This window comes from Lentilitoribacter sp. EG35 (assembly GCF_040784015.1).
Lineage (GTDB): Bacteria > Pseudomonadota > Alphaproteobacteria > Rhizobiales > Rhizobiaceae > Lentilitoribacter.
This window is the reverse complement of sequence record NZ_JBFNGQ010000004.1, coordinates 115,344-307,952: the sequence shown is the minus strand read 5'-3', so window position 1 is coordinate 307,952 and position 192,609 is coordinate 115,344. Positions and strand designations below refer to the sequence as shown.

The following is a 192,609-nucleotide window of genomic DNA, read 5'->3' as shown; positions in this document are numbered from 1 at the left end:
CCATAGATAAAACAAGCGGAAAATCCAAACCAAAATTCCCGCGATTTCCTCCATTGGACGTTTCCCGGCGCCAACGGAGAATGATTACCAGTGCTGAAAAATCACGCAAGGGCATCCGGAAACATACGCATTTGCAAAAGTCAATCAAAACGGATACCTCCCTTTTCTCCGCATGCACTCTCAAGTTATTCTTCTCAGATTGTAAAGTGCAAGTTGTTGTCATTCTCAATCGACAACTGTTCAGTATCACGCTATTTTCCCAAAATTATGTTGCCATCTGATTGATTTTATTAAAATTTTATCTATTCACCATGACGCGGAACAACACGCCCAATTCTTAAGAAATTCTTGACATAAGCGGTTAACAAAAGCTTAATAGGGTCGCGGAATTGTGTTTTTGGCACGAATTTTCCAGCCATTTCACCTTTCGCAAGTGTTTTGTTGTGTTGCGTAAAAGAAGGCATTGGCCTTCGGTTTGGTGTTATTGTGTACGGTGTTCCTAGTTCCATATCCCGGCTCAAATCCGGTGTGTCTGTGTATAGTTTATTTTCCAGTGCCTCTAAAGTCGCTCGAAAATTCGTTGCACTTTTACTTTCATCATCACTGATTATCCTGCCCGTTATTACACATGCAACGGAGCTTCCAACGGGAGGCACAGTAATTGTTGGTGATGCGAATATTGTTCTCGAAAATCCAAATAAGCTGCTTATCAACCAAGCCTCACAAAATGCGATCTTGGAATTTGATACATTCTCAATTGGTAAGGATGGACATGTTCATTTTGCTAATGGCTCCGGTTCGACGCTTAACCGCGTTACAGGTGGATACGTATCCCAAATTGATGGGCGCTTGTCTGCAACTGGTAGTCTACTGCTTATCAATCCAAATGGTGTGATTGTCGGTCGCGATGGTACTATTGATACAGGCGGCAGCTTTCTAGCTTCCACGCGTGATATTACAAATGCAGACTACCTGAACGGTGGTGATAATACGTTCATGGGAGATAGTGATGCCGCAATTATAAATCTGGGTAAGGTATCCTCCCTTGGTGGAGATATTACGCTGATTGCTCACAAAGTTGTCAATGAAGGCACACTTGAAGCAAAGAATGGCAATGTGGGTCTTGTTGCGGGTATTGAAATCCTACTGCGTGACAATGACCATGCTGACGGACGTATTTTAGTTAAGGCTGGAAAGTCCGGTGGATCAGTAACACATAAAGGCGCTATTGAAGCGGCCAGCGCAGAATTGCGCGCGCATTCTGGCAATGTCTATGCTTTGGCACAAAACCGTAAAGGTTCTATCCAGATTACAGGTGCTAAAAAATCCGACGGACGTGTATTCCTCACTGCCAATGGTGGCAAAGTTCAAACAAATCAAAAAATTCGTGTCAGACGCAAAGCTGCCAGCAGCACCGCTCAGAAAACCACATATCAGGGCGGGGAAGTCTTTATCAACGCAGATATCGTTGATGTTGCAGGTCTCATTGATGTATCGGGCGATATCGGCGGTAAGATTGACATTGGTGCGAAGGATAGCGTTACGATTGATAATGCAAAGCTTGATGCGTCTGGCATCAACCAAGGCGGCCGTATTCGCGTTGGTGGCGAATTCCAAGGTGGTAAAGGCCTTGCAGTTGACGAAGTGCAAAATACGAACACTCTATTAATTTCCGAAACTTCTACATTCGACGCATCTGCGACTGATGGTGACGGTGGCACGGTGATCGCATGGGCAGATGGAACTACATATTTTGATGGTCAGATTGACGTAAGCGGTGGAGAACTGCGCGGAGATGGTGGTTTTGTTGAAACATCAGGTGCTGAGCGTCTTGGTGTAGGTGAGAACGCTTACGTTAATGCGCTTGCGCCAAATGGAAAAGTCGGTGATTGGCTACTCGATCCACGTAATATTACTATTTCTAGTGGTGCAGCAGGCACGTTAGCGCAAGCGGCCGATGCGAGTGATATAACCACTGATCTCCTTATTGATGCTGCAACAATCAATGGCGCTGGTGCAAATGTATCTCTGGTTGCGAGCGAAACCATTATCTTTGATCAGACTGTAGCGATGACCAATGCGGGTGTTGGTCTAACAGCGCAGGCGACCGATAGCATCACAGTCAATCAATCTGTGGCTACGAATAATGGCGATATCACTTTAATATCAAATAATCTCGCTATTAATGCCGCGGTAGACGCCGGCACTGGCACCATTCTGTATGATCGTGCTACAGCCGGAAACTATGGCGGTGTTAGTGCCGCAGAATTACAGCTATTTAAAGCTGGTGGTCTGATAATTGGTAACTCAGTCGCGGCAGACAACAATCTGAATTATGTCGAGATTAAATACACTGGCGCTGGTCTTGACCTTTCGAGCAATATCAGTGGCTTGGTACAGATCAATGCGCTCAATAATGCGAATTCCTATATCGGCTTGGGCTCGGGTAACAATCTGACCACTCATTCCATAGAACTCAACGCCAACGATGGTGTAACCGTCTTTACCCAGCCGATTATGACCACAACAGTCGGCGACATCGTCTTGAACGTCGATGCAGACAACACTGGTGTGGTCGGCGGTTTCGACACTCTGGAGAATACACGTAGCGGCGACTCTTTCTTCAACAGCGCCGGCAACATTGTTGTGACAGCGCCTAGGATCCGGGAAATCAACGGCGGTCAGCTGAATTTCAACGCAAACGGAGGCGCTGGAACCATTACTTTCCAGCGCAGTGCTGCTGGTACAATCGGCGTTGGAACTGGTGCAATCGGCGAGTTGAGTTTTGACAATGATTTACTATCGCGCATGAACGCGAGCATAATTAACTTTGGTGACAGCGCCAATACGACTGAAGTGAATGTAAATGCACCGGATTTGAGCGGAACCACGAATGTCTCAATTATTGCCAGCGAAACGATTTCGTTTGATGGAGCTGTTGCGATGACCAATTTGGGTGGCGAGCTGTCTGCCACCGCTGGAGATGCGATAGTAGTTAATCAATCGATTACGACAAATAACGGTAATGTCAATTTGAACACAGACAATATCGAAATTGGAGCGGACATAAATGCTGGAACGGGTGACGTTACGCTAGATGTTGCCAGCCTCGGTCGTGCGATCGATCTTGGTGCGGACAATGGGAGTAAGCTATCACTTACTGATGCAGAACTAGATCGAATCTCTGCAGATGTTTTGCACATCGGCAGTGCTGATGCTGGAAGCATCGATGTAAGTTCCGCGGTGGGTCCCGCTAACACTAATACTTTATCATTGATTACTGGCGATGCGATCACCAGCGGCAACACCCCAGGCGCAGATATTACAGTTTCGAACTTAGCTTTGCAGGCGGTTAATGGTATTGGTTCCGCTGCGCCCCTCGAAACTCAAGTCAGCAATCTGGAAGCGCAGACCAACAATGGCGGCATCTTCCTAAGCAACATTGGTGATCTAACCATCGGTGAAGTGACAGGTGCCCTGAGCGGTGTGCGTGTTGTCACTGCTGGCGACATCGAATTGACCAACCAGGGCCGTGTTGACATGAACTTAGTCGGTGAACGGCTTGTAGGACCAGCGGATGTTACTGTGATCGCAAACGGCGCCACTGCCGATATTCTAACTGGTAGCAACGCTACGATACCAAATGCGACCGTTCAGTCCACTGGTGGAACTGTCACACTGAGAGCTGAGCGAGATTTGTTGTTGGGTGACGCTGCGGGCGCTGGCACTTTGGGCAACGTCTTTGGCGGCGGGAGTGTAGTACTAGATGCAGGACGCGACATCACCGTGGATACAGGAACTTTTGTCCAAGCCAGTGGCGCGGGGACCATCACGGCAAATGCTGGTCGCAACATCTCCATAGTCGATACATCAGGTCCATTTTCGGGTGCGGAAATCCGCACGCAAGGTGGTGATATTACTCTGACGACGGGGGCTAGCGGCGTGTTTACTGCCAATAACGCAGCATCTCCCGCGGTTCGGACGACCGTTTCTGGCGGTAATGGAAATATCACGATTAACGCTGATGCGATGAATATTCAGAACTCGATCTTGGCTGGCACGGGCACTGTTACCTTGCAGACGGCAACTAACGGACAGTTGATTGACTTGGGCGGAACAGATGCGGTCGGTACGCTGGGCTTGACCGATGCCGAGCTTGATCGGATTACGGCTGGCATGTTGCGAATTGGAAACTCTGTTGCTGGCTCGATAACCGTTTCCTCAGCGATCGGCCCCGCATTAACAGATACCTTATCACTCATCACCGGCGACCAAATTGTCGACAGCAATGCGATCGATCCAGATATTACCGTTTCGAACTTAGCTTTGCAGGCGGTTAATGGTATTGGTTCCGCAGGAACTTTGGAAACCGGTGTTGACACCATTGCGGCGATTAATAGCACGTCGGGCAGCATCAAGTTAAATCAGGAAACAGGTCTTGGTGATCTCACGATCGGTACCGTCGACGGTGTTGTTGGTATCAGTAATCAGGCCATCACTGGCTTGAGCCAAACACGTATAAGCGCCGAGAATTCCAACCTTGTTGTTAATGCTGCCATTTCAACAGCGCTGGACTCATTGTTAGTTGCTGCGCTGGGTAATAATCTTCTTGATAACAATTCATCCATCAGTACAACTGCCGGATTTGGTATGGATCTACAGGCTGCCAGCATGGCGCTGGAAGGTGGTACAATAACGGCGGGTTCGAACGGTCGTGTGCGCATCTCTCCAGTTTTCGTCGGGCAGGAAGTTGATTTGGGCTCAACAACAGATGCTGGCACTGCACTTGAATTATCAGATGCAGAGTTGGACACAATCACTGCAGGAATATTGCAGATTGGGCAGGCAGGTATTGGTGATATCAATGTTTCTGACACCATTTCGCCGAACACCGCCAAAGTAAATACGCTATCTTTGACAACAGGCGGCTCTATCACCTCCACCAATGCAGACCCTATCGATATTGCCGTATATAATCTAGCATTGCGATCAGGAACCGGTCTTGATCTCTCAACTCGCGTTGGCAATTTAGCGTTTGAAAACGCTAATGGGGTAGTCGACATTGATAATGGCAGCCCTCGTGGATTGGCAATATCGTCGTTGGACGGCCTAACATCATCCTCAAATGGTGGAACAACACGTATCCTGAATCTGTTAAGCGATCTCACATTTGAAGTTGATGTTCATAGCGTTGGCAAAGCTACGTATAATGCCGACGGCAGGGTGATAAATGTAAATGCCGGTACGAAAGTATCTAGCGACGACGAACTTGAAATGTTGGCGAAGACAATCAATCTAAAAGGTGACCTCGCTGCTGTTATTGGAATTATCGATGGCACCGCTTCCACCGTTAATGTATTTGACGGCGCGGAAATTCAAGATGGTATTGATGTTGCTGCGGCGGCTGGAGCGACAGTGAATGTTGGTGATGGATCATTTGACGGCGGCATAAAAGTCGACAAAGCTTTGACGCTTCTCGGTGATGGATATTCTAATACGACTATTGTAAATGTTGCAGACAGCGGCGTAGGCATGAACGTTGTTGCCAGTGATGTAACCATCGATGGTTTCAGGTTCTCTGGCGATGGCAGCCCTGTTGATGCGACAGGCGTGACTGTTGATAGTACAGCTGGCGCACTTACTAATGTTTTGGTGGGTGACTCTGCAGATGCCGATGTTCTTGGAAATCAATTTACTGGCCTGACAACTGGCTTGTCTGTGACAGATGGCGGCACTGGAAATGGCATCGGCATCGACGTGGGTGTTGGTAACGTGTTTGACAACAGCAACGCTGGCATGCTGTTCGATGGAGCCAATATCGACATCGCAGGTAACACATTTAACAACAGTATTTTCTCGAATATTGCAGGTAATTATATCACACTTGCCAATGGTGCTGAGTTCTTACCCGGCAGCCCAACAGTGCTCGACGCCACAGGAGTATCATTTGACGGCAAATTGGCTAGTGCAATGACACTTGCCGAACTCTTGGCAACCGAAGACAAAATCATTCATTTCCCAGATGATAATACACTCGGCCTGATTAACATTAGCGATTTGTTTGTTGTGCAAGGTGAAAGCATTCAAACAGCTGTTAATGCTGCAGGCCTGCTCGGTGGTGCGCAGACAGTGAACGTGACTGCTGGTACATTTGGAGGTTCTGTAGAAGTCTGGGTTGATGATCTAACATTACAAGGTCAAGGCACAACAACGATCATTGATACAGATGCCGTCGATGCATTTGCAAACGATGGCGATATTAATAATGGCTTTGGAATCTACGCGATGGATACAAGTGGTGTAAATGCTGGTGATGTCTCTGGTACAGGTGATGTAAGCAACATTGCTATTGCTGGCTTCCGGTTCACTTCGGCAGCTGCAGGTACAAATACTGGTGTTGAGTTGGGTGAGACTGGTGTAAGCACAGCATCTGGCACTATTGTCCAAAACAATAGCTTTGACGATCTCAGCAGAGGTATTATTGCTCAAGCCGTCAGCGGCAGCACAACGATATCGAATGCAACAATGACTACTATCGATCAGGAAGGCATTCAGTTCAATTCAGCTCTTGCGGCTGGCGATATCGTTTTAATTGAAAATAGCGATATTGTAGGCGGAACTGATGGGGTGCGCTTTTCATCTGCGATCACAGGGGCTGATGTTACGATTTCTGGTAGCACTATTGAAGGAGCCGGAGATGGCGTGGAGTTTGCTGGTGCAATTAGTGATGGTAGCAGCATCGCAATATCTGGTAACCAGCGCGTCGAAGGGCTTGGCACATTCGCCGACGAAGATGGGCTTGGCGATGGTATCGCCTTCCGTGGCGCAATTTCCGGAGCTTCAACCAGTATTCTGATTGATGATAATACATTAATCCGTGGTGATGACCGAGGCATTAACTTCGCTGACTTTACGACTGGTGGACCGGCAACGATTAACGACGCAAGTGTAACTATTTCGCGCAATGATGAAATCCGTGGAACAACTCTTGACGGTATTTTGTTTAACAGTAACATCACCAACGCAAGTGTGATGATCGGGGGCGTCACCGCTGCTGATGGCAATGGTATGATTATAGGGCGCGATGAGGGTCTCGACATCGAAAATGTCTTAGGAGGTGCCTTCACGATTGCAAACAATACGCTCATTGAGGGTGAAAATGGCGACGCAATTGAGTTTGAAGGGCGAATTAATAATAGCGCAGCGGTCAGTATCGTCGACAATTTAGAAATTCTTGGGGACGCTACCGCGATCATTTTTGAAGGACCTGTTGATGATAGCAGCGTCATGATTGCTGGCAATGCAGATATCTTTGGCGTTAATAACGACGGTATCGCCTTTACGCAAACCGTAACCAATTCCGATATCACAATCGGAGGATCAACATCGGCGGATGGCAATGTTATTGATGGCGAGGATGACGGTATCGATATTGAAGGGCTTTCAAACTCATCAGTTACGATCGCCAACAATATCGACATCTTTGGTGTAGATGATGGCATCGATATCGATGGTCCTATTATCGGGGCTTCAACTATCTCCATCGTAGACAATGACTTCATTCAAGGCGACGAAGACGGCATCATTATCGGTGATGTGGTCGGTTCAAGCGTTGAGGTTGCACGAAACTCTCTCATTCTTGGCGGTCTTGGTGGTTCTGGAGTTCAGTTTAAAGGAAATATTCAAGAGAACTCTGAAATTCTAATCCAGAATAATGGTGGTGTTGCTGGCGCAGGCGCTGGAATTTTCTTTGGCGATATAGGTAATGTTGGTGGTACTAACACTAACGATAGTAACATAATAATATCAGGCAATTTTGGTATTGGCGGTTTGCTTGGCGGTATTATATTCGCAAGTGAAATTGAGAACGATACTAATATCGAAATCTCAGACAATGAATTCACACTTGGTGCCTTGTTTGGCATCGATTTTATCAGCAATATAAGTGAGAGTGATATCTTGATCTCAAACAATGGTGTGATTGGTGCTCTCGGGAATGGTGTTCAGCTAGGTAGTATTTTAACCCCCGGTTCGACCGTTCTTCTCGATAGTACATTTACCGTTACTGATAATGATGCGATTGTTGGATTAAATGGTTTTGGCTTCCACTCAACCTCAGTTATTGGAAATTCCGAGGTAACTATTTCCGGCAATGGTAACATCATTGGCGGTGGAGAAGATGGTATCGCATTTACACAAAGTATAGTCGATTCAGATATCGTGATCGGTGGAGCTTCATCTGCAGAGGCAAATACGATATCAGGTGCAGATGACGGCATTGATATTGAGCGCGTCATAAATTCTACGGTTACGATATCGAATAATTTGTCTATCTCTGGTGACGACGATGGTGTTGATATTGACGGACCAATTCAGGATGGTTCTAAAATTGTCATCTCAGATAATATGCTTATTGAAGGCGATGAGGACGGAATAGTCCTTAGAGATATCGTCGGAACAAGCACACCTGGAGAAACAAGCGTGATGGTTACAGGCAATAGCTCCATTACAGGTGATCGTCATGGTATTCAATTCGCCGGAAATATTATAGGTTCAAGTACTGTAGAAGTCGATAGAAATGGTACTGCCATTCAAAATGGCGTTCTATATGATGGCAGTGAGCCAGTTAACTCTACCTTTACTGTTTTGGGAGGTATTACTGGTCTCTTTGGTGCGGACGTGGCCATCTTGGGTGATGTATTAGATAGCGCTGACGTTACAGTCAGCCGCAATATGCTAGCTGCGGGTCTTGATGGCATTGGTATCGGGAATGTTAACTCCACGGCACCTTTGAAAATACACAACAATTTCATCGGTGGTCATTCTGAAAATGGAATATACATTTTTGGCGACTTAATGAGTTCTGTAGAAGTTTTCCAAAATTACATTGTAGAAAACGGTAGTGAAGGAATTTTGATTGATGCTTTAGCTGACATCGGCGCAGGTAATCTAAAAGTCAATCAGAGCTTCATTCCAGGTGATGGTTTTGCGTTTGGCAATGGATTGTTTGCATTCAATAATGAAGGCACAGGGACCGCAGATATTCTAGGAAATTGGTGGGGGTCCAACCAGTTCTCGGATGTTCAGACCACGCTGTCTGGTGCAAGTTTGCCTTTCTTGATCATTGCTACTGGTGATGATTCCAATAGGGAGCTAACACTAGGTTTCACTGGACTTGGACCATTTGCATTCCAAGGCAGTTACCTGATTGGTCAAACTAGCAATCCAATTATACCAACGCCTGCGAAAGACTTTACAAATATTCGTTGCGAAGTTTCATTGGATGAAGATGAGCCTCTTGATGAGGAAAACCGGATAGAAGCAAGTTGCACCGACGAAGAGCAAAATATCGGTGAGCTTTCGATGCTGGTTCGTCAATAAACAATAAGGTTTTCGGCCTGCCAGTGAATGACTGGTGGGTCGGAGACAGTTTCAATCCATTTCCATCTCACTTCTGCAACCCGTATTTAGGGTTTCGCAGGAGCGGTGTGATGCCGAAAAATCCGATTATTCTTAGTCTCTGCGACGGAAATTATATTTCATTGATTTACCGAAGCGAATCATTGATTCTAGAGATAGGCATTAGTTAGCCTATATTTAGTTGCGTGCGTGTGTATTCTGGTTGGTCGGTTTTTACATTTGTACGAGTTCTCTCCTTTTTTGTCAGTATCCAAGTATTGATTAAGTATTAGTTGTCGCTAGGTAACTATATTTAGCGTTTCTTAACCGTCTGTTAACCATAAAACACGATTTTCGTTCGCAAAATCAACACTCAACTTTCTGTGTTGGGTGATAGAGGGACGGTTATCAGCAATGCGCATTTTTTCAATTTTGATTGGGCTTATATTACTTCTGGGAAGCACGTCAGTTTTTGCTCAATTTGTTGAAGAGAGCCAGCCACCTCGTTTGCAGGGCGAGCAACTTTTACGATTGCCCGGCCTTGGTGCATTTGACCCTGCGGAAGCGAGTGATGAACCTTTGGGTATTACGCTTAAAGGTGTGCGGATTATTTCAGATCCAAATGATCTTGTTAGCTCAGGTGGTTTCGCTGGCATCGATATCAATTCAGTCGAGGTCCCTGAAGGTATAGATTTAGAGGCTGCGCTAAAACCTTATCTAGGTAAGTCTGTTTCCTTTAAAAGCCTATTTGCGATGCGGGATGACATAATTCGCGCGCACATCAAGGCGGGTCGCGCATTTGTTGCTGGCACAATTCCTCCTCAGGAAATTTCAAGTGGCGTAATCCAAATCATTGTTACTGAATCTGTGTTGGAAACCAAACGTGTGGAAGGTTTGGTTTTTACAGATGAAGATTACATCCTTGATAATATTGGCGCCGAAGAAGGTGAGACCGTCGATACGGATCAACTTATTGCTGATCTGAATTGGCTTAATCTCAATCCATATCGAAATTTGATTGTGATTGCTGAGCCGGGAAAAGAATTTGGTGGTACGGCGCTGACATTCAGGGCGAGCGAGGCTAAGCCATGGAGTGTTTATGGCGGTTACAACAATTATGGAACGCCCGCGACCAACGAGAACCGTTTATTTGCAGGATTCCACCTTGCCAATATTCCAGCTCTTGATCATCAATTGAGTTATCAATTGACCATGAGCCCAGAAGCTCTTGCAAGGTTGGAACAGCCATTTACCGCATCCAAACAAGCCGCTTACCTCTCCCATGATGGCAACTATTTCATACCACTTCCTTGGCGGCATAAACTTCGCACACGAGCCGCCTATATACGTACTCGTTCGAATTTAACTGGTGGTCTTGTAAGCGCAACAGATACTGCGATTTTCACAACCGAATATGCCATACCTGCCAAGAATATCGGTTCAATAAGCCCGGAGTTTTATGGGCGTTATGAATTTAAAAATAGCCAGCGCCGGATTTATACAGGGTCAACGCTTGCCAGCAATGCTGAGATTGATGTGCATCAATTTCTCTTTGGTTTAAGGGGCAATGCTAAAGATCAATTTGGACAAACCAATTTTGATGTTAGGTTTGTTCATAGCCCCGGAGGTCTGAGTGGATTTAATAATGCTGCAAGCTATGCAGCGTTTAGTGGCAACACGGGTGCAGATGATAGTTATAATTATGCATTTGCAAATATACAAAGATCAACGCCCATTACAGATGCCATTCGGTTGCTGACTGAAGTTACAGGTCAATATTCGAACGAAACACTTCCCTCAACAGAGGTTTTAAGCATTGGTGGTGTCGATACTGTCCGAGGTTATTCCGCATCAGAAGCAACGGGTGACAAAGGTGTTATTATCCGCAATGAACTGCATTTTGATGTAACTCCTGAAGATAAGAATATATTCAGTGCAGTTGATCTTTATGCCTTCTTCGATGCCGGACATGTGAAAGATATAGCCAAGAATTCTACTGCTGATCTCGCAAGTTTAGGATTTGGCCTCAATACCGCTATTGGTGAACATGTGTCTTTCAATTCGAGCCTCGGTGTGGCGCTCAGAAATGGACCCAGAACCAAGACTGGTGATGTCCGGTTCAATTTTAACCTTAATGCTAGGTTTTAGAGCCTCTTAGGCGACAGTACTGCAGTTTTTTGCTAGTTATGGCCAACTATAAACTCCTTGAGGAGTTAAATTGAGAGTTGATGCTATGAAACTATTCAAGACTTTAATACTTTCCGTTTCACTCTTGGCTACGGGGCAATCTTTTGCACAAGAGCCGAGCATAACCACAGAGACATATGGCTCTTGGACATATCGTTGCAGTCAGGTTAGTAAACCAAATGCTGATGATACAGCGGTTAGCAAAAAAGCATGTGAGTTGGTTCAAGTTCTGCAAGATGCAAAGGGTAACGTCATTGCGCAACTCGCGTTTGGCATTGATGCCGCAAGTCCAGAAAAGATAGTTTCGGTAATGCAGGTGCCACAGGGCGCATTATTGACCGTACCTGTTGTGCTGTCTGATGAGGATAAAAAGAATACGCTTCAAGCTCCTTACTTTTCGTGTTTCAATAATATTTGCTTAGCTCGTACTGAAACGAATAAAGAGCAGTTGAAGAGTTTCGGGACCAGCTCTAAGGGGAATCTAGAGTTTGCTGACCGAAGTGGGCGAAAAATACGCGTTCTGTTATCATTCGAAGGTTTAAGTGCAGCTTCCGAGCGCTTAATCTCTACAGATCAACAATAGGCTAATGCGTTGAAAAATTCAAAATGGGATACCAAAAGCTCTTTGTTTCGCTGGGTGTTTATTGTGATATATTTTGCTTTTGTTTCAACAGGTGCTGCACAACAGCCATCGTCTCCGCTGCTAACACATTTGGTTTCACAAAATTCTGTAGATGATCAAATCGAGTATGCAAACTTTAAAGACTGGTTTGTTCAATGTACCGTATCTGCCAAATCAGATGTCAAGCGGTGTGAACTTACAACCAATCAAGTGGCACCTGAAAACAATCAGGCAATTGCTCCTATTTCGCTAAAAGTAGTTTTTGAAGGCAAAAATAAGCCAGGTATTGTTTTGTTGCAAACACCTCTTGATCTTCTGCTATCCAAGGGTGTTGATCTGGAAATCGACCGAAAGAAAATCGGTAAATTAAGTTACCGCTCTTGCCATACAGATGGTTGCCTTATTCCGTTCTCCGCTTCGGGAAGTGTCAATCGAGCAATGCTGAGAGGTTTGTCCGCCAAGTTCACAGTTTTTAATCTGGAGGGTAAAGCATTTAATTCAACCTTTTCTCTTGCCGGTATTTCCAGCGCGACCAAATTTGCAGATGGTTTTTAAAGAAATAGGTTGATCAGATACGATTGATGTCTGCATCGGGCCAAAACCGACAACAGGTAATAATACTCAGTAAGCCTGCTTTGCATTTTGAAGCAGATATCTTTATCTAGACAAGTTGTCTTTCATGCTCCCCCAAACCATACCCTGACACGCGGAGGTTGGGTGTCTTATTATGGATGTATGAAACAGACATTCACAACCAAATCAATCGAAGCTTTAAAACCTGCTACCGTAAAACGTTATGAGGTGCGTGATGCCAAGGTGCAAGGCTTGCACATAAGAGTTTCAACTTCCGGCACCAGAATTTTCTGTGTCTTCGTTCGTCGAGACCAAAAGAGACGACGGATAAAAATTGGTCCCTACCCTATGGTGTCACTTGCTGATGCAAGGCGCAAAGCAATGGAGTTGGCAAGAGATGCTGAACTCGGCACCTTGAAACCACAGGAACCTAAGGAAGAAGGTTGTCCGACACTTGGCAAGATTATTCCTGATTTCATCAGACTCTATGCACAGCCAAACACTAAGGACTGGAAAGGCACTCAAAGCATCCTGAAGAAGTTTGATCCAATTGCAAGGAAACGACTTAATGAGATTAAACGCACAGACATCGTGCGCATACTTGATGATATCGTTGCATCAGGAACACCAACACGAGCGAACCGAGCGCTGGCTGCGATCAAAAAGCTGATGAACTGGTGTGTTGACCGAGGCGTGATCGAAACATCGCCTGTGGCTCACCTGAGGCCTCCTACGAAGGAAATATCACGCGACCGTGTGTTGTCACATGATGAAATAAAAACATTATGGCATGGTGCAATCGCTGAAGGATATCCCTTTGCACAATTCGTACATGTACTCATGCTGACAGGCCAAAGGCGTGGAGAGGTTTCTGGGATGCGATGGTCAGAGATAAATCTTGATGAGGGATTATGGACCTTACCAGCTAATCGCGTCAAAAACGGTCGTCTACATGTTGTGCCACTGTCGTCACAGGCAATCGACATTTTAAAATCCATACCAAGGTTCATGAACAGTGATTTAGTCTTTACGACAACAGGCACAACACCCATCTCTGGCTTTGGTCGTTTGAAAGAACGCCTAGCCCTCTCACTACCTGAGAACACCGAGGACTGGCGCTTTCATGATTTCAGGCGCACAGTTTCAACTGAGATGGCAAGGCTTGGCGTACAACCGCATGTGATCGATGCTGTGACCAATCATAAATCAGGTATAGTCAGTGGCGTTGGCGCGACCTATAATCGCTATAGCTATTTAGACGAAAAGCGCGAGGCATTGGAACTGTGGGCGAAGGAATTAAGCCGATTGGCGATGAAAGCCAATTTGGTGACGAATGGCTGAAAAAGTGCCGTAAGGAGGCTTCAAATATAGATAAAGCGAAGTTCACTGAGCTTGGTGAAAAATTACGAGTATTCGCCGGACCGTATAGCAATCAGATTGCTTCCTTATCTTCCAAGTTTCCAAATGGCCCAGCCAATATTGATTTGCCAGACCAACTTAACTGGCTTGAAGAACAAGTCCTTACACCCATCGCAAGGCTGGAAGCTGCGCTGCTATCAGAAAAGCGTCACTATTTCAAAAGTGTCATGTTCGATCATTCCTCAGTCGAACCTGATCTGGATAAAATCCTTGATTTGCTAGGTGAATTGCACAATTACGCGGAAGCTGCATTTATTGAAATAGATCAACAAACATATCATCGTATTCAAAACACCACGCAGCTCCAGCTTGAAATTGTTATAGGCCTCGTAGCGATAATTGATGAGAAACTACCTGAACTACGCAAGAATAGAATGTCCGATAAGTTCAAAGAGTTAGTTCGAATTTCTTTCCACCAAATTACCCGATGGCACAAGCAACTTGACGATGAAATCAAAATCGCCGTGAAGCGTGTCAAGCACAATTCCGGAGGAAATGAGAGCTAAAGGGCAGCAAAACCCTCCGGAACTTCGCTCGCTTTCTGAAAGGAATTGAAACATCTTCATAAGCGTTGAAGCACGCTTCTTCATCACAACAATCAGATGGAGATTTCAATATGACAAATATAGAACAGCAACCCGTAATCCTTGGCCGTGATGATCTTCAAAAGATCGGTATCAAAGTGAGTAATTCCAGCTTACTCAGATGGGAAAATGCAGGTCGTTTCCCAAGACGCCTGCGCCTCGCTGGAACACGTGTAGCATGGCTCAAAGAAGAAGTTGATGAATGGGTCGAGACTCGTGCTGAGGAGCGCAAGCGACATGTCTACTCAGACTTCTAATCACCAGATTTAGACACCTACAACATCAAGAAAAATCATCAGATATCAGCGCGCTGGGCTCAGTGCGAACAGGCCTCTTTGCGCTGTTATCTGTCTTTTACGAAAGGCAGCAAAATGCCCATTTATGAACCGAAAAAACACGCCAAAAAAACAATCAGAATATGCAAAGATTACGAAGATGATTATGATGTTGTGCGCAGCCAATTTCATTTTCTGCAGGATATATGGGATATCAATGACGAAATTGACAGCCCAGCTTTCAGCTTCCTCGCCTTTAGAAAGGTGACCACAGGAAAGTGGATAGAGAAAGCAATCGAGATACCCCTATCTTTGCAAGATGCTATGGAGCTACTGAACAAGTTCAATCGTTGGGATTATGATCAATATTTTTGCCCCAATCTGTTTTCTAAACCACGCCGAAAACAACAATATGCATTATCTACACGACTTGCATTGTGCGACATGGATGAAAGCGATCCAGAGACATATGATCCATGGGCAAGTCTTGTTTGGGGAACATCGCCAAATCGCTATCAAGCAATATGGCTTTGGGATCAACCATACAAAGCACACAAAGCCGAACAATATTCAAAAGCTCTAGCTTATCGTCATGGTGGTGACAAGAATGGCTGGTCATGCACAAAGATGTTGCGTCTGATTGGTTCTGTCAATCACAAGCCTCAATATAGCGAACCATTTGTGGAGATAGTACGTTGCGATTGGAAAGAAATCCAATCTCGACCGTTGCTCTTGAAAGGATCAAATCAGCTTTCTGTAGCACGCATACCTGATATCGATATAAACCCCAAAAAGCACAATTGCGATCAAGTTTTAAAACGCTATCGCAAATTTCTTCACCCCAAAGTCAGAACACTGATCAGCAATCGAAAAGCCTATGAACCAGACAAGTCTGCACAAATCTTTCACATAATCGTCGGATTGCATGAAGCTGGAGCGTCACCAGATGAGATTGCCAGTGTTCTCTGGATTAATCCCTATTTCATTGAAAAGCACGGTCAGAACCTTGGCAAGCTAAACGAGGAAATCGCTCGCGTCATCAGCAAGCTTGGGGGCGTGAGATGAGGAAATCTACAAAGATAAAAAGGACTCGCAAGAAACAAAAGACGCAGATGCATTTTGAGGGTTTGCAAACATTCACGGCGAATGACCTGCAAGCAATAGATTTCCCACCTTTAGAGTTTTTGGTTGAGGGATTGATCACCGAAGGCCTAACGCTTCTCGCTGGCAAACCCAAAATGGGTAAATCTTGGATGGCACTTGATCTGGCAATGTCTGTTGCTTTGGGAAGTGAGGCTCTAGGAACCCGACAGTGCCAACAAGGCACAGCACTTTATTGTGCGCTTGAAGACAACCAAAGACGCTTGCAACGTCGTATGCACCACATCTATGGCGATGCAATAAATTGGCCTCCGAATTTCCACTTCTCGACCCATATGAGCAGGTTCGATGAAGGGGGGGCGTGAAGAACTCGAAGCATGGATCAACGAACATCAACCAAGTCTCATCATCATCGATACCTTGGTGCATATAAAACCAAAACGACGCAGTGATAATGGATATGAGGCTGATTATGCAGCATTAGGCCCATTGCAAGAGCTTGCGGGAGAATATGGGATTGCTATTCTTGTTATCCATCATCTTCGTAAAATGAACAGTGACGATCCTTTGGACATGGTATCAGGCTCTACAGGTTTAACCGGTGCAGTTGATACCGTTCTCGTCCTTGATCGAAAGAGCCACGGCACAACCCTCTATGGTCGTGGTCGAGAAATGGACGACATAGATATCACTTTGGAACTGGATGATTGCCTTTGGCATATTTTGGGCGATAGCGATGAGATCAAAATCTCAACTGAGCGCAAAGCCATCGTTGAGTTGTTACGAAATGAAACGATCGCAATGGGCCCTAAATCGATAGCTGAAGCGCTCAATCAACCACAGGATAATATTCGTCAATTGTTGTCCAGCATGGTGACGGATGGCGACTTAAGAAAGCAAGGTCGGGGAAAGTACGTTTTACCGTGAAACCTGCGAGTGCGATCACTTTGATCACGAAATCACTTTTGTCTTTGTTGTGATGATGTGATCGAAGTGATTGACATATAGCGTTTGTGCTCATCGGCTACAGAGCCAAAACTTCAGAAGTCGATATCACCACTCGTTCGCATCTATGGACATCACGAATAAAAAAACACCTTCCCCCTACCCATCTGTGGTCACCTGACCGAAGGCGCTGGACCGACACGCTGACTAATCATCAGTCTGTTATGAGCGTTTTTGTTTCGAATTATCCAATGAAATCAATCTATCAAATATATCCCACATGCTAATCGCGTCTTCTGGGGTGGCGTATGGGTACATTTCTGGGTGCAAAAGGGCTCATATTTGCGCCAATAACACCAAATTGCATTCACTAACATAATCTCTCAGGATTATTGATGAAATGCGCTGCTGGCTCAATGTAACGCGGCCACGCGCGCTTATGTCTGCGTAGAGTGCTGGTTAGTTAAAGACGGCTGATGAGTTCTTTGCGAACACGTTTCCAGACGCCTTGCTGATAAGTATCTGTATATCGCATGGTTCGGTCTTCCTCGATGAATGCAATGCGCTCTGCATCACCACCATACCTATCAAGCAACTCATCGGCCTTTCGTCCAATCTCAGACTTTGTGATAAACAACGGGCGAATATGTAGCTGGAACCATTCCCAGATAAACACCGATGCAACAAACAACCCGAACAGAACGTAGGGTGTGTATTGGCTTGCAAAGTAGTCGCTCATAACTTCATTCCATCTTGGTCAAAATCAATATAACCCAAAATGGGATAATTCCAAAACAGGATTATCCAGATGGCATCAAATAAAGGTGCCAACGAATGACGGTTTCAACTCACACGCAAGAATACACAAAATTCACTGAGATTTTGAAACAAACAAGATTAGATATGGGACTTACTCAACAAGACGTGGCTGATAGGCTTGATAAACCACAATCATATGTGGCTAAGTTGGAAAACTCAGAACGCCGGATTGACGTTGTCGAGTTCATTCATCTGGCGATTGCGATTGGGGCAGATCCTAAGGATTTGTTTGATCGCGTGTTTACAAATATCTCATAGGCCCACCTAGAGTTTTCCCTGACAGCACTCTTATATCTGTCTTAGTAGTTTTATCGTCCAACATAGGAGACGATTAATGACAACAAAAATCATCACACTCAAACAGCTATGCAAAGAACTCAAGCTCGATCCACGCGAGGCCAGAGAACGATTACGCACTGCAGCTCGAGATACCAAGAAATATCCAGAGTTAGCAAAATCTCATAAGCCAAGAACACCTTGGAGGTGGGCGAAGGGCTCAAAGGGAGAAAGCGAGGTGAAAGCAGTTCTGATCAATTGAATTTCGGTGTGTATTACCTATTGGTCAAGAAGGTCTAGTTGTATCCCGTTATTACCTTGACGTTGAGAGGCTTGCGGACCCTCTATTGCTAGTTCTATCTTCTGAATTAAATAGTTAGATGCTGTTTTATCTCGACTGGCATATTCATGATGCAACTCTAGTTTTTCTTTTTGTGCTTTGAGATATTTAAGAAGGCCTTCACACAGTTTCTTGCTTTGCATAAATCCCTGCGAGCCGCATCTATTCTCCGCTTTCATTCTCTCAAAAATTTGTGAACTAAATGCGGTATCATTTATGGGGGTCGTTGCAAGAATAGAACTCAGATACTCTATTCGTTCTGATAAAATACGCATATGGATCCAACCTGACGCAGTCGCTTTAATACAATCATCGACGCCTAATTCAATCACAGACAAAGTATCAGCTTCAACGAGTTCTTTCGTTAAAGTATACTGGCAAGCATCAAAAACGTCTTCTCGAACAAACCCTATAGCTTCCAGTTCATTCATAATATGCCTTACTGAAAAATATCCCATCTGGCCGTTATCGCCAGCCAACTTTCTTTTCCCGATTAACCAAAAAAGTATTTCCGGAACGATAAAATTCGATGGGCGTTGCCAGCTATTCTTACAGTAAAAGATATTAGCGATGAAGCCAGAACTATCATTAAAAAATCTATAATCCCCGCGCATCAAAATTCGAATGATACGATATTCCGGCACAGAATATTCAGCGTTACCCTGCGCAATATTTGTTATCATTTCTTCCGGCATGTGCCCCGAAGTAATTAAATTCATAAACATATCTAATGAACGTCTCACGTCTTTTCCAGCAAGAGCCTCAATAATTGTAGAAATATTTCTGGGCCTTTGAAATATCTCAGAATAAATCGCATTCAAAAAAACACCAGCTTTACTTTTTGGATAAGAAATGGATAAACCATTTGATAAAGTATAAGTGATTTTTTCGGGCGCTTCGTCTGAAAGATATTTTAAGCTCAACTCTAGTCGACGTCTCACAACTTCAACAAAACGCGGTGCACTAATGTGAAAAATGGCCCCCGAACGATAAGTGTCCAATGGTGGTTCATTCTTAAAGCGTTCAAAAGTCACATCTCTCATTTGTAATATTACTAAGGAGCGTGTGAGTGCCATAAACCACAACGCTAGTTGAAAGCTAACTAACTGTTCTTCAGTATCGCGACGATCCACATTGTCAAAAACAGCAACGACTGACTCCCCACGATCTCCTTGTAGATAACGTGCTACGCCTTCTGCCAAGGTTTCAGGCTCCTGTCGCCACTGCTCTAGATCCCGAGCACGCTCTAGATCGCCTTTGCCTGCATTTATTTCATTCATACGATTGTAGTAAGCTTGTCGCTCACCTAATTTAGAAGAAAAAACTCTTTCTTGATCAACATAATCTGTAGGATCAATTGGAGCGCCTTCGTCTATCAGAGACGAAACGAATGAAGCGCAGACCCATGCTTTAGCATCTTCTAACTTTGGAGGAGCATCATTAAAGTTTAAAAAAGACCAATGGGTTTTTTCAGCGATATCTTTGGGTTGAAGATATTCCTTGTAACGCCGAACAAAAAGGGATTTCCCTGCTCCAACAGAACCGGTTAACAGTTGCAGGGCTCCACTCTTGGATGGTTTAGCTACTCTAGATTTAACAACCCTCTCCAGCTGTTTCTCACGTTTTTTTCCCTGGCCTAAGTTCGGTACGCCCTGCCGAGCTTGAACGCATTAACCTGTCTTTTAAGAAGGCCTGCAAATTCCTGTCATGCGTAGTAACTTCAGTAGACAAGATATAGGCATGTGCAAATATCTCCATGTCATCTTGTTGACTATGGGAAGTGAAATATCTACGTAAAATTGGATTCAAGTCCGCAGCAAAAGTATTACTGCCGACTTTAGAATTAATTAAAGCTGATCCCTCACCCTGATTAAATGGTCGTTTAAAATCAGCCAAACGAAGTTTCGCAGTTACATCATTTGCAAATGAACTAAGGACCGAATACGAGCACAATTCTTGTAAGTCTTGAAGTGCTTTTGTGCCAACCAGCAAGTCTTCTACCCGCACATTAAGCTTAGGGTCGCTATCCCAATAGCCAACCTTTATTGATTTACCATTAGTACCTATAACAAGTTGACAGGGGTTCACGTTGTTTGGATAGGCACGATTAACTTCATGCGCATACAAACAAGCTTCTCTATATGCATCATCTTCACTATTTTGGGGCGATTTTGCCTCTATAATACAAATCGGCAACGAGTTGATAAATATAGAAAAATCAGGATAGTATCCAAACTTTTTCGCGCCGCCTTTATCGATGTCTCGAGGCGAGAGATATGTTTTGGACTTAATAAAATCCTTGGGAATGGCAAGATAAATCTCTTCCTGCAACAATGGCCCTACAACTTTAGTTTCAACATCGCCTTCTGTCTCAGAGTTTTCACAAGCCTGTAGCAATATTATTCCCTATCGTATGAGTCGATTTACTATTTGGAATTGTATCATCTTACGCATATAGACTCCACTTGTTTGTATTTGCATGCACGTCTCAAGATCACTCCATTCAATGGTAAATCATTTCTACTCGTTCTATTTAAACCCAAGTAAAATGAAACCCAAACAGCACCCAAGAGCTAAACCCGAACGGCCGCACCAAAGCCTCTTAGAGCTAACCTATTATATATATTAAGAAATTTTGGTAGCGGGAGAGGGACTTGAACCCCCGACACGCGGATTATGATTCCGCTGCTCTAACCAGCTGAGCTACCCCGCCACAATACGCGATGAATGCGTAAAATCTGTCTAACAGATCGGCGGCATATAAGGGCGACTATGTTGTTCTGTCAAGCATTATGGGCAACATATTGAAAATTAAATCATACAATAAGAGTAAATAATCGAATTCCATTCTTCTTGCTTTTAAAATAGTCGGTTGTTCGAGTTATTTTGAAACGTAAACCAGATATTATACCAGAACGACTTGCATCTAACCTGGCGCAGGTTTAATCCTCTGCTCATTATTTTAAGGACGAGCGGTTATGAGCAGAAAACCATCAATTGCAGTTGTGGGCTGCGGGTATTGGGGCAAAAATCATGCCCGAACATTAGCAGGCTTAAAAGCCCTTTCGGCAGTGTGTGATCTAAACGAGAACAATGCGAAATCCGCGGCAGCAAAATACAAAGTTCCTGCAGTAACATTCGATGAATTGTTATCTAATACAAATATCGAAGGCGCTGTCCTTGCATTGCCCCCTCACCTGCATGAAAAACATGCAGTGGCGCTCCTAAATGCTGGCAAACATGTGCTGGTTGAAAAACCCATCGGTTTAACCGCTGCTGAAGCTGAACGTGTCGTCGAAGCGGCCCAGAAAGCTGGTACAATCGCAATGACGGGACATATTTTAAGATATCATTCCGCTTTTGAAAAAATGCATTCTATGTTTCAGTCCGGCGAGTTGGGTGAGCTTAAATATATACATTCTCACCGAGTGGGACTGGGTAAATTTCACCCTCATAATGATGCGCTGTGGGATATCGCACCACACGACTTATCACTCATCTTGGCAATAACGGGCAAACCTCCAACTCATATTCATGGTGAAGGTGCAGCAACCTTAAATGAACTGAGCGATTTTGCACATTTACATTTGAAATTCCCGGATAATGTGAAAGCGCATGTCTTAGTATCACGTCTTAATCCCTATAGAGAGCGCCGCCTGACAATCATTGGCTCAAAGGCCATGATGTCGTTTGACGATGCTTTACCATGGGATCAGAAACTGGCTCTTTATAAACACAACATCTGGCAGGATGATGACGGCTGGCAAAGTGAGATGGTTGATCCCGAATATATCCCAGTAAATGAGGATATGCCACTAACCAAAGAACTTGAGGATTTTCTCCATTGTATCAGAACAGGAGACACACCGCGCACTCCGATTAAAGATGGCCTTGAAATCATAAAAATATTGGAAGCGGGAACGGTTAGGCACAACAGCTAAAGTTTACAAATATGAGAGGTAAACTTAGCCTCTCTATTTTGTGAAAAGACGTCAATTGCTCTTTTAGAATGATTGGTTCATCTTCTGCTCAATCGAACAAGAGGTAATCATTCATGAAAAAGACATCCATCGCATTAACTGTCGCCGCGCTTACAATTTTCGCCGCGCCATTAAGCTCAAATACGTCACAGTTTTTCGGCATCAATAGTGCACAAGCAGAATCAATGTCAGTTGCAACTGGTATGATCAAGGGTGCAGGTGGTAACTACCAAGGTGAAGGCAATGTAAAAATTGTCAAAAAAGACGACGGAAAATTTGCTGTTGAATTATCTGACTTCTCGTCTACCTCTGGCCCTGATCTTAAGGTATTTTTGGTTGCAGCCTCTGGCCTGAAAAAAGGTGCTGATGTCATAGCTGGCAAACACGTAAACCTTGGCGCTCTAAAATCAACAACGGGGTCACAAAGCTACGACCTACCAGAGGGTGCAAACCCTGAAGATTTTAACTCAGTTGCAATTTTCTGCGAAAAGTACACAGTACTATTTTCATCAGCTGACTTGAAGTAGCTGCTCCCGCGCCAATAAAAATATATCTTAGGAGCCTGACTAATTTGACGAGGCTCCTCTAGGCTTTGTGATGTTCATAAAGCTGAAATAGGATATCGTTTCACCTGAATCTACCCAACTGTCATACGAAAACAGAAACGCTTAATAACGCAATCCCCGCTGTCGCCAGCTTCCATGAAAGCGTCCGATAAAGCACCGTTCCCGCAGCATAAAGTGGCAAGAAGGCGACCCGTCCAGCAATATACAATAAGCTTCCCCACTTGCTAATTTCATCAAAGCCTTGGGTCTCGTGTAGCACAAAAATGAGCGCTAAAAAAATGGGAAATGTTTCTAGAAAGTTGCTCTGTGCACGTTTCAATCGACCGGCCAATCCAGAGGGTTTCAAACCTTCGTCACGCGCTCCAATTGTATAAGCATGCCCAACCTGACGTTTGAAGGCGAATGAAGCTGCCGTCAGATGTACAACACCTAGTAAACATGCGGCCAAGAGAACTTGAAATTCAATTTGCACGTGTCTCTACCTTTTTGTCGAGTGATAATTAGATAAATCACACCATACATACTTCCGATACGTATGGTGTCAATACTATATTACACTCCGCTCATACGACCGCTTAAATTCACTAATCTGCCCGTTGAATAGATGCAAACATGTGATCGAAAACAGTACATGAATTACCGCCGGCGCCCTACTTTTTTCAGATACATTGCAAAAACTAAGTGACATTTGTCACATACGATCCGAGATAATTCCATATCAGAAATTACTGACGTCAGGGTTTGCGCCAATTTTATGGATGGCCAAATCGGCACCCATTTGTTGTTCTTCGTCAGTTAAACGAATACCCAGTGTTGCCTTAAGCATCCCATAAACAATTAGACCCGCAATAAAGGCATAACCAGCACCAACAATGGAGCCAACCAACTGGCTCATAAATGTTACGCCGCCAAGGCCACCAAATGCTTCTGTACCAAATATACCACAAGCGATACCACCCCACAGGCCACAAAGACCGTGTAGTGGCCAAACACCAAGCACATCATCAATCTTCCACTTGCTTTGGCACAAGTTAAAAAACATCACAAAGACAACCCCAGCTATACCGCCAACAACCAATGAACCAATGGGGTTCATGATGTCAGATCCTGCACAAACAGCAACGAGGCCTGCAAGCGCACCATTGTGAATGAAGCCTGGATCGTTCTTACCAACAATAAGAGCCGTTAAAATACCACCGACCATTGCCATCAACGAGTTTAACGCAATCAGGCCAGAAACATTTGCCACAGATGCAGCTGTCATCACATTAAATCCGAACCAACCCACGCAAAGAAGCCATGAGCCCAACGATAGCCACGGAATGGACGATGGTGGAAAGTTTGGTGTTTTAGAGCCATTCTTATAACGCTTATAACGCGCACCAAGTAAAATGACGGCTGCAAGTGCGATCCAACCACCAACTGCATGCACAACAATTGAACCTGCAAAATCATGGAATTCTGCTCCAAACGTTTCGTTCAACCAACTTTGAAAACCATAATTTCCACCCCAGATAATACCTTCAAAAAACGGGTAGAAAAAACCAACGATCAATGCCGATGCTATAAGTTGCGGATAGAATTTTGCACGCTCAGCAATACCACCAGAGATGATTGCAGGAATAGCGGCTGCAAATGTTGTTAGAAAGAAGAGTTTAACAAGTGTTAGCCCCTGCGCTTCAAAAACCTCATTCGGGCCAGACAATGTCGCAGCATCGGTGAAAAAGTTTGACCCGTATGCAACCGTATAACCAATCACAAAATAGGCGACGGTTGAGATAGCAAAATCAGAAATGATTTTAACCATCGCATTGACTTGGCTTTTATGACGAACGGTACCTACTTCTAAAAAAGCAAAACCACCATGCATCGCGAAAACCAAAATTGCGCCCAGAAGGACGAAGAAAACATCTGTTCCAATCACAAGAAACACCCCTATTATTTTTAGTTGAAGCCCCTTATCTCAGGACTTACTCATCAAACCCGCTGCAAGGTTCGTGCCAAGTAGTCGGAGTAATTAAGAAATGGCGCTATAATTTGCATTTTCCATATATTTTCATGATGAAAGTTCGGTCAAATAGCTCAATCCATAATCACAGCCATATCAACTGATTAATATTTAGGCACTTTGGTGATAAAACAGTCTCTAATACATCAACAAACAGGCAAACTGAAATACTCTCCCTATCTAAATACAAAATAGAGGCGTAGAGAGAATATCGATTGTTGAAATGGGTATCGCTTTGTTAATCGTAAAAAGATTGCCTTAGACGTAGGTCATAAGACAGATTCGACCTTCATGTGTTTCATGTTCGCTATGTTTTTTAAACCCTGATTTTTCATAAGCTTTAATTGCGCGCTCGTTAGCAACATATGGGTCAATAACAATTTGCTCCGCGCCATGACTTATCAAGTTCTCGATATGCTGACCCAAATAACCGTGCCCGTGTCCTTTTCCAATCATCTCATCAATACCTATAAATGTATCGATTGCGCGCGTTGTTGGGGGAAATGAAGCAAAATAGTCTTGCGGCCAATCGTGAACGCAATAATCTTGAACATACGCAAATGGCATTTCGTTGAGGGATACAATCATCAAATTGATTTTAGGATCATTAATGTCATGCCTGATAAGACGATGCTCTTCTTCTGGGTCGCCCCACCATTTCAGCAATTCAGGCGAACGCAACCATTCACCCAACATTGGGAAATCATTGCGTTCAACATTTCTAAATTGATAAGTCTGCATTTTGGGACGCCAAATTATAAAGCGTGGGCGGTTTCACCTTCACGAGAATTCTGTTCATTTAACATCGCCAACATATGCTCTGTATTCGGATCTCTCAGCGATTTTGCAATAAACCCACCACCGTAAACGCGTGCCTCATCATCTGGACTAGAATAGAGAACACAAGCCTGCCCTGCCGCGACACCTTCTTCACCATCCAGCAATTCTACGCTTACGTCTCCATCAATATACCGTACAAGAGCAGATGTAGGCGGTCGCGTGGACCGAACTTTTGCAAAACAATGAAAACCTTCATCTGGCAATTCATTGATTGGGCTATCACCTAACCAATTCACATCTCTCAAAACAACAGATTTTGTCTGCAATGCTTCTTTTGGCCCCACAACAACGCGAAGTGTCTTTGCATCTATGTGCACAACATAAAGCGGTTCACCGATGGAAACGCCAATGCCTCGCCGCTGACCAATAGTATAGCGCAATATCCCTTCATGCTGACCCAGCACACGTCCATCAATATGGACAATATCGCCAGACAACACTGCTTCAGGTCGTAATTTCTCAACGATAGCAGAGTATTTTCCCTGAGGAACAAAACAAATATCCTGGCTATCTGCCTTCTGCGCAACAACAAGCCCCATATCCGCTGCCAATGCACGCGTATCTGATTTCGGTAAATCACCCAATGGAAAGCGAACATAATCCAGCTGGTCCTGCGTTGTCGCAAACAAAAAATAACTTTGATCACGATTACTATCGACAGGACGATAGAGCGCACGTCTGTTTGGGTTATCCTCAGATGGATTGGCGCGAGAACGTATATAGTGCCCGGTTGCAAGCGCATCGGCACCAAGATCCTTCGATGTGGCTAATAAATCCGCAAATTTTACTGTCTGATTGCATGAAATACATGGAACAGGCGTTTCGCCAGCAACATAGCTTTCTGCGAACGGATTGATCACAGCTTCCGCAAAGCGCTTTTCATAATCAAGTACATAATGCGGAATACCTATGGTTTCGCAAACTCTGCGAGCGTCATCAATATCTTGCCCTGCACAACATGACCCAGCGCGATGAATTGCTGCTCCGTGATCATAAAGCTGAAGGGTTATACCAATAACGTCATATCCCTGGCGTTTTAAAATGCCTGCAACAACAGAGCTATCTACGCCACCAGACATGGCAACAACAACCCGAGTATCCTCAGGTTTTTTATTTATATCTAGACTATTCATTTGACCTCAATTCAACAGCGTTAAAGGCGCTGATCAACTTCTATGCCCTATTCTATAAGCATTTAGGAGTAAAACAACAAGGTTCAAAATAATTCTAAATCTTACCAAATTGTTACTCACACTTTAGGCAAAAATTAAAATTGTGGCGATATAGTGGGCTTAGTGTTGGTCTTGAAAAGTAAGAGAGTACAATGACCGAAATGATACGGCCTAGAGTAAAGTTTGTAATTGGTCCTGATGGCAGTCCGTTAACGATTGCCGATCTTCCGCCTGAATCGACCCGTAGATGGGTTATTCGCCGAAAAGCAGAAGTAGTAGCTGCTGTACGGGGTGGATTGTTGAGCCTTGAGGAAGCATGTGAGAAATACACATTAACGGTAGAAGAGTTTCTATCGTGGCAGGCTTCTATCAATGATCATGGATTAGCTGGTTTGCGTACGACGAGAATTCAGCAGTACCGCCACTAAAACGTCTCCAATTTTACATTCAAGTGTATTCAGTTTGCTGAATGCACTTTTTGTGATTCTCAATCTTCTGCAAGTAAAATTGCGGAGGATCGTTTATGTATGAGCCAATGAGAAATTATCGTAAGTAAAGTAGAACTTGCGTAAAACCATAATCCAATCTGAGAAAATGCGGATGCAACGCCTGATAATTTGGCTGCTACGATAACCAATGCGACTAACAGAACATCCATCATGGACCACTTGGAAAGTAGCGGAATGAGTTTCATTAACACGCCATTTTTCTGTCGGTTCCAATTGATAGCTTCTAACAAAACAGCCATTTGTTTTGTAAATGGAAATATCACTGAAAAACTGGCTACCAATGCCGCCAGCAAATACTCCTCGCTTACATATAATGTCGTGATGACATCTATGATTGAGGTTGTCTCATCAAAAAAGTAGAAGGATTCGAACTTCATTATCGGCAAGACGACGCCTAGCGTTAAAGTCACTGAAGACAAAATGATGAGAAAAGATAATAGAAAAACCAAAAAACCGCCGCCAGATTACCCTATAGATAATCACTGGCACGGAAATATGTCCAAAGCAAGCTTACTTACTAAGTAAAATAAATGTCGATTAGGCTCCCCACTGCCAAAACGCACCTAAAATCGTTTAACCGACGCGACGATGACCTTGGTCGCGTTCTGCAAGAGCAGAAGCTTTTTCAAATTCGGCTTCAGCCTCTTCCAATGCCAATTCTGCAGCATCAAGCTGTACTTTAAGTTCAGCAATCGAACCGTGTAGATTTTCTGCGCGGGTGCGAGCTGCTTTAGCAAAGGTTGGATAAGCGTAATTGGATGGATCAGAAATACCAGATTTCTTTTCTTCGGAAGCTATCTGGTATTCCAGCTCAGCAACCATTTTCTCCATCTCAGCCATCATCATTTGAATCCCATTCAGCTGGCGCGTCTTTTCAGACACCTGAAACTGTTTGAGACGTGTTTGGCTTTCACGTGATTTCATACTCATAACTCCATGGACCAATGGTCCTGAACTAAACTCAAAACTCAGCGAATCACTATATCGCCGAACACGCTATTTTTCCCAAAAGAGTATCAATCTCCATGTGGAAAACATCACATGCAAAATTAATTTACCTCATAGGTTTTAAAGCTAAGTAAACGTAGCGAAGTTTTTTTGTCAGTCTCACGCAATGTTCTGAAAGTAGATTCTTGAGTCAATAGAATCATTTAGCTCGAAACATTAAGATTTAAGGATAATACAAAATTAAAATTAGTTAACAAAAACAATAATCTGATTAAATAAATTAATAAACTAATGATACTTGCAATTAAGAATTAGAATTTGTTAACCATTTCATGGCAACTTTCTTGCGAGAAACAAAACGTACTAAATCGTCGGAAAGCACTGAAAAGCCTTCTTCGACCGCGGCAAAGGGGAATTACATGCGTGTTCTATTAATCGAGGACGATAGCGCGACTGCTCAGAGTATAGAGTTAATGCTCAAATCTGAAAGCTTTAACGTTTACACTACTGATCTTGGTGAAGAAGGTGTAGATCTTGGTAAGCTTTATGATTATGATATCATTCTTTTAGACCTTAACCTTCCAGATATGTCAGGTTATGAAGTTCTTAGAACACTTCGTTTATCTAAAGTTCAAACCCCGATCTTAATCCTTTCCGGCATGGCGGGCATAGAAGATAAAGTTCGCGGCCTAGGCTTTGGCGCAGACGATTACATGACTAAGCCCTTCCACAAAGATGAACTTGTTGCTCGTATTCAAGCGATTGTTCGTCGCTCAAAAGGCCACGCTCAATCCGTTATCACCACTGGCGATCTCATTGTAAATCTTGACGCAAAAACAGTTGAAGTTGGCGGCCAGCGTGTTCACCTTACTGGCAAAGAATACCAAATGCTCGAACTTCTTTCGCTGCGCAAGGGGACTACGCTTACAAAAGAAATGTTCCTCAACCACCTTTACGGAGGTATGGACGAGCCAGAACTTAAGATTATTGATGTCTTCATCTGCAAACTTCGTAAAAAATTGGCCACCGCGGCAGGCGGTATGAATTACATCGAAACCGTTTGGGGTCGCGGTTATGTGCTACGCGAACCAGATGAAAACGAAGTTCGCGAAATCGCTTAAGTTATCCATTCCAAATAATCTAATTTCCGAACCCGTTAGAGCAACCTCTGACGGGTTTTTTGAAGCTAAATTTATAAAACCACAATCGGTTTCATGCGCTTCAACAACAAAATGGGTTTAAGCGGCAGCTAACATCGGCTCGAACACATTTGTCAGTGCAGCGCGATCAAATGGTTTTAAAAGAAAATCACTCGCACCAGAACGACGACCTGCCATCATACGCTTCAAATCAGCCTCTACTAAGCTATAGACAATGCGTATATCTTTGCCACCTTCGATCGAACGAATTTCAGCAATAAGATCTAAGGCACCTTCTAGATCGGCATCCACAACCAACACATCAGGAAGATCTGCTTCACAGAAGCTTCTCGCCTGGGCTAACGAATTTGTTTCAACAACAGCGAAGTCAAATCCAGTAAGAATCTTTTTGGCAATTTTACAGATCACCGGTGATTCATCAACAATTACTAATCGACGCATTTTAATCCCCTTATTCTTCCAATTGTGGGGTCAATATAACATCACCAAACAAATATTCAGTTATCAATCAGACTTAACAAGTTGTTACACAATCCAAGGCTATTTCTAGCTATCATCGTGTTGAAAAATTCGAAACGATGAAAACAACAGCGTTAAATTCTGGAAAAACAGGATTAACAAAAAGTAAACGAGACACGAAAACGCCTCCCCCATTTTAACTCAAGGCAAATAGGGGAAGTCTTCTCCTAACAAATTTTAAATTATGCCTTTGGTTTGGCTGTAAAGACAACATCATCCGTATTAACGACGCATGCCAATTCTAAATCAGATTCATCAGCAAGCAAAACTGTATAATATGGTTGCACTGCATGGGCATCTATTGCCTCCTCAGCCTGCCCTGAATTGATTTCAAGAAACTTCGGAGGAACACGTATCATTTTACCGCGCGCGACGAGCCTAAAATGCGGTGCCGTGTCCAGATCTTCCAAGAAAACGTCAATCTCACCACCGCGTGGAATTGCACCAAAAGCAATCAAGAATAAGTTCATCAACAATTTAACTTTGTTCTTGGGAACAATCGCACGGGTTCCATACCAGTTAACCACCGTTTTCGCATCGGTTGACACGAAGTCCTGAATAGCCCGTTCAGCCTCACCTGTATCAATAGAAGCGCCGATCGAGCCTGAGGCTCCAAAAGCCAGCCTAGCAAACTTGAGCCGCACAGAAGCATTGGCGGCACTAGCACGGATAAGGTCCATTGCATCGTCATCTGCACCTCCCTCATCCAGGAGCTCAAGACCATTATTAATAGCACCCACGGGCGATATTATATCGTGGCACACACGAGAGCATAATAATGCTGCAAGATCATGTCCGGCTAATTTCAGATTTGGATTATTTGGCATGTGGTTCTCCAGATTGCGCATCTAACGCATTTCTACCGTGTTCGAAAATCAATTGTCATAAGCCTCTGGCAACAAGGCAACCGCAAACAATCACAAGCTTTGGGTCATCAATACATTGATTCACAACTTAGCCATAATGAAACCTTAATTGGTAAACCGCTTATTAACATCATTGAGAGAAAATGCTGCAAAGTGAACAAAATTGGGTTGTAGGCCTAAAGTTTGTAACAAATAACAACCGGAGACACAAAATGAGATCTATTTTTGCGCCAATGAAAAACTTTAACCGTTTATTGTGTGCACTTGCTCTCATATTGCCCATGATGGCAACGCAAGCGTCATCGCAAGATAATCAGGCCTATTACACAGCTCAGGAAATTGTGGATGCAGGACATGGGTTCTTTGGTTCAACATCAGGCGCACTGGCTAAACTGATTGAACATACTTTCAGTAAATATGGCGTCCCGAACGGATACATCCTCGGCCAAGAGGCTTCCGGAGCAATTGTCGGCGGCCTTACATATGGAGAAGGTGTGCTTTACACAAAGAACGCGGGTCAGCACCCAACTTTTTGGCAAGGCCCATCAATCGGGTTTGACTATGGCGGAGAAGGGTCACGCACAATGATGCTCGTTTATGACCTACCAAGCATCGAAAACGTATATGGCCGATATGGTGGCTTGAGCGGTTCTGCATATGCCATTGCCGGCCTTGGACTAACTGTCCTCAGACGCGGTGATGTATTACTCGTTCCTATCAGAACAGGTGTCGGAGCACGACTTGGTATTAATGTTGGTTATCTAAAAGTGACAAAGAAACCCACATGGAATCCTTTTTGATTTACAATTAAGTCCGAATTTTAGCGCCACATTTTCAATCTTAACTTTAATTTCACTATAAACTTGCTCAGCCAAGCAGCCTATGTTTTAAGGTTTATTGGGTGCCTATTATAGGTATATGTAAACTTTTGGGCTTATTTTATTTTGATCGAGCTAATACTATTTGTTGCACTGGGGTTTCTAGCAGCTGCCCTTTTAGGCATGATTGTTGCACCAGCTATTTATCGCCGTGTAGTGAAATTAACTGAACGTAGAATGCGCTCGACAGTGCCTCTCAATGCGGCTGAAATAAAAGCAGCTAAAGATATGGAGCGTGCCGCCTTTGCAGCCGAAAATGCACGCATATCGGTAGAACTTCGAAAAGAACGAGAGCAATTAACCGAACAACGGGCAGGTAATTCGCGTTTATCAGATACTGTTGTAAAAATGCGTAGTCAAAACCTTGAGCTACAAAATGATCTTAACGACTTAAAACAAGAAAGTGGCAGCTTACGTTCAAATCTTCGCATTGAAGAAAGTAAACTTGAAAAAGCGCAAGATGCTCTAGAAGATGCGCAGAAATCCAATACTGAGAAAGAAAAGCAAATCTTATCGATGCTTGATAAGGCAAATTATCTTTCGACAGAAATGAACTCTCTAAGAATTGAAAATGCCACGAAGGATACTGAGGCTGAAAATCTGCGATCAACGATTGATTCTTTAAGAAATGAGCATCGTCGCCTCAGAAACAATCAATCTGAGCTTCAAAATCGTGCGGAAAAATTGAAGGTTGAATTGGGGATTGAACGTCAAAAAACAATCAAACTTGAAAAACGCATCGATACAGCAGAGACCCAAATTGCTAACAGAGATCAGAAAATAGAGGCTCGCAACGACGAAATCAAACGTCTTAAAGAGAAGATGGGCGCAGTAAGATCGGAAACGTCTGATCTAAGAAAATCACTTAAAATGAGCGAAACGGAACGTAGGACGCTGGAACGAAAATTGCAACGGGTTGAAAAACAACTATCCAAGCACGAAGGCAGAGTTCCGGTTGAACATAAGTCAGCTCGGATAGATACACCAAAACCAACGCCTGCATTTAAAGAAACAACAAATATTTCCAAAGAAGAATTGGTATATCGCTCACTTTCGCGGAGCGAAATCGCAGAGCGCGTTGAAAGACTTCGTAAACGTCATAATGATCTGATTGAAGATCTAAAACGAAAAAGCGACAATAGTCCTGATAGTGATCATCGTCGTGAACTCGCTGAAATTGCGGCCATGATGATCGACCTTACTGCTGCTAGGGAAGGCGAAACATCAAAAATTCATGATATTCTAAAAGATCATATCCTAACCAAACCAGGTTCAGGGAAACGGCCAAACTTAGCAGACAGAGCAAAGCGCCGGATAGAAAAAACGAACAACCCGCCGATAAACTAAGCAGCCTGATCTTAAGGAACCGGGAGCAATTACACCGCAATCCTCAGATCGTTCTCATCTACTTTCTCGGAAAATTGACTAATTTCTCAACAAAATATCAGAGATAATCTCGCCAGATTTGAGATCAACAATGAAGATATGCTGTTTCCCGTCAGTAGCCGTTCCCGTTATGGCCCCACTAACTCCATCCAGATCAAAGCTCACGACAGTAAACCCGACTGGTAATATCACTTCAAGATCATTGGATATCATAACCGGTATTTCAGACTGCATCGCAGGATTTGCAATTTCGTCGTCACCAGCAGCATTAATTTTATAGACAACAGCAGCAAGGACCGCCATAACACCGATGAACATAATGCCAAGAGAGACACCTAAGAGGCGAACCATTTTACGCCGAACTTTTTCCATTTCAGGATCTAGTGGTTTTTCATCTTCTTTATCGACATTAAGATCTTGCATTGATTTTGCCCATTACGGATTATTTAGTTGAACGGATTGTTTAATTGACCAGCGAAGTATCACTTAACGAAGATGAAGCCAATAAGAAAGCCTTCTTTGTAGAAGAAGATGCCTCAGGACGTTTAGATGTCTGGTTATCCAAGACTATGGCAGGTGAATTTTCACGCAATCGTATCAAATCATTGATCGAAGCTGGCGCTGTTACAATAAACAACCTCAAAATTCTTGAACCCAAAAAGAAGATCGTGGGTGGACAGTGTATTGAAATTACAATCCCTAAACCAGAAGACCCGGAACCAAAACCTGAAAATATACCGTTAGATGTGCTCTTTGAAGACGAACATATTATTGTTATCAATAAGCCTGCTGGTCTTGTGGTTCATCCTGGTGCTGGCAATCCCACAGGCACACTGGTAAACGCATTGTTGCATCATTGCGGTTCGTCTTTATCCGGAATCGGAGGCGTTAAACGTCCTGGAATTGTCCACCGCCTGGATAAAGATACAAGCGGTGTAATGATAGTTGCCAAACATGACGCAGCCCACAGGTATCTCTCAGAGCAATTTGCTGACCACGGACGAACAGGTGCGCTTGAACGTTCCTACATTGCTTTGATATGGGGTGCACCAAATCCACCCAAGGGCATCATTAACACCTATTTGGGTCGTTCAAATGATCGTCTGAAACGTGCTGTCTGCTCACCATCGGCACCCGGTGCAAAACATGCGTTGACGCATTTTAAAACCAAGAACAGTTTTCTTATGGCAGATAGCCATGAAGCGATTTGTTCGCTCGTTGAATGTAACTTAGAAACCGGTCGTACACATCAAATTCGCGTGCACATGGCCCATATAGGTCACCCCCTTGTTGGTGATGATACATATGGAGCTGCATTCCGGACAAAAGCGAACAAGCTTCCTGATACAATTAAATCGGATGTTGCATTGTTTTCACGACAGGCATTGCACGCCTATCTATTACAAATTGTACACCCAATCTCAAATGAGATAATGCGTTTTGAAACCAAGCCACCTAAAGATATGGCAACACTAATAGACCGTTTTTCAACGCTCAAATCTTGATTTCGTTGATTTTGGGATCACAACAAGATCACATTCAATTGATAATTTGATCTTGAAACACGGATTTGCCGTAATTATCTATACAATCATAACAGAGCAAATAGCTCAATTGCGACTTGCCATAACGGAAGTCACATTAGTAGGAGGGTGCTTTATGGCCCAGAAATCATTACCGTCAATCACATCCGGCAAGGGTGGTTTGGACAGATATCTAGCAGAAATCAGGCGTTTTCCGATGCTTGAGCCGCAAGAAGAATATATGCTCGCCAAACGTTATGAAGAACATGACGATCGCGATGCGGCCCAAAAACTTGTAACAAGCCATCTGCGACTTGTGGCTAAGATTGCCATGGGTTATCGCGGCTATGGACTGCCAATTGGTGAAGTCGTGTCCGAAGGTAATGTCGGTCTTATGCAGGCCGTTAAGAAATTCGATCCAGAGCGAGGCTTCCGTCTTGCGACTTATGCCATGTGGTGGATTAAAGCTTCGATCCAAGAATATATCTTGCGGTCTTGGTCGCTTGTTAAGATGGGCACAACAGCAAATCAAAAACGCTTATTCTTCAACTTGCGTAAACTGAAGAGCAAATTGAAAGCAATCGATGAAAACGATCTTAAACCAGATCAGGTTGCCGAAATTGCTCGTCAATTAAGTGTTCCTGAAAAGGATGTTATCTCGATGAACCAGCGCTTAAGTGGCGATGCTTCATTGAATGCTCCAATCAAATCAGCCGATGGTGAGGCAGGGCAGTGGCAGGATTGGCTTGTTGACGACAGCCAAAATCAGGAAGATATGCTGGTTGAACAAGACCAGCTTGAAACCCGAAGAGATATGCTTACTGGAGCAATGGAATCACTTAATGAGCGCGAGCAACGTATTTTCAAAGCTCGACGATTGAGCGAAACACCGATTACCCTTGAAGAGCTTTCTGGTGAATTTTCAATCTCAAGAGAGCGTGTTCGCCAAATCGAGGTTCGCGCGTTCGAAAAAGTTCAAGCAGCTGTACGCAAGGCAGCTCTGGATGCGAACAACAGTTTGGTATCTATCGAAAAAGAAACTGCTTAATTTTTTTGAAATCAACATTTGCGCGGGCTTCATTCTTGGATAAGCCCGCGTTTTTGTGTCTATTTTATAAAAATATACACAATGGGATCAAAGCCATTGAGCAGGAAGATAATATCATTGAGCAGGATTTAACTTCCAATTGGCCAGCACTTTATCAAACACTGCCTTACCACTGGCGCCTTTCTCAAGCGTAATAAGTGCTTTACGGCCATTCGTGTATGAAAGTGGAATATCTATCCAGCCTCGTTGACTCATAAGTTGAAGATTGGTTTCCACGACATCCAACTTATCATTTTGAAGTCCAACCACAAAGAATGAAGTATCAATTTTCGCGGAGATTGCCTCCAAACGATCGCCAGTCTGCTCTTCACTACTCTTAAATTTAACCTCAGTTATCTGTTCAATTTCTCCACCGTCAAAATCTTCAGGCAGAGAAAAATTCAAATCGATAAGATGACTTACAGGAAGCGTTTCATCACCATTCAATTTTATTGTCATGACAATGGATAAATCACGCTCCGGAACCTGTATCGTACCTTCAATATATGGGCGTGACCTTTCTGAATCTGATTCAACTTTCTCAGACCAAACTACACTACCTTCATAACGGGCCTGCTGTTCCAATCCCAAGCTTGTTTCGTAAAAGAACATCTTCTGCAAAGCAGTTTCCCCATTATCAGCCTGAGCAGTATCAGGTTCACTTGGGGTTGTGTCATCTGTTGCATCTGCAGCTGCAACAGATCGGCCTTCTTCATTTGGCAGACCATCTATTAAATCTGAAGCCGGACCAGCATCAATTTCTGTTCCATCTGAATTCAAACGCTGAGTAAATTTCTCCGCTTCACCATTAACAACGGCAACGTCTTCTGCCGTGCTTGAATCTACATCTGGCTGATCCGCCGGTGCAATTTGTTCTTCTGGTACAGCTGTATCCTTATTTTCCAAAACCTCTGTGGTTTCCATTGTACTTTGCGGAATTAAGTCTTGAATACCTTGCCAACCGACCCGCCAAAAGAAAAATGCGAGGGCAACAAGAACAAGCAGTAGAACCGCAATTACAATAACAACAGGAGATTTACGTTGCCTAGGCACAGGCGCTTCCGGCAATGCTTCTTCGCCAAAACCAAATGATAAGTTGGGATCCGGCAACGGAGTATTACTCGAAGCATCTTCCTGCAACGTTGACCGGATTTCACTAACGGCTTGATCAATTAGATTGCTGTCCTTGTCCGACGCAGAAACATCATCTAGCGGTGTTTCAATCGGCCCATTACCCGACTCAGGTATGACAGGTTCATCATGCTGTTCAATGAAGATATCTTGCTGTTCAGCAGTTACATGCGGCTTTATGATTTCACTTTTGGGAGCATCTGGAATTTGAAGCTCAGAATCTATCTCACGTTCGGTAGATTTTACTTCGTCTAACTTGCCCGCTCTCAAGTCATCAATATTTTCCGACGTACTCTCGATCTGAGGTTCCACCTCAGTCGACAATGATGAAGATACTTCAGGCAACTCAATAGCTGTCTCTTCTGCCGGAGGTTCAGACCTCACAGCTTCCTCATCAAACTGCCTTTCCGCTGTCTCTATAGGCTTTGACGGCACAACAGGTGGCTGTATAGTTTCTGGTGTGACAACGTCTGACTTAACAGTATCTAGCGCATCGCTTGCTGTCCCAGCCAAGGGTTCGGATGATTGTACTGAAGTTTGTTCTTCTAGCGGCTTAGGCTGATCTGGAACGCGTTCAGTAGTTTGATTTTGCTGGAATGAAGTATTTTGTGTCGAAAGTCCTGATACACCATCAGCATATTCTTGCTCGATCTCGAGGATTGAATTTTCAATTTTTTCAAGTTGAGTTTCAAAAATCGTGCGATTCATCCCCTCTGGCAATGAATCAAGTTGCCGTTGAATCGTCGCACGTGCTCGTTCATATATTCGGCCGCGTTCTTCAGGCGTGTTCGTTGAAAGCCCACTAATTGCGCGCCTAATCACCGCGGAAAAATCAGCCATTTTTAGCCTCACATTTCATGCAATTAGACTTATCCATATAATAACTACCTTAACAAGACTTTAGTCTTCAAATGGATCCGTCACAAGTATTGTATCCTCGCGTTCTGGACTTGTGGATAACATAGCAACAGGAGCGCCAATAAGTTCTTCAACTCTGCGCACATATTTAATAGCTTGTGCAGGCAAATCAGCCCAACTACGAGCACCAACTGTTGTTTCATTCCACCCATCCATTTCTTCATAAACAGGTACAACCCGTGCTTGAGCGCCTTGGCTTGCAGGGAAATGATCAATGCGCTTGCCATCCAGTTCATAACCAATACAAATTTTAAGCGTTTTGAAACCGTCGAGAACATCAAGTTTAGTTAAGGCAATACCTGTTGTTCCATTAACGGCAACAGATTGACGGACCAGCGTGGCATCAAACCAACCACACCTGCGTTTACGGCCTGTCACAGTACCAAATTCATGACCTCGTTCACCAAGGCGTTGACCATTTTCATCGTCAAGCTCTGTTGGGAATGGCCCCTCGCCTACACGAGTTGTATAGGCTTTGGTAATACCCAAGACATACTTAAGAGACCCCGGCCCCATGCCACTGCCCGCAGCAGCTTGGCCAGCAACAACATTCGAAGATGTCACAAACGGGTATGTGCCATGATCAATATCCAGCAAGGTGCCTTGTGCACCTTCAAACAAAATACGCTTGCCGGCTCTTCGCTTTTGATCCAGCAAAAGCCATACTGATTCAATAAATGGCAACATACGTTCACGAACTGCCATCAACTCATCTATAATAGTATCGACCGCAATTTCCGTCTGTCCAAGCCCGCGACGTAGTGCATTATGATGGGTAAGTAATCGGTCTACTTTGGCTGGTAAACTCTCCGTATTTACCAAATCCATAATACGAATAGAACGGCGCCCAACTTTATCTTCATATGCCGGTCCAATACCACGTCGCGTTGTGCCAATTTTTGTACCCGAGTTGGAAGCTGCATCTTCCCGCATAGCATCAAGTTCACGATGCAATGATAAAATCAGCGTTGCATTATCTGCTATTCGTAGCGTTTCAGGTGTCACGACAACATCTTGCTCAGCCAAGCGATCAATTTCGGCAACCAGCGCATGAGGGTCAATTACAACACCATTGCCAATGACCGCTAGTTTTCCTTTACGAACAACGCCTGAAGGAAGAAGAGATAATTTATAACTGATACCATCAATGACCAATGTATGGCCGGCATTATGGCCACCTTGGAAACGAACAATGACGTCCGCACGCTCAGATAGCCAATCTACGATTTTGCCTTTGCCTTCATCTCCCCACTGGGAGCCGACAACCACTACATTTGTCATATTATCCTCTTGGTATTGTAACGTTTAAAAAACAAACCCGCATCTCTATAGGGAGATGCGGGTCAAAAATCGAGCCTTTGATAGAATTTTGTTGAATAAAACAAGCATATCGCTAGCAATATACAGTATTATTCATGACATCCGACAAGATCTAAATCAAAAGTTGCTACTCAATATTAAATACCAGTGGTTTTGCTGATAGAATTTCACTATTCGCCCGCACCTTCTCAAGCACATCCTCTGACACTGCATTGTCCACATAAAGAAGAGCAATTGCGTCTCCACCTGGTTTGTTACGGCCCAGTTGGAAGTTTGCAATATTCACACCTGCATCACCAAATGTTGTACCTAAAAGACCAATAATACCCGGCGCATCAGCATTGGTTGTGTAAACCATATGATGTCCAACTTCAGCATCCAGATTAATACCTTTAATCTGAATAAATCTAGGTTTGCCATCAGCAAAACAAGTACCGGCAACTGAACGAGTGGTATTTGCTGTTTTAACAGTCAGCTTAATATAGCCATCAAAAACGCCAGATTTGTCACGCTTAACCTCTGAAAGCATGATACCACGCTCTTTGATCATTATTGGCGCAGATACCATATTCACATCTGCAACTTGGGCTCTGATAAGGCCAGCAAGCAGCGCACTTGTTAATGCACGCGTATTCATTTCAGACGTTGAACCTTCATAAAGAATTTCAACCTCTTCAATCGCGCTTTCTGTTACCTGACCGACAAAAGCACCAAGAACATCAGCAAGAGAGATGAACGGTTTCAGGCGCGGTGCCTCTTCGGCACTGATAGACGGCATATTGATCGCGTTTGTTACTGCGCCCTTAAGCAGATAATCTGACATTTGCTCGGCAACTTGAAGAGCAACATTTTCCTGAGCCTCAGTAGTAGATGCACCCAAGTGCGGCGTGCAAACAACATTTGGCAAACCAAACAGCGGACTGTCTGTAGCAGGCTCAACTTCGAAAACATCAAAACCCGCACCAGCGACATGACCAGATTTGAGCGCTTCTGCTAAATCAGCTTCGACAACCAAACCGCCACGAGCACAATTGACAATGCGTACACCTTTTTTCATTTTCGCGATATTTTCAGCATTGATAATTCCGCGTGTTTTGTCGGTCATTGGAACATGAAGCGTGATGAAATCTGCTCTGCCGAGAAGTTCATCCAGCTCAACCTTCTCAACGCCCAATTCTTTCGCGCGATCTTCTGACAAGAATGGATCAAAAGCGATGACGCGCATATTAAGGCCAATGCCGCGTGTCGCTGCAATGGAACCAATGTTACCACAGCCGATAACACCAAGCGTTTTGCCCGTAATCTCAACACCCATAAATTTGGATTTTTCCCACTTACCGGCCTGTGTTGATGTATCAGCAGCGGGAAGCTGACGTGCAACTGCAAAGATCATCGCAATCGCATGTTCGGCAGTCGTAATTGAATTACCAAATGGTGTATTCATAACAATGATACCACGACGAGATGCAGCCGGGATATCTACGTTATCAACGCCAATACCAGCGCGACCGATAACTTTAAGATTAGTTGCTGCCTCTATAATTTTCTGAGTAGCTTTGGTTGCAGAACGGATTGCAAGACCATCATATTGATCAATGACTTCAAGCAATTTTTCTTTGTCTTTACCAAGGTCAGGCATAAAGTCTACATCGATACCGCGGTCGCGGAAAATTTGAACAGCAGTTTCAGATAGTTTGTCAGATACAAGAACGCGAGGTGCCATTTCAGGCCTCCATTTCAATAAATTGGAAAATCATGGAAGCGCGATGAACGCGCAACCAATATACTAGGAATTAAGAGATGCTTTCTGGGTCTCGAAAGCCCAGTCAAGCCATGGCATCAGAGCTTCAAGGTCCGATTTTTCAACCGTAGCACCTGTCCAAATACGAAGACCCGACGGTGCATCTCGATAGGCGCCAATATCAAAGGCCACACCTTCTTTATCCAAAAGGCCAACCATGCCCTTTGCAAAAGCTGCTTGCGCATCATCATCGAGTGCAAGGATATCTGCATCCACGATTGTTAAACACACAGACGTATTCGAACGTGTTACAGGATCTTTAGCCAAATTACCGATCCAAGATGTTTTCTCAACGAAATCATGGATGACTTGCGCATTCGCATTTGCTCTGCCGATCAAACCATCAAGCCCACCAACAGATTGAGCCCAGTTCAACGCATCCAGATAATCCTCAACACAAAGCATAGACGGCGTATTAATCGTCGCGCCTTTGAAAATACCTTCAATGAGCTTACCAGCCTTCGTCATGCGAAAGATTTTTGGCAATGGCCATGCCGGTGTATATGTTTCAAGTCTCTCGACAGCGCGCGGTGACAAAATAATGACGCCATGGCCACCTTCGCCGCCAAGCACTTTTTGCCAAGAAAATGTGACAACATCAAGTTTTGAGAACTCAAGGTTTTGCGCAAATGCGGCAGACGTCGCATCGCAAATAGTAAGGCCAGCGCGATCATCTGGTATAAAATTCGCATCTGGAACACAAACGCCAGAAGTCGTTCCATTCCACGTAAAAACAACATCATTATTAAAATCAATGTCGTTAAGATCGGGCAACTCACCGTATGGCGCAGTTAGCTTACGGGCATTATCTAGTTTAAGTTGCTTGATCACATCTGTGACCCAACCAGCACCAAAGCTTTCCCATGCAGCCATGTCAACGCCACGTGCGCCGAGCATAGACCACATAGCCATTTCCATAGCACCAGTATCCGACGCTGGTACAATACCAATACGATAATCGTCTGGAACTTGCAGTACCTTACGCGTTAACTCAATTGCTTCTTGAAGTTTTGCTTTACCTATTTTTGCTCGGTGAGATCTTCCCACAGACGCATCAGATAAAGCGTCAGGCGTCCAGTTTGGACGTTTAGTACACGGACCCGAAGAAAAACGGGCATTATCCGGACGTGTGCCCGGCCGATTTATAGCAGTCATATCGCTATCCTTCCAGATAGATTGCCCTTCGTTGGGGAAGGGTGTCCCACGGAGGGAGATATGACTTGATTAGAATAATGTCAAGCGAAAGAATAACATTCTGCGATTTCACACAATATTTCAATTTATTTTCAATATCTTAGAAAATTACCAAGCGGCAATCCGCAAACCAACTCTAACTTCGTGACGGTCAAAACCTCCATCACGGGCTTGAGTACCACTAGCGCCAAGCGCAGTGGAGGCAGAATCATATCCAAACATTTTACCGCTAGAAGTTCGGCTATATCTATACCCAAAATCCAATTTCGCTTTTTCGGATAATTCATAACTGACGCCCGTCATCAAAGCCCAGGTAGTTCGCCATTGTGAACGGCCTGAATTCTTTATATTGACATCAGCTACACCACCGCAACCACCGCCAATACAAGAGCCCGTTCCATTAAACTCACCCCAATTTACTTGTGTCGCACCGATGCCAGCGCCAACATACGGTGTAAATTTAGCAACTGTTGCAAGATCAACATATGCATTTACCATAAGGCCATAGCTTGTAAATTTACCACTTGATGTGAGCGCGCAATTTGTACCTCCAAGCGCGCCTGGGCACCTATCTAAACTTGTTCCAGAAACTGTACCACTACCGCTGAATATATCCACCGTAGCGTCAGCTCTGAATACATCGTTAAAACGGTAACCGATACCCACACCACCTGATAGGCTGTTTTCCTTAAAGTTCGAATTGGTCGCTGTACCTGCGCGATAGCTATTGCCAACCGAAAATGTAGAAAATGAATGTGACCTGTTTAACGTTTTAAAACTCGTACTTATATCGCCCCTAAGGTACCAGCCCTTTGCCTCGGTAATTGGTAGAGTCACCGGTGCATCTGGTAAAGTTATAGCTTTGTCCAAATCCAACGCATGCGTTGTATTAACAGCACACAACATACCAAAAACTAGAGATATTGTTGGACGAATAACGATGGACATCGGCTTTCTCACAAAATTGCGCGCCCCTGTTTGAAGGGCCTAATGCTGCCAATATCGTCTCTAGTGGTTAATCTTACGTTAACCATGTTTATTATGCTGCTGTTAACCTGATCCCATTTGCACAAAATAAAAACGCCAGCAATTGCCGGCGTTTAAAAAGCTATTGAAAATTGCCCTATTTATAAACAGGAGGCAATGTCGGTGGCTCATAAGGGGGTATGTAGGTATCAGAACACCCACCGAAGCTATAGCGCAAGCCTGCGCGCCCTTCATGAGAATGAATTGCTTTGTTTACACCAGGACCGGTTGCAGTACCACCGGTAACCGCTCGTCCAAACATAGAGCCACCAGCCATATAGCGGTAACGATAGCCAACATCTGCCGCCAATGCACAATTAATTTTAACGGAGGCTCCAGCCATCAATGCAGCAGTTGCACGCCAGCCGCTCGCCCCCCTATGTGTTACAGTGGCATCACAAGTTGTAGGAGTAGCTGTCAAACAAGCAGTGTTTTTCAAATCCTCCCAATTGATATACGTCGCACCAAGCCCGGCACCTGCATAAGCTGTTACCCTACCATAAGTGAATAAATCAACATAGGCGTTTGCCAATAGGCTCCAAGCAGTAAATGATGCCAGATCAGTGGATGTACAATTTGCGCCAACTCCACAACTTCCTACAGTCGCTCCGACAAATTTTGATCTTGTTAAATAGTCAAGTGTCAAATCGGTTCTCACCCGATTGCTAATACGATAACCAACGCCAGCACCAACGGAAAAACTTGATTTCAGTTTAGCTTTAGTAAATGTATTCGTCCCATTGCCAGCGGGGTATGCTTCAATCCCACTCAAATGATTATAGTTAAACCCTAAATCACCGCGTAGGTACCAACCCGATGAAGAGCTTACCTCAATCGCAGGACGAAGTGGTTCATTGATAACCGGCGGATAAACCACTGGCGGAGAACCTATATCTGCGGCCAAAGCGGACGTTAAGCCTGCCAATGAGAGAATTGCTGTGCTAGCTAGCATCTTTTTCATAAATCACTCCATCAGTGAACCAGTGTGAAGCACCCAAAATAGGCGTCTCTCACATACGTATTGTCGCTGATAATGATTTATAAAGGTTAATGGCTCGCTAACTTAAAGAGCAATTCCTAATTTTTTTGATTAACAATTCATTAAATTTATTCGCTTCTTAATCTGAAATCAGATCAATTAATCCATCTACGATTTTTTCAACCTGAGCAGCATCATCACCCTCAGCCATAACGCGAATAAGCGGTTCGGTGCCAGACGCTCTTATAACAAGTCGCCCACTGTCACCCATTTCGGCCTCAGCATCTGATATTGCTTCTTTCACATCAGGACGCTCTAGTGGAGAGCCTCCTGAATATTTGGTATTTCTCAACAGTTGCGGCACGGGTTCAAAACGTTTCGTCACTTCACTGACAGGACAATCAGATTTTTGAACACAGGCCAGAATTTGCAAGGCCGCAACCAGACCGTCTCCAGTCGTCGCATAATCAGTCATCACAATGTGACCAGATTGTTCACCACCTAGATTAAATCCGTGCTTACGCATATGTTCAACAACATAACGATCACCAACCTTGGTACGTGCCAGCTCCAGGCCCTTACCCACGAGATGACGCTCCATACCCAAATTTGACATCACAGTAGCCACAACGCCGCCACCCTGCAAACGCCCCTCTTTGGCCCAAGATTCGCCAATAAGTGTCATGAGCTGATCACCATCAACAATGGCACCTTTTTCGTCGACGATAAGCACACGGTCAGCATCTCCATCCAGCGCGATACCGATATCAGCTCTTGTCTCAAGCACTTTTTCGATCAATCTATCTGGGTGAGTTGAACCGCAATTTAAATTAATATTTGTTCCGTTCGGTGTGTCGGCAAGTGAAATCACTTCCGCACCCATTTCCCAAAGAACCGATGGCGCTACTTTATATGCCGCACCATTGGCACTATCTATCACAATCCGTAAGCCTGTTAGGTCACGAGACTCACGCGGCAGAGTGCGTTTTACAAATTCAATATATCGATAAATATCGCCTTCAACGCGTTTGGCTCTGCCAATATCATCGGGTTTCGCCAAAAGTGTTTCAAAATCGGCATCAATCATGTCTTCTATACGAGACTCGATATCATCAGAAAGTTTAAAACCATCGGGTCCGAAAAGTTTAATACCATTATCTTGATAGGCATTATGAGATGCAGAAATCATCACACCAATGTCTGCGCGCATCGACCGCGTCAGCATAGCAACCCCAGGCGTAGGAATTGGGCCGAGCAAAAAAACATCCAATCCGGCAGCAGTAAAACCAGCAACCAGCGCATTTTCGATCATATAACCAGAAAGACGGGTATCTTTACCTATCACGACGCGGTGTCGGTGATCGCCGTTACGAAACAAGTTGCCAACAGCAGCACCCACCCGCATTGCTATGTCTGCGGTCATAGGTGATGTGTTAGAGCGGCCTCGAATACCATCTGTACCAAAATAACGTTTGCTCATATTATCCCCGAAAATCAAAACTACATGACGCTTATACAAAGTCTTTGTTCAAATTACGTTAAACCAACTGCCAATAAAAAAGGGCTCAAAGAGCCCCTTCCTATTCTGGAGTTGGTTCCGCTCCAGGTTCAGGCTCAGCACCCTTACCCTTAGGGGCTTCCTTCTTAACACCCGCGGATGGAACTGAACTACCACGGCTTGGTGGCGTATCATCACCCATATCACGCGCGGGTTTTTCACCTTTAATTATAGCTGCAATTTCAGAACCGCTAAGTGTCTCATACTCAAGCAAGCCTTCTGCTATCGCAATGAAGTCCTCTTTCTTGGTTTTCAAAATCTTATGAGCTGTGGCAGTCGCTTCATCAATCAAACGATGAACTTCAGCATCAATTTTATTCGCAGTTTCTTCAGACATATTCTGAGACTGTGCAACTGAATGACCCAGGAAAACTTCCTGTTGATTATCACCATAGGCAACCTGCCCAAGCTCATCAGAAAAGCCCCATTGCGTAACCATAGCACGAGCGAGCTTTGTAGCTTGTTCGATATCCGAAGATGCACCAGAAGTAATATTCTCTTTTCCGAAAATTACCTCTTCCGCCACACGTCCACCCATCATAATAGCAAGACGAGAAATCATCCATTTATAACTCATGGAATAGCGGTCAGCTTCTGGCAACTGCATCACCATGCCTAACGCGCGTCCGCGAGGAATAATTGTCGCTTTGTGTACAGGATCAGCAGCTGGCACATTTATTGCCAAAATAGCATGACCGGCTTCATGATAAGCGGTTAGTTTCTTCTCTTCTTCGGTCATAGCCGTTGAACGACGTTCCGCGCCCATCATAACCTTATCTTTAGCATCCTCAAATTCTTGCATAGTTACAAGACGCTTGTTTCGTCTAGCAGCAAGTAGAGCAGCTTCGTTAACGAGATTCATCAAATCCGCACCGGAAAACCCAGGTGTCCCGCGTGCAATAACTTTTAGATCGACATTTGGTGCAAGTGGCACATTACGGACATGTACCTGCAAGATTTTTTCACGACCAGTCAAATCAGGATTAGGCACGACAACCTGACGATCAAAACGTCCGGGTCTTAGAAGTGCAGGATCAAGCACGTCTGGACGGTTGGTCGCAGCAATCAAAATAATACTCTCGTTTGCTTCAAACCCGTCCATTTCAACCAATAGCTGGTTCAATGTTTGCTCACGCTCATCATTACCCCCGCCAACGCCTGCGCCGCGGTGACGACCAACTGCATCGATCTCATCAATAAAGATGATGCAAGGTGAATTTTTCTTTGCCTGCTCAAACATATCACGCACGCGAGATGCACCAACACCGACAAACATTTCTACAAAGTCAGAACCTGAAATTGTGTAAAACGGCACATTTGCTTCACCAGCAACCGAACGCGCAAGAAGAGTTTTACCAGTACCCGGAGGGCCCACGAGCAAAACACCGCGCGGGATACGGCCGCCAAGTCTCTGGTACTTTTGAGGATCGCGCAAGAAATCAACGATTTCTTCCAAATCTTCCTTAGCTTCTTCAACACCCGCAACATCTTCAAATGTCACACGACCAGAAGCTTCATTCAAAAGCTTGGCCTTTGACTTACCAAAACCCATAGCTCCACGAGACCCACCTTGCATTTGGCGCATGAAGAATATCCATACACCCAGAATTACAAGAATTGGCAGCCATGAAATAAAGTAACCCAAGAAGCCAGAGCCATCAGACTCAGGCTGCGCATTGATGGTTACATTGTTTGATTCAAGGCGCTGAACCAAATCGGCATCACCCGGAGAATACGTCTGAAACTTCGTACCAGTATCTCTAAAACTCCCAAAGATTTGCTGGCCTGAAATAGTTACATCGCCGATACGACCAGCATCTACATTTTCCAGAAATTGAGAATAGGCGATCTTCTGACCGCTAGCGCCATCAGTTGGGCTTTGGAACATATTAAATAGACCAATAAGTGATAATCCAATTATGGCCCAGAGTGCAAAATTACGTAAATTAGGGTTCATCGACTTTCCCGAAAAAATCACAGCATACTATTATGCTTTCTTATCCCATCATATAGGGAGCTAAGAGCCTGTTGCCAAGGGAACAATTGCGAAGTTCGCTAATCAGTTAACGAAAATGCGCGATTTTTTGTCCTGAATTAAGGGTCACCAACAAATGGGCTGGCTTTGATGCCACGAGATGCAAATAGTTTTGCAATCTCCGTAGCTAGAGGCATGTCGAAAAAAGTTAGCACTTCGTCGAACCTATTGGCATATCTTCGGACGGAGATAAACGGGTCGCTTTCATTGGTATCGATCTTGCTATCCACATCATCGATTTTCCAAAATAGTTTGGGCGGAAATCCCTCCATTTGACTATCACCAGAGACAACTAATGGTGTTTTCTGATGGTTGTTTTTGATCCAATATCGTCCATCCCACATCCCATCTGATTGCGCACCAATTTCTATGACATCCAAATTTCGATTTTCGCGCTGTAAGAAGAGCATACCTGCCTTCTTCGCTATATAAGCACGACCTAAGGTCATTGGTTTTGGGTTATCAGATCGTGTAAACCTCTCAATACGTTCCAATTGTTGGCTACTTAGTGTTCGATTTCGTCCACCAATAACACAGATCAAACTCTCAACTGCGCGCAATAATACAGGGATATCATCGAGCTTGATTTCCACTTCGGCAATCAAGCCATCCTTAACGATGCAGTATGTTGACAGGTACTCCGCTGCTGCGATAGCAATCTTTGTACGCAACTTTTGTGCACGCATAATTTCGGGCAACCCGATCACAAAATCGGCTTGCTTGCGAACGAGAACGCGCTCAAACTGATCATCCTGATTAGATGGGTCTTCGATCCAGGCTTGATTTTTGGCATCAAGGAACGTTTGAAATTCTGCCTTTGTTGTGCTTAAAAAGGGCCTAAATACCCACATCTGATTATAGAACAATGTAGCAGGTGCCATACCACTTAGCCCCCTCGCCGCATCAGAGTTATTTCTAGCAGAGCGCATGGCTACGGTTTCAAGCTGATCGTCTTGGATATGTCCGGTGACGACACCTACAGCATTTTTCGCAGCACATGCATCGGCCAGCAACTTGTAACGCGCATGCCGCGCCGCTTTTTGAATTCCAGAAACAGGTTTTTCACCCACCCATTTTAAGATTTGGTGCTTGATACCAAGAGACCGGCAAATTTCACCAACATATAAAGCCTCATCGGCAGCCTCCGTGCGGAGTTGATGATCGACAGTAAAGCAGATAATCTCCCTGTCGGAATCATTTGCTTCACTGATAGCAAAAAGCGCACCCAAACTATCGCTACCACCAGAAACAGCAATTGCTAAGGGGCCAGGTTTTAAAGATTTTAGAAAATATTCTGCTTGTCGGATCAGCAGACTAGCATTTGGCACGTGATCGTTCACTTGCGACCTTGTCTTTCACAGCTTTCGAAGATGACGGATAACGTACTAACACTTCATCGTACGTCGCGCAGGCCGTTTCACGATTATCTAAAGCCACGAGTGACATCCCAAGTTTCAACAAAGTGTCCGGTGCCTTTGGCGATTCTGGAAAGGTTTTGTGACCGTCTAGAAAAATACGCGCTGCTTCGCGAAAATCCCCTTGGGAATATAGTGATTCACCCAACCAGTAATTTGCGTTTGCGGCTTCCGCCCCATTTGGAAATTTTGCCAGATAGCTGCGAAATGTGTTAGCGGCAGTCGCATAGTCCCCGGCCAACACTTGTGCATATCCAGCTTTATATAATTCACTTTCAACATCGCTACTTGTATTTTTCTGCGATGTTACATTTCCATTTGCATCAACCTTAACCTCGCCAATTTGTATATTGGTAGCGTCCGTTTCCGTGCGGTCGGCTTTGGGCGCAACGCTAGACTGATCATTTGCTTTAGTCCGTTCGAGATCTTGAAAACGAAATTCATTATCTTCCTGCATCTGACGCATCTGCTCTTGCATTTGCAGCATTTGGAAACCCAGTTCTTCGAGGCGACCGGTTAATTGCCTGATTTGCTCTTCGAGCTGCAAAACACGCGTGCCTTGATCAGCATTCTGTATTTTTACAATCGGCAATGATCGCTCGGTTTGAATACCCGTTGATATATCTAAAGGAATTCCCGCCTTGAGTAACATTTGCGCGTTTGCCCCCAAAGTACACATTATTAGAAAACCCGCAGCAAGGCCGCTCGTGATGAAACGCAATACACTCGACATTTTTGTGCTCCTCTGTCCTGTGGGGCTAAGAAAACGCCTCCAACACAATGTCCCGTTTCCTGTCTAAACAAGCAAAACTTTATAATCAATGATATTTCGTGCGCATGAGCTGACAGGATCGGTCGATAATATCTTCCAATACATCAATATCTATATCCGCAAGTTTGTTGATATAAAGGCACGAAGCTCCCATTTTGTGCTTTCCAAGCTTTGCGAACAGCTCCTGCTGACCATCAAATCCGCCAGAATGATAGCATCCCATCATATATATCACCTGATGTGCCTTTCGAGGCGAAAATCCGGCAAGAAGCCAATCACCTTCGCGACCGCTATCGTATTTATAATGATATTGCCCGAAACCCACGATACTAGGTCCCCACATTACAGGTGGATCACAAGTAACGCGTTCAAATATTTCAAGAACTTTAAACGCATCCTCGCGGCGAGTTTTGTGGTCCACAGCATTTAGGAAGTCAAGCACCGAACCATCATGAGGTTTTGTTTTTAAGTCTGCCATCTAAACCCTCCACATACGCGATCAATATCGTGGCAGATATATATCACACAACCCGCTTGCGTGGGAGTGTAATCAATTAAGCCCGCGCCTCAGAGAACATGATTTCATCTATGCCTGTTGTTTTAAAGTCAGGCAGAATGGAACGAAACTTCTGTGGCGAAAGTGAGTGATCTATGTCATTGAGATATCGCATTTCAATCATCTCATACCCAGTTTTCCAAAACGGACTTGTTAAGTAAATAAGCGCCCAAGGAAACTTCTTGACTTTTACCTGCCTGCCCAATTTCTCCGATAAAGTGATGGCCAATTCCTTAATGGAGAAGATTGACCCTGGAAACGGAATGTCTTCAAACACATTCAGTTTGTTTCGTTTTTCTGACACTTGCACACATGCTCTAGCCCAGTCTGGCAAATAACAATATGTATGTTTTGCGTTCGGATCACCAAGCGCATTGATCGCACCCTTTTCGAGACCTGACAAAATTCCCATACCCATCAACGTATCACTACGTTTATCGTCGATAAAATCCCCTGCCCGCAATATTATAGTCTGTACGCCAAATTCACTGGCAGCCGCTTTGTATGCCTCTTCCATTTCAATGCGAATTTTGCCTTTTCTGGTATCAGCTCGATGGGGCGTATTCTCGTCCCATACTCCCGCTTGTTTCCCGAAAACATATACATTTCCCGGAACAATAATTGTCGCACCGGCTGACTTAGCTGCAGCGATGACCTGATTTGTAATTTTAGGAATCTGCGTCGCCCAGTTTTTATAACCCGCCGGATTAAGACCGTTGATTATTACATCTACGCCCTCAGCAGCCTCAATCATATTATCGTGCCTGCGATTAAATATCTTTACGTCCCATCCAGCCTTTTCAAATTCCGCCTTGGAATGTCTACCTATCTTTCCAGATGCGCCTAAAATGAGAACTGTCTTCGCCATAATCTAATCCTTTCATTGCCGTTGAAAGGAAATTATGATATTCAATTTCAATATTAAATTGCCCAAATATCTATATTAGAAATTCATAATTGAATGGCAGATTATTTTAAGAATCTCGATTGGTCACTCATCCAATCATTCATCGCAGTAGCTGAGCATGGCTCATTGACAGGTGGCGCGCACCATCTTGGTAGAAGCCAACCGACACTTGGACGCGACATCGCAAAAATTGAGACAGCACTCAAAACTCAGTTATTCACAAGGGAACGACATGGCTTGTCCTTGACAGATCAAGGTGTCCAACTTCTCAAAATAGCGAAGGAAATGCACATCTCGGCGGCAAAATTAATAACGCTAGCTTTGGATGAGAAAGACGAACTTTCTGGAACCGTTCGCATAACAGCCTCACTTGTCATGTCCAACTTCATACTACCGGAAATTATTGCAAAGCTACGTTCCAAGTTTCCAAATATTGAGCTGGAACTTCATGCAAGTGATGAAAGCGAAAATCTTTTATTCCACGAAGCTGATATTGCAATTCGCATGTATAGACCTGACCAACTTGATATCATTACACGACATGTTGGTGATACGGAGATAGGCATTTTTGCATCTAAAAATTACATCAATCGAAATGGTATCCCCAAATCGATGACAGAATTAATGGAGCATGACTGGATTGGATATGATCGATCTGAGCTAATGATAAAGGGTATGCGCGCACTTGGATGGCAAGTTGACCGCAGCTTTTTCAAAGTGCGGTGTGATGATCAAGCGGCCTATTGGCATTTACTAAAAGCAGGTGCAGGAATAGGCGTCGGACAGGTGGTAATTGCACAACAGTCGGATAACCTTGTTCGTTTATTTGATGAAATCGATATACCACCGATACCAATTTGGCTCACTGCAAACAAAGCTTTGAAACAATCAGCACGCATCCGCGCCATTTACGACGCGATTGCGAAAGAGTTATCAAAAGTAACTAAACGTTAGTCTAGCTATTTACACCAAGTAGTTTGGTTTGCGCACGGCGGTTTTGTGACCAGCATGAAATATCATCACAAACTGCAACCGGACGTTCTTTACCAAGTGATAGTGTTTTAATTCTTGCGGAAGTCAGGCCTTGTGAAATTAGATAATCTCTTGTAGCTGCGGCACGACGGGCACCGAGCGCAAGGTTATATTCACGTGTGCCGCGCTCATCAGCATGACCTTCAATCGTGATAATTTTATCAGGATATTGATTTAACCAAGCGACTTGCTTGACGAGAATGTTTGCTGCATCACCGCGAATAACCGACGAATCCGTATCGAAGTAAACAATATCGCCAACGTTCTGCGTAAAATCCTGCAACGACCCAGGCACAGCGCCGTTAGCCGTTAATCCCAAATCGCCTACATTGTTTGGCAATTGGTTTTTCTTAGATGCACAACCTGCCAATGTCAGGCCCAGAAAGAGCGCAATTAAAACACGACTGTGTGACAAAGATGCTAAACCGCTCATACCCGGTCTCCTTGATGAAATAAAGTTGACAAAATATAACCACTCAAAGTTAAATTGCTCTCAATAGACAGGGTTAATAGACTCTTACTACTGTCTAAAAAGCCCCAAATTGTGGTGGTTTCATGACTAAATTCAGGCGAAAATCAGACTATTCAAGTAAAGGTGACCAAGCGGGATCCGATGCAAAATTCGGGGTTGTCACTTGTTGCTCATTATACCCAGTTAGATCGATACTGGTCAATTGAGGGCCACCCGATCCAGCAGGCTGACGAAAGAACATCAACACACGGCCATTTGGCGCCCATGTCGGCCCCTCATTATGGAAACCTGTCGTTAGGATGCGTTCATTCGACCCATCCGTCTTCATCACACCAATTGAAAACTTACCACCCGCACGTTTTGTAAAAGCAATCAAATCGCCACGCGGCGACCATACAGGTGTCGAATAGGATCCGCTACCAAATGAGATACGACGCTGATTGCCTCCATTTGAATCCATAATATAAAGCTGTTGTCGTCCTCCACGATCAGACTCAAATGCTATCTGAGACCCGTCAGGCGAATAAGATGGCGATGTATCAATGGCGCTCGTATTGGTTAGCCGTGTAGTACTACGTGTGCGCAGGTCCATTGTATAAATGTTCGCATTACCACCTTCTTGCAGGCTCATAATCACCTTTTGACCATCGGGTGAAAACCTGGGTGAGAATGTCATACCTGGAAAATTACCGACAAGTTCACGCTGACCTGTTTCAAGTTGGAGAAGATAAATTCGTGGCTGCCCACCTTCAAAAGACATGTAGGTTATTTCTTGCTTACTTGGCGAAAACCTGGGTGTAAGCACAAGATCATCACCATTCGTAAGTGTTCTCAAATTCGCGCCATCTTGATCCATGATCGCCAATTTTTTTATACGTGCCGTCTTCGGGCCACTTTCAGATACAAACACAACCCGAGTATCAAAGTAACCCTTTTCACCAGTCAAATTCTCATAGATCGCATCAGAAATAATATGCGCCACACGCCGCCAGTTTTGAGGTTGGGCAAAAAGACGTTGACCAATAAGCTGCTCGCCAGCAACACTATCCCAAAGTCGGAATTCGATTTTTAAACGCCCATCAGCTTCTTTGGTAACGCCGCCAGTTATCAAAGCTTGAGCATTGATAACGCGCCAATCATCAAAGCGCGGAGTTGCGTTTGGATCCGTGATTTTCTGAATAAATGCCTGCTTCTGGACCGGTTGAAACAATCCTGACCGCTTCAAATCAGCTTCAATGACATCACTCATCTGTTTGCCAACGGCTTCACCTGACACAAAGTCAGACACCGCAATTGGCAAAGGTTCAATATTTGCCTGATTGATATCAATTTCGACACGCGAATGAGCCTCAGTCAAAGGCACCGCGATTAATACCAAGCTGGCAGATATTGAAATGAGTAGGTTTTTAAGCTGAAGCATAAGACCTTATCCTGTTATTAGAAAAGCTGGCTGGGGTCGAAATTAACAACAACTTCTGACCACGTGTCGTATTTATCGAGAGGTAAATTATATGGTTGCGCTCTTAACACGGCGCGTCGTGCACTTCCCGCGAGCGTTGTTCGGACTGACTGAGATCCACCCGTTGCATTAACATCGGGTTGACCGATAATATTGCCGGACTTATCCAACTGCATGGAAACCGTCACCCGAATTTCACCCCCATCTGCTAATCCGGGAATAATATTCCAGTATTTTTGAATCTGCCCGCGAAGTGCATCCATTTCACTTTGTGAGAGTTTGCTGGCGGGCTTCGTTGTTTTCACGCCCAAGCCCTCATCTCTGGCTGACCGTTTCGCACCGCCCCCTTGTGCATCTTGTTTATTCAAGAGTGATGCAATCTCGTCTGAATTAAAATCACTTTTCTTAGATGATGACGTTTCTTTTTTCGCGACCTCAGTTTTCTTACGTTCCGGGGTTTTAGCCGTTTTCGCTGGCGCTGATTTTTCTCTTAAAATCGGAACAGGACCTGTCTTGGGTAATTCAACTCGCTTTTCAGCTTCAGGTTCGCTTGAATTTATAGCTTCTTTGACCGGATCGGGCGTAACTGGTGTCGCTTCCTTCGGAAGAGCTGCGATCTCTGTTGCGGTTGTCGCATTTGTCTCTGGTTTTGGTTGGACCTGCTCAACAGGTTCTGGCTTTAGTGATGGCTCCGCGGTTGGCTTAGGCTTGTCTTCGGATTTTGGCGGTGCTTTAGACACCACTTCATTTTCACTTGGTGTTGGAACCTTAAGGCTCTTTAAGTCAACCGAGTTTTCACCAGTATTCTGAGCGTCTTCAACTTTCGTCCGAACTTCAGTCTTTTTAGGTGCAGGCTTCTTCTTCGCGGTTGCTTCCTTTACACCTTCAAGAACTTTCGTCAAATCTTCAATTGGGACAATCGAAACAGGTACGGATTCAACATCGGCAACCGCAAGTGTTTTGGGCGCATTAAACGAGAGCAAAGCCCAGCTTAATATCGCAACATGCAAAAACGATGATATAACAAGGCCTATCTGCACGTTCTACCCGTCCTGCTCCTGCAAAGTTACAAGTCCCAAATTTTTAAATCCTGCGGCTGAGATGCGCGCCATCACTTTCATAACGGTGCCATAATCAGCATTTGTATCGCCGCGCACATAAATGCGTTCGCTGTAGCCAGTTGTCGATATCGCTTCCAGTTTTGCGACCACTTCATCAATTGGAATTTCTGTTTCCTGTAAGAAAACACCGCCCTCTGAATTGACCGAAACTGTTATCGGCTGCGTTTCAGAATTCAATGATTTTGCTTGCGTTTCCGGTAGATCAATCGGCACACCAACGGTTAGAAGAGGGGCTGCAACCATGAAGATAATCAATAGTACCAGCATCACATCAACAAACGGTGTCACGTTAATTTCACTCATAGGCGCAAGTTTGCGCCCTCGTCTACGAGAGCTTGAGCGACCACCGGTATTTGGCATCATCATAGCCATAGCTATACTCCAGACATTGATGCTTGAGAATGCGATGTTTGTGACTGCGAAGCATGTTGTTGGACTTGCGAACGCTCATCCAATTGACGAGACAAAATGCCGGAAAATTCGTCGGCAAAACCCTCCATACGCGAGCTTAATTTCGCAGCATCTGCGGAAAATTTGTTATAAGCAATCACCGCTGGGATCGCTGCCAACAGACCAATCGCAGTTGCTAACAGCGCCTCGGCAATACCCGGAGCAACAACGGCTAAATTTGTGGACTTAGAACCCGCAATCGCCTGGAATGATGTCATGATACCAATCACGGTACCAAACAAGCCAATGAATGGTGCAGCGGAACCAATTGTCGCTAACCAACCAAGACGAGACTCTAGAGCCTCTGACTCGCGTACCAGTGCAACGTCCATGGCTTTATCGATCCGCATTTGAAGACCCATCGGGGTTTTCGCACCGCGCTCAAATGATTTCTTCCATTCCTGCATCGCACTTAGAAAAATTGCGCCCATACCTGAGTTCTTTTTTCGTTCTGAAAGAGATCGATATAACTCTTCCAGAGACTGCCCCGACCAGAACAAATCCTCGAAACGATCAAGCTGTATCTTAGCTTTTTTATACGCAATAACCTTGTTGACAACAATTGCCCATGTCCAGACTGAGGCAGCCAGAAGTCCCAACATCACTAATTTTACGACAAAACCTGCCTCTAAAAACAGTGACAAAAGCGTCACGTCAGAAGTAGCGGCCAATCCAACTTGTTCCATTTTCAGTCCCTTAAACGATCATAGAATAGTACCAAACACCTCAAGAAAGCAGATTTCGAAGCAAATATGGCATACTCGTTCATGCTTTAATGTCTAAAAAATGCGGTCAAACAATGGCGCGCGATCTTACAAGACAAACTTGAGGGCAATAGGCCATAATTATGGTTAATGAAGCGTTAGGATTCGTTAGAATTGGACCAAATCACGTTGATTAGATGACAGAATTACAGCTATGAAAGAGATTCAGGCAATCGACGCGGCCGCCCAACACCATTTACGCAGGCGACAGTGACTTTAGCGTCAATCAAGATTTCGTCCCCGCGCAGAACACGCTGAGATAGCTCCATACGAGCCCCACGTGCAGCCAAGGGTTCGGTGAGAATCGTCAAAACGTCATCCATACGAGCTGGTTTTACATACTTAATCTCAATTTTTGACACCATAAAAGCAACAGCATTTTCTGGGTCATCTTTATTCAGCGTTTCACTTTGAATAAGCCCTTTGCACCGGATAAATTCTGTTCGTCCTCGCTCCATAAAATGCAAATATCTGGCATGATAAACAGCGCCAGAAAAATCGGTATCTTCATAATAAACACGTTGAATAAGCTCATGACCTTGTTCGGTCAATCGACCTTCAAATTGATATGTCATTGCTATTCCCCATCCTGAAACAAGTTGATCTGTGTCTTTTCCAGATCTTTTGGCGGATTAAGCCCCATATGTTTCCACGCATTTCCGGTTAAAACCCGACCACGTGGGGTACGCTGAATAAAACCTTGTTGGATGAGGTACGGTTCAATAATGTCTTCGATTGCATCGCGTGGCTCAGAAAGTCCTGCTGCAATGGTTTCAATTCCAACTGGACCACCGCCAAAATTATCAGCAATCATTGATAAGTAACGGCGGTCAAGTTGATCAAGTCCCATTGCATCGACGGATAGTCTTGTGAGTGCATTATCAGCAATTTCTTTGGTAACAGCTTCCGCTTTTGCAACTTCCGCAAAATCACGAACACGGCGTAGCAGGCGGCCGGCGATACGCGGTGTGCCACGCGCCCGTCTGGCAATTTCCTTAGCGCCATCATCGGTTATGTTTAAACCCATGATCCGCGCACCGCGACGAACAATGCTTTCAAGCTCCTCGACGGTGTAGAACTGCAACCGAACCGGAATACCAAACCGATCACGTAATGGCGTTGTTAAAAGTCCCAAACGGGTGGTTGCTGCAACAAGCGTAAAATTTGCAAGATCAATTTTGACCGAACGAGCAGCAGGCCCCTCACCTATAATAAGATCAAGCTGAAAATCTTCCATCGCAGGATAAAGAATTTCTTCCACAGCAGGATTAAGCCGATGTATCTCGTCAATGAACAAAACATCCCGCTCTTCCAAATTAGTCAATAATGCGGCCAGATCACCCGCTTTCGCGATCACAGGGCCAGAAGTGGAGCGGAAATTCACACCAAGTTCTTTAGCCATAATTTGTGCCAAAGTGGTTTTACCCAATCCAGGAGGGCCAACAAATAAAACATGATCCAGCGCCTCACCACGATTCTTCGCAGCTTCAATAAATATCTTTAAATTTGCACGTGCATCAGCCTGACCAGTAAAATCATCAAGCGACTGAGGACGCAGCGTAGCTTCCAAATCTTCGCCAGATTTATTGGGGTCTAGTATGGGGTTTTGATCGCTCATATTTCTCTACAAGCCTCGAATTTCTTCTTCGTGCCAAGCCCAAGAATAATCTGGCTCAAATTGACCCCAATTCTTCTCATAAATACACATTAAATCAGGTTTTAGCTTTCTTATTTCATTATAACATTTACAAAATAATGATCGAAAACCTTTCGGTGAAATGACTAAAAAATCATATTCATAGGGATATCGCCAGTCAACAAAAGATGTATCAAGAACATTTATGGCCTCATCTTCATACTCAAGAAACCCGCGTTTATTTTCTGGCAGAGCTTCTGACAATTTTTTTATACTATGTCCATTCGTTCCTTTTGGTAAATCACACTCATAATGACGCAACAGAATTTTTAAAACTATCTCAACTGACAATGCATAATTAACGATCGTGGGCGCTGATACAGAATGTTCTGGATACACACCAAATTTCAGTGGAGGGACACACCTCTCCGCTGCCAGGAAAAAAGCAGCAGCTGTGTCAATCATTCTTTGGAAGTCAACATTTTCAATTTTAGTTGCCATTACTTGGCCAGTTCTTTCAAGCCAAGACGAATAAGTTTTGCACTATCGGCATCATCGCCCGCATCGCGAATGGCTGCTCCGACCGCAGAAGCAGCTTGCTCTCGCGAATATCCCAAATTGCAAAGTGCAGATACAGCATCGGCAACAGGAGCGGATGCTACGCCATCACCAATATTCTGCTTGAGCCCCATATCCGGCGCATCAAGACCACCAAGAAGTGGTGCTTTGTTTTTAAGTTCAGTCACAATTCGTTGCGCAACTTTTGGCCCAATACCGGGCGCTCTGGCGACCATTGCTTTATCCTGCAAGGCAATAGCATTAGACAAATCAGAAGCAGAGAGCGTTGATAAAATAGCAAGTGCCACCTTTGCTCCAACACCTTGGACGCTTTGTAAAAGGCGGAACCACTCCCGTTCCAACTCGGTTGCGAAACCAAAAAGTTTAAGCTGATCTTCACGCACATAGGTTTCAATAAATAAGATGACAGCCTCGCCTGCAGAACCAATATTACCTAATGTGCGCCCCGAACAAAACGCTACATAGCAAACACCGTGCACATCAATGAGGACATAATCTCCAGCGATCTCTTCAATCGTGCCTTTAAGTTTACCGATCATAATTATACCGCCGCTATTTTATAGGTTGCGCTCGTGCGGTTATGCGCATGACAAATTGCAATTGCCAGCGCATCCGCCGCATCATCGGATGTAAATTCTGCTTTCGGCATGAGAACTTTGACCATCATATGAATTTGTTTTTTATCTCCATGGCCAACACCAATGACTGATTTCTTCACCGCATTTGGTGCATATTCCGCCACACGAAGCCCTGATCGAGCAGGCACAAGCATTGCGACACCACGAGCCTGACCAAGCTTTAGCGTTGAAGTCGGGTTCACATTCACAAATGTGTTTTCAACGGCAGCTTCAAAGGGTTGATGGGAATGAATAATACCTTCCAAACCATCATAAATTTGACAAAGGCGAGAGGCAAGATCAGCTTTACCATCAGACTTGACTGTACCAGAGGCTACAAAACGTAAAGAATTACCCAAGACATCAATAATGCCCCAGCCAGTATTTCTAAGCCCCGGATCAATACCGATAATTCGAATCGCGTCGTTCATCTGCTCACCCTATGTGTTTAGGTGATAAACATCTACCAAAAACGTGAACAAAACAAAAACAAATCACACAAAACTATTTAAAATAAAAAAGCCGAGCAAATGCCCGGCTTAGAAAATTCGATTAAAGAACCTGCCTAGGACAGTTTAGCCATCACTTCGTCAGAAATATCAAAGTTTGAATAAACGTTTTGAACATCATCATCATCGTCTAAAACATCCATAAAACGCATAAGTTGCTCAGCCTTGGTCTCGTCAACTGGTGTTTCGTTTTGAGGTTTCCAGATGGGCTTAACAGTTTTTGGCTCGCCCAAAGCAGCTTCAAGTGCTGACGATACATCTCCAATATCTTCAAAAGCACAATAGATCGTATGTGTTTCTTCATCAGAAACTACATCTTCAGCACCAGCTTCGATACCAGCTTCCATGATAGTGTCCTCGTCTCCAACTTCTACTGGGTAGATAATCTCGCCAACACGGTCGAACATAAAGCCGACCGAACCAGTTTCCCCCAATGCCCCGCCAGATTTTGTAAAAGCTGTTCGAACATTTGATGCAGTGCGATTGCGGTTATCAGTCAAAGCCTCAACAATAACGGCAACACCGCCTGGGCCATATCCCTCATAACGCACTTCGTCATAATTCTCGCCATCTTTATCCGCAGCTTTGTTAATTGCGCGCTGGATATTATCCTTTGGCATAGACAATGATTTGGCATTCTGAACAGCTAATCGAAGACGCGGGTTCATTGACACATCAGGCGCACCCATTTTTGCAGCAACGGTTATTTCCCGAGCTAACTTTGAGAACATCTTGGAGCGAACAGCATCCTGACGTCCCTTGCGGTGTTGAATATTCTTAAACTTGGAATGGCCTGCCATGAAACCCTCTTTGTAATTTCTCGTAATCTAAAAATCGATTTCCCGCCTTATAAAAACAAAACGCCTTAAGGTCTAGGTTTATTGTATTATGTGTACCGTGAAGTCCTATAACCAGAAACTAGGTACAGTTTCTTCAAGTCTTGCACCTTTACGAAGTGGTGCAATCTTCTCAGCCAACCCAGTACGGTCTGAAATTTCAACGCCAACACCGCAAATTGTTGCCGGACCTGTTGCAATTTCCATCCGCCCTCTTGGTATTTTGGTTACGAACCGATTGATCAGTTCTTCTTTTTCCATACCAAGAGATGAATTATAATCGCCACACATGCCTGAATCGCTCATATAGCCCGTACCGCCATCCAAAATCTGGCAATCCGCTGTTGGCATATGGGTATGTGTGCCGACAACCAGGCTTGCTCGCCCATCAACGAAATGGCCAAAGCACTGTTTCTCGCTTGTTGCTTCCGCATGAAAATCCAGAATAACGGCATCCGCTTGCTCGCCCAATGGGCAAGAGCCAAGAACCTCTTCGGCACACGCAAATGGATCGTCCAGATCAGGATGCATGAAAACACGCCCCATGATGTTTGACACAAGCACTTGCGCACCATTTCGCGCTTGAACCAAAGTCGCACCACGACCTGGTGTACCTTTTGGATAATTAGCAGGGCGAAGAAATGTATCGTAGCGTTCACAAAATGATAGCGCTTCTTTTTGCCCCCAAACATGGTTGCCGGTGGTCACGACATCAGCGCCAGCATCAATTGTTTTTAAAAATATCTCTTCTGTTATACCAAAACCGTGAGCTGCATTTTCGCCATTGACCACAACAAAATCGAGTTTGAAATCAGATATCAACCCCGGAAGCTGGTCCCAGACCGCTTCGCGGCCGGTTGAACCGACCATATCACCTAAAAATAGAAATCTCATGCCGCCTCTATAAGGGGGCTTTAAAATTCGCGCAAGCCACGCTCAGTTAAAATGAAATCAAGCGGTACGTCATGGTCATCCGTTGGAACCTCATCAACCTCTTGGGTAGAAAATGCAACACCAATCAATGTTTGAGCTTTTCCCAGTCCTTTAAGTTTTTCAATCGCGCGATCATAAAACCCGCCGCCATAACCAATGCGATCACCGTTCTGATCAAATACGGAAAGCGGAACAAGCATGACATCTGGCAGAAGAACCGATGATGCATCATCCGGCGCCAACGTTCCAAAACCATTGCCTACGAGTTTTGTTCCCGCCATGAATTCTCTAAACTCAATCTCTGTTTTAGATAAGATATACGGTAAGCAAACTCTGTTTTTTCGCGTCCAAAGCCTTGAAATAACTGGTTTGAGATCAACTTCCGAGCGTATTGGTAAAAACGCGGACACAATTCCATCGGGCTCCACATGGCAATCCTTGAAGTGCTCGGCAATCTCTTGTGAAAACTTGGTGCGTATCTCAACGGACAAAGCATCACGTCGCGCCAGAACTTCAGAACGAATTTTTTGCTTTAAATCAGAAACGTCCGCAACCTTGGAAATATCTACCATGCTATGCTCCAAAAAGTGCGATCCACTGACAATCGATGGAATTTTAAAATCCTAGGAACCTACAATGTAGGTGGGCGCCGTGTGCTCCGACCCACGAGCCAAAGCAGGGACAGCTCCCTTAGAATTAATTAAGGCCCGAGGATATTGTGTCCTGTCGGAAAGAGCAGATCGCTTACACGATATAGTCTCAGTCGTAGTTTATTACCACCCAATTCCGAATATGGAACAGAATTTTCTGTTTAAACCCATCAGAAACTACCAAGATTTTGGCATTCAATTTTAATCATTCTTGTTGAGTTTGTCCGCAATATTCGAAATTTGCGTTGCAACAGTACTAAGGGTGCTTGCAACACTCGTATCCATTTTTTCAGCATTTTGAAGCGCATTGTCACGCGTTGTTTTGACGAGATCTAATTCAGATTGAACGCCCTTCAGCTTGCCTTGCACTTCCGATAACTCATCCATCACCATAATACCGGCCATAACAGTCAGTCGTTGGTCACCAATTTCACCAAATTGAGATCTCAAGCTCAGTACATATTTATCAAACTTCTCAGCAAGGTCATTCAGATGTTCTTCCTGCCCGGCCTCGCATGCCATGCGGTAGGATTTACCGTCGATAGTAACTGTAACCTGAGACATTTAACCCTCAATTACCCCGATCAAGTACAGCGCGAATAGTTTCCATCGCTGTGACTAACCGACGAGATACTTCCCGATTAGCTTCTTCTAGTTGATTGGCACGGTTTTGTGCACCATCAAGTTCTTCAGCCAGCTTTGATCGATCTGATATCATAGATTTCAATTCTTCTTGTGATTGTTCAGCGTCTTTCTGATTTTCCAGACGGCGCCCAACCGCGCTTTCAAGCGACGTTACCGCATTTGTCAGCTGATCTAACGCTGATTTCACTGCTAAATCTTCAGTACTCATAGCCCATATATCCCCAAGAATGCGAATCAAGCCCCCTATAACCTACAGGAAAAGACATTTTCATAGCCCAAAGCCCTAGTCAATAAAGCTTCACGGGTTCAAATTGCTCGTACACATCAAATCAATTTATTCACTCGTTTCGATCAATTCACACTCAAAAGAAGTTACTTTCATTGACTCCACCCCGCGAAGTGCTATGACAGCGACGCCGTTGTGCTGGAGACACCGCAACCCTCCCTAGATGATAAAATACAGGCATAAATATGACATCCACGGTTAAACATCAGCAATTGGCGAACGCCATCAGGTTTTTGTCAATGGACGCTGTCCAAAAAGCTAATTCAGGCCACCCCGGTCTTCCTATGGGCGCGGCAGACATCGCGACCACCCTTTTCACCAAACATTTGAAGTTTGATCCAAAAAACCCATCCTGGCCAGATCGCGATCGATTTGTCTTGTCTGCTGGTCACGGCTCAATGCTCATTTATTCATTGCTCTACCTGACTGGCTATGATGATATTTCATTGGAAGACCTCAAAAACTTCCGTCAGCTTGGCTCACCAACCGCTGGTCACCCTGAATATGGTCATATTCCAGGTATTGAAACAACAACTGGTCCGCTTGGCCAAGGCATTGCAAATGCTGTTGGTATGGCAATCGCTGAACGCAAGCTTGCTGATGAATTTGGTGCTGACATTGTCGATCATAATACCTACGCACTTGTGGGTGATGGATGCTTAATGGAAGGTATCAGTCAAGAAGCTATTACGCTTGCTGGACATTTAAAACTCAACAAGTTGATCGTTCTTTGGGATGATAACAATATCTCAATCGACGGTGCTATTTCAGTCAGTGATTCGACGGATCAAGAGGCTCGCTTTAAATCATGTAACTGGAACACTCTTCGTGTAGATGGACATGATCCAGAAGCAATTTCTGCTGCCATTGAAGAAGCAAAAGCATCTGACAAGCCGACAATGATCGCTTGTAAAACTCAAATTGGTTATGGCTCTCCGAAGAAAGCCGGCACTGCAGGTGCTCATGGTGCTCCGCTTGGAGATGATGAGATTGCAGCAACCCGCGAAGCTCTCGGTTGGGACGCTGCGCCGTTTGAAATCCCATCCGATATTCTCGATGCATGGCGTCTTGCGGGCCTTCGTTCTGCGAAAGTTCACAAAGACTGGGAAAAGCGCATCAAGGAAGGTGACTCTGACATCAGATGTACGTTTGAACGTCGCATGAACGGTGAATTGCCGGGCGCATTGGTTCCCGCACTTCTTGAATACAAAAAAGCTCTTGCAGAAGACAAGCCAAAAGAAGCAACACGCAAAGCCTCGCAGCTTGTGCTCGAAGTCATCAACGGTGCGGTTCCTGAAACAATTGGCGGCTCTGCCGATCTGACTGGATCAAATAACACAAAGACAAGCCAAACAGTTTCCATTACACCTGATGATTTCTCAGGCAGATACCTGCACTATGGCATCCGTGAGCATGGTATGGCAGCCGCAATGAATGGTATTGCGCTACATGGCGGTTTGATTCCCTATTCAGGCGGCTTCCTAATTTTCTCTGATTATTGCCGTCCGTCAATTCGTCTGGCAGCTCTTATGGGTATCCGAGTCATTCACGTATTCACACATGATTCTATCGGCCTTGGCGAAGATGGTCCAACCCACCAACCTGTTGAACAAATGGCTTCGCTTAGAACTATTCCTAATCTCAACATGTTCCGCCCAGCGGACATTACCGAGACATTGGAATGCTGGCAGCTAGCTCTCGAATCAGAAACGCGCCCTTCTGGTATTGCCCTGACACGTCAAGGCCTACCAGCTCTTCGCACAACTTACGTTGAAGAAAACCTATGCGCGCACGGTGCATATGAACTTGCATCTGAAAGCGATGCACAAGTAACTATTTTTGCTTCCGGTTCTGAAGTCGAGATTGCCATGAGTGCGAAAGCATTGCTGGACGCAAAAGGTCACACAACACGTGTTGTGTCTGTCCCATGTATGGATCTATTTGATGATCAAGACGACGCGTATAAAGCTGCAATCATCGGTGACAGCCCTGTTAAAGTTGCCATCGAAGCAGGTGTTCGCCAAGGTTGGGATCAATTCATTGGCTCAGATGGCATATTTATCGGCATGAACTCCTTTGGTGCGTCAGGTCCTTATCAAGAACTTTATGAGCATTTCGGAATCACACCTGAGGCTGCAGTTTTGGCAGTCGAGGCAAAGTTATAATAATAAATAACACCAGTACAATATTGGGGACAATCCTAACCCTATTATTATTCGGAGAATATAAATGACAGTAAAAGTTGCTATTAATGGTTTTGGCCGCATTGGACGTAATGTTCTACGTGGTATTATGGAATCTGGGCGTAATGACATCCAAGTTGTTGCGATTAATGATTTAGGTCCTGTTGAAACAAATGCACATCTTATGCGTTATGATAGTGTACACGGAAAATTCCCCGGTACAGTTACTGTCGACGGTGATACAATCGATGTAGGGCAAGGACCGATCAAAGTAACAGCTATTCGCGACCCTAAAGACCTTCCTTGGGCAGACGTTGATGTAGCTCTTGAATGTACTGGTATTTTTGCAAGTCGTGAAAAAGCGTCATTACACTTGGAAAATGGCTCATCTAAAGTCCTTATTTCTGCACCGGGTGGCAATGATGTTAAGACCATTGTTTATGGTGTAAACGATGAAGACCTTACAGCAGATGACAAAGTTGTTTCAAACGCTTCTTGTACAACCAACTGCCTTACACCTGTAGCGTACGTTCTGAACAATGCCTTCGGCATTGAAAAAGGCTATATGACGACAATTCACTCATATACGGGTGACCAACCTACGCTCGATACTATGCATAAAGATTTATATCGTGGTCGTGCCGCAGCTGTATCTATGATACCAACATCAACAGGTGCTGCAAAAGCTATTGGCCTTGTTCTTCCAGAACTTAAAGGCAAGTTGGATGGCTCTGCGATCCGCGTTCCAACGCCAAACGTATCTGTTGTTGATCTTAAGTTCATCCCGTCACGCGATGTAACAGAAGACGAAGTAAACAATGCCATCCGTGAGGCTGCAGACGGTCCGCTAAAAGGTATTTTGGGTTATACAGACGAGCCATTGGTTTCAATTGATTTGAACCATAATCCGCATTCTTCAATCTTCCACATGGACCAGACCAAAGTTATGGAAGGCAACCTTGTTCGCATCCTAACATGGTATGACAATGAGTGGGGCTTCTCAAATCGCATGGCAGATACAGCCGTTGCAATGGGTAAGTTGAACTAATCTAGTTCATAAAGTACTTAGAAAACCGGAATTAGCGTTCCGGTTTTTTTTTGGATAATAGTATGAATTCTCAAAAGCAATTTCATATTTTTAAAAATTCCGTTATCAAAGCACCAACACCAATTCTAAAATCGGGTAATGACAATGACTTTTAAAACTTTGGACGATATTTCTGATCTTAATGGCAAGCGTGCCCTCGTCCGTGTTGACCTAAATGTACCCGTAAAAGACGGAAATGTAACAGATGTAACGCGCATTGAACGCATTGCACCAACCCTGCAGGAATTATCTCGCAAAGGTGCAAAAGTCATTCTTATGGCACATTTTGGCCGCCCAAAAGGTGAAGTTGTTGAATCTATGTCACTGAAGCCAATCGCGCAGTCCGTTGAAGAAGTTTTGGACATGCACATTCATTTTGCAAGCAACTGCATTGGTGATGCAGCAAAAGAAGCCGTTGATGCTCTGCACAATGGCGATATTCTTCTCTTGGAAAACACACGTTTTCACAAAGGTGAAGAAACCAATGATGCAGGCTTTGCCAAAGCTCTTGCCGAAAATGGTGATCTTTACATTAATGACGCATTCTCTGCTGCCCATCGTGCCCATGCATCCACAGAAGGACTAACAAAGCTACTTCCGTCATATGCTGGTCGCACCATGCAGGCGGAATTGGATGCACTAAACTCTGCCTTGGGCGACCCAAAACATCCGGTGGGTGCCGTTGTTGGCGGCGCAAAAGTATCGACTAAAATTGACCTATTGGAAAATCTGGTTACGAAAATTGATGTTCTGATTATTGGCGGCGGCATGGCCAACACGTTCCAGGCAGCTTTAGGCGCCGATATGGGCGATTCGTTACAAGAGCCGGATATGTACGACAAAGCCCACGCTATCATGAAAGCCGCAAAAGAAAATGGTTGTCGAATTGTTTTGCCAACAGATGGTAAAATCTCAGCTGAATTCAAAGCGGATGCTGCTTACGAGGTGATGGCTATGACCCCAGATACAGTCATCCCAAAAGGAAAACAATCGCTTGATGCAGGTGATGCGACGATTGCAAATGTCATTGCAGAATTCGAAAAACTAAACACATTAATCTGGAATGGCCCATTCGGTGCGTTTGAAATCCCACCGTTTGATGGTGCAACTGTAGCTATTGCAAGAGCTGCTGCTGAAATTACCGAAGATGGTAGGTTGGTCTCAGTTGCGGGTGGTGGAGATACAGTATCCGCGCTTAATCTGGCCGGTGCTGCAGATAGCTTCAGCTATATCTCAACTGCCGGCGGTGCGTTTCTGGAATGGATGGAAGGCAAACCACTGCCAGGCGTTCTAGCGCTAAACAGCTAGGTTCATTAATTTCCAGATGTCACAGGCAATTCAGCAAGCGCGTTCAAGCCAATGCGCTTGCGCCATTTTACATCTTTTTGGTCCACTGCCAGTTTAAGGTTGGGAAAGTGCGTAAAAAGCGCTTTGATTGCGACCCTACCCTCAATTCGCGCGAGCAAATGCCCAAGGCAAAAGTGAATACCGGTGCCAAACGCCATATGGCGATTTGGTTTTCGCGACAAGTTCAACTTTTCAGGATCTTCAAACACGGTTTCATCATAGTTGGCAGCCGTCAGCAACGGCATGATCAGCTCGCCCTTTTTAACTAGCGTTCCATCAATTATTATATCTTCATAGGCATAACGCGGCTTGGTCATCTGCACGGGCGTTACAAATCTTAGAAGTTCTTCAACTGCAAGATCTATTCGCGACCAATCTTCAAGTAGCCAATCTTTCTGATCCTGGTGTGTCAGGAGAGCAAATAGCCCACCGGAGATCAAATGAGTTGTTGTTTCATGACCGGCGATTAAAAGGAGAAAAACCATCGCCAGTAATTCATCATCAGAAATCGCTGCTCTCTCTTTCTTCATGGCGATAAGTTGCGCAATCAATCCGTCACCATCAATACCATCCTCGGTGTCAATCTTGATTCGCAGATATTTTGCCATGGCTCGCAAATTGGGAACCAGCATCAAGAAACCCCAGATGCCATCAACACGCGTAAAGCCTTCTGCCCATTTTGCAAACTGAGCACGATCAGATTTCGGAAGACCCAAAAGTTCGCAAATGACCGTAAGTGGAAAATGCCGCGCAAACCCATTGACGATATCAACCATTGAACCATCATCAAACAAGGTCGAAATCATACCGTCTGCGATCTCTTCAATGCGTGGTTCAAGCCCCATAATGGCGTCTTTACGAAATGCTCTATCCACAATATGGCGCAGACGTTCATGTTCTGGTTGGTCCATTGTCAACATATTAGATGCTAAAAGCTGGATTACTCTGGGCATCCACCATCGCATTCCAACAACACTTCCATCCGGTTTTCGTACCCTGAAGATTTCCTGGTTTTTCAAAACTTCTATAGATGTTTGCTGATTGGTCACAAACCAGACTTTACCGAGAATAGGAATTTTCTCACGGTGGAGTGAACCGGAGTGCTTTAAAAATTCAATCGTTTTAAATGGATTCTCCGAAAGCTCTGACGATGAAACGAGACTCATGATTCTAATTTCACTCCATTTTTACAAAGACTTATGATCAACGTGTCGCATTTTAACAATATTATATGCGTGCATTTTACCATGAATGAAAGAAATCTCTGAACTAAATCGTTTAAATTATTTTTAAATCGTTTTAAATAAATTCAGCGCTATTTAAATTTTTTAAATCCTCTGTTATCAACCTCTCCAACAGCCTTCCAATGGGCATATATTGGCACACAATTTGGAGATATCAATATGACTGAACGTTTAGAAGATATTGCGCAGGCAATGGTCCAGCCTGGGCAAGGTATTCTTGCAGCCGATGAATCAACTGGCACAATCAAAAAGCGCCTAGATTCAATCGGTGTTGAATCAAGTGAAGAAACACGCCGCGATTATCGTGAGATGCTGTTCCGTACAGATGACGCAATGAACAATTATATCTCTGGCGTTATTCTTTATGATGAAACGTTACGACAAAAAGCTGCAGACGGCACACCCCTTGTAGATCTGATCAAATCTGCTGGCGCTGTTCCCGGCATTAAAGTCGACATGGGCGCAAAACCACTTGCAGGTCATGCAGGTGAGACAGTAACAGAAGGTCTTGATGGCCTACGCGAAAGATTGAACGAGTATTATGAACTAGGTGCACGGTTTGCCAAATGGCGCGGTGTTATCTCAATCTCAGATACGCTTCCTTCAAAAACGGCTGTCTCTGTTAATGCTCACGCTTTGGCACGCTATGCCTCTCTCTGCCAAGAAGCTGGTATCGTACCAATTGTTGAACCAGAAATTACAATGGATGGTGCGACCTCAACACACGATATTAATAGATGCTTCCAAGTAACGCTCGAAACACTGCAAAAAACTTTTGCCGCCCTTGATGAGCAAGAAGTTAATCTGGAAGGTATGATCCTCAAACCAAATATGATCGTTCCAGGCATCAATTGTGCGCAACAAGCCAGCGTTGAAGAAGTTGCTGAAAAAACACTCCTTTGCCTAAAAACAGCTGTACCAACTGCGGTTCCTGGCATTGCATTCCTATCTGGTGGCCAATCAGAAGAGCAAGCAACCGCTCACCTATCTGCGATGAACGCTATGGGTGACCTCCCTTGGGCGCTTACATTCTCCTACGGTCGTGCTTTGCAAGCTGCTGCGCTAAAAGCATGGGGCGGCAAGTCAGAAAATGTCGCTGCTGGTCAGCGCGCATTTACACATCGCGCTCGCATGAATGGCCTTGCGGCTGTCGGCTCTTGGAAACAAGACATCGAAGCAGCATAACTCAAGATTTCAGCTTATAGATTTAGGCCTCGAGTTCATTCGAGGCCTTTTTTATGACTAGTCGATTGTCAGAACAATTTTACCCATATGCTCACTGGTTTCCATACGTGTATGGGCGTCAGCTGCATTTTCCAAAGGGTACGTAGAATCTATTATCGGCTTGACTTTACGAGAGGCAAGCAAAGGCCAAACATGCTCAAACAACTCATGTGCAATAAAGGCTTTAAATGCCACTGGGCGAGCCCTGAGAGTTGATCCTGTGTGCATCAGGCGCTTTGCCATCAAAAGTGCAAAATCAACATTAGCCCGCCGACCACGCTGAAAAGCTATCTGAACAATCCGACCATCCAATGCAGCAACAGCATAATTGCGATTTATATAATCTCCACCAATCATATCAAGCGTTAGGTCAATACCTTTGTTTGCAGTATGAGACTTAACAACATCTACAAAATCTTGTTTACGATAATCAATAGCGACATCTGCTCCCAAATCCTCAACAAATTTGCATTTTTCCTTCGAACCTACAGTTGTGTAAACAGTGGCACCAAAGATTTTCGCTAGTTGAATTGCGGTTGAACCTATTCCTGATGAACCACCGTGAACAAGAAAAGTCTCCCCATCCTGCAACAAGCCTCTTTGAAAAACATTATGCCAAACAGTGAAGAAAGTTTCCGGCAGCGCGGCTGCTTCAACCATGCTGTAACCTGTAGGAACTGGCAGGACGTTTGCTTCATGCACTTTACAATATTCTGCATATCCACCACCGGGAATTAACGCACAAACGGGATCGCCCTCTTTAAACTTAGTCACCTTTTTGCCAATGCGCTCAACGATTCCCGCCACCTCAAGCCCCGGAATATCTGTCACACCTCTTGGGGGTGGATAATGACCAAGACGCTGCAAACAATCGGGCCGGTTCACACCACAGGCATGGACACGAATGAGTATCTCGTCTGGTGCTGGCTTTGGGAAAGCAATCTGCCCAACAGTTAAAACCTCGGGCCCACCAAATTCGCTAATCTCAATTATTCGCATGATGACCTCGAAAATACGCACTTAACTATTGCGCAGATATTACCTAAGTTAAATTATCTTTCAATCATGCTTCTAGGTAATGTCAATTAAGCTCCTGTTAAGCCTTACAAGTTATTACTAAGTCATCTGACTAGTTTCAGATTTGGCGGAAAATGTAACAGACTTTCTGCTTGACGCCTCCCTGTTAAACTCTTGAGGGCCGCTTGCGGTCCTTTTTTTTGTCTAAATTTAGACAAATTGCATGCTTTAATGGCCAAATCAGCCCGTTAACCTTTCTTTAACATTTAGCTTGCGCAACTTAATAAAAAGCGGCATCTTTATCTGGCTGACCTAGAAAGCGTAGATAATTTAGGCGGCAATGGCGTTAAGTAAGTAGAGAGTAGATTGGCTAATATGTCTGAAACAAACCGCAATACTATCCGTTTTTCCGAGCATGCTGCAAATTCAGAAGGCTTCAAGTCTTTATATGCAGATGGCATGGGCCTTGTTGAAGAAACAGCCGACTACCTTGATAATACAGGTCGCTCTGCCTCAAAGGCACTTCCTCGCATTGCATCTATCCTTTATTCAGCTGAGTCCATGCGCCTAACGACACGCCTTATGCAATTGGCATCTTGGCTGCTATTACAACGCGCTGTGAACAATGGCGAAATGACACGCGACCAAGCGAGCACGGAGAAATCTAAAGTGCGTCTTGAAAGCTTTAATTGTGATCGTAATGCGGCCGGATGGGATGAATTACCAGAAGCTTTCCGCGATTTGATCGAGCGTTCTTTGCGCCTTCAAAATCGTGTTGCACTTTTAGATCGCGAAATTTATCGCCCGGAAGAAGCACATGCAAACATGCGAGAGACTGAAAATTCGATACAAGCGCAGCACAATCTTCTGCAGACTGCTTTCTTGAAAAATTAGTTCGCCAAGCTTTAAAAGCTGGCCAACAAAAAACCCGCCCTAAAAGGCGGGTTTTTTAATTGATATAAGAGAAATCGATTAAAGGCCAAGACCAGCAAAACGATTTTTAAACTTCGTGATACGTCCACCACGGTCCATAAGTTGAGCGCCACCACCAGTCCAAGCTGGGTGAGAATTAGGATCGATCTCCAAATTCATTGTCTCGCCTTCAGAACCCCAAGTCGAGCGTGTCTCATATTCTGTTCCATCAGTCATCACCACTTTGATCGTGTGGTATTCTGGATGAATATCCGCTTTCATAGTTCTATTCCTTTACGGTTAGGCATATGCCTTAAATACAAGCCAGTTTTATCGCTAAATGCGACAAATATCCCAGCATACATTGAGCTTTTCAGACTTTAGAAGAATAAAGTCTTGTAATTCGATGGCGAGGCTATACATCAACCAGAACAATTGCACAAGAGCATCTTATAAATTCGATGATGCAAATGTAGCTTATTTATGAATAAGGAAACTGACGTGGCAACTGACAAAGAAAAAGAACAGAAGCGGGCGTCATTATCCCCATTACGTACACTTTTTCCCTATATCTTACGTTATCCGAAACTCATCATCGGTGCAGGCGTTTTTCTGCTGCTGGCGGCAGCAACAACGCTCACCCTACCCTTGGCTGTTCGGCGCGTGATTGATTTTGGATTTTCAAGCCAGGACCCGGAGTTCATCAATAGTTACTTTACGTTCCTCATGGGCATTGCCATCGTCTTAGGTATCGCAAGTGCGATGCGCTATTATTTTGTGATTCTTTTAGGTGAACGCGTGATCTCGGATCTTCGCAGCGATGTATTTACTCACATCGCGCGGCTTTCTCCGTCATTTTATGATGTTAATCGGTCTGGTGAAATCATTTCCCGCCTGACAGCAGACACAACTCAGATTAAATCCGCCGTTGGTGCAACAGCCTCAATGGCTTTGCGAAACTCAATCCTGTGTTTGGGTGCCATTGTCATGATGTTTTGGACATCATGGACACTTTCACTCTTTGTAGTGATCGGCATCCCCATTGTTGTTATCCCTCTTATTGCATTTGGACGTGCGGTTCGGAAAAGATCACGCAATGCACAAGACACTCTTGCAGACACGATGGGCTTTGCAAGCGAAGCCATCAATGCAACCCGCACATTACAAGCCTTCAATTCTGAGGACCGTGCTATTGGGCGCTTTTCATCCGCAATCGAAGATACATTCGATGCGGCAAAGGCGGCAATAACAACCCGCGCAGCCCTTACGGTGTTTTCCATCTCATTAGTTTTCTGTGGTGTGGTGGGCATCTTGTGGTCCGGTGCTCATTCTGTTCTTGAAGGAGACATGTCAGCTGGTACGCTTGGTCAGTTCCTTCTTTATTCAGTTCTTGCAGCAGGAAGCTTAGGTGGCTTATCAGAAGTATGGGGCGAGTTGTCTCAAGCATCCGGCGCAGCTGAGCGTTTATCTGAGTTACTCAATGAAAGATCTGAAATCGAAGACCCAGTCAATCCGGTAGCTTTACCAGAAAACGTTAAAGGCGAGATTGAGTTTAAGTCTGTCAGCTTTGCCTATCCTACACGTCCAAACGCTAAAATCTTGGATGACTTATCCTTTTCCGTAAAAACTGGCGAAACAGTGGCTATTGTCGGGCCATCAGGTGCAGGTAAAAGCACCTTGTTTTCGCTAGTATTGAGATTTTATGATCCAAGCTCTGGGCAGATACTTATAGATGGTGTCGATGTAAAAGAAGCCCTACTCCATGACATCAGATCGCGTGCAGCCATCGTTCCGCAGGATGTTACCATATTTGCAGCATCCGTTGCTGAAAACATTGCATTTGGTAGTAATGAAGCTTCCGATGAGGATATTAAACAAGCAGGAAAGTCTGCGCTTGTTGAAAAATTCGCCCTTGATATGGATAACGGATACGACAGCGAAATAGGCGAACGCGGCGTAACTCTATCTGGCGGGCAGCGTCAACGTGTTGCTATCGCTCGTGGCATGCTTAAAAACGCACCAATTCTTCTGCTTGATGAAGCCACATCTGCACTTGATGCCCAAAGCGAAAAACTGGTTCAACAAGCGCTTGATCGCATCATGGAGAACCGCACGACACTGATCATCGCACATCGTCTTTCGACCATTCTTAAGGCTGATCGAATACTGGTTATGGACAAAGGCAAAATTATCGAAGAAGGCACACATAAATCGCTCAGTGAAGCGAATGGCATGTATGCTAATTTAGCGAAACTGCAATTTCAGACATAACACTAAAACCTATCTTTCAGTCAACTTCAATTCGATACGGCGGTTCGTGTTACGCGCTTCGACCGTGTCACCTTCTGCAATTGGCTGGAATTCACCAAATCCTGCGGCAACCAAACGGTTTGACGGCACACCCTGTTCAATCAGGAACTTGACGACTGATGTCGCTCGAGCACTTGAGAGCTCCCAGTTATCACGATATCGGCCAGTGCCTGACAAAGGCACATTATCCGTATGGCCATCTACACGCAGAACCCAGTTGATTTCTGAGGGGATTTCCCGAGCAAGATCAAGCATGGCCTCTGCAAGCTTGGCCATTTCTATTTTCCCATCCGGGTTCAACTCATTACCGCCAGATGGAAACAACACCTCTGACTGAAAGACAAAACGATCTCCCACAATACGAATATTGTCGCGGTCCGAAAGAATAGCACGTAAACGACCAAAGAAATCCGAACGATAACGATTAAGCTCTTGCACTCGCTGAGCTAATGCCACGTTTAATCGTCGACCAAGATCCGCGATTTTAACTTGAGCTTCCTCATCCTTAGCATCAGATTGATCTAAAGCATTTTCCAAAGCAGCTAATTGTCGGCGCATTGCTGAAATCTGCTGATTTAACAAAGCCACCTGACTAAGTGCACGTTTGGAAATCTGTCGTTCTTCATCAAGCGTCTGATTTAAACCACTAATTGTTGCTTCAGCAGCTTCTGTTGATCCAGCCCCCTGATTTAGAAGTAATTCAAGGCGAGATTTTTCATCCTCCGACGCGGATAACGATGCTTGTAGGTTGGCAAGTGTATCTTCCAAATCCTGCCGCCCGGTCTGTTCAAGCGCAAGCAATTGGGTCAACTCGTTAATCTGCGAGTTTAACCTCGTAAGCACTTCATCTTTCCCGCTGATTTCTCTGCTTAGAAAAAACTGTGCAAGCACAAAGACGGAAAGCAAAAACATGATGGCGAGCAAAAGGGTCGACAAAGCATCAACAAAGCCCGGCCAATAGTCAACGGAGCGGCTTCTCAAACGATTGCGAGAAAGTGCCATATCTGTGCCCTAGCTTTTATCAATCTTGTCAGCAAGCTTATCAAGCGTCTGACGCATGGCTTTTGATTCATCCTGCTGGGCTTCAATCCAGTCACGCAACATTTGCTGCTCGCTGCGCATGTTCTTAACGAGACCTTGGATACCCTCCGCCAAATTTGCCATAGCTGCCGTTGTGCGTTGATTGGAACCTCCACCGCCGCCGCCATCCACTGACAGCCGCTTCAATTGCTCTGCAACTAGTTTCAGCTCTTCAGAGCTATCGCCACTGGTTTCAATAACAGGCACATTAGCATTACCAACATCGGAGGTCACATCTGTCACCGATGCAAGCCAGTTTTCCAGCTCACCATAAAAACGTCCTTGCGCCCATCCAGCTTGCAGGTCAATGAACCCCAATATCAGCGACCCTGAAAGACCAAACAATGATGATGAAAACGCCGTACCCATGCCTTCAAGAGGCGCACCAAGACCAGTTTTAAGTGCGGCAAGCACATCTTCTGTATTACCAGACCCAGCATCGAGCGAGCCAATAACATCTTTGATCGAGCCAATTGTACCTAACAGACCCCAAAATGTACCCAAAAGACCTAGGAAAACCAGAAGACCAATCAAATAACGCGTTGTATCTCTTGTCTCATCTAACCGAGCGGCAATAGAATCGAGAATTGACCTCAAGGATGATGTTGTAAGTGCTTTTTCCCGCTGCCCGCTAAATAATGCCCGCATGGGAGCCAAAAGAACAGGATCACGGCTGACCTTATCGGCATCACCCGCTGCGCGAAAGGAATTTACCCAACGAACCTCCGGGCTTAGCTGCACAATCTGCTTAACAGCAAGCATAATACCCAACAATAGAACAGCAACGATTAGCCCGTTCAAACCTGGGTTAGACATAAAAGCTGTTTCAATTTGACGAAATAAAATCGCGATCGCAAAACCAGCAATCACCAAAGAAATAATGACACTAAATAGAAATACCAAGGGACTTGATAACTTATTCGGCGACATACCATTTTCCGCCGCTTTATCCCAACTCGATGTTGACATATCTCCATCCGCCTCTTTGCAACAAATCACCCCGTTGGTGAGTGTAAGCAAAAAAATGGCAAAATTAAAAGGTCAACACCGCAAAATTAGAAAAAAATCTAACGGTCACACAGCTTTATTTGGAGCCGGACGCTTAATAACTTCTGTAAGAGCTTTCTGAATATGCTCATTTCCGGCGACGAGATCACCCGTTTCAAACATTTTATAACCACCGGAAACATCATAAATAAATCCGCCAGCCTCCCGGATCATCACGATCCCTGCAGCAATATCCCACGGTTTTAGGTGCTCTTCAAAATGCGCATCCAAATGACCAGACGCCACGTAGGCAAGTTCAAGAGATGCAGCGCCAAAACTGCGAACACCCGAAACTTCGCCCATCATATTAGCGAGCTGAATTAGATAACGACCATGATGACCACGACCAAGATGTGGTGCGCAGGCACCAACAACACAGTCTCGCAATTTTTTACGACCACCAACGCGCAAACGCCGGTCATTCATATATGCGCCACCGCCTTTTTCTGCTGTAAACAGTTCATCAGTGGCTGGATTATAGATAACACCGGCAACCAATTCACCCCCACGCTCAAGCGCAATAGAGATGGAAAAAAAAGGAATACCATGCAAAAAATTAGTCGTGCCATCGAGTGGATCAACGATCCAACGGTGTGTACCGTCGGTACCTTTAACCTCATCATCTTCACTTAAGTAGCCATAGGAGGGGCGTGCGTGCATAAGTTCACCACGAACAATATCTTCCGATTTTTTACCAGCTTCGCCTACAAAACCTGACTGTCCTTTGACAGAAACTTGCAAATTTTGCACTTCGCCGAAATCACGCGATAATGAACGGCCAGCTTTTGTAGCAGCTGTAACCATGACATTTAAAAGGGCTGAACGCGCCATGAGGTATCCTTATTGAACTCCAGAAGAATTCAGTTTTATTGTTTAACTTTCGGCACGACGAACATAAGTGACTTCGTTGGTGTCAACGATAATCTTTTCACCAGCAGTAATAAATGGCGGCACCATAACGCGAACACCATTTTCCATGACAGCAGGCTTGAATGACGATGATACTGTCTGACCTTTAACGACAGGGTCAGCTTCTGTAATTTCCAAAGTGACCTGATCAGGCAAGCGAATGCCAATTGGCTTTTCTTCGTAAGATTCAACAGTTACCATCATACCGTCTTGCAAGAACGCAGAGCGATCACCCACAAATTCCTGTTGAAGTTCCAACTGTTCATAGGTTTCCGTATCCATAAAAACCAGCATTTCGCCTTCTGCATACAAAAATTGATAATCTTTTTGCTCAAGACGAATACGCTCGACAGTCTCGGTTGCGCGAAAACGTTCGTTAAGTTTCGTGCCATTGATCAGGTTTTTCAGTTCGACTTGATTAAATGCGCCACCCTTACCAGGCTTCACAGCATTCGTTTTCACAGCAGCCCAAAGACCACCAGCATGTTCGATCACGTTACCCGGGCGAATTTCATTGCCATTAATTTTCATGGAGTTTTCCAGTGCGATTAGACGAAAATCAGAGATTTATAGAATTTCAGCTTCAAGACCACATATTTCGGCTTATTTCAAGCCTTTGCGGGTATGAAGGTTAAAATCGCATCAGATTTGCGGCTTCAAGAGAGCGCTTTTGCTCATCTGCGGTCAGACCCTGATAAAAATCTTCCAAACTCGGATCTTCCAAACCAGCCCTGCGCGACACGATATACCATCGTCCCGCCTCGATCGGATTACCCACCGTGCCTATAGCTTGGATATAAAGATGAGCTAAGCGGTTTTGTGCAATCACATTACCTTTAAGCGCAGCAAGACGCATCCATTCAAAACCCGCTTCAAAATCACGATCTCCACCAACACCATCTATCAACCAAATAGCCAAATCAAGACGTGCCGTGTCATAACCAGCACGAGCAGCTGAAATAAGATGCCGACGTGCGAGTGCTCTTTTTTGCTCAGAAACATCAATCTCATTTACATATATCTGCGACAAGGCATATTGCGCATCTGGAATACCCCTCGCTGCAGCACTTTCAAAAAATGGCAAAGCATCCTCTATACCTTTAGGGCCAGGTCGCTCAGAAACAAGTAATTGCGCATAGTTAAATTGGGCCTTGGGGTTGCCACCTTCCGCCGATTTTTGCATCAACTCGCGCGCACGCTTCTCGTCTTTTTCGGCATACTTTCCGTTAGTCAGAAGCAATGCCAACTTATACTGCGCGGATGCATCTCCATTTTTTGCGGCTTGATCATACCAAAAAACAGCATCATCCATACTGCGGCCAACACCAAACCCTTCAGCAAACAACTCAGCGATCAATGTTTGCGCAGCAGGGTCGCCCAGTTGCGCACGCGGCAATGCAAGTTCCATCGCAGTTATATATTGCCCACGTTGAAAAGCGCTAAATGCGAGCCAGGCGTCTTCACCGATCTGCGTCTTATCATCATCCGCACTTTTTTCGTCATCGAGAGCAGAATCTGTTTCTTCAGCAATCGAAGGCGGACCGGTAAAAGGAGCCGAACGTATTGTTTTCAGCATTTTCAGCTTTGGTGTCTCGGCGGGTGAACCTTCCCCATCTTTGCCTTCAACAGGTACAAATTGAGCCGAAGCACCAACAGAGCAGATTATCAGCATAATCGATGCAATACACGCTTCTCGCCAGTATATCATTAATTGCTCCGGTTCAGATGTATAATATAATGCTAATTAGTTTCAAATCGTGGCGCTTTTTCGTCAAGCAACGCATTTATTTCCGCTACCTTTATCGCGCTTTCGGTTGGTTTAGAGAAAATTGCCAAATTAAGCGCCAAAAAATCACACCCAACATTCGCAATTTCCAATGCCGATTCAATATCGGTTCCACCCATAACGATACAAGGAATCTCTACAAATTCAGACCACCATTGCCCAAGTTTAATGTTTTTGGGGTGTGGTTCCGATTTAATATCACCATCCAACTTGCCGAAAAACAAATAATCAGGTTGTGTATCTCCCATAGACAATGAACTATGGCGATCCTTCGCATTCCCACCACCAACAATTTTTTCAGGAGAAAAGCGCTCAACAGCATCGTAAAGATCATCCACATTTCCGATGACATGAATGCCATCAGCCTTGCAACGCCCCATAACACGGGTATCTCCAGCAACGAGTGCAGCAGCTCCAGCCTTTTGAATAATAGGCACAAGAACGGATGTCATGTCCTGAAATTCATGCTCATTAAGATCGCGCTGCGGAATTATGACGGATGCGACATCACCACCACGTAATGCGGACGAAACAGTGTCTTCAAGTGCTGAAATATCCTTTATGTCCGGAGTTATCAAAACTAATCTGCAACGGTCGAGTGGCATATTCATGCAGTTAAACTCCTAAGAAAAAACATTCGTGGTGCAAAACCAGATAAGTATTGCGCCAAATTTATTCTTGCTCTACCCCGAAACAGATCGGACAACAAGAGTTCTCAATAATATGCAGCTTTTAAGCGACCCCTGTATCTTAATCGCATCAATATGTGCAGTCACTTTAGCCGGGCTTTCAAAAGGAGGTTTTGGCGGCACTATGGGCATGCTTGGCGTTCCCATCATGGCATTGGTCATATCACCGGTTCAAGCCGCAGCGATATTACTTCCAATATACATTATCATGGATATTTTCAGCCTTTGGTCTTGGCGAAGGGAATTTGATCTACAAACCCTGAAAATCATGCTTCCAGCAGGTGTAGTTGGCATTGCTATTGGTTGGATAACTGCAGCCTATGTATCAGACAGCTCTGTCCGGCTGCTTGTTGGGATAATATCGGTTGGTTTTGTTGTTAATTACTATATCTCAAAATTGCGAAAAAGAGTTCAATCCACACAACCGCATAGACCACTTTTAGGTGGAATTTGTGGAACTGTCGCAGGTTTTACAAGTTTTATCGCTCATACAGGTGGGCCACCTTATCAAGTTTACACCTTACCACTTGGCCAAAGTCCTCGTATTTTTACAGGCACCAGTGTACGATTTTTCTTCATTATCAACGTGATCAAGCTGGTTCCGTATTTCGCATTAGGTCAATTTGATGCGACGAATCTTAAGACATCTTTTGCATTGATGCCGCTCGCCGTCATTTCAACTCTTGTTGGGGCATGGATTGTTAAACGCATGAGGCCGGATGTGTTTTATCCTCTCATGTATGTCCTCATGCTCTTGGCAGGAATGAAACTTTTATTTGATGGATTACAGTTTTAAATTTACCCTTATTGCATCGCACAAATATCTTGCAATGCAGCATAAAATCAGCTTATCTTGGCCACATGCAAAAAGTAGATCCATTCTATGCTTTGGCAGATCCGAATCGCCGTTATCTGCTTGAAGCGCTTAAAAAAGGCCCTCAAACGGTCAATATTTTAGCCCAAGGGTTGCCAGTCAGCCGCCCTGCGGTTTCTCAGCATCTAAAAGCACTTTTAGATTGTGGGTTTGTGAACGTAACCAATCAGGGTACACGTCGATATTACTCGATTAGCCAAGATGGTTTTGGTAAACTAAGTGCATGGCTCGACCAATTCAGGGTCGAACCAGCTAATTAAATTATATAAAACAATTATTTAGTGTTTAGTAGATCGAAATTGTTCAATTCGATCTTTAAGCTTCAGCTTTCGTCGCTTCAAGTCTATAACGAGCTCTTCTTGCGGACGAGGACTATTCATAAGCGTGTTCAGCTCAGCCTCTAATGCATGGTGTTTTTCCTCAAGTGACGCAAGATGTGCTTCAGATGACATATATACTCTCCTTGATTAGATTTTCTGACAGTTTACCAAGTCAAACTAGATTTGGTCTGTGAAGTGTGCCATGGGTAAACTGAATTGTCGAAGGTTAAATGTAACTGAATAGAATTCCATATTAACAAGCCGTTAAATATTTCTATTGCGGATAGTTCAATTAGATCTGGGATTAAATTTAAATGTCTGAGCAAGAACAAGCCCATATAAAGATGCAAATCGCAAAACTACGCCATGAGCATGAGGACTACGATATTGCCATTAATGCGATGATAAAAACAGGTAGTGATGCAATTTCTATTCAACGTATGAAAAAGAAAAAACTTGCTATAAAAGACAAGCTCACACAATTCGAAGATCAAATCATTCCCGATATTATCGCCTAAAAGAAACGAAGTTTGAGGAGATATCAGCTTGAGTACTGCATCATCAGCAGCCATCGCTATTATTATGGGCAGTCAATCTGACTGGCCAACCATGAAACACGCCGCAGATGTGTTAGATGACCTTGGTATCGAGTATGATGCACGCATCGTATCTGCTCACCGAACACCTGACCGTATGTATGATTTCGCTAAAAGCGCTAAGGACGATGGTTTTAAAGTCATTATCGCCGGTGCAGGTGGCGCAGCTCATCTACCGGGCATGGTCGCCTCTCTAACATCGTTGCCTGTTCTAGGTGTTCCAGTGGAAAGCAAAGCGCTTTCCGGGCAAGATAGCCTTTTATCTATTGTGCAGATGCCAGGTGGCATTCCTGTTGGCACATTGGCAATTGGTAAAGCAGGTGCAAAAAATGCTGGCCTTATGGCGGCAGCCATTCTTGCTACATCAAACAGCGATATTGACGCGCGGCTGGAGACCTGGCGCGAAAATAACTCCGCATCGATCGCACTTAAACCAGTGGATGACGCATGAATACAAATACATTGAAGCCAAATTCAACTATTGGAATTATCGGTGGTGGCCAATTAGGACGCATGCTTGCAATGGCAGCTGCTCAGCTTGGGTTTAAGACAATTATATTAGAGCCGGATCCAAATGCACCTGCAGCGCAGGTTGCCAATGATCAAATCATGGCTGCATATGATGATGAAATAGCACTTGAAAGCCTATCTCAGCAATGTGATGTCATCACCTATGAGTTTGAAAACGTGCCTGCGTCCGCGGTCGAAATGTTGGAAGATGTTTCAAAAGTTTATCCCGGCTCCAAAGCCCTAAAAATTTCGCAAGATCGATTGCTTGAAAAAGAAAATGCTGTTGCGATTGGCGCAACGCCTGCAAAATTCTTCAAGGTCAACACAATTGACGATCTGCGGTCTGGCCTGAAAGAAATCGGCTATCCCGCGATCTTGAAAACCAGACGAATGGGCTATGATGGCAAAGGCCAGATGCGTATAGATTCTGACAATGACGTCATTGAAGCATTTGGCGCCATGAATGGTCAAGATGCCATACTAGAAGCATTCATCTCATTTAGTTGCGAAGTTTCGGTCATAGCAGCGCGCTCACAAGACGGTACTTTTTCAAGTTTTGATATCGCTGAGAATGTTCATAAGAATCATATTCTTGATACATCAACAATTCCGGCAAAAATTCATGATAATGTTGCGATCAAAGCAACAGAAATTGCAAAAAAGATTGCAGATAATCTGGATTATGTTGGTGTTTTCGCAGTCGAATTCTTTGTAGAAGATGCCAAGACTGCTAATTTTTCACTATATGTGAATGAAATTGCACCGCGCGTACACAATTCTGGCCACTGGACGGAAGCTGCATGTGCCGTATCTCAGTTTGAGCAGCATATACGGGCAATTTCAGGCCTCACACTTGGTGATCCCAGCCGTCATAGTGATTGTATTATGCGAAATTTGATCGGGGATGATGTGAATGACCTGCCAGCTTTGTGTGAAAAATCAAATGCCAAAATACATCTGTACGGAAAATTAGAAGCACGTGCCGGACGCAAAATGGGACATGTAACTTATATAACACCAAAGTCGTGAACTCTTTAAACTGTGACTTAGCGGAATTTTAACGCTAAGTTGCAAGTCGGATATTGACAATAGGAACCTTAAAAGTTACATCACGCTCAACAAATGACGCGCTACGTCTAGCATGCGTTTAATAATTTAGGAGTGGCATCTCATAAGGTGCCGGGAAAAAGATGAAAATTAAAAATTCTCTTAAGTCACTTAAAGGTCGTCACCGCGCAAACCGTTTGGTTCGTCGTAAAGGCCGTGTGTACATCATCAATAAAGAAAACCCACGTTTTAAAGCCCGCCAAGGCTAACGCGCGTTAACACATATTAATAAATAATTTATAAACACCGTTAACAATTAGTTATCGGTGTTTTTTGGGATTTGCTATTTTACGTAAAGAGCGTACCTTGATTCGTATGCGTAATTTGACACACCTACTTTCTGTGCTAGCAATTGCGCCGATCATCTTAACCGGACCGGCGCACAATATCGTTGCGCACGCTCAGACTACAGCGTCAATTCCCGAAACAAGTAAATCCCTGGCAAAACCAAAAGCAACAAAAACACGCGTCGAGAAGCTTGATTCCCTATTTACCGAATTGAAAAAGGAATCGGATCAGCGCAAAGCGAAAATCCTTGCCTCGCAAATTGCCATGAACTGGACCAGCTCAGGTAGCCACACAGCCAATGCCCTTATGGCTTGGGCTCAACAGGCCATGAAAAGCGGACAACACAACAAAGCCCTTGAACTATTAGACCAAGTCATCGCACTTGTGCCAGACTATTCAGAGGGCTGGAACAGGCGCGCGACACTTCATTACATGATGCGAAATCACGCCAAATCCATGGCCGACATTGAACAAACGTTGGCGCTTGAGCCTCGCCATTTTGGTGCTCTTAGCGGAATGGCCTCTATCTTGGCCAGCCGCGGAAACGATGACAAAGCATTAAAAGTTTACGAACACGTCTTATCCATTTATCCTGCGAATAGAACTGCGCAAGCAAGTATCATTAAGCTTACGCAGAAACTTGAAAAAAGTGAAATCTAGCGGCAGGCTACCATTTTGTTTGAAATTATTACTAATGGGTTGATATTTTCGACGCTAATCTTTGGCGCTTTGTTTATCTTTACGCAGATAAAAACAAACGAAATATCAAAAACCTATCCGCCCATCGGAGATTTTAGGGATCTTGATGGAACACGTATTCACTACAAATTTGTCAAAGCTGATGACAACTCCGACCTCCCTGCCTTAATATTCATCCACGGGGCAAGCGGGAACTTACGTGACCAAACGGAACCTTTCTTTAATAAACTAAAGGGCCGTGCTAATCTTCTTTTCATTGATCGCCCCGGACACGGCTGGTCAGAACGCAGTTCCGAAGACCAAAAATTTCCAGACAAACAAGCACTTATTATCTCAAAGTTAATGAGTGCACTAGATTTACAGAATGGAATTATCGTGGGGCATTCGTTCGGTTGTGCCGTCACAGCCAGTTTTGCACTCAACCATCATGAAAAAACCAAGGCTCTGCTGTTCCTGGCGCCTGCGGCATACCCTTGGCCTGGCGGTGTCGCTTGGTATTACAGCTTAACAAGCATGCCGTTTATAGGCTGGCTTTTTGCTAATACACTCGCCCTGCCCTCCGGCTTAAAACGTGTCGAAAGCGGTTCTAGATGTGTGTTTTTGCCCAATATAATGCCATCTAACTATATTGAGAATACCGGACCTTCACTTGTTCTTCGCCCACGGTCCTTTAGATCAAATGCCAAAGATATTACCGCGTTATTCAACTACCTTGTCAAAACATGGCCAAGATATAAAACCATCAAATCTCCAACGATTATAATCAGTGGAGATAAAGATAATGTCGTCTTCCCCTATATCCATTCCAGAGGACTAGAGCAGCACATAGAAAACGCCGAACTTATTTCACTTGACAATGTAGGGCACAAGCCAGATTACGCAGCGGTAGATATTGCCATAGCCGCCATTGAAAACTTGAGCGGCAAATCTAAACATGATCTAAAAAAAATGGCCGCCGAGCTTGATAAAGAACTCAGCGACCAACAAGTTGAAGGTCATTCACTTCCGGTCAACTACTAGATAACTGGCGTGAATAATAACTTTAGCAAACATCACCCACATTAGCGATGCGTAGCATGTTTGTCGTTCCGACACGGCCCAATGGAACGCCAGCGGTAATAATTACCTGATCACCAGATTTTGCAAATCCCTCATCTTCCGAAATGCGACATGCGCGGTCCACCATATCATCCAAATCTTTAGCAGTCGCTGTCACAACTGGATGCACTGCCCAGACAATTGTCATGCGACGAGCGGTTTGAAGAACAGGTGTTAGCGCTATAATTGGCGTATTTGGTCTCTCGCGCGATGCGCGGATACCAGTAGCACCCGACGATGTATAGCAAACTATAACAGGTAAATCCAAAGTCTCAGCAGTTTGCCGCGCAGCCAGCGAGATAGCATCAGCCGCAGTCTCATCGGGCGCAGCCCGTTGCGCATGAATAATGCTCAAATATGTTGGGTCATGCTCTACACCACGTGCAATTGAGGCCATGGTCAAAACAGCTTCTACAGGATAATCACCCGCAGCAGATTCTGCAGACAACATAACAGCATCAGCACCTTCAAACACCGCAGTCGCAACATCAGAAACTTCTGCACGTGTTGGTACAGGTGCAGTAATCATAGATTCAAGCATTTGCGTTGCAACAACAACAGGTTTACCTTTGCGGCGACAGCTGCGTATCAATTGTTTTTGAATACCCGGTACAGATTCAATAGGCATCTCGACACCCAGGTCACCACGAGCAACCATGATTGCGTCAGATAATTCGATGATTTCATCAATTTGATCCAGCGCTTGTGGCTTTTCAATCTTTGACATGAGGCAAACATCTTTACCAACGATGTCACGCACTTCAATTAGGTCTTCCGGACGTTGGATAAATGATAAGGCAATCCAGTCAACTGAACCATTTTCCATAATCGCACCCAGATCAGAACGGTCTTTTGGTGTGAGTGCACCAACAGCAAGGTCAGTATCAGGAAGGCTTACACCTTTTTTATTGGAAATCTTCGTGCCGCTTACCACAACAGTTTCGATTGTCTTCCCGTCGCATTTAGTTGCTTTAAGCTGCAATCGACCATCATCGATAAGAAGCCTGTCACCATCTTTCACAGATTGTAAAATCTCTGGGTGAGGAAGATAAACGCGCGTTTTATTACCGGGTGTTTCATCGCCATCAAGTTTAAAAGATTGGCCAACTTCCAGTTCAACAGAACCATCAACAAACGTTCCGACCCGTAACTTCGGCCCCTGAATATCGGCTAGAATTCCGATAGGGCGACCACACTTTTTTTCAACTTTTCTGATCTTACTAATAAGGTCATTTAAGACTTCATGGCTTGAATGGCTCATGTTTATTCTAAACACATCTGCACCAGCTTCGTATAACCGCTTAATGGTTGCCTCATCCGAAGATGCTGGTCCGAGTGTTGCTAATATTTTGACTTTCCGCTTACGTCTCATTGAGCCGAATTTCCTTCTTGTTCCCGCCCGTCCGTTAGCTGAACCATCCAGCTACCCTGACGACCGGTGTCATATTCTTTAAATCCCATACGTTGGAAACCGCGAGCAAAACAGTCTTGAACGCCCACAATCTTAAACTCGGTATCAGAAACGCACATATTCACGTCTCCGCCCCAGCGACCACCCCCGGCGGCATCTTCCGCATAGATATAGTAAAATCGAGATTCAATTTTTCCTTCAATCAGGGTCTCACACGAAGTTGGAGCAACCTGCCACCACCCTTCTGAGACCCACCCTTCAGATGCTCGATATCCTATCGCAACCCCAACAAGAGATTGCGTTCCGTTGCAAACTCTAAAATCTGCTAGTGCTTCTTGCTTCGACACAGGATTCGCAATCACTATAAAAGTGAGCAATGAAAGCTTTGTGACAAAAAGCAGTAGGTTACGCTGTGACATAAGGACATATTGCAAAATTGTTCTAATTTTAATTGGAACACCAATTCCAATTGCCTTCTTGCTATCCATTGTGGTGATTGTCAACGTGCTTACCTTAAATCGATTGAAATTATTGCCTACCAAATACAAAAGAAGTCATTTCCTCTCAAAATTCCCAACTCAATCACTATATAGACAATATCCAGTGAGTTGGAGAGATTATCTCTTCAATTCTCAAACTATTCAAATACAACTGAACATTCATTAAAAAACCGCATGAATTAGGAAAAAGCTATGGATAACCAAACACAATTAGAGGCCGCTGCTTTTCGCCGACTGGTTGCTCATCTTCAAAACCGTACTGACGTCCAAAACATCGATCTCATGAATCTGTCAGGATTTTGCAGAAACTGCCTCTCTCGTTGGTATCATGAAGAAGCAACCGAATTAGGACTTGATGTAGATAAAGAACAATCTCGTGAAATCATCTACGGAATGCCTTATGCGGAATGGAAAGAAAAGTATCAAACAGACGCAAGCATAGAACAGCAAAAGTCTTTTGAGGAAAACAAACCAACAGACCATTAACTCAATCATATCCCCTTGACCTTTTTTAAGATCATCGGCACTTGATAATTTATAAATTTTCTGAGAAGCGTGTTTCTCATAAACAAAATCTAAGAAGCGCCTGCTTCTCATGGATAAAAAGGGTAAATTATGTCAGATAGCATAGCGAGCGGACAACTTCGTGCATTCATCGAACGTATCGAGCGACTTGAAGAAGAAAAAAAGACAATAGCTGATGATGTCAAAGAAGTTTACGGCGAAGCCAAGTCCATGGGTTATGATACAAAAGTTATCCGTAAAGTGGTTGCAATTCGTAAGCTTGATCAGAATGAACGTATGGAGCAAGAAGCAGTTTTAGATACATATCTGGCAGCACTTGGCATGTTACCATCTGAAGAAGATGCTGCGGCCGCAGAATAAACACCACTTAGAGAATAATATCTGCCTAGCCGTTATATTTTACAACAGGTAAGAAGTTTACCGCACTCCCCGCAAATGACTTTTGTATCAGCTGGGTATTGTTGGTTTTGGAAAAACCATTTGCGTAAACCGTCTTCGGCGGCTTGCGCATAAACCTGTTAACAAAACGCGCCTCCCGTGCAGGCGGTTTCATGGTTACAATACTCTCCGGCGACATTGCAACTTTCGAGATTTTAATTTGTTCCAAATCTGGAGTGGCAGCGCGTGACTTATATTTGGCAACAAGCGCATCTCTTAGATTCGGACGACCTTTTTTACTTGTGCTTACATCGTTAGGGCTCGCGGCAGCGTCTGCGATTGCTTGACTTAAAGCAACACGACTCAAACGATTATGTTCCCTCAGCTGCGGAAGCTCCAGAGAAGCTATATCAATCCGCTTCGGCTCCTTCGCGGGTAGTAAGCCTGCAACCACCGGCGCCGGGATTTCGCCATTCATTTTGCGTCGTTTATCTGTTTCAATCGCTGCCGCAATGATCGCAGAGAGGCTAGGTAACGCAACTCTTTCAGATGGCTCCTGATAAGCAAGTGCTTCAACAGCTGCATCAGCTTCATCTGAAAGCTCTAAATTGGCTCCAGATAAAGATGCAACCGATGTTTGATCGAGAACTGGTGTTGGGACATTGGATGCAATGATCGTAGTTTCTGGGATCCCATTTTCTGGTACACCCAACTCAGGTTCCTTATTCAGAACTGGATTTTCGGTTTCAACTTGATTATCTTCCAAAATCGCAGCCGGAACTGATGTGCCAGCATTTAACAAAATCGGCAAAGGAATATTTTCCTTCGGAAGTTTAGCAAGGTTTTGCGCTACAGTTGGAAGTGCGGCGACCTCAACCCTTTCATTGCCAGATGGGGCAACGGGAGTGACTTCCCGTTCATTGTTTTTATTACTACGTCCGAACAATGATGCAATTAAGCCTCTCGACTGGGTGGTCTCTTTTTTTGTATTTTTACTACTCGCCGCATTCGTATTGGCTTTCGCAACAAGAACAGGTGTTGATTTTGGTTTTGTAACGATTTTTGGAGTTACAACCTTACCTTTACGACGTTTGTATTCTGCAAGAGCAGTTCGATAACCCGGCAACGGCTTACCATCTGTTGGCAAATGCAATGTTTTGCCATTTGGAAATAATTTCACCAGCTCTTTGCGCGACATACGTGGCCAAGCTCGAACACTACCTACATCAAGATGGACAAATGGCGACGCAGACCTTGGATAGTAACCAACACCACCACCTTGCAGCTTCATACCAATCGCGCGTAGCTTACTTATTTTAACACCCGGAATATAAAAATCGATGGCCCGCCCAACCATGTGTTGGCTCTTCTTGGCTTGACCGCCACGAGTTTTCCTTAGCATTTCATTGGTTTTTGGTGAACGATAAGCTGACACGACATGAATATAATTCTTCGCACCTGATTGACGGTAAGTTTCCCACAACACATCAAATAACCGCGGATCCATGTTTGTTGGTTCGTTCTGACGCCAATCCCGCAAAAATCGATTAAGCTTTTTCAAGCCAGCTTTATCATATCGGCCATTTTTTTTGAACGTGATTTTTGCACGTTCCTTCGTATGCGTGAAATATAACTTGAGTGATTTAGTTTGTGCATGCGCCACACCGGATACAGACATATCGAGACCGAGCGTAGCAGTAAAACAAAATGCAAAAACTAGCATCATACCCAAAAGTCTTGAACAAGACTTTTGAATTGACCGTTCAGGATAATCGATATCCAAAGTTTTTTGCAAGATCGCCCTCATACATAAACGCCGTCGATGCTGGTAATACCTTATAAATGGGGTAACATCGTGGCAACTGCAACCCCTAAGAAAGTTAGCCAAATTATAGTAAATAGATTGCTAATAACTCCTTAAACTTAATTACAATTCACGGATAGTAATAATCTGGTAATGATAAGCGGAAATTCAATCACCAAAACTTACATTCCGATGCTAGAATTTACCGCAGAATACGCTTTCCAAAATCAATATGAACTGATTAAAGTCACATCATTAGCCATTGCTCCAAATCGAGGAATCTTTAAGTGAACACCAAGCTAGAAACACGAACATTTAGCAATTCAAACACCTCAACAGATAACACAGATTTGGGAGATCTTCCAACGTGGAATTTGGCAGATCTCTACTCATCAATGGATGCACCTGAACTTCAACATGACCGAAATTGGGTTATGGAAGCTTCAACTGAATTCGAGAAAACCTGGAAGGGCAAGCTTGAACAGGCAGCCGGCAAAAACAAAAGTGAAGGTTTGGGAGCCGCAATAGAACAATTTGAAAAAATTGAAGATGTGATGGGCCGGCTTATGTCATTTGCAAGCCTTGCATACTTTTCCGATACATTGGACGAGCAAAGCGCAAAGTTTTATGGTGACATGCAAGGGCATATCACGGATGCAAGCACAAAACTTTTGTTTTTTGGCCTTGAACTTAATAAACTCGATCAAGATCTAATCAATAAGGCGTTTTCCAGCGACCCACTTGCGGCGAAATACGAACCTTGGGTCACAGACCTTCAAAAAGATAAGCCCTATCAACTTGAAGATCGAATTGAACAGTTATTCCACGAAAAATCTATGACAGGCCACGGCGCATGGAACAGACTATTTGACGAAACCATGTCTGACCTCAGATTTGAAGTGAATGGCGAAACACTTTCAATTGAGCAAACTTTAAACCTTTTACAGGATAATGACCCAAAGGTTCGAGAAACTGCGGGTCAGGCACTTATAACAACTTTTTCTGAAAATTTGCGTATTTTCACGTTAATTTCCAACACTTTAGCTAAAGACATGGAAATTTCAGATCGCTGGCGCGGTTTTGAAGACATTGCAGATAGCCGCCATCTTGCTAATCGAGTGGAGCGCGAAGTTGTTGACGCATTAGCCAGCGCCGTCAGAGATGCTTACCCTCGCCTGTCCCATCGTTATTACAAGCTAAAGGCTAAATGGCTCGGTGTTGAACAACTTAACTTTTGGGATCGAAATGCACCATTACCAGAAACATCAAAGTCGCTGATCTCATGGGAAAATGCAAAAGATATCGTCCTATCTGCCTACGATGAATTTTCACCGGAAATGGCCAATATAGCGGGCGACTTCTTTGATAAGTTATGGATCGATGCACCTGTTCGTCACGGTAAAGCCCCAGGCGCATTTGCCCATCCTACCGTACCATCAGCGCATCCATATGTTTTGGTCAATTATATGGGCAAAGCTAGAGATGTTATGACACTGGCACATGAACTTGGCCACGGGGTGCACCAAGTTCTTGCCGGAGATCAAGGCGCATTAATGGCCTCAACTCCGCTCACACTTGCTGAAACTGCATCTGTTTTTGGAGAAATGCTTACATTCCGCGCTATCTTAAAAAAGACCGAAGATAAACGCGAACGCAAAGCCATATTGGCGCAAAAAGTCGAGGACATGATAAACACCGTTGTTCGCCAAATTGCGTTTTACGAGTTTGAGCGTAAACTCCACACTGCCCGTCGCGAAGGAGAGTTGACGTCTGAACAAATTGGCAAGTTATGGATGTCTGTGCAAGCTGACAGTTTAGGGCCAGCAATCAAGCTTAATGAAGGTTACGAAACATTCTGGACATACATTCCACACTTCATTCATTCGCCTTTTTATGTATATGCATATGCGTTTGGAGATTGCCTGGTTAACTCACTCTATGCCGTTTACCAAAATGCTGACGAGGGCTTTCAGAACCGTTATTTTGACATGCTTAAAGCTGGCGGCACCAAACATCATAGCGAACTGTTAAAGCCATTTGGATTAGATGCATCTCAATCTGATTTCTGGAATCAAGGACTTTCCATGATCGAAAGCTTGATCGACGAATTGGAAGCACTAGACGCAGAATTGAGCGAATAATCTGATTTTGCCTTGTTTTTGCCATGCAAACAACGCAAATAAAGAAAATACGGATTAAAGGGGACGATTATGTTGGGACTTAAAAAAACTGTAACCTTGGCCATAACCGCCATTGCACTCACTGCTTGCCAAACACAATCTGATTATCGTTCAACCGTCCCCACTTCTGGTTTTGAAGGTCAATGGCTTGATCAAAATGGAATATTATCCACCTTTTACAACGGCGAATTCCAAACAAAAACGACTGATGGAACAAACACATTGCTGGCAGTTGGCAATTATACACAAGTTAGCCCTACACTGGCTGAAATTGAAGTTAAGTCTCTTGTTCGTAAAACGGTTTCGAAGGTGAACTGCTCACTGGCAACAAGCTCTCGACTTAATTGCACATCTAGTGGCGGTGCGCAGTTTACGTTGTTCCGGCAAGCATAATAAATTTGCGACAACTTAGTTAAATTTCAAACGGTGGAAATCGTTTGCTGTGCGAAATTCTATTGACAAATCTCATATTCCCTCGTCACATTGTCGATATATACATCAGCTAGGTAATCGGAATATTTTCTAATTGCACGTGCTTAAATAGGGAGAATTTTCACAATGAAGATAAAGTCAAAGTTATTATTGGGTGCAGCGGCACTTATGTTGTCAACCGCTGCAGCTCAAGCCGACTATAAGTTAACAATTTTGCACATAAATGATGTTCACTCGCGCATTGAACCCATCAATAAGTATGATTCGACCTGCCGTGCATCTGATAATCTTGCTGGTTCTTGCTTTGGTGGCATGGCCAGAGTTAAAACAGCAATCGATCTGCGCCGCAATGCGCTGAACACCGCAGGAGCAAATGTTCTGACACTCGATGCCGGTGATCAATTTCAAGGGTCGCTCTTTTATTCTACCTACAAAGGTAGTGTTGCAGTTGATCTCATGAATAAAATTGGCTTTGACGCCATGGCTGTCGGCAACCATGAATTTGATGATGGGCCAGAGAAATTAGCTGAATTTGCAACAGCGGCACAATTTCCAATTCTGTTTGCAAATACAGACATCTCAAAAGAACCTTTACTTAAAGACAAAATCCAAAGCCATATTGTCAAAGAAATTGGCGGCGAAAAAGTAGCAATTATTGGAGTTCTCGCTGAAGATACAGCGGAAACATCTTCGCCGGGAAAAAATATTGCTTTCGTACAGTCCGAAGAAACATTGAAGCAAACCGTTGCCGAGCTTGAGGCAGCCGGCATCAATAAGATTGTCGTTCTCTCTCATGTTGGTATTGAACGAGACAAGGAAATAGCTGCTGCGGTTGATGGTATTGATGTCATTGTCGGTGGGCATAGCCACACTTTACTTGATGAATATCCAACCGTCGTCAACGCACCAAACGGTAAACCGGTTCAAATTGTTCAAGCTTACGCATATTCAAAATACCTCGGAGAACTAACAGTCGAATTCGACGATGAAGGCAATGTCACAAAAGCAAAAGGAGCACCCTGGCTACTCAACGCTATGGTGCCCGAAGATGAAGAATTCCTTGCTTATATAAAGGAAAAAGGCGCACCTATCGAAGAGTTGAAAACCAAAGTTATTGGCGCAAGTACCGCAACTATCGAAGGCAGCCGTGATATTTGCCGTCAGATGGAATGTGCAATGGGTAACCTTGTTTCAGACGCAATGCTAGATCGTGTAAAATCTCAAGGTGTCACAATAGCCTTCCAAAACAGCGGCGGTCTTCGTGCTTCTATTGACGAGGGTGAATTGACCATGGGCGAAGTCTTGACCGTTCTCCCCTTTCAAAACACCTTGGCAACCTTTGAAATAACAGGGGCTGGTCTGTTAGAAGCACTTGAAAACGGCGTGAGTCAATATGACAAAGTAGCAGGTCGTTTCCCTCAAGTTGCTGGAATGACATTTACTTTTAACAAAGATGCAGAGGTCGGGTCCAGAATTTCTGACGTGATGGTGCAAGCAGCAGATGGAACATTTGGTCCAATTGATGCTAACGCAACTTATGGCGTTGTAACCAATAATTACGTTCGTCAGGGCGGAGATGGTTATAATGTTTTTGAAACGAAAGCGACAGCTGCATATGATTATGGCCCAGGGCTCGAACAGGTCGTTGCAGATTATATTGCTGCCAAAGGCGGTTCATACACCCCCTATACAGATGGTAGAATTAAGAGCTTAAACCAATAAAAGTTCTTAAAAGCTGATGAAGGCCCGATAACTGTCGGGCCTTTTCATTTTTCGCCTGCGGCAATAAGTTTATTCAAAAACAGCACATTAAAACTGCTCCAAATTGCAAGTTCCAACGTATAGTTTATATAGATTCTAAATTAACGGAAAAAGCGATTTTACCCACATGCCATTTAAACACGTACCTACAATTTTGCCAAAAGAACACCCGCCTGTAAACATTGGGAAGGTCGGTGTGCTTCTCGTTAATCTTGGCACACCAGATGGCACTGATTACACATCTATGCGTAGATATTTAAAAGAGTTTTTAACAGATGCCCGTGTTATCGAGTGGCCGAAAGCTCTTTGGTATCCAATTCTGTTTGGCATAATTTTGAACAAAAGACCGCAAAAAGTCGGAGAAGCATACAAATCTATCTGGAATAATGATCTGGATGAGAGCTATTTACGGACATATACGCGAAATCAATCTGATAAACTCAGCGAAATTATGAAACCCCATGAACATATTATTGTTGATTGGGCTATGCGCTATGGACAACCATCCATTCCAGATAAAATCATGACGCTAAAAAATGCAGGCTGTGAACGTATCTTGCTATTCCCACTTTACCCGCAATATGCGGCAGCAACAACCGCGACAGTTAATGACAAAGCCTTCAAAACACTTCTAGACATGCGTTGGCAACCTGCTCTACGTTCGGTTCCTGCTTATCATGATGACCCCGTTTATATCGACGCGCTGGCGCAGTCGATAGAAAAACATTTAGCAAATCTCGATTTTGAACCTGAAAAAGTCATTGCGTCTTATCATGGCATCCCACAATCTTATTTCAAAAAGGGTGATCCTTATCATTGCCATTGTTACAAGACCTCACGCCTTTTGAAAGATCGACTAGGCTGGAAAGAAGGCCGCTTAATGACTACGTTCCAATCTCGGTTCGGACCAGAAGAATGGCTCCAGCCATATACCGATGTAACGATTGAAGAACTTGCGAAATCCGGAACGAAGAGCATTGCTATATTCAATCCAGGATTTGTTTCAGATTGCCTCGAAACCCTTGAAGAAATGGGTGTTGAAGGTAAGGAAATTTTTCATGAACATGGCGGCAAAAACTTCTCTCATATTCCATGTCTAAATGACAGCAATGAGGGGATGAACGTTATAGAAGCTGTTGTAAAGCGCGAACTTGGTGGTTGGCTGTAACACCCGATTTATCTTGAATCTGTCACACGAACAGCTTATCTAAAAGGCATAAGCTTTTTTAATAGGAGACGTCGCTCATGGTGATTGAAGGTTTGGATATTACAGTTATTGCAATCGTCTTTGTGGCGATTATCTTTCTCGCATCAGCGATTAAAACAGTTCCTCAAGGTTTTGCCTATACAGTGGAACGGTTTGGCAGATATACGGCGACATTATCGCCGGGTCTGAGAATTATTGTTCCGTTCGTTGATCGTATTGGTGCAAAAATGAACATGATGGAACAGGTTCTCGACATTCCCACACAGGAAGTCATTACACGCGACAATGCCTCTGTTGCAGCAGATGCCGTTGCTTTTTATCAAGTACTGAACGCCGCAGAAGCAGCTTATCAAGTTAATGACTTGCAGCACGCCTTGGTCAACCTGGCGATGACAAATATCCGTTCAGTTATGGGCTCTATGGACCTTGATGACCTTTTATCAAACCGCGATGCTATTAATGACCGTCTTTTAAAAGTTGTTGATGAGGCCGCTGCACCATGGGGCATTAAAATTACCCGCGTTGAAATCAAAGACATCGCACCTCCACGTGACCTTATCGAATCTATGGGACGCCAGATGAAAGCGGAACGTGAAAAGCGTGCCGACATTCTAGAAGCGGAAGGCACTCGAAACTCCCAAATCCTGAGAGCTGAAGGTGAAAAACAAAGCGCCGTTCTTCAAGCTGAAGGACGCAGAGACGCAGCCTTCCGTGATGCGGAAGCTCGTGAACGTTTGGCAGAGGCCGAAGCTAAAGCTACAACAATGGTTTCTCAGGCTATTTCCGAAGGAAATGTGCAGGCTATTAACTACTTCGTTGCACAAAAGTATACTGAAGCCCTCACCTCAATTGGTTCAGCCAAAAACTCTAAAGTTGTTCTCATGCCAATGGAAGCGTCTTCCCTTATTGGTTCGATTAGCGGTATTGGCGCGATTGCTAAAGAAGTCTTCGGTGATGGCACCGATGATGTCACACGACCAGCCAGAACAACACCAAGATCAGGCCCAACATCATGATTGAGAGCATCGTTACAGAGCTTGGTCCGTGGTCATGGTGGGTTGTAGGCCTACTCTTCCTTGGAATTGAAATCCTGCTACCAGGAATTTTCTTTCTCTGGATCGGCGTTGCAGCCATGATAGTTGGTGCAATTTCGTTTGCTCTTTGGGATAGCGCAATTTGGCCTTGGCAATTGCAAATAACTGTCTTCGCCATTTTATCTGTTGTTTCTGGATATGCGGGCAAGAAATATATTGGAGATCGTCAACGAGAGAGTGATGAGCCACTTTTAAATCAACGAACCGAGGCCTTAGTCGGACGTATTGCAACATTAGAAGAGCCAATCGAAAATGGGCGTGGCCGCATCAAACTCGACGACACATTGTGGGTCATAGAGGGGCCCGAGTTAAAATCTGGTGAAAAAATCCAAGTCATTTCAGCTTCTTCCAACCGTCTAAAAGTCGCACAAGCCTGAGTTTAGTTAAATCATATAGCCTTCTGTTAATCTTTTTAAACTAAACGTTAACTATAAAGTTTTACGGATTGGTAAGATTTAACTTCCGCTCTGGTGACGGGAAGGCTATGCGAATTAGCACACAAAATTATGTAGCAAAGAGGCAGGTAATATCCGGCTATGGCATATATGTGTGTTTTCTAGGAATTGGTATACTTGGAATACTGACAAACCACGCCTTAGCGCAAAGCACTGATGCCCCTCTTGATTTAGCAACACCAAGTTCAGCATCAACTCAAAACACACTCACGGAAACACCTTTGAGGCTCAATTCCCTTACCCCGGTTGCCCAAGGCCAACAAAACCTTCCCTTACAAAACTCATCGAATATAACCAATTCAATAAATGCCGATGACGGAAATGCACCCGGAATTGGGTTAGGTTCATTTACTCTACGCCCTTCAGTTCAAACTAGGGTCGTGTATGAAAATGAGAAGACGGACACAACAAACTTAAACCGTGTTTACAATCAAACAACTATTGCAGCTACCTTACAATCAGACTGGTCACGCCATTCATTAGCAATAAGCGGAACTGGAACATTACAAAAAAATATTAGCGGGACTTTGAATGAAGAACCAAACGCCGACATTGATGCAGATCTAGAACTCAATCTTAATGATCTACTGACTGCAAACATTCGAGGTGGTTACAATTTCAGGGTCGAAGACCGAACTGATCCGAACGCGATTTCCAATGCAACGAGCCAAGCAAATATCCATACGATTAATGGCGAGTTAGCTCTGTCAAAAGATGTCGGCATTATTAGGGGAAGTATTACTGGTCGCCTTTCAAAAGAAATACATGGCGATGCAACACTTGCAAATAACATTAAGGTTTCTGGCGCTGATCGTGATTTATTAAGTTCTGGTTTAGCTCTTAGAATTCAATATGCAGCAAACCCTGTCCTCATGCCATTTGTTGAGGGCGAACTTGGGCGTGTAAATTATACTCAAAAAGTCGACAACAATGGCATAAAGAGATCCTACTCAAATTATGCGCTTCGCCTCGGCCTAGACGTCAACCTAAGTGATAAGTTAAGTGGTGATTTTGCTGTTGGATACGTGACAAATAAATTTGATGATTCCAGTCTCATAAACCTCAACACATTTGCTATTGATAGCAATTTAAATTGGTCTCCAAGGCGCGGTACAGATGCAACATTTGGTTTTGCGACTGTAATTGAGCCATCTACCTCGGTCAACGTAAGTGGGGCAGCACTTTACTCATTAACGGCTGGCATCACGCAACAAATATCAAATAATTTGAACGCAAATATTGGTGCCAACTATAGTCTACGCAGATTTTCCGGCAGCGCGGCACCATCAGATCAAACGATCTACGGCGCAAACGCGGGACTAGATTGGTCAATAAATCGGTACGTTAGTATGAATGCGGATGCAAGTTATAGCAAAACACAACAAGCGGGCACCTCTACAATCAATAATGTTACGGTAGGGCTGGGCCTGACACTCACTCGATAGTTTCAGATTTTTCCTTCTTCATCGACATTGGCGAATAGACCTCATCTGATGACGAGAAAAACGCCAAAATCGCCTCCAATGCCGGTTCTCGGTATATGGAGACTTCCTGTAAAATTTCATGACGAGAACCATCAAATGGAATAAGCTGACCAGCACGAAACTTTGTGCTGATATCTTCCATGATATGATAGGGTACAACGCCATCATGTGTCGCACCAAGAATAACTGTGGGCACAGTAATGGGTTCTAAAAACGACTGGTCATTCACGCGTTTTTGAACCTTCATCATTTGCAACAACCAACGAATTGTTGGAGGTCCTGTTCCAAATTCAGGGTAAGCCTCATATATGCCTTGATTTCTCATAAATCTCTCTGAGCTGGATGTCAGTCGATCAAAACGAGATTTTTGATTATTTTCCCGGCGGGGTAGCGCATATTTGCCAAAGCCAAACATATTTGCCAGCTTTAAACCTAATCCAATAAAAAATCGTCTCGCGCCAGTAATTGTAAGCCCTAGAAATGGTGCGGCGAGCACAATACGGTCAATACGGTTGGCAATTGACGGTGCTATTGATAGCAATACCAGCCCTCCCATAGAATGCCCGACAGCAAAAAATGGCATGCGTGTGTCAGGTAACACCACTTGGTCTAGAAAATGCTTCACATCATCCTGATAATCCTGAAACTTTTGAACAAACCCACGCCGTTCTCCGGCCAACAAACGCTCTGAACCGCCCTGTCCTCGCCAGTCAAACGTTGCGACCCAGAAACCTGCATTGGTGAAATAACGGATCGTCTCATAGTATTTTTCAATACACTCATTTCGTCCCTGAAGTAGAACAATTGTGCCTTTAGCATTCTGCCCACTCGAACGAAAAAATGCATAACGAAGCTTAACTCCGCCAACACCATCAAAATAACCCGCCTTAAAGTCTTCAGGCAGTTCATTATTTGGCGTTGAAAATAAAATAGAACCCATGAAGAATATCCACCCCTGACAAAGGCAATAATGCGAACAGCCTTTAAGGTCAAAAGAAAAAGCCAGAGCCCCGTGAAATTACTTCACTATGGCTCTAGCTTTTTTTGCCAATGTCGATGGGACGTTACACACTGGCGTTGTTGATAAATCCTTTATGCAACAACCAATATGAACGCTGGATGAACAAAAATAGTGTCTTCATAAATTTTAAATAATACTCTTGAAACATCATTTATGCTCCCCATCTATATAACGTAGACGCCGATAATCGGGTCACATAAACCGCAATCAGGTCGCCAATAATGGGACCATGAATTGTTTAACGCTAAACATAGTTGCTCAATGGAGAACACAAATGCGTCATGTAGATTTTTCACCTTTTTACCGTTCAACAGTTGGATTTGATCGTCTGTTTACGATGCTAGATAGCCTCGGACAGCCTGAACAACAAACAACATCCTACCCACCTTATAATATCGAGCGCACAAGCGAAGATGCCTATACAATTACAATGGCGGTCGCTGGCTTTTCCGAGGAAGACCTCGACATTGAAGCACGCGAAAATACGCTGACAATTAAGGGTGAGAAGAAGGATGAAAGCGAACAAAACGAAGAAGCTAAGAATGTAACCTACCTTCACCGTGGTATCGCAACTCGCGCCTTTGAGCGACGTTTCCAACTCGCTGAACATGTACAAATTCAAGGTGCAAACCTCAAAAATGGTTTACTTCATGTCGAACTTGTTCGTGAGGTTCCGGAAGATAAAAAACTTCGTAAAATTGAGATTGCAGGCACCAATGCAAAGCAAACAAAAGCAAAGCAGATTGAAAGCAAAAAAGCCTAAATCACCTGTTCACTATCGCGCTTCTGTGGTCTCGTCCCTCCCCTAGAACACAGAAGTGCAAAACGAAAATGGCGTCTCAAGGACGCCATTTTTATTGTACAGATTTTTTTTAAGTTCTATTTTGCAGAACGGAAGAACAGATGATCTAGTGATATCTTTCCTCCACCTTTTATCACTATGACTGTAAGAACAAATATCCAAAGAAGTCTTTGATCAAGAATGAGGCTATCCGGTAATCGGTCAAACAACTTTCCAGTGCTTTCCGCGCCTATTTGATGGGCATATACATCGGTTAATGACTGGACAATAACAAAGCCAATCATACCAGCTGCTGCCACACGTGAGAATAGCCCAACAACAATCAACAATGGCAAAATAAACTCGGCATATGTTCCGACAAACACTAACAACCCCCAAGGGAAAAAAGCTACGGCGGCAGGATCATATCCGGCGGCCTCGACCGCTGTCCCTGCTATTTGGAAGTAGGCACCGTCTGATATTTGAAAGAAACCCAGAAAGCCTTCACCCACTTTCGTAAGTGCGGAATTCAAATAATAAAAATAAAGGACCGCAGCAAACACAAAACGAGCAGCAAGACCCAAAAACCAGCCATCTGTTACTCTCTCGATAAATCCGAACACGGCATCATTTAGCCCTCGTATCATCGTTATTAACCCTGTCATTTTGTCATCCCCTAATTGTAATTAATACTGGCTTACTCAGCCAAAACGCATTCAATGAACATTCCGGATTCAACCATGGTAGATATAGCCATTGCTATGTCAAATGCCTCATCTAAGCTAGCTGCTTCATTTGCAGTATCTCCAAGTGTACGACCAGCAACCAAACTATCGTAGAATACTTTGGCACTTTGCGGTATTTGGCGTACGTCCACGTCCGTGTCAGGTCGTGTAATCAAGCAAGATTCGCCAACCGAGGGATCAATACCTTCCATAAATTGTTCTTGCCTATTTGCCGAAAAAATTGAAACAGCTGCAAACTGGCTCGAAAGCAATCTTGTTGCAGGGTGCGGCCTAAACGTTAAATCACCCAATTGTTCGGGTGGAAAACTGGATAATACATCTAGCGCGAGCGGCGTTTTATCAGCCGCATGATACGCATCGAGCCATAGCCGTTCGATACGTGCAACATCCGCTAGATACGGATATTGTTGTAACGGTTCAAAACACTCAACGAAACTTGCGAAACTATGACCATATTCAAACATCAATGGTGATGTTGGCGGTTCATTGGCCACATAAATTCGCGCCAGGTTTTTAAACGCCTCTTCGCCCAATAACCTTTGAATAGCGGGGAAAATATCGGCAAGTGCACCCGTGAGCCCGACCACAACATTATTGCGATAGACAGAAAAACGTTTCTGATCTGATTTCCCACTCGGACTTACCAAACCCGAAGGGCAAGGTATTTCAGGATCTAACAGAAGTGTGGAAAATAAACTTTGCGAAACCGAATACAGACCATCAAGCTCATTCAGCCGCGACATGACGATCTCCAAGCAACGGATGTTCTGGCACATTGTTTAAAATAGCTTCCGCTAGTTTAGCTTCTCGGCGCAAAATTGGCCAGTCAGGCACATCATTGTCCCACTCGACGAGAGTAGGAATTGGTCCCATTTGGGTCACAACATCTTTATAAAGCCCCCAAACCTCGTCAGATACAGGGCGATCATGTGCATCAATCAGTAATGTTTCACCATCATCATCTATATCCTCGGCGTGACCGGCCAGATGTATTTCACCAACATGACTAAGCGGGAAATTACGAAGATATTCTTTAGGGCTAAATTTATGATTGGTCGCCGATACAAATACATTATTAATATCAAGCAACAATCCACAACCAGCACGTCGCGCAATCTCGGTGATGAAGTCGGTCTCACTCATCGTACTTTGCGAAAATGCGACATAAGTTGATGGATTTTCGAGCAAAATCGGACGTTTCAAACGGTCTTGTACTTGGCTGATATGATTGACAACGCGATCTAATGTTTCTTTATCATAAGGAACCGGAAGCAAATCATTATAGTAGTGTGTATCATGAGTTGACCAGGCTAAATGCTCAGACACAATACCGGGTTGATAACGATCAACGACTTTCGCAAGCCGTTCGATATGCATGTCATCCAGACCTTTTTCTGACCCGATGGAAAGTCCGACACCGTGAACTGTGATCGGAAAATTTTCTCGAATTTTGGTCAGTGATCGGTGCGGCATGCCGCCATCACCCATATAATTTTCAGCATGAACCTCAAAAAAGCCCATTTTAAACTTATCGGCCAGAATATCATCAATATGCTGGCCTTTAAGCCCAGCCCCCGCTCGCGCGGGAACTGTACTATCTACAGGATAGGATCGATCAGCTGGGATAGGCCGGGGGGTGGCATTCAACATCTCAAAACTCCTATACTGCAAAATACTACTTAATTAACAGAATTAAGCAGGAAGATCACGTGTTAGTGGCTCAAGTGAACCTTTACGGTCACCTTCAACTGACATTGAAACACATGTACCAGCTTCAACAGCTTTCCAAGCATTGCCTTGATAATCTACTGTAGATGTACCAGCGCATGAAGTACCAGGACCGGCTGCACAGTCGTTTTTGCCAGCAAGTGACACGCCATAACATTTTTCTTTAGCCGCTTGTGCACCAGTTGTAGAAGCAACTAGAGTTGCACCAGAAAGAGCCATTGCAACAGCGCCAGCAAGTGCAGATGCACCAATAATTTTCTTAGACATATAAATTCTCCTTAGGATGATATATCATCAAGATTGAAGGTCTCCAGCGGACCCGACAGATATAGTTCTACCCAAACCACTGATCAAATGGAAATCAACCACGCGTTAGATTTGATCAACTCGATGTGATCACTTCGCGAGTGAAAGATCCCTAACTTGGGTTAAAACAGCTCAAACAGGTTCAAGGCTTACCTGTTTTGGGGTTGCTATAGTGATCATAAAAATCGACTAATATATTTGTTAGAAAGTCAAATTCGAACTTCTACATTATATATAGTACATTAGACAAATATACACAGGCGCGATAAAAGTCGTACAGTGATCTTGATATTCAATTAAGATTCTGGCATACGAGGTCTTAAATAGGACAGTATTACTGTCCTAATATTGTCACAATAAATTATAATTCGTTTGTGATGATACCAGTCTAACCTCGTTACCGCACCATCTTGACCGATAGCGGAGCCGAGCAAATGACACATACAAGATGATTTGGCAGATATAGTCGTTTCCAAAACGATCTTGCTCTATTTGATCTTGTGGCACTTTATAAAATGCCGACATTATTTCATCTGGCCCACCTGAGAGCCGGAAACGAAGGATGACCGCCCAATTGGGGGCCAAAAGGAGACCAAGATGACGAAACAATCGCCATCCGAAAATGTACAGTCAAACCGCGTGATCAATACGGATCAGATGCGAAAACCTGTTTACACGCCTGGTCTTCCCAAAAAACAAGGCATGTACGACCCGCGCAACGAGCATGATGCCTGCGGTGTTGGCTTTGTCGCCAATATGAAGGGTGTGAAGTCACACCAGATCGTTAAAGACGGCCTGTTCATGCTCGAGAACCTCACCCATCGTGGCGCTGTCGGCGCTGATCCGCTGATGGGTGATGGTGCGGGTATGCTCATGCAGATTCCACACAATCTCTTCAAAGAAGAACTCGCAAAAGATGGCATAGAGCTTCCAGATGCTGGACAATATGGCGTTGGCTATTACTTCTTGGGTCAAGACAAAGCTCTTCGTGAGCAGATTTTAGATATTATCAAAGACACTATATCTTCTGAAGGCTTTAATCTCATCGCAATCCGCGATGTGCCCGTAGATAATTCCTCTTTATCAAAAGATCCGAGTATTGCAGCAACTGAGCCAATCCATATTCAAATATTTGTTGATCGTGATGCTTCCATTACTGATGACGACGAATATGAGCGTCAGATTTATACTTTGCGTAAACACGCTTCCAATAGCATTTTAAGCAAGATTGAAAACAGTATTACTGAATTCTATCCTGTTTCATTCTCATCTCGCACAATTGTTTATAAAGGCATGTTCCTCGCCTATCAGGTAGGAGCATATTATAAAGACTTGGCTGATCCCCGTTTCGAAACTGCGGTTGCACTTGTTCATCAGCGCTTTTCAACAAACACATTCCCATCTTGGCGCCTTTCACATCCATATCGCATGGTGGCGCACAATGGTGAGATCAACACATTGCGCGGCAATGTTAACTGGATGGCGGCGCGTCAAGCGTCAATTTCATCACCACTCTTTGGCGATGATATCGAAAAAATGTGGCCAATCTCATATGAAGGCCAATCTGATACAGCTTGTTTTGATAATGCCTTGGAATTCTTGATCCAAGGTGGCTATTCCATGGCACATGCGGTCATGATGCTGATCCCAGAAGCTTGGTCCGGTAACGCTCTTATGTCTGAAGAACGCAGAGCGTTTTATGAATATCATGCAGCTCTCATGGAACCATGGGATGGCCCCGCCGCTGTTGCCTTTACCGATGGTCGCCAGATTGGCGCAACGCTCGACCGCAATGGTCTGCGCCCTGCCCGCTATATTGTAACCAATGATGACCGTATTATCATGGCATCAGAAGCTGGCGTACTGCCCGTTGAAGAAAAGAATATTGTTAAAAAATGGCGTTTACAGCCTGGTAAAATGCTTCTCATTGATATGGCGGAGGGCCGTATTATTTCTGATGAGGAGATTAAATCTCAACTATCAAAATCGCACCCCTATCAGGAATGGCTGAATAATACACAATTGATTCTTGAAGATCTTGATCCGGTTGAACCACGCGCGCCACGTGAAGATGTGACATTACTGGATCGTCAACAAGCATTTGGTTATACGCAAGAAGACACAAAAATCTTGATGTCCCCAATGGCAACAACGGGTCAGGAAGCTATTGGTTCGATGGGAACTGATACGCCAATTTCCGCGATGTCAGATAAATCCAAACTGCTTTATACATATTTCAAGCAGAATTTTGCGCAAGTTACCAATCCGCCGATTGATCCAATCCGCGAAGAGCTGGTAATGAGCCTCGTTTCTTTTATTGGTCCACGTCCAAATATTTTGGATCATGACGGTGCATCAAAAAATAAGCGCCTTGAAGTGCGCCAACCAATTCTCACCAATGCTGACTTGGAGAAAATCCGCTCGATTGGCCATATGGATGATCGGTTCGATACCAAGACACTTGGCATGTGTTACCCTAGCGCAGAGGGTCCCGATGGCATGGATGCTGCACTAATCCGGCTTTGCGAGCGTGCGGAAGAAGCTGTAAAGAGCAATTACAATATCATTGTTCTATCCGATCGGCGTATCGGGCCAGATAAAATTGCGATCCCTGCTCTTCTGGCAACGGCCGCTGTGCATCACCACCTTATCCGCAAGGGCCTTCGCACATCCGTTGGTCTCGTGGTTGAGACTGGGGAACCACGTGAAATTCACCATTTCTGCTGTTTGGCTGGTTTTGGCGCAGAAGCCATCAACCCATATCTTGCATTCGACACGCTGAAAGACATGCATAAAAAGGGAGCATTCCCTCCAGAAGTTGATAGGCATGAAGTTGTCACGCGCTATATTAAAGCAATCGGCAAGGGTATTTTGAAAGTCATGTCCAAAATGGGCATCTCGACATACCAATCATATTGTGGCGCACAAATTTTTGACGCGGTTGGCTTATCATCCGACTTTGTTGATCGTTATTTTGCTGGTACAGCAACCATGATTGAGGGTGTAAACCTGAAAGAAATCGCTGCAGAAACAGTAACGCGCCACAACTCAGCATTCAGCAACGATCCCGTTCTTACCAACTTCCTCGATGTTGGCGGTGAATATGGCTATCGTACGCGCGGTGAAAAACACGCTTGGTCACCCGACGCTGTTATTGCACTTCAACATGCTGTTCGCGGTAATGCACAAGATCGCTACAATGAATTTGCGCAAATCATAAATGAATCATCATTGCGCATGAATGCAATTCGCGGCCTGTTTAAAATAAAAACTGCCGAAGAAAGTGGCCGTAAGCCAGTTTCTATCGATGATGTGGAACCAGCAACAGATATCGTAAAACGCTTCTCAACAGGTGCAATGTCTTTCGGTTCAATCAGCCGTGAAGCTCACTCAACACTTGCCGTTGCTATGAATAAATTGGGCGGCAAATCCAATACAGGCGAAGGCGGCGAAGAGCCTGATCGCTACAAACCCCTGGCGGATGGTTCTCCAAATCCCGAGCGCTCAGCAATCAAGCAGGTTGCATCCGGTCGCTTTGGTGTCACAACTGAATATCTGGCAAACTCAGATATGATCCAGATTAAAGTAGCACAAGGTGCAAAACCTGGTGAAGGCGGACAATTGCCAGGCCATAAAGTGGACGCGACAATTGCAAAAACGCGTCATTCCACACCAGGCGTTGGACTGATTTCTCCTCCTCCACACCATGATATCTATTCCATCGAGGATTTAGCGCAGCTTATCTACGATCTGAAAAATGTGAAACCAACATCAGATATTTCGGTTAAACTCGTGTCAGAAGTCGGTGTGGGAACGGTTGCTGCTGGTGTCGCTAAAGCACGTGCAGATCACATCACTGTTTCTGGTTTTGATGGCGGCACAGGCGCATCGCCTCTCACATCGTTGAAACATGCAGGTTCCTCTTGGGAACTTGGCCTTGCTGAAACACACCAGACATTGGTGCTCAATGGTCTACGTTCGCGCATCGCACTACAAGTTGATGGCGGTCTAAAAACTGGACGTGATGTCATTATTGGCGCACTTTTGGGTGCTGATGAATTTGGCCTCTCTACTGCACCACTGGTTGCAGCTGGCTGTATTATGATGCGCAAATGTCACCTCAACACCTGCCCTGTTGGTGTTGCGACACAAGATCCGGTTTTGCGTAAGCGTTTCAAAGGTGCGCCAGAACACGTCATTAATTATTTCTTCTTCATTGCAGAAGAAATTCGTGGACTGATGGCTGAAATGGGCTTCACTAAATTTGATGATCTTGTTGGTCAATCTCAACTGCTTGAAAAAGACAAACTGGTTGAGCGCTGGAAAGCAGAAGGTCTTGATTTCACAAATGTGTTTTTCAAACCAGAAGCGGATCCCAAAGATATTTACTGGACCGAACGTCAAGAACACCCAATCGTTGACATTCTTGATCGTAAATTAATTGAACAAGCCAAACCTGCTTTAGAGAACAAAGAAGCGGTGGTAATCAACGAAGAGATCAAAAACGTTGATCGTTCAACAGGTGCAATGTTATCTGGTGAAGTCGCTATGCGTTATGGTCACAAGGGTCTTAAACCAAACACAATCTCAGTCAATTTTAGTGGCACAGCTGGCCAATCATTTGGAGCGTTCCTTGCGCGCGGCGTGACCTTTACTCTGACTGGTGATGGCAACGATTATGTCGGCAAAGGCCTATCAGGTGGTCGCATCATTGTTAAACCATCTGATGATTCAAACATTGTCGCTGAACAATCAATCATTGTGGGCAACACGGTTCTTTATGGTGCTGTCGAAGGTGAATGCTATTTCCGAGGTGTTGCAGGAGAGCGATTTGCTGTTCGTAACTCAGGGGCCATAGCGGTTGTTGAAGGCGTGGGAGATCACGGTTGTGAATATATGACCGGCGGTCTTGTTGTTGTGATTGGTCAAACCGGTCGTAACTTTGCAGCTGGTATGTCTGGCGGTGTTGCCTATGTTCTGGATGAAGAAGGTGACTTTGCAAACCGCTGCAACATGGCAATGGTTGAACTTGAACCCGTTCCAGAAGAAGATGACATGCTTGAGAAACTGCATCATCATGGTGGTGATTTGGACCATAAAGGCCGCGTTGATGTCTCTGGTGATATGACCAAACACGATGAAGAGCGTCTGTATCAACTGATTACAAATCACGCTCACTATACCGGCTCAACCCGCGCACAAACGATCCTCGACAATTGGTCAGATTATCGTCCAAAATTCCGTAAAGTCATGCCGGTTGAATACCGTCGTGCCTTGCAGGAAATGGAAAACTCAAAAGTGGCGGCTGAATAGGATGATCATCACAACAACAAATACGGTCGAGGGTCATAATATTGCTGCCTATAAGGGCGTGGTAACCGGAGAAGCCATTTTGGGCACGAACATCTTCCGCGATATTTTCGCTGGAATTCGAGATATTGTAGGTGGTCGCTCAGGAGCTTACGAAAAATCACTCCGTGAAGCTCGCGAGATCGCATTTTCGGAACTGGAAGAGCAAGCTCGAGCAGTGGGCGCAAACGCAATTGTCGGCATCGATATTGATTATGAAAACATCTCCGCTGGCAGCAATTCATCACTCTTAATGGTTTCGGCAACAGGTACCGCCGTCATTTTGGATTAAGGAATAATATAATGGGTAAAGTTACAGGTTTTTTGGAGATTGATCGTCGTACTGCGAAGTATCAACCTGCCTCAGATCGCATTCGCCATTTTAAAGAATTTTCTATTCCAATGAGCGATGAAGCACTGCGTGATCAAGCTGCGCGCTGCATGGATTGTGGTGTGCCTTATTGTCATGATTCAACAGGCTGTCCTATCAATAACCAAATCCCAGACTGGAATGATCTTGTTTATAACAATGATTGGGATTCGGCGATCAAGAACTTGCATTCGACCAATAACTTCCCTGATTTTACAGGACGTATTTGCCCCGCACCCTGCGAGGAAGCATGTACGCTCAATCTTGAAGATATTCCTGTTACGATCAAAACCATCGAACATGCGATCGCCGATAAAGCATACGAATCTGGCTATATCGCGCCACAACCTGCTGAGAAAAAGACGGGTAAAAAAGTTGCGATCATTGGCTCAGGTCCTGCAGGCATGGCAGCGGCACAGCAATTAGGTCGTGTTGGCCATGACGTTCATCTTTATGAGCGTGAGTCGAAGGCTGGCGGCCTGCTTCGCTTTGGCATCCCTGATTTTAAAATGGAAAAACATTATATTGATCGCCGTGTTAAACAGATGGAAGGCGAAGGCGTTACCTTCATCTACAACACAAATATCGGTGTTGATAAAACGGTAGAAGAACTAAAAGCCGAGTATGATGCAGTGCTTTATTCTGGCGGTTCGGAAACACCCCGCGAGTCAGGTATTCCAGGTGGTGAACTAAACGGCGTGCACGATGCAATGCCTTACCTTGTGCAACAAAACAAACGTGTTGGCGAAGAAGATATCCAAAGTAACGGTTGGCAAAGCGAAGAGATATTAGCCGGAGCCAAACATGTCGTTGTCGTTGGCGGCGGGGATACGGCATCCGACTGCGTTGGGACGGCATTTCGTCAGGGCGCTGTAAAAGTTACTCAGCTTGATATCCGCCCGCAACCGCCTGAAATGGAAGACAAGCTCGCTGTATGGCCTTATTGGGCCACAAAAATGCGCACATCTTCTTCACAGGCCGAAGGTGCCGAGCGGGAATTCCAAGTAGGGACTTTGGAATTTGTTGGAGAAGATGGCGTTCTAACCGGCGTTAAATGTTGTAAAGTTGATGAGAACCGCAAACCGATTGCCGGTACAGAATTCATTATTCAAGCTGATCTCGCCTTTATCGCCATTGGCTTCCGTGGTCCATACGAAGATAGTGTTCTTTCAGAACTTGGCGACACGCTGGAAATTGGTGCCGACCGCCGCGGTTCAAAATCGGTTACGGCTGATGAGATGAACTATAAAACTTCTGTCGATAAATTATGGGCGGCTGGCGATGTTCGCCGCGGGCAATCACTCGTTGTTTGGGCAATTCGTGAAGGTCGTCAGGCAGCACGTGCAATTGATCTGGAACTCATGGGTGAGACTGTTTTGCCTCGTTAAAACATTGTGACATGTATTAAAGGCGTCATCTTGTGGCGCCTTTTTAGTTATTTGCCGTATCTTTAGGTGCTGAATGAGCATCTAATCTAAGTGGTTCATCGCGAGATAATTTCCATGCAAAATCATCAGCACGTCCAGTCGGAGCAGAAACGACAACACCCGTTTCAATAAGCTTGTCAAGAGGGGATTTCTCTTTAAAATCAGGCAGCTTTTGATCAACTCCCAGCATAATATCACCACCATCCAACTCCGGGTCCGTGAAAGCATAGACCTTAGTCTTCGTTGCCAGTCTTGGATCTCGCACCGGCTCCAAAGTGGCAGACGGCGACGCGATTAGACCATCATACGGGTTAAAAAATGGGTCTGCGCTAGTACTCAAAAATCGCTTCGCAGGCTTCTCTACATAAAAAGCAATTTTCCGCTTACCGGCTGTTGTGAGATTAATTCCGTCGGAACTTCTCAAGCGTACTTGCTGCCCATTAATATCCGATCCCGTGTAAATAAAATTCCCTTCGACATCCACAAACCCATCCCATATATCGACAAAAACGCCACCAACCTTTTCGACTTCTTCTCGGTATATGCCATTAAATGCTAAAATGTCAGCTGTCATTTTCTTATATTTAAAGGACGGCACGCCAACCCAAAGCAAATTTACATTTTGCGCGCGGATGGTCGAAGCCATTTCAGAAACACGACGTCGGTATTCCGTCCACCAATCCTCTTTACCAAATTCAACAGTCAACCCATTAACCGTCATATCCTGTCTATCGTTTGAACCTATATTGAAGACCACTGTATTTGGCTTAAATTCTGTGATCCATTCCACTGATTTCACTGGCCAGTTATAGTAATCAGGTCTCACGATTGTAGATGAACCACTGGTCTTCTTGGAAACAATAACTCCAGGTACTTTTTGATAGGCTGTTTTTAAACCATCGGCGATCCCGCTTGCCATAAAGTCGCCCATGACGAGTAAGACCTGAGCGTCTTCTGATTTCTGAAGCACCGCTGTCGAAGTGCTTGCGCTACCGCCACTTTTCTTTCGTCGCTTTTTTGTGCGTGTTTTTTTCTTCACGACTTTTTTCTCTTTTTTTCCAAAGAGAAATTGTAAAATGGATTTGCTCTTCTTTTTGGTTTTGGTTTGCGCATGCACTTCAATTTGAAGGATATCCAGTGACACACTTATCACTGAAAGTCCCAACATAAACACCAGAACATATACAATCTGTTTTGGTAGCTGTCCCACTTTGATCTGCACCTTGAATTACAATCTTACTTTATTCTAGCTCTCTTCTTAACAGCTTTTAGAAGGTTTTGCGATGGTTTTTCATCAACAGGGAGTCTGAACTTCTTTTGAAACTTTGCAATTGCAGCCCTCGAACCAGATCCGATATTGCCATCAAATTCACCTTTATAGAGACCCAACTTGAATAAGCCTTTTTGCAACAAAACCTTTTCATCGACATTAAGTGCGCCGACTGGCCGCGGCCAACGCTGCACCATTTTTTTTGCACCTGATAATCTATCAGCTAGAAGGCCGACAGAAAGCGCATAACTATTTGCATTATTGTATTTTTTGATAACAAAGAAGTTTCGAACCATCAAAAAAGCGGGTCCATCAGAGCCGGCCAGATATTTAAGTTCTGCCCGCTCGTCTCCACGCGGAAATGCACGCCCGCCAACACGTTTAAATCCGATTTTGCTCCATTGGGATAAAGTTTTAGTTTGGCCGTTATATTTATTACCGGACCTTGGAGCTTTAACTTCATACCCCCATGTACGACCAGAGCGCCATCCATTTTTTTTCAAGAGATTAGCAGCAGATGCCAATGCATCCGGTACAGATCGCCAAATGTCCTTTTTTCCATCCCCATCAGCATCGTAAGCAAAGATATCATAACTTGTTGGAATAAACTGAGTTTGACCGAGAGCACCAGCCCAAGACCCATACATATCATTGGGGCCAATATTACCATTTTGAATAATTTTTAGGGCAGATATTAATTGTCGTCGCGCATATTTTGAACGCTTCTTATCGGCATAAGCTAATGTAGCTAAAGCATGGGGAGCATTAAACAGCTTGTCTTTTTTCTCCAAAAGAGCACCGTAATTCGTTTCCATAGACCAAATGGCGAGCATTACGTGTTTATCGACACCGAAATGATCCTCCAGCGCTTGTAGTACTGACGCATGCTGTTTCTTTTTTTTAAGCCCCTCGCCTATACTGTAAGGATTGACGTGGCTATCAACATAATCCCAAACTTTAGTCCGAAATTCAGGTTGAAATCGTGCGCGCTTTAATACTCTAGGGTCAGGTGACTTAAGTCCGGCAAAGGCACTCTTACACGTAGATTTCTGCACGCCCTGCTTAGCCGCACCGGCGCAAAAACTATTAAGCCACCCTCTAAATTTTGTATCTGCAGATGCTTCCATACTCCATAATATGGATGAAGCAGTAATTCCGATGATGATGGTTCTTTGAAGAAACGGCATAATGTTCATCTTCTCTGTAAGTTTAACGCTCAATGAAAATCCAAATCCATGTAACAAGTCCATATGACAAGCGAATCAAATTATACTAATTTTTACCATGAATATCGTTGAAACCAAGGTGTTGCCTTTTCGTTAGGTTTTTCACGTTAAGAACCGATTGAGTTGGTCGTTTTCAATCACTTGCAGTTAGGAATAGTCAAATGAGTATCAAGCCAGTAAAGAAAGCCGTTCTTCCAGTTGCTGGGTTGGGAACAAGGTTTCTCCCAGGGACAAAGGCTGTTCCTAAGGAGATGCTCAACATCGTAGATAAACCCGTACTTCAATATATTGTTGATGAAGCTATCTCAGCAGGGATCGAACATATCATCTTTGTAACAGGTCGAAGTAAGGGAGTTATCGAAGACTATTTCGACATTCAATATGAGCTCAATGACACGCTCAGAAACAGGGGGAAAACCGCAGAGCTTGAAATGTTGAACTCTATTCAACCCAAAGCCGGGTCAACAAGTTTTACGCGCCAACAAGAACCTTTGGGCCTAGGCCATGCTGTTTGGTGCGCGCGCGATATTGTTGGGAACGATCCGTTCGCATTGCTGCTGCCTGACATGGTTATGCAAGATGAACGCGGCTGTCTGTCAGGAATGATGGATGTATACAACCAATCGGGTGGAAACATCATTTCTGTTGAGGAAGTTGCCATGGAAGACGCACATAAATATGGCGTCGTCGGCATAGGTAAAGACGTTGAAGGCGGGTTTGAAATCACCGACATGGTCGAAAAACCTGCACGTGGCTCAGAACCATCAAACCTTTTTATTAATGGCCGATACATCCTTCAACCTGAAATATTTGATATTTTGGCAACACAAGAACGCGGTGCAGGTAATGAAATCCAATTAACGGATGGAATGCTGAAGCTGGCTGCAAAGCAAGATTTTTTTGGCTATCGTTTCCAAGGTAATACGTATGATTGCGGTACAAAAAAAGGCTTCATTCTAGCCAACATCGCTTATGCTATGGAACGCGATGACATTAGGCCAGATGTGATCAACGAGATTCGCAACTTAACTAAATAAAACAAACGATAGTTACCTGTTCAAAATTTCTAGAGCTTTAGCGTGAAGTTCAGAGTTTGCAGATGCAATAATATCTCCGCCCATTTCCGGGCGGTCCCCTCCCCAAGTTGAGACGACACCACCGGCTTGCTCAACAAGTGAAATTAGGCCGCCTATATCATAGGGCTTTAGATCCGATTCTATCGCGATGTCTGCCGTACCCAGAGCCACCATTGCAAAAGCATAACAGTCGCAGCCATATCTTGCTAAGTTTACTTCGTTTTCCAAAGCATCGTAACGCACCTCATTTACCCCTTCATGCAAGTAGGGTGAGGTGGTAAAAATATTGGCTCTACCAAGGTCGCTGTTGCGACTTGTTTTAAGATCCATTTGAACGCCATCGCGCATTTTTAAAACCGCACCACCCTCGTCGGCTAGGTAACGTTCGCCAGTAAATGGCTGATCCATCATTCCCGCAACAGCTCGACCATTTTGATACAAACCAATTAATGTTCCCCAAACAGGTAAACCGGTGATAAACGCTCTGGTTCCGTCTATGGGATCAATTACCCATACATATTCACTATCTAAATTAGTAGGCTCTTCCTCCTCCCCTAAAATCCCATGCTCTGGAAATTCAGCTTCGATGATAGCTCGAATGGCTCGCTCACATGACTTATCAGCCTCAGTCACAGGATCAAAGCCTGACGTGAGTTTGTTCTCGATACTTATGTTACGTCTGAAACGGGGAAGTGTTTGCTCAGCAGCTGCATTTGCTAAGCTTTCAAAAAAATTACGATTTGGTAACATCTCACTATCCGAATTTTGCTTTAGTTGGGGGTAATTTTAAAGGCTAACTTACTCAGCCGCAGCCTGAATATTAGAAAATTCATGCTCAACATAGTGCATAAATTGGGTTGAGAACCGCTGCAAGTCGCTCTGCAATCCAGCAAAAGAGGGTTTAAGCTCCAATGTTTGCTCATCAATATAGAGCCCCCGATTTATTTCTATCTGCAAAGCATGCAAATTTTTTCGCGGGCGTCCATAATGTTCGGTAATAAAACCGCCAGCATAGGGTTTATTACTTACAGCATGATATCCCATATTATTCAGCAAAAGCAGCGCAATTTGCATCAAACACTTATCAGCGCTTGCTCCATATCGATCTCCAATAATAAAATCAGGTCGTGGAGCTGAGTTCCCTTGACCAACATTCGACGGCATAGAATGACAATCTACTAAAAAGGAATATCCAAACTTTGCATGGGTGCGCGCAATCAATTTGCGTAATGTTTCGTGATAAGGACGATATAAATGCTCAATACGATCCAGGCTTTCACATAGAGGTAACTTGTGATGATAGATGTCTTTTTTCTCGGCAACAATTTTGGGAATCGTTCCCAGCCCCCCGGCGACCCGAATAGAATTCCTGTTTATATAAGATGGGAGTTCAGCATCAAACATTTTTGGATCTAATTCATAAGGCTCTCTATTAACATCAAGCCAGGCTCTAGGAAAATTAGCCTTTAGAAACGGAACCCCAAATTGGGCAACTTTGTCAAAGAATTGATCAACATAATAGTCTTCAGAAGCACGAATCGAAAGTGAATCCAGTCTCGAACTTGCCAAAAAACCTTCGGGATAAATACGACCTGAATGGGGAGAATTAAATACAAAAGGACGTGTTTGCTCAGAAGGTGCAATGACCTCATATGGTTCAACACCAAAATAATCAGCAAAGTCTTTTTGCTTTACCAAACCGCACCCTCGAAAACATTAACTATTAGGCAACCATGTTGCCAGTTTGTTGTGGGTCTGTCTAGATAATTGAATGATTCCATAGTGTAAATTTAATTGCATTCACTGCTTATTTACTGGCGATCTGTATAAATATATCCTAATTTAGGGCTAAATATCTTACTGAGTTTAGAGTTGGGACAAATATGAATTCGAAAATCCTTTTAGCAGAAGATGATAATGACATGCGCCGCTTTCTGGTCAAAGCGCTGGAAAAAGCCGGGTATGAAGTACGTTCATACGATAATGGAGCCAGTGCCTATGACCGTCTTCGAGAAGAACCATTTTCACTTCTTTTAACAGATATCGTGATGCCAGAGATGGATGGTATTGAACTTGCACGCAAAGCGACAGAACTCGACCCTGATTTGAAAGTTATGTTTATCACAGGCTTTGCAGCGGTTGCGCTTAATCCTGATTCGCAAGCACCTAAAGATGCAAAGGTTCTATCAAAACCATTCCATCTAAAAGACCTTGTGAATGAAGTTGAGAAGATGCTTCAGGCGGCTTAAGCTACCGCCAGGCTGCAATAACCACTTCATTTTAAAAATCAGTGCGATTGGTATTGACGCACGCGGTCTTTATGTGTTGTAAGCGGCCATCGGATGGGCGTATAGCTCAGCGGGAGAGCGCCTCGTTGACATCGAGGAGGTCACAAGTTCAATCCTTGTTATGCCCACCATCCTCTTCTCCAATTATATTTTTCGAAGAAAAAACTTTCATAGAATGAAAATATGAGGGTGATATTCTGTCCGCACAGAAATAGAACTTGGGAGTTTATATGCTTTTTGAAAAAGAAAACTTCACCATAGTAAAAACGTCTCCATTTACGGATCAAAAACCAGGCACATCTGGTCTACGCAAAAAAGTCTCGGTTTTCCAGCAGAAGAACTACACTGAGAATTTTATTCAGGCGATCTTTGATGGGTTGGAAAATTTTGAAGGAGAATCTCTTGTTATTGGGGGCGATGGGCGGTTCTACAATAAGGAAGTCATTCAAATTGCTATCAAAATGGCTGCAGCAAATGGATTTGGAAAGGTCATTATTGGTCAAAATGGTATCTTATCAACACCAGCGGCGTCTCACATCATTCGCAAATATGGCGCGTTTGGTGGTCTAATATTATCTGCCAGCCACAACCCTGGCGGACCAAATGAAGATTTTGGAATAAAATATAATGTTAGCAATGGTGGCCCGGCCCCAGAACAAATCACCAATAAAGTTTTTGAACTGTCCCAGAACATTCAAGAATACAAGATACTAAAAAGCGAAGACATCGATCTCAGCTTGATCGGGAAAAAATCGATCGGACTTATGCAGATTGAGATCATTGATTCGGTTAACGATTACGCTGAACTTATGGAAACTCTATTCGATTTTCCAAAGATCACGGCAATGTTCCGATCAGGTTTCCGGTTTGCATTTGACGCTATGAGCGCCGTTACGGGACCATATGCATTAGAAATATTTGAAAACCGATTAGGAGCGACTAAAGGCACCGTTATGAACGGCACACCACTGCCAGATTTTGGCGGACATCACCCTGACCCAAACCTGGTTCATGCCAAGAAGCTCTATGACTTGATGATGGGTGATGATGCTCCTGACTTTGGCGCCGCATCTGACGGTGATGGCGATCGAAACCTCATCATCGGTAAAGGCATATATATAACACCATCCGACTCGCTAGCCATGTTGGCAGCAAATGCACACCATGCACCTGCATATAAAGAGGGCATTGCTGGCATCGCCCGTTCAATGCCGACGAGTATGGCCTCTGACCGCGTTGCGGAAAAACTGGGCATTGAATTACACGAAACACCGACAGGTTGGAAATTTTTTGGTAATTTGCTTGACGATGGAAGAGTAACTATTTGTGGCGAAGAAAGCGCTGGAACGGGCTCTGATCACATCCGCGAGAAGGATGGCCTATGGGCTGTTCTACTTTGGTTAAACATTTTGGCCAGTCGCCAACAAAGCATTGAAGACATTGTCCATGACCATTGGAATACTTTTGGACGCACCTACTATTCCCGCCACGATTACGAAGGCATTGATGCAAGTATTGCAGATAAGTTAATGTCGGACCTACGTGCAAAGCTAAGTACGATAACCGGCAAAATAATCGGTGCGCTCACCATAGAAAATGCAGATGATTTTTCATATTGCGATCCAATTGATCACTGCAAAAGCGCAAACCAAGGCATAAGGGTATTCTTTGAAGGTGGGGCTCGATTGGTTTTACGTCTTTCTGGCACAGGCACAAGTGGCGCAACATTGCGTGTTTACATGGAAACATTTGAACCTGATCCGCAGAATCAAAATTTCGACCCACAGGAGGCCTTATCTCACCTGATCTTTGCAGCTCAGTCGCTTGCTGAAATTACAAAACGAACAGGTCGAGACACTCCCACTGTCATCACTTAAGCATATTAACATATTCTTGATGCAACCTATCTATATGCACAAAATTCAGGGCAATTTCCGACCTCAGAACACGTTTGAGACTAGACTTATCTTTTTAAACCTGTTATCGCTGCGTTAATCGTGATGCCGTAGGTTGAGCGAACAGAATTTTATTTGCTGTTTTAAAGCGGCTATATAACCTAAACATTTAAGGAAATAACGTGCAAGTACTTGTCCGTGACAACAATGTCGATCAAGCGCTAAGAGCGCTAAAAAAGAAAATGCAACGCGAAGGTATTTTTCGCGAAATGAAAATGCGTGATTTTTATGAGAAGCCTTCTCAAAAACGTGCCCGTGAAAAAGCCGAAGCTGTTCGTCGCGTTCGTAAACTTGCTCGCAAACGTGCGCAGCGCGAAGGCTTGATCGGCGGACGTTCAGGTCGCTAATAGCTGCCGTTTTTTGGTCGTTTTCAAGATGTATGTAATTGAGCGGGGGCGATGCAAATCGTCACCGCTTTTATTTTGGCTTAATGTAGAGCACAAGCACAAATCAGGGTTGCTAAAACATGGTTGAATTTAAACAATGCGAACTTAGCTCAACTAATAACTTCAAGTTTCGCAAAGTACTTTTTGGCAGCGCACTTTTATCCGCACTTGCGTTGGCTGGGTGTGAAACGACATCTACAGTTACAAGTACTGATGTAATCCGCATTGACCGTAATCAGGCGTCCGAAGAAAACATTTCATCGCTTTCAAGTGTTATTGCCTCAAATCCCAGAAATCCAGAAGGATTTAATGTACGAGGTTCTGCCTTTGGTAAAGCTGGAAGATTTAAGGATGCTCTTGCTGATTTTAATCAAGCAATTTCCCTCAACCCGAATTTTTATCAGGCCTACGCAAACAGAGCGCTGATTTATCGTAATTTGAATCAACCGCAACAAGCTGTTGCAGATTACAATCGAGCGATTCAGATCAATTCGCAATATGATACGGCCTATATTGGCAGGGGAAATCTTTACAGGCAGGCAGGGCGCAATGAAGAGGCTTTAACTGATTTCAATCGCGCAATTTCTCTCAATACAGTAGATCCTCGTGCCTACCATAACCGAGGTCTTATCCATCAACTTAGAGGCCAACATTTAGAAGCTATCTCAGATTTTGCTCAGGCCATTTCCATCTCGCCAAAATCTCCAGAACCATTTAATGGTCGTGGACTTTCTCAACTTGCACGCGGCAATACGGATGAGGCACTGGAAGATTTCAATACAGCAATTAATTTGGATAAAACCGTTGCCGAATCATGGTCCAATCAGGCGTTTGTTTACGAGCAGCGCGGTGAGAAACAAAAAGCGAAGAGATCATACCAGAAGGCCATTTCGCTCGACCCGAAATATCAACCTGCAAAAAGTGGTTTAGCCCGCGTTTTCAAACGCTAAGCTTACTCAGCTTATAATTATCCAACATCTAGATAAAAGCCGGTAATAAAAAACCCGCCATGTAGGCGGGCTTTTAGTATTCAGAGATACAAAATCATCAAATGATTTTATTCATAATAATCCGGCCTACAAACATGCTTACAATAAAAGTTGCTAGACCAGCTAAGAAACCACCGGATGTATAAAACCCAACTGCCATTCCAATCAGAAGCGCAACGCAAGCAAGCGTGCCATATTTCGTGCCAGTGATAAAAACACCATAAGTTTTATCGTGTTCGGAGTAATCCATCTCGCCGCCCAATTCGACCGGACCTGACTTTTGCTTTGCCATAATCATTCTCCATTTCGCAGATATTTACACCTCGCATACACAATCACTTCAAAACACGCAATGCGACATGTTGAGTTTTCGTGGAAATTCAATCGAATTTGCCGCAAAACATTGTAATTAAATTGAACGCTGAAGGTTGATTGTCTCAATAACAGGCGTGAGCGCTGGCTTACCATCAAACCAATTAATTAAGTTATCAACGACAAGGTCGGCCATTAAATCTCGTGTGTGTATCGACGCCGACGCCACATGAGGCAGCAAAGACACATTTGGAAAATCAAACAATCGCGTCGGAGTTGATGGCTCGACCTCAAATACATCAAGCCCGGCACCAGCGATAACACCGTTTTCTAATGCATGGATAAGCACATTTTCATCTATAACCGTTCCACGCCCGACATTGATGAAAACACCTTGCGAACCTAGAGCAGATAAAACTTCAGACGTAACCGAATGATCCGTAGCAGCATTACTTGGAACAATTGCAATAAGCGTATCATTCTGTTGAGCAAGTTCTAGAAGGCTTGAACGGTATCCATAGGAAACATCCACTTTCTTAGAACGAGTATGATACTCAATACAAACTCCAAAGGCCTCAAGTCGCTTTGCAATTTCCAAACCAATGCGACCTAGGCCGTAAATACCAATTTTTCGTCCTCGCAAGGTCAGCTTCGTAAGCGGGTAATTACCTTCTTTAGCCCACCTACCTTGTCTTAGATAATTTTCAGCCTGCGGTAATTCCCTCAACGTATTCAAGAGTAAGCCAACTGTAGTATCGGCGACCTCTTCGCTTAAAACATCAGGTGTATTCGACACGATTACCCCCTGCCTCGCAGCATAATTGGCGTCGATAACATCATACCCTACGCCAAAGTGTGCTATAATTTCAAGATTTGGCAGACGTGCAATAAGAGAATTTGGAATGACACCCATCGATGCAATTCCTGATATTTCATTGACCAGCTGATCATTCAAAAGCGCAATATCTGCAGTTGAAATTCGAATAACCGTAAAAATATCGGTTAGCCGAGCAAGAATACGTTGATGAATATTACCCGGAATAAGTATGGTCCGCTTTGACACAAAACCCCTCCACTAGGTTACTATAAATTACGGCCTACTTCCGCTCAACCATTGGCGCAGTGGATTGTCTAATCCGCATTTCCGGTTTAATAAGCTGAAGGCCGCTTACATTTTCCTCAGAACCATTTAAACGATCGAGCAAGGCACGTGCAGCACGCCGCCCAACCATAGATTGGCCATTCCAGACAGTCGTCAAAGCCGGCATAGAAATGGCGGCTTCGACCAGATCATCATAACCAGTTACAGAAATGTCCTTGCCCGGTGTAAGACCAGCGCGATAAATACCATTCATCAATCCAATTGCGACAAGATCATTCCAGCAAACGGCAGCTGTTGGTTTCTGAGACATTGACAAGAATGTAACAGCAGCTTCAAACCCCTCCTGTTTTGTTCTTGGCCCGGGGATGCGCAAAGACGGATCAACTTTAAGGCCTGCTTTTTCAAGTGCATCCACATAGCCCTGATATCTATCACGACCTGTTGATGTATTATCTGCACCACCAACCATCGCAATTGATCGGTGCCCCAATCCAATCAAATGATTTGTGGCAAGTGCAATGCCATACGCATCATCACCACGGAAAGTAGGCAATTCAACTTCTGGAATTGATCGAGCGATCAAAATAGCGGGCATACCGTTGTCTGCGGCCAATTGAATATCTCGTGGTGGCGTATCAATCGCAGGCGACATAATTACGCCATCAGCACCAAGTTGGAGAAGTGTCTCCAGAAAGTCTCGCTGCTTTTCAACAGAATCGTAATGATTGGAAAGGATAAACGTCTGACGGCTTCTATCTAGCTCACTCTCAATCGCTTTTAAAATCTCCGCATAAAACGGATTCATTATGTCGTGAACAACAACGCCAACAATGCCTGATTTAGACGTTCTTAAACTCGCCGCTCGGCGGTTATAAATGTAACCCATCTCTCGAGCGGCATCTTTAATTCTAATTCGGGTTTCCTCTGCTACAAGCTCACTATCCCGCAATGCAAGCGAGACCGTAGCGGTCGAGACATTAAGCTTATCTGCAATAGTTGATAATTTTATCTTTTGCGCCAAGTGCCCACTCCCAGTTACGCCACCCAATTTTAATTATTTTAAACAGTTCCTAAATTATTTAACTGAAATTTGCAAACCTATTGTATTCAATCATTTTTTTCAGTTTTCGAAAGAATGGTTTGAAGGTTCTCAAGCATGACTTGTTTTTCTGGTTTTGAAAGGCTTTTTAAAAGTTCCTTACGCCACTTTTTCTGCTCATTTCGAATATTGGAAACGAGTGAAACACCCAACTCCGTTAAATAAACATTAGCTCTTCGCCGATCAATAACATCTTGTTTGCGGACAACAAAACCACGAGCAGATAATCTATTTATAGATTTTGCGATCGTTGGTGCAGATACACCTAAACTCTCGGCAATATCACTAGGTGTTTTTCCATCAGCTTTAGCTAACAGAAGAATAATCCGTTCTTGCCCACTATATAAATCGAGAGCTTTTAATCTTGCAGAAAACGACGATCTCATTTGACGAGATAAAACAAATACCGCCTCAACTAATGCATGATTTAAAGCGGTCTTTTTAGACTTTTTCCCTTGTTTCTTTACCTTTGAGGCCAACTTTTGCTCCCTTAGCAAATATCCAGGTGACACGATACTTGATTAATCTAATAAAAACGTGGCACGACATCCAGATGAAAACCACTGATCACGAAACTATTGTCATCATACCATTTGGCGCATATGAACAACACGGAGCGCACCTACCCAGTGATACCGATGCGATCATAGCAACAGAACTTGCCAGAAGGCTAGGTGATGTCGTTGATAAGCTTAAAATTAAGTTATTACCAACTGAACAGATAGGCTATTCTATTGAGCACCTTGATTTTGGAAAGACTAAATCTTTCTCCTATCAGAAGGCCATCGAACGCTGGCTTGGAATTATTAAACAACAATATGATCTTGGCCACCGCAAAATACTTCTGCTAAACGCGCATGGTGGGAACTCCCCCCTCTTAACCATTGTTGCAACAGAAGCTCGTGTGAAATGGAATATGTTGGTGGTTGTTACCCATTGGACCCGATTTGGATTGCCAGATGAACTCGCAGACAAAATGGATAAATCCATCGATATACATGCGGGTGATATTGAAACATCTATAATGCTATCAATCAATTCTGATCTGGTGAATATGAAATATACTGAAAATTTCCCATCCAAACAATCTGTTTATATTGATAATTATAAATTCTTGCGAGCATATGGGCCGCATGCGTTTGGTTGGAAAATGAGTGACTTAAATGATCAGGGTGTCGTAGGAAATGCAAGTTCTGCAACGGCTGAAAAGGGCAATCTGATATTGGAACATACAATATCAGGCCTTAAAGACCTAGTTACAGACATATCGCAATTCGACTTGGCACAATTTCGGTGAAATACTTCTCGTTAAACATAGTATCCTCAGACAAAAACACCTATATGCGGCTAAGCAAGAAATAATGGATAGACAGGCATGACTTCTGAAGCAGAAAACTCCGCAATTCCAGTTACAGTTCTCACCGGGTATTTGGGTGCAGGAAAAACTACTCTTCTCAATCGTATTCTGACGGAAGAACATGGCAAGCGCTATGCAGTGATTGTAAATGAGTTCGGCGAAATCGGTATCGACAACGATCTGATCGTCGAATCCGATGAAGAAATCTATGAAATGAATAATGGCTGCGTTTGCTGTACGGTGCGAGGAGATCTCATCCGTGTGGTACAAGGCCTTACACGCAGATCTGGCCGCTTCGACGCAATTATTATCGAAACCACAGGCCTTGCTGACCCTGCCCCCGTCGCGCAAACATTCTTCATGGATGATGACGTTCGTGCAAAGACAAAACTTGATGCCGTTGTAGCACTCGTAGACGCCAAACACTTACCGCTACGATTAAAAGATTCCCCAGAAGCTGAGGATCAAATCGCTTTTGCCGATGTCGTGCTCGTCAACAAATCCGACCTTGTATCGCCTGATGAACTAGCCAGTATCGAAGCAACTGTTAGAAAAATAAACCCCTCTGCTCACATTCATAAAACAGAACGCTCGAATATCGATTTGAGCAAAGTTCTAAATCGCGGTGCCTTTGACCTATCGCGAGCACTCGATAACGATCCACATTTTTTAGATCACACAGACGATCATAATCACCCCGATCACGAATGTGGGCCGGCCTGCGACCACCATGACCATGATTGCGGACCAGATTGTGATCATGACCACCATAAACTATCCGATGATACGCACGACACGTCTGTAAAATCGATTTCCATGAGAGCCGGAAACCTTAATCCAGATAAATTTTTCCCTTGGATCCAAAAGACGACACAGATGGATGGTCCAAATATATTACGCCTTAAGGGCATAATCTCATTTGAGGGTGACGATGACCGCTACGTTGTCCAAGGCATTCATATGATTATCGAAGGCGATCATAATCGGGCTTGGAAAGACGGCGAAAAACGTGAAAGCCGTATTGTTTTCATTGGTCGCGATCTGGATGCAGAACGGCTTGAGCGCACATTCAAGGCATGCGAGGCATAAATGCCAACAGTTGCACCTCTGGATTTAGATGAACATTGTGTCTTCGCCGGTTTTTGCGAAGATGTTCCGCTTTTTGCAGTTGCATCGGGAGAAGTTCATCGCCTCGACCACGGCCATCATCATCATGAACAACATGATGGCTTGCTTGCCGCGACATTGTCACAAGATGGAAAGAAGCTTCTAACATCCGGTGAAGATGGCAGGGTTTGTAGCCTAACTAAATCAGGCGAAAGCACCGAACTCGCGTCTATTGGTTCCAAATGGATTTCAACGCTAGCTAGTGGCCCTCAGGATGCAATTGGTTTTGCCACAGGTCGTACGGCCTATGTGCTCTTAAAAGATGGAACTTTGCGTGAGTTTAATGAAGAACGTAGCGTCGAAGGCATGGCCTTTGCTCCCAAAGGAATGCGTATTGCTTTCGCAAGATATAACGGTGTTTCACTCAATTGGGTCAACAATAAAACCGAATCAACTAATCTTCACTGGGATGGTGCTCATCTGGATGTGATGTTTTCACCGGCGGGCAAATTTCTTGTCACAACCATGCAGGAAAATGCGCTACACGGCTGGAAGTTGGATGGCAAAAACAGCGATGAAGATCGCCATATGAAAATGACCGGTTACCCCGCGAAAATCAAATCATGGTCTTGGTCGGTTAAAGGTAAGTGGCTTGTAACATCAGGAGCGCATTCTGCCATTGCATGGCCATTCTCAGGCAAAGATGGCCCAATGGGAAAAGCCCCTATGGAACTCGCAACAAGAGGCGATACTATGGTCACATGTGTTGCCTGTCATCCGCAAGAGGACGTCGTGGCAATAGGCTTCGCCGACGGTATGATTTTAGCGTCACGGTTTGAAGATAGCAAAGAAGCCGTCTTGCGGCGCGGCGGCAACTCTGCAATTTCATCAATGGGCTGGCAATCAGATGGCCGCTTACTTGCCTTTGGTTCAGAAAAAGGTGAGTGTGGCGTTGTAGATATTGCCGGATAAACAGTTTCCCGCCAGAATTCTGTCTTAATTTGAAGTTATATATAAGTTTCACGAGGTTGGATTTCATGTCATATCTAAAACGCTCAATGTTAGGCCTTTGTTTTTTTGCAGGCATTTTGTCTCCAATCCATACAGCAATTGCGCACCCACACGTCTTTGCTGAATCTCGACTTGAAATAGAAACATCTGAAAATGGCATGGTTGTAGAGTTACGGCATGTCTGGCGTTTTGACGAATTTTTCTCCGCAAGCGTTGTGCTTGATTTTGACGAAGATCAAAATCTTGAACTTGATGAAAATGAACTCCGTAAAATCGGAGAAATTGTTCGACAATCTCTCGCCGAATTTGATTATTACACAAACGTCACCGTCGATGGCTATGACTTTGCAATGTCCGCCCCCAACGTTCTCAATGCTGACTATGTTGACGGTCAACTATTATTGTTTTTTGCCATGCAACCTAAGCGTCCACTAGAGCTTAAAGGCAAAATAAGCGCGGGTGTTTATGATCCAACGCTTTATGCTGCAATGGAGTTTATAAACGATGAGGATTTGATCGTAACAGGCGCATCTGCTGACAAATGTAAACGGGCAGTCATACGACCCGACGCAGATGAAGTGATAGCGCAAAACCAAACAACGCTTACCGAAGCATTCTACGAGGATGCTGAAAATAATGATCTATCAAAACTCTTTGCGACCCGTATTCAATTAACATGCTAAAATCCCTCCGACTTGTATTTATTCTCATTGCTCTATCATTGGGCACAGCACTAGCTGTTCAGGCACAAACATCACTTGGCTTGGGAGCAGCCGATCCTGTCGGAACGGCAAGTAGTCAGTCATCTGGAATTTTGGCGCAGATAAATCTATACCAGCAAGAGTTTTATCGCGCACTTACAAGTGCCCTCAAAGGTATGCGAGAAGATCCAGCAAAGCTTTGGTTGCTCATCGGATTATCTTTTGCCTATGGCATTTTTCATGCAGCTGGTCCAGGGCATGGCAAAGCGGTCATTTCATCTTACATGATTGCAAATGAAGTTGAGTTACGTCGCGGGGTCCTTCTCTCGTTTTTAGCCGCATTCATGCAAGGGTTCATGGCTCTTATTGTTGTCGGCAGCGTTTACTTTGCACTTAAAGGCACCAATATCTCGATGAACAACGCAACGCACGCGCTTGAGCTTGCCAGTTACGTCCTCATCATTGCATTTGGCGCATGGTTATTATGGCGAAAACTAAAGAGCCATTTTAAACCAAAAACGCATGACCATCATGATAGTCACAAACATCACCATGAAAAGCACGATCATCATCATGAGGGGCACCACCATCATCATGAGGAAGGCGTTTGTTCTGATTGCGGGCATTCCCACATGCCTGAACCTAAATCTATCGATGGTGATTTTTCTTTAAAACAAGCATGGTCTGCGGTTATAGCGGTTGGTATCCGACCGTGTTCAGGGTCAATTTTTGTTCTGTCTTTTGCCCTGCTAAACGGGCTTTATCTGGGCGGAATCCTATCGGTTTTCGCCGTATCTATTGGTACAGCAATCACTGTTTCAATTTTGGCCACACTGGCTGTTAGTGCAAAAAACATAGCATTAAAATTCTCAAACAGTACACACTCGAACCATCAAATTAGCTCGGTGATTGAAATATTTGGCGCATTGTTAGTTTTATCAATGGGAATAATCTTGCTAACAGCTGCTTTAAGTTAATTGCAAACTAAGCATCTTGCTTTTCGGCGTCGCGCTTCTTTTGATAGCGGCTCCGCAACCAAAAAACCCCAAAGAATGCCAACACAAATAGACAAGCAACCGTATATGAAAGCCAGACAGAAATATCAGACAACCAATTGAGCAATGGCGGCATGAAAAAATAACTCGATGCTACACCCGCCATGATCAGGCCAGATGCTATAAACGCAGCTCTTGTTTCAGACTTTTTACTCATAAATATCAAACCTTCTTGATAGCTCTAAAGTGCATCTCTAATTTCTTCTAACGTCTTGACTTGCAGTCCTGCCGCATCAAAGTTCTGGTCTGATAACCAAGCTTCAAATGCAGCTTTACAAAGGGGCCATTCGCCATCAATCATTGAATACCAGGCTGTATCTCTATTGCGGCCTTTGGCTACAATATGTTGACGAAACAAACCTTCATACGCAAATCCAAATCTTAAAGCAGCACGGTGGGACGGTTTATTCTCATTATTTAGTTTCCATTCGTACCGCCTATAGCCCAAATCCTCAAACACATATTTTGCCATGAGGTAATGTGCCTCAGTCGACATTCTACTTCGCGACATTTGAGGTCCGTGCGCCACCGCCCCTACTTCTATTGAACCATTCTTTGCATCTATTGCCATATAGCTGGCCATACCAGCGAGTTTACCAGCCTCATGACTTCGAAAGACCATCGTTTGAAATGCGCCTGACGAATTACTTTTCTCCAGCCAGGCGCCAAAATCTTCTTCTCCATCAAATGTAGCTTGTGGGAAATAATGCATGAGCTTATTCGCATCTTCAATATCAAGAGCAGCCCATAACTCACTTTGATGTTTAGCCCGATCCCAAGTTTCAACAGTAACATGATCGCCCTTAAGGGTCACATTTTCAGGATTGGGACATGATTGCCAATTTGATAAATCATTCATTCTATAAAAACCTATTTGTCATCGTAACTAAATTCAGCCTAAAAGAACCAAATGATGTGATGCTAGATATTCGTTGGGAAAGCAAGATGTTAAAAACGGTTTCGAATTTTGATAGAATTGGTGAGGAAAATGCATTTGCAGTTTTGGCAAAGGCAACTGCCCTTGCGCAGAGCGGAATGGATGTCATCAATTTGGGGATCGGCCAACCAGATTTTCAAACGCCACAACATATCGTTGAGGCTGCGATAAAGGCGCTTCAGGACGGCCATCATGGCTACACGCCAGCCAATGGAATTCTGGCAACACGCGAAGCCGTCTGCCGTAGAACGCTATCTCTTACTGGTCAGGAAATCTCTCCCGATAACGTTATGATCATGCCAGGCGGCAAACCTACCATGTTCGCGGCAATTGTCATGTTTGGTGAACCCGGCGCCGAAATCATGTACCCTGATCCTGGGTTTCCAATCTATCGTTCAATGATTGAATATACGGGTGCAACACCGATCCCTATTCCTATTCGTGAAGAAAATGAATTTGCTTTTTCTGCCGATGAGACACTCTCATTGATCACCCCACAAACCCGATTGATCATCATCAATTCTCCCGCCAACCCAACGGGCGGTGTAACACCACGTCAGGAGATCGAAAAGCTCGTAAAGGGTTTAGAGGCGCACCCGCATGTCGCTATCATGTCTGACGAGATTTATGATGTCATGACATATGATGGCGAAAAACATACATCTCTTCTCGAATTCGAAGACATTCGGGATCGTTTGATCATCTTAAATGGCTGGTCCAAAACATGGGCAATGACAGGCTGGCGGATGGGTTGGTCAATCTGGCCTGATAAGCTTATTGAAAACGTGCGAAAACTGGCTGTTAATTGCTGGTCTTGTGTCAATGCACCCAGCCAGTTTGCCGGCATTGCCGCTATTGATGGACCGCAAGATGAAGTTGAAAAAATGCTCGCAGCTTTTGATAAGCGGCGCGGGCGCGTGGTTGAGCTTGCAAATGCATTGCCTAATGTCAGCTGCAAAACCCCAAAAGGCGCCTTCTACGCATTCCCAAATGTGAAAGCTACAGGCCGTAAGTCCAAGGAACTTGCAAATGAACTTCTAGAAAAAGAAGGGGTCGCACTCATAGGTGGGCCAGATTTTGGCGTTCTCGGAGAAGGTTACATCCGAATTTCATACGCAAACTCTTTAGAAAATATAGAACGTGCAATGGAGCGGGTTGATAAATTTCTAAGTTGAGCGGCGGGAAGACAAAAGAAGGGCGACTTATGAAAGTCGCCCGAAGAGCATGTTAAATCTGGGAGGAGAAAATCAACATGATGATTAAGTATCGCCGTTACAGGTTAACGAAGGCTTAACTATTTCCCCTAGTATAAACGGGTTAGTTTTGACTTACCTTTAGTGCCTTAAGCCAGCGCGACAGACTTAATCATAGCAAAAACAGACTGCCCTTCTTGCAGGTTTAGCTCCTCACAGGATTTTCTCGTTATTTGGGCTAGTACGACTTGTCCGAAACAATCACACTGCAATCTAACTTGACCACCACCAACATCCTGTATTTCCATAATACGAACAGCAATCGAGTTCTGCAAGCTGGATTGTATTGGCTTTTGAAGAGCAATGGCGATATCTCGCGAACGCAAATGCAATCTAACCGGCTTACCAATTTTTGTAGAATCCAAGCTAATCTTAACTGGAAACAGCATCTCCAGATCGCCGTCAATAATAGCTTCTGAAAGCATATACTCTTGGTCATGACCTGTGATCTTTGCATTCAAAACCACACCCAAATCCCTATCACCGAGCATGTTTTGCATTCTATCACCTGCAAAAACACCTGAAACGCTACCCGCTTCAATTACATTGCCACCTTCAACAAGGATCAGATGATCTGCAAGTTGCTTAACGTCATCAGGCTCGTGCGATACAAAAAGCATGGGGATGTTAAATTCATCACGTACAGCTTTCAAAAAAGGCAGTAACCTCTGTCGGCGTTTTATATCCAACGATGCCAACGGCTCATCAAGAAGAAGTATTTTTGGGTCTGAGAGCAATGCACGACCAATCGCAACACGTTGTTTTTCACCACCAGAAAGATATGATGGCATTCGCGTAAGCAATGTTTCAAGGCCTAGAAGTGAAATTAAATGGTCGAAATTAATACGACTACGCCGCCCACCTGCCCATTCGGCATATGTCAGATTTTTATGAACGTTCATATTGGGAAAGAGGCGTGCATCCTGAAAAACCATTCCGATGTCCCGCCGTTCAGCAGGATGGTTTATCCCACCACAGCTATCAAATAAAACGCGGTCATCAAGTTCAACATACCCACTATCTGGCGTCGTCAAACCGGCGATCATCGATAAAATGGATGACTTTCCGGCACCAGAAGGACCAAAAATTGCTGTCGTGCCATAAGCGCTTTCGAAAGAGGCTGAAAGTTCAAATTTCCCAAGCGTTTTTTTGATATCAACGGTGAGCATCATCACGTTCCTTCAACGAAATACGCATCGCCAAATACTCAGAGAACAAAACTGACATCACCGCAATAGAGATGGATATAATGATTAAGATAAATGCTGCTTGATCGCCGGTTGGACTTTGCAAAAACGAATATATTGCAAGTGACAATGTCTGCGTTTCACCAGGTATGTTTGAAACAAATGTAATCGTTGCACCAAATTCTCCGAGTGCTTTCGCAAAACCCAGTACTGCGCCTGCAATAACACCCGGAAAGGATAAAGGCAGAATAATTGTTCGAAATCGCGTCCGCCAATTTGCACCCAATGTTTTGGCTGCATCTTCCATACCTGAATCAATTGCCTCAATCGACAATCGCATCGGTCGTACCAATAGTGGAAATGCCATCACCCCAGCGGCAAGAGCGGCACCCGTCCATTGAAAAGCGAGCTCGACACCCACAGTGGACAACAATTGACCTATAGCACCCTTCTTTCCGAATAAAGACAATAACAAATACCCCGTTACAACTGGCGGCATAACCAACGGCAGCATAATGAAAGCCTGTAAGAGCGCTTTCCCTCGAAAATGATGTCGCGCCAAGATATAGGCGACGATAAAAGCTAACGGCACTGCAAAAATCATAGCAAGTAATGCAACCTGCAAAGACAGGAGAACAATGTCTAGTAAAGCATTATCAACCATTGGTTTTTCCATCGACATGAGAGATAATAGGCTTAAATCCCGCGGCACTAAATATTGCTATTGCCTCTACACTTGATAAAAATTTTACAAATGAAGTTACTGCTTTATCTTGTCGTAACGCAACCATTGGATAGAAAATCTCACCATGCTGCATTGCTCGAAACCGATGCACGATGACAAGCCCTTCTTCCAACAATGCGTCTGAATTATAGATGATAGCCGCGCCAACATCACCCTTGGAAACAAGCCGCAATGAAACACGCACATTCTCACCAAATACGGCGTTTTTCCTGACCTCATTCCAAATACCGGAATGTTCTAAGGCTTGCTTTGCGTAAATTCCAGCGGGCACATGTGCAGGATCACCCATAGTAAACCGATCAGACATAATTACGTCCGTCCATGGTTTTGGTGCGTTATCCTTATGCATGACAACGACCAATTCATTAGATAATAGCGGAGTAATATTGCTATCATCAATAGTTTGCCGATCCACCAGATAGGTCATCCAGTCTTGATTTGCTGATATAAAAATATCAGCAGGCGCACCCTGCTCAATCTGGCGAGCCAAAACGCCCGAGGATGCATAAGAAATTTTTACATCTACATTGGGCGAAGTCGCACTATATTTTTGCGCAATATCTCGCAATACGTCCGTTAAACTAGACGCAGCAAAGATGACAATTTTATCGGATGATTTTGCTGGAAATGCCAATACAAAAAGGCAAATGCTTACCCGCAAAACCAATTTCATTTTATGATAAAAAAACGCCATCAAAAAACCCAGCTATTGTTGCAAAAACAATAGGCTGGGTGAATTGAATATTCAATCAAAACCTTAGTTACTTACTGAGAGCAAAAGCCTCGCTCGCCAGTTTGGTAATTCCATCCCAGTCACCTTTCGCGACAAGATCTTTAGGAGCAACCCAAGAACCACCAACACATACAACATTAGGCAAAGACAAATAGTCATTGGCATTTTTCAAATTAACCCCGCCTGTTGGGCAGAATATGACATCTTGGATTGGTGATGAAAGCGACTTCAAATATGGCGCTCCGCCTGCTTGTTCCGCAGGGAAGAATTTTAGAACCTTAAAACCCTCTTCACGAAGCGACATCACCTCACTCGCCGTAGCAGCGCCCGGCAACAATGGAACATCCGATTTTTTAGCATAGTCAAGAAGTTCGAGCGTGGCACCCGGCGAGACGATAAATTGCGATCCTGCATCGACAGCTTGTTTATATTGCGCAGGGTCAAGCACCGTTCCAGCACCTGGTACGGCACCTTCCACTTGGTCCGCAACTGCTCTGATTGCATCCAGACCAGCCGGCGTTCTCAAGGTCACTTCAATAGCTTTTAAGCCACCTGCAACCAGCGCACGCGCAAGAGAAACAGCAGAATCAACATCATCAACTACTAAGACAGGAACCACAGGTTGCAGTTTCAGGATATTTAGTAGATTTTCTGTTTTATCGTTCATTGGTCTTCCTTTAAATCGATTAGATACCCTCAATTATAGACGAGATGACAAAAAGTCCAGCTCAATGGTCGCAGGTGCTAAACAATAATTGCACTTCGCTTCATAACAAGGTATTTCCACAACCATCATGACACAAGAAAAATCTGAACACACAAATCTACCCATTGTGGTAGCTGCGCTTTATCATTTCGCTCGGTTTCCTGATTTCAAGAATTTTCAGGAGCCCTTGCTCGACGTTTGTAATGACAATGGCATTAAAGGCACCTTGTTGCTAGCCCATGAAGGCATCAATGGCACTGTTTCTGGCTCCAGAGCCGGCATCGACGCGTTGTTAAAATTCATCCGAAGCAACCATCTTTTTGCCGATTTGGTACATAAAGAAAGCTTTACAGATGAACAGCCATTTTATCGCATGAAAGTGCGGTTGAAGAAAGAAATCGTTACCATGGGTGTCGAAGACATTGACCCCAATAAGATTGTTGGCACTTATGTGGCACCTGAAAAATGGAACGAACTTATCTCTGATCCTGACACGATCGTTATTGATACCCGCAATGACTACGAAGTAGCCATTGGAACATTTGAAGGCGCGGTTGATCCAAAAACCAAAACATTCCGTGAATTTCCAGATTGGGTAAGACAACAAAAAGAGCTCAATAAAGATACCAAAATTGCGATGTTCTGCACCGGTGGTATCCGATGCGAAAAATCAACTGCCTTTATGAAGCAAGAGGGCTTCGATGATGTCTATCATCTTGAAGGTGGTATATTGAAATATCTCGAAGAGGTTCCCAAAGAAGCAAGCAAATGGCAAGGCGATTGTTTTGTTTTTGATGAGCGTGTCTCCGTTGGTCATGGCCTCGTCCAAGGTGATTATGATCAATGCCATGCATGCCGTATGCCGCTTTCCGACGAAGATATGAAACTACCGTCCTATGAAAAAGGGATATCTTGCCTTCATTGCATTGATAAAAAATCAGATGAAGACCGCACCCGTTTTCGCGATAGACAATTACAAGTCGAACTTGCAAAAAAACGCGGTGAAAAGCACATCGGCAGCTGATATTCAGGGCGAGTGAGATAGCCCAAAAATATCGATTAGACTTGACGAAACGGCGGCTTTATGGCCTAACCGCGCAAAGATAATTGTTCGACGTTTCGTTTCGAAAAAAGTGACCATCAAAAATGACAGATAAAAATATTCGGGTACGTTTAGCGCCCTCTCCCACTGGTGAACCTCATATTGGTACTGCTTATGTTGCACTCTACAACTATCTCTTCGCAAAGAAAAAGGGCGGAACATTAGTTCTTCGCATCGAAGATACCGATGCGACGCGCTCGAAACCTGAATATGAACAAACAGTTTTTGATAGTCTACGTTGGATGGGTCTTGATTGGTCAGAAGGCCCAGATGTTGGCGGCGATTACGGCCCATATCGCCAAAGTGAACGCAAACACATATATGGTCAATATGTTGACCAAATTCTTGAGGCAGGTCATGGCTTTAAATGCTTCTGCTCGCCTGATGAACTTAATGAGATGCGTGAATTTCAACGTTCCCAAGGTAAACCACCTCGTTATAGCGGTCGTTGCCTGCGTTTAAGCGCCGAGGAAATCAAAGCAAGAGAAGATGCTGGCGATATTCCCGTTATTCGCATGAAAATTCCAACAGAAGGCTCATGCAAATTCCAAGACGGTGTTTATGGTGATGTGGAAATCCCGTGGGATGCTGTTGATATGCAAGTCATTCAAAAAGCAGATGGCATGCCAACTTATCACATGGCAAATATTGTGGATGATCACCTCATGAAAATCAGCCATGTTGCCCGTGGTGAGGAGTGGGTCTCATCGACACCAAAACACATTCTACTTTATCAATATCTTGGTTGGGAAGCTCCTGAGTTTATTCACCTGCCACTCATGCGTGGTGCTGATAAATCCAAACTATCTAAGCGAAAAAACCCGACTTCAATGTCCTACTATGCTGGCCTTGGGCATCTGCCAGAAGCCTTGGCCAACTTCCTCGGACTGTTTTTCATTCAGATCTCTGAAGGCGATGAGCTGATGGAAATGGATGAACTTATTGAACGCTTTGAAGTTGAGAAAATGTCAAAGGCCGGTGCTATTTTTGACGTACAAAAACTTGACTGGCTAAACGCCCGTTGGTTGCGCGAAAAACTATCGCCCGAAGAGTTTTTGTCTCGTGCATTAACTTGGGCACAAGAAAACGATAAGCTTAAACAGGGTTTGTTGCTCGCTCAGTCTCGCATTCAAACTTTTGCCGAATTGCCGGATCTTGCTGGTTTTCTCTTCAAGGGTGACGTTGGCATAACGGCTGAATCTTTTGCTAACATCAAAAAGAACCCGCCTGAAAAATGCCTCGAAATTATCGATGCAGTTCGCCCTGCATTGGATGAAATTGATGAATGGAATCGTGAGAGCATCGAAGACGCATTGCGTCAGGCAGCTGAAAAGCTTGAAACCAAACTTGGCAAACTAACGCCACCGCTATTCGTAGCAGTCAGCGGCTCATCACGCTCACTACCGCTATTTGATGCGATGGTCCTATTAGGCCGTGCTATGGTTCGTCAAAGACTCGTTGTTGCAAGCAAAGTTCTGCACGCATCCCTTGACGCCCAAGCAGACACGGCAGCCGAATAAACTCGTTAAAGAAGATTACGATGACTGATAATAAAACCGAAGAAGCCCTATCAACTGATGCCAGCGAAGTACGTTTGCAAAAACGCGAACGCCTGCAAGAGTTGGTTGGTAACTTATTTCCCACTAATTTCCATCGCACAATCACCAACAGCGAGTTAATGGAAAAATATGCCGACATAGAAGACGGTCATATGACGGGTGATATTGTAACTGTTGCCGGACGTATCTATTCATCACGCAATAATGGCATGTTCATGGATATGCGCGATGCTGGTGGTAAAGTTCAGATTTTCACCCACAAAAATAATGCCAGTGAAGATGTACGTGAGCGCCTTCAATATATCGATATCGGCGATATTATTGGTGTTGTAGGCGAGGTACGTCGCACACCTCGGGGCGAATTAACTGTCAATGCGACAGAAATTACAATGCTTTGTAAGACAATGCGCCCAATGCCAGAAAAATTCCACGGTCTAACGGATGTTGAAACACGATATCGTAAGCGTTACCTCGATCTAATGTCAAATGAGGAATCCAAAGAACGATTGCAAATGCGTGCGAAAATCGTCTCAGGCATTCGCCGCTTTATGGAGGATGAGGGCTTCCTCGAGATTGAGACGCCCATGCTCCATCCTGTTTACGGTGGCGCAACAGCCGATCCATTTATGACCCATCACAACACGCTTGATATGGATATGTATTTGCGTATTGCGCCCGAATTATATCTCAAACGTGCATTGGTTGGCGGCGTTAGCGACAAGGTTTTTGAAATTAACCGTAATTTCCGAAACGAGGGCGTCTCTACGCGTCATAATCCAGAATTCACGATGATGGAGGCCTATTGGTCCTATCATGACTATACAGACGCTATGGACCTGACCGAACGTATGTTTGCAAAGATGGCAAATCAACTTTATGGCACGACTGATGTCGAATTTGGTGACAAAACGATATCTTTTGAAGCTCCATTTAAACGCGTGCCAATGCCTGAAGCTGTTAAAGACGCGACAGGAATTGACTTCCTTGCAATTGACAATGATGCGGATGCGCGCGAGGCTGCCAAGAAGGCGCTTCCAGGTATCGATATCGATGAGGATGGCACTTGGGGCGAAATGCTTGCACTTGTGTTTGAAGAAAAAGCCGAGCACCTTCTCATCCAACCTTCTCACGTCACGCATATGCCAAAAGATATATCACCTTTTGCCAAAGAAGTTCCGGGTGAACCGCGCCTTGTGGAGCGCTTTGAAACATTTATCAATGGTTGGGAAATTGCAAACGCATTTTCCGAACTTAACGACCCTGTCGAGCAGCGCGCGCGCATGGTTGAGCAGGTCGAACAGGCTCAAGCCCGTGGCGAAAAAGAACGTGTTTTGGATGAAGACTTCTTAGAAGCAATGGATCATGGCATGCCACCAGCGGCTGGTATCGGCATAGGTATTGATCGCGCGATCATGCTTTTGACAAATGCCCAATCCATCCGTGATGTAATCTTATTTCCAGCGCAGAAAACAAAAACCTAGTTCACCAGTTCTGTCTCCAGGTCTTGCAAAGCATTTTCCCAATCATCCGGGAGATGCTTTGTATATCCTTGATCGATCAGCGTTTGGAACGCCTTATCTGCATTCTCATCAAAGTCTTGTTCAGATTGAAATCCACGTTGAGGATATGTGCGAATACGCCAGTAGTTGCCAACAATTTCATGAATAACCTTCTGAATATCAACCTTATCCGTAGGTTGAGAGATCATGTGTATGTTCGGTGCAGTAACAACTGAGCTTAAATCAGGCCATATCTGATCTAGTGTCGCGCGGCACCGTCGCAGCATAAGTGGTTTTGCTACAAAGATAGCCGATGTACATTCTGGAAACATTTCTTTTACATTCAGGATATTTTCACCTGTGTTCATTGCTTGCTCTTCGAGAAGAACGTCCTCATTTGGAACACCATTTTTGATCGCAGTTTTAGCAAACGCTGCGGCCTCGGTTACATCGAATATATCCTTGGTAAAGTTGCCGCGAGCGCCTGTAAAAACTATCTTCGGTCCTAAACCTGCATGATAAAGGTCGGCACACTTTTCAGCAACGCGTGTATCATAACTGCCTAATCCAACAATCAGGTCAAATCCACTCGGATCAAGTGGAATGATTTCTTCCAAACAATGATATTGCCAAACAGAAAATGCAGCATCGAGAACTTTGGGTTCAGGTACGTTTAACATGATATTCTCCTAAACATTTAGGAGATCATCACTGCAAATTATGGCGATTTTTCTACAGTTTACTCACTTTTCATAACGTACTGTAATTACGCGGAGTTAATTGTATTTAACACGCGTTCCCAAAACACCTGGGATTTTGTCCTGATTCAGGTCGTCATCACCGTTGCCGAGACCAACAATTGACAAGACATTATCAAAAAAACCTGCCTGCTCCTGCATGACATCCGCATTCGGGCCTTTATCACCGGGGTAAATCTGTTGAAGTTCTTCCCCATGCACCATCTCAATTTCACCTTCAGCATGTTCATCACTGCCAAAACCAACCATGCCTAACATATTATCCATGAAACCTGGTTCTGAGGTTTCCATTTGCTCGTGCTCTTCCGTCAAGTCACCGTTAGGCTCCATAACAGCAGCTTCTTCTTCCGCAGCTGCCGTTTCGGCAGCAAGCTCTTCTGCTTCCAACTCTTCATCCGTTTTTTCGGTGTAACAATCTAAAGCGAGAAGCTGATCATTATTAAAATCATTAATCTCTTCTTGTGAAAGTGTGAAACGATCTCCCATGAACCTGCCACCATAGGTCTCCTCGACATTTACATAGCGCACTTCCCATTGAGAGTTTGTCGCCATACTTAAAAGCGGGTCAGGCGCGTAAACAACCTGCGCACCGATATTATCCCCCCTAAAATCCGCACGATTGGACGGACCTTGAGTATCTATCATCGAAACTGTGATCAGGTTGGCACCTACATACTCACTCTCCAGAAATTTTGTGTAACTCATCAGCATCTCAATTCGCTGTCGTGGCGGAAGAAAATCCGATCGGATAAACGCTGTAACACGCTTTTCTTTCATCAACACAAAGTCTGCCTTATGAGCTACTTTGCAGGCTAAACCTTTTAGTGGATCATCACCAAGTAGCGGCCCTGCAAAAACGATGGCAGCTGCACCTGTTGCGCCAGATACGCCACACAGAGCTATAATAATAATGATTATCTTCTTCGTGAAGAAGCCCGATTTTTTTTCAGAAACATCCTCAACGATTTCAGGATCAAGCTCCATCTGAAGAACATCCCCGCCAACCGGAGGAACTGAGATATCTGTAGAGTTTTCGTCGCTTAAGGCTACAAGTTCACTGTGTTCTGCATCATTATTGTTTTTCTTGTTGCGCTTTAAAAGACCTCGAAACCATTTCTTCTTAAGTTTATCAACTGTTTCATCAGCTACTTCTGACGCAGCAATCTTTGGTTCTTCAATCACCTTCTTCGGACGCCCGAGTTTTTTTACAGGAGTTTTTGTAGCGGTTTTCTTGGATGTTTTTCCCGTTGTTTTTTTTGTGGTTTTGGCCTGACTATCTACAGGCTTCTTTGTGCCTTTTGGGGAGGGTTTCTTCTCATCACCGTCCTTGGCAGTAACATCAACACCTTCAGAATTTGATTTCTTGTTGCGCTTCAGAAAACCAAAAAGACTTCGTTTTTTCTGAGGGGATACATTATTTTCAGTCGCTTCGGCGCTAACAATTTCAGCGTCAAGCTCTTGTTTCTTTGGCTGGCCACGTTTTTTAGGCGCTTGTTTTTTAGCACTTTTGGTACTTTTGTTCTTTGCGGTTGACGCTTTTTTGGATGACTGTTTTTTGCTCGTGGAGCCTTTATCTACAGATGCATTATTGTGGTCAGCGACATCTGATTTAGATTTGGAATTACGGCGTAAAAAATTGAACAAACCTTTTTTCTTAGGCTTGTTTTCACCATCTTCAGGCAATTTACTATCTTGTTTTTTTGCCATTTTTAGCAATCAACTCAACTCAAACGCAACACTTACTCGATTTGATAATAATATATGGACCTTTCTCTTTCATTAACCGTATTCGATACGATCAGCGCTGCAATTTACAAATGATTAACTATTTGACTAGCCCTGTCATTAGACTTTCTCCAAGCTGTCACAGCAATGTCATTGGTGTGGGTATAAAAGAAGGCATCTATTTCTTAGGGTGCAACTCATGACAGATAGCTTTCAATATCGGGCACTTTTTCTCTCAGATATTCATTTGGGAACCCGTGGCTGTCAGGCAGAAATGCTTCTCGATTTTTTACGTGAATATGACGCTGAATATATCTATCTCGTCGGCGACATATTCGATGGATGGCGCCTACGTAAAGGCTGGTATTGGCCGCAATCACATAATGATGTGGTTCAAAAAATCCTGCGCAAAGGTCGCAAGGGAAGTAAAATAATTTATGTTCCGGGTAATCATGATGAAGTTATGAGAAACTATCTGGGAACACATTTTGGCGGTATCGATGTCAAAGAAAAAGACATTTATACTGCGTTAAGCGGAGAAAAATTTCTCATCATTCATGGCGATCAATTTGATATGGTTGTCATAAATGCAAAATGGTTAGCCTATCTGGGTGATTGGGCCTACGAGACAATCTTAAAGATTAATACTTTGGTAAATCGAATTAAACGTCTCTGGGGTGGCCAATATTGGTCTCTGTCACGTTGGGCAAAACATAAAGTCAAAAGCGCCGTAAACTTCATCGGTGATTACGAAGCCGTGCTTAGCTCCGAGGCTGAGAAGGCCGATGTTAACGGCATCATCTGCGGACATATTCACCATCCTGCAATGCATGACGTCAATGGTATTAAATACATAAACACAGGCGACTGGGTAGAAAGTTGCACTGCGGTTATCGAGCACTTGGACGGTACATTTGAGTTGATTGAATGGTCAAAAGTAACGCGCTTGCGCACAGAAGCACGATCAAGCAAGAAAATGCAATTAGTAGCGGGCGGGCGGCAGACTAAAACCGTGTGATCTGGGCAGGCTAGAGCAATATAAGTGGGATTGGACACATTATGAGCAAAACAATCGGCGTTAAACGTCAGTTACAAAACGCAGTGTCGCAAAACCGCGCGCTTTCAAAAACCGGGCTTCAGGAACGCCTATTTGCAAATGCCTTCACGAAGCTAGTTTACCCCCAGATATGGGAAGACCCGGAAGTTGATATGCAAGCGCTGGACATCAAACCTCATCATAATTTGGTGTGCATTGCCTCTGGTGGATGTAATATCATGTCGTATTTAACAATGTCACCGGCATCAATCACAGCTGTCGATTTATCGCCCGCACACATTGCTCTTAATAAACTTAAACTGGTTGCAGCCAAGCACTCTCCAGATTACCGCACGTTTCATGATTTCTTCGTACGTGGCAATTTAAGCTCGAATGTTACAAATTATGAATTCTTCTTCAGGCCACATCTAGATGCACAGTCTAATGCATATTGGAGTAGTCGACTAGGCTTAACAGGTCGCAAAATCGATATGTTCAAGAATGGGTTTTATCAATACGGACTTCTTGGAAAATTCATACGCGCAGCTCACCTAGTTGCCAGGTTACACGGAGTAGACCTGACAGACTTTATACAATGTAGAACACTTGATGAGCAGAAGCGTTTCTTCAAATCCAATGTAGAACCGATCTTTAACAGCCGTCTTATAAAGTTCATTGCGAAAAATCGCGTAAGTCTGTTCGGCTTGGGCATCCCCCCACAGCAATATGAGGAACTAGCAAATGCCGCAGGTGGCGACATTTTGGGAGCATTGAAAGAACGTACACGATCCCTCATGTGTAATTTTCCGCTCAAAGAAAATTACTTTGCGTGGCAGGCCTTTTCCAGAAGTTATAATCAAGATGGGGTAGGCCCGCTACCGCCTTACCTTCAAATAAATAACCTTTCGAAATTGCGTGAACTAACAGATCGAGTGGATGTAAGAAATGAAACATTTACACGTTTTCTATCAAACACCGCCGCGAATACAAAACACGGGTATGTTCTACTAGACGCACAAGACTGGATGACAAATGAACAACTCAACGAGCTCTGGGGACAGATCACACGAACTGCCGCACCGGGTGCACGTGTAATATTCAGGACTGCAGGCATTCCAACTATTTTGCCGGGACGCGTAGATGATAGCATTTTATCTCACTGGGAATATCTGGGCGAAACTTCTACAAAACTAAACAAACAAGACCGCTCGGCGATTTATGGTGGTTTCCACATCTATAAACTCAAGGACAACTAGAATGCTTGCAAGTAGCTCGCAACATCAATCATTGATGAATCATATTTATAGCAAACAAAGACACATATATGACGCTACGCGAAAGTTTTATCTATTAGGTCGTGATCAGATGATTATGGGGTTACGGCCGCCCAATGGCGGCTCAGTTCTGGAGATTGGATGTGGTACTGGGCGTAATCTTGTAGTTGCAGCTGGAACCCGCCGCCGTGCCCGTTATTTTGGTTTAGATATCTCAAATGAAATGCTAAAATCTGCCAATAAACTGATCAAGCAAAACGAGCTTCAAGACCAGATCAAGATTGCCAATGCGGATGCAACAGATTTCAATCCTCAAGAATTATTTGGGATCACAAAATTTGATCGCATCTTTATATCGTATAGTTTATCGATGATGCCATATTGGAAAGAAGCCGTTGACCAAGCATTGATTCACCTTTCTGAAAAGGGTTCTTTGCACATCGTTGATTTTGGCCAACAATCTGAATTACCAAAGACATTTCGGAGCATTCTACGCGGATGGTTAAAACTTTTTCATGTTTCACCCCGCACTGACCTACTTGAGTATCTTTCCCACATCAGCCAAAAAAGTAATCGCGGCATGGTGTTCAAAAAACCATACCGCGATTATACAACCTATTGTGTGATTGGGCCTCAACGTAACTAAAGCAAGGCGCAACTAAGGTGCGACATAATCAGTAATATAGTGAGACAGCGTGCTTTGCCTCAGCAAAAAACAACCATCTTTCAGCAAACAATCCGGCGATCATCGATATAAAGCCAATGAACATAAATAGGCCATGACCTCCAAATTGATAAGAAAGCGCTGCCATTAGAAATGGAATTAGCAAACCCAGAATTACGGATATTCTGCGCAACTTTTTAGAATGCTTACGACCTACTTGGTGCATCATTTCTTTAGTCAGATAATTTTCACCTGAATGCGGCTTTTCAAACAATTTCACTTTACCTAGATGACCAAGGCCTGTTGCCGTTCCAGTGTCAGACCCAGTTTGTGAAAAGCCAACCCCATCTGCATGGCTCCACCAAAGAGCTTTCGCGCCCCATGCAATCATCAAAGAAAGTCCCGCAAATAATGCGGCCATATTCCCCATCATACCATGCTTAGCACCAAAAGTTGCAGCAAGCACAAGACCAGAAGCAATACCAAAAGCAACGTAACACACTGGCGTGAGATTACTGTGCCAGCTAGGAACAGTTTTAAGCTGCGCATAGATCATTGATGTGGCATAGATTGTGACCAGCGATAAAATAGTAATGACAAAACCCAAAGCACCAATGCGCTCGCCTGTTGTCATCCATACAAGTGCATAGATGCCAAACAACATGAGCGTCACAACAGCTAAGACACCCTCACGCGATAGCCAAGAAGAACGCCACTGCGAGAATGCTCGCCACGCCCGTTCAGGATGCCCCAAATGAAATGTAGAAGACAAAAGGCCAATGACAGCCAAGCCACCAGCAAGAAAACAAATGAGAAATGCTGAAAGTGGTCCTTGCGGCATTGGCCAACCAAGACCAATCATCGCCATGAAGCCAAAACCGGCACCAGACATTACAGTGAAAAATATAACGGAGATTGCTGGATGCATGACTTATCCCAACTTATCTAAAGATGTTAATGCACGGTCGAGCCATCCCAAAACACCTTTATCTGCAACAACAGCTGCAGGCATTTCAGTCGTCTTTGGTGCGTCAGGGCGTGTTTTCGGGCGTGGAGGCAGATACTTATTAACAGGTGATGTCTCCATCTCCGGCATCAGATTGATACCGCCACGATCTGCGACCATTTTCGACACATCAGAAGTTGGATCAGCAAAATCACCGAAATGACGAGCGCTTGCAGGGCAGGTTTTCACACATGCCGGCACTCGATCAACCTCTGGCAGGTTTTCATTGTAGATACGATCCACACAAAGCGTACATTTTTTCATGACGTTTTCTGTCGGATCCATTTCCCGAGCGCCATAAGGACATGACCACGCGCACAGACCACAACCGATACACATATCTTCATCTACAAGCACGATACCATCTTCACTACGCTTATAGCTGGCACCCGTGGGGCAAACTGTAACGCAAGGTGCATCATCACAATGCAGACAAGATTTTGGGAAGTGAACAATTGATGCAGGCGCATCCTCTGGCGTCACTTCAAAGGTGTGAATACGGTTTAACCAAGCACCTGTTGGACTGTCACCATAGGGGTCTGTATCCGATAATGGAGCCCCATAGCCACCTGTGTTCCACTCTTTACAGTTCACAGCGCAAGCATGGCACCCGACACATATATCGAGATCAATAACCAGGCCTAATTTTTTTTCTGTTGTTGCAGGAAGTAAGGTCATTTTGTCCACTCCTTACCGTAGCTAAGATCCGCTGGCGCTTCATGTCCCGGATTCAGTTGTTGGTCAAATTGCGGTTGGCTGAGTGCTTGTTCAGCATCTGCTTTTTCAACACGAACACGAAGATCAAACCAAGCTGCCTGACCCGTAATTGGATCTGAATTTGACCAGCGATAACCATCATTTTTTGCAGGAAGAAGTTCATTGATCAGATGATTTAGCAAGAAGCCTTTTGTAGCCTCAGGAGAATTAGGAGAGAGTGACCAAGCACCTTTGCGCTTGCCAATGGCATTCCATGTCCAAAGAGTTTTCTGATTGACCGCACTCATGCGACGCACAGGTACTTTGATCTTCCCATGATAGGAAGTAATCCAAGCCCAATCACCATCTTCAAGCCCTGCTTCATCGCAGATTTCACCGGGTATATACATTGGGTTATCGCCATGAATTTGACGCAACCAAGCATTTTGGGAGCCCCAAGAATGATACATCGCAGCAGGACGCTGAGTAAGAGCATGATACGGATATTCATCTGTATCTATGCCTGTACCCTCAAATGGTGCATACCAGTCTGGAAGCGGATCAAAACAATCCTCAATGCGTTTCCGATGGCTTTCAGGAGCCTTCGGCTCCATCTTGCCCGCTGCGCAAAGCTGGAATTTTGCCATTGGCTCAAGATACAATTGGAAAACATTTTCAACAGGCGCATCTTGCATACCCATTTCCACGGCCCAATTTTGCCATGCCATATTCGCATGCTTGTAATATAGCGCCTCCTTCGGCACGTGAGATTCAGAAAAACCACCATTCTCAATATAGCGTTTGATCTGATCAGGGTTTGGCTCACCGCGTCCCGTTTTATCACCATCTTTACCGCGCCAACCTGATAAAGGACCAACACCTGGCTTACGTTGGTGATTTGTAATGTAATCTGCATAGTCTTTAAACTTAGCTGATCCGTCCTCATTTGTCATACCAGGCAAACCAAGACGAGCGCCAAGGTCGAGCAGTACAGATTGAAATCCGCGAACTTCGCGATCTGGTTCAAATACTGGCCAACGAATAGCATCGCACATAGCTTCTGGTTCACTAATGGGGCGGTCCAATAGCGAGATTGCGTCGTGACGTTCAAGGTATGTTGTATCGGGCAAAACCAGGTCGGCATAAGCAACCATCTCCGAAGAATACGCATCAGAATAGATTAGCTTCGGAATAATATATTCACCGTTTTCATCTTTATCGGTGAGCATTTTCATCACACCGTTAGAATTCATAGATGAATTCCAAGCCATATTAGCCATGTACATAAAGAGTACATCAATTCCATAAGGATCGCGTGCATGAGCATTAGGAATAACCATGTGCATCAAACCGTGAGATGACATAGGCGCATCCCAAGAATATGCCTTATCAATCCGTTGCGGTGTGATGCCATCATCTTCAAGCAACATACCCTCTGGTCCGCGCATAAACCCAAGTTGCGGTCCTGCAAGCGGCTTGCCAGCTTCACCGCCGCCATGTGGCGCAGGCTGAGCATGAACCGGACGCGGATAGGGAGGCTTAAAACGAAAGCCACCGGGGCAATCGATAGAACCAAGCAAGATTTGTAGTATGTGAATTGCGCGACATGTTTGAAAACCATTTGAGTGAGCAGCAATACCCCGCATCGCATGAAAAGACACCGGACGGCCAATCATTTTATCGTGCTTTTCGCCCTTCATATCAGTCCAAGGCTGGTCAATTACAATCTCTTTGTCGAACGCAGCTTCTGCTATTTCAGAAGCAATTCGCTCGATCTGATTTGCGCTCACACCAGTCGCTTCGCTGACATTTTCAGGGGCATATTTCTCGTCAGAATATTTGTTCGCCAAAAGCTCGAATACTGGACGAGCTTTGATGCCGCGCTTAACGGACACACTACCTTGAAGATCCGGCTTTACACCCTTTTTATTGTAGGCAACAGCTTTGCCTGTTTTACGATCAAGAACCAGAGCATTGCCTTCTTTATCACGGGCAAATGTGCCGTGATCATTACCATCTGGATTATCAATCACAAGCCATGGCGCATTTGTATAACGGATTAAGTAGTCAACATCGATCTTACCAGCTTTAATAAGCTGATGCACAAGCGATAGGACGAAAAGACCGTCCGTACCCGGTGTAATGCCAACCCATTCATCTGCAATCGCATTGTAACCAGTTCGAATTGGGTTCACAGCTATTGCTTTGACACCACGCTCTTTCAGCTTAGACAAACCGATTTTAATCGGGTTGGAATCGTGATCCTCAGCTACGCCGAATATAACAAAGAGCTCAGTTTTATCCCAATCGGGCGAACCAAATTCCCAAAAGGCGCCACCGAAAGTATAAATACCACCAGCGGCCATATTAACCGAACAGAACCCACCGTGCGCCGCAAAGTTTGGCGTACCATACTGTTGCGCCCACCAGCCGGTAAAACTCTGACTTTGGTCACGCCCCGTAAAGAAAGCCAATTTCTTTGGGTCTTTCTTGCGAACATCAGACAACCAACCAGTCGCCATCTCAAGCGCCTCATCCCATTCGATTGGCTCAAACTTGCCCTCACCACGTTCACCAACACGCTTCAAAGGTTTTGATAATCTGGCTGGCGAGTAATGCTGCATAATGCCTGCAGAGCCTTTCGCACACAAAACACCCTTGTTAATTGGATGATCACGGTTACCCTCGATATATCTAATCTTGGGAACGCCATTCTCATCATCGCGAATGTGAACATTAATTCCGCAACGGCAAGCGCACATATAACACGTGGTTTGACGAATCTCATCGGACACATGCGGTGAGTTTTCTATCACATGAGAAGTCTCAGCCAATTTAAACGTCCTCCAAAAATTTACTGAATTTGCGAGCTTTATTGCAGCAATGACCTTAAATTACAACTAATACAGAGCCATAAAATGCACTGTTAGCAATATTTATGAGAAAAAGAGTCTCATTTTTTATACAATAGAAGTATTTTGTATACTAAGTTAATGAGTTCAAATTTATAGGGCCAGTTGAACAGAATTTAACAGTCAATAGAACAAAAAGGCCGCACCTGACGTATCAAATGCGACCTCTTTCTTTAACAAAGAATGTATTCGACTTATCCCTTGCCTTTCCAAGGAACCAGACGATCTTCCGCCATGCGCATAAGCACATCGATACCATAGCCAATTACGCCAATCAGGATGATACCCACGATAACAATATCTGTTAACTGAAATTTCGATGCAGCAATAATCATCTTACCTGCACCTTTTTCAGCGGCAACCAATTCAGCAGCAACAACTGTGCCCCAACAAACGCCCATAGCAACACGCGCGCCAGTAAAGATCTCCGGTAAGGAGTTTGGCAAGATAACCTTTGTAAGCAGCTGCGTCTTAGTGGCTCCCAGTGAATAGGCAGCATGAACCTTAGAGATATTCACACCGGAAACACCGGCACGGGCTGCAATTGTCATAATCCACAGCGCTGCCAAGAATAACAGACTAATCTTGCCTTGCTCACCAATACCGAACCAAATGATGATCAAGGGAATTAACGCAAGCGGCGGAACAGGACGCATAAACTCAACGATCGGATCAAACCAACCACGGAACCATGAACTAAGGCCCATTGCAAACCCAAGTGGAATACCAAACAGACAACCTAGAGAGAAGCCGAGAACAACACGGATCAATGACCAGAAAAGATTCTCCCAAAGACCAACGCCTTGATACCCTTCTTTAGCGAGCTCAACAAAACGGCTCCAAACTTTCTCAGGTGGAGGTAAGTAGAGTGCCTCCATAGTTAAGCCTGTTTCAGGACGAACTTGCAAAGAACCCTTGGCGGTCATTAAGATTTCACCATCAGCAAACGGAACAACCTGGTTTGGTGAAACAGATACGCCATCAATCGCGGTAACGCGATATCCTTCTTCTTTGCCACCATCATCATTATTCTGAGCTTTCAGAATTTTTGATCGTCGCTCTGAAATAAGTAAAACATCATCCTTAGCAAAACCCGTTGCGCTATTTGTAATGTCCTGAGTTTTTGTTTCCGTATCCCCTTGCGCAACGACAGTTATATAAACCGTCCCATCCGCGGTTTCACCAACCGCATTTGTTGCAGTATATGTGAACGACGATTCGCCCACAAATGGTGGAGGCAATATTGTGAACGGAATTAACTTACTGCCAGTAGCAATGCCCCATAGAACAAAAATAGTAACAACCGCAGCAACTGAGGCGACGCGGTTGGCAGTTACAGCGCTCTCGTCCCCAAAAGTAACCGTTTTAAGGCTTGTATAACCGGTCGCTTTTTCCTTACCTCGACCATATAATCGATGGACATAACTACAACCAGCAGAAACAGCTAAATAGATCCCGAAGATCACAGCTATGCCGACGATCATCCAAAGTGTTGTAGCGATTAGATCAAAAATTTCTCCCAACATTATGCACTCTCCGTCCGGCCCATGATTTCTTCTTCCATATCCCAAATCATGTTCAGGATTTCATCGCGTGTTTTACCAAAATCGGGATGTCGCTTCACTTCACGCAGATCTGCACCAACGCCCATTTCAGCAAATGGTAATTGATATTCTTTATGCACACGGCCCGGGCGTGGCGCCATAACTAACAAACGTTCACCAAGAAGCAGTGCTTCCTCTACCGAGTGCGTAATAAGAATGATTGTCTTGCCTGTTTTTTTCCAAAGATCAAGCACAAGGCTTTGCATCTTCTCACGCGTAAGCGCATCAAGTGCACCTAGCGGTTCATCCATCAATACAACATCAGGATCATTGGCCAAACATCTGGCAAGCGCAACTCGCTGTTGCATACCGCCGGACAATTCATAGATCATTTTTTGACTAAAGTCTTGAAGACCGACAATCTCCAATAATTCTTCAATCTTAACTTTGGTCTCAGCCGCTGGTCGACCAGCCATGCGCGGGCCAAACCCAATATTGTCAGAGACATTCATCCATTCAAACAATGCCCCCTTCTGAAAGACCATTCCGCGCTCAGAGCTGGGTCCAACAACACGATCTTTACCTAGTGAGATTTCACCAGCAGTCGGCGCAAGAAAGCCTGCAAGAATGTTTAAAAGTGTTGTCTTACCACAACCAGACGGGCCGAGCACAGACATGAGCTCGCCTTCTTTAATATTTAGATTGATGTTCTTAAGCGCTTCTACCGAGCCGCCATCAGGCAGCGAGAACGTCATTGAAACATCGTTGATGATCAAACCAGACACTGGTGCCACCTCCGAACTTGAGAAAAGGGGTGCGCGGCGTTAATTTCAACGCCACGCAAATGCATAATCCCAAATTGGATTACATTTTTGAAGCAGCTTCGAGGTAGCTTGCATTTACCACAGCTGAATAATCAGGAAGCGCAGTAATCTTACCACCTTCTTCAAGCTTAGCTGCTGCATTCGTTAGGTATTCAGCAACACCGCCACCAAGCCATTCATCAGAAAGCTGCGTCTCAACAGATGGGAATACAAATGTACCAATCACGGCAGCTGTACCTTCAGCATCCATACCGGCAGCTTTACCAATAGCTTCCATCATAGGAGCCGAATCTGCAGCATAATCCGCATTCATCTTAGCAGTTACAGCCAAGAATTTTGTCAAAACATCGGCATTTTCTTCAGCAAATGCCGTTGGAACAGATGTCACGTCGAAAACTTTACCAACAACAGCTTCTTTCTCCGCACCTTCAATGATTGCATTACCGTGTTGCTTCATTGCACGAAGAGAACCACCCCAGCCGCAAGCCATTGCTAGGTCTGTGTTTGGCTGCGCAAATGCAGCAGCGGAGTCTGACGGAGACATGTCCACGATTTCTAGATCAGATTCAGCAAGACCAAAATGTGCAATTTGAGCCAAGAAACCAGAATGTGCCGCAGTTCCTAGTGGAACGGCAACTTTTTTGCCTTTTAGTTCAGCAACATTATCCTTAGTGATTTCAAGCTCTGAACGAACAACACAATTATCATTATCAGAATATGAAACGGCGATATCGACAACTTGTAAATCTTGACCTGCAGCAGTAGCCACCAAGAACGGTGTCACACCTTGTGAGAACGAAATATGCACATCACCTGATGCCATCGCAGCTGACATTGCAGTACCAGCATCGAAAGACACCCATTTAACTGGAATACCTAGTTCTTTAGCATAAAGTTCATTTGCTTGTGCAAACTGGTTTGGTGTTGGCCATTCCAAAAAGTATGCAACAACAAGTTCATCGAGTGCCTGCGAAGGTGCAACACTAGCCATAAGGGCCATTACACCACCTGCAACTACTCCTGTTACTTTGTTAAATTTCATTTGGTATTCTCCCGTTTGTTTACAATTTTTAGGTCCAAGTTCTTATTATTATTTAATGTTTAAACATTTTGTTTTGAACTTTGAGTCTAATTTAATAACAATTATCTATTAGAAGCAATCAATAAATTGCGAGTAGGTCCAGACGTAAGGGTTGCATGAGCCAGTTGCAAATTGAATAAACGATGTGAACTATTTCGCCAGTCAAGCAAAGTATAGATCGCCTAGTCAAGAATTTCGCTTGCACATTGAGCAAGCAACTCAATTCCCGGTTCAATATTAGCTTCCGAGATAGAAGAGAAACCAAGCCGAAAATAGTTTCTATTCTCCTCTGGCTTGGAAAAAAAGACATCACCCGGCTCAATCAAAACACCCTTCTCCTGTGCTCTTACTGCCAATTCTCCAACATCTAGTTCATCTGGCCCCCTCACCCAAAATGAACTGCCGCCAAAATCTGGCACATCATACCAACCATGAAATCGGTTAGCCAAAGCAAGGCTGAGTGTTTCAGACCTGCGTTGATATGTCTGGCTAAGTTTATTAATCAAAGTGTTGTGAATACCCAATGACAAAAACAGAGCGACCACGCGCTGATTATTGCCAGGCGGATGGCGCAACATAAGGCGACGCATAGCCCGCAACTCTTGAACAAGTTCAGCAGGCGCAACAATAAACCCAACCCGCAAACCCGGCATCAAAGATTTAGATAAAGATCCGATGTAAAGAACCCTGCCACTACGATCTAATGACTTAAGCGCCGGCACCGGATCAGACCTAAAATTGGTTTCATACTCATAATCGTCTTCGATTATGAGTGAATCATTCTTGTTCGCCCAGTCCAAAATTTGTTGCCGCCTCGCAGGGCTCATCGTAGCATTGGTTGGATATTGATGACTGGGCGTTACAAAAACAAGTTCACTTTCGCTCAACTGATCGACACATATACCCTCTTCGTCGACAGGTACATGCTGCACATTATCTGTCCGTAACTGAAACATGTTTCTGATATCTGGATAACCTGGATCCTCAACTGAAACATTCGTATTTTGACGTACTAAAAGATGAGCCATTAGAAACAATGCATTCTGCGCACCCATTGTTACAAGGATTTCATCGCGATTTGCCATGATACCACGCCGGGTTAAAACACGTTGTTGAATTTGCTCGACAAGCATCGGGTCATCTGCGTTAAAGCGATCATCAGTCCACGCGTCTAACCATTTCAAACTGAGAGATTGGCGTATACAGTCACGCCACGCACTAATAGGAAACAACTTTGGATCAACTTGGCCGTAAATGAATGGATAGGGGTACTTACTCCAGTCAGTTGGTTTAACAATGTTGATCTGTTCGGAAGGCTTTAAGCGCAATTTCTTTTGCCAATCCACTGCATTTTCTGAATACCTTATTTCCTCGGCATCCTTAGCCTGACTCTCGAAGAGGTCTCTCCGAACATCTGGGGAGACATAAAACCCAGACCTTTCACGCGATACTAAATACCCATCTGCAGTCAGAGCCTGATAGGCGAGCATCACTGTATTGCGTGAAACCTTTAACCGTTTAGCCATCACACGTGTTGATGGAACTGGCGCATCCGCGGGCAACTGTCCAGCCAACATTGCCGATACAAGCATCTCACGAATTTGTGTTTGCAACGATTTTGGCTTCTCTCGTTCGACCTGAAATAAACTATAGCGCATAAGCACTCCTCACCTCTTCTGGGTTAAACATAAAGGTATTCTGGCACTATATGCAAGTTTCATTGGATCTAAAAAATCAAGTTCTGTGAAAAAACTTCACTAAGAGCTAGTATTTTAAATAATTTTCTTGCAAAAAATACAGAAAAATGAAATTATTATAATAAATTTCATTTAGAGGTTTTCCATTGGAACATTCATATCTGGTTTTAGATAGCAAAGAGAACACCGTTGGCGCCGATATCAGAGCACTAAGAAAGTCGCGCGATATACGCCTTATACAGCTTGCAGCAGAGCTTGGGCGTTCGACTGGCTGGCTTAGTCAAATTGAACGCGGGCAAACGGAACCTGCAATTTCTGATCTCCGCAATATCGCTACATATTTTGATATGCCACTTAGCTTCTTCTTCAGGAATGAGCAGGCAGCAGAAGGTGAGCAAGGTTTTATCGTTCGTAAGTCAACACGCGGCACGCTTGGCTCACGTATGAGCGGACTTGTGGAGGAACTTTTGTCCCCTCACCTTTCCGCAGACTTTGAAATGTTGCGATCAGAATTTGAAGGCGGAGCAAAGAGTGATTGGATCAATGCGCGCCCCACCCAAGAAGGCGGCTATATTATTAAAGGGCGACTTAATCTTTGGGTGAATGATAATAAATTTGAACTATTTGAGGGCGATAGCTTCCAATTTCAAAACGAAAAATACAGGTGGGAAAACCCAACAGAAACGACAACCATCGCATTCTGGGTTGTCTCCCCATCTATATATTAAAGCAATAGAGGACAGAATGTCAGATTTTCCAACAACAGCAAGAGTGGTCATTATCGGTGGCGGCGCGATCGGTGTCTCAACCCTATATCATCTTGGTAAAGCCGGATGGACCGATTGTGTTCTTCTGGAAAAGAACGAGCTAACTGCCGGCTCCACATGGCATGCTGCAGGTAACTGCCCGAATTTTGCCGGTTCATGGGCTGTTATGCACATGCAGCGTTATGGTTTGGAGATGTATCGTGGACTAGCGGATGAAGTCGATTATCCAATGAACTACAATGTGACTGGCGCATTACGCTTAGCACATACAAAAAATCGTATGATGGAATTTGAGCGCGTCGCCAGCATGGGACGCTATCAGGGTTTGCAGATGGATATTTGCACACCGCAAGACATGCTCGAATTTTGCCCATTCATGGAAACGCACGACCTTGCGGGTGGTCTTTGGGATCCGCTTGATGGTGATATTGACCCGGCACAGTTAACACAAGCCCTTGCAAAAGGTGCCCGCGAAACGGGGCAAAACATCATCCGTTTCACTCCAGTTACCAATGTATCACGGGATGGAGACGAGTGGATTGTTCACACTGATAAAGGTGATATTCGTTGTGAATTCGTCGTCAATGCTGCCGGTTATTATGCGCAACGCGTTGGAGAATGGTTCAAACCATATGGTGGGCGTCATGTGCCGCTAACGGTTATGAGCCATCAATATTTCCTCACAAGTGAAATTCCGGAGCTGGAAGCTTGGACGAAAGAAAATGGCAAAAAAATGCCAATGATCCGCGATGTGGATACATCATATTATCTTCGGCAGGATAAGCATGGTTTAAACCTTGGACCTTACGAGCGCAATTGTAAGGCACACTGGATCACACCGGACGATCCAATGCCTGATGATTTCTCATTCCAGCTTTATCCTGATGATCTTGATCGTCTAGAATATTACATAGAAGACGCAATGGAGCGCGTACCCATCCTTGGCACACAAGGCGTAGAACGGGTTATCAACGGCCCAATCCCCTATTCACCAGATGGTCTTCCGCTCCTTGGCCCAATGCCCGGCGTAAAGAATGCCTTTGAAGCGCATTCATTTACATTCGGCATTGCCCAGGCTGGTGGCGCAGGCAAAGTTATGGCGGAATGGATCACCGAAGGCGAAACTGAGTGGGACATGTGGGCGGTCGATCCGCGTCGTTTCACTGAACATGCCGATCAAGACTATTGCAACAAAAAGGCCATGGAAACTTACGGCCACGAATATGCAATGCATTTTCCGCACCATGAATGGCCCGCTGCTCGTGATAAAAAGCTTTCACCAAACCATCAACGTCTTCTTGCTGATGGCGGCCAAATGGGTGCCTATAACGGTTGGGAACGTGCCAACTGGTTTGCCAAAGATGGCGATGACACATCCGAAGAAGGAACTGAAACTTGGGCACGAAAGGGTTCTTGGACACACCGAGTTAAAGAAGAAGTTGAAAATGTGCGCGATAATGTCGGCATACTCGATATGCCGGGTTTCTCTCGCTATACACTCAAAGGTGACGGTGCGGCTGAATGGCTCCGCAACCAGGTTGCAGGTGCCTTACCAAAAACTGGCCGCATGAACCTTGGTTACTTCTCTGACACCCAAGGCCGCATTGTCACAGAAGTCACAATCATCCGCTGGGGCGAAGATGATTTCTGGCTCATGACGGCTGCCATTGCGCAATGGCATGATTTCGAATTCTTATCAAAATCATTACCTGCAGATGGTTCAATCGAGCTAACCGATATAACGGATAAGTGGTCCGTTAATCTGGTAACAGGTCCAAAGTCACGCGATGTCATCGCTAAACTAGCGCCTGATGCCGACCTCACAACAGGCTGGCTAACTATTCAAGATAGCGAAATAGCTGGGAAATCTGTGAAACTTCTTCGCATCTCATTTGCTGGCGAACTAGGTTGGGAAGTCCACTCGCTGTTTGAAGATAATGCAACAGTTTACACCGCTATCCGCGATGCAGGTGCTGAACCGTTTGGCATGTTTGCACTCGATTCTATGCGTATTGAGAAAGGCTACCGGACTTGGAAAGGTGACCTCTCAACAGACTATACGTTGCTCGAGGGTGGCATTGAACGTTTCGTACGGCTGGACAAAGCACAAGATTTCCCGGGTAAAGCTGCCCTTCAAGCTGAAAAACAACAGGGTTCCCAAAAAGGTTTTGTGACTTTGATTGTTGAAGCTGGCGATTGCGATGCACCTTACATGTCAACAGTTTGGCATGGCGACGAAATTGTTGGCGAAACAACATCGGGCAACTGGGGATATCGCGTGAACAAGTCTATCGCGCTAGGCGTTGTCCGAATTGATTTTACTGCACCCGGAACTGAGCTGGAAGTTGAGATTTTTGGGGAGCGTTGCAAAGCGATTGTTCAAGAAGATTTGCCACTTTGGGATGCCAATAACGAAAGAATTCGGGCCTAAGCCTGAACGGGGAGAATTGTTATGAGCCTACCTAAAAAAGCCCGCGTTGTTATTGTCGGCGGCGGTGTTATCGGTTGTTCCGTTGCCTATCACCTGGCCAAACTTGGTTGGAAAGATATTGTGTTGCTTGAGCGTAAGCAACTCACATCCGGTACAACATGGCATGCTGCTGGTCTGATTGCGCAACTACGCGCATCAATCAACACGACAAAACTGGCCAAATACAGTCAGGAACTTTATGGATCGCTGGAAGAAGAAACAGACGTTGCAACAGGTTTTCGGCGCTGTGGCTCTATCACAGTTGCTCTAACAGAGGATCGCAAAGAGGAGATATTTCGCCAAGCAGCAATGGCGCGCGCCTTTGGTGTTGAAGTTGAAGAAATTACACCCAATGAGGTAAAAGAACGTTATGAACACCTCAATGTTGATGATGTTCTAGCTGGTGTTTATCTGCCAAAAGATGGACAAGGCGATCCTGCAAACATCGCACTTGCACTTGCAAAAGGAGCTCGACTTAAAGGTGCTTTGATCAAAGAAAACGTTAAAGTCACAGCTTTTGCAAAAGACGGAAAACGTGTCACTGGCGTTGCCTGGGAAATGGAAAATGAAACAGGCCTCATTGAAGCCGAGCACGTCGTTAATTGCGCAGGCATGTGGGGTCATGAAGTTGGCAAAATGGCCGGAGTGAATGTTCCGCTTCATGCCTGCGAACATTTTTATATTGTTACAGAAAACATTACTGACCTAAAACAACTACCCGTCCTCCGCGTTCCAGACGAATGTGCATACTACAAGGAAGATGCAGGCAAATTGCTGTTAGGTGCCTTTGAACCAAATGCAAAACCCTGGGGTATGGATGGCATTCCCCACGACTTCGAATTTGATCAACTCCCAGAGGATTTCGATCACTTCGAGCCTATTTTGGAACAGGCTGTTAATCGCTTACCACTATTGGCAGAAGCCGGTATTCATACATTTTTCAACGGCCCAGAAAGCTTTACGCCAGATGATTCCTATCATTTAGGTTTAGCTCCTGAATGTGATAACTTTTGGGTGGCAGCAGGTTTCAACTCAATCGGGATTCAATCCGCTGGTGGAGCAGGCATGGCACTCGCCGCATGGATGGATACAGGCGAAAAACCATTTGATCTCGGCGATGTAGACATCTCCCGTATGCAGCCGTTCCAAGGTAATAAAACCTATCTTTATGAACGCTCTAAGGAAACACTTGGTCTGCTATACGCAGATCACTATCCATTCCGCCAAAAAGCAACCGCACGCGGCATTAGAAAAAGCCCCTTGCACTATCATTTGCATAAACAAGGCGCCGTTTTTGGCGAATTTGCCGGATGGGAACGCGCCAACTGGTTTGCAGATAAAGGCCAAAAGGCCGAATATGAATATAGCTGGAAACGCCCGAACTGGTTTGAAAATTCTGCCCGCGAACATGAAGCCGTCCGCACAAATGTCGGCATGTATGACATGACATCGTTTGGAAAAATTCGCGTAGAAGGGCCGGATGCTGAAAACTTTTTAAACTACATCTGCGGAAACAACATGTCGGTACCTGTCGGCAAGTTAGTCTATACCCAATTTCTCAACAATAAAGGCGGTATTGAAGCAGATGTTACCGCCACAAGACTAGCAGAGAACTCTTTTGTGGTCGTCACTCCCGCAGCAACACGCCTTGCTGACCAAACGTGGATGGAGCGCCATAAAGGCAATTTCAACGTCGTTATCATCGATATGACATCTGCAGAATCTGTTCTTGCTGTTATGGGACCAAATTCTCGTAAACTTCTTCAAATGGTTTCACCAAATGATTTTTCAAATGATGTGAATCCATTTGGCACGTCTCAAAATATCGAAATTGGTATGGGCCATGCGCGTGTAAACCGCGTGACTTATGTTGGTGAACTTGGCTGGGAAATATATGTTTCCAATGATCAGGCAACCCACGTTTTTGAGACACTGCACAACGCTGGACAAGATCTAGATTTAAAACTTTGTGGACTTCATATGATGGATTCATGCCGAATTGAAAAAGGCTATCGCCACTTTGGTCATGATATCACGTCAGAAGACCATATCTTGGAAGCAGGCCTTGGCTTTGCAGTTAAAACTGACAAACCAAATTTCATAGGTCGAGAGGCAGTTCTCTCAAAAAGAGAAGTTGGATTAGACAACAGAATGCTGTCTTTCAAATTACTCGATCCAGAACCACTTCTTTATCACAATGAGCCGATCCTACGCGATGGTGAGGTTGTGGGCTACCTGACTTCCGGCGCATATGGGCACACACTCGGTGCTGCCGTTGGTATGGGATATGTACCTTGTAAAGGTGAAAAAGTGGCTGAAATGCTCGCATCAAATTATGAAATTGACGTTGCTGGCACGAAAGTAAAGGCAGAAGCATCTATCAAGCCACTTTATGATCCGAAATCAGAGCGTGTGAAGGATGACTTGAGTAACAGCCAAACAAAAAGCAACATATGAGAGTATTTATTTGATGCTGAGCCTTATAAATCTAAAAAATGCAATATTTATTACCTGGGTTGAATATGTTTGTTAATAAATTGATGGGTTAATAGACTATGGGGTCCGTATTTCACAGATATGGAAGAGTGCAAAGTTGAGTCTATCATAAATGAATACTGAAACTAAAAAGTCTGGCCAGCAACAGCGACGTGCAACACCAACTGCAAGTGCAATGGCGAAAATCGCGGGCTTCATGCAGCGCATGAATATTGAGTGTACACCAGCTAATTTCGAACTAATTTTTGCGGTTCTTAGCGGCGAAAATGATGAATTACGGCAAGAGTTCAGTCAGTTAAGTAAAAACATTACGCAACAAGATCTCGATCCGCTTATCAGAAAACATATTTCGCATCACATGGAAGATGACATTGCCTCGGAATCCATCGAGACAGTTGGCGATGAGTTAAACGAATTTATCGAATTGGTGCAATCCGAAAGTAATTCACTCGAAAAATTTGATCAAGTTATCAAACAACAAACTCAAACACTCGCGGACCCTAAAAATGTTTCCCCTGAGAAGCTAAAAAGTACACTTTCCACTATTACAGCTGCAACACAGCAAAAGATGGAGGAAGGCAAAAAAGTCCGTGAAGCTGTCTCCGCTCAAGCAAGACGCCTAGATGGTGTTGCCCAAGGTTTGAGTGATTTCAAACAACAAAAATTCATGGATGCGCTTACTGGGCTGCCAAACAGACGTGCATTCAACAAAGAATTGCTCACAATTTACAAGGGTGAACGCGCCCGTAATTGCTCATTGCTCGTTATAGATATCGATGCTCATACCAATATTAAAGAAAATCTTGGTTCACTAATTGCAGACAAATTTGTCGTCCATATCGGTGCGATCATTGAGCAAGTTTGTCAGGATAGTGATTTTCTGGCTCGCTCTGGCGACACGCAATTCTCTGTTCTGTTCTGGAATATTAATGATCAAACAGCTAAAAGCATCGCAGATAAAGCCAAAGCGATAACGGCTAAAACACCTCTTCTTAATGCCAGCAATGGCCAACCTATTGGAAGCGTTACGATTTCAGGTGGCATTTGCGGTTCGAATATCGCGACATCAACTGGTGAATTGATGTCCAGGGCAGAAGCTGCGCTGAGCATGTCAAAGTCGAAAAACGGCAACCAAGTAACCGTCTTTGAAGAACGTCGCACTGGTGATACAGATCTCGAACGCGCCTCCTATTCATTTTACGAAGCATCTTAAGCGACAGTTCGTTTAAATAGACGGTTTCCGATAATATACTCCTCAGTGATTCACAGCTCCGGAGTAACCTATGAAATTCATCGAAACCATCGAACATCTGGAAAAAGTTTACAGCGCACCATCTGGGGCATCGATTATAAAAGTTTGTAGTAAGTTAACTCCTGGACATCGCTCATGGGTCGAACATTCAAAACTTTGTATTCTATCAACTGTAGGCCCAGAAGGAACCGACGCAAGTCCGCGCGGTGATGAAGAACCAGTTGCACGGATTCTAGATGATGAGACGTTGGCTATACCTGATTGGCGAGGCAATAATCGCATTGATAGCCTTCGTAATATTGTCCGCGACAAACGAGTTTCGTTGATGTTTTTTGTAGGCGGCTCTAACAATGTCATTAGGGTTAATGGGCACGCATATGTTACTATAGAACGTGAGGTGATCCAAAAACTCTCACGTAAGGATGCCTCTCCTCGCAGTGTAATAATAGTCAAGATAGGTGAAGTATATTCCCAATGCGCAAGGGCACTTATTCGCGCCAATCATTGGAACGAAAGGCCCGACCTTACAACGCTACCCACAATCGGCGAGTTACTCAAAGAAGCAGCCAATGGTGATTTCGATGCGCAGACATATGACAAAGAATGGACTGCGCGCGCGGCAAAAACTATGTGGTCAGCAGAATAGAACACAGATCAAATGAACGATGTAAAACATCATAAGTAAGCACGGTTCAAGCCATGCTTAGTGTCAGTCCTGTGCTTGAAGCGCTGTGATTGCGATACAATCACACACATCTTGCGCACTACACCCACGAGATAAATCATTAGCTGGTTTCGCCAGCCCTTGAAGAATTGGTCCAATGGCCGTTGCACCACCGATGCGCTGTGCAATTTTATACCCAATATTTCCTGCTTCCAAGTTGGGAAACACAAATACATTCGCATCACCTTTTAAAGGTGAACTCGGAATTTTGGATGATGCAACAGATGGCACAAAAGCAGCATCAAACTGCACCTCGCCATCAACTATTAGATCAGGGCGTTTTTCTTTCACAAGATTTGCAGCGCTCTCAACTTTTTTCACAACGGCATGTGACGCACTTCCAAGAGAGGAAAAACTCAACATTGCGACTCTAGGTTCAGCATTTGTAAACTTAGCGAATGAATTCGCCGAGGCAATTGCGATGTCTGATAATTCCTCATCTGATGGGTCAATACTAATAGCACAATCTGCGAATACGACAGTCTCTTTTCGCACATGGTGTTCTTGGTTCATAACCATAAGAAAGAAACTGGAGACAGATTTTGCGTCTTTTGCCTTCCCAATAAGCCGAAATGCTGCCCGCACGGTTTCTGCTGTCGTTGCAACAGCACCCGCCACCGAACCATCAGCATCACCAAGACGCACCATCATAGCTGCAAACGACAATGGATCTTTCATAGCCTTAAAGCTTTCCTCTTCTGAGAAAAATCTAGGCTTAGGATGATTTTTATAATAGTCGGCATACGCCTTTGCGTAACTATCCAATAAAGAGCTGGTAGTTATATCAATGATCTCAATTCCATTAATATCAAGACCCTTTTCCTGTGCCAAAGCATTAATTGTATCTTGCCGACCAATTAAAATCGGAGTTGCAAGACGCAGTTCGCTCGCACGAACTGCGCCTTCCAATATGCGCGGGTCTTCACCCTCTGCCAAAACAATACGGCAATTGGTATCCCGGGCTTTTTCGTAGATCAGATCTAACGGGTTGATCATGATACGTTCTGTGGTCGCATATCGTCTTTATTGATGCCAGCAACAACAACAGGTTGCTTCATCGCATCCCGACGGAATGGCTCACCAAGTTCTTGGTTCAACACAACTTCGATAAATGTTGTCTCGTTGCGCTGCATTTGGCCTTCAACAGCAGTATTAAGTGCCTCTGTCAATGCATCCATTGAACGAACTTGAACGCCCTTAAGACCGCAACCTTCTGCGATTTTCGCATATTCCACACCAAGATTTAGCTCAGTACCCACAAAGTTGTCTTTAAACCACAATGTTGTGTTACGTTTTTCAGCACCCCACTGGTAGTTACGGAAGATAACCATTGTGATCGGTGGCCAGTCATTACGGCCAATCGCAGTCATTTCGTTCATAGAAATACCAAACGCACCATCACCGGCAAAACCAACAACTGGAGTTTCAGGGCACGCAATCTTCGCACCAACAATTGCAGGAAGACCATAGCCACAAGGACCAAATAAACCAGGAGCAAGATACTTACGCGGCTCATCAAATGATGGATATGCATTACCAATCGCACAGTTATTGCCAATGTCAGATGAAATAATAGCATCTTTAGGAAGCGCTGATTGAATTGCACGCCAAGCCATACGCGGCGACATACGTTCTGGTTCGCGGTCACGTGCACGCTCGTTCCAGTTTGTGCCCGGATCATCATCCTCATGGTCCATTGATGTTAGAGTTTGCGCCCATGATGATTTGGTTTGGTGAACAAGAGCTTCACGGTCAGAACGGCCAGCATCGCCAGCAGTTGCAGGTAGCTTATCGAGAATTTGCTCAGCAACAAGCTTCGCATCGCCTTGGATTGCCACTGATACTTTCTTCGTCAAACCAATACGATCCGAATTCATGTCGACTTGGATGATTTTGGCATCTTTTGGCCAGTAATCTATGCCGTAACCTGGAAGCGTTGAAAACGGGTTCAAACGCGTACCCAAAGCCAGCACAACGTCAGCTTTTGCAATCAGTTCCATCGCAGCTTTTGAACCATTGTAACCAAGTGGGCCAGCATGCATTGGGTGTGAACCTGGGAACGCATCATTATGCTGATAACCACAGCAAACCGGAGCAGACAATTTTTCTGCCAAGGATGCAGATGCTGGAATTGCGCCGGCAAGAATAACGCCAGCACCGTTTAGGATAACCGGGAATTTTGCAGATGCTAAAAGATCAGCAGCTTCTTGAATTGCATCCGCACCACCGCGAGGACGCTCAAGACGAACAATCTGAGGAAGCTCAATATCAATCACCTGCGTCCAGAAATCACGCGGAACATTGATTTGAGCAGGAGCAGAACCGCGCCATGCTTTTTCGATCACACGATTAAGAACTTCCGCCATACGTGAAGGATCACGAACTTCTTCTTGATAACAAACCATGTCTTCAAACAATTTCATTTGCTCGATTTCCTGGAAACCACCTTGACCAATTGTTTTATTCGCTGCTTGAGGCGTAACCAAAAGAAGCGGAGTATGGTTCCAATAAGCAGTTTTTACAGGCGTTACGAAGTTTGTAATACCAGGACCGTTTTGCGCAATCATCATAGACATTTTGCCTGATGCGCGAGTAAAGCCGTCCGCAATCATGCCGCCTGATGTTTCGTGTGCACAATCCCAAAATTTGATTCCAGCAGCTGGAAAAATATCAGAAATCGCCATCATAGCTGACCCGATAATACCGAATGCATGTTCGATACCGTGCATTTGTAGCGTTTTTACAAACGCCTCTTCTGTTGTCATTTTCATAACTGGTAATCCTTCTCACCGATGTTTGTAGTTTTTATTAGTTATTCTAATTCAGAGCTTTTAGTACCCATTAAACGTCAGCCCCCATTCGAATGGATAATTTGATGGCAATGTCCGTCAAATTGGCAACAATTTGCTTACCCTTTTCAGGTGTTGCGTCTTCCTTAAGCATACTCACAGCAATGCCCGCGATAGGTTTATTCTTTGAATCCAAAACAGGAGCGCCATAGCAAACCAATCCCTCGCTCACATCTTCATTATCAAACGAGTAGCCGCATGCCTTATCAGATTGTAATTGTTTAATCAGAGCATCAATGCTTTCAGCGTCAGCAACATTTGCGTATAGTTGCCGAACATCAAATTCATTCATATGGCTCATCATGGCTTTACCAGTTGCGGTAATACTAGCTGGCAATCGCATACCGGAACGGAAGTCAAAGCGCCCCTCTGTAGCCTCTGAGTTTCGTGCTGCAATATATATAATGTCGGTATTCTCTAAAACGGAGAGCGTAATTGTCGCTCCCGGCAAATCTGTACCATCATCCCAGATGGTGGCAAATTCGCTGGCGATATCACTGCGCGCAGTAAATGCATTTGCCCACCGCATCACATGTGGACCCATTTGATAGGATTGATCCGCACGACGAACAAGCAAGTTTAGCGAGACCAGTGTGCTGCAAAGTCCATGGATCGTGCTCTTGGCGAGACCTAACTCATCCGCAATATCTTTAGCGCTCATACCAGAAGGATGGCGACCAATTACATCGAGAATTTGCACGCCACGAGCAAGAGCAGGAACAAGTTTAACTTGGTGATCTTGATCAGACATAAAACCCCTCCTCCCTTGTGTGTTATTAATAATAATGAAGGCATACTTGCCCCGTTGACGACATTCTATAAATGAACTAACAATCAAAATCAAGAACCAAGTTCGATATACTGAACTATTTTTCGTAATTGGAGCTAACATGTTGAAATTAAACGATCCAACTCTTCTTGAAACACGAAGCTTTATTGGAGGAGTGTGGGAAAACAGCAAAAATACTTTTGACGTCGTCAATCCCGCAGACGGAAATCTCGTCGCAAAGGTTGCTGATTTCGGCAAAACTGGTGTTCGCAAAGCCATTGACGCGGCCTATGCAGCACAAAAAGACTGGGCAGCTTATACCGCAAAGGAACGCGCTGATATTCTTTTAAAGTGGCATGATCTCATTTTGGAAAACCAGGAAGACATGGCGCAAATCCTAACGGCAGAAATGGGAAAACCCATCACTGAGGCACGTGGTGAAATCGGCTATGGTGCAAGTTTCATCCGCTGGTTTGCTGAGGAAGCACGCCGGATAGATGGCGATATTATTCCTGGCCATCAGCGCGATAAACGAATTTTGGTACTTAAACAGCCCATTGGTGTTGTCGGCTCCATCACACCATGGAACTTTCCCAACGCGATGATCGCTCGCAAAGTAGCCCCTGCCCTAGCATCAGGCTGCACATTTGTTGGCCGACCTGCGGAACTTACTCCCCTATCTGCGACGGTCATGGCTGTCTTGGCGGAACGCGCTGGCATTCCAAAGGGTGTTTTGAATATCGTAACTGGCTCGGATGCCGCAGAGATGGGCAAAGAGCTATGCGAGAATACAAAAGTTCAAAAAATTACATTCACAGGCTCAACTCGTGTTGGCTCAATACTTATGCAACAATGTGCCGGAGACATTAAGAAACTATCACTTGAACTTGGTGGCAATGCACCATTCATTGTCTTTGATGATGCCGATATCGATAAAGCAATTGAGGGCTGCCTCATTTCCAAGTTCCGTAACGCTGGACAAACATGCGTCTGCGCAAACCGTATTTATGTACAGTCCGCTGTGTATGATAAATTTGCGAAGAAACTCGCCGATGCAATGTCTGATCTTAAAATTGGCCATGGTTCAGAAGACACAACAAAAATTGGCCCGCTCATCAGCAAGACTGGCCTGGCGAAAGTTGAAGATCATTTATCAGATGCAACATCAAAGGGCGCTAAGGTTCTAACCGGCGGCAAACGCAGCGATAAAGGCGAACTCTTTTTCGAACCCACCGTATTAGCTGATGTTACAAATGATATGAAAATTACGCGTGAGGAAACCTTTGGACCGATAGCACCTCTTTATAAATTTGAAACAGAGGATGAAGTCATTGAACGGGCTAACGATACCGAATTCGGACTGGCTTGCTATTTCTACTCCAACGATCTTAGTCGTGTTTGGAAAGTAACAGAGGCTCTCGAATACGGTATTGTGGGTGTGAACACGGGTTTGATCTCTTCAACGGAAGGGCCATTTGGCGGGGTCAAACAATCTGGTCTCGGTCGAGAAGGTTCTAAATATGGTATCGACGATTTTCTTGAACTAAAATATGTCTGTATGAGCGTCTAGAACAGGCATCAGGCTATTTTCAGATTATAGGCCGCATCAAAACCGTTGCGGCCCTTTCCGGTCTCTAAGCTCACCTTCTGCCCCTGCTCCAAGCCTGAAAGTCCACATCGTTCAACCTCTGAAATATGAACAAACACCTCTGCACCATTATCTTCGCGCGTGATAAAGCCAAAACCTTTTGCTTGGTCAAACCATTTTACAACACCAGAAATCATCTCATGCCTTTACGTTAATAAGGTCGGGTTTGCTTTCACATAGTCTTCGACAAAACTGGTGAATGCTTCCACTTTTGCGGGCAGCTTTTCATAAGGCGGATAATAGGCGGTCATCCAAATTTCCGGCGACTGCCAATCATGTAGAATTTCGACAAGACTTCCTTCTTCCAAATGGTTCAAAATCATAAATTTAGGGATAGCAATAATCCCATGCCCAGCAGCAGCAAGATCTGCGATTAGATCACCATTATTGCAGATAAAGTTATGTTCGCTTGTAACAGTTTCGACACTTCCATCAATCAAAGATGTAACTTGAAACTGATGACCGGAGGCAAAATGTGAATAACCCAGTCGCATACGTCGCCCGAGTTCGGAAGGACCTTGAGGTTCACCATAATTACGCAAGTAAGCCGGGCTTCCCACAAATATTCTCGGGACAACGGCAATTTTACGCCAGATTGTCGAAACATCGGACGGTGGCCCTGAAATGCGCAATGACATATCAAATCCATCTTTAACAATATCAACAAACTCATCCGACAATTCTATATCAAGTTCCAGATCAGGATATGTCATCATCAAGCGGCTTAATATCTGAGGTAATATCCGTTGCCCAAGCGAGAACGGCACACTCACACGCAGCTTGCCCTGTAATGTTTCATGCTGTTGGCGTACAAGTTCATCGGCTCGATCAAGTTCGCCGAGCAAAGGCTGTGTACGTTCCAGATAAATCTGACCTGCAACAGTCAGCGAAACCTTCCGAGTTGTTCGGACAAGTAACTGCACGCCGAGCAATGCTTCAAGTTCTCCAACATAGCGCGTCGCAATCGAGCGCGTAATGCCCAATTGCCGCGCAGCTTCGGCAAAACTTTTATGTTCTGCAACTTTTGCAAAAACACGTATTCGCTCAATCTGACCAGCCATGAAGATTCATCTCCGTAAGTTTATACGCCAAAATTTGTTGCACAATCCGCAACATTACACAATTAAATGACGCTATATTTTCGCTCAATATGATCCAAGCTCAAAACAATGACGTATTGGTTAACGAGAGGTAAATATCATGACACGACAAATTAAAACCCTTGTTGCATGCGTAGTTCTTTTCCTGAGTGGTTTTGTGATTGGAGCGACGGCCCAAAACATTGCAAAATCTGACACGTTAGAAGTTCAAAGAGTAATTTCCGATCAACTTTCCGCTTTTATCAAAAATGATGGGGCTCGCGCTTATTCGCACGCAGCTCCATCCATTAAAAAGATGTACCCAAACCCTACCCATTTTATGGCAATGGTTGAACGTGGATACGGAGCAATCTATCGATCAACAACCTATGATTTTGGCCGTAGCAAAGTTGAAAACGGCAACATATATCAAGAATTGATCTTAACGGGAGAGCGTGGAAATACTTGGGAGTCAATTTACGCATTATCAAAGCAAGATGATGGCAGTTGGAAAATAATGGGCGTACAAATGAGGCGTAGCGAAAACTCAACACTTTAATTTTGCACCACCCGTCCAACTTGCCCATGCTTCAGGCGTATCAAGGTCAATGAGAATTGCATCATCCATCTCAAGCTCAATTACATTTTCTTGTTCAGACTTAATGAGCGCACGCGCACCCTCATCGCCTGACATGTTTTTCAGTTCACTATAATAACATTGATCGAACAAGACAGGATGCCCATAACGACCATCATCAGTTTTTGGGCGAACAATCTTACCAGTCTGATGAGTTGAAAGTATTTCATTAATATGGTTCGGCGTTAAATCTGGCATATCTGCAAGACAAATCAAATATCCTCCTGCATCTTCGCCAGCGGCATTGACCCCCGCTTTCATTGATGCCGACATACCTTTATAAGCTTCCGTGGCGCAGATAATTTCAACATCAAAACCAACAAGCAAAGCACGGTATTTCTCAATACCACTCCTTACAACGACAATGCATTTTGATATATCCGATGCACAGACATTTTTCACCGTTCGATGTAACAACGGCTTATTGTCTATCATCATCATCAATTTGTCATCTTCACCCATACGCGACGATGACCCTGCTGCAAGTATGATCGCTGTTATCTCGGTTCTGTTACTCATTTAACTTCGCCAAATATCGTTGATATAATTCCAAAGTCATTTCCCAAAATGGATACGATCGTAGCCAATGCGTTACTTTCACCGCTCTTTAGATAGCTTAACACAACTTGTGGGATGAGCTTGCATGTTATGTAGTTATGAATATCTCCCACCCCTCTGCGTTCAACTGACGGACGCAAATATAAGCCACATGAAAACCTACCTTGAATACGTACGCGACATCAATTACGCCTACTACAGATGTTTCAAAATGGCGAGATATATGCAAAGCTGATCCAAATATATAAAGCGAACGGAAGAGATATGTCACACTACCCTGTAAGGATGGATGTTAAGCCAGAAGTCACCGCTTTTTTTGACGAAGCTACAAATACAATCAGCTATATCGTCAAAGACCCAAGCTCAACTGCTTGCGCTATTATCGATTCCGTAATGGATATCGACTATGCGGCTGGTCGCATAACTCATGACCATGCAGATAAAATGATAAACTTCATTAAAGACAATGAGCTGAAACTTGAATGGATCATAGAAACACACGTCCACGCCGATCATTTGTCTGCAGCTCCCTACATCCAAGACAAACTTGGAGGGAAGATAGGTATCGGCCAAAAAATTATGGTCATCCAGGACACCTTCGGTAAGATTTTCAATGAAGGAACCGATTTCCAACGGGACGGTTCGCAATTTGATGCGTTGTTTGAAGATGGCGACACATATCAAATTGGCAACATGACTGCATTTGCAATCTATACGCCTGGCCACACGCCAGCTTGCATGGTGCATGTGATGGGAGATGCTGCTTTTGCTGGTGATACACTGTTCATGCCAGACGGCGGTTCTGCTCGCGCAGATTTTCCAGGAGGTGATGCGGGGCAACTTTACGATAGTATTCAGAAAGTCCTTGCGCTACCTGAACAAACGCGTCTCTTCATGTGTCATGATTACGGACCAAATGGCCGAGATATCAAGTGGGAAACCACCGTCGGGGATGAAAAGAAATTCAACATACATGTAGGTTCGGGCAAGACAAAAGAAGAATTCGTAAAATTTAGAACCGAACGTGATGCCCAACTTTCGGTACCCAAATTAATTATTCCATCTCTTCAGGTCAACATGCGTGCAGGTCATGTGCCTCAAGACGAAGACGGCAATCCGGTCCTCAAAATTCCTGTCAATGGGCTTTAGATGACTTGAACGACATGAAGAAACCAACGCAACTACTTCTATTTAAGAACTACATTTGGCTCTGGAAGACCTCTAAAATCAACTGATCTGTAAAACGTCTTTCCCTGGGGCGAAGATGCATCTCTATGCTCCTCGCTTAATCCTTCCATAGCACTTGTCACAAACAGAGTTTTAAAATCTTGGCCACCGAATGCAGGGCAAGTCGTCTGGGTTGCCGGAAAATTTAAACGCCCAACCGAGTTACCGCTTGGATCAAATCCTTCAACGCAGCCTCTGCCCCAAAAAGCCACCCAGATGTTTCCATTTTCATCTGTTACAGCGCCATCAGGTCCGCCGTTTTGGTTTGTAAAGTCAAGGTAAACATCTGGATCAGAGATTGGCCAACCAGTTGCTTGATCCAACGCTTGCCGCATGATTTTCTTTGTCGGTGTATCTGTGAAATACGCGTACTCACCATTTGGAGAAAAGCATATCGAATTTGGTATTGTGACATTATCATGGAGTTTTCTAACTTCACCTCGGCAAAATCTATATATAGCGCCTGCTTCGTTTTCGGCATTCTTACCCATGGTACTAACCCAAAAACCATGCTGGCGGTCAGCCCTCCCATCATTAGAACGGGTAATAGAATTTTCCGCCTCAATTTGGATAATAGGAACAATATCGCCAGTCGGGATAGAAAACTCACAAAGGCCAGTCTCACATGAAATCAATAAACTATTTTTATCAATCCATGCCGCAGCCGATACACATTCTGCAAAATTCCATTGCTTGGTTTCCCCATCGATATTTGTATTGAGGGTTTTAGATAAAATATCAAACCAAAATAGACAATTCAGCTCAGGGTGCCAAAGTGCGCCCTCTCCTAATTCGCATTTTCTTTCATCGTAGACTAGATATTTACTTTCTACAGTCATCTACATGCGCCTTATGTTCGTCTAACCAGTCCCCTGAAAACGACCTAATATTTATATTAACGAATTAGCCCGAATTATGTCATATTCTGTAGTTATGATTCATTATCATCACAAGGAATTTTTGACATGAAGAAAATTATCGCAGTTATTGCAGTCTCAGCAGCGCTGGGGGGATGCACCACAACCGAGAAAAGTGCCGCTATCGGCGCAGGAACTGGTGCCGTAGCCGGCGCACTTATATCAGGCAATGCAAGAGGCGCAGCAGTAGGTGCGTTGGTCGGCGGAGCGGCAGGTGCACTTCTAGGAAGCGTCAGAGGTCAACCCGGTAAATGCAGATACTCTGATGGCCGAGGCGGATCATATATCGCCGCTTGTTAAGCATTAATTATTAGAACAACCGTAATGGCTGCCAAAACAATTGGCGGCCATTATTTTTTTATAAAGATGTAATCCGTTTCCTGAACGCGCGTTTCGCCAACCTCTAAGATGGCATTTGGATAGGTTGAATTATTCGGAGCATCCGGCCAAATCTGCGTTTCAAGACAAAATCCGGCACCTGGCTTATATGTCTGACCACTTAGCCCTTCAACCGATGGCTTGATACCACCGCCAGCGTAGAATTGGATTCCAGGCTCAGTAGAAAATACATTAAGTTCGATATTAGATGTCTTGCTAAAAACCTTTGCAACATGACGCTTATCACGCTGCTCATTGGACAGGCAGAAATTGTGATCATAAGCCACAAATCCATCTAACGTGCGAACAGGTCTGAGTTTTTGAAAATCAAAAACACTCCCTTTGACAGCACTCGGTATTCCTTTTGGAATGAGGTCATCATCAACCTCAAGATAACGATCTGCGTTAATTTGCAATTCATGATCATAGATATCCTCAGAGCCGTCTAAGTTAAAGTAGCTATGATGCGCTATATTTGCAATCGTTGGCTGATCAGTTTCAGATTGATAAATAATCCGAAATGTACCTCCATCCAGAAGAGAGATTGAACAGGTAATCTTACAATTTCCAGGGTAACCACATTGTTCATCAGGGTCGAGAATTGAAAGTTTTACATGATTGGCACCAGCATCTTCTATTTCCCATATACGGTCAGATATGCCGGATGTTCCGCCATGCAGATGATTGCCAGTGGTTTCATTTCGGTCCAGTTGGTAGCTATTACCATTAACTTGAAAATGACCATCTTTTATCCGATTTGCAAAGCGACCGACACTTGCGCCAAAATATGGTGAATGATTTAAATAATCTTCGAAACGGTCATAACCAAGAACAAGCGACGCATCATGCCCCTCAAGTCTTAGGTCTTGCAAACAAGCACCATAGTTCAATACCCGCGCCGTCAGTCCACCGCCCTTTAGCGTCATACGCTTGACATCGTTACCTTCGAGTTGACCAAAAACTTCGATCATTTAATCCTCCTATGACTCCAATTCCTCACGCAACATCTCAAGTTCGAGCCACTCTTCTTCCCAAGCCGTCATGTCAGCTTTAATTTTTTCTAACTCTTTTGCAGCTTTTGCAAAACCGTCAGGATCTCTTGTGAAGAAATCAGCACCAGACATTTTTATCTCAATTTCCGATGCTTTAACTTCAGCTTCGGCTATTTTATTTGGCAACGTCTCAAGTGCAAATTTTTGATTGTAAGATAATTTATTTTTGCTCTTTGGTGCCGCGCTATCTTTAGATTTTCCGCCGCTTTGGTTCGTACGTTTCAGCTTCTTCTCGGCGGCCAAAACTTCTTTACGCTGCGCCAACATATCTGTATATCCACCAGCATATTCAAGCCATTTCCCATCCCGATTTTCAGGGTTTGAGGGCGCAATAGTAGATGTAACTGTTCGATCCAAGAAGTCTCGATCATGGCTAATAAGGATCACTGTACCGGGGTAATTCGCAACCACTTCTTGCAGCAAGTCGAGCGTTTCCATATCTAGGTCATTGGTTGGTTCATCCAACACCAGAAGATTGGAGCTTCGTGCCAAAATGCGAGCTAGAATTAAACGCGCACGTTCCCCACCTGACAATTTTCGAATTGGCGTTCTGGCCTGTTCTGGAGCAAACAAAAATTCTTTCATATATCCGGTTACGTGTTTTTGCTCACCACGCACCAACAGGTTTTCTCCGCGACCATCTGTAAGATAATGTGCAAGAGTTTCGTCAAGCGGCAAATTAGAACGTTGCTGATCAATCTGCGCAAGTTCCAAGTTAGTACCAAGTTTAACGTGGCCAATATCCGGCTTCAAAAGTCCGATTAGCATATTTAAAAGCGTTGTTTTACCCGCACCATTTGGCCCGATCAGACCTATGCAATCACCGCGATGGACCCGGATTGAAAAATCATCAACAATAGTTCTCTCATCATATGTTTTTGATATACCTTTAGCCTCAATAACCAGCTTTCCAGATTCTTTACTTTCCACCTTGGGTGCATCTATTTTCCCCGTAGGGCCGGTATGATTGCGATGTTGCGCACGTAAACTATGCAAATCCTTTAAACGACGCTGATTACGCTTCCGGCGGCCACTAACGCCATATCTGAGCCAATGTTCCTCACGTACAATCGTGCGGCCAAGTTTATGTTGCTCTAGCTCTTCTGCCTCTAAGATCTCATCACGCCATGCTTCAAAATCGGAAAAACTCCGCTCAAGCCGACGAGCCTGTCCACGATCGAGCCAGATAACGGCGTTGGAGACATTTTCGAGAAAACGCCTATCATGCGAAATGAGCAGAAGTGAACTTCGCAATTTGGCAAGCTCACCCTCAAGCCACTCAATTGTTGGCAGATCTAAGTGATTGGTGGGCTCATCCAGCATCAAGATATCCGGATTAGGTGCAAGAACACGCGCAAGCGCCGCCCGACGTGCCTCGCCTCCAGATAAATGATTTGGATTTTCATCACCTGTAAGACCTAAATGAGATAATAGATATGTGGCTCTATGTGGATCATCACCCGGTCCTAAACCTGCTTCCACATATTCCATAACATTTGCAAAATTTTCAAAATTTGGAGATTGTTCGAGATAGCGAATAGTGGTTGAGGGCTGCAAAAAAATCTCACCACCATGAGCGTCTATGAGACCGGCAGCTATTTTCAACAAGGTTGACTTGCCAGAGCCGTTCCGGCCAATAACGCATATGCGTTCGCCCGGCGTTAACTGAAAGCTCACATCGTCAATCAACGGATCTCCACCAAAACTATGATGTATATTATCCAGTTTTAAAATTGGAGGCGCCATATTAAATTCCTGAAAAATCTTTAGGTCTTGCAATAATAATAGCTCGTCCGGAAGCAATATGAATACTCAAATTACCTTTGACGGCGTTCGATAATGTATAGGTAGAACCGAATTCAACATCTATATTTTTGAGAGGGTATTTCGCGCCTGTAATTGTCAATCCAGTGAGCGATGTAAGAGCAAGAATTGAAAACAAAGACCCCTCCGGCAGAGCCAAATCCAAGTGACCATCAATAATAGGCCAATAGTCTTCGTCTCCTGTGGAGGCAAAAATTTCTACACCCTGCTCGTGATGAAGCAACATTTCAAAGAGAACACCCAGCGAATGATCAAACCGATCACCTCCAGTTGCACCGAGGAGAACAATCTCCTTTGCACCGCGTTTAAGTGCTGCATTGATGGCAAGACTACCATCAGTTTCATCTTTTTCTCGCCCAAAGGTCAACTTTTCGACATGATTATACTGTTCAACTAGTTCTTGGGGGCTAGAATCAAAATCCCCAACCCATAGTTCTGGAGTAACTCTAAGTGCGTTTGCATGAGAAATACCAGAATCAGCTGCAATGACGCGAGCAGAATGGCAAAGAGCATTGATGCGATCATCCACACTCAAATCACCAGCTAATAAAATTACAAATCGTTCACGAGACATCATAACAACAGCAGATATCAGGTTTTCACGCACTTACCAGCATATTGTCGTTAAAATAAACCAATTGCTACAATCAATTGAGGAAACTAGTATCTCTCCCGCACCGCATGATCTATCAATTACGACAAATGCTCGCTAATATGTCAATCTGGTCAAGAGTTATTGCAAAACACGCATGAAGAATATTCACAAAAGTTGCTCCATAATTTCAAATCCCCTCGGTAAAATAAACCTGGCGAGATTTGCTGCTGTGGCTTTTTTTGTGGGCGGATTAGCAGGGTGTATTACACCAAGCGATCTTGAAAGCGAATTTGCACCTTCATCAAACCCACAAACTGTTGATCAACTGCAGCTTGATGATAAACGCGCGGAAATTGGTGCAAGACAACACCCCAAAATTGTAGCCAGTTATGGCGGTGAATATCGAGATGCAAATGCTTTAAAAATGATAGCCCGCATTGTTGGTGTTCTTACAACGGTTTCTGAAAACCCTATCCAATCGTACCGGATTACAATTTTAGATGCCCCCTCTGTCAATGCCTTTGCTTTACCAGGTGGTTATCTTTACATCACACGAGGCCTGCTTGCTTTGGCAAACGACGAGGCTGAAATAGCCGCGGTTATATCGCATGAGATGGCACATGTAATTGCAAACCATGGTATTCAGCGGCAACAACAACAAGATGCAGCGCTGATTGCCGGTCAGGTTGTGTCCGAAATTCTATCCGGCAATTTATCAACCAATAGTGTTCTGGCGCGCAACAAACTGCGCCTTGCCGCATTTTCTCGTCAACAAGAATTACAAGCTGATGAAATTGGCATACGAATGCTCGCACAAGCAGGATATGACCCCGATGCATCGGTGCGCTTCTTAAAATCTTTGGAAAATTTTAGTGCATTTAATGCTGAAGATCAGACATTCTCAGGTCTAAACTTTTTATCCAGCCATCCATCTACCCCTAAGCGACGAGCCGCGGCACAGAAATATGCGGATCAATTCACATCTCCATCATCACAAACAACAAACCGCGCTAATTTTATGCGGGACATTAATGGACTAACATTTGGCGACAATGCTCAACACGGATATGTTCGCGGTAATACATTCCTACATGCAAATTTAGGCATTCGCTTTGATGTACCCGATGGGTTTGAAATCGACAATACAAGCGATGCGGTTTTGGCAAATGGGCCAAACGAAATCGCCACGCAATTCGATGCTGTTGAGATTAAAGCAGGTAGCTCACTCGATAGTTATATAAACGATGGCTGGATCAAGGGGCTTGAGCCTTCAAGCATAGCACGCACAACAATCAATGGTCTGCCTGCATTAACTGCACGCGCACAGGCTGATCGGTGGATATTTGATGTTACGCTCATTCAATATAACGAATTTTATTATCGCTTTCTGACAGCTGTTCCAAAAACCAAAGCGCGCTACCTATTGGTTGCTAAAGAAATTGCCGGTAGTTTCCGCGCGTTAAGCCAAAATGAGGTTGCCAACCTGCGGCCCTTGCGCATTCGAACCGTTCAGGTCGCACCTGGTGATACCGTTTCTTCTATTGCGGCAAAAATGCTTGGAACCAACCGAAAAATAGAGTTGTTCAGAGTTTTAAATGCGTTGCAGTCGGGGGCGACCTTAACGCAAGGTTCAATTGTAAAAATCGTCTCAGAATAGAAAAAGCCCGTTAAACAGATTTAACGGGCTTTCTTTATAAGATGTCCTAAAAAATTATGCAGCGGCAGAACCATCATTTTCTGATGTTGCAGCTTCTTCTTCGGTTTTCTTTACACGTCTCGCCGGAGGCGTTTTATTCAAGTTAACTTCGATAAGCTGAACTGCTTCCGTATCTGAAATCTTCTGGACTGCGGATAGTTCACGAGCCATACGATCAAGCGCTGCTTCATAAAGCTGACGTTCTGAATAAGATTGCTCAGGTTGGTTTTCTGCACGATAAAGATCGCGAACAACTTCTGCAATTTGAATAAGATCACCTGAATTAATCTTCGCATCATATTCCTGCGCACGACGCGACCACATGGTACGTTTAATACGAGCACGACCTTGAACAACTTTCAAAGCGCGTTCTACGAAATCTGTTTCTGATAGTTTGCGCATGCCGATTGAAACAGCTTTTGCGACCGGAACCTTCAAGCGCATTTTGTCTTTATCAAAATCAATAACAAAAAGCTCAAGTTTATGACCAGCTACTTCCTGCTCATCAATTTCTGTAATTTGACCAACACCATGCGCCGGGTAAACAATAGATTCACCAATTTTAAAACCTTGGCGTGTTGAAGTTTTTTTTGTCTGGGTTGCCATCTGTGTGTATCACACTCCCTGTTGGACATTCCATCAACACAGCGGAACGTCTTGTTTTTGTTTCCGTTTTCAACGGAACTATTCCAACTCAATTAAGCTCAAACATTTTCATGCACTCGCTGTAAAACAAGCGCAGGATAGGATCGGTATATTTATGTTGAAGGACCACTCTGCCCAAATGGTCAAATTGACGATGCCTCGTATGCCGTAATTTTTTTGTCAGTTTTGCGACAATAACACAAAAACCTAACAATTTCAACGTGCGCGTAAAAACCGGTCACAAACTCTTAAGATATAGTTAATTACGGAAATGTATGCACAGTCATTTAGTCCAAATAACTATTGATCGCCCAACCCCGGAGCCTCAGAGAAGAACTTCTTATATTTGTCTTCAACACCATCCATCTCTTCGGCATCAGCAGGTTTTTCTCTGGCAACGGTAATATTTGGCCACTTTTCCGCAAAATCTGTATTGATTTTAAGCCATTTCTCCAAACCAGGATCAGTATCTGGCGAAATGGCTTCTGCGGGGCACTCAGGCTCACAAACGCCACAATCGATACATTCATCTGGGTGAATCACCAGCATATTGTCGCCCTCGTAGAAACAATCAACAGGGCAAACTTCAACACAATCCATGTATTTGCAGCGTATGCAATTTTCGGTCACGATATAAGTCACGTGCTACTCCAAATATTCTAATATTTACGTTCTGGTAAATGCTTTAATCCTGCATTGCAAGGAATTATGTTCCATAAATTAAGGGCCTATCGAGCAACATTTTCCAAAGCACGATATAACCTGCATATTTCAAGATGGATATCGAAACCGATCAAGCTCTCGCTTTTCTTTTTTTGTAGGCCGTCCAGCACCCGGATCTCGAGATGGCGCACTCATTTGCCGTATGTGTTTTTCATCCTTTGTAACAGGTGGTGGCGACAAATCTTCGTAAAGTTCTTTGGCTTCCTGATAGGGGCCCCGCCGTTCTCCAAAGTTTATAATACGCAAAACCAAGACGGATCGCTCAAGGGTAATCGTTAACACATCATCCAGTTTAACCTGATAATTTGCAGACGATACTTTATCCTTATTAACGCGCACCTTTCCACTTGAAACAAGCTTACCAGCAAGCGTGCGAGACTTTACAACACGCATGAAAAACAGACATTTATCTATACGTTGCTTAACGCCTTCACTCACGTTTTCATCTGATCCTTAAGCGCTGCCAATTTAGCAAATGGAGAATCAGGATCAAGCGGCTTGTCCTTCTTCACAAACTTAGCAGAGTTTCCCTGCTTACCTTTGTTGTGGTTGTTTTTATTATGCTTGGTAAATTTCTTACCGCCGCCGCGATTAGATCGACCTTTATTTGCTCCATCGCCCTGAGCTCCAGACTTACCACGACCGCGTGTCCGTTCTTGCCGGCTCGCTGGACGCCAAAGTAAAACGGGCTTGGGCTCTTCTTCAACCTCAACAGCTTCATCCACTTTCGCAACAGCATCTTTATCTTCATCAGCTTTAACAGAAGGCTCTGCATCTTTTACGATCTGCTTGGTAGAAACTACTTCAACAACAGGGCCATCAGACTTCGCCTCGGCATCATCTTTAAAGCCTGCCAAATGCTCTTCTACAACCTCCGCCGCGATAGGTTCAGCGCGATAACCAAGACCTTTTAAGATCTCCTCAATATCTTCCGCTGTAGCACCTAAAATCGAAAGCATTGATGGTGTCGAAATGAATGTTTTGCCATCATAACCAGCCTCAGGGCGCGGACCATCTCCGGGGTTCCAACTAAGTGCCGGACGGATAAGGTCTGCAAGGCGTTCTAAAATATCAATACGCACCGCACGCTTACCCAGGAAACGGAAGCCCGCAAGGCGATAGAATTCGCGTTCAAAACTCTGATCTGTTTGCATAGATGTACGTCCAGCAGCTAGTCCAGCGATGACCTCACCAAAACCTGCTTTCTCAAATCCATCATTTGAGATTGCCCATAACAAGGTAATCAATTCAGCAGGTGCTGGCTTAAGCAATGCCGGCATGAAGATGTGATAAGCACCAAAGCGAATGCCATAGCGACGTAATATGCCGCGTTCAGATTGATCAATGCTCTTTACTGTTTCATGAACATCTCGACGGAAAAGAACACCCAATGCTTCAACAATTTGAAAAGCGAGACCGCGGCCTAACCCTTCAATATCATCTGCACGAGATAATTCATCTAAAGGTTTTAACACTGTCGCAATATGGTGATTTATAAACCGCTCAATACGAGCAATCACTAAATCACGTACATTCTCGGCAATCTGATCATCAGCTAAAATGATCACTTTCGGCTTCATGATGTGATCACCCTTGGTCAATTTACCAACGGGTTCACCATTCCATCTGATCGTACCATCATTACCAATTGCAAAATCACCATTTGCGCCAGCATGCAATCGAGCAGCACGCGCTTCAAATTCTATGACCAAAGCACTTTGTGATGCCGCCATTACAGCCTTTGCATCCAAACCTTCAGCCGACTTATCCGGTACAAACCGAAATCCATTCAGTTGACCTACATGATGACCCTCGACGAACATATCGCCATTTACACTTATTTCTGCTTCCAGCATTGCTTTCTCTCTTAACCGCTTCATCAGCACAGATGTCCTGCGATCTACAAACCGTTTCGTCAACCTCTCATGTAGCGCATCAGACAAACGATCCTCAATTTCACGTGTTTTTTCTTGCCAATGTTGCGGATTTGCAAGCCACGCAGGATGATTTGATACGTATGTCCATGTTCTAATTTGAGAGATTCGCGCAGACAATGTGTCAATTTCACCATCTGTCTTATCTAAGAGACGAAGTTGTTTGGCAAGATAATCCTCATCTACCGAACCTTTAATCACGAGATCCTGAAAAATAGTTGAGATCAATTCACCATGTTGGGCGGGTGCAACACCACGGTAATCGGGAAGTGCGCATACTTCCCATAAAGTTTTCACCCGCGATGCGCTGTTGGTATATTTCGTAACATCATCATCCCTTGATAGAAATTCAAGCGCCCGCTGATCAACACTCGGAACAGCCTTTGTTAGCCCGTTTATCACGGGTGTGCGCTCCAAACTCGAAACGAGATTCGACAAAGATGAAAAATCAAGCTGCTGATTGCGCCATTGCAATATCTTCACAGGTTCAAATACATGCGCTTCCAAACGCTCAACGGTTTCTTCATTTAAAGGTACCGCATGTCCTGTCACGCCGAAAGTGCCATCGGTCGTATGCCTGCCTGCTCGGCCAGCAATCTGACCAAGCTCTGCAAGATTTAATGGTCTATACTGAAAACCATCAAATTTATGATCTTGCGCAAATGCAACATGATCAACATCCAGATTTAGCCCCATACCAATAGCATCAGTTGCTACAAGATAATCAACATCACCATTTTGATAAAGTTCAACTTGAGCATTGCGGGTTCTGGGGGACAACGCACCCAAAACCACCGCTGCACCACCACGCTGGCGACGAATAAGTTCTGCAATGGCATAAACTTCATTGGCAGAAAACGCGACAACGGCGGAACGTCTTTGCAGCCGCGATATTTTGCGCGAACCGCTATATTCGAGGCGTGAGAGACGCGGTCGCTCGATCACATATAGGCCTGGCATCATGCGTGATAGTACATTGCGCATAATATCCGAGCCAAGCAGCAGCGTTTCCTCAGTACCCCTTAGATGCAATATTCTATCGGTGAAAACATGCCCACGCTCTAAATCAGATGCAAGCTGAACTTCGTCAATTGCAACAAAAGCCGCGTTTGTTGTGCGGGGCATCGCTTCAACAGTGCACACCGTGTACGCTGCATTTGGCGGACTGATCTTTTCTTCACCCGTTACTAATGCAACCTTACCCTCCCCGACACGTTTGATAAGTCGCTGATAAACTTCGCGAGCCAGGAGACGTAATGGCAACCCAATGACACCACTTTTATGGGCAATCATTCGTTCAATTGCATAATGGGTTTTACCAGTATTTGTCGGTCCCAAAACAGCCGTTACGCCGCGACCACTTACGACAATCGGATCTACTGGTATTTCAGAATGTCTATTCATAAATTGAACTCACACGTCACTTAGTTTTTGCTAGCATAATTAAGCAAAACAAACACGAAAAAAACACGTTATGAAAACCTCGCCTGTTAACGAATGGAACAGGGATAGAACGAATCGGCTACGAATCGCTGACTAAGCTCATTTCCCGTTTTGTTCACGGCTACATATTGCGATCAGCGCAAAAAAGTGAACAAAATATCGACATTGACTGAAGATATTCTATTGAATTTTCCATTGAAAAGTTAATAACAACTCCGATGGGTTTAGAATATAAAAAACTATGTGAAAAACCACACATCCGATTAACTATTTTAGTTACACTTTGTTAATCAAAACAAACAGATAGTTAAAGTTAAAGTCAATTTTTGTTCAAAATCATTAAGCATTAGACCAAAAGCGGAACGAAACAGACACGAATCGCTCACCTGAGTATGTTCTTATTTTGTTCATGACTACATATTGCCCAACCCATGCACCGGATAACTAATTTCCACCTCTACAATCCATATATTGAGAGGAAACCTAATGCTCACTGTTAATCAGTATTAACAAAGCGTAAAAAAAGGCGCCTCAATGAGGCGCCTTAGCATTCAATTTGTGACTAAACTCTTAAGAGAAGTATTGACCACCATTTGCAGAAATTGTTGACCCTGTGATGAAACCAGCATCATCGGATGCAAGGAAGACAACGCAGCGTGCAATCTCTTCCGGCTCGCCCAAACGGCCAACTGGAATAAGTGGTAAAACATGTTTTTCTAACACATCCGGGTCAATTGCTTTGACCATATCAGTGCCAATATAGCCTGGGCAAACAGCATTGACTGTGATCCCAGCGCGAGCGCCTTCTTGAGCCAGCGCTTTGGTCAGACCAATATCACCCGCTTTGGCAGCAGAATAATTAGCTTGGCCAGCTTGGCCTTTTTGACCATTGATAGACGAAATGTTAATCACACGACCAAATTTACGAGCGCGCAGGCCCGGCCAAATTGGGTGTGTCATGTTGAAAACACCATTTAGATTGGTGTTGATGACTTCATTCCATTTTTCAGGAGTCATTTTGTGGAACATACCATCGCGAGTAATGCCTGCATTATTCACTAGAACTGAGATTTCACCCAAATCCGCTTCAACTTGCGCGATACCGGCAGCACATGCTTCATAATCTGCAACTGACCATTTATACGCTTTAATGCCAGTTTCTGCTGTAAAGGCAGCGGCGGCCTCATCATTACCTGCATAGTTGGCGGCAACAGTATAACCAGCTTCTTTTAATGCTACAGAAATGGCGGCGCCGATACCTCGGGTGCCGCCAGTTACGATTGCTACTTTACTCATAATGTCCCTCTTGATGAAATGTCTGCTAAAGTCGTTAAAGTTTAACCTAAATTGACTTTAGCAAATTTTCAAAAAAAGACATATGTTATTATGTAATAGCTGCCTAACGTTCAACGCAAAGCGCTACGCCCATACCACCACCAATACATAGTGTAGCAAGGCCTTTATTCACATCACGACGAACCATTTCATGGATAAGTGTGGTTAGAACACGTGCGCCGGAAGCACCAATTGGGTGACCAATTGCAATCGCGCCGCCATTGACGTTTACGATTTCGGGATCCCAACCCATATCCATGTTCACAGCACATGCTTGTGCAGCAAATGCTTCATTCGCTTCAACAAGATCAAGATCGCCAACAGACCAACCCGCGCGTTCTAACGCTTTACGCGATGCTGGAATTGGACCAATACCCATAATTTGTGGATCAACACCAGACGTTGCCCAAGATGCGATACGCGCCATTGGTGCGATATCGCGCTTATTCGCTTCTTCGTCAGACATTAAAATGGCTGCTGCTGCGCCATCGTTCAGGCCAGATGCGTTCGCGGCGGTAACGGTGCCTTCTTTATCAAAAGCAGGACGAAGTTTACCAACACTTTCAAGCGTAACACCATGTTTGATGTACTCATCTTCTTCAACGATTGTATCACCCTTGCGACCTTTAATCGTATGAGCAACAATCTCATCTTTAAATTTGCCAGCTTTTTGAGCAGCCTCAGCTTTGTTTTGAGATGCGACAGCAAATTCATCCTGTGTTTGACGAGACAGTTCCCACTTCTTGGCAATGTTCTCAGCCGTTACACCCATGTGATAACCGTAAAATGCTTCCGTCAGACCGTCTTTTATCATTGTATCAATGAGCTTCATATCACCCATTTTTGTACCCGCACGCATATGAGCACAATGAGTAGACAATGACATAGATTCTTGACCACCTGCCGCAATAATATCAGCATCGCCACTCATAATTTGCTGCATGCCAATTGCCATCGCACGCAAGCCAGACCCACAAACTTGATTAAGGCCCCAGGCCGTTGCTTCTTTCGGGATACCGGCAGCCATTGCAGCTTGACGTGCAGGGTTTTGCCCCATGCCAGCTGTTAGGACTTGCCCCATGATAACTTCATTCACCGCGTCAGCTTCAACACCAGCTTTTGCAAGCGCACCTTTGATCGCAGTCGCACCAAGATCATGTGCAGGCGCTTTAGCAAACGCACCACTAAAAGAGCCGACCGCTGTTCTGGCGATGCCAGCAATTACAATTGAACTACTCATAAATTATTCCTCTTTATAGCCAGTTTAAATACAAACTGCGCGTCCCTAACCAATGCACTAAATGCTGCACCGCAATATAGATAGACAAAATATCGGCAATGCACAATAGGCTTGGCAATTCTAATATTTTTAGATTAGTGTAAATTTCAAAGTTAGTATAGCTTATTTCTGGAGGGTCACATGAGCAAAGACACGGACGCTATTGTCATCAAAAAGTATGCAAACCGACGTTTGTATAATACTGGCACAAGTGCGTATGTCACGCTTGAAGACTTGGCTGAGATGGTTCAAAAAGGTGAAGATTTTACCGTCAACGAAGCAAAAACTGGTGAAGATATAACACACTCCGTTCTCACCCAAATTATTTTTGAACAGGAAGCAAAAACAGGAAACACCCTTCTACCAACATCTTTTCTGCGCCAGCTCATTTCATTTTATGGTGATCAAATGCAGATGGTTGTGCCGAGCTATCTCGAACATTCTATGTCAGCGCTTACCGAGCAACAAGAAAAGTTCAAAGAACAAATGACCTCATCCATGGAAGCAAACCCAGTTATTGCGAATATGGCTGCGCCCATGCAGTTGATTGAAGAACAAGTCAAAAAAAATACAGAAATGTTTCAGCAAGCCATGTCGATGTTTTCTCCCTTCGCAATGTCACCTGAAGGTGAAGAAAAAAAAGACGAAGCTAAGAGCGAAATTGACGAGTTAAAAGAACAACTCAAAGGCATGCAAGATAAGATCAACAAGATTAGCTGAGAGATCATTCCCAGTTAATCATGACGATATAACTTGCTTGTCTTGCCGAGATAGTTTTCCCAGGCAAACCAGTAAGAAATACTACCGGAAATTCGTGTTAGTTTTTCGCCATTGGGTCCTGTAATCGCGTCTTCAGAAATTAGCCAGATACCAGCATCACTTTTCAAGCTCTCCAGCGTACCTCCGTGTTCGAATTCAACATCTCCACGTTCATAGGATCTAACTGTGCGAGTTGTTGCATCGCCAATTAGAACGATATTTTTTGAACCAATTCGGTCATTGATGACTGTTTTTTTCGTAAAAGCTGCAAGTGGCCATGCTTTAGCAGCACCATAATCACGAATACCGAAAACATAATCCTTACGTTTTACAATGCTCTCATCTTCAACAAGCGCTGGGAACATAAGTTCGGGGCTTGCAAAATATTCGTTATAGACAACGCCTGAATCATAATCACGAAAGTGTCCAGTGTCCAAAGATAGTACTTTCGTTTTGGGGTTTCGCTTCTGCCATTTCCCCCAAGTGGTAATCGTCACGGGGCGTGTTTTTAACTTAATACCTTTATCGACCAATTCACCAACTACGGGCATACCTGTAAATTGGTTCCAGAGGCTAGATGTCTGTCGATCAAACATAAGTTTATTTGAACGGTAAAGAAAGCCAGATGAACCAAACACCAAATGATCTTCTTGGCCAACAAGTTTCGTCTCGTACAGGATGCCAGATCCACATAACGTGCAATAGGCAAGCGCAACAGGCACGCCACCGATCACATCATTAAACATCTCATGCCACCCCATTATGCGAAGTGGATAGGCACGAACATCCCCATTAATTTCAACACCGAAAACCAAATCACTATCAAGCAAATAATCAGCCTTGGATGCATCGATCATTTTGGGGTTATCAAGTGAGGGAATACCATCTACTTTCACCCCGCCCCATGTAATCTCCTCAAAGCGGATTTTCATATTCTCCGGTTTCAAATATTTCGATGAGAAAAACTGCCCGAAATTACGGTCAATATTATAAAAATAGCGCAACTTAATATCGTAGTAGGATGGATGCGAAATAATCTCAGGATGCGCCTCCTGCCATAGCATGGCATCTCGCCAAGTCTTCATCTCCTGGCCAGTAAGCTTGAAAAGTGCATCTTGTACGTCAATATGTGCACCACCGATCCGCATCAGCAAGACAAGTAGAGGCACAATATCGCGATCACCCCGATCAACAAAGAAATCAATGGCGGCTCTTCGTTGGTCATCATCTCCAATAAGAGCTTGCATCGCAAGTTCAACAAAATCTGCACGTTCAGCTTCCTGAACGGCAATTTTACTGGATGGTGTCGCATTTTTCGAAACCGCAGATTGACCAGACATGAGAAAAGAACCGGCGAGAAAAGCGGATATTATTTTTTTACGTTTTGTCATCATGGATACAAATATCCATGATGTTCATTTCACTTGATAGTAAATTTAAATTTATCGCCACGTGAATGGCTAAGAATGTAGATCTAGTACCCGATCGCAAAACCGTCTTTTCGTGGATCAGAACCAGCACAGTAGAACCCTGAAGGATCAACCTTGATAATCTGCCCACCGCCAATTGGTGTCGCTGCTGATCGCAACTTATGCCCACGAGCTTCCAGCCCACCGAGCACAGATCGAGACAAACCACTTTCTGCTTCCAATACACCATCTTTGCCCCAAAACAATCGAGGATAATCAAGTGCTGTTTGTGGATCAAATCCATATTTTTCCAAATTGGCAAATACGTGCGACTGCCCCATCGGCTGGTAAGCACCACCCATGACACCAAATGAGTAACTCGGTTTCCCATCTTGCATCGCCATTGCAGGAATAATCGTATGCAGCGGGCGTTTAGATGGCCCAATTACATTCGGGTGTCCTGGAATCAAATTGAAACAAGCGCCACGACTTTGCAGAACAATACCGGAATTCGGTGTGACTATCTTGGAGCCGAAGTCTGTAAAGACAGAATAGATAAGTGAAACAATCTGGCCATCCTTGTCAGCAACTGTGAGATAAACCGTGTCAGAGGAGGGAATTTCAGGCAGAACGATTTTATCATTACGTCTCAACTTCGAAATCTGCCCTGCCAATTTCTGGGCGTATTCTTTAGATATCAACTCTTCAACGGGCACTTCCATGTGCTCCGGATCAGCCAACATCGCATCACGGACAGAATAAGCAACACGGCCAATTTCAATCTCAAGATGATAGCGTTCCGCGCTATCTGGTGCATATGAATGAACATCAAGAATTTCCATCAAGTTCATCATAATCAGCGTCACCATGCCAGACCCATTTGGTGGAATTTCCAACACCTCATGACCAGCAAACTCAGTCGATATAGGTTCAACCCAATCACAGGTTACATTGGCTAAATCTTCTTCATCCAAAAGACCGCCTTTGGCAGCAATCACGGATGCAATTTCAGCGGCAAACTCACCCTCATAGAACGGTGCAATTCCATATTCTGAAATCTTTTCCAGCGTATTCGCAAGGGCCTCGAACTTCATGCGCTCCCCAAGTTCCGGAACACGGCCACTAAGCAACAAATGCTGCGCGCTTCCTTCGTCACGCAAAAGAGCATCATCATTGCGAGCCCAATCAAATGCTACACGGGGGGAAACAGCAAACCCATTTCGGGCTGTGCTGATCGCATCACCAAAAAGCTGTGTCCACTCAAGTTTACCGAACTTTTGATGCATTTCATCAAAGGCTTTAAGAGCACCGGGTACCGTAATCGAATGCACGCCGCTATCAACTATTTCAATAATATCATTCTCAAAAAACCAATTAATTTCAGCTTTCGCTGAAGATCTACCAGAGCCATTAACTGCGTGGATGCCGCCTTGCTTTGGATCATGGATAATAGCAAAGCAATCACCGCCGATACCTGTCATCTGCGGCTCAACGACACTCAGAACCATAGAGGCTGCAATCGCAGCATCAACAGCTGATCCTCCATCACGCAAGATAGAAAGCGCTGTTGAAGACGCCAACGGATGGGACGTAGCAACAATCCCGTTCTCGGCAAAAACCTGAGAACGCCCTGGAGTATCTAATCGCCGCATATTATTTCCTTTTCAGAAACAATGTAAGTTAAATATGGTCCGATGACTTTCATTTTCTTCTATATTATCAAGTCAACACTTCTGGCGCATAATAATGATAAATATTGATCATTCAAACTCTTAATGAGGACTTCCATGCAAATTACCCTTTCAGACGCAAATAAAATGATCGAAGCAGCATATCTTGAGAGTGCTAGGCTTGGCTTAAAACCTCTGGCTGTGGTGGTCCTAGATACTGGTGGACACGTTAAGGCGTTTCAAAGACAAGATGGTGCATCCATGATGCGTTTTGAAATTGCATGCGGCAAAGCCTATGGAGCAGTTGCCTGTGGTGTCGGTTCACGCTGGCTTGATGCGCAAGCAGAAGGACGCCCGCACTTCCTGGAAGGACTTTCAAACGTATCCGGCGGTAAAATTGTACCGGTACCAGGGGGTGTGTTGGTTAAAACATCTAAAGGTGATGTCATTGGCGCAGTTGGCATCACTGGCGACGTATCAGACAATGATGAAGCCGCTGCAATTGCAGGCATTGAGGCTGCAGGATTTATAGCTGATGCAGGTTAATTTCTATCAGATCTAAACTCGATATTTAAAGACCAATTGAGACATCGCGCCCGGCAGACTTGATAGACACGGAAAATCCCGCGATCACATCAATGAATGAGATTGCCATCAGCACAAAGAATATTTGAGTAGCAGCGCCCTTAACCAGCAAAAACTCTACCAAAAATGCAATGAAAACAAACATCGACAACATATGATCAAGAACTGAAAATGGTCCAGTTCGCGTCGATTTTAAAATTTCGATAAATAACAAAACGAGTGCGATCAGAATAAATAGGTCCCCTACATTGACGATCCAGTTAGCGCCAGAGAGCATGGACAATTCCATAACTTGGTTTTCAAGGCCACCAATGCCGGCCCCAGGTCCAAGCATAACAACATTATACAGAATAAATGGAATTAGCATTAGCGGGATTGCAAGTAACATTGTGATGATCTTTCTTATCTCGCCTGCAAATTACTAGACGCTATAGACTAGAGAATATAGAAAAAGGCCAGCTCGACATAAAATCGGGCCAGCCTAATCAGCAAATTACATAAAACGAGTTATCGTTAAATTATGCGTCTTCTTTAGGTGTCAAAACCTGACGGCCACGATACATACCGGTTTTAAGATCGATATGGTGTGAACGACGAAGTTCGCCTGAATCTTTATCTTCAACATATTGCGGTGCTTTCAGCGCATCTGTTGACCGACGATGACCGCGTCTAGAACGCGTGATCTTACTCTTTGGTACAGCCATTTTCTACTCCATTAGTGCGGGCATTACGTTATCGACGGTGTATTTAACCGCCCTATTGGTCGCAACGCCAAAATTGGGATTTGGCGGGCTTATACAATGAGTTTCACCTTTTGACCAGTGAAATTATCAGATTTTTTACATCAACCATAATTGACACCAAGAAAACCTGTATTATTTGTGAAAAAGGCTGCTAGGCCTCGTCTTCCTCTACGATCCATGGCTCTTTTATACCAGCAGCCTCCCATTCTTGCCAAGCGGCAAGCGATTTCACCCGCTCCATATATGCACGAATCTGAACATTACTCGTAAGAGCATAGACTTCTAATCGATTGACAACAGGCGCAAACATTGCATCCGCGATGGAAAATTTGCCAAACAGAAAATCACCGCCAAACTTGTTTAAGTTCTCAATCCATAACGTTTCAATGCGAGCAACATCTTTTGCAAGTGCCGCATCTTGCTCAAGCCTCTTGATTGGGCGACGCAAATTCATAGGACACTGATTTCGTATGGCTGAAAATCCGCCAACCATTTCGCATGAAGCTGCCATAGCCAGCGTACGAACACGCTCATCACTTGGCCATAGATTCTTTTCAGGGAATTTTCTCGCAACATGATCAAGAATGGCAAGTGATTCTGCTACTACCAAATCACCATCAACAAGAACGGGAACCTTCCCCGTTGGTGAGAATTCTTTAAACTTGGGGTTTCCCGCTGCCATTTCAAACGGAACAAGTTTTTCTTCAAATTCAATACCAGCAACTTTAAGGCCGATCCACGGTCTAAAAGACCATGATGAATAGTTTTTGTTACCTATATAAAGTGTAAAATCAGACATGCGATTATCTCCTTGTCACAGCTGGAGTCGCAAATCTAACACCCTATGTCCAACAATAGTTGCTAATCTATGGATAAATACATTTGATATATGCACCAGATTGTTTTGAGCGCGTTTCGATCCTGCTAGCTAAACGTCGCAATCCTTTCGAAGGATTAGCAGGGTTTCGCAAGATTGGATTGGGGAGCGCTACTGTGAGAAGCGCAGCTTGTTTACGCGTGAGCTTTTCCGCAGACCGCCCAAAATAACTTTGCGCAGCCGCCTCAACTCCGTAAATACCATGTCCCCATTCAGCAGAATTGAGATAGAGTTCGATCATACGTGGCTTCCCCCAGAACATATCTGAGAAAAGTGCCAGCGGTATCTCCAACATCTTACGAATGGGAGATCGCCAAGAGGTGAGAAACAGATTCTTCGAAACTTGCATGGAAATTGTGCTGGCACCGCGGGACGGAGAGCCATTTTCCAATGTTTCTTCAACGATAATACTGAGCGCATCCCAATCTACACCTGAATGGGCGCAATATTGGCCATCTTCGCTCATAATGACAGACTGAACCATGACCGGGGCTACATCTTCTAGTTCAACCCATTGTCGTTCATAGCTGCGGCCAGACATCAGTTCACCTAGCATTAAAGTGGAAACAGGATGGATAAATTCAAACCGATAAAGCAATACAAGAAGATACGGCAACAGCAATATAATTAATATCACGAACAACAACCGCCAAAGCCATCGCTTTAAGCGTTGACGCCAAGAGACTTGAGCTGGCTTCCCAGCCTTAGCTTTGATCTTCTTCTTTGTTACTTTCTTTGCTTTTGCCAACTGCACCACCCCAAAACAATCCTTCGCTCTGGATAAAAGGTCACATAACAAACATCAAGAAAAGATTGCGATCACTCATAAGTCATGGCAATAGAAAATCATGATAGATCAAGCAAAACAAAATTTTACAATGAAACTACAAAACACTGCCAAGCTTATTGAGCAGGAGTTGAAAACTGTTTTATCGGAAGATATTTTACAAGGCGAAATCGTGCGACCTGATCATCTCATGCAAGCTATGCGTCATGGCTCACTAAATGGTGGCAAGCGTTTACGTCCATTCTTAGTGCTTGAAACAGCAAAAAGCTTTAACGGCAGCTCCGTTGCCGCTTTAAAGGTAGCAACGGCGCTTGAATGTATTCATTGTTATTCACTTGTCCATGATGATCTCCCGGCAATGGATGATGATGCGTTACGCCGAGGACAGCCCACCGTTCACATAGCTTTCGATGAAGCAACTGCAATTCTGGCAGGTGATGGCTTACTCACTTATGCCTTTGATATATTATCAGCAGATACAACCCCTCTTTCGGCAGAAAAGAAAATCAAATTGATCTCCAGCCTTACCCGCGCGTCAGGTCTTGGCGGCATGGTGGGCGGCCAAGCGCTTGATCTTGCCGCGGAGAAAACCACGCCCGATGAAGCCGGCATCTTAACACTTCAACAGATGAAAACCGGAGCGCTTATCCGTTATGCCTGCGAGGCAGGAGCAAAAATTGGCGATGCTGACAATTTTGAACATAAAACCATGAGCAACTTTGGCCGCATCATCGGACAGGCTTTCCAGCTTGCCGATGACCTCCTAGATGTAACATCTGATGCTAAAACTATGGGCAAAAATACTGGCAAAGATGCCGATCGTGGCAAAGGCACGTTGGTCGCGTTACATGGCGCTGATTGGGCAAGGGCAAAACTTGTTGAACTCGCCGAAGAAGCTAAAACTTTGCTACATGGAATGAACCGCGACACCAAAATACTTGAAGAAACAGCCAATTTTGTAATCTTCCGAGATCGATAGAAAAAACCTATCGTTACATTTGCACAGAGCCGTAGAAATCAGAGACAACGTCCTAAATCTACCCAAAATAACGTAACGTTTGTTGCCACCGTATGAATTGGTTTGACATTGCAAAACATTTGCGACAATTGATCGATATAGACAGGCTCTATAGGTAAGTTTTATTGAGAGAAGGATTTGAGATGAAGGTTCTCGTACCCGTTAAACGCGTTGTCGATTACAACGTGAAAGTTCGAGTAAAACCAGATGGATCGGGCGTTGAATTGGCAAATGTCAAAATGTCGATGAACCCATTTGATGAAATTGCAGTGGAAGAAGCTTTACGCATGCGTGAAGCAGGAACAGCAGATGAAGTGATTGCTGTTTCAATTGGCCCGGCAAAATCTGAAGACACAATTCGCACAGCTCTCGCAATGGGCGCTGATCGCGGTGTGTTGGTTGAAACTGATGAACTCACGGAACCTTTGACGGTCGCAAAAATCCTAAAATCTGTTGTCGAAACAGAAGGTGCAGATCTCGTTATTGCCGGCAAGCAGGCAATTGATGATGATGCAGGCCAAACCGGTCAAATGTTGGCCGCTCTTCTTGGCTGGCCTCAGGCAACATATGCCTCTGAGATCAAAGTGAACGGCGATAGCGCGGAAGTAACACGTGAAGTTGATGGCGGTATGCAAACAATCAATGTCAAAATGCCAATGGTTGCAACAACAGACCTTCGTTTAAACGAACCACGTTTTGCCTCGCTACCTAATATCATGAAAGCCAAGAAAAAGCCGATTGATAAAAAGACTGTCGCAGATCTTGGTATTGATATTACACCTCGCCTGGAAATCATCACAACTGAAGAGCCAGAAACACGCCAAGCAGGTGTGATCGTTGGTTCAGTTGATGAACTTGTTGATAAATTGAAAAACGAAGCTGGCGTATTATAGGAGCGACAAAAATGGCTATTCTACTTGTTGCTGAACATGATAATTCAGCACTTTCAGATCAAACAAACAAAGCATTGACTGCAGCCTTGGAAATAGGTTCCGATGTTGATGTGCTTGTTGCAGGCAAAGGCGCGTCAGGCGTTGCGGATGCTGCGGCTAAACTATCAGGTGTTCGCAAAGTTCTTCACAGCGACGCTGACGAATACGAAAACTTCCTTGCGGAGCCAATGGCAGACTTGATTGTTTCTGCCGCTGATAACTACAATACAATTGTAGCGCCAGCCTCTGTCGCTTGTAAAAATTACATGCCACGTGTTGCAGCTCTGCTGGATGTTATGCAGATTTCTGAAATCACGGATGTTGTATCATCTGATACATTCAAGCGTCCGATCTATGCGGGCAATGCAGTCCAAACAGTAAAATCAAGCGAAGCAAAAAAAGTCATCACCATTCGTACGGCATCTTTCTCAGATGCAGCTGAAGGTGGCTCTGCGAGCGTAGAAGCACTGGCTTCTACTGGTGATCAAGGTCTTTCAAGTTTCATTGGTGACAAGATCGTAGAAAATGATCGTCCAGAACTTACATCTGCAAAAATCATCATCTCTGGTGGTCGCGCACTTGGTTCCGCGGAGAAGTTCGACGAAGTTATCCTTCCTGTTGCCGATAAGCTTGGCGCTGCCGTTGGCGCATCTCGCGCAGCTGTTGATAGTGGTTATGCGCCAAACGATTGGCAAGTTGGCCAAACAGGTAAGGTGGTAGCACCAGATCTTTATATCGCAGCAGGCATCTCCGGTGCCATTCAACATTTGGCTGGGATGAAAGATTCTAAA

The 192,609-nt window shown here is 44.3% G+C and carries 183 protein-coding genes, 2 tRNA genes and 1 other RNA gene (1 of these 186 cut by a window edge); 81 read left to right on the top strand and 105 right to left on the bottom strand.

Going from position 1 to position 192,609, the window contains the following annotated elements; genetic code table 11:
- Positions 1-302 precede the first annotated feature (302 nt).
- Positions 303-509, bottom strand: coding sequence for a hypothetical protein (locus AB2J24_RS10075; RefSeq protein WP_367385372.1), 207 nt, complete (start codon positions 507-509; stop codon positions 303-305).
- A gap of 25 nt (positions 510-534) precedes the next feature.
- Between AB2J24_RS10075 and AB2J24_RS10070 the strand changes: the two genes are divergently transcribed.
- The 10 genes from AB2J24_RS10070 to AB2J24_RS10025 all read left to right on the top strand — a co-directional run bounded on the left by AB2J24_RS10070 (position 535) and on the right by AB2J24_RS10025 (position 17,087).
- Complete coding sequence (locus AB2J24_RS10070; protein WP_367385371.1) at positions 535-9,381, top strand: filamentous hemagglutinin N-terminal domain-containing protein; 8,847 nt, start codon at positions 535-537, stop codon at positions 9,379-9,381.
- A 432-nt stretch (positions 9,382-9,813) separates the two neighbouring features.
- On the top strand, positions 9,814-11,547 hold the full coding sequence (locus tag AB2J24_RS10065) for a ShlB/FhaC/HecB family hemolysin secretion/activation protein (protein ID WP_367385370.1): 1,734 nt from the start codon (positions 9,814-9,816) through the stop codon (positions 11,545-11,547).
- Between the two features lie 70 nt (positions 11,548-11,617).
- On the top strand, positions 11,618-12,169 hold the full coding sequence (locus AB2J24_RS10060; RefSeq protein WP_367385369.1) for an invasion associated locus B family protein: 552 nt from the start codon (positions 11,618-11,620) through the stop codon (positions 12,167-12,169).
- Positions 12,170-12,178: 9 nt separating this feature from the next.
- On the top strand, positions 12,179-12,763 hold the full coding sequence (locus AB2J24_RS10055; RefSeq protein WP_367385368.1) for an invasion associated locus B family protein: 585 nt from the start codon (positions 12,179-12,181) through the stop codon (positions 12,761-12,763).
- Between the two features lie 180 nt (positions 12,764-12,943).
- Positions 12,944-14,122, top strand: a complete 1,179-nt coding sequence (locus AB2J24_RS10050) for a tyrosine-type recombinase/integrase (RefSeq protein ID WP_367385367.1) — start codon at positions 12,944-12,946, stop codon at positions 14,120-14,122.
- Positions 14,065-14,706, top strand: a complete 642-nt coding sequence (locus AB2J24_RS10045) for a hypothetical protein (protein ID WP_367385366.1) — start codon at positions 14,065-14,067, stop codon at positions 14,704-14,706. The genes AB2J24_RS10050 and AB2J24_RS10045 overlap by 58 nt, the downstream gene beginning before the upstream one ends.
- A 110-nt stretch (positions 14,707-14,816) precedes the next feature.
- Entirely contained in the window at positions 14,817-15,041 is a 225-nt protein-coding gene (locus AB2J24_RS10040; protein ID WP_367385365.1) for a helix-turn-helix transcriptional regulator, read from the top strand.
- 114 nt (positions 15,042-15,155) lie between these two features.
- A complete protein-coding gene (locus tag AB2J24_RS10035) occupies positions 15,156-16,124 on the top strand; it encodes a DNA-primase RepB domain-containing protein (protein WP_367385364.1) in 969 nt (322 codons plus the stop codon).
- On the top strand, positions 16,121-16,525 hold the full coding sequence (locus tag AB2J24_RS10030; RefSeq protein ID WP_367385363.1) for an AAA family ATPase: 405 nt from the start codon (positions 16,121-16,123) through the stop codon (positions 16,523-16,525). The genes AB2J24_RS10035 and AB2J24_RS10030 overlap by 4 nt, the downstream gene beginning before the upstream one ends.
- Positions 16,509-17,087 (top strand): AAA family ATPase, encoded by a 579-nt coding sequence (locus tag AB2J24_RS10025; RefSeq protein ID WP_367385362.1) that lies wholly within the window; start codon positions 16,509-16,511, stop codon positions 17,085-17,087. The genes AB2J24_RS10030 and AB2J24_RS10025 overlap by 17 nt, the downstream gene beginning before the upstream one ends.
- 481 nt (positions 17,088-17,568) lie before the next feature.
- On the opposite strand, the gene AB2J24_RS10020 is transcribed toward AB2J24_RS10025, so the two are convergent.
- Positions 17,569-17,844 carry a hypothetical protein gene (locus AB2J24_RS10020; protein ID WP_367385361.1) on the bottom strand — a complete coding sequence of 92 codons (276 nt, stop codon included), beginning with the start codon at positions 17,842-17,844 and terminating at the stop codon, positions 17,569-17,571.
- Positions 17,845-17,939: 95 nt separating this feature from the next.
- Between AB2J24_RS10020 and AB2J24_RS10015 the strand changes: the two genes are divergently transcribed.
- On the top strand, positions 17,940-18,182 hold the full coding sequence (locus AB2J24_RS10015; RefSeq protein ID WP_367385360.1) for a helix-turn-helix domain-containing protein: 243 nt from the start codon (positions 17,940-17,942) through the stop codon (positions 18,180-18,182).
- Between the two features lie 76 nt (positions 18,183-18,258).
- Positions 18,259-18,462: a hypothetical protein gene (locus tag AB2J24_RS10010; RefSeq protein ID WP_367385359.1), complete on the top strand. Its 204-nt coding sequence runs from the start codon at positions 18,259-18,261 to the stop codon at positions 18,460-18,462.
- A gap of 17 nt (positions 18,463-18,479) precedes the next feature.
- On the opposite strand, the gene AB2J24_RS10005 is transcribed toward AB2J24_RS10010, so the two are convergent.
- From AB2J24_RS10005 to AB2J24_RS09995, 3 genes are all read right to left on the bottom strand, one after another.
- Positions 18,480-19,820 carry a hypothetical protein gene (locus AB2J24_RS10005; protein ID WP_367385358.1) on the bottom strand — a complete coding sequence of 447 codons (1,341 nt, stop codon included), beginning with the start codon at positions 19,818-19,820 and terminating at the stop codon, positions 18,480-18,482.
- Between the two features lie 337 nt (positions 19,821-20,157).
- Entirely contained in the window at positions 20,158-20,937 is a 780-nt protein-coding gene (locus AB2J24_RS10000; protein WP_367385357.1) for a type I restriction enzyme HsdR N-terminal domain-containing protein, read from the bottom strand.
- A 239-nt stretch (positions 20,938-21,176) separates the two neighbouring features.
- Positions 21,177-21,253, bottom strand: a tRNA-Met gene (locus AB2J24_RS09995).
- 265 nt (positions 21,254-21,518) lie between these two features.
- On the opposite strand from AB2J24_RS09995, the gene AB2J24_RS09990 reads away from it, so the two are divergent.
- The gene (locus tag AB2J24_RS09990) at positions 21,519-22,481 is read left to right on the top strand and encodes a Gfo/Idh/MocA family protein (RefSeq protein ID WP_367385356.1); all 963 of its coding nucleotides are present in this window, start codon (positions 21,519-21,521) and stop codon (positions 22,479-22,481) included.
- Between the two features lie 113 nt (positions 22,482-22,594).
- Positions 22,595-23,047 carry a DM13 domain-containing protein gene (locus AB2J24_RS09985; RefSeq protein ID WP_367385355.1) on the top strand — a complete coding sequence of 151 codons (453 nt, stop codon included), beginning with the start codon at positions 22,595-22,597 and terminating at the stop codon, positions 23,045-23,047.
- 121 nt (positions 23,048-23,168) lie between these two features.
- Here AB2J24_RS09985 and AB2J24_RS09980 read toward each other — a convergent pair whose 3' ends face one another.
- The 4 genes from AB2J24_RS09980 to mnmA form a co-directional block, all read right to left on the bottom strand.
- Positions 23,169-23,558 carry an MAPEG family protein gene (locus AB2J24_RS09980; RefSeq protein ID WP_367385354.1) on the bottom strand — a complete coding sequence of 130 codons (390 nt, stop codon included), beginning with the start codon at positions 23,556-23,558 and terminating at the stop codon, positions 23,169-23,171.
- Between the two features lie 246 nt (positions 23,559-23,804).
- A complete protein-coding gene (locus AB2J24_RS09975; protein WP_343162562.1) occupies positions 23,805-25,010 on the bottom strand; it encodes an ammonium transporter in 1,206 nt (401 codons plus the stop codon).
- Between the two features lie 342 nt (positions 25,011-25,352).
- Positions 25,353-25,835 (bottom strand): GNAT family N-acetyltransferase, encoded by a 483-nt coding sequence (locus AB2J24_RS09970; RefSeq protein WP_367385353.1) that lies wholly within the window; start codon positions 25,833-25,835, stop codon positions 25,353-25,355.
- 14 nt (positions 25,836-25,849) lie between these two features.
- A complete protein-coding gene (gene mnmA / locus AB2J24_RS09965; RefSeq protein ID WP_367385352.1) occupies positions 25,850-27,067 on the bottom strand; it encodes a tRNA 2-thiouridine(34) synthase MnmA in 1,218 nt (405 codons plus the stop codon).
- A 191-nt stretch (positions 27,068-27,258) separates the two neighbouring features.
- Here mnmA and AB2J24_RS09960 point away from each other — a divergent pair, with 191 nt between their 5' ends.
- Positions 27,259-27,534, top strand: coding sequence for a DUF1153 domain-containing protein (locus tag AB2J24_RS09960; RefSeq protein WP_162653027.1), 276 nt, complete (start codon positions 27,259-27,261; stop codon positions 27,532-27,534).
- 59 nt (positions 27,535-27,593) lie between these two features.
- Here AB2J24_RS09960 and AB2J24_RS09955 read toward each other — a convergent pair whose 3' ends face one another.
- Both AB2J24_RS09955 and AB2J24_RS09950 read right to left on the bottom strand, forming a co-directional pair.
- A complete protein-coding gene (locus AB2J24_RS09955) occupies positions 27,594-28,034 on the bottom strand; it encodes a paraquat-inducible protein A (protein ID WP_367385387.1) in 441 nt (146 codons plus the stop codon).
- Positions 28,035-28,188: 154 nt separating this feature from the next.
- Positions 28,189-28,539 carry a flagellar export protein FliJ gene (locus tag AB2J24_RS09950; protein ID WP_162653029.1) on the bottom strand — a complete coding sequence of 117 codons (351 nt, stop codon included), beginning with the start codon at positions 28,537-28,539 and terminating at the stop codon, positions 28,189-28,191.
- A gap of 443 nt (positions 28,540-28,982) precedes the next feature.
- On the opposite strand from AB2J24_RS09950, the gene ctrA reads away from it, so the two are divergent.
- Positions 28,983-29,684, top strand: coding sequence for a response regulator transcription factor CtrA (gene ctrA / locus AB2J24_RS09945; protein WP_367385351.1), 702 nt, complete (start codon positions 28,983-28,985; stop codon positions 29,682-29,684).
- 117 nt (positions 29,685-29,801) lie between these two features.
- Here the strand turns inward: ctrA and AB2J24_RS09940 are convergent, their stop codons facing one another.
- On the bottom strand, positions 29,802-30,164 hold the full coding sequence (locus tag AB2J24_RS09940; RefSeq protein ID WP_162653031.1) for a response regulator: 363 nt from the start codon (positions 30,162-30,164) through the stop codon (positions 29,802-29,804).
- Between the two features lie 260 nt (positions 30,165-30,424).
- A complete protein-coding gene (gene chpT, locus AB2J24_RS09935) occupies positions 30,425-31,069 on the bottom strand; it encodes a histidine phosphotransferase ChpT (protein WP_162653032.1) in 645 nt (214 codons plus the stop codon).
- Positions 31,070-31,320: 251 nt separating this feature from the next.
- Between chpT and AB2J24_RS09930 the strand changes: the two genes are divergently transcribed.
- Entirely contained in the window at positions 31,321-31,908 is a 588-nt protein-coding gene (locus tag AB2J24_RS09930; RefSeq protein WP_162653033.1) for a DUF1134 domain-containing protein, read from the top strand.
- Positions 31,909-32,052: 144 nt separating this feature from the next.
- Entirely contained in the window at positions 32,053-33,333 is a 1,281-nt protein-coding gene (locus AB2J24_RS09925) for a hypothetical protein (RefSeq protein WP_367385350.1), read from the top strand.
- A gap of 78 nt (positions 33,334-33,411) precedes the next feature.
- On the opposite strand, the gene AB2J24_RS09920 is transcribed toward AB2J24_RS09925, so the two are convergent.
- Complete coding sequence (locus tag AB2J24_RS09920) at positions 33,412-33,795, bottom strand: hypothetical protein (RefSeq protein ID WP_367385349.1); 384 nt, start codon at positions 33,793-33,795, stop codon at positions 33,412-33,414.
- A gap of 44 nt (positions 33,796-33,839) precedes the next feature.
- Here AB2J24_RS09920 and AB2J24_RS09915 point away from each other — a divergent pair, with 44 nt between their 5' ends.
- Together AB2J24_RS09915 and rpoH are read left to right on the top strand one after the other, a co-directional pair.
- Entirely contained in the window at positions 33,840-34,877 is a 1,038-nt protein-coding gene (locus AB2J24_RS09915; protein ID WP_367385348.1) for an RluA family pseudouridine synthase, read from the top strand.
- Positions 34,878-35,031: 154 nt separating this feature from the next.
- Positions 35,032-35,943, top strand: coding sequence for an RNA polymerase sigma factor RpoH (gene rpoH, locus AB2J24_RS09910; protein ID WP_367385347.1), 912 nt, complete (start codon positions 35,032-35,034; stop codon positions 35,941-35,943).
- Between the two features lie 114 nt (positions 35,944-36,057).
- On the opposite strand, the gene AB2J24_RS09905 is transcribed toward rpoH, so the two are convergent.
- The 12 genes from AB2J24_RS09905 to AB2J24_RS09850 all read right to left on the bottom strand — a co-directional run bounded on the left by AB2J24_RS09905 (position 36,058) and on the right by AB2J24_RS09850 (position 51,555).
- Positions 36,058-37,953, bottom strand: coding sequence for a hypothetical protein (locus tag AB2J24_RS09905; RefSeq protein WP_367385346.1), 1,896 nt, complete (start codon positions 37,951-37,953; stop codon positions 36,058-36,060).
- A gap of 60 nt (positions 37,954-38,013) precedes the next feature.
- Positions 38,014-39,312, bottom strand: coding sequence for an adenylosuccinate synthase (locus AB2J24_RS09900; RefSeq protein WP_367385345.1), 1,299 nt, complete (start codon positions 39,310-39,312; stop codon positions 38,014-38,016).
- Positions 39,313-39,478: 166 nt separating this feature from the next.
- Positions 39,479-41,074, bottom strand: a complete 1,596-nt coding sequence (gene serA / locus AB2J24_RS09895; protein WP_162653039.1) for a phosphoglycerate dehydrogenase — start codon at positions 41,072-41,074, stop codon at positions 39,479-39,481.
- A 63-nt stretch (positions 41,075-41,137) separates the two neighbouring features.
- Positions 41,138-42,307: a phosphoserine transaminase gene (locus AB2J24_RS09890; protein ID WP_367385344.1), complete on the bottom strand. Its 1,170-nt coding sequence runs from the start codon at positions 42,305-42,307 to the stop codon at positions 41,138-41,140.
- 147 nt (positions 42,308-42,454) lie between these two features.
- Positions 42,455-43,294: an outer membrane protein gene (locus AB2J24_RS09885; protein ID WP_367385343.1), complete on the bottom strand. Its 840-nt coding sequence runs from the start codon at positions 43,292-43,294 to the stop codon at positions 42,455-42,457.
- Between the two features lie 175 nt (positions 43,295-43,469).
- Positions 43,470-44,333 (bottom strand): outer membrane protein, encoded by an 864-nt coding sequence (locus AB2J24_RS09880; protein ID WP_367385342.1) that lies wholly within the window; start codon positions 44,331-44,333, stop codon positions 43,470-43,472.
- Positions 44,334-44,490: 157 nt separating this feature from the next.
- Entirely contained in the window at positions 44,491-45,831 is a 1,341-nt protein-coding gene (gene glmM, locus AB2J24_RS09875; RefSeq protein ID WP_367385341.1) for a phosphoglucosamine mutase, read from the bottom strand.
- Positions 45,832-45,931: 100 nt separating this feature from the next.
- Positions 45,932-47,866, bottom strand: coding sequence for an ATP-dependent zinc metalloprotease FtsH (gene ftsH, locus AB2J24_RS09870; RefSeq protein ID WP_367385340.1), 1,935 nt, complete (start codon positions 47,864-47,866; stop codon positions 45,932-45,934).
- Positions 47,867-48,003: 137 nt separating this feature from the next.
- The gene (gene tilS / locus AB2J24_RS09865) at positions 48,004-49,284 is read right to left on the bottom strand and encodes a tRNA lysidine(34) synthetase TilS (protein WP_367385339.1); all 1,281 of its coding nucleotides are present in this window, start codon (positions 49,282-49,284) and stop codon (positions 48,004-48,006) included.
- The gene (gene ybgF / locus AB2J24_RS09860; RefSeq protein ID WP_367385338.1) at positions 49,259-50,092 is read right to left on the bottom strand and encodes a tol-pal system protein YbgF; all 834 of its coding nucleotides are present in this window, start codon (positions 50,090-50,092) and stop codon (positions 49,259-49,261) included. Before ybgF ends, tilS begins: the two co-directional genes overlap by 26 nt.
- Positions 50,093-50,177: 85 nt before the next feature.
- Positions 50,178-50,609 carry a DUF1801 domain-containing protein gene (locus AB2J24_RS09855; protein ID WP_162653047.1) on the bottom strand — a complete coding sequence of 144 codons (432 nt, stop codon included), beginning with the start codon at positions 50,607-50,609 and terminating at the stop codon, positions 50,178-50,180.
- A gap of 76 nt (positions 50,610-50,685) precedes the next feature.
- Positions 50,686-51,555: an NAD-dependent epimerase/dehydratase family protein gene (locus tag AB2J24_RS09850; RefSeq protein ID WP_367385337.1), complete on the bottom strand. Its 870-nt coding sequence runs from the start codon at positions 51,553-51,555 to the stop codon at positions 50,686-50,688.
- Between the two features lie 93 nt (positions 51,556-51,648).
- On the opposite strand from AB2J24_RS09850, the gene AB2J24_RS09845 reads away from it, so the two are divergent.
- Positions 51,649-52,548 (top strand): LysR family transcriptional regulator, encoded by a 900-nt coding sequence (locus AB2J24_RS09845; protein WP_367385336.1) that lies wholly within the window; start codon positions 51,649-51,651, stop codon positions 52,546-52,548.
- Position 52,549: 1 nt separating this feature from the next.
- Here the strand turns inward: AB2J24_RS09845 and pal are convergent, their stop codons facing one another.
- The 16 genes from pal to AB2J24_RS09765 form a co-directional block, all read right to left on the bottom strand.
- Positions 52,550-53,059, bottom strand: coding sequence for a peptidoglycan-associated lipoprotein Pal (gene pal / locus AB2J24_RS09840; protein WP_162653050.1), 510 nt, complete (start codon positions 53,057-53,059; stop codon positions 52,550-52,552).
- Between the two features lie 148 nt (positions 53,060-53,207).
- Positions 53,208-54,518, bottom strand: a complete 1,311-nt coding sequence (gene tolB, locus AB2J24_RS09835; protein ID WP_162653051.1) for a Tol-Pal system beta propeller repeat protein TolB — start codon at positions 54,516-54,518, stop codon at positions 53,208-53,210.
- A 17-nt stretch (positions 54,519-54,535) separates the two neighbouring features.
- Entirely contained in the window at positions 54,536-55,597 is a 1,062-nt protein-coding gene (locus tag AB2J24_RS09830) for a cell envelope integrity protein TolA (protein ID WP_367385335.1), read from the bottom strand.
- A gap of 3 nt (positions 55,598-55,600) precedes the next feature.
- A complete protein-coding gene (tolR, locus tag AB2J24_RS09825; protein ID WP_367385334.1) occupies positions 55,601-56,050 on the bottom strand; it encodes a protein TolR in 450 nt (149 codons plus the stop codon).
- 2 nt (positions 56,051-56,052) lie between these two features.
- The gene (tolQ, locus tag AB2J24_RS09820; protein WP_367385333.1) at positions 56,053-56,814 is read right to left on the bottom strand and encodes a protein TolQ; all 762 of its coding nucleotides are present in this window, start codon (positions 56,812-56,814) and stop codon (positions 56,053-56,055) included.
- A 230-nt stretch (positions 56,815-57,044) separates the two neighbouring features.
- Positions 57,045-57,467: a tol-pal system-associated acyl-CoA thioesterase gene (gene ybgC, locus AB2J24_RS09815; RefSeq protein WP_162653055.1), complete on the bottom strand. Its 423-nt coding sequence runs from the start codon at positions 57,465-57,467 to the stop codon at positions 57,045-57,047.
- A gap of 2 nt (positions 57,468-57,469) precedes the next feature.
- Complete coding sequence (ruvB, locus tag AB2J24_RS09810) at positions 57,470-58,510, bottom strand: Holliday junction branch migration DNA helicase RuvB (protein WP_367385332.1); 1,041 nt, start codon at positions 58,508-58,510, stop codon at positions 57,470-57,472.
- A gap of 6 nt (positions 58,511-58,516) precedes the next feature.
- Positions 58,517-59,029, bottom strand: coding sequence for a hypothetical protein (locus tag AB2J24_RS09805; protein ID WP_367385331.1), 513 nt, complete (start codon positions 59,027-59,029; stop codon positions 58,517-58,519).
- The gene (ruvA, locus tag AB2J24_RS09800; RefSeq protein WP_367385330.1) at positions 59,029-59,646 is read right to left on the bottom strand and encodes a Holliday junction branch migration protein RuvA; all 618 of its coding nucleotides are present in this window, start codon (positions 59,644-59,646) and stop codon (positions 59,029-59,031) included. The genes AB2J24_RS09805 and ruvA overlap by 1 nt, the downstream gene beginning before the upstream one ends.
- A gap of 2 nt (positions 59,647-59,648) precedes the next feature.
- The gene (ruvC, locus tag AB2J24_RS09795; protein WP_367385329.1) at positions 59,649-60,155 is read right to left on the bottom strand and encodes a crossover junction endodeoxyribonuclease RuvC; all 507 of its coding nucleotides are present in this window, start codon (positions 60,153-60,155) and stop codon (positions 59,649-59,651) included.
- A gap of 134 nt (positions 60,156-60,289) precedes the next feature.
- On the bottom strand, positions 60,290-61,033 hold the full coding sequence (locus tag AB2J24_RS09790) for a YebC/PmpR family DNA-binding transcriptional regulator (RefSeq protein WP_162653059.1): 744 nt from the start codon (positions 61,031-61,033) through the stop codon (positions 60,290-60,292).
- 105 nt (positions 61,034-61,138) lie between these two features.
- Positions 61,139-61,963 (bottom strand): TIGR00282 family metallophosphoesterase, encoded by an 825-nt coding sequence (locus AB2J24_RS09785; RefSeq protein WP_367385328.1) that lies wholly within the window; start codon positions 61,961-61,963, stop codon positions 61,139-61,141.
- A gap of 20 nt (positions 61,964-61,983) precedes the next feature.
- Positions 61,984-62,574: a 5-formyltetrahydrofolate cyclo-ligase gene (locus AB2J24_RS09780; protein WP_367385327.1), complete on the bottom strand. Its 591-nt coding sequence runs from the start codon at positions 62,572-62,574 to the stop codon at positions 61,984-61,986.
- Positions 62,575-62,589: 15 nt separating this feature from the next.
- A non-coding RNA gene (gene ssrS, locus AB2J24_RS09775) (6S RNA) lies at positions 62,590-62,747 on the bottom strand.
- A 106-nt stretch (positions 62,748-62,853) separates the two neighbouring features.
- The gene (locus AB2J24_RS09770) at positions 62,854-63,216 is read right to left on the bottom strand and encodes a cell division protein ZapA (protein WP_162653062.1); all 363 of its coding nucleotides are present in this window, start codon (positions 63,214-63,216) and stop codon (positions 62,854-62,856) included.
- Between the two features lie 7 nt (positions 63,217-63,223).
- Positions 63,224-63,505, bottom strand: coding sequence for a DUF4164 domain-containing protein (locus AB2J24_RS09765; RefSeq protein ID WP_367385326.1), 282 nt, complete (start codon positions 63,503-63,505; stop codon positions 63,224-63,226).
- 263 nt (positions 63,506-63,768) lie between these two features.
- Here AB2J24_RS09765 and tkt point away from each other — a divergent pair, with 263 nt between their 5' ends.
- The 3 genes from tkt to AB2J24_RS09750 all read left to right on the top strand — a co-directional run bounded on the left by tkt (position 63,769) and on the right by AB2J24_RS09750 (position 68,161).
- Positions 63,769-65,748: a transketolase gene (tkt, locus tag AB2J24_RS09760; RefSeq protein ID WP_367385325.1), complete on the top strand. Its 1,980-nt coding sequence runs from the start codon at positions 63,769-63,771 to the stop codon at positions 65,746-65,748.
- Between the two features lie 64 nt (positions 65,749-65,812).
- A complete protein-coding gene (gene gap / locus AB2J24_RS09755) occupies positions 65,813-66,814 on the top strand; it encodes a type I glyceraldehyde-3-phosphate dehydrogenase (RefSeq protein WP_162653065.1) in 1,002 nt (333 codons plus the stop codon).
- Positions 66,815-66,958: 144 nt separating this feature from the next.
- Positions 66,959-68,161 (top strand): phosphoglycerate kinase, encoded by a 1,203-nt coding sequence (locus AB2J24_RS09750; RefSeq protein ID WP_367385324.1) that lies wholly within the window; start codon positions 66,959-66,961, stop codon positions 68,159-68,161.
- 5 nt (positions 68,162-68,166) lie between these two features.
- Here AB2J24_RS09750 and AB2J24_RS09745 read toward each other — a convergent pair whose 3' ends face one another.
- Entirely contained in the window at positions 68,167-69,366 is a 1,200-nt protein-coding gene (locus AB2J24_RS09745) for a cytochrome P450 (RefSeq protein WP_367385323.1), read from the bottom strand.
- Between the two features lie 237 nt (positions 69,367-69,603).
- On the opposite strand from AB2J24_RS09745, the gene AB2J24_RS09740 reads away from it, so the two are divergent.
- On the top strand, positions 69,604-70,629 hold the full coding sequence (locus AB2J24_RS09740) for a class I fructose-bisphosphate aldolase (protein WP_367385322.1): 1,026 nt from the start codon (positions 69,604-69,606) through the stop codon (positions 70,627-70,629).
- Between the two features lie 57 nt (positions 70,630-70,686).
- Here the strand turns inward: AB2J24_RS09740 and AB2J24_RS09735 are convergent, their stop codons facing one another.
- The gene (locus tag AB2J24_RS09735; RefSeq protein WP_367385321.1) at positions 70,687-71,667 is read right to left on the bottom strand and encodes an NAD(P)H-quinone oxidoreductase; all 981 of its coding nucleotides are present in this window, start codon (positions 71,665-71,667) and stop codon (positions 70,687-70,689) included.
- A 393-nt stretch (positions 71,668-72,060) separates the two neighbouring features.
- Here AB2J24_RS09735 and AB2J24_RS09730 point away from each other — a divergent pair, with 393 nt between their 5' ends.
- On the top strand, positions 72,061-72,579 hold the full coding sequence (locus AB2J24_RS09730) for a DUF1465 family protein (RefSeq protein ID WP_162653070.1): 519 nt from the start codon (positions 72,061-72,063) through the stop codon (positions 72,577-72,579).
- A gap of 78 nt (positions 72,580-72,657) precedes the next feature.
- Here the strand turns inward: AB2J24_RS09730 and rpmE are convergent, their stop codons facing one another.
- Positions 72,658-72,879, bottom strand: a complete 222-nt coding sequence (rpmE, locus tag AB2J24_RS09725; RefSeq protein ID WP_162653071.1) for a 50S ribosomal protein L31 — start codon at positions 72,877-72,879, stop codon at positions 72,658-72,660.
- A gap of 219 nt (positions 72,880-73,098) precedes the next feature.
- Between rpmE and AB2J24_RS09720 the strand changes: the two genes are divergently transcribed.
- The gene (locus tag AB2J24_RS09720; RefSeq protein ID WP_420883638.1) at positions 73,099-74,868 is read left to right on the top strand and encodes an ABC transporter transmembrane domain-containing protein; all 1,770 of its coding nucleotides are present in this window, start codon (positions 73,099-73,101) and stop codon (positions 74,866-74,868) included.
- Positions 74,869-74,877: 9 nt separating this feature from the next.
- On the opposite strand, the gene AB2J24_RS09715 is transcribed toward AB2J24_RS09720, so the two are convergent.
- From AB2J24_RS09715 to AB2J24_RS09690, 6 genes are all read right to left on the bottom strand, one after another.
- Positions 74,878-75,909 (bottom strand): peptidoglycan -binding protein, encoded by a 1,032-nt coding sequence (locus AB2J24_RS09715; protein ID WP_162653073.1) that lies wholly within the window; start codon positions 75,907-75,909, stop codon positions 74,878-74,880.
- A 9-nt stretch (positions 75,910-75,918) separates the two neighbouring features.
- Entirely contained in the window at positions 75,919-76,956 is a 1,038-nt protein-coding gene (locus AB2J24_RS09710) for a MotA/TolQ/ExbB proton channel family protein (protein ID WP_367385319.1), read from the bottom strand.
- Between the two features lie 105 nt (positions 76,957-77,061).
- Positions 77,062-77,865, bottom strand: coding sequence for an inositol monophosphatase family protein (locus AB2J24_RS09705; protein WP_162653075.1), 804 nt, complete (start codon positions 77,863-77,865; stop codon positions 77,062-77,064).
- Positions 77,866-77,907: 42 nt separating this feature from the next.
- Positions 77,908-78,474, bottom strand: coding sequence for an elongation factor P (gene efp / locus AB2J24_RS09700; RefSeq protein WP_162653076.1), 567 nt, complete (start codon positions 78,472-78,474; stop codon positions 77,908-77,910).
- Positions 78,475-78,574: 100 nt separating this feature from the next.
- The gene (locus AB2J24_RS09695; RefSeq protein WP_367385318.1) at positions 78,575-79,651 is read right to left on the bottom strand and encodes a tetratricopeptide repeat protein; all 1,077 of its coding nucleotides are present in this window, start codon (positions 79,649-79,651) and stop codon (positions 78,575-78,577) included.
- A 32-nt stretch (positions 79,652-79,683) separates the two neighbouring features.
- The gene (locus AB2J24_RS09690; RefSeq protein ID WP_367385317.1) at positions 79,684-80,340 is read right to left on the bottom strand and encodes a thiamine phosphate synthase; all 657 of its coding nucleotides are present in this window, start codon (positions 80,338-80,340) and stop codon (positions 79,684-79,686) included.
- Positions 80,341-80,452: 112 nt separating this feature from the next.
- Between AB2J24_RS09690 and AB2J24_RS09685 the strand changes: the two genes are divergently transcribed.
- Together AB2J24_RS09685 and AB2J24_RS09680 are read left to right on the top strand one after the other, a co-directional pair.
- Positions 80,453-81,214 carry a sulfite exporter TauE/SafE family protein gene (locus AB2J24_RS09685; protein WP_367385316.1) on the top strand — a complete coding sequence of 254 codons (762 nt, stop codon included), beginning with the start codon at positions 80,453-80,455 and terminating at the stop codon, positions 81,212-81,214.
- Between the two features lie 65 nt (positions 81,215-81,279).
- Positions 81,280-81,552 carry an ArsR/SmtB family transcription factor gene (locus AB2J24_RS09680; protein WP_162653080.1) on the top strand — a complete coding sequence of 91 codons (273 nt, stop codon included), beginning with the start codon at positions 81,280-81,282 and terminating at the stop codon, positions 81,550-81,552.
- 18 nt (positions 81,553-81,570) lie between these two features.
- Here AB2J24_RS09680 and AB2J24_RS09675 read toward each other — a convergent pair whose 3' ends face one another.
- On the bottom strand, positions 81,571-81,744 hold the full coding sequence (locus tag AB2J24_RS09675; protein ID WP_367385315.1) for a YdcH family protein: 174 nt from the start codon (positions 81,742-81,744) through the stop codon (positions 81,571-81,573).
- Between the two features lie 182 nt (positions 81,745-81,926).
- Between AB2J24_RS09675 and AB2J24_RS09670 the strand changes: the two genes are divergently transcribed.
- The 6 genes from AB2J24_RS09670 to AB2J24_RS09645 all read left to right on the top strand — a co-directional run bounded on the left by AB2J24_RS09670 (position 81,927) and on the right by AB2J24_RS09645 (position 85,832).
- The gene (locus AB2J24_RS09670; RefSeq protein WP_162653082.1) at positions 81,927-82,130 is read left to right on the top strand and encodes a YdcH family protein; all 204 of its coding nucleotides are present in this window, start codon (positions 81,927-81,929) and stop codon (positions 82,128-82,130) included.
- 64 nt (positions 82,131-82,194) lie between these two features.
- Positions 82,195-82,659 carry a 5-(carboxyamino)imidazole ribonucleotide mutase gene (gene purE, locus AB2J24_RS09665; RefSeq protein ID WP_367385386.1) on the top strand — a complete coding sequence of 155 codons (465 nt, stop codon included), beginning with the start codon at positions 82,195-82,197 and terminating at the stop codon, positions 82,657-82,659.
- A complete protein-coding gene (locus tag AB2J24_RS09660) occupies positions 82,656-83,747 on the top strand; it encodes a 5-(carboxyamino)imidazole ribonucleotide synthase (protein ID WP_367385314.1) in 1,092 nt (363 codons plus the stop codon). Before purE ends, AB2J24_RS09660 begins: the two co-directional genes overlap by 4 nt.
- A 161-nt stretch (positions 83,748-83,908) precedes the next feature.
- The gene (gene ykgO, locus AB2J24_RS09655; RefSeq protein WP_162653084.1) at positions 83,909-84,034 is read left to right on the top strand and encodes a type B 50S ribosomal protein L36; all 126 of its coding nucleotides are present in this window, start codon (positions 83,909-83,911) and stop codon (positions 84,032-84,034) included.
- 106 nt (positions 84,035-84,140) lie between these two features.
- Positions 84,141-84,773 (top strand): tetratricopeptide repeat protein, encoded by a 633-nt coding sequence (locus AB2J24_RS09650; protein WP_367385385.1) that lies wholly within the window; start codon positions 84,141-84,143, stop codon positions 84,771-84,773.
- A 15-nt stretch (positions 84,774-84,788) separates the two neighbouring features.
- Positions 84,789-85,832, top strand: coding sequence for an alpha/beta fold hydrolase (locus AB2J24_RS09645; protein WP_367385313.1), 1,044 nt, complete (start codon positions 84,789-84,791; stop codon positions 85,830-85,832).
- 22 nt (positions 85,833-85,854) lie between these two features.
- Here AB2J24_RS09645 and pyk read toward each other — a convergent pair whose 3' ends face one another.
- On the bottom strand, positions 85,855-87,282 hold the full coding sequence (gene pyk, locus AB2J24_RS09640; protein ID WP_162653086.1) for a pyruvate kinase: 1,428 nt from the start codon (positions 87,280-87,282) through the stop codon (positions 85,855-85,857).
- The gene (locus tag AB2J24_RS09635; protein ID WP_162653661.1) at positions 87,279-87,740 is read right to left on the bottom strand and encodes a DUF1036 domain-containing protein; all 462 of its coding nucleotides are present in this window, start codon (positions 87,738-87,740) and stop codon (positions 87,279-87,281) included. The genes pyk and AB2J24_RS09635 overlap by 4 nt, the downstream gene beginning before the upstream one ends.
- Positions 87,741-88,013: 273 nt before the next feature.
- On the opposite strand from AB2J24_RS09635, the gene AB2J24_RS09630 reads away from it, so the two are divergent.
- Positions 88,014-88,307: a DUF1244 domain-containing protein gene (locus AB2J24_RS09630; protein WP_162653087.1), complete on the top strand. Its 294-nt coding sequence runs from the start codon at positions 88,014-88,016 to the stop codon at positions 88,305-88,307.
- A 129-nt stretch (positions 88,308-88,436) separates the two neighbouring features.
- Entirely contained in the window at positions 88,437-88,706 is a 270-nt protein-coding gene (locus AB2J24_RS09625) for a DUF2312 domain-containing protein (protein WP_162653088.1), read from the top strand.
- A 25-nt stretch (positions 88,707-88,731) separates the two neighbouring features.
- On the opposite strand, the gene AB2J24_RS09620 is transcribed toward AB2J24_RS09625, so the two are convergent.
- Positions 88,732-90,402 (bottom strand): DUF882 domain-containing protein, encoded by a 1,671-nt coding sequence (locus AB2J24_RS09620; RefSeq protein ID WP_420883644.1) that lies wholly within the window; start codon positions 90,400-90,402, stop codon positions 88,732-88,734.
- Between the two features lie 476 nt (positions 90,403-90,878).
- Here AB2J24_RS09620 and AB2J24_RS09615 point away from each other — a divergent pair, with 476 nt between their 5' ends.
- From AB2J24_RS09615 to AB2J24_RS09585, 7 genes are all read left to right on the top strand, one after another.
- A complete protein-coding gene (locus AB2J24_RS09615; RefSeq protein ID WP_367385384.1) occupies positions 90,879-92,669 on the top strand; it encodes a M3 family oligoendopeptidase in 1,791 nt (596 codons plus the stop codon).
- 69 nt (positions 92,670-92,738) lie between these two features.
- Positions 92,739-93,101, top strand: coding sequence for a hypothetical protein (locus AB2J24_RS09610; protein WP_367385311.1), 363 nt, complete (start codon positions 92,739-92,741; stop codon positions 93,099-93,101).
- Positions 93,102-93,266: 165 nt separating this feature from the next.
- Positions 93,267-94,862, top strand: coding sequence for a bifunctional metallophosphatase/5'-nucleotidase (locus AB2J24_RS09605; protein WP_367385310.1), 1,596 nt, complete (start codon positions 93,267-93,269; stop codon positions 94,860-94,862).
- Positions 94,863-95,028: 166 nt separating this feature from the next.
- Complete coding sequence (gene hemH / locus AB2J24_RS09600; RefSeq protein ID WP_162653091.1) at positions 95,029-96,069, top strand: ferrochelatase; 1,041 nt, start codon at positions 95,029-95,031, stop codon at positions 96,067-96,069.
- An 83-nt stretch (positions 96,070-96,152) separates the two neighbouring features.
- Positions 96,153-97,124: an SPFH domain-containing protein gene (locus AB2J24_RS09595; RefSeq protein WP_367385383.1), complete on the top strand. Its 972-nt coding sequence runs from the start codon at positions 96,153-96,155 to the stop codon at positions 97,122-97,124.
- A complete protein-coding gene (locus tag AB2J24_RS09590) occupies positions 97,121-97,579 on the top strand; it encodes an NfeD family protein (RefSeq protein ID WP_162653093.1) in 459 nt (152 codons plus the stop codon). Before AB2J24_RS09595 ends, AB2J24_RS09590 begins: the two co-directional genes overlap by 4 nt.
- A gap of 107 nt (positions 97,580-97,686) precedes the next feature.
- The gene (locus AB2J24_RS09585) at positions 97,687-99,102 is read left to right on the top strand and encodes an outer membrane beta-barrel protein (protein WP_367385309.1); all 1,416 of its coding nucleotides are present in this window, start codon (positions 97,687-97,689) and stop codon (positions 99,100-99,102) included.
- On the opposite strand, the gene AB2J24_RS09580 is transcribed toward AB2J24_RS09585, so the two are convergent.
- The gene (locus AB2J24_RS09580; protein WP_367385308.1) at positions 99,092-100,081 is read right to left on the bottom strand and encodes an alpha/beta fold hydrolase; all 990 of its coding nucleotides are present in this window, start codon (positions 100,079-100,081) and stop codon (positions 99,092-99,094) included. The two genes, AB2J24_RS09585 and AB2J24_RS09580, sit on opposite strands and share 11 nt — an antisense overlap.
- Before the next feature lie 355 nt (positions 100,082-100,436).
- On the opposite strand from AB2J24_RS09580, the gene AB2J24_RS09575 reads away from it, so the two are divergent.
- Positions 100,437-100,925, top strand: coding sequence for an Hsp20 family protein (locus tag AB2J24_RS09575; protein ID WP_162653096.1), 489 nt, complete (start codon positions 100,437-100,439; stop codon positions 100,923-100,925).
- A gap of 116 nt (positions 100,926-101,041) precedes the next feature.
- On the opposite strand, the gene AB2J24_RS09570 is transcribed toward AB2J24_RS09575, so the two are convergent.
- Genes AB2J24_RS09570 through AB2J24_RS09555 form a run of 4 tightly spaced genes read right to left on the bottom strand, consistent with a single transcriptional unit; the run spans position 101,042 to position 103,684 of the window.
- Complete coding sequence (locus AB2J24_RS09570; protein ID WP_162653097.1) at positions 101,042-101,608, bottom strand: DoxX family protein; 567 nt, start codon at positions 101,606-101,608, stop codon at positions 101,042-101,044.
- Positions 101,609-101,640: 32 nt separating this feature from the next.
- Complete coding sequence (locus AB2J24_RS09565) at positions 101,641-102,432, bottom strand: DNA-binding domain-containing protein (RefSeq protein ID WP_367385307.1); 792 nt, start codon at positions 102,430-102,432, stop codon at positions 101,641-101,643.
- Positions 102,416-103,339, bottom strand: a complete 924-nt coding sequence (locus AB2J24_RS09560) for a DUF692 domain-containing protein (protein ID WP_162653099.1) — start codon at positions 103,337-103,339, stop codon at positions 102,416-102,418. The genes AB2J24_RS09565 and AB2J24_RS09560 overlap by 17 nt, the downstream gene beginning before the upstream one ends.
- A 42-nt stretch (positions 103,340-103,381) precedes the next feature.
- Positions 103,382-103,684, bottom strand: coding sequence for a DUF2282 domain-containing protein (locus AB2J24_RS09555; RefSeq protein ID WP_162653100.1), 303 nt, complete (start codon positions 103,682-103,684; stop codon positions 103,382-103,384).
- Between the two features lie 696 nt (positions 103,685-104,380).
- On the opposite strand from AB2J24_RS09555, the gene gltB reads away from it, so the two are divergent.
- Genes gltB through AB2J24_RS09540 form a run of 3 tightly spaced genes read left to right on the top strand, consistent with a single transcriptional unit; the run spans position 104,381 to position 110,830 of the window.
- Positions 104,381-109,036 (top strand): glutamate synthase large subunit, encoded by a 4,656-nt coding sequence (gene gltB, locus AB2J24_RS09550; protein ID WP_367385382.1) that lies wholly within the window; start codon positions 104,381-104,383, stop codon positions 109,034-109,036.
- 1 nt (position 109,037) lies between these two features.
- Positions 109,038-109,364, top strand: a complete 327-nt coding sequence (locus AB2J24_RS09545; RefSeq protein WP_367385306.1) for a heavy metal-binding domain-containing protein — start codon at positions 109,038-109,040, stop codon at positions 109,362-109,364.
- Between the two features lie 11 nt (positions 109,365-109,375).
- On the top strand, positions 109,376-110,830 hold the full coding sequence (locus AB2J24_RS09540) for a glutamate synthase subunit beta (RefSeq protein ID WP_367385305.1): 1,455 nt from the start codon (positions 109,376-109,378) through the stop codon (positions 110,828-110,830).
- A gap of 43 nt (positions 110,831-110,873) precedes the next feature.
- Here the strand turns inward: AB2J24_RS09540 and AB2J24_RS09535 are convergent, their stop codons facing one another.
- A complete protein-coding gene (locus AB2J24_RS09535; RefSeq protein ID WP_367385304.1) occupies positions 110,874-112,079 on the bottom strand; it encodes a DUF459 domain-containing protein in 1,206 nt (401 codons plus the stop codon).
- Positions 112,080-112,105: 26 nt separating this feature from the next.
- Complete coding sequence (locus AB2J24_RS09530; RefSeq protein ID WP_420883643.1) at positions 112,106-113,335, bottom strand: lytic murein transglycosylase; 1,230 nt, start codon at positions 113,333-113,335, stop codon at positions 112,106-112,108.
- A 191-nt stretch (positions 113,336-113,526) separates the two neighbouring features.
- Here AB2J24_RS09530 and galU point away from each other — a divergent pair, with 191 nt between their 5' ends.
- A complete protein-coding gene (galU, locus tag AB2J24_RS09525) occupies positions 113,527-114,402 on the top strand; it encodes a UTP--glucose-1-phosphate uridylyltransferase GalU (protein WP_367385302.1) in 876 nt (291 codons plus the stop codon).
- 12 nt (positions 114,403-114,414) lie between these two features.
- On the opposite strand, the gene hisN is transcribed toward galU, so the two are convergent.
- A complete protein-coding gene (hisN, locus tag AB2J24_RS09520) occupies positions 114,415-115,191 on the bottom strand; it encodes a histidinol-phosphatase (RefSeq protein ID WP_367385301.1) in 777 nt (258 codons plus the stop codon).
- 48 nt (positions 115,192-115,239) lie between these two features.
- Entirely contained in the window at positions 115,240-116,139 is a 900-nt protein-coding gene (locus tag AB2J24_RS09515) for an N-formylglutamate amidohydrolase (protein WP_367385300.1), read from the bottom strand.
- Between the two features lie 185 nt (positions 116,140-116,324).
- Here AB2J24_RS09515 and cpdR point away from each other — a divergent pair, with 185 nt between their 5' ends.
- The 5 genes from cpdR (at position 116,325) to AB2J24_RS09490 (ending at position 120,020) form a co-directional block, all read left to right on the top strand.
- Positions 116,325-116,690 carry a cell cycle two-component system response regulator CpdR gene (gene cpdR, locus AB2J24_RS09510; RefSeq protein ID WP_162653108.1) on the top strand — a complete coding sequence of 122 codons (366 nt, stop codon included), beginning with the start codon at positions 116,325-116,327 and terminating at the stop codon, positions 116,688-116,690.
- A 95-nt stretch (positions 116,691-116,785) separates the two neighbouring features.
- Positions 116,786-116,860: transfer RNA gene (locus tag AB2J24_RS09505), tRNA-Val, on the top strand.
- 99 nt (positions 116,861-116,959) lie between these two features.
- Entirely contained in the window at positions 116,960-118,606 is a 1,647-nt protein-coding gene (locus AB2J24_RS09500) for an alpha-D-glucose phosphate-specific phosphoglucomutase (RefSeq protein ID WP_367385299.1), read from the top strand.
- Positions 118,607-118,806: 200 nt separating this feature from the next.
- Positions 118,807-119,031 (top strand): 30S ribosomal protein S21, encoded by a 225-nt coding sequence (gene rpsU, locus AB2J24_RS09495; protein ID WP_162653110.1) that lies wholly within the window; start codon positions 118,807-118,809, stop codon positions 119,029-119,031.
- A gap of 119 nt (positions 119,032-119,150) precedes the next feature.
- Positions 119,151-120,020, top strand: a complete 870-nt coding sequence (locus AB2J24_RS09490; RefSeq protein WP_162653111.1) for a tetratricopeptide repeat protein — start codon at positions 119,151-119,153, stop codon at positions 120,018-120,020.
- A gap of 97 nt (positions 120,021-120,117) precedes the next feature.
- On the opposite strand, the gene AB2J24_RS09485 is transcribed toward AB2J24_RS09490, so the two are convergent.
- The 4 genes from AB2J24_RS09485 to AB2J24_RS09470 form a co-directional block, all read right to left on the bottom strand.
- The gene (locus AB2J24_RS09485; protein ID WP_162653112.1) at positions 120,118-120,351 is read right to left on the bottom strand and encodes an aa3-type cytochrome c oxidase subunit IV; all 234 of its coding nucleotides are present in this window, start codon (positions 120,349-120,351) and stop codon (positions 120,118-120,120) included.
- A 117-nt stretch (positions 120,352-120,468) separates the two neighbouring features.
- On the bottom strand, positions 120,469-121,434 hold the full coding sequence (locus AB2J24_RS09480; RefSeq protein ID WP_367385298.1) for a 2-hydroxyacid dehydrogenase: 966 nt from the start codon (positions 121,432-121,434) through the stop codon (positions 120,469-120,471).
- Between the two features lie 34 nt (positions 121,435-121,468).
- The gene (locus AB2J24_RS09475; RefSeq protein ID WP_367385297.1) at positions 121,469-122,494 is read right to left on the bottom strand and encodes a LacI family DNA-binding transcriptional regulator; all 1,026 of its coding nucleotides are present in this window, start codon (positions 122,492-122,494) and stop codon (positions 121,469-121,471) included.
- A gap of 86 nt (positions 122,495-122,580) precedes the next feature.
- A complete protein-coding gene (locus AB2J24_RS09470; RefSeq protein WP_162653115.1) occupies positions 122,581-123,084 on the bottom strand; it encodes a MarR family winged helix-turn-helix transcriptional regulator in 504 nt (167 codons plus the stop codon).
- On the opposite strand from AB2J24_RS09470, the gene AB2J24_RS09465 reads away from it, so the two are divergent.
- The 5 genes from AB2J24_RS09465 (at position 123,078) to AB2J24_RS09445 (ending at position 127,725) form a co-directional block, all read left to right on the top strand.
- Positions 123,078-123,869 (top strand): creatininase family protein, encoded by a 792-nt coding sequence (locus AB2J24_RS09465; protein ID WP_367385296.1) that lies wholly within the window; start codon positions 123,078-123,080, stop codon positions 123,867-123,869. The two genes, AB2J24_RS09470 and AB2J24_RS09465, sit on opposite strands and share 7 nt — an antisense overlap.
- A 78-nt stretch (positions 123,870-123,947) precedes the next feature.
- Positions 123,948-125,018, top strand: coding sequence for a CobW family GTP-binding protein (locus tag AB2J24_RS09460; protein ID WP_367385295.1), 1,071 nt, complete (start codon positions 123,948-123,950; stop codon positions 125,016-125,018).
- Positions 125,019-126,008 (top strand): WD40 repeat domain-containing protein, encoded by a 990-nt coding sequence (locus AB2J24_RS09455; protein ID WP_367385294.1) that lies wholly within the window; start codon positions 125,019-125,021, stop codon positions 126,006-126,008.
- 65 nt (positions 126,009-126,073) lie between these two features.
- A complete protein-coding gene (locus AB2J24_RS09450; RefSeq protein ID WP_367385293.1) occupies positions 126,074-126,730 on the top strand; it encodes a DUF1007 family protein in 657 nt (218 codons plus the stop codon).
- On the top strand, positions 126,724-127,725 hold the full coding sequence (locus AB2J24_RS09445; RefSeq protein WP_162653119.1) for a nickel/cobalt transporter: 1,002 nt from the start codon (positions 126,724-126,726) through the stop codon (positions 127,723-127,725). Before AB2J24_RS09450 ends, AB2J24_RS09445 begins: the two co-directional genes overlap by 7 nt.
- A gap of 7 nt (positions 127,726-127,732) precedes the next feature.
- Here AB2J24_RS09445 and AB2J24_RS09440 read toward each other — a convergent pair whose 3' ends face one another.
- A complete protein-coding gene (locus AB2J24_RS09440; protein WP_162653120.1) occupies positions 127,733-127,960 on the bottom strand; it encodes a hypothetical protein in 228 nt (75 codons plus the stop codon).
- Positions 127,961-127,984: 24 nt separating this feature from the next.
- Positions 127,985-128,662, bottom strand: a complete 678-nt coding sequence (locus tag AB2J24_RS09435; protein ID WP_367385292.1) for a GNAT family N-acetyltransferase — start codon at positions 128,660-128,662, stop codon at positions 127,985-127,987.
- A gap of 86 nt (positions 128,663-128,748) precedes the next feature.
- Here AB2J24_RS09435 and AB2J24_RS09430 point away from each other — a divergent pair, with 86 nt between their 5' ends.
- Positions 128,749-129,915, top strand: a complete 1,167-nt coding sequence (locus tag AB2J24_RS09430; RefSeq protein ID WP_162653666.1) for a pyridoxal phosphate-dependent aminotransferase — start codon at positions 128,749-128,751, stop codon at positions 129,913-129,915.
- Positions 129,916-130,082: 167 nt separating this feature from the next.
- Here the strand turns inward: AB2J24_RS09430 and modC are convergent, their stop codons facing one another.
- The 4 genes from modC to AB2J24_RS09410 form a co-directional block, all read right to left on the bottom strand.
- Entirely contained in the window at positions 130,083-131,165 is a 1,083-nt protein-coding gene (gene modC / locus AB2J24_RS09425) for a molybdenum ABC transporter ATP-binding protein (RefSeq protein WP_367385291.1), read from the bottom strand.
- Positions 131,149-131,844: a molybdate ABC transporter permease subunit gene (gene modB / locus AB2J24_RS09420; protein ID WP_367385290.1), complete on the bottom strand. Its 696-nt coding sequence runs from the start codon at positions 131,842-131,844 to the stop codon at positions 131,149-131,151. Before modB ends, modC begins: the two co-directional genes overlap by 17 nt.
- On the bottom strand, positions 131,837-132,619 hold the full coding sequence (gene modA / locus AB2J24_RS09415) for a molybdate ABC transporter substrate-binding protein (protein WP_367385289.1): 783 nt from the start codon (positions 132,617-132,619) through the stop codon (positions 131,837-131,839). Before modA ends, modB begins: the two co-directional genes overlap by 8 nt.
- A gap of 67 nt (positions 132,620-132,686) precedes the next feature.
- Positions 132,687-133,325 carry a 2-dehydro-3-deoxy-phosphogluconate aldolase gene (locus AB2J24_RS09410; RefSeq protein ID WP_162653125.1) on the bottom strand — a complete coding sequence of 213 codons (639 nt, stop codon included), beginning with the start codon at positions 133,323-133,325 and terminating at the stop codon, positions 132,687-132,689.
- A gap of 127 nt (positions 133,326-133,452) precedes the next feature.
- Here AB2J24_RS09410 and AB2J24_RS09405 point away from each other — a divergent pair, with 127 nt between their 5' ends.
- The 3 genes from AB2J24_RS09405 (at position 133,453) to lysS (ending at position 137,506) form a co-directional block, all read left to right on the top strand.
- A complete protein-coding gene (locus tag AB2J24_RS09405; protein WP_367385288.1) occupies positions 133,453-134,388 on the top strand; it encodes a rhodanese-related sulfurtransferase in 936 nt (311 codons plus the stop codon).
- 122 nt (positions 134,389-134,510) lie between these two features.
- Positions 134,511-135,986: a glutamate--tRNA ligase gene (gene gltX / locus AB2J24_RS09400; protein WP_367385287.1), complete on the top strand. Its 1,476-nt coding sequence runs from the start codon at positions 134,511-134,513 to the stop codon at positions 135,984-135,986.
- 20 nt (positions 135,987-136,006) lie between these two features.
- A complete protein-coding gene (gene lysS / locus AB2J24_RS09395) occupies positions 136,007-137,506 on the top strand; it encodes a lysine--tRNA ligase (protein WP_367385286.1) in 1,500 nt (499 codons plus the stop codon).
- Here the strand turns inward: lysS and AB2J24_RS09390 are convergent.
- Complete coding sequence (locus tag AB2J24_RS09390; RefSeq protein WP_162653129.1) at positions 137,503-138,204, bottom strand: YdcF family protein; 702 nt, start codon at positions 138,202-138,204, stop codon at positions 137,503-137,505. The two genes, lysS and AB2J24_RS09390, sit on opposite strands and share 4 nt — an antisense overlap.
- Before the next feature lie 96 nt (positions 138,205-138,300).
- Positions 138,301-139,989 (bottom strand): hypothetical protein, encoded by a 1,689-nt coding sequence (locus AB2J24_RS09385; protein ID WP_367385285.1) that lies wholly within the window; start codon positions 139,987-139,989, stop codon positions 138,301-138,303.
- A gap of 217 nt (positions 139,990-140,206) precedes the next feature.
- Between AB2J24_RS09385 and AB2J24_RS09380 the strand changes: the two genes are divergently transcribed.
- The 3 genes from AB2J24_RS09380 to AB2J24_RS09370 are packed head-to-tail and all read left to right on the top strand — an operon-like array spanning position 140,207 to position 142,963.
- Entirely contained in the window at positions 140,207-141,025 is an 819-nt protein-coding gene (locus tag AB2J24_RS09380) for a UDP-2,3-diacylglucosamine diphosphatase (RefSeq protein ID WP_367385284.1), read from the top strand.
- Positions 141,026-141,066: 41 nt separating this feature from the next.
- Positions 141,067-142,299 carry a DUF3419 family protein gene (locus AB2J24_RS09375; RefSeq protein ID WP_367385283.1) on the top strand — a complete coding sequence of 411 codons (1,233 nt, stop codon included), beginning with the start codon at positions 141,067-141,069 and terminating at the stop codon, positions 142,297-142,299.
- A gap of 1 nt (position 142,300) precedes the next feature.
- Entirely contained in the window at positions 142,301-142,963 is a 663-nt protein-coding gene (locus tag AB2J24_RS09370; RefSeq protein ID WP_367385282.1) for a class I SAM-dependent methyltransferase, read from the top strand.
- Between the two features lie 28 nt (positions 142,964-142,991).
- Here the strand turns inward: AB2J24_RS09370 and AB2J24_RS09365 are convergent, their stop codons facing one another.
- From AB2J24_RS09365 to AB2J24_RS09335, 7 genes are all read right to left on the bottom strand, one after another.
- Entirely contained in the window at positions 142,992-143,909 is a 918-nt protein-coding gene (locus AB2J24_RS09365; RefSeq protein ID WP_367385281.1) for a dimethyl sulfoxide reductase anchor subunit family protein, read from the bottom strand.
- A gap of 3 nt (positions 143,910-143,912) precedes the next feature.
- Entirely contained in the window at positions 143,913-144,665 is a 753-nt protein-coding gene (locus AB2J24_RS09360) for a 4Fe-4S dicluster domain-containing protein (protein ID WP_162653135.1), read from the bottom strand.
- The gene (locus tag AB2J24_RS09355; protein ID WP_420883642.1) at positions 144,662-147,445 is read right to left on the bottom strand and encodes a molybdopterin oxidoreductase family protein; all 2,784 of its coding nucleotides are present in this window, start codon (positions 147,443-147,445) and stop codon (positions 144,662-144,664) included. Before AB2J24_RS09355 ends, AB2J24_RS09360 begins: the two co-directional genes overlap by 4 nt.
- A gap of 344 nt (positions 147,446-147,789) precedes the next feature.
- Entirely contained in the window at positions 147,790-149,121 is a 1,332-nt protein-coding gene (locus tag AB2J24_RS09350; protein ID WP_367385279.1) for an ABC transporter permease, read from the bottom strand.
- Positions 149,121-149,924 (bottom strand): taurine ABC transporter ATP-binding protein, encoded by an 804-nt coding sequence (locus tag AB2J24_RS09345; protein ID WP_162653137.1) that lies wholly within the window; start codon positions 149,922-149,924, stop codon positions 149,121-149,123. Before AB2J24_RS09345 ends, AB2J24_RS09350 begins: the two co-directional genes overlap by 1 nt.
- Before the next feature lie 79 nt (positions 149,925-150,003).
- Complete coding sequence (locus AB2J24_RS09340; RefSeq protein WP_174244225.1) at positions 150,004-151,005, bottom strand: ABC transporter substrate-binding protein; 1,002 nt, start codon at positions 151,003-151,005, stop codon at positions 150,004-150,006.
- A 221-nt stretch (positions 151,006-151,226) separates the two neighbouring features.
- On the bottom strand, positions 151,227-152,702 hold the full coding sequence (locus AB2J24_RS09335) for a PLP-dependent aminotransferase family protein (RefSeq protein ID WP_162653138.1): 1,476 nt from the start codon (positions 152,700-152,702) through the stop codon (positions 151,227-151,229).
- Positions 152,703-152,887: 185 nt separating this feature from the next.
- Here AB2J24_RS09335 and AB2J24_RS09330 point away from each other — a divergent pair, with 185 nt between their 5' ends.
- From AB2J24_RS09330 to AB2J24_RS09310, 5 genes are all read left to right on the top strand, one after another.
- Complete coding sequence (locus AB2J24_RS09330; protein WP_367385278.1) at positions 152,888-153,469, top strand: helix-turn-helix domain-containing protein; 582 nt, start codon at positions 152,888-152,890, stop codon at positions 153,467-153,469.
- A 16-nt stretch (positions 153,470-153,485) separates the two neighbouring features.
- On the top strand, positions 153,486-155,939 hold the full coding sequence (locus tag AB2J24_RS09325; protein ID WP_367385277.1) for a GcvT family protein: 2,454 nt from the start codon (positions 153,486-153,488) through the stop codon (positions 155,937-155,939).
- Between the two features lie 21 nt (positions 155,940-155,960).
- On the top strand, positions 155,961-158,435 hold the full coding sequence (locus tag AB2J24_RS09320; RefSeq protein ID WP_367385276.1) for a GcvT family protein: 2,475 nt from the start codon (positions 155,961-155,963) through the stop codon (positions 158,433-158,435).
- A 151-nt stretch (positions 158,436-158,586) separates the two neighbouring features.
- Positions 158,587-159,687: a GGDEF domain-containing protein gene (locus AB2J24_RS09315; RefSeq protein ID WP_367385275.1), complete on the top strand. Its 1,101-nt coding sequence runs from the start codon at positions 158,587-158,589 to the stop codon at positions 159,685-159,687.
- Between the two features lie 70 nt (positions 159,688-159,757).
- The gene (locus tag AB2J24_RS09310) at positions 159,758-160,372 is read left to right on the top strand and encodes an MSMEG_1061 family FMN-dependent PPOX-type flavoprotein (protein WP_367385274.1); all 615 of its coding nucleotides are present in this window, start codon (positions 159,758-159,760) and stop codon (positions 160,370-160,372) included.
- 63 nt (positions 160,373-160,435) lie between these two features.
- Here the strand turns inward: AB2J24_RS09310 and pta are convergent, their stop codons facing one another.
- The 3 genes from pta to AB2J24_RS09295 form a co-directional block, all read right to left on the bottom strand.
- Complete coding sequence (gene pta, locus AB2J24_RS09305) at positions 160,436-161,443, bottom strand: phosphate acetyltransferase (RefSeq protein ID WP_420883641.1); 1,008 nt, start codon at positions 161,441-161,443, stop codon at positions 160,436-160,438.
- Entirely contained in the window at positions 161,443-163,221 is a 1,779-nt protein-coding gene (xsc, locus tag AB2J24_RS09300) for a sulfoacetaldehyde acetyltransferase (RefSeq protein ID WP_162653143.1), read from the bottom strand. The genes pta and xsc overlap by 1 nt, the downstream gene beginning before the upstream one ends.
- A 70-nt stretch (positions 163,222-163,291) precedes the next feature.
- Complete coding sequence (locus tag AB2J24_RS09295) at positions 163,292-164,050, bottom strand: IclR family transcriptional regulator (protein WP_367385272.1); 759 nt, start codon at positions 164,048-164,050, stop codon at positions 163,292-163,294.
- 139 nt (positions 164,051-164,189) lie between these two features.
- Here AB2J24_RS09295 and AB2J24_RS09290 point away from each other — a divergent pair, with 139 nt between their 5' ends.
- The gene (locus AB2J24_RS09290) at positions 164,190-165,638 is read left to right on the top strand and encodes an NAD-dependent succinate-semialdehyde dehydrogenase (RefSeq protein WP_367385271.1); all 1,449 of its coding nucleotides are present in this window, start codon (positions 164,190-164,192) and stop codon (positions 165,636-165,638) included.
- A gap of 8 nt (positions 165,639-165,646) precedes the next feature.
- Here the strand turns inward: AB2J24_RS09290 and AB2J24_RS09285 are convergent, their stop codons facing one another.
- The gene (locus AB2J24_RS09285) at positions 165,647-165,853 is read right to left on the bottom strand and encodes a cold-shock protein (protein ID WP_162653146.1); all 207 of its coding nucleotides are present in this window, start codon (positions 165,851-165,853) and stop codon (positions 165,647-165,649) included.
- Between the two features lie 9 nt (positions 165,854-165,862).
- Complete coding sequence (locus AB2J24_RS09280) at positions 165,863-166,777, bottom strand: LysR family transcriptional regulator (RefSeq protein ID WP_367385270.1); 915 nt, start codon at positions 166,775-166,777, stop codon at positions 165,863-165,865.
- Between the two features lie 139 nt (positions 166,778-166,916).
- On the opposite strand from AB2J24_RS09280, the gene AB2J24_RS09275 reads away from it, so the two are divergent.
- The gene (locus tag AB2J24_RS09275; protein WP_162653148.1) at positions 166,917-167,354 is read left to right on the top strand and encodes a DUF4864 domain-containing protein; all 438 of its coding nucleotides are present in this window, start codon (positions 166,917-166,919) and stop codon (positions 167,352-167,354) included.
- On the opposite strand, the gene AB2J24_RS09270 is transcribed toward AB2J24_RS09275, so the two are convergent.
- On the bottom strand, positions 167,343-167,951 hold the full coding sequence (locus AB2J24_RS09270; protein ID WP_162653149.1) for a nucleotidyltransferase family protein: 609 nt from the start codon (positions 167,949-167,951) through the stop codon (positions 167,343-167,345). The genes AB2J24_RS09275 and AB2J24_RS09270 overlap by 12 nt on opposite strands.
- A gap of 303 nt (positions 167,952-168,254) precedes the next feature.
- On the opposite strand from AB2J24_RS09270, the gene AB2J24_RS09265 reads away from it, so the two are divergent.
- Positions 168,255-169,139, top strand: a complete 885-nt coding sequence (locus tag AB2J24_RS09265; protein WP_367385269.1) for an MBL fold metallo-hydrolase — start codon at positions 168,255-168,257, stop codon at positions 169,137-169,139.
- A 38-nt stretch (positions 169,140-169,177) separates the two neighbouring features.
- Here the strand turns inward: AB2J24_RS09265 and AB2J24_RS09260 are convergent, their stop codons facing one another.
- On the bottom strand, positions 169,178-170,056 hold the full coding sequence (locus AB2J24_RS09260) for an SMP-30/gluconolactonase/LRE family protein (RefSeq protein WP_367385268.1): 879 nt from the start codon (positions 170,054-170,056) through the stop codon (positions 169,178-169,180).
- 126 nt (positions 170,057-170,182) lie between these two features.
- Between AB2J24_RS09260 and AB2J24_RS09255 the strand changes: the two genes are divergently transcribed.
- Positions 170,183-170,434 (top strand): YMGG-like glycine zipper-containing protein, encoded by a 252-nt coding sequence (locus AB2J24_RS09255; protein WP_162653152.1) that lies wholly within the window; start codon positions 170,183-170,185, stop codon positions 170,432-170,434.
- Between the two features lie 50 nt (positions 170,435-170,484).
- Here the strand turns inward: AB2J24_RS09255 and AB2J24_RS09250 are convergent, their stop codons facing one another.
- The 3 genes from AB2J24_RS09250 to AB2J24_RS09240 are packed head-to-tail and all read right to left on the bottom strand — an operon-like array spanning position 170,485 to position 173,995.
- Positions 170,485-171,483 (bottom strand): aldose epimerase family protein, encoded by a 999-nt coding sequence (locus AB2J24_RS09250; RefSeq protein ID WP_367385267.1) that lies wholly within the window; start codon positions 171,481-171,483, stop codon positions 170,485-170,487.
- 9 nt (positions 171,484-171,492) lie between these two features.
- Entirely contained in the window at positions 171,493-173,310 is a 1,818-nt protein-coding gene (locus tag AB2J24_RS09245; protein ID WP_367385266.1) for an ABC-F family ATP-binding cassette domain-containing protein, read from the bottom strand.
- A 1-nt stretch (position 173,311) separates the two neighbouring features.
- Complete coding sequence (locus AB2J24_RS09240; protein WP_367385265.1) at positions 173,312-173,995, bottom strand: thiamine diphosphokinase; 684 nt, start codon at positions 173,993-173,995, stop codon at positions 173,312-173,314.
- Between the two features lie 217 nt (positions 173,996-174,212).
- On the opposite strand from AB2J24_RS09240, the gene AB2J24_RS09235 reads away from it, so the two are divergent.
- A complete protein-coding gene (locus AB2J24_RS09235; protein WP_367385264.1) occupies positions 174,213-175,640 on the top strand; it encodes a M48 family metalloprotease in 1,428 nt (475 codons plus the stop codon).
- Positions 175,641-175,694: 54 nt separating this feature from the next.
- Here AB2J24_RS09235 and AB2J24_RS09230 read toward each other — a convergent pair whose 3' ends face one another.
- From AB2J24_RS09230 to AB2J24_RS09205, 6 genes are all read right to left on the bottom strand, one after another.
- Positions 175,695-176,285 (bottom strand): CarD family transcriptional regulator, encoded by a 591-nt coding sequence (locus AB2J24_RS09230; RefSeq protein ID WP_162653156.1) that lies wholly within the window; start codon positions 176,283-176,285, stop codon positions 175,695-175,697.
- Positions 176,286-176,624: 339 nt separating this feature from the next.
- Positions 176,625-176,966, bottom strand: coding sequence for a ferredoxin FdxA (gene fdxA, locus AB2J24_RS09225; protein ID WP_162653157.1), 342 nt, complete (start codon positions 176,964-176,966; stop codon positions 176,625-176,627).
- 129 nt (positions 176,967-177,095) lie between these two features.
- Entirely contained in the window at positions 177,096-177,485 is a 390-nt protein-coding gene (locus AB2J24_RS09220) for an RNA-binding S4 domain-containing protein (RefSeq protein ID WP_367385263.1), read from the bottom strand.
- Positions 177,482-180,352, bottom strand: coding sequence for a helicase-related protein (locus AB2J24_RS09215; RefSeq protein WP_367385381.1), 2,871 nt, complete (start codon positions 180,350-180,352; stop codon positions 177,482-177,484). Before AB2J24_RS09215 ends, AB2J24_RS09220 begins: the two co-directional genes overlap by 4 nt.
- Before the next feature lie 642 nt (positions 180,353-180,994).
- A complete protein-coding gene (gene phbB / locus AB2J24_RS09210) occupies positions 180,995-181,720 on the bottom strand; it encodes an acetoacetyl-CoA reductase (RefSeq protein ID WP_162653159.1) in 726 nt (241 codons plus the stop codon).
- 103 nt (positions 181,721-181,823) lie between these two features.
- Positions 181,824-182,999: an acetyl-CoA C-acetyltransferase gene (locus tag AB2J24_RS09205; protein ID WP_367385262.1), complete on the bottom strand. Its 1,176-nt coding sequence runs from the start codon at positions 182,997-182,999 to the stop codon at positions 181,824-181,826.
- A gap of 180 nt (positions 183,000-183,179) precedes the next feature.
- Between AB2J24_RS09205 and phaR the strand changes: the two genes are divergently transcribed.
- A complete protein-coding gene (gene phaR / locus AB2J24_RS09200; protein WP_162653161.1) occupies positions 183,180-183,758 on the top strand; it encodes a polyhydroxyalkanoate synthesis repressor PhaR in 579 nt (192 codons plus the stop codon).
- 14 nt (positions 183,759-183,772) lie between these two features.
- Here the strand turns inward: phaR and AB2J24_RS09195 are convergent, their stop codons facing one another.
- Positions 183,773-185,191 carry a DUF3179 domain-containing protein gene (locus AB2J24_RS09195; RefSeq protein ID WP_367385261.1) on the bottom strand — a complete coding sequence of 473 codons (1,419 nt, stop codon included), beginning with the start codon at positions 185,189-185,191 and terminating at the stop codon, positions 183,773-183,775.
- Positions 185,192-185,271: 80 nt separating this feature from the next.
- Positions 185,272-186,858 (bottom strand): gamma-glutamyltransferase, encoded by a 1,587-nt coding sequence (gene ggt, locus AB2J24_RS09190; RefSeq protein ID WP_367385260.1) that lies wholly within the window; start codon positions 186,856-186,858, stop codon positions 185,272-185,274.
- A 135-nt stretch (positions 186,859-186,993) separates the two neighbouring features.
- On the opposite strand from ggt, the gene AB2J24_RS09185 reads away from it, so the two are divergent.
- Positions 186,994-187,422 carry a GlcG/HbpS family heme-binding protein gene (locus AB2J24_RS09185; RefSeq protein WP_367385259.1) on the top strand — a complete coding sequence of 143 codons (429 nt, stop codon included), beginning with the start codon at positions 186,994-186,996 and terminating at the stop codon, positions 187,420-187,422.
- Between the two features lie 25 nt (positions 187,423-187,447).
- On the opposite strand, the gene AB2J24_RS09180 is transcribed toward AB2J24_RS09185, so the two are convergent.
- The 4 genes from AB2J24_RS09180 to mtgA form a co-directional block, all read right to left on the bottom strand.
- Positions 187,448-187,849, bottom strand: a complete 402-nt coding sequence (locus AB2J24_RS09180; protein ID WP_367385258.1) for a hypothetical protein — start codon at positions 187,847-187,849, stop codon at positions 187,448-187,450.
- Positions 187,850-187,979: 130 nt separating this feature from the next.
- Entirely contained in the window at positions 187,980-188,165 is a 186-nt protein-coding gene (rpmF, locus tag AB2J24_RS09175) for a 50S ribosomal protein L32 (protein ID WP_162653166.1), read from the bottom strand.
- A 190-nt stretch (positions 188,166-188,355) separates the two neighbouring features.
- Positions 188,356-189,003 (bottom strand): glutathione S-transferase family protein, encoded by a 648-nt coding sequence (locus tag AB2J24_RS09170; protein ID WP_367385257.1) that lies wholly within the window; start codon positions 189,001-189,003, stop codon positions 188,356-188,358.
- 67 nt (positions 189,004-189,070) lie between these two features.
- Positions 189,071-189,829, bottom strand: coding sequence for a monofunctional biosynthetic peptidoglycan transglycosylase (gene mtgA, locus AB2J24_RS09165; protein ID WP_367385256.1), 759 nt, complete (start codon positions 189,827-189,829; stop codon positions 189,071-189,073).
- Positions 189,830-189,932: 103 nt separating this feature from the next.
- Here mtgA and AB2J24_RS09160 point away from each other — a divergent pair, with 103 nt between their 5' ends.
- The 3 genes from AB2J24_RS09160 to AB2J24_RS09150 form a co-directional block, all read left to right on the top strand.
- Positions 189,933-190,847, top strand: coding sequence for a polyprenyl synthetase family protein (locus tag AB2J24_RS09160; protein WP_420883640.1), 915 nt, complete (start codon positions 189,933-189,935; stop codon positions 190,845-190,847).
- A gap of 182 nt (positions 190,848-191,029) precedes the next feature.
- On the top strand, positions 191,030-191,779 hold the full coding sequence (locus tag AB2J24_RS09155) for an electron transfer flavoprotein subunit beta/FixA family protein (RefSeq protein ID WP_367385379.1): 750 nt from the start codon (positions 191,030-191,032) through the stop codon (positions 191,777-191,779).
- A gap of 11 nt (positions 191,780-191,790) precedes the next feature.
- Positions 191,791-192,609: the 5' portion of an electron transfer flavoprotein subunit alpha/FixB family protein gene (locus tag AB2J24_RS09150; RefSeq protein ID WP_367385255.1), read on the top strand. 111 nt of this gene lie beyond the right edge of the window; the window shows 819 of its 930 coding nt (coding positions 1-819); its start codon is at positions 191,791-191,793; its stop codon lies off the right edge, out of view.

Excerpts from the sequence above, each read along its gene's own strand:
- AB2J24_RS09970 (WP_367385353.1), bottom strand. The coding sequence starts at position 25,835 with ATGCAGACTTATCAATTTAGAAATGTTGAACGCAATGATTTCCCAATG.
- AB2J24_RS09740 (WP_367385322.1), top strand. The coding sequence starts at position 69,604 with ATGACTGAACGTTTAGAAGATATTGCGCAGGCAATGGTCCAGCCTGGG.
- glmM (WP_367385341.1), bottom strand. The coding sequence starts at position 45,831 with ATGAGCAAACGTTATTTTGGTACAGATGGTATTCGAGGCCGCTCTAAC.
- modB (WP_367385290.1), bottom strand. The coding sequence starts at position 131,844 with ATGGTTGATAATGCTTTACTAGACATTGTTCTCCTGTCTTTGCAGGTT.
- AB2J24_RS09455 (WP_367385294.1), top strand. The coding sequence starts at position 125,019 with ATGCCAACAGTTGCACCTCTGGATTTAGATGAACATTGTGTCTTCGCC.
- AB2J24_RS09985 (WP_367385355.1), top strand. The coding sequence starts at position 22,595 with ATGAAAAAGACATCCATCGCATTAACTGTCGCCGCGCTTACAATTTTC.
- hemH (WP_162653091.1), top strand. The coding sequence starts at position 95,029 with ATGCCATTTAAACACGTACCTACAATTTTGCCAAAAGAACACCCGCCT.
- AB2J24_RS10065 (WP_367385370.1), top strand. The coding sequence starts at position 9,814 with ATGCGCATTTTTTCAATTTTGATTGGGCTTATATTACTTCTGGGAAGC.
- rpmF (WP_162653166.1), bottom strand. The coding sequence starts at position 188,165 with ATGGCTGTACCAAAGAGTAAGATCACGCGTTCTAGACGCGGTCATCGT.
- AB2J24_RS09265 (WP_367385269.1), top strand. The coding sequence starts at position 168,255 with ATGTCACACTACCCTGTAAGGATGGATGTTAAGCCAGAAGTCACCGCT.
- ruvC (WP_367385329.1), bottom strand. The coding sequence starts at position 60,155 with ATGAACGACGCGATTCGAATTATCGGTATTGATCCGGGGCTTAGAAAT.
- AB2J24_RS09680 (WP_162653080.1), top strand. The coding sequence starts at position 81,280 with ATGCAAAAAGTAGATCCATTCTATGCTTTGGCAGATCCGAATCGCCGT.
- AB2J24_RS09170 (WP_367385257.1), bottom strand. The coding sequence starts at position 189,003 with ATGTCTGATTTTACACTTTATATAGGTAACAAAAACTATTCATCATGG.
- AB2J24_RS09545 (WP_367385306.1), top strand. The coding sequence starts at position 109,038 with ATGATCATCACAACAACAAATACGGTCGAGGGTCATAATATTGCTGCC.
- gltX (WP_367385287.1), top strand. The coding sequence starts at position 134,511 with ATGACAGATAAAAATATTCGGGTACGTTTAGCGCCCTCTCCCACTGGT.
- AB2J24_RS09610 (WP_367385311.1), top strand. The coding sequence starts at position 92,739 with ATGTTGGGACTTAAAAAAACTGTAACCTTGGCCATAACCGCCATTGCA.
- modC (WP_367385291.1), bottom strand. The coding sequence starts at position 131,165 with ATGATGCTCACCGTTGATATCAAAAAAACGCTTGGGAAATTTGAACTT.
- AB2J24_RS09450 (WP_367385293.1), top strand. The coding sequence starts at position 126,074 with ATGTCATATCTAAAACGCTCAATGTTAGGCCTTTGTTTTTTTGCAGGC.
- AB2J24_RS09575 (WP_162653096.1), top strand. The coding sequence starts at position 100,437 with ATGCGTCATGTAGATTTTTCACCTTTTTACCGTTCAACAGTTGGATTT.
- AB2J24_RS09920 (WP_367385349.1), bottom strand. The coding sequence starts at position 33,795 with ATGCAAGATCTTAATGTCGATAAAGAAGATGAAAAACCACTAGATCCT.
- AB2J24_RS09430 (WP_162653666.1), top strand. The coding sequence starts at position 128,749 with ATGTTAAAAACGGTTTCGAATTTTGATAGAATTGGTGAGGAAAATGCA.
- AB2J24_RS09605 (WP_367385310.1), top strand. The coding sequence starts at position 93,267 with ATGAAGATAAAGTCAAAGTTATTATTGGGTGCAGCGGCACTTATGTTG.
- AB2J24_RS09630 (WP_162653087.1), top strand. The coding sequence starts at position 88,014 with ATGGATAACCAAACACAATTAGAGGCCGCTGCTTTTCGCCGACTGGTT.
- AB2J24_RS09940 (WP_162653031.1), bottom strand. The coding sequence starts at position 30,164 with ATGCGTCGATTAGTAATTGTTGATGAATCACCGGTGATCTGTAAAATT.
- pyk (WP_162653086.1), bottom strand. The coding sequence starts at position 87,282 with ATGAGACGTAAGCGGAAAGTCAAAATATTAGCAACACTCGGACCAGCA.
- AB2J24_RS10075 (WP_367385372.1), bottom strand. The coding sequence starts at position 509 with ATGGAACTAGGAACACCGTACACAATAACACCAAACCGAAGGCCAATG.
- AB2J24_RS09325 (WP_367385277.1), top strand. The coding sequence starts at position 153,486 with ATGTCAGATTTTCCAACAACAGCAAGAGTGGTCATTATCGGTGGCGGC.
- galU (WP_367385302.1), top strand. The coding sequence starts at position 113,527 with ATGAGTATCAAGCCAGTAAAGAAAGCCGTTCTTCCAGTTGCTGGGTTG.
- mnmA (WP_367385352.1), bottom strand. The coding sequence starts at position 27,067 with ATGAATAGTCTAGATATAAATAAAAAACCTGAGGATACTCGGGTTGTT.
- AB2J24_RS09410 (WP_162653125.1), bottom strand. The coding sequence starts at position 133,325 with ATGAACGATAAAACAGAAAATCTACTAAATATCCTGAAACTGCAACCT.
- AB2J24_RS09695 (WP_367385318.1), bottom strand. The coding sequence starts at position 79,651 with ATGATATACTGGCGAGAAGCGTGTATTGCATCGATTATGCTGATAATC.
- AB2J24_RS09335 (WP_162653138.1), bottom strand. The coding sequence starts at position 152,702 with ATGCGCTATAGTTTATTTCAGGTCGAACGAGAGAAGCCAAAATCGTTG.
- AB2J24_RS09365 (WP_367385281.1), bottom strand. The coding sequence starts at position 143,909 with ATGCATCCAGCAATCTCCGTTATATTTTTCACTGTAATGTCTGGTGCC.
- AB2J24_RS09650 (WP_367385385.1), top strand. The coding sequence starts at position 84,141 with ATGCGTAATTTGACACACCTACTTTCTGTGCTAGCAATTGCGCCGATC.
- AB2J24_RS09275 (WP_162653148.1), top strand. The coding sequence starts at position 166,917 with ATGACACGACAAATTAAAACCCTTGTTGCATGCGTAGTTCTTTTCCTG.
- AB2J24_RS09295 (WP_367385272.1), bottom strand. The coding sequence starts at position 164,050 with ATGTCTGATCAAGATCACCAAGTTAAACTTGTTCCTGCTCTTGCTCGT.
- AB2J24_RS09735 (WP_367385321.1), bottom strand. The coding sequence starts at position 71,667 with ATGCGAATAATTGAGATTAGCGAATTTGGTGGGCCCGAGGTTTTAACT.
- AB2J24_RS09355 (WP_420883642.1), bottom strand. The coding sequence starts at position 147,445 with ATGTGCGCTTGCCGTTGCGGAATTAATGTTCACATTCGCGATGATGAG.
- AB2J24_RS09360 (WP_162653135.1), bottom strand. The coding sequence starts at position 144,665 with ATGACCTTACTTCCTGCAACAACAGAAAAAAAATTAGGCCTGGTTATT.
- AB2J24_RS10015 (WP_367385360.1), top strand. The coding sequence starts at position 17,940 with ATGACGGTTTCAACTCACACGCAAGAATACACAAAATTCACTGAGATT.
- modA (WP_367385289.1), bottom strand. The coding sequence starts at position 132,619 with ATGGCGTTTTTTTATCATAAAATGAAATTGGTTTTGCGGGTAAGCATT.
- AB2J24_RS09805 (WP_367385331.1), bottom strand. The coding sequence starts at position 59,029 with ATGGCAACTAAAATTGAAAATGTTGACTTCCAAAGAATGATTGACACA.
- AB2J24_RS09405 (WP_367385288.1), top strand. The coding sequence starts at position 133,453 with ATGACACAAGAAAAATCTGAACACACAAATCTACCCATTGTGGTAGCT.
- AB2J24_RS10035 (WP_367385364.1), top strand. The coding sequence starts at position 15,156 with ATGCCCATTTATGAACCGAAAAAACACGCCAAAAAAACAATCAGAATA.
- AB2J24_RS09565 (WP_367385307.1), bottom strand. The coding sequence starts at position 102,432 with ATGTCGCGGCTGAATGAGCTTGATGGTCTGTATTCGGTTTCGCAAAGT.
- AB2J24_RS09635 (WP_162653661.1), bottom strand. The coding sequence starts at position 87,740 with ATGTCACAGCGTAACCTACTGCTTTTTGTCACAAAGCTTTCATTGCTC.
- AB2J24_RS09625 (WP_162653088.1), top strand. The coding sequence starts at position 88,437 with ATGTCAGATAGCATAGCGAGCGGACAACTTCGTGCATTCATCGAACGT.
- AB2J24_RS09310 (WP_367385274.1), top strand. The coding sequence starts at position 159,758 with ATGAAATTCATCGAAACCATCGAACATCTGGAAAAAGTTTACAGCGCA.
- AB2J24_RS10025 (WP_367385362.1), top strand. The coding sequence starts at position 16,509 with ATGAAGGGGGGGCGTGAAGAACTCGAAGCATGGATCAACGAACATCAA.
- rpoH (WP_367385347.1), top strand. The coding sequence starts at position 35,032 with ATGGCCCAGAAATCATTACCGTCAATCACATCCGGCAAGGGTGGTTTG.
- AB2J24_RS09280 (WP_367385270.1), bottom strand. The coding sequence starts at position 166,777 with ATGGCTGGTCAGATTGAGCGAATACGTGTTTTTGCAAAAGTTGCAGAA.
- AB2J24_RS10050 (WP_367385367.1), top strand. The coding sequence starts at position 12,944 with ATGAAACAGACATTCACAACCAAATCAATCGAAGCTTTAAAACCTGCT.
- ggt (WP_367385260.1), bottom strand. The coding sequence starts at position 186,858 with ATGCGGCGATTAGATACTCCAGGGCGTTCTCAGGTTTTTGCCGAGAAC.
- AB2J24_RS09885 (WP_367385343.1), bottom strand. The coding sequence starts at position 43,294 with ATGTCCATCGTTATTCGTCCAACAATATCTCTAGTTTTTGGTATGTTG.
- AB2J24_RS09435 (WP_367385292.1), bottom strand. The coding sequence starts at position 128,662 with ATGAATGATTTATCAAATTGGCAATCATGTCCCAATCCTGAAAATGTG.
- pal (WP_162653050.1), bottom strand. The coding sequence starts at position 53,059 with ATGAGCGGTTTAGCATCTTTGTCACACAGTCGTGTTTTAATTGCGCTC.
- AB2J24_RS09445 (WP_162653119.1), top strand. The coding sequence starts at position 126,724 with ATGCTAAAATCCCTCCGACTTGTATTTATTCTCATTGCTCTATCATTG.
- ybgC (WP_162653055.1), bottom strand. The coding sequence starts at position 57,467 with ATGACATATCAATTTGAAGGTCGATTGACCGAACAAGGTCATGAGCTT.
- AB2J24_RS09270 (WP_162653149.1), bottom strand. The coding sequence starts at position 167,951 with ATGAGTAACAGAACCGAGATAACAGCGATCATACTTGCAGCAGGGTCA.
- AB2J24_RS09375 (WP_367385283.1), top strand. The coding sequence starts at position 141,067 with ATGAGCAAAACAATCGGCGTTAAACGTCAGTTACAAAACGCAGTGTCG.
- AB2J24_RS09490 (WP_162653111.1), top strand. The coding sequence starts at position 119,151 with ATGGTTGAATTTAAACAATGCGAACTTAGCTCAACTAATAACTTCAAG.
- xsc (WP_162653143.1), bottom strand. The coding sequence starts at position 163,221 with ATGAAAATGACAACAGAAGAGGCGTTTGTAAAAACGCTACAAATGCAC.
- AB2J24_RS09370 (WP_367385282.1), top strand. The coding sequence starts at position 142,301 with ATGCTTGCAAGTAGCTCGCAACATCAATCATTGATGAATCATATTTAT.
- AB2J24_RS09715 (WP_162653073.1), bottom strand. The coding sequence starts at position 75,909 with ATGGCACTTTCTCGCAATCGTTTGAGAAGCCGCTCCGTTGACTATTGG.
- AB2J24_RS09790 (WP_162653059.1), bottom strand. The coding sequence starts at position 61,033 with ATGGCAGGCCATTCCAAGTTTAAGAATATTCAACACCGCAAGGGACGT.
- AB2J24_RS09780 (WP_367385327.1), bottom strand. The coding sequence starts at position 62,574 with ATGGTAGATATTTCCAAGGTTGCGGACGTTTCTGATTTAAAGCAAAAA.
- AB2J24_RS09620 (WP_420883644.1), bottom strand. The coding sequence starts at position 90,402 with ATGTCTGTATCCGGTGTGGCGCATGCACAAACTAAATCACTCAAGTTA.
- AB2J24_RS09460 (WP_367385295.1), top strand. The coding sequence starts at position 123,948 with ATGACTTCTGAAGCAGAAAACTCCGCAATTCCAGTTACAGTTCTCACC.
- AB2J24_RS09245 (WP_367385266.1), bottom strand. The coding sequence starts at position 173,310 with ATGGCGCCTCCAATTTTAAAACTGGATAATATACATCATAGTTTTGGT.
- AB2J24_RS09745 (WP_367385323.1), bottom strand. The coding sequence starts at position 69,366 with ATGAGTCTCGTTTCATCGTCAGAGCTTTCGGAGAATCCATTTAAAACG.
- AB2J24_RS09890 (WP_367385344.1), bottom strand. The coding sequence starts at position 42,307 with ATGACTGCTATAAATCGGCCGGGCACACGTCCGGATAATGCCCGTTTT.
- AB2J24_RS09540 (WP_367385305.1), top strand. The coding sequence starts at position 109,376 with ATGGGTAAAGTTACAGGTTTTTTGGAGATTGATCGTCGTACTGCGAAG.
- AB2J24_RS09195 (WP_367385261.1), bottom strand. The coding sequence starts at position 185,191 with ATGATGACAAAACGTAAAAAAATAATATCCGCTTTTCTCGCCGGTTCT.
- chpT (WP_162653032.1), bottom strand. The coding sequence starts at position 31,069 with ATGCCAAATAATCCAAATCTGAAATTAGCCGGACATGATCTTGCAGCA.
- AB2J24_RS09530 (WP_420883643.1), bottom strand. The coding sequence starts at position 113,335 with ATGAACATTATGCCGTTTCTTCAAAGAACCATCATCATCGGAATTACT.
- AB2J24_RS09485 (WP_162653112.1), bottom strand. The coding sequence starts at position 120,351 with ATGGCAAAGCAAAAGTCAGGTCCGGTCGAATTGGGCGGCGAGATGGAT.
- ctrA (WP_367385351.1), top strand. The coding sequence starts at position 28,983 with ATGCGTGTTCTATTAATCGAGGACGATAGCGCGACTGCTCAGAGTATA.
- AB2J24_RS09850 (WP_367385337.1), bottom strand. The coding sequence starts at position 51,555 with ATGGCGAAGACAGTTCTCATTTTAGGCGCATCTGGAAAGATAGGTAGA.
- AB2J24_RS09290 (WP_367385271.1), top strand. The coding sequence starts at position 164,190 with ATGTTGAAATTAAACGATCCAACTCTTCTTGAAACACGAAGCTTTATT.
- AB2J24_RS09690 (WP_367385317.1), bottom strand. The coding sequence starts at position 80,340 with ATGAATATGCCACTCGACCGTTGCAGATTAGTTTTGATAACTCCGGAC.
- AB2J24_RS09315 (WP_367385275.1), top strand. The coding sequence starts at position 158,587 with ATGAATACTGAAACTAAAAAGTCTGGCCAGCAACAGCGACGTGCAACA.
- AB2J24_RS10010 (WP_367385359.1), top strand. The coding sequence starts at position 18,259 with ATGACAACAAAAATCATCACACTCAAACAGCTATGCAAAGAACTCAAG.
- serA (WP_162653039.1), bottom strand. The coding sequence starts at position 41,074 with ATGGCACCTCGCGTTCTTGTATCTGACAAACTATCTGAAACTGCTGTT.
- AB2J24_RS09580 (WP_367385308.1), bottom strand. The coding sequence starts at position 100,081 with ATGGGTTCTATTTTATTTTCAACGCCAAATAATGAACTGCCTGAAGAC.
- AB2J24_RS09585 (WP_367385309.1), top strand. The coding sequence starts at position 97,687 with ATGCGAATTAGCACACAAAATTATGTAGCAAAGAGGCAGGTAATATCC.
- AB2J24_RS09990 (WP_367385356.1), top strand. The coding sequence starts at position 21,519 with ATGAGCAGAAAACCATCAATTGCAGTTGTGGGCTGCGGGTATTGGGGC.
- ybgF (WP_367385338.1), bottom strand. The coding sequence starts at position 50,092 with ATGTCGAGTGTATTGCGTTTCATCACGAGCGGCCTTGCTGCGGGTTTT.
- AB2J24_RS09255 (WP_162653152.1), top strand. The coding sequence starts at position 170,183 with ATGAAGAAAATTATCGCAGTTATTGCAGTCTCAGCAGCGCTGGGGGGA.
- ftsH (WP_367385340.1), bottom strand. The coding sequence starts at position 47,866 with ATGAACCCTAATTTACGTAATTTTGCACTCTGGGCCATAATTGGATTA.
- AB2J24_RS09710 (WP_367385319.1), bottom strand. The coding sequence starts at position 76,956 with ATGTCAACATCGAGTTGGGATAAAGCGGCGGAAAATGGTATGTCGCCG.
- AB2J24_RS09205 (WP_367385262.1), bottom strand. The coding sequence starts at position 182,999 with ATGAGTAGTTCAATTGTAATTGCTGGCATCGCCAGAACAGCGGTCGGC.
- ruvB (WP_367385332.1), bottom strand. The coding sequence starts at position 58,510 with ATGAGCGATCAAAACCCCATACTAGACCCCAATAAATCTGGCGAAGAT.
- AB2J24_RS09380 (WP_367385284.1), top strand. The coding sequence starts at position 140,207 with ATGACAGATAGCTTTCAATATCGGGCACTTTTTCTCTCAGATATTCAT.
- AB2J24_RS10040 (WP_367385365.1), top strand. The coding sequence starts at position 14,817 with ATGACAAATATAGAACAGCAACCCGTAATCCTTGGCCGTGATGATCTT.
- AB2J24_RS09440 (WP_162653120.1), bottom strand. The coding sequence starts at position 127,960 with ATGAGTAAAAAGTCTGAAACAAGAGCTGCGTTTATAGCATCTGGCCTG.
- AB2J24_RS09350 (WP_367385279.1), bottom strand. The coding sequence starts at position 149,121 with ATGTTGGGAGAAATTTTTGATCTAATCGCTACAACACTTTGGATGATC.
- AB2J24_RS09685 (WP_367385316.1), top strand. The coding sequence starts at position 80,453 with ATGCAGCTTTTAAGCGACCCCTGTATCTTAATCGCATCAATATGTGCA.
- ykgO (WP_162653084.1), top strand. The coding sequence starts at position 83,909 with ATGAAAATTAAAAATTCTCTTAAGTCACTTAAAGGTCGTCACCGCGCA.
- AB2J24_RS10005 (WP_367385358.1), bottom strand. The coding sequence starts at position 19,820 with ATGAATGAAATAAATGCAGGCAAAGGCGATCTAGAGCGTGCTCGGGAT.
- AB2J24_RS09670 (WP_162653082.1), top strand. The coding sequence starts at position 81,927 with ATGTCTGAGCAAGAACAAGCCCATATAAAGATGCAAATCGCAAAACTA.
- efp (WP_162653076.1), bottom strand. The coding sequence starts at position 78,474 with ATGAAAATTAATGGCAATGAAATTCGCCCGGGTAACGTGATCGAACAT.
- AB2J24_RS09675 (WP_367385315.1), bottom strand. The coding sequence starts at position 81,744 with ATGTCATCTGAAGCACATCTTGCGTCACTTGAGGAAAAACACCATGCA.
- AB2J24_RS10030 (WP_367385363.1), top strand. The coding sequence starts at position 16,121 with ATGAGGAAATCTACAAAGATAAAAAGGACTCGCAAGAAACAAAAGACG.
- AB2J24_RS09845 (WP_367385336.1), top strand. The coding sequence starts at position 51,649 with ATGGCAGATTATTTTAAGAATCTCGATTGGTCACTCATCCAATCATTC.
- AB2J24_RS09180 (WP_367385258.1), bottom strand. The coding sequence starts at position 187,849 with ATGTTACTTGCAATCCCGCTAATGCTAATTCCATTTATTCTGTATAAT.
- tolB (WP_162653051.1), bottom strand. The coding sequence starts at position 54,518 with ATGCTTCAGCTTAAAAACCTACTCATTTCAATATCTGCCAGCTTGGTA.
- AB2J24_RS09785 (WP_367385328.1), bottom strand. The coding sequence starts at position 61,963 with ATGAGATTTCTATTTTTAGGTGATATGGTCGGTTCAACCGGCCGCGAA.
- tolR (WP_367385334.1), bottom strand. The coding sequence starts at position 56,050 with ATGGCTATGATGATGCCAAATACCGGTGGTCGCTCAAGCTCTCGTAGA.
- tkt (WP_367385325.1), top strand. The coding sequence starts at position 63,769 with ATGACATCCACGGTTAAACATCAGCAATTGGCGAACGCCATCAGGTTT.
- AB2J24_RS09570 (WP_162653097.1), bottom strand. The coding sequence starts at position 101,608 with ATGACAGGGTTAATAACGATGATACGAGGGCTAAATGATGCCGTGTTC.
- AB2J24_RS09590 (WP_162653093.1), top strand. The coding sequence starts at position 97,121 with ATGATTGAGAGCATCGTTACAGAGCTTGGTCCGTGGTCATGGTGGGTT.
- AB2J24_RS09765 (WP_367385326.1), bottom strand. The coding sequence starts at position 63,505 with ATGAGTACTGAAGATTTAGCAGTGAAATCAGCGTTAGATCAGCTGACA.
- AB2J24_RS09705 (WP_162653075.1), bottom strand. The coding sequence starts at position 77,865 with ATGGCGCGTTCAGCCCTTTTAAATGTCATGGTTACAGCTGCTACAAAA.
- AB2J24_RS09285 (WP_162653146.1), bottom strand. The coding sequence starts at position 165,853 with ATGATTTCTGGTGTTGTAAAATGGTTTGACCAAGCAAAAGGTTTTGGC.
- AB2J24_RS09930 (WP_162653033.1), top strand. The coding sequence starts at position 31,321 with ATGAGATCTATTTTTGCGCCAATGAAAAACTTTAACCGTTTATTGTGT.
- AB2J24_RS09950 (WP_162653029.1), bottom strand. The coding sequence starts at position 28,539 with ATGAAATCACGTGAAAGCCAAACACGTCTCAAACAGTTTCAGGTGTCT.
- phaR (WP_162653161.1), top strand. The coding sequence starts at position 183,180 with ATGAGCAAAGACACGGACGCTATTGTCATCAAAAAGTATGCAAACCGA.
- AB2J24_RS09320 (WP_367385276.1), top strand. The coding sequence starts at position 155,961 with ATGAGCCTACCTAAAAAAGCCCGCGTTGTTATTGTCGGCGGCGGTGTT.
- AB2J24_RS09230 (WP_162653156.1), bottom strand. The coding sequence starts at position 176,285 with ATGGCAACCCAGACAAAAAAAACTTCAACACGCCAAGGTTTTAAAATT.
- AB2J24_RS09555 (WP_162653100.1), bottom strand. The coding sequence starts at position 103,684 with ATGTCTAAGAAAATTATTGGTGCATCTGCACTTGCTGGCGCTGTTGCA.
- AB2J24_RS09770 (WP_162653062.1), bottom strand. The coding sequence starts at position 63,216 with ATGTCTCAGGTTACAGTTACTATCGACGGTAAATCCTACCGCATGGCA.
- AB2J24_RS09750 (WP_367385324.1), top strand. The coding sequence starts at position 66,959 with ATGACTTTTAAAACTTTGGACGATATTTCTGATCTTAATGGCAAGCGT.
- ruvA (WP_367385330.1), bottom strand. The coding sequence starts at position 59,646 with ATGATCGGTAAACTTAAAGGCACGATTGAAGAGATCGCTGGAGATTAT.
- AB2J24_RS09390 (WP_162653129.1), bottom strand. The coding sequence starts at position 138,204 with ATGTTAAACGTACCTGAACCCAAAGTTCTCGATGCTGCATTTTCTGTT.
- phbB (WP_162653159.1), bottom strand. The coding sequence starts at position 181,720 with ATGAGTAAAGTAGCAATCGTAACTGGCGGCACCCGAGGTATCGGCGCC.
- AB2J24_RS09250 (WP_367385267.1), bottom strand. The coding sequence starts at position 171,483 with ATGATCGAAGTTTTTGGTCAACTCGAAGGTAACGATGTCAAGCGTATG.
- AB2J24_RS09500 (WP_367385299.1), top strand. The coding sequence starts at position 116,960 with ATGCTTTTTGAAAAAGAAAACTTCACCATAGTAAAAACGTCTCCATTT.
- AB2J24_RS09660 (WP_367385314.1), top strand. The coding sequence starts at position 82,656 with ATGAATACAAATACATTGAAGCCAAATTCAACTATTGGAATTATCGGT.
- AB2J24_RS10020 (WP_367385361.1), bottom strand. The coding sequence starts at position 17,844 with ATGAGCGACTACTTTGCAAGCCAATACACACCCTACGTTCTGTTCGGG.
- purE (WP_367385386.1), top strand. The coding sequence starts at position 82,195 with ATGGGCAGTCAATCTGACTGGCCAACCATGAAACACGCCGCAGATGTG.
- AB2J24_RS09385 (WP_367385285.1), bottom strand. The coding sequence starts at position 139,989 with ATGGCAAAAAAACAAGATAGTAAATTGCCTGAAGATGGTGAAAACAAG.
- AB2J24_RS09900 (WP_367385345.1), bottom strand. The coding sequence starts at position 39,312 with ATGACAAATGTAGTGGTTGTCGGCTCCCAGTGGGGAGATGAAGGCAAA.
- AB2J24_RS09730 (WP_162653070.1), top strand. The coding sequence starts at position 72,061 with ATGTCTGAAACAAACCGCAATACTATCCGTTTTTCCGAGCATGCTGCA.
- gltB (WP_367385382.1), top strand. The coding sequence starts at position 104,381 with ATGCGAAAACCTGTTTACACGCCTGGTCTTCCCAAAAAACAAGGCATG.
- AB2J24_RS09340 (WP_174244225.1), bottom strand. The coding sequence starts at position 151,005 with ATGAAATTTAACAAAGTAACAGGAGTAGTTGCAGGTGGTGTAATGGCC.
- tolQ (WP_367385333.1), bottom strand. The coding sequence starts at position 56,814 with ATGGAACAAGTTGGATTGGCCGCTACTTCTGACGTGACGCTTTTGTCA.
- AB2J24_RS09155 (WP_367385379.1), top strand. The coding sequence starts at position 191,030 with ATGAAGGTTCTCGTACCCGTTAAACGCGTTGTCGATTACAACGTGAAA.
- AB2J24_RS09185 (WP_367385259.1), top strand. The coding sequence starts at position 186,994 with ATGCAAATTACCCTTTCAGACGCAAATAAAATGATCGAAGCAGCATAT.
- gap (WP_162653065.1), top strand. The coding sequence starts at position 65,813 with ATGACAGTAAAAGTTGCTATTAATGGTTTTGGCCGCATTGGACGTAAT.
- AB2J24_RS09905 (WP_367385346.1), bottom strand. The coding sequence starts at position 37,953 with ATGGCTGATTTTTCCGCGGTGATTAGGCGCGCAATTAGTGGGCTTTCA.
- cpdR (WP_162653108.1), top strand. The coding sequence starts at position 116,325 with ATGAATTCGAAAATCCTTTTAGCAGAAGATGATAATGACATGCGCCGC.
- AB2J24_RS09960 (WP_162653027.1), top strand. The coding sequence starts at position 27,259 with ATGACCGAAATGATACGGCCTAGAGTAAAGTTTGTAATTGGTCCTGAT.
- AB2J24_RS09560 (WP_162653099.1), bottom strand. The coding sequence starts at position 103,339 with ATGTTGAATGCCACCCCCCGGCCTATCCCAGCTGATCGATCCTATCCT.
- hisN (WP_367385301.1), bottom strand. The coding sequence starts at position 115,191 with ATGTTACCAAATCGTAATTTTTTTGAAAGCTTAGCAAATGCAGCTGCT.
- rpmE (WP_162653071.1), bottom strand. The coding sequence starts at position 72,879 with ATGAAAGCGGATATTCATCCAGAATACCACACGATCAAAGTGGTGATG.
- AB2J24_RS09855 (WP_162653047.1), bottom strand. The coding sequence starts at position 50,609 with ATGGCAGACTTAAAAACAAAACCTCATGATGGTTCGGTGCTTGACTTC.
- lysS (WP_367385286.1), top strand. The coding sequence starts at position 136,007 with ATGACTGATAATAAAACCGAAGAAGCCCTATCAACTGATGCCAGCGAA.
- AB2J24_RS09880 (WP_367385342.1), bottom strand. The coding sequence starts at position 44,333 with ATGAAAAAGATGCTAGCTAGCACAGCAATTCTCTCATTGGCAGGCTTA.
- AB2J24_RS09260 (WP_367385268.1), bottom strand. The coding sequence starts at position 170,056 with ATGACTGTAGAAAGTAAATATCTAGTCTACGATGAAAGAAAATGCGAA.